Origin of the sequence: Rhodosalinus sp. FB01 (genome assembly GCF_041365715.1) — a bacterium.
In the GTDB taxonomy this organism is placed as follows: domain Bacteria; phylum Pseudomonadota; class Alphaproteobacteria; order Rhodobacterales; family Rhodobacteraceae; genus Rhodosalinus.
The window spans coordinates 225,654-445,011 of sequence record NZ_JBGFSH010000003.1; the positions used below are offsets into that span (position 1 = coordinate 225,654).

The following is a 219,358-nucleotide window of genomic DNA, read 5'->3' on the forward strand; positions in this document are numbered from 1 at the left end:
GACGCGTCGAACCAGTCGACGTATTGGGGCATCGAGTTGAGCGTCGCGAGCACGTTGTCGGGCGTGTTCGCCATCTCCACCCCGGCCTGCACCGGCCCCTTCGCCTGCTCGGCGAGGTCGGGCGCGCGGCCGTCCCAGAACTGCGCCTCGTTGAACACCGCGTTGAGAACGGTGGGCGAGTTGCGCGGCCCCTTCTGCCAGCCATGCCCGATCGAGACGGGCATGTTGTCGTCCCCGCCCGTTGCGAGGTTGTGGCAGGAGTTGCAGGAAAAGACGCCTGAGGCCGACATCCGCGGATCGAAGAACAACGCCTTGCCGAGCTCGATCTTCTCCGGCGTGACGATGTTGTCCTCGAGCGCGGGAATCGTCGCCGGCACCGGGCTGAACATCTCGAGCGCCCAGTCACGGAGCTCGTTCTGGGCCAGCGCGGGGCTCGCCACGGCAAGGGCGGCGGTTCCAGCCAGCAGGGCGGTCAAGGATCTCATGGAAGCCTCCTTCTGAGAGTCGCACGTTTCCCGCTTATTCTCGACGACACCGCGCGCGCCGCCTTGATCAAGGTCAATGAAATCCGGAATATCCCGGCATGCCATGGCGTTGCCGCGCCGCGGCAACGCCGGCGCGGCCAAGCGGCGCGCGGCCGCTGGAGGCGGCCGGATATCCCGAAGCCGTCCCGGGTCGGCGCAATGCGGAAAACCGCGCGGCGCCGATGTGTCACATGAACTTGACACATCGGGCGTCAGCGGCGATCCTGCCCGGGACAGCCGGAGCCGCGCATGACCCTTCACTCTCCCGATGTCGCCCCAGCAAAGGGGCTGGACGCGCCAGAGAGCGGCGGCGCGCCCCGGCCCGGCCTCTGCACCGACTGCGGCGTCTCGCGCATGGGCGACGGGCGGGCCTGCGGCCGGGCATGCCAGTTCATCCGCCCGGACTACCCCTCCCTCGAACGCGCGGCACACGGCCGCGCCGCGGATCCCGACCGGGGCGAGGAAGCCTTCTTCGGCGTCTCCAGGCGCATGCTGCGCGCGCGCCTCGACCCGCCCGCGGAGGGCGCGCAATGGACGGGGCTGACCACCGCGATCGCCGCGGAGCTGCTGCGCGCGGGCGCCGTGGACGCGGTGCTGACAGTGGCGCCGCATCCGGACGACCGCTGGACGCCGCTGCCGGTGATCGTGACCGAGCCCGAGGCCCTCGCGGATTGCCGCGGCATGCGCATGGGCTACGCGCCCACGCTGGCCCTGCTGGAGCCCGCGCGCGCCGCGGGGCACCGGCGCATCGCGATGATCGGGATCCCGTGCCAGGTCTACGCGCTTCGCGCGCTCGAGGCCGAACTCGGGCTCGAGCGGCTTTACGTCATCGGCACGCCCTGCTCCGACAACACGACGACCGAGAATTTCCACGGCTTCCTGGCGCGCCTCGACGACCGGCCCGAGACGATCAGCTACCTGGAATTCCGCGCGGATTACCGGGTGGAGCTGCGCTTCGACGACGGGCGGAAGCCGCGCTTCATCCCGTTCCTGAAACTGCCGCTCTCGGACCTGCCGGCGGATTTCTTTCCGATGACCTGCAAGACCTGCGTCGACTACACCAACCGGCTGGCCGACGTGACGGTAGGCTACATGGGCGGCGACGGCGACCAGTGGGTGATCGCCCGGAACGCGCGCGGCGAGGAGATGCTGGCCGCCCTGGGCGGGCGTCTCGCCACGCGCCCGCTGACCGACAAGGGCAAGCGCGAGGCGGCGGTGAAAGGTTTCCTGGCCAACACGGAGCGCGCGGCGGGCGGGCTGCCGCTGCGCCGGATGCCGAACTGGGTGCGGCCCATCGTGGCGTGGCTCCAGCCGCGCATCGGCCCACGCGGGCTGGAGTTCGCGCGCGCACGCGTCGAGATGAAGGCCATCGAGACGGTGCTGCACCTGCGCCGCGCCCATCCCGCGAAGGTGAAGAACATGGTCCCCGGCCATGTCTGGCGGATTGCCGCGCGCTACGGCCTCGCGCCCGCGCCCGACGAACGCCGGGAGGACGGCTAGGCCGCCTCGCGCAGCATGATCCGCGCCTCCGGCCCAGAGAGCGCGCGCCGCGCATGCGGGCCGTACAGCGCCGGATCCTCCGCGATCTCGGGCATCGCCGCCAGAAGCCGCGCCCGGTCCCCGGCGTCGAGCGTTTCGAGCGACGCGCCGGCGGGATGGAAGCTCTCGGTCTCGACGCCGTTGGCCCAGAGCACTTCGTGGCGCGGCAGAAGCAGGTGGATGTAGGTCACCTCCGGCACGTCCAGATCCACGCGCACGCCGCGCCCGCCGACGAGGTCGCGCGCCGCGACCAGGACCTCCGGCTCGTCGTAGAGCGCCCGTGCCACCGGCCCGCGCAGAACCACGCGATGCCCCGGCGAGACCAGCAGCGCGCCGTCCGGACGATCCTCGCCCAGCGCGCCCGGCCCGATCCGGACGGGACGAAGATCCGGCATGGCGAAGAGACGCGCGCCGCTCATCCGGCGGCTGCCCACCCACAGCACCTCCTGCCCGCCGTCGTCCTTGGTCTGCACCCGGTCGCCGGGATGCAACGTCTCGACCCGGCGCGGGCCGTCGGGCGTGGCGATGACGGTGCCCGGAGTGAAGCAGATGACGTTCGTTCCCGCCATCAGCCCCTCGGGCATGGCCGGCCGGGCGAGGCAATGGTCCACGACCCAGAGGTCGGTCCCCCGGGGCGGTGTCGCGCCCGCGAACATCAGAAGCGGTCGCGCGCCCTCGCCCGGTTCGATCAGCGTGACGGTGAAGCGCCGCGCGCCGTCGGTCACGACGAAGCTCTGGTCGGGAAGAAAGCTCTGGTCGGCAAGGCTGCCGGATCGTGCCGCGCCCGCGGGCGCGCCGTCGATCGCCGCCGCGACGAGCCCGCGGACCAGGCGCGCGGCCCGGCGGCGCGCCGCCTCGGGACACACGTCGCCGCCCGGCGGCAGAAGCCCATCGGGGCTTTCCACACAGACGGGATCGCCGTGCCAGCTCCAGACCGCGCCCACCTCGAGCGCCGCGACCGGCGCGGCGTCGAGCCCGTCGACCTCCGTCTGCGCCCAGGAAATCAAGAAGGTTCCGTGAAGATCGGACCTCATGCCTGTCTGCCTGCCCTGCCCTGCCCGTTTTGCCTTTACGCGGAAACTAGCAGGAGACCCGGCCGCGAGAAAGCCGCCGGCGCGAAAACCACGCGAATTCCGCCGCTTGATGTGAAATCCTCACACCACTCGCAGGTTTCTGCACGCCTTGGTTGCAGCACATGCCCCGCGCACCAAGCCTTGCGTGCACCACCGTCTCGGGCGGCAACGGTTATCCCGCATAACTTTTTCGAGCGCGGTGCCAGAAAAGGGGGTGCAAGACCGGAGCGACCTGCTAGAAATCCCCCGAGGTCACGCATGATGGGGAGGAGACCACACATGACCATGACACGCAGAACCCTGTTCGGCGCCGCCGGGGCCGCGGCGCTTGCGCTCGGGGTGGCCGGCGCGGCCGCCGCGCAGGAGGTCACGCTGCGCCTGCACCAGTTCCTGCCGCCACAGGCCAACGTGCCCAAGCTCGTGCTCGATGTCTGGGCCGACAGCGTCGAGGAAGACTCCGACGGCCGCATCAAGGTGGAGCGCTACCCGTCCATGCAGCTTGGCGGCAGCCCGCCGGAACTGATCGACCAGGCCATCGACGGCGTCGCCGACGTGGTCTGGACGGTGGTGGGCTACACGCCCGGCCGCTTCCCGCGCACCGAGGTGTTCGAACTGCCCTTCATGATGACGAACGCCCGCGCGGCCAGCCGCGCCTACTGGGAGATGTTCGAGGAGCACATGAAGGACACCGAGTTCCGGAACGTCCACATCCTCGGCACCTGGGTGCACGGCCCCGGCATGCTGCACGTCAACAAGGAGGTGCGCACGCCCGAGGACATGCAGGGCCTGAAGATCCGTGGCGGGTCGCGCACGGTCAACGACCTGCTGGAGCGGATGGGCGCGACCCCGATCGGCATGCCCGTGCCCGCGATCCCCGAGGGCCTCTCCAAGGGCGTGATCGACGGCACGACCATCCCGTGGGAGGTGACCACCGCGCTCAAGGTGCCGGAACTCGTGGAGTATCACACCGAGTTCGAGGGCAATGCGCTTTACACGCTCACCTTTGTTCTGGCGATGAACAAGGACCGCTATGAAGGCCTGCCCGACGACCTGAAGCAGGTGATCGACGAGAACTCGGGCCTCGAGTTCTCGATCTTCGCCGGTGGCACGCAGGCCGATGCCGACGGGCCGGCCCGCCAGGTCGCCGTCGATCGCGGCAACACCATTATCACCGTGTCCGAAGAGGGGACCGAGGAGTGGCGGGCCCTCGCGGACCCGATCTACGAGGCCTGGGTCGCCGACATGGAGAGCAAGGGCATCGACGGCCAGGCACTGCTCGACGAGGCACGCTCCAAGATCGAGGAGTACACGCCCCTCTACGAAACCGGGACGAACTGATCGGTTGACGTCCCCGGCGGCGCCCCGCGCGGGCGCCGCCCTTCGCCCTCGGAACCCCGGAAAAGCGAGACGAGACCACCATGTACGGTATGGTGAACAGGCTTGCGCGCACCATGGCGCTGACAGGCGGCGTGGTGCTGATGGCGCTCGTGATCATGACCTGCGTGTCGATCGCGGGGCGCGTGACGAACGGCGTGCTGCACGCCGACTGGGTGGAGGCCGTCGCGGGCGGCGCGGCGCGCTGGCTCATAGACGCGGGCGTGGGGCCCGTGAACGGCGATTTCGAGATCCTCGAGGCGGGCGTCGCCTTCGCGATCTTCTCGTTCCTGCCGATCTGCCAGCTTTACGGGGCGCATGCGACCGTGGACGTCTTCACGTCGTTTCTGTCGGATCGGGCGAACCGCATCATCGCCGCCTTCTGGGAGGTGGTGCTGACCGGCGCCATCATTCTCATCAGCTGGCGCCTCTTCGAGGGGTTCCTCGACCGGTACGAGAACGGCCAGACCTCCTGGCTGCTCCAGTTCCCGATGTGGTGGTCCTACCTCGCAAGCTGGATCGCCTCGGCGGTGGCTGCCGCGGTCGGCCTCTATTGCGCCGTGGCGCGGGTGGGCGAAAGCCTGACCGGGCGCCGCATCCTGCCGGCCGGAGGGACGGTCGAATGAGCATGCTCGAACTGGGCTTCCTGTCCTTCCCGATCCTGCTTCTGATGATCTTCCTGCGGGCGCCGATCGGGCTCGCCATGCTGCTCTGCGGCAGCGGGGGGCTCTGGCTCGCGCTCGGCGCGCCGAACCTGTTCCTGTCGAAACTGAAGAGCGAGACCTACAGCACCTTCTCGAACTACTCGCTCACGATCATCCCGATGTTCCTGCTGATGGGGCAGTTCGCCACCGTCTCGGGGATGTCGAAGGCGCTTTTCAAGGCGGCCGAGGCGTTCCTCGGCCATAGGAAGGGCGGCGTCGCGATGGCCGCGGTGGGCGCCTGCGCGGGCTTCGGCGCGATCTGCGGCTCCTCGCTCGCCACCGCGGCCACCATGAGCCGCGTCGCCCTGCCCGAACTCAAGCGCTACGGCTACTCGGGCGGCTTCTCCACCGCCCCGCTCGCGGCCGGCGGCACGCTCGGCATCCTGATCCCGCCCTCGGTCATCCTCGTGATCTACGCGATCCTGACCGAGCAGAACATCGCCAAGCTTTTCCTCGCCGCCTTCATCCCGGGCGTCCTCGCTGCCGCAGGCTACATGATCGCCATCTCGATCTACGCCCGGCTCCATCCCGATTCGGTCGGCGCGCGCGAACCCGTGCCGTGGGACGAGCGGATGCGCGCGCTGGTCGATGTCTGGCCGGTGCTGATCGTCTTCCTGCTGGTGGTGGGCGGCATCTACCTCGGCTGGTTCACCCCCACCGAGGGCGCCGCGGTGGGCGCCGCCGGAACCGGGGTCATCGCGCTGCTGTCGGGCAACATGAGCTGGGCGCTCTTCCGCGAGAGCATCATCGCCACCGCGACCTCCACCGCGATGATCTTCTTCATCGTGCTCGGCGCCGGGTTCTACAACTCGTTCCTGGCGCTCACGCAGGTGCCGCAGGAGCTGTCCGCGATGGTGCTCGAACAGGGCTTCGCGCCGCTGACGGTGCTCATCGTGATCCTGTTCTTCTATCTGCTCTTCGGCTGCGTGATGGACTCGCTGTCGATGATCCTGCTGACCGTGCCGATCTTCTTCCCCGTCATCACCGCGCTCGATTTCGGGCTCACCCCCGAGCAGGTGGCGATCTGGTTCGGCATCCTCGTGCTGATCGTGGTCGAGGTCGGGCTGATCACGCCACCCGTAGGCATGAACCTTTTCATCATCAACAACATGGACCGCGAGACTCCGATGGCAGCGACCTACCGCAGCGTTCTCTACTTCATCGCGTCCGACGTGGTGCGGGTGGCGATCCTCGTGGCGTTCCCGGCGATCACGCTCTTCCTCATCCCCGCCTGACGGGGCCACCCGCGTGGCCCTACCCGGGCTGCGCCTCTTTGCGCCAAGGTAGTTATCGGTCATAACAGTCACAAAACACGGGAGCCGAACCGCCCATGTCCGAGCCGATCCTCACAGTCGAGACCGACGGCCCCGTCGCCACCCTCACCATGAACCGGCCCGAAAAGCGCAATGCGATGAACGACGCGCTGCTCGACGCGCTCGACGCCTTCTTCTCGGCCCCGCCGCCGGGCGTGCGGGTCGCGGTGCTGTCCGGGCGCGGCGGGCATTACTGCGCGGGCCTCGATCTATCCGAGCACGCAGAGCGTGACGCCGAGGCGACGCTCCTGCACTCGCGCGGATGGCACGCGGCTCTCGACCGCGTTCAGTTCGGCGGGCTGCCCGTGGTCTCGGCCATGGCCGGCGCGGTGATCGGCGGCGGGCTGGAACTCGCCACGGCAACCCATGTGCGGGTTGCCGACGCCACGGCGCGGTTCCAGCTGCCCGAAGGGCGGCGCGGCATCTTCGTGGGCGGCGGCGCGAGCGTAAGGGTGGGCCGGATCCTCGGCCCCGACCGCATGACCGAGATGATGCTGACCGGGCGGAGCTACGGCGCCGAAGCGGGGCTCTCCCTCGGGCTGGCGCACTATGTCGTGGAGGAGGGCGCGGCGCTCGCCCACGCGCAGGAGCTCGCGCACCGGATCGCCGGGAACGCGCAACTCTCGAACTACATCGTGATCCAGGCGCTCGCGCGCATCGGCGACATGTCGCGGGGCGACGGGCTGTTCACGGAAAGCCTCGCCACCGCGATCGCCCAGACCAGCCCCGACGCGCGGGAGGGCCTCGCCGCCTTCCTCGATAAGCGCGCCCCGCGCTTCCGCTGAGGCCCGCCCCGATGCCGCGCCGCGCCGACACGATCCCGCCCCCCGCCGAGACACGGGTCTCGGATGCGGGCCTGCGCGTCTTCATCGGCTATCACATGCGCCGGGCCATGGCCGCGCTCCAGGCCGACCTTGCCGACACGCTGGCGCCCTTCGGGCTGCGGATGATCCCGTTCTCGGTGCTCGTCCTGATCGTGGACAACCCCGGTCTCCGGCCCTCCCAGATCGCCGAGGCGCTCGCCATCGAGCGGTCCAACCTCGTCTCGCTGATCGACGGGCTGGCGCGCGAGGGGCTCGTGGTCCGTCAGCCGGTCGCGGGCGACCGCCGCGCCCACGCCCTGAGCGCCACGGCGCGCGGCGCCGCGCTTTGCGCCCGGGCGCGCGCGGCCGTCGCCCAGCACGACGCGCGAATGAGCGCGGGCCTCGACGAGACCACCCGCACGCGGCTGATCGGGTTTCTGAACAGGGTGGAAAACTCCGATGGACGCGGCTGACCGCTACCGCCCACACGCCATCGCGCGGGAGGCGCGGTCCGACGACGGCGTGATCCTGCGCTCGCAGGTGCCGCTCGGCCCGGTGGCGCGTCGCAGTCCGGACTGGCTGATGCACTGGGCCGCCGAGGCGCCGGGCCGCGTTTTCGTGGCCGAACGCTCGGGCGCGGGGTGGCGCGCGGAACGCTACGCCGCCGCGCTCGAGAAGGCGCGCGCCATCGCCGCGGCGCTCATCGGGCGGGGGCTATCGACCGAGACGCCGATCCTCATTCTGTCGGGCAACGGGGTGGACCACGCGCTTCTGACGCTTGGCGCGCAATACGCGGGCATCCCCACGGTTCCGGTGGCCGAGCAATACGCCCTGATCCCGGGCGCGCACCGCCGCCTCCGCCACGTCGTCGAGCTCACGCGGCCCGCCCTCGCCTTCACGGAGGACGCCGACGCGGTGGCCGAGGCGCTGGCGCTCGACGCCTTCGCGGGCCTCGAGATCGTGGCGTCGCGTCCCGGCGACACTGGCGCCACGCCCTTCGACGCGCTGCTCTCGGGCGACGCCGGCGCGGATGCCGAGGCGGCGCTGGCCAGGGTGGGGCCGGAGACGGTGGCGAAGATCCTGATGACCTCGGGCTCCTCTTCCGCGCCCAAGGGCGTGCCCACCACCCAGCGGATGATGTGCGTGAACCAGGCGCAGATGGGCGCCGTTCTCCCCTTCCTCGCGGCGCGCCCGCCGGTGATCCTGGACTGGCTGCCCTGGAACCACGTCTTCGGCGGCTCGCACAACTTCAACATGATGCTCGCCAACGGCGGCAGCCTCTACATCGACGACGGCAAGCCGCTTCCGGGGCACTTCCCCCGCACGCTCGAGAACATGGCGCTGGTGACCGGCACGATGGCCTTCAACGTGCCCGTGGGCTACGCGATGCTGGCCGAGGCGCTGCGGGCGGACGCCGGGCTGCGGCGGCGCTTCTTCGACGGGCTCGACATGATTTTCTACGCGGGCGCGGCCCTGCCGCCCGAGGTCTGGCGCGCGCTGGAGGAGATGGCGGCCGCCGAGGGCGCGGCGCCGCTCATCACGACGAGCTGGGGACTGACAGAGACGGCCCCCGCGGCACTCATCCGCCACGAGCCGCCCGGGCAGCCGGGGGTCGTCGGCGTGCCCGTGCCGGGGCTCGAGGCGAAGCTCGTGCCGGCCGGGAACGGACGCCACGAGATCCGCGTGCGCGGGCCGAACGTCTTCGCGGGGTATCTCGACGACCCCGACACGACGGCGGATGCCTTCGACACGGAGGGCTTCTTCCGCACCGGAGACGCGGTGCGCTTCGCGGAGGAGGAAGCCCCCTCCGTGGGCCTCGCCTTCGACGGGCGGATGTCCGAGGAGTTCAAGCTCGACACCGGGACATGGGTGCGCAGCGCCGAGCTCCGCCTCGCCGCGCTCGGCGCGCTCGCGCCGCTGGCCGCGGACGTGGTGCTTTGCGGAGAGGGCCGCCAAGAGCTGGGGCTGATGATCTTCCCCGACCGGGGCGCGCTGGCGCGCGCGGGGCTCGACGCCGAGGAGACCGGCGGCGCCCTCGTCGCGCCCGCGCTCTCGCAGGCCGTCGCCGCGCGCCTCGCCGCCCTGCCCGCCACCGGCTCGGCCACCCGGATCGCGCGCGCCATGGTTCTCTCCGCCCCGCCCGACATGGGCGCGGGCGAGATCACCGCCAAGGGCAACCTGAACCCCCGCGCCGTGCAGGCCGCGCGGGCGGAATTGCTCGACCGGCTTTACGACGACGCCGACCCGGCCTGCATCCTGATCGGAAGGGACATGCCGTGATCGCCCTCGACAAGATCCGCGCCATCGACATCCATACCCACGCCGAGGAGCCCTGCGGGAGCCATCCCGACGACGGCTACGACGAACTGCAGGCGACCATGGCGCAGTATTTCCGCGCGCCCTGGTCCCATCCGCCCACCGTGCCCGAGACCGCCGAGCACTACCGCGCGCAGGGAATCGCCGCCGTGATCTTCCCCGTGGATGCCGAGCGGGAGACCGGCTACCGCCGCTACGCGAACGAGGAAGTGGCCGAGATCGCCGCGGAGTACGACGATATCCTGAACCCCTTCGCCTCGATCGACCCCTGGAAGGGCAAGGCCGGGCTGCGCGAGGCGCGGCGGCTGATCGAGAACTTCGGCATCCGGGGCTTCAAGTTCCATCCCACGATGCAGGGCTTCTACCCCAACGACCGCATGGCCTTTCCGCTCTACGAGGCGATCGCCGAGGCGGGGGCCATCGCGCTCTTCCACACCGGCCAGACGGGCGTGGGCTCCGGCATGCGCGGGGGCAACGGGATGCGGCTCAAGTATTCGAACCCGATGCATCTCGACGACGTGGCGGTGGATTTCCCCGAGATGACGATCATCGCCGCGCATCCCTCCTTCCCCTGGCAGGAGGAGGCGCTCGCCGTGGCGCAGCACAAGCCCAACGTCTACATCGACCTTTCCGGTTGGTCGCCAAGGTATTTCCCGGATATCCTCGTGCGCTACTGCAACTCGATCCTGAAGAAGAAGGTGCTCTTCGGGTCGGACTGGCCGATGATCACGCCCGAGCGCTGGCTCGCCGATTTCGAGAAGATCGCCATCAAGGACGAGATCCGGCCCGACATCCTCAAGGGGAACGCCGCGCGCCTCCTCGGGCTGTCCTGAGCCTGTCGCGGCCGGCGCCCTTGCGCCCGCGCGCCCCGCCGCTAGGGTGCGCGCCAGCCTGACAAGGAGACCGCCCCATGAGGATGAGACCGCTCGGCCGCACCGGCCTCGAGGTGAGCGAGCTGTGCCTCGGCACCATGACCTTCGGTACGCAGACTCCGCCCGAGGACGCCCACGCCCAGATGGAGCGCGCCCGCAAGGCCGGCGTCAACTTCCTCGACACCGCCGAGATGTACCCGGTGAACCCGGTCCGCGCCGAGACCGTGGGCAGGAGCGAGGAGATCATCGGAGACTGGTTCGCGAAGACCGGCCGGCGCGGCGAGTGGATCGTGGCCACCAAGCATTCCGGCGAGGGGCTCAAGGCGGTGCGCGACGGCGCGCCGATTTCCTCGAAGACCATCCCGGAGACGGTGGAGGGCTCGCTGCGGCGGCTGCGCACCGACGTGATCGACCTCTACCAGTTCCACTGGCCCAACCGCGGCTCCTACATGTTCCGCCAGAACTGGCGCTACGACCCCTCGGGCCAGGACCGCGCCGAGACGATCGCCCACATGGAGGACGCGCTCGAGGCGCTGGAGCGGCAGGTGGAGAAGGGCAACATCCGCTTCTTCGGCCTCTCGAACGAAAGTGCCTGGGGCACCTGCCAGTGGCTCCGCCTCGCCGAAGAGCGCGGGCGGCCCCGGGTGCAGACCATCCAGAACGAGTATTCGCTGCTCTGCCGGCTTTACGACACCGACCTCGCGGAGCTCTCCGCCAACGAGGACGTGCACCTGCTGCCCTTCTCGCCGCTGGGTGCCGGGTTCCTCACCGGCAAGTACCAGGGCGGCGCGGTGCCCGAGGGATCGCGCATGTCGCTCAACGCCGGGATGGGCGGGCGGAAGAGCCCGCGCGTCTTCGAGGCGGTCGCCGCCTATCTCGAGATCGCCAGCCGCTTCGGGCTCGACCCGGTGCAGATGGCGCTCGCCTGGGCGGCGCGGCGGCCCTTCGTGGCCTCGGCGATCTTCGGCGCGACGACGCTCGCCCAGCTCGAGCACGCGCTCGGCGCGGCGGAGGTGACGCTGTCCGACGAACTGCTGGAGGCGATCGACGAGGCGCACCGCGACCACCCGATGCCCTACTGAGCGTGGCGCTGGAGCTGACATCCCTTGCCGCGCTGGCGGCCCTCGACGTGGACGAGATCATCGACGTCCGCTCGCCCTCGGAATACGCCGAGGATCACCTGCCGGGCGCGGTCAACCTGCCGGTGCTGTCGGACGAGGAGCGCGCGCGCGTCGGCACCATCTACGTGCAGCAGGACCGCTTTCTCGCCCGCAAGGTCGGCGCGGCACTGGTCGCGCGGAACGCCGCGCATCATCTCGAAGGCCCGCTCGCCGGCAAGGATGGCGGCTGGCGGCCGCTCGTCTATTGCTGGCGGGGCGGGCAGCGTTCGGGAAGCTTCGCCTCGATCCTCGAGCAGGTGGGCTGGCGGGTGTCGCTTCTGAAGGGCGGCTACCGAAGCTATCGCCGGCTGGTGGTGCGGGCGCTCTACGACGCCCCCTTCCCCGCCCCGGTGGTGCTGGTGGACGGGATGACCGGCACCGCCAAGACCTGGATGCTCGCCCATCTCGCCAAGGCGGGCGCGCAGGTGATCGACCTCGAGGGGCTGGCCAAGCATCGCGGCTCCGTCTTCGGCGCGCGGCCCGGCGGTCAGCCCTCCCAGAAGATGTTCGAATCGCGCCTGGCCGCGGAGGTCGCGGCGCTCGACCCCGCGCGGCCGGTTTTCGTCGAGGCCGAAAGCGCCAAGGTGGGCGAACGCATCGTGCCCCCCGCGCTCTGGGCGGCGATGAAAGCCGCGCCCCATGTCCGCCTGGAGGCCCCGCTCGAGGCGCGGGCGGATTACCTGACAACGGCCTATGCCGATCTGCTGGAGGACGCCGAGGCGCTCGAGGAGGTGATCGGAAAGCTCGTGCCCTATCACGGGCGCGAGACCTGCGCGCGCTGGCAGGAGATGGCCCGCGCGGGCGCCTTCCGGGACCTCGCCGCCGAGCTCGTCACCCGGCACTACGATCCGCGCTACGCGAAATCGGCCGCGCATCGGGGCGCGCCGCGGGCGGTCATCCCGATGGAGCGGCTCGACGAGGCGCGCCTCGCCGAGGGGGCGCGGCGGATCCTCGCCGCGATCGCCTGAGGCGCGGCGCGGCGCGGCGGCGCGGGGCTAGCCGGCCGCCCCCGCCACGCAGGAAACCGCGGGCGCGCCGTCCACGATCCGCCCGATCCGCACCGCGGGGATGCCCTCTGTCGCAAGGTGATCCAGCAGCGCGCCCGCCTCCTCCGGCGCGAGGGCTGCAAGCAGCCCGCCCGCCGTCTGCGGGTCGTGGAGGAGAGCGCCGCGCGGCCCTTGCGCCCCGGCGACCGGCGCGGCGGCGGCGTTGGCCTCGTGGAGGGTGGACCGATAGCCCGCCGCCGCCAGCCGTTCGGCGCCGCCGTAAAGCGGCACCGCCTCCGGGTCGATCTCCGCGGCGACGCCCGAGGCGCGGCAGATCGCCATCAGGTGCCCGGCGAGCCCGAAGCCGGTGACGTCGGTCATGGCGTGCGCGCGGGAAAGGCGCTCCGCGGCGGCCCCCTGCGGCCGGATCATTGCGTCGAGCAGCGCGGCGACCTCGGCGCCCTCGGCCGCCCCGGCCATCTCGGCGGCGAGGATCGTGCCCGAGCCGATGGGCTTCGTCAGGATCAGCGCATCGCCCGGCCGGGCGCCCGCCAGCGTGACGGGCGGGCCATTCAGGATCCCGGTGACCGTGAAACCGATCGTCGCCTCCGCGCCCATGGTCGAATGCCCGCCCGCGATCTCCGCGCCGGCCTCCGCGAAGGCGGCCGACGCCGCCTCCAGCACCTCGGCCAGCGTGCGGGACTGGAGCGCCTCGCTCATGCGCGGCAGGATTACCGTGGCGAGCGCGGCCTGCGGGCGCGCGCCCATCGCCCAGATGTCGCCCATCGCGTGCACCGCCGCGATGCGCGCCAGCATCCACGGATCCTCGGTGAAGGCGCGCAGGTGATCGGTGGTGAGAACCTGCCGCGTGCCGCCCACCTCCAGCACCGCCGCGTCGTCCCCCGGCGCGGATAGGATGTCCTCGCGGGCGCGCGCGGGCAGCCGGGCGAGCGCGCCCGACAGCGCGCCCGGGGCGAGCTTGGAGCCGCAGCCGGCGCAAAGCGGCGTCGTCTCGCGCGCCCCCGCCGCGACCGCGCGCGGAGCCTCGACCCGCATCTTCGGCAGGTCGCGGAATTTCTCCATGAAGCCCAGGTCGATCCGGTTCTTCCACCGCCAGAGCCAGCCGCCGGCAAGCGCAATGCCCGCCCTCTCGGCCAGGGCGCGCTGCCCGCCGAGCGAGATCAGCTTCAGGTAGTCGCGCTGCGGATGGAACGGGCGGAGCGACTGGCCGCGCGCCAGCGCGCGCAGGTTGTCGTGCAGAACCGGCGCGGCGCGCACGGCGTAGACGCCGGCCTTGGCGCGCGGCGCGTGCGACAGGTGCGCGCAGTCGCCCACCGCGAAGAGGTCGTCCCGCCCCTCGACCCGCAGGTCCGGGCGCACCCGGACGAAGCCATTCTCGAGCGGCAGGCCGGTCCCGGCAAGCCAGTCCTGCGCGCGCGCGCCGGCCGCGCCGGTCACGAAGGCAGCGGGCACCGTCTCGCCGCTTTCCAGCGTCACGCCCTCCGGGCCGACCGAGGCCGCGGGCGCGCCCAGCCGCACGGTCACGCCGTTGTCGGAAAGCGCCGCGCGCAGCGCCGCGCCGCCCCGCGGGCCGAGGCCGGTGAGGTTTTCGCCGGCCTCCAGCACCGTGACCTCGGGCGAAGAGCCCGCCGCGCGCAGCGCATGGGCCATGGCCATGGCAAGCTCCGCGCCTGCCACGCCCCCGCCGATGACGGCGACGCGGGGCGCGGCGCGGCCCGCCGCCACCTCGGCGAGGAAGGCGCGCCAGCGGGTGGCATAGGTGTCGAGCGGCTTGGCGGGCACCGCGTGCTCGGCAAAGCCCGGAAGGCCCGGCATTTCCGCCGTCACGCCGATGTCGAGCGAGGCGATGTCGTAGGCGATGCGCCGCGCGCCCACCTCGATCACCCGTGCGTCGGGGTCGAGCGCCGTGGCGCGGCCGAGCACCAGCCGCGCGCCGGCGAACCGGGCAAGGCGCACGAGGTCGATGTCGAGCGCCGCGCGGTCGTAGTGTCCCGCGACATGGCCGGGCAACATGCCGGAATAGGGCGCCGTGGGGCCGGGATTGAGCAGGGTGAGACGCGCACCGGGCAGCGGCCGCATCCCCCAGCGGCGCAGCACGAGGGCATGGGTGTGGCCGCCGCCCACGAGCACGATGTCGCGGGTGAGCGGGATCTGCGGCTCGATCATCGGAAATGCCTCTGGCTCATGGGCCGCGCTCTAGCGGCTCTGCCGCCGCGCGCCAAGCCCGCGTATCAGGACGGGCGGTTGTAGCGGATGAAGGGGGTCAGCACGCCGATCCGGTCGTAGAGCCGGCGCGCCGTGTGGTTGAAGTCCTGCGTGAGCCAGTAGACCGCGGGCGCGCCCGCCGCGTCGGCCTCTGCGTAGACCGCCTCGATCAGCGCACGGCCGAGGCCCCTGCCCCGCGCCCCGGAATCCACGTAGAGATCCTGAAGGTAGCAGACCGGCTCGATCCGCCACATGTGCGCGTGAAAGAGGTAATGGACGAGCCCGCATGGCCGGCCATCCATCTCGGCGATGCGGCCGTGGAAGGTTTCGGGCGCGTCCGAGAGCAGCCGCGCGAAGCTTTCGCGGTAGACCGCCTCGGGGACGGTCGTCTCGTAGAACTCCAGGTAGGACCGCCAGAGGCGGCGCCATTCGGGTTCGTCCGCGGGGCGGATCGGGCGGATCAGCGGTTTCGTCATGGCGTTTCGCGCATAGCATGGCGCGCCGCGCGCCGCCATCGCAAGGTTGAGAACAAAAGAAGAACATTATATGGTGTCGTCCATGACGCCCGCCTCCGCCCTGCTCTCCCGCGCGCCCGAGCGCCCGCGCCCCGAAGCGGCGCTTCTGCCCGGCATCGCGCTCACCCTCGGCCGCGTGCACGAAGCCTGCGGCCGGGCACGGCGCAGCTTCGCTGCCTGGCTCGCCGGGCGCTGCGAGGGGCCCGTGCTCTGGATCGCGCCGGGCTGGGCGGCGGAGGATCTGAACCCCGAGGGCCTGCTGCGCTTCGCCGCGCCCGAGCGGTTCCTCTTCGCCGCGCCCCGCCGCGCCGAGGACGTGCTCTGGTGCGCAGAGGAGGCGTTGCGCGCGGGCTGCGTGGGCCTCGTGGTGGCGGAGTTGCCCGCCCTGCCGGGCCTCACCCCCGTGCGCCGGCTCCAGCTCGCCGCCGAGGCCGGCGCGGCGGAGGCGGGGCCGATGCCCGCGGGGCTGCTGCTCACGCCCGGGGCGGGCGGCGCGCGCGGGGTGGAGACGCGCTGGCGGATGGAGCCCGACCACGCGCCGGGGCGCACCGCCTGGCGGCTGGAGCGCCTGCGCGCCCGGCAGGACCCGCCACGGGCCTGGCGGGTGGAGGACGGCGCGGCGGGCCTTTCCGCCCATCCCGCGCCCGTGGACGGCGCCCCGGCCTGAGCGGTCTTTGCGCCGGATCAATGCGCCGCCCCGCCGGCGCCGCCATCGTCCTGACGAACGCAAAACCGGGAGACGGACATGGACCTTCGATTCGACGGGCGCACCGCCATCGTCACCGGCGCCGGCCAGGGCATCGGCGCCGCCATCGCGCAAGAACTCGGCAAGGGCGGCGCCACCGTGGTGCTGGCCGATCTCGACGAGGACCAGGCGGGCGCGGTCGCCGAGGACATCCGCGCGGCGGGCGGCACGGCGCTTGCCACGGCGGTGGACGTCGCGCAGGCGGAACAGGTGGAGGCCATGATCGACTTCGCCGTGAAGGAGACTGGCGCGCTGCACCTTCTCGTCAACAACGCGGGCATCGGCGGCCCGCGCGCCCCGACCGCCGACTACACGCTCGAGGCCTGGCACGAGGTGATCGGCGTGAACCTGCACGGCGTCTTCTACGGGATGAAATACGCGATCCCGAAGATGCTCGAGGCGGGCGGCGGCGCCATCGTGAACATGTCCTCGATCCTGGGCAGCGTGGGTCTGGCCGAATCGCCGGCCTACGTCGCCACGAAACACGCGCTCGTGGGACTTACCCGCAACGCCGCGCTGGAATACTCGGCCAAGGGCGTGCGCGTGAACGCCGTCGGGCCCGGTTTCATCGACACGCCGCTTCTGCAGAACCTCGACGAGGAGATGCGCGCGGGCCTGACCGGCCTGCATCCCATCGGGCGCCTCGGCCAACCCGAGGAGGTCGCCGCGCTCACCGCCTTCCTGCTCTCCGACCGGGCGGGTTTCATCACCGGCAGCTACCACCTCGTGGACGGCGGCTACACCGCGCCCTGAGCCCGAGGGGCGAATAACGCCCTGCCCGCGTCGGGAACCGGCTTGCGGGCAGGGCCGGGGCTGTCAGGGTAGGACGCGTCATGCGCACGCTCCTGTCCTTCGCCGCCCTCTACCTGTCGGTCATCCTGCTGCAGCTTTCCTCGGGGGCGGTGGCGCCGCTCGACGCGCTGTCGGGCCTATCGCTCGACTTCACGACAGAGCAGATCGGCCTTCTGGGCTCGGCGCATTTCGCGGGTTTCTTCATCGGCTGCTGGTGGGCGCCGCGCCTCATGGGCAGCGTCGGCCATTCCCGCGCCTTCGCCGCCTTCACCGCCGCGGGCGCCATCGGCATCCTGCTGCACATGATGGTGATCGACGCGACCGCCTGGGCGCTGATGCGCGTGGCGCAGGGCATGTGCGTCGCGGGCTGCTACACGGTGATCGAGGCGTGGATCCAGGCCAAGGTCACCAACGCCACCCGCGGGCGCACCATGGGCGCCTACCGCGTGGCGGACATGGGCGCCTCGCTCGCCGCGCAGCTGATGATCGGCGTGCTGGAGCCGGCGTCCTACGTCTCCTACAACATCCTCGCGCTGATGTGCTGCGCGGCGCTTCTGCCGCTCACGCTGACCACCGCCAGCCCGCCCGAGACGCCCTCGACGCCCCGGCTGCGGCCGGGGCTCGCCGTCGCGATATCACCGCTCGCGGTGGCGGGCGTTCTGGTGGCCGCGGTCTCGAGCGCGGCGTTCCGGATGGTGGGGCCGGTCTACGGCCGCCAGGTCGGGCTCGAGACCGACCAGATCGCCTATTTCCTCGCGGCCTTCGTGGCCGGCGGCGCGCTCGCGCAGTATCCCGTGGGCTGGATGGCCGACAAGATCGACCGGCGCTGGGTGCTGATCTGGCTTTCCGTGGCGGCGATCGTCAGTTGCGGCGTCACCGGGATGACGCAGGGGACAGGCACCCTGGGCATCCTGCTCACGGCCGGCTTCTTCGGCCTCACGACGTTTCCGATCTACTCGGTCGCCGCCTCCCACGCGCACGACTTCGCCGCGAGCGACCAGCGCGTGGAGCTTTCGGCCGCGCTCATGTTCTGGTTCGCCGTGGGCGGCATCGCCGCGCCCTGGCTCTCCGCTGCGCTCATCGAGGGTTTCGGGCCCGGCGCGCTTTTCGCGATGATCGCCGCGGCGCACGCGATCCTCGTCGTCTTCGGCCTCGTGCGGATGCGCGCGCGCCCCGTGGCCCTGCACCGCACGCCCTATGTCTGGGCGCCGCGCACCTCCTTCACCGTGGGCCGGCTGATGGCGGCGATCCGCGAAGGCGCCGGCAACGGCCGGCGCGGCGGGGACGGGCCGGACGAGAGGCGCTAGCACCCTGACCGAGCTTGCGTTATGGGGGCGCGGCACAACGGCACTCGAAGGCGGCAGATGGCACGGCACCTGATTACCTCGGCGATCCCCTACATCAACGGCGTGAAGCACCTGGGCAACCTCGTCGGCTCCCAGCTGCCCGCCGATCTCTACGCGCGCTACCTGCGCGCGCGGGGCCACGAGGTGCTGTTTCTCTGCGCCACGGACGAGCACGGCACCCCCGCCGAGCTCGCCGCCGCGAAGGCCGGCAAGGCGGTTGCCGAATATTGCGCCGAGATGCACCGTGTCCAGGCCGACCTGGCCGCCGGTTTCCGCCTGTCCTTCGACCATTTCGGGCGCTCCTCGTCGGATCACAACCGGCGGCTGACGCAGCACCTCGCCGTGAAGCTCTTCGAGGCCGGGCTGATCGAGGAACGGGCCGAACGGCAGGTCTATTCCGTGGCCGACGGCCGCTTCCTGCCCGACCGCTACATCGAGGGGACCTGCCCCAACTGCGGCTACGAGAAGGCCCGGGGCGACCAGTGCGAGAACTGCACCAAGCAGCTCGACCCCACCGACCTGATCGAGCCCCGATCGGCGATCTCGGGAGCGACCGAGCTCGAGGTGCGCGAGACCAAGCACCTCTACCTGCTGCAATCGACGCTCCGCGACCGGCTGGCCCAGTGGATCGACGGCAAGCGCGACTGGCCGGTGCTGACCACCTCGATCGCGAAGAAGTGGCTCTTCGACGGCGACGGTCTGCAGGACCGCGGCATCACCCGCGACCTCGACTGGGGGATCCCCGCGCAGTTCGAGGGCGCGCCCTGGACGGGCATGGAGGGCAAGGTCTTCTACGTCTGGTTCGACGCGCCCATCGAATACATCGCCTGCGCGGCCGAATGGGCCGAGGCGACCGGCCGGGCGGATGCCGACTGGGAACGCTGGTGGCGGACCGACAAGGGCGCGCAGGACGTGCGCTACACCCAGTTCATGGGCAAGGACAACGTGCCCTTCCACACGCTGAGCTTTCCCGCCACGCTGATCGGCTCCGGCGAGCCGTGGAAGCTCGTCGATTACATCAAGAGCTTCAACTACCTGAACTACGACGGCGGCCAGTTCTCCACCAGCCAGGGCCGGGGCGTGTTCATGGACGACGCGCTCGACCTGCTGCCGGCGGATTACTGGCGCTGGTGGCTGCTGTCGCACGTTCCCGAGACCTCCGACGCCGAGTTCACCTGGGAAAACTTCCAGCTCTCGGTGAACAAGGACCTCGCGGACGTTCTGGGCAACTTTGTCTCCCGCGTGACGAAGTTCTGCCGCTCGAAGTTCGGCGAGGCGGTGCCCGAGGGCGGCGCATGGGGCCCGCAGGAGCAGACGCTGGTCGAGGAGCTGGCCGCACGGCTCGCCGCCGACGAGCGGCACATGGAAGCGATGGAGATCCGCAAGGCCGCGGCCGAGCTGCGCGCGATCTGGGTGGCGGGCAACGAATACCTCCAGGCCGCGGCGCCCTGGGCCGCCTTCAAGGAGGATCCGGCCCGCGCCGCCGTCATCGTGCGCCTCTCCCTCAACCTCGCGCGGCTTTACGCGGTGCTGTCGGAGCCCTTCATCCCCGACGCCGCCCGGAGCCTGCGCGACGCGCTCGGCGCCGAGGACGCGGACTGGCCGACGGATCTCCGCGCGGCGCTCGAGGCGCTGCCCGCGGGCCACGCGTTCCGCGTGCCGGAAAACCTCTTCGCCAAGATCGACGACGCCCAGCGCGAGGACTGGGCACAGCGTTTCGCGGGCACGCGCGGCTGAGGCGCGCGGCGGCCTCCGCTCTGGACCGCCCGCCCCATGCGCCCTATAACCCGCCGCGATGCAGCGCCCGGTTCCGCATAACCGTCGAATTACCGGCCCGGCGTCCTGACCCTTGGCGGTCGAGGGCGCCGGGACAAAGGCGCATGGGCGCGCCCGCGCCGCCCCGTTCCCGAACACATCCGAGATGAGGACGCTGCGATGTCCACCGAGACGCTCGACTACAAAGACACGCTGAACCTGCCCGAAACCGAATTCCCGATGCGCGCGGGGCTGCCCAAGCGCGAGCCCGGCTGGCTCGCCCGCTGGGAGGAGATCGGCATCTACGACCGGCTGCGTGACAAGGCCGAGGGCCGCGCGCCCTTCACGCTGCATGACGGCCCGCCCTACGCCAACGGGCACCTGCACATCGGCCACGCGCTCAACAAGATCCTGAAGGATTTCGTGGTCCGCTCACAGCAGATGATGGGGCGCGACGCGCGCTACATCCCCGGCTGGGACTGCCACGGCCTGCCCATCGAGTGGAAGATCGAGGAACGCTACCGCGCCAAGGGCCAGGACAAGGACCAGGTCGATGTCGTGGACTTCCGGCAGGAGTGCCGCCGCTTCGCCGAGGGCTGGATCGACGTGCAGAGGGACGAGTTCAAGCGCCTCGGCGTGACCGGCAACTGGGCGGCCCCCTACCTCACCATGGACTTCCACGCCGAGCGCGTGATCGCCGGGGAGTTCATGAAGTTCCTGATGTCGGGCGTGCTCTACCAGGGCTCGAAGCCGGTCATGTGGTCGCCGGTGGAGAAGACGGCGCTCGCAGAGGCGGAGATCGAGTATCACGACCACAAGAGCCACACGATCTGGGTGCCCTTCGCCGTGCGTGACGGTGGCGGTGATCGCAATTTGGCGAAGGTGGCGGGCGCACTCGTCACAGACCGAGCACTGGGTGAGGAGATTGAAGATGAGACACTCGCAAAAAGCCGCGCCGAGATAAAGAATGCCCGCGTCGTGATCTGGACCACCACGCCCTGGACGATCCCCTCGAACCGGGCGGTGGCCTACAACCCCGAGATCGCCTACGGCCTCTACCGCGTCGACGCCACGCAGGAAGAGTGCTGGGCGAGCGCGGGGGAAACCTACGTTCTCGCCGACGCGCTGGCCGAAGACACCCTCTCGCGCGCCCGCGTCACGGAGCACACGCGCCTGCGCGACGTGACCGCGGACGAACTGGGCGCACTCACCCTCGCCCATCCCTTCGCCGGTCTCGGCGGCGCGGACGGCTTCTGGGACTACGACCTGCCGATGATCGCCGAGAATTACGTGACCGACGATCAGGGCACGGGCTTCGTGCACACCGCGCCCTCCCACGGCGCGGACGACTACGACGCCTTCGCGCGGCGCGGCTGGCTCGACCGGATGACGCACAACGTGGGCGAGGCGAGCGAGTTCCTGCCCCATGTTCCCGTCTTCGCGGGGCTGCGCGTCTTCGACGAGAAGGGCAAGGAGGGCAAGGCCAACGCGGCGGTCATCGAGAAGCTGGTGGAGGCCGGCGGGCTGATCGCCCGTGGCCGGCAGGCCCATTCCTACCCGCATTCCTGGCGCTCCAAGGCGCCGGTGATCTTCCGCAACACGCCGCAGTGGTTCGCCGCCATCGACCGCCCCGTGGGCGACGGGCAGGACGATTACGGCGCCACGATCCGCGAACGGGCCCTCACCTCCATCGACCGGCTCGTGACCTGGACGCCGCCCTCGGGCCGGAACCGCCTCCACTCCATGATCGAGAACCGCCCCGACTGGGTGCTCTCGCGCCAGCGCGCCTGGGGCGTGCCGCTCACGGCCTTCACGAAAAAGGGCGCACTGCCCACCGACCCGGACTTCCTTTTGAAGGACGAGCGCGTCAACGCCCGCATCCTCTCGGCCTTCGAGGCCGAGGGCGCGGACGCGTGGTACAAGCCCGGCGCCAAGGAACGCTTCCTCGGCGACGACTATGACCCCGCCGAGTGGGAGAAGGTGGACGACATCCTCGACGTCTGGTTCGATTCCGGCTCGACCCACGCCTTCGTCCTGCGCGACCGGGCGGACGGCAGCGCGGACGGGCTGGCCGATCTCTACCTCGAGGGCACGGACCAGCACCGCGGCTGGTTCCATTCCTCCATGCTCCAGGCCTGCGGCACCATCGGCCGCGCCCCCTATCGCGGCGTTCTGACCCACGGGTTCACGCTCGACGAGAAGGGCAACAAGATGTCCAAGTCGCTCGGCAACACCGTGGCGCCAGAGGACGTGACGAAGCAGTATGGCGCCGACATCCTGCGGCTCTGGGTGGCGCAATCCGACTACACGGGCGACCTGCGCATCGGCCCCGAGATCCTGAAGGGCGTGGCCGACAGCTATCGCCGGCTGCGCAACACGATGCGCTTTCTGCTGGGCAACGTGGCGCATTTCACCGAGGCCGACCGGACCGACCCCGCCGACATGCCCGAGCTGGAGCGCTGGGTGCTTCACCGGCTGGCGGAGCTCGACGCCACCGTGCGCGAGGGCTATGCCGCCTACGACTTCCAGGGCGTCTTCCAGGCGGTCTTCAACTTCTGCACGGTGGAGCTCTCGGCCTTCTACTTCGACATCCGCAAGGACGCGCTCTATTGCGACGGGGACACGCCCCGCCGCCGCGCCGCGCGCACGGTGCTCGACCTGCTGTTCCACCGGCTGACCACCTGGCTCGCGCCGGTGCTCGTCTTCACGATGGAGGAGGTCTGGCTGGAGCGATTCCCGGGCGAGCGCTCCTCCGTCCACCTCGAGGACATGCCCGAGACGCCCGCGGCGTGGCGCGACGAGGCGCTCGCCGCGAAATGGGCGAAGGTGCGCCGCGCCCGCCGCGTGGTGACAGCGGCGCTGGAGGTCAAGCGCACCGAGAAGGCAATCGGTGCCAGCCTCGAGGCCGCGCCGGTGGTGCATGTCGAGGACGCGGAGATGCTGGCCGCGCTTCGCGAGGTCGCCTTCGACGACATCTGCATCACCTCGGATGTGCAACTCACCGCCGACGCGATGCCGCAGGAAGCGTTCCGGCTTCCGGACGCGCCGGGCATCGGCGTCGTGTGCGAGCGCGCCGAGGGAGAGAAGTGCGAACGCTGCTGGAAGATCCTGCCGGACGTGGGCAGCCACGCGCATCCGGGCGTCTGCGCGCGCTGTGACGCAGCCCTCGGCTAGGACGGCGGACGTTCGGAAATGCACGGTCTGCGGCACTCCCGAGCGTTCGGGGCACGGCGCCAGGCGTGTCGCGGATCTCCCGTCGCCTCGTTCATGCCCGGACCGGACCCTGCGATCCCTGTGAGGGGCGCCGGCGCGGCGCCGTGCGCGTGAGCGACGCCGAGATCGCCGCGGCGCTCATGCGCCTTGCACGGGCGCGCGGTCCGTGCAACAGCTTCTGCCCGTCCGAGGCTGCCCGCGCGCTCGGCCCGGACTGGCGGCCGCTCATGCCGGAGGTGCGGCGCGTCGCGGCGTCCTTGCCGCTGAAGGCCACGCAGAAGGGGCGTGCCGTGGATCCCACGACCGCCCGCGGCCCGATACGGTTCTCGCTGAAGGAGGAGGCGGCGGACTAGCGCCGGGGCATGCGGACGCGGAGCTCCTCGGTCAGGAGGGCAGGATCGGCACCCGTCTCTTCCGAAAGCCGCATCAGCCCGAACCGCACCACCGCGATCTCCTGGTAGTAGCGGGTATAGGCGTAGTTCGTGGCCGCGCCGGCCGCCGCGCCCAGCACCGGAACCGTCTGCGCCGCGAGCTTCTGGCCCAGAACCGTGGACAGGCGCGGGGCGATGCGCGCGATCATGCCCCGCACGGTGGCGCCGGTCAGCGTCACCCGCGCGGCGAGGAACCCGGTCTCCGACCCGTCGTCATGCGACAGCGGCCCCGCGGCCGAGAACACCTCCAGCGCCTCGCGCCGCACATTCTCGGCGGCCGGGTCGAAGCCCTGCCGATGCGCCTCGGCGAGGATCGCGCGAAAGAGCACCGTGGTGGTGAAGGGAAGCTCCGCGAGCGCGGTGGGCAACCCGCCGAAGCCGCCCGCGGCCCCCATCGCCGTCGTGATCGAGGTGTTCATCCACGGGGACTGGTCCGGCATCGCGCGGCGCGATCGCTGCGCGGCCGCGAGCGCGGCGGCGAGCGTGTGGACGGTGGCGCCCTCGAGCTCCTCCTTCACGCGGTCGGGCAGGCGTTCGAGCAGGTTCTCGGCCTGCGCGCCCAGAAGGTTCAGAAGGCGCAGCGCGGGCCCGTCGGCACGGGCGTAGCGCTGCGCGAGCGCATCGAGGCGCGCACCCGTCTCGACGGGAACGATGGTCGTGTCGGTCATGGCTCGGCTTCCGGTCATGGCCTGCAAGAGATCGGGTCGGAGCGCCGGTCTTTCAAGCGTCCCGGCCCACGCGCCCCCTGACGCCGTCCCAGGCCCCGGAGACGAGCGCGACCCCGAGCACCCGCTCGGGATTGGTGGGCGGCGGCATCTCCACGCCGTCGAGCCGGGCGAAGCCGAAGCGTCCGTAATAGGGCACGTCGCCCACGAGGATCACCCGTTCCCAGCCCGCCGCGCGCGCCGCGGCCAGGCTGTCGGCGATCAGCGCGCCGCCGATCCCCTCGCCCTGGTGGGTGGGATGCACCGCCACCGGGCCCAGAAGCAGCGCGGGCCGCCCGCCCACCCGCACCGGCCAGTACCGGATCGCGCCGCCGATCGTGCCGTCCTCGTCGCGCGCCACGCGGCAGAGCTCGGCCACCGGCGCCACGCCCTCGCGCAGCCGGTAGGAGGAAAGCCCCTCGCGCCCCGGACCGAAGGCGAGGTCGTAGAGCGCCTCGACCTCCCACCAGTCCCCGGGCTTCTCGCACTCGAGCCGATACACCCCTGCCCCCGCGCACAGAATTCACGGTGGCGCTGCGCGTAGCACGCGGGTAGCACCGGGGCAAACAGGAGGATCCCGCCATGTTCTACCGCCCCGAGGAGGGCCACGGCCTGCCCCACAACCCGTTCGGCGCGATCGTCTCGCCCCGCCCCATCGGCTGGATCTCGAGCCGCGACGCGGCGGGCCGTGACAACCTTGCGCCCTACTCGTTCTTCAACGCGGTGGCCTATGTGCCGCCGCAGGTGATGTTCGCCTCCACCTCCGCCAAGGCCGACCAGGGCGACACCAAGGACAGCGTGGCCAACATCCGCGAGACCGGCGTCTTCTGCGTGAACATCGTCTCGGACGCGCTGCGCGACGCGATGAACGCCAGCTCGAAGGCGCTGCCCCGCGACGAGGACGAATTCGCCCATGCCGGGCTCGAGCGGGAGGAATGCCGCACCATCGCCTGCGCCCGCGTGGCCGCCGCGCCCGCCGCGCTCGAATGCCGCTTGACGCAAATCGTCCAGCTGGAAGGAAAGGCGAACTTCGTCGTCTTCGGCGAGGTGACAGGCATTCACCTGCGCGACGCGTGCCTCGTCGACGGGATCTTCGACGTCACGACCTACCGGCCGCTCGCACGGCTGGGATACCGCGACTACGCACGCGTCGAGGAGGTCTTCGCGCTGGCGCGCCCCGACGACTGAGGCCTCACTCCGCGCGGCCGGCGCGCGCTTCCAGCGCCTCGATGCGCGCGCGCAGCGCCTCGTTCTCCTCGCGCGCCTTCTGTGCCATGGCGCGCACCGCGTCGAATTCCTCGCGGGTGACGAAATCGCGCTCGGCGAGCCAGCGATCCACCATCGAGTTCATCGCGGTCTGCGCCTCTTCCCGCGCGCCCTGAGCGACGCCCATGGCGTTCGTCATGAGCTGCGAGATGTCGTCCAGCACCTTGTTGCGGCTCTGCATGGGTCTCTCCCCCGTTACACTTCCCTCCTATATGGAGCGCACACGCCGCCGGCTCAAGCTTGACCGGCCCTCGAAAAACCGGGCAGAGAGACGATGATGCAGGCCTCGATCCGTTTTCCGGACATTTCCCCGGAGCTTTTCTCCGTCACGCTCTTCGGCATGGAGTTCGCGCTGCGCTGGTACGCGCTCGCCTACATCGCCGGGATCGTGATCGGCTGGCGCCTCGCCGTGATGGCCGTGAACCGCCCGCGCCTCTGGCCCGGCGGCACGGCGCCGATGCGCGCGGAACAGGTGGACGACCTGCTGACCTGGGTGATCCTCGGCGTGATCGTCGGCGGGCGGCTCGGCTTCGTTCTGTTCTACCGGCCTGACTACTATCTTCAAAACCCTTGGGAAATCCCGATGCTGTGGCAGGGCGGCATGGCCTTTCACGGCGGGTTCCTCGGCGTCGCCGTGGCCGGCCTGATCTGGTGCCGCCGCAACGGCGTGCCGATCGCGAGCGTCGCCGACATGATGGCGCTCGCCACGCCGCCCGGCCTTCTCCTGGGGCGCATCGCCAACTTCATCAACGCCGAGCTCTGGGGCCGGCCGACCGAGCTGCCCTGGGGCGTGGCCTTTCCGGGCGCCGTCGCGCAGTCCTGCGGCCAGCCGCTGGGCGAGCTGTGCCACCGCCACCCCTCCCAGCTTTACGAGGCCGCGCTCGAAGGGCTCGTGCTGCTGGCCCTGCTCGTCTGGATGGTCTGGCGGCGCGGCGCGCTGCGGATGCCCTGGCTCGTCACCGGAACCTTTCTCGCCGGCTACGGCATCGGTCGCGGCCTCGTCGAGTTCGTGCGCCAGCCCGACCCGCAATTCATCTCGGAGGGCAACCCGAGCGGGCTCGCGCTGCATCTGTCGGGCTACGGCCTCACCATGGGCCAGCTTCTATCGCTGCCGATGATCGCGGTGGGGCTGGCGCTGGTAGCCTGGGCGCTCAGGCGGGGACGGGCGGCCCCCACATGAGCGCGCTCGAGGCCCGGCTGCTCGCACGGATCGCCGCCGACGGGCCGATCTCGGTCGCCGCCTACATGGCGGAGTGCCTGCTCGACCCCGAACACGGCTATTACGCCACCCGCGACCCGTTGGGCCGGGCGGGCGACTTCACCACCGCCCCCGAGATCAGCCAGATGTTCGGCGAACTCCTGGGCCTCGCCCTGGGCCAGACCTGGCTGGAGCAGGGGCGCCCCGCGCCCTTCACCCTGGCCGAGCTGGGGCCCGGCCGCGGCACGCTGATGGCCGACGCGCTCCGGGCGCTGCGCGCGGTGCCCGGATGTCTCGACGCGGCGCGGGGGCACCTCGTCGAAGCCTCCCCGGCGCTGCGCGCGCGCCAGCGCGACGCGCTGGAAGGCCACGCCGTCAGCTGGCACGACACCGTCGACGCCCTGCCCGACGCGCCGCTTTTCCTAGTGGCGAACGAGTTCTTCGATGCCCTGCCAATCCGGCAATTCCAGCGCGAGGGCGATCTCTGGCGCGAAAGGCGCGTCGGCGCGCGGGACGAAGGGCTGGCGATGGGCCTCGCGGGGCCTGCGCCCCAGCCTGCGCTCGCCGGCCGCCTGGCCGATACCGCGGACGGCGACCTCGTCGAGATCCGCCCTGCCGCCCCCGCGATCGCGGCCGCGATCGGCCGGCGGATCCAGACCTTCGGGGGCGCAGCGCTCATCCTCGACTACGGCGGCTGGGGCGGGAGCGGCGACACCCTTCAGGCCGTGCGCGGACACAGCTACGCCGATCCGCTGCAGGCGCCGGGAGAGGCCGACCTCACCGCCCATGTGGATTTCGCGGAACTGGCGCGGGCGACGCCCTCGGCCCGGTCGCGGCTGACGCCGCAGGGCGTTTTTCTCGAACGTCTGGGCATCACGGCGCGCGCGCAGACGCTCGCCCGCGGACTGTCGGGCGCGGCGCTCGAGAGCCATGTCACCGCCCATCGCCGGTTGACGCACCCCGACGAAATGGGAACGCTGTTCCAATGCCTCGCCTTCCATCCGGAGGAGACGCCGCCGCCCCCGGGAGTGGACCCATGACGCTGGAGATCATCACCGCCCGGTCGCTGTCCGCCTGCCGCCACGGGTTCTTCACGCGGCGGGGCGGCGCCTCCTCCGGCGTGTTCGAGGGGCTGAACTGCGGGCCCGGCTCCTCCGACCAGTCGCAGGCGGTCCAGGTGAACCGGATCCGCGCGGCCGATGCGCTGGAGGTCGACGCGGACCGGCTATTGACGGCGCACCAGGTCCATTCCGCCGAGGTGACCCATGTCACAGGGCCGTTCCTGCAGAAGCCGCGCATCGACGGGCTGGTCACCGCGACGCCGGGACTCGCGCTCGGCGTGCTGACCGCCGACTGCATGCCGGTTCTGATGGCGGACGCCGAGGCCCGCGTGATCGGCGCCGCCCATGCCGGCTGGCGCGGCGCCCGGGCGGGCGTTCTGGAGGCGACCATCGACGCGATGGAGGCGCTCGGCGCGCAGCGCAGGCGCATCGCGGCGGCGATCGGCCCCGCGATCAGCCAGGCGGCCTACGAGGTCGGGCCGGAATTCCTCGAAAGCTTTCTCGACGACGATCCGGCGAACGCGCGCTTCTTCGCCGGCGGCACGAACGGGCGGTCCCATTTCGACCTCGTGGGATACGGGCTCATGCGGCTTCGCGAGGCGGGTGTCGGGCAGGCGGACTGGACGCGCCACTGCACCTACAGCGACCCCGCACGGTTCTATTCCTACCGCCGCAGCACCCATGCGGCAGCGGCGGATTACGGCCGGCTGTTGTCAGCGATCCGTCTCTAATCGCGCCGCAATCTCGCCGCAATTCACGGAAACAATGCTCAGCGCTGCCCGTCGTTGTCGCAGTGAAGCCCTTGATTATTGTTTACATGCAGTCTCTTGGGCGACAGCGCCCGGTTCCGGCCACCTCTGCCGCGAGTATGGCGGACACGTCCGGTTGTTTCCCGCTTGTGGCCGCGGAAGCGCCGGATTGCGGGTCCAGCCTTGGCGTTGCGCGTCGTGATCGACGGTGCGCCCCGGCCAGCAACGGACGAAGGAGACCCCATGACCGATCGCATCCGCTTTCTCCGCTCGGCGATCCGCATCGCGCGGGCGGAGTCCATCGCGCCGCCGTGGCAGCGTGGCGCGCGCCGCGCCGCCTTCATCGCGCGGCGCCAGCCTCTTCGGGCGCGCGCCTGATCGCGGCGGCCGATTCGCCAAGGGCCCCGAGCCGCGGGGCCCGCCGCGCCGGTCGGTCGACGCCGGCCGAACAATGACCCGACCGCGCGCCGCATTGGCTCTGGCGACGCGCCATTCGGTCCGGTCGCGTTGACAAATGACCCGCGCGGCCCGCACTTTCGTGAACGTAATATTAAACCTTGGATCAGTCCTTCTGTCGTCGCCGGTGGGGGCCGGCGCGGATGTGACCAACCTTTCGGGTGATCGCATGAAAAGCCCCCTGGGCCGCGCGGACCGCGCGGCCGCGACGACCACAAAGCTGCCGGCCCTGCACGGCCGCCTTGCCGAGACGCACGGGCGAGACCAGCCTGCGCCTTCCCGGACGCGCCGGATCCAGGTCGCCTGCCGTCTTCCCGACGGCAGCGTGCGCGAGACGCAGCATGCCGTGCCCGACACGCCCCTTTTCCTGGACGCGGCCGGCGCCTTCGCGCGCGGCACGCTGATCCGGACCGAGGCGGGGCCGGGCGCGGTGGAGGACCTGATCCCCGGCGACCGGCTGCCATGCGCCGGCGGGGGCACGGAAACGCTCGTCTGGATCGGGTCCACCCTGCTCGCCCCCGGCGCGGGCGCGCTCAGCCGCGTGACCGCCGACGCGTTCGGCCTGGGGCGGCCGTCACCCGACGTGCTCGCGGGCCCCGGGGCGCGGCTGCTGCACACGCAACCCCGCCTCGGCGCGGCGCCCGGCGGCGCCCTGCGGGTGCTCAGCCGGGTGAACGAGTTCGTCGACGGGGCCAGCGTGATCGAGATCGCGCCGCCCAGCCCCGTACGGCTCTATCACATCGCGCTCGCCCGCCATGCGGTCATCTATGCCGGCGGGCTGGAGGTGGAGAGTTTTCACCCCGGCACGCAGGCGCAGCAGGGGCTGGGGCCGAACATGCAGGCGCTTTTCCTGTCGCTCTTCGGCCATGTCGAGACGTTCGACGATTTCGGACCGCTGGCCTGCCCGCGCCTGTCGCGCGAGACGATGGAGCACCTGAAGGAAGCCTGAGCCTGCCGCTCAGGCGCTGCGGCCCAGCCGCTCCTCCAGCACGTCGAAGGGCACACCGGGGTCGTCCTTCGACACGCGGATCACCAGCGAGGTGCGCACGCTCGCCACGTTGGGGGCCGCCGTCAGCTCCCCGGTGAGGAAGCTCTGGAAGGTGGAAAGATCGGGTGCCACGCATTTCAGGATGAAATCCACCTCGCCGTTCAGCATGTGGCACTGCCGCACGAGGGGCCAGGCCCGGCACTGGTCCTCGAAGGCGACGAGATCGGCCTCGGCCTGGCTTTGCAGCCCGACCATCGCGAAGACCTGCACCTCGAATCCCAGTTCGCGCGCATCGACCCGGGCATGGTAGCCACGGATATAGCCCTGCTCTTCCAGCGTGCGGACCCGGCGCAGGCAGGGCGGCGCCGAGATGCCCACGCGGCGCGCGAGTTCCACGTTCGTCATCCGGCCGTCGGCCTGCAATTCGGCGAGAATCTTCCTGTCGATCGGGTCGAGCCGCGTCCCGGGCATCGCTGCCTCCCTCGTATTCGCGGTTGTTATAACAGCCCGCCGTTCGTGCGCAATATTGTTTCAATCAGGCGCAAGATTGTTAAAACGGCCCGGCCGGTCCTGACGGTATGTGCCGGGCCGTTGGCCGCACCGCGCGGGGGTTTCCGACCCGGCGCCGCGGCGATATACCCGGGGAAACACCGCGGTCATATTGCGCGAGGATCCCCGAATGTCCAAAACACGCCACGTCAAGGTTCTGATCATCGGATCCGGCCCCGCCGGATACACCGCCGCCGTCTATGCCGCGCGGGCCATGCTGGAACCCGTGCTGATCCAGGGGATCGAGCCCGGCGGGCAGCTCACCACCACGACCGAGGTCGAGAACTGGCCGGGCGACACCGAGGTGCAGGGCCCGGATCTGATGGTGCGGATGGAAGCCCACGCCAGGGAAATGGGCTGCGAGATCGTGTCGGACATCGTCGCGGACCTCGACCTGTCCACGCGCCCCTTCACCGCGGCTTGCGACAGCGGCGCGATCTGGACCTGCGATGCGGTGATCCTCGCCACGGGCGCGCGCGCGAAATGGCTTGGCCTGCCGTCCGAGGACAAGTTCAAGGGTTTCGGCGTCTCCGCCTGCGCGACCTGCGACGGCTTCTTCTACCGCGGGCAGGAGATCGTCGTGGTCGGCGGGGGCAACACGGCCGTGGAGGAGGCGCTCTTTCTGACCAATTTCGCCTCCAAGGTCACGCTGATCCACCGCCGCGACGAGTTGAGGGCGGAGAAGATCCTGCAGGACCGGTTGTTCCGGAACCCCAAGATCGAGACGCTGTGGTTCCACACGCTGGACGAGGTCGTGGGCAGCGAGGATCCGCTCGGCGTCGAGGGCGTGCGGGTGAAACACGTCCAGACCGGAGAGATCACCGAGATCCCGTGCAAGGGCGTCTTCATCGCCATCGGCCACGCGCCCTCCAACGAACTCGTCAAGGACGTGCTGGAAACCCACCATGGCGGCTACGTCAAGGTCGAGCCCGGCTCCACCCGGACATCGATTCCCGGCGTCTTCGCCGCGGGCGACATCACCGACCATGTCTACCGCCAGGCGGTAACGAGCGCGGGCATGGGCTGCATGGCCGCGCTCGACGCCGAGAAGTATATCGCCACGCTCGACGCGGAGGAGCGGATCCTCGAACAGGCCGGCTGACCCTCTTCCTCGGCAAAATGGCATCTTTCCGCCGCTTCCGCACGGCCGCTGCGTTCCCTCGGGTTGCGCCCGGCGGGGGGAACGGTCTAGCGACGGCGCGAGCCCGCGCGCCGGGCGCCCGTTTCCATTCGCCACCTTCAGCCATTTCGTGAGACAGCCATGATGAGTCCCAACCTCGCCCCGATCCCAGAACTCTTCGTCTCCCACGAGTCGGCCCAGAAGCTGAAGATCGAGGCGAGCGAACTGCCGAGCTGGGACCTCACCCCGCGGCAGGTCTGCGACCTGGAGCTGCTGATGAACGGCGGCTTCTCGCCGCTCAAGGGGTTCCTGTCGCAGGCGGATTACGACAGCGTGGTGGAGCGGATGCGGCTGGCCGACGGAACGCTCTGGCCGATGCCGATCACGCTCGACGTCTCGTCCGGCTTCGCCGAGGGCGTCGAGCCCGGGCAGGACATCGCGCTCCGCGACCAGGAGGGCGTGATCCTCGCCACCATGACCGTCACCGACAAGTGGACGCCCGACAAGGCCCGCGAGGCGGCACGCGTGTTCGGCGCCGACGACATCGCGCATCCGGCCGTCAACTACCTGCACAACAGCGCCGGCACGGTCTACCTTGGCGGGCCCGTGACCGGCATCCAGCCGCCGGTGCACTACGACTTCAAGGCGCGCCGCGACACGCCGAACGAACTGCGCGCGCTCTTCCGCAAGCTGGGCTGGCGCCGCGTCGTCGCCTTCCAGACGCGCAACCCGCTGCACCGCGCGCACCAGGAACTGACCTTCCGCGCCGCGCGCGAGGCGCAGGCGAACCTGCTCATCCACCCGGTCGTCGGCATGACGAAACCCGGCGACGTGGATCATTTCACGCGCGTGCGCTGCTACGAGGCCGTGCTCGACAAGTACCCGGCCGCCACCACCACGATGAGCCTTCTGAACCTCGCCATGCGCATGGCGGGCCCGCGCGAGGCGGTCTGGCACGGGATCATCCGGCGCAACCATGGCTGCACCCACATGATCGTCGGCCGCGATCACGCGGGGCCGGGCAAGAACAGCGCCGGAGACGACTTCTACGGCCCCTACGACGCGCAGGACCTCTTCCGCGAGCACCAGGCCGAGATCGGTCTCGAAATGGTCGACTTCAAGCAGATGGTCTACGTGCAGGACCGCGCGCAGTACGAGGCCGCCGACGAGATCGAGGAGGGCGCGACGGTCCTCAACATCTCGGGCACGGAATTGCGCCGGCGTCTGCGGGAGGGGCTGGAGATCCCCGACTGGTTCTCCTTCCCCGAGGTGGTCGGCGAACTGCGCCGCCGCTACCCGCCGCGCAGCCAGCAGGGTTTCACCGTGTTCTTCACCGGCCTCTCGGGCTCGGGCAAGTCCACCATCGCCAACGCGCTGATGATCAAGCTGATGGAGATGGGCGACCGGCCCGTCACGCTTCTCGACGGTGACGTGGTGCGCAAGAACCTGTCGTCCGAGCTCGGCTTCTCGAAGGAGCACCGCGACCTAAACATCCGCCGGATCGGCTTCGTCGCCTCCGAGATCACCAAGAACGGCGGCATCGCGATCTGCGCGCCCATCGCGCCCTACGCCGCCACCCGGCGCGCCGTGCGCGAGGAGATCGAGCAGTACGGTGCCTTCGTCGAGGTGCATGTCGCCACCAGCCTCGAGGAATGCGAACGGCGCGACCGCAAGGGTCTCTACAGGCTGGCCCGCGAGGGCAAGATCAAGGAGTTCACCGGCATCTCGGACCCCTATGACGAGCCCGAAGCGCCCGAGCTGCGCGTGAACACCGAAGGCGTCGAAGTGGACAACTGCGCCCACCAGGTGCTGCTCAAGCTCGAATCCATGGGTCTGATCGCGGGCTGACCGGGGCGCATGCTCGCCGTCTCGCTCACCTCGATCCCGCCGCGCCTGCCGCGGATCGGGCCGACCCTCGCCTCGATCCAGGGACAATTTCCGCGGCCCAACCGGGTGTTGCTGTGCCTGCCGCGACGCTACCGGCGCTTTCCGGGGCCGGTGGCCCTGCCCCCGCTGCCCGACGGGGTCGAGGTCGTCTGGTCGGACGAGGATTTCGGCCCCGCCACCAAGGCGCTCGCGGCGGCGCGGGCCCTCGAAGGGCAAGGCGCGCGGCTCGTCTACTGCGACGACGACTGGATCTACGGGCCGGGGTGGCTTGCCGCGCTCGCCGAGGGGCCGGAAGAGGCCGTGCTGGCCGGCGCGGGGTTCTCCGTGACCGCGCTGCGCCGGCGTGCGGATCGCCCCGCCGCGGGCGAAACCGACATCGCGCAGGGCTTCGCCGGCGTGGCGATCCGGCCGGAAATGCTGCACGGGGACGCCTTCGACATTCCCGACGCTGCCTGGCCGGTCGACGACATATGGCTTTCGGGCCATTACGCCCGCGCGGGTCTCGCCGTTCGGTCGCGCCCCGCCGCGCGGGCCGCCTGCGCGCCGCGCGACCTGCCCGGCCCGGAGTTGCAAGACAGCCACGTCAACGGATTGAGCCGCGCGCAGGCGAATGACGCCTGCGCGCGGCTCATCCATCGCCGTTACGGGATCTGGCCGCCCCGCTGACGCGGGCGGCGCCGTGTCAGTGCACCGTCACCGGGGCGAGGTCGTTCTGCCGGGCCAGCACGAAGGCCATGTCGCGGTCCTGCACCAGCGCGAGGCGCTCACCTTCCATGTTGCACACGGCGTAGAGCGTCTCGAGCCCCTCGGCCTGCTCGCGCAGCTCCTCCGGCAGCTCGGCCACCTTGACCGAGCGCACATAGACGATCGGCCGTTCGCCGGCCTCTGCGAAATCGAACTTGGTATTCATCTGCTTCCCCCTGTCTTGATCTCGATGGTCTGCACCACGGTTTCCGGCCGGGCGCGCGCCAGGTCCACGTGCAAAAGCCCGTTTTCCATCACCGCTTCGCCCACCTCGACACCGTCCGCGAGAACGAAACTTCGCGTGAACTGGCGGGTGGCGATCCCGCGATGCAGGAAGACCCGCGGCTCCGCGTCTTCCTCCTGGCGCCCGCGGATCACGAGCTGGTTGTCCTCCACCGTGATCGAAAGCTGATCCGGTGTGAACCCGGCAACCGCGAGCGTGATCCGGTAGGAGTGCTCGGAGGTCTGCTCGATGTTGTAGGGGGGATAACCGTCATTGCCGGTCTTCGCCGTGCGCTCCAGCAGGCGCTCCAGCTGCTCGAACCCCAGCATGTGGGGATAGGTCCCCAAACTCATCTTCGTCATCGACACGTCCTTCACGAAAGCGACAGTCATGTGGAACGGCCCCGTGGCGGCGACCGTCTGAGGGAAATATGGGGGTGCCACCCACGGGCGGCAAGACCTTTGCGGCATCGCCCCGGGTTTGGTATGTTGCTTCCCTGTCAAGAAGAACGAGGTGCCCGATGAACGCGCCCAGTGACCTGTCCATGCAGACCGAGGAGGTTCTGCGCGTCGAGCTCGAGGTTCTCCGCCGCGAGCACCGCGACCTCGACGACGCGATCTCCGCGCTGTCCGAGAAGGGGACCGGTGACCAGCTCACCCTGCAGCGGCTCAAGCGCAAGAAGCTCCAGCTCAAGGACCGGATCTCCTACATCGCGGACAGACTGCTCCCAGACATCATTGCGTAGGCCGCGCCCGAAGTTATAGTGCCGCTTCCCGAAGCCGAGGAGGCGGCGCATGGCCGAGACGCAGGTGGGTATCATCATGGGCAGCCAGTCCGACTGGCCGACCATGCGCGAGGCGGCGGACATCCTCGACGCGCTCGGCGTCGGCCACGAGACGCGCATCGTCTCCGCCCACCGTACGCCCGACCGGCTCTGGGCCTACGGGCGCGAGGCCGCGGGGCGCGGGCTGAAGGTGATCGTGGCCGGCGCGGGCGGCGCGGCGCATCTGCCGGGCATGATGGCCTCCAAGACGGAGCTTCCGGTGATCGGCGTGCCGGTGCAGACCCGAGCGCTTTCGGGCGTGGACAGCCTCTATTCCATCGTGCAGATGCCCCGCGGCTATCCGGTGGCCACGATGGCGATCGGCGCGGCGGGCGCGGCCAATGCCGGGCTTCTCGCCGCACAGATCCTGGCCCTTTCCGACCCGGCGCTGGCCGAACGCGTGGCGCGCTGGCGCGCCGATCTGACCGCCTCCATCGCCGAGGAGCCGCAGGATGACTGAGCCGCTCGCCCCCGGATCCGTGATCGGCATCCTTGGCGGCGGGCAGCTTGGCCGGATGCTCTCGGTGGCCGCCGCGCGGCTCGGCTATCGTTGCCACATCTACGATCCCGCGCCCGCCCCGCCCGCGGGCGACGTCGCCCATGCCGTGACCACGGCCGCGTGGGAGGATACGGGCGCCCTTTCCGCCTTTGCCGAGACGGTGGATGCCATCACGCTGGAGTTCGAGAACGTGCCCGCCGCGGCGCTCGACGTGCTGGACCCGCTTCGCCCGGTGCGGCCCGACCGGCGCGCGCTGAGGGTCAGCCAGGACCGGCTGGTGGAAAAGGCGTTCCTGTCGGATCTCGGCCTCGCCACGGCGCCCTTCGCGGCGGTGGATGACGCCGAGGACCTCGCCGAGGCGATGGCGGAGATCGGGCTGCCCGCGATCCTCAAGACGCGGCGCCTGGGCTACGACGGCAAGGGCCAGGCCCGGATCGACCGGCCCGAGGACGCGGAGGCGGCGCTCGCCGCGATGCGGGGCGCGCCGGCGATCCTCGAAGGCTTCGTCACGTTCTCGCACGAGGTCTCGGTGATCGCCGCGCGTGGGCTTTCGGGCGAGGTCGTGGCCTATGATCCCGGCGAGAACGTCCACCGCGAAGGCATCCTGCGCACCACGCGCGTCCCCGCGCGGCTGAGCGCCGCCCAGCGCGCCGACGCCGCGCTTCTGGCGGGCAGGATCCTGAACAAGCTCCGCTACGTGGGCGTGATGGGCGTGGAACTTTTCGTCACGCCCGACGGGCTCCTCGTGAACGAGATCGCGCCCCGGGTGCACAACTCCGGCCACTGGACGCAGGCGGGCTGTGCGGTGGACCAGTTCGAACAACACATCCGCGCCGTGGCCGGCTGGCCCCTGGGCGACGGCTCGCGCCATTCCGACGTGGACATGGAGAACCTGATCGGCGTCGATGTGGCCCGCGTGCCCGAGATCGCGCAGGACCCGGCGGCGAGCCTCAACCTCTACGGCAAGGCCGAGGCGCGGCCCGGGCGCAAGATGGGCCATGTCAACCGCGTCACCGGCCCGGCGCAGGGGCGCTGACGGGCGCGGCTCAGTCGAGGAAACGCGCCGCCACGGGGCCGCCCATGAAGGTCAGCGCGCCGCCGGCGAAGGTTGCGGCCACGCGGCCCGTCTCGCGCTCCAGCACGACGAGGTCGGCGCGCAGGCCAAGTGCGATGCGGCCCCGGTCTGCAAGCCCCAGAAGCCCTGCCGGCCCTTCGGAGACGAGGCGCCAGGCCGCCGCGAGCCCCATGGGTTCGGCGAGCGCCCAGGCCGCCGCCCGCAGGGACGGGAAGTGGTAATCGGAGGCGAGCGCCGTCACGAGACCTTCGTCCACCAGCGCCCCGGCGGGCACGTTGCCGTTGTGGGAGCCGCCCCGCATCACGTTGGGCGCGCCCATCACCACCCGGTCGCCCGCCTCGATGGCGGCGAGGGCCGCTTCCCGCGTTTCCGGGAACTCGGCGATCCGCACGCCGATCCCGCGCCAGAAGGCCCGGTCGGCGGCCGTGCGGTCGTCGTGGCTGCCCAGCCGCACGCCGCGTGCCGAAAGCCTTTGCGCAAGGCCGGCAAGCGCCTGGGGCCCCTCCGCCTGCCGGGCGTGCAGCGCCTCCATGATGGCGAGATGCGCCTCGGGCGAGCGGCCCGACTTCAAGGCCTGGCCCGTCAGGCGCGACGGCCTGCGCCCCTGGGAAAGCCGATCGTGGGGCAAGTGATCGTTGAAGACGACGTAGCCTGCCCCGTGTCGCGCCACGAGCGCCTCGAAGGCGGGATAGTCGTCCAGCATGTGCGTCTCGAAGCGAAGCTGGATGCGCAGATCCGTCCCGCCGCCGCGTCGCGCCGACCAGCCCTCGAGCACGCGGGCGGCGAAGTCCGGGCCGCGCAGCCCGCCCTCCCAGCTGTAGAACTGCGCCAGCACGGCCGTGGTGATCCCGTTGGCGGCAAGCTCCGCCTCCGCGGCGGCGAGCCCCGCACCCAGGTCGCGCATCGCGCCGCGGCGCGGCGCGAGGTGCCGCTCGAACCCGTCGCCGTGGGCGTCCACGATGCCCGGAAGGACGAGATAGCCCGAGAGATCCACCTGCCGCCCCGGCCCCGGCGGCGCGATCCGCCCGCCCGCGATGCCGACGGGTCCGGGCCCCGCGCCGTCCGGCCACAGCACCTCCGCCCCGTGAAGCGTGAGCGCGAGACTCATGGCCGGGCCCCGGGCTGGCGTGAAGGGGTGTGCGATAACGGCATGTCGCTTGAGATATGCGCCCGCCCGCGGCTAGGAAAGCCCCGACCGTACCGGAGAGCGCGCGCCATGACCGATCCCTCGCCCCGCCTTGCCGTGCGCGCGATCGTGCTGCACGAGGACCGACTTCTGCTCGTGAACGCCTGGCCCTCGGGGCAGTCCGACCTCTGGGCCGCGCCGGGCGGGGGCGTCTCGCGCGGCGAGGCGCTCACCGCCACGCTGCGCCGGGAGGTGCACGAGGAGACGGGTCTCGCCGTCTCGGTCGGCCCGCCCTGCCTCGTCAACGAGTTCCACGACCCCGAAAGCGGCTACCACCAGGTCGAGGTCTTCTTCCGCTGCCGGCTTCTGTCCGGCACGCTCGCGTCCGACTGGCGCGATCCCGAGGGGATCGTGACGGAGCGCCGCTTCGTCACGCGCGCGGAGATGGCCGGCCTGCGCTACAAGCCCGACAGCCTGCCCGAGGCCGCCTGGGGCGACGCGCGGGCGCTTTACGACCCGCTGGAGACGATCTGCCGCTAGCCGGCCGGCGCAGCGAAGAAGCGCGGCCCGACGATCCGCGCGGCGATCGCCCCCGCGCCGGTGAGCGCGAGCGCCAGCACGAAGAGCCAGCCCACGAACGGGATTAGCCCGACGAGCGCGGCCACCACCGCCCCCGTCGACGCGGCGAGCGCGCGCTGGAGAAGCGTCGCGGGCTCGGACCGGCCCGCGGCCCCGAGAAGCCCGACGCCGAGGGCATAGGCGCCGACGACATAGCCAGCGACCCCGCCCAGCACCGCGACGAGGAACGCGACCGGCGTGACCAGCAGCCCGATCAGCGTCAGCGCGACGACCAGCCCGCCGCCGATCACCACCGACTGCGCCAGAAACCCCTGCCAGAGCGATGCGAAGGGCCGGGCGAGGATGCGCGCGCGCAGCGCCGCCATCGTCGCGGGCGCGAGCGCCGCGGCCAGCGTGGCAAGAAGCGCCACCGCGGCCACGCCAATCAGGAAGCCCGCCACCACCTCGCCCAGCGTGGGGCCCCGGATCGGGCGGGTTTCGGCCTCGAACTCGGACCGGGTGCGGCGCTCGATCCGGTCCTCGGGGACGACGCTTTCGGGCACCCGGATCCGCCCCGGGCGGCTCTCGTAAAGCACCAGCGGGCCGTCGATGCGCGCGCCCGGCCCGAAACTCGCATCCTTGGCGCTTAGGTGCGCGGGGCCCGAGATCACGCCCTCCACGCGCAGGTCGTCCGCGGCGACAAGCGCGTAGCCGCCGACATCGCCCAGAAGCGACACCCGCGCGCCAGAGGCACGCAGATCGCCCCCGACCGCGCCGAGCGTCACGTCGTAGCCGAAGACCGTGGCATCGCCGCCCACGGCCGCGCGCACCGCGACATCCATCGCCGCGGCATAGAGATCGCCCGCCACGGGGGCGTCGATGTCGAGCCGCCGCGCGGCCAGGAGCGCGTCGCCCGCCACGTCGGCCAGAACGCGCACCGCCTCGCCCGCCATCAGCACGTCGTCGGCCGGCGCGCCTTCGTGAACCGCCACGGCCGCGGCGCGGAACCGGTCGCCGGCAATGTCGAGCCCCACATCGGCGGCCGGGGCGGCCCCCGCCGCGGCGCAGAGCCACAGGGTCAGAATGATCAGATGGCGGCGCATGGACCTCTCCCCGATTCGGTATTCGCCCGGAGGCTAGGCCAGAGACGGGCCGGCGGAAATGCGTCGCGTCGACGATCCCGCCCAACGGAAAAGGGGCCGCACGCCGGCGGCCCCTCCCCTCGCGTTTCCGGTTGCCCGGAAGCTTACATCATGCCGCCCATGTCGGGCATGCCACCGCCGCCACCGGCGCCGGCACCTTCCTTCTGCGGCTTGTCGGCCACCATCGCCTCGGTGGTGATCAGCAGACCTGCCACGGATCCGGCATCCTGAAGCGCGGTGCGGACGACCTTCGCGGGGTCGATCACGCCGAACTTGAACATGTCGCCGTACTCGTCGGTCTGGGCGTTGTAGCCGAACTTGAGGTCATCGGTCTCGCGGATCTTGCCCGCCACGACCGAGCCGTCGACGCCCGCGTTCTCCGCGATCTGGCGCAGCGGCGCTTCGAGCGCGCGGCGCACGATCGCGATCCCGGCATTCTGGTCGGGGTTCGCGCCGGTGACGCCCTCGAGCGACTTGGCGCCCTGAACGAGGGACACGCCCCCGCCCACGACGATGCCTTCCTGCACCGCGGCGCGGGTCGCGTTCAGCGCGTCGTCGACGCGGTCCTTGCGCTCCTTCACCTCGACCTCGGTCATGCCGCCCACGCGGATGACCGCCACGCCGCCGGCGAGCTTGGCCACCCGCTCCTGCAGCTTCTCGCGGTCGTAGTCCGAGGTGGTCTCCTCGATCTGCTGACGGATCTGGGTGACGCGGGCCTCGATCTCGGACTTCTCGCCGTGGCCGTCGACGATGGTGGTCTCGTCCTTGGTGATGTTGACCGTCTTGGCCGAGCCGAGCATGTCCATCGTGACGTTCTCGAGCTTCATGCCGAGATCTTCCGAGATCACCTGGCCGCCGGTCAGGATCGCGATGTCCTGCAGCATGGCCTTGCGGCGATCGCCGAAGCCGGGCGCCTTGACGGCCGCGATCTTCAGGCCGCCGCGCAGCTTGTTGACCACGAGCGTGGCCAGCGCCTCGCCTTCCACGTCCTCGGCGATGATGAGGAGCGGCTTCTGCGACTGGATCACCTGCTCGAGCAGCGGCACCATCGGCTGGAGCGACGAGAGCTTCTTCTCGTGCAGCAGGATGAGGCAGTCGTCGAGCTCCGCGATCATCTTCTCGGAGTTCGTCACGAAGTAGGGCGAGAGATAGCCGCGATCGAACTGCATGCCCTCGACCACGTCCGTCTCGGTCTCGAGGCCCTTGTTCTCCTCGACGGTGATGACGCCCTCGTTGCCGACCTTCTGCATCGCGTCGGCGATCTGGCGGCCGATCTCGGCCTCGCCGTTGGCCGAAATGGTGCCGACCTGCGCGACCTCGTCGGAGTTCTCGACCTTGCGGGCGGCGCTCTTGATGTGCGCCACGACCTTCTCGACAGCGAGGTCGATGCCGCGCTTGAGGTCCATCGGGTTCATGCCGGCGGCGACCGCCTTCATGCCTTCCTTGACGATGGCCTGGGCCAGAACGGTGGCCGTGGTGGTGCCGTCGCCGGCTTCGTCATTGGTGCGCGAGGCCACTTCCTTGACCATCTGCGCGCCCATGTTCTCGAACTTGTCCTCGAGCTCGATCTCCTTGGCGACGGTGACGCCGTCCTTGGTGATGCGCGGGGCGCCGAAGGACTTTTCGATCACCACGTTACGGCCCTTCGGACCGAGGGTCACCTTCACGGCGTCGGCGAGGACGTTCACGCCCTTGAGCATCTTGTCGCGGGCATTCGTGTCGAATTTCACGTCTTTTGCAGACATGTGTGCTTCTCCCAGTATTCGGTTGTCAGTCAGACAGGGGCGGGATGGTGGCTCAGGCGGCCTTCGCTTCGGACTTGCCCTCGATGATGCCGAGGATGTCGCTCTCCTTCATGATGAGCAGTTCCTCGCCATCGATCGTCACCTCGGTGCCCGACCACTTGCCGAACAGGATGTGATCGCCTTCCTTGACGTCCATGGCGATCCGGTCGCCATCGTCGTCCCGCGCGCCGGCACCGGCGGCGACAACGACGCCTTCCTGCGGCTTTTCCTTGGCGCTGTCGGGAATGATCAGGCCACCGGCCGTCTTTTCGTCGCTTTCCACGCGGCGGACGAGCACGCGGTCATGAAGCGGTTTGAATGCCATCCTTGAGTCTCCTTGGCTCAAAGTTACGGTTACCCCTCGCTTGGGGCGTTAGCACTCGTCTATCCCGAGTGCTAGAAGCCGGGACATAGACACAAGCCCGGGCGCTGTCAATCCTGGGCCGGCAGGATTCTTCACGACCCCCTCGCGGTTTTGTCATCGCGACGCCGGGCGCCGTTGTCGCCGGTCCGCGGGGCGGGTATCCGGGACATGAGCAGGATGCAACAACAGCGGCCGGCCCGATCATGACACGCCTTCTTGCAAGCCTTCTTCTCGTGCTCTTCAGCGCCGGCGCCGCCTCGGCGCGCTGCGCAGGCGAGGACTTGCGCGGCACACTTTCGCCGGAAGACCGCGCCGCGCTCGCCAGCGCCGTCGCGGCCACCCCCTACCCCGAAGGCAACCGGTGGCGCGCCACCCGCGGCGCGCGGGTGATCGACATCGTGGGCACGATCCACCTGTCCGATCCCCGGCTCGATCCGGTGATGGAACGGCTCGCCCCCGCCGTGGCGGCGGCCGATCTCGTGCTTGTCGAGCTGTCGGACGAGGACGAGGCCGCGCTCCAGTCCGAGATCGCGGCCGACCCGGGGCGCCTGCTGCTGCCGGGCACCGAGACGCTTCCGGGGTTCATGGACGACGCGACCTGGCAGACCCTGTCGGACGCGATCCGGGCGCGCGGATTGCCGCCCGCGATGGCGGCGCGGATGCAGCCCTGGTACCTCTCGCTCCAGCTCGCGATCCCGCCTTGCGCCATGCCCGAAATCGTCGCGGGCGCGCGCGGCCTCGACCACCGCGTGATCGAGGCGGCCCGGGCCGGGGGCGTGCCGGTGCGCTCGCTCGAACCGGTCGACACGCTCTTCGCGCTCTTCGGCCAGGCTCCGCTCGAGGAGCAGGTGAAGATGCTGCTGCTCGGCATGATGCCCGCGGAGGCGACCGAGGACGCCTTCACCACCACCATCGAAGCCTATTTCGACGAGACCCACGCCGAGGGCTGGCAGATGGCGCGGGTGGTGGCGCGGCGCACGCTCGACCTTCCCGCCGAGGAGATCGACGCCGTTTTCGCCGAGATGGAGACACGACTTCTAGACGAGCGCAACAGGGCGTGGATCGACGTGATCGAGGCGGCCGAGGGCGACAGGCTCCTCCTCGCCTTCGGTGCGGCCCATCTCTTCGGCGAGGCCGGCGTTCTGGCCCTTCTGCAGCGCGAAGGCTACACCATCGCCCGCCTTCCGTTCTGAGCGGGCGAAGGCGCTTCGAGGCGCCTTGCCCGGGCCGCTTTCGTGGCGCCGGCCCGCGTCACGCGGCAAGCCCCCGGCCCCGCAGCAGGGCGGCGACGCCCGGCATCCGACCGCGAAACCGGGTGTAGAGCGCCTCCGCCTCCGCCGCCCCGCCGGCCGAGAGGATCTCGCGCTCGAGCCGCCGCGCGACCTCCGCGTCGAAGGGGCCGCCGGCCTCGCGGAACGCCTCGAACGCGTCGGCGTCCATCACCTCGGACCACATGTAGCTGTAATAGCCCGCCGAATAGCCGTCGCCGGCGAAGACATGGGCGAAATGGGGCGTGGCGTGGCGCATCCCGATCGCCCGCGGCATCCCGATCCCACCCAGCACGTCCGCCTGCCGCACCATCGGATCTGCTGGCGCGTCGCCCGCGTGAAGCTCCAGGTCGACGAGCGCCGAGGCGACGTATTCCACCGTCTGGAAGCCCGTGTCGAAATTCGCCACCTCGAGCATCTTCTCCAGCATCTCGCGCGGCATCGGCGCGCCGGTCTCGGCATGGGTGGCGAAACGCTCCAGAACCTCGGGCACCTCGAGCCAGTGCTCGAAGAGCTGGCTCGGCAGCTCGACGAAGTCACGGGCCACGGACGTGCCCGCCATAGAGCCGTAACGGACGTCCGAGAGGATGTGGTGCAGCGCGTGGCCGAACTCGTGGAACAGCGTGCGCGCGTCGTCATAGCTCAGCAGCGCGGGCGCGCCGGGCGACGGCTTCGCCAAGTTGCAGACATTGACCACCACCGCGCGGCGCGCCTCGGGCCAGTTGCGCTGGCCGTGGATCGTGCTGCACCAGGCGCCGGAGCGTTTCGTCGCCCGCGCGAAATGATCGGCCACGAATAGCGCCATGTGCCGGCCGTCGCGCGTGACCTCCCAGGCCCGGGCATCGGGATGATAGAGCGGCGCATCGACCTCCCGGAACTCGAGCCCGAAAAGTCGGCCGGCGGTGTCGAAGGCGGCCTCGATCATGCGTTCCAGCCGCAGATACGGCTTGAGCGCCGCTTCGTCGATCTCATGCTCCGCCTGGCGGCGTTTCTCGGCGTAATGGCGCCAGTCCCATGGCTCCAGATCCCCGTTCACCCCTTCCGCGTGCATCATCGCGGTCAGCGCCGCGGCGTCCGCCTCGGCCTGTGCCCGCGCAGGCTCCCACACCTCCATCAGCAGATCGCGGACCCGGTCGGGACTGCCCGCCATCTCCGTCTCGAGCTTCCAGTGGGCGAAGCTCGCATGGCCCAGCAGCCGCGCGCGCTCCTGCCGCAGCGCCAGCACCTCGGCGGCGATGGCGCGGTTGTCGGTCTCCCCGCCATTGGCGCCCCGCGAGGTCCACGCCCGCCACGCCCGCTCGCGCAGGTCGCGCCGGGGCGAGAATTGCAGGAAGGGCACGATCAGGGAGCGCGACAGCGTGACCACCGGCCCGGGCGCGCCTGCCTCGGCCCCCGCCGCCCGCGCCGCGGCGACCACGAACGCCGGAAGCCCCTCGAGATCCGCCTCGGAAAGATCGAGCCGCCATCCCGCCTCTTCCGCCAGCAGGTTCTGCGTGAACTGCGTGCCCAGCACCGCAAGCCGGCTCTTGATCTCGCGCATCCTCCGGGCCGCCGCGCCCTCGAGCGCCGCGCCGGCGCGGACGAAACCGCGATGGGTGAGTTCGAGCAGACGCGCGTCCTGCCCGTCGAGGTCGAGCGTGTCGCGCACCTCCCACACCGCGCGCACCCGCTCCCAGAGCGCGCGGTTGCCGTAAAGATCCGAGGCGAACTCGGCGAGCTTCGGCGAGAAGTCGCGCTGAAGCGCCTGGCGCGCGGGCGTGGCGTCCGCGCCCGCCACCGCGAAGAAGGCGCCGAGCACCCGGTCCAGCGCCCCGCCCGCGCCCTCGAGAGCCTGCACGGTGTTGGCGAAATCCGGTGGGGCGGGATCCGCCGCGATCGCCTCGATCTCGGCGCGCGCCTCTGCGAGCGCCGCTTCGAGGGCCGGCGCGAAATGCGCATCCTCGATCCGGTCGAAGGGCGGCAGGCCGTAAGGCGTGTCGAACGGCGCGAGCAGCGGATTGGTCATCACAATCTCCCTTCGGGTCCAGTGTGATCTATGCCGGTCCGCGGCCGGCGCCAGCCCCGCAGACGGCGCAGCCCGGGCGCGGCTTGACCGCCACCTGCCGCGTCTCGCCCCAGAGCGCGTCGTAAAGCGCGAGCCGCCCGCGCAGCGGCGCCCCCGCGCCGGTGACGAGCTTCACCCCCTCCACCGCCATCATCGCGCCTATGACGCCCGGAAGCGGCCCGAGCACGCCCGCCTCCGCGCAGGAGGGCGCAAGGCCCGGCGCCGGGCGCTCCGGAAAGACGCAGGCGTAGCAGGGCGCGCCCTCCGCCGGATCGAAGACCGAAACCTGCCCCTCCCACTGCGAGAGAGCGCCCCAGACGAGCGGCTTTCCCGCCGCCACGGCGGCGCGGTTCACAAGCTCGCGGGTGGCGAAATTGTCCGACCCGTCCAGGATCACGTCGTAGTCTGCGAAAAGCGCCTCCGCGACCTCCCCGTCCAGCCGGCGGCGGTAGGGCCGCACCGTGACGAAGGGGTTTTGCGCCTGAACCGCGGCCTGCGCCGAGAACACCTTCGGCATCCCGATATCGGCGTCGCGATGGATGACCTGCCGCTGGAGGTTGGCGTTTTCCACCGTATCGTCGTCGATCACGCCCAGCGTGCCCACCCCGGCCGCGCCCAAATACTGAAGCGCCGGCGCGCCCAGGCCGCCCGCGCCCACCACCAGCACCCGCGCCTGGCGCAGCGCCTGCTGTCCCGGCCCGCCGATCTCGCGAAGCATGATGTGGCGGGCATAGCGCTCCAGCTCGGCCTCGCCCATCGGGCCTTCGCCCGGGCGCGCCGGCGAGGCGGCCGACCCGGCATCCGTGACGCCGCCGCCAGCCCGCGCCCGAAGCCGCGCCAGCACCGCCCGGTACGCGATCGTCAGCGCCACGAAACCGCCGAGAATGAGCCAGAGCGCCGGAGAGCCGCCCGTCGCCTCGCGCAGCCCATGTCCCCGGGGCAGCGCGACCTGCACCATGAGCACCACGACATAAAGCAGGCCAAGCAAGAGAAACCGCGCCTGGCGCGGCACGCCGAGCGCCTTGCCCGCCCACCATATCGCGGCGCCGAGCGCGAGAACCAGAAGCATCAGCGCTCTCCCGTGGAGCCGAAGCCCCCCGCGCCGCGCGCTGTCGCCGAGAGCGCCGTCGCAAGCTCGAACCGGGCGCGCGTCACCGGCGCCACGACCATCTGCGCGATCCGCGCCCCATGCGCGACGTGGAACGGCGCCTCGCCCGCGTTCATGAGAACCACGCCCAGATCGCCGCGATAATCGCTGTCGATGGTGCCCGGCGCGTTGGGAAGGGTGATGCCGTGACCGAGCGCGAGCCCCGAGCGCGGACGGATCTGCACCTCGTGGCCCTCCGGGATCTCGAGACGAAGGCCCGTCGGCACGAGCGCCCGCGCCCCGGGCGCGAGCGTCACGCCCTCGCGCGCTCCGGGTGGAAAATTGGCCCGAAGATCCGCGCCCGCGGCGCCTTCCGTTGCGTAGGCGGGCAGCGGCACAGCGGGGTCGGCTTCCCCGCTGCGCATCACGCGCAGAACGACCATCGCTTTCCCGATCCTTCTTCTTGGTTCAAATACTCCCGCCGGAGGCACGCGCCGCAGGCGCGTTTCGTCACCCCAGCGCCTCGGCGATGCGTCCCGCGAGACGCCGCGCGACTTCGTCCTTCGACATGCGCGGCCAGCTCTCGGCGCCCGCGTCCGTGATCAGCGTGACCGCATTCTCGGCCCCGCCCATGATGCCCGTGCCCGGCGACACGTCGTTGGCCACGATCCAGTCGCAGCCCTTGCGCGCGCGCTTGACCGTGGCGTTCGCCACCACATCCGTCGTCTCGGCCGCGAACCCCACAACGAGACGGGGGCGCCCGGCCGCGCGCCCGGCGACCGCCGCCAGGATGTCGGGGTTCTCCACGAAGGCGAGCGTCGGCGCGTCACCCCCCGGCACCTTCTTGATCTTCTGTCGCGCGGCATCGGCCGCGCGCCAGTCGGCCACCGCGGCGGCTAAGATCGCGGCATCGGCGGGAAGCGCGGCCTCCACCCCCGCCAGCATCTCCCGTGCGGTCTCGACCTCCACCACCTCGACGCCTGCGGGGCGCGGCGCGGTCGCGGGCCCGGTGACGAAGACCACCTCCGCGCCCAGCGCGGCCAGCGCGCGGGCGAGCGCGGCGCCCTGCGCGCCGGACGAGCGGTTGGCGATGTAGCGTACCGGGTCGATGGGCTCGTGGGTGGGCCCCGAAGTCCCGACGACCCGCCGTCCGGCGAGCGGCCCCGCCGCGAGCGCGGACCGGACGGCCTCCACGATCCCGGCAGGCTCGGCCATCCGTCCCGGGCCCCATTCGCCGCAGGCCATGCCGCCCTCCTCGGGTCCCAGGAGGCGCACCCCGTCCACGGCAAGCATCTCGGCATTGCGCCGGGTCGCGGGATGCTCCCACATGCGCACGTTCATCGCCGGGGCGATCATCACCGGCGTGTCGGTGGCCAGCAGCAGGGTCGAGGCCAGGTCGTCCGCATGGCCCTGCGCCATCTTCGCCATCAGGTCCGCGGTGGCGGGTGCGACCAGGACGAGGTCGGCCACCCGCGACAGCTGGATGTGGCCCATCTCGGCTTCGTCGGTCAGGTCGAAGAGCTCGGTATAGACCTTCGCGCCGGCCAGCGAGGCCACGGAAAGCGGCGTGACGAATTCGCCCGCCGCCCGCGTCATCACGGGCGTGACCGACGCGCCGGCCTCGCGCAGCCGTCGGATCGTCTCCAGCGCCTTGTAGGCCGCGATGCCGCCGCCGATGATCAGAAGGATGCGCTTGCCCGCCAGCATGTCGTTCCCCGCGCTGCCAGCTTCGTTCTAGGGTGCCGGGAAGACCGAGACAAGGGAGCCGCCGAAAGCCGCTCGGCCTCGCGGCGGCCCCCCTGTGCCGCTTGGTCTTCGACGGTATCGGCGCGGCCGGACGGGGGACGCGCCGAGGCAAGGCCGGCGCCGTTACTCCGCGAAAGCCTCGCACGGGTCCGGCCGGTCGACGGGCTCAGTCACCACCCAGAGATCGTAGGGCGCCTCGCCCTCCGCCGGCGCGTCCTCGAGCTGGCCGAGCGACAGCACCGCGACCCCCGGCGCCGCCCGCGCGATCTTCGACGGCACGCCCCAATCCGTGCGGGCATGACCGTTGCCGGTGATCACCACCACCGGTCCGCCCGTGTCCTCGAGCGCGGCGAGGGCTGCGCGGGCCAGTGCCGCATCGCGCACGCGTTGCGCGCGCACCATGCCGGGCAGGAGTTCTTCGGGCAGCGCGTCGCAGTGGGCCGCCATCTGCATGGCCTCCCGCACGCGCTGCTGATCGTCGGGCAGCGGGCGGTCGAGCCCGAAGCGCGCGGCATCTTCCGGAAGGGCGTCGTCGCCCGCCACGATGCCGCGAAGGTCCTCCCGTGGCACCGCGGCACCGTAGAACGCCGCCTCGGGGGCGGCGGCGAAGATCGGATAATACATCGTGAAGTCGGGCCAGCCCGACTGGTCCCAGCCCAGAACGTCTCGCAGGGCGGTCTCGTCGGCCAGCAACTCCGGGGTCACCCGCGCGGCCTGCGCGGGCGTCAACATTTCGAAGACGAGCGCGGCGGGGGCCACCTGTGCCACGATCCGGGCCTGCGTTTCGTGGTGGCGCGGGTTATCGTGCACCTCGCCCAGGATCAGCAGCTCTGCCGGGGGGAGCTGGGCAAGTTGCCCGGGCGTCGCCTCATCGGCGGCGCCCGGGACCGTCCAGGCCGCAAGGGCGAGCGCGGCGAGCGTCAGGCGAGGAATGAGTGCACCTCGCGCGACTGCGTCTCCAGCGCGCGGCGCATCTTCTGGAACGCCGCCGCCTCGAGCTGGCGCACACGCTCCTTCGACAGGCCGAGCTCGTTGCCGAGGCTTTCCAGCGTGCGCGGCTCCTCGCGCAGTTTCCTCTCCCGCACGATGAAGCGCTCCCGCTCGTTCAGACCCTGCAAGGCCTCCACGAGCCAGCCGCGAAGCTGGGCGATGTCGTGGCTGTCCTCGACGAGGTCGGAGGCCTGCGCGCTGTCGTCCTCGATCGTCTCGATCCACTCGCGCCCCTCGTCATCGGCGGACTGCGTGGCGTTCAGCGAGAAATCGCTTCCGGACAGGCGCCCTTCCATCATTTCCACGTCGGCAAGCGGCACGCCGATCTCCGTGGAGATGAGCTGATGCAGCTGGTGGCGGTCGAGTTCCACCCCGTTCTGCGCCGCCTCGCGCTCCAGCCGCGCCTGCACACGGCGCATGTTGAAGAACAGCGATTTCTGCGAGGAGGTGGAGCCGGTGCGCACCATCGACCAGTTGCGCATCACGTAATCCTGGATCGAGGCCTTGATCCACCAGACGGCGTAGGTGGAGAACCGCACGCCCCGGTCGGGATCGAACTTGTCGGCGGCCTTCATCAGCCCGAGCCCGGCTTCCTGGATCAGGTCGTTCATCGGGGCGCCGTAGCGGCGGAACTTGGAGGCCATGGAGATCGCGAGGCGCATGTAGGCCGTGATCAGGCGGTGCAGCGCCTTCTCGTCGCGGTGGTCGCGCCATGCATAGACCAGCTGCAACTCGGTCTCGGCATCGAGCAGTTCGGCCTTCATGGCCTTCCGCGACAGGCTGGTGTCAGTTTCGGTATGAAGGGACATGATCGCTCCCCTTTCAGTGACGCCTTGGTTGACTTGTCTTTGTTCAGCATTACGCACGCCACTCCGAACCGGATCACGCACGAGTTGCATGCAATTGTCTGGGCCCCGCGTCGGCGGACAGCGCCTCCGCGCGCCCTGACCGCCGCTCGGAGGCGCAGCGGCCTTGTGTTGCAAGGGTCTTTTCCGACCGGCGCGCGGCCGCGTTAACTCTTTTGAAACCGGTCTTCACATATTCGTTAACGAGGATTTCCGGCGTGGAAGGCGCAATGGTGGCCACGGCCCATACGGTCGCGTTCGAAGGCGTGGAGGCGCGGCGCGTGGAGGTGCAGTGCGCCGTGGCGCCCGGGCTGCCCGCCTTTTCGGTCGTGGGGCTGCCCGACAAGGCGGTGAGCGAGGCGCGCGAGCGGGTTCGCGGCGCGCTCGCGGCGATGGCGATCGCGCTGCCGTCCAAACGCATCACCGTGAATCTCGCCCCCGCCGACCTGCCCAAGGAGGGCTCGCATTTCGATCTTCCCATAGCCCTGGCGCTGCTCGCCGCGCTCGAGATCGTGCCGGCCGACGCGGCGGATGGCACGATCGCGCTCGGCGAACTGGCGCTCGACGGGCGGCTCATGGCGGTGCCCGGGGCGCTGCCGGCCGCGCTCGCCGCCGCGGAGGATCACCGTGCGCTGCTCTGTCCGCGCGCCTCGGGGGCGGAGGCAGCCTGGGTCGGCGGCGCCCAGGTCATCGGGGCGGCAAGCCTGGGCGACGTCGTGCGCCACTTCACGGGACAGGCGCCGCTCAGCCCCGCCGAGCCCGGAGAGATCGCCCGCCCGCCCCCGGGCCGCGATCTTGCAGACGTGAAGGGGCAGGAACGCGCCAAGCGCGCGCTCGAGATCGCCGCCGCGGGACGGCATCACCTCATCATGATCGGCACGCCCGGATCGGGGAAGTCGATGCTGGCCGCGCGCATGCCCGGTCTGCTGCCGCCGCTCTCGGCGGTGGAGGCGCTCGAGACCTCGATGATCCACTCGCTCGCGGGACTTCTGGAGGAAGGCGGCATCTCGCGCACGCGACCCTTCCGCGAGCCGCACCACACCGCATCCATGGCCGCCATCGTCGGCGGCGGGAAAGGCGCGAAGCCCGGCGAGATCAGCCTCGCGCATAACGGCGTGCTCTTCATGGACGAGTTCCCGGAATTCCCGCGCGCCGTGCTGGAGACGCTCCGGCAGCCGATCGAGACGGGCGAGGTGACCGTGTCGCGCGCGAACGCCCATGTGCGCTATCCTTGCCGGTTCCTCCTCGTCGCGGCGGCAAATCCCTGCAAATGCGGGTACATGACCGATCCCGCCCGGGCCTGCGCGCGCGCACCCAATTGCGGAGAGGACTATCTCGGACGGATCTCGGGCCCGCTGATGGACAGGTTCGACCTGCGCGTGGAGGTCCCACCGGTCGCCTTCGCCGACCTCGACCTGCCCGCGCGCGGCGAGCCCACCGCGCCCGTCGCCGCCCGCGTGGCCGAGGCGCGCGCGCGCCAGGCGGCGCGTTTCGATGGTTCCCCGCTGCGGCAGAACGCGGACGCGGAGGGCGCGGCGCTCGAAGAGATCGCCACGCCCGACAGCGAGGGCCGCGCGCTTCTCGTCCGCGTGGCGGAACGCTTCGGGCTGTCGGCGCGCGGCTATCACCGCGTCCTTCGCGTGGCGCGCACGCTGGCGGATCTGGAGGGCGCGGCAGACGTGCGCGGGCCGCATGTCGCCGAAGCGGTGAGCTATCGCATCGTCGCGGCGAAGGAACTCTGAACGAAGCGCGCGGCTTTTTTCAGCGCGGCGCGCGCCTCGGGCAGCCAGCCGTCGAAGATCTGCCAGACATGGGGCACGCCCGGCCAGATCCCGGTCTCCACCTCCCCGCCCGCCGCGCGCAGGGCCGCGGCCATGCGCAGGGTATCGTCGCGCAGGATCTCCGTGTCGCCCACCTGGAAGAACGCCGGCGGAGGACGCTCGAACCGCGCGTAGAGCGGCGACAGGCGCGGATCGCGCGGATTCGCCTGCGCGCGCACGATCTCGACGACCTCCTCCATCCGTTGGACCGGCAGCAGCGGATCGGCCAGGGCGTTCTCGGCCAGCGACGGGCCCGTGAGCGCCAGGTCCGTCCAGGGCGAAAAGGCGAGGAGGCCGCGCGGGCGCACGCCTTCGCGCAAAAGCCGCGCCATGAGCGCCAGCGCAAGCCCGCCCCCCGCACTGTCCCCGCCCAGAAGGATGTCATCCGGCGCGTAGCCCAGCGCCGCCAGGGCTTCCCATGCCGCGCAGGCGTCCTCGAAGGCGGCCGGAAACGGCGCCTCCTGCGCGAGACGGTATTCAGGCGCGCAGATCTCGACGCCGGAAAGCGCCGACAGCCGGCCCAGCATTCCCCCGTGCGTGCGTGCGCTGCCGGCAATATAGGCGCCGCCGTGAAACCACAGGACGACGCGGCGCGGCACGCAGGGGCCGGCCGAAATCCACGCGAGCCGCGGCGCGCCGCGGCGCAGCAGGCGCAGGTTGGGCGGCTGGCGCAAAAGGGCTGCCGCGCGCTCGAAGTCCCGCTCCGCCTGCTCCGGCGTCGCGGTGCGGGCGAGCCATGGCTTCGCCGTCACGCGAAGCCCGGCCGCAAGAAGGGCGAGCCGCCGGCTCGTCACCGGCCCGCGGCTCGGCGCGCCTCGATCGCCTCCCAGATACGGGCCGCGACGTTCGCCCCGTCGAAACGCTCCAGTTCCTGCAGGCCGGTGGGCGAGGTCACGTTGATCTCGGTCAGATGCCCGCCGATCACGTCGATGCCGACGAAGACCTGGCCGCGCTCGCGCAGGAGCGGGCCGATCGCCGCGCAGATCTCCCGGTCGCGGTCGGAGAGCTCCGCGGGCTCGGCCCGGCCGCCCACATGCATGTTGGAGCGCGTCTCGCCCGCCGCGGGCACGCGGTTGATCGCGCCCGCGGCCTCGCCGTCGACCAGGATCACCCGCTTGTCGCCCTCCGAGACGGCCGGCAGGAACTTCTGCACGATGAGCGGCTCGCGCGAGAAGCCGGTGAAAAGCTCGTAGAGCGCCGAGAGGTTCCGGTCGTTCCTGTCGAGGCGGAAGACGCCCGCCCCGCCATTGCCGTAAAGCGGCTTCAGGATCACGTCGCCATGGCGGTCCTTGAAGGCGCGGATGGTGGCGAGATCCCGTGCGATGGCCGTGGGCGGGGTGAGGTCCGGGAAATCCAGCACGAGGAGTTTCTCGGGAAAGTTCCGCACCCAGAACGGGTCGTTCACGACCAGCGTGCCGGGAGCGAGGCGCTGCAGCAAATGGGTCGTGGTGATGTAGTGCATGTCGAAGGGCGGATCCTGGCGCAGCCAGACGACGTCGAACTCATCGAGCGTCACGGTCTCCATCTCGCCCAGCACGGCATGATCGCCGCGGACCCGTCGCACCTGTAGCGTCTGGCCCCGCGCGGTGATCCGACCCTCCTCGTAGGCGAGCGTTCCGGGCGTGTAGTAGAAGAGGTCATGACCCCGCGCCTGCGCCTCCTCGGCGAGGCGGAAGGTGCTGTCGGCGTCGATGTCGATCGCACCGATCGGATCCATCTGGAAGGCGACTCGCATGATGCGCGGCTCCGGCGTTGTGGCGGCGCCCCTTCATGGCGCAGCCCCCGCCGGGGCGCAACGCCCGTGCCGGGCCCGGTCGCGGTCAGGCCGCGCCGAAGGCGTTCTCGAGCACCGCGACCTCGCCCGTGCCGTTCACCAGCGCCACGTCGAACCGCATCTCGGTGAGCAGGCCGTGCGACATCCGCCCGAGATACTCTTCCGCCGCGGCACAGAGCCGTCCGCGCTGGCGCGCGGTCAGCCGCTCGGCCGCGCGCGCATGGCTCGCCGCGCGCTTGACCTCCACGAAGACGATCGTCGCGCCGTCCCGTGCCACCAGATCGATCTCGCCGGCCGCGCCGCGCCAGCGCCGGTCGAGGATCGCGCAGCCCGCGCCCGCATAGCGCCGCGCCGCCGCCTCTTCCGCCGCCTGTCCGGAAAGATGGGCCCGTCCGCCCCGCGTCGCGCGCTGTGCAGCATGGACCGGCCCTGTCATCGTTCGCCCCGCTCCTTCCTGAGCGCCATCTGGTAGACATGCCGGCGCTGCGCGCCGGTTTCGCGCGCGACGGTGTCGGCCGCGTCGCGCACCGACATCGTGCCGAGTGCCGCCTCGAGCTTCTCGTCTAGCACCGAGTCGCTAACGGTTTCCGAACGCCCGCGCCCGACGACGACCACCACCTCGCCCTTCACCGGCGTCGCGGCCATCGTCTCGGCAAGCTCTCCCAAGGGCGCGCGACGGCACTCCTCGAACCGCTTGGTGAGTTCCCGGCAGACCGCCGCGGGGCGATCATGCCCCAGCGTCGCCGCCGCGTCGGCCAGCATCGCGGCGAGGCGGCGGGGCGATTCGTAGAAGACGAGGGTCGCGGGAACCGGCGCCAGTTCGCCCAGCGACCGGCGCCGCTGCGCCGCCGCGGGCGGCAGGAAGCCCGCGAAAAGGAAACGGTCCGTCGGCAGGCCCGCCACGGTGAGCGCAGCGAGCGCCGCCGAGGGTCCGGGGGCTGCGGTCACGGCATGGCCCGCGGCCACCGCCTCGCGCACCAGCTGGTAGCCGGGATCGGCCACGAGCGGCGTTCCCGCCTCGCTGGCATAGGCCACCGAGCGGCCCGCCGCGAGCTCGGCAAGCAGCCGCGGACGCATCTTCGCGCCATTGTGGTCGTGGTAGGCGAGGAACGTCCGCCCCCCCGGCGCAAGGCCGTGGATCTCCATCAGCCTGCGCAGGCTCCGGGTGTCCTCGGCCGCCAGCACGTCGGCGTCGCGCAGCACGTCGAGCGCGCGCAGCGTGATGTCGCGCGCGTTCCCTATGGGCGTGGCGACCAGATACAGTCCCGGCGCCAGCCCGCTTTCCCGTCCAATCGACACTGGACCCGCCTTTCCTGGTGGTTATGATCGGCCACGCCACGCCACGCGCGCCGCGACAGGCGCCGCCAAGGGAGCGATCCAATGTTTTCGGTTTTCAGCGCCGCCCGCAAGCCCGCCGCCCGGCTTATCGCCGTCCTGTCGCTGTTCTGGCTCGCCGCCTGCGACGTGACGGCGCCCGGCGCGCCGCTGGCGACGGGGCGTCCCGTCGATCCCGACCGCCCGGTGCCGGTGGCGCTTCTCGTTCCACGAAGCTCGGAGGGCGCATCCGGTGTGGCGCGAAGCCTCGAGGCGGCGGCGCGGCTTGCCGTGGCCGATCTGAGCGGCGTGACGATCGACCTGCGCGTCTACGACACGGCCGGCAGTTCGGCGCGCGCGGCGCAGGTCGCCCAGCAGGCCGCCGACGAGGGCGCGGCCGTGATCCTCGGCCCGCTCTTCGGCGACGCGGCCAATGCCGCGGCGGTGGCGGTGGCCGACGATGGCGTGACGGTGCTGAGCTTTTCCAACAACACCTCCATCGCCGGCGGCAATCTTTTCGTCCTGGGCCCCACCTTCGAGAACACGGCCGAACGGCTCGCCCGGTACGCGTCGCGGCAGGGCAAGCGGAGCCTCGTGACCGTCCACCCCGCGAACGTCGAGGGGCAGTTCGGGCGGAACGCGATAAGGTCGGCCGCGGTGTCGAACGGGATCGCCGTTGCGGGCGAGGTGTCCTTTCCCTTCACCGAGCAGGGCGCGATCTCGGCGGCGTCGCAGGTCGCGCAGACCGTGCGCGCGAATGACGCCGACGCGGTGTTTCTCACCTCGAATTCCGCGGGCGCGCTTCCGCTGCTCGCCCAGCTCATCCCCGAACGCGGCATCGATCCGGAGGTGACGCAATACATCGGTCTCGCGCGGTGGGACGTGCCGCCCCAGACGCTCGAGCTTCCCGGGCTCGAGGGGGGCTGGTTCGCCCGTCCCGACGAGGCGCTGCAGGCGCAGTTCCGCGCCCGTTACCAGGCCGCGAACGGCGAAGCGCCGCATCCGCTGGCGGGCCTCGCCTATGACGGCATCGCCGCCATCGGCGCGCTTGCCCGAAGCGGCAGCCGCGACGCGCTGAGCCCGCAGAGCTTCACCCGCTCGCGGGGCTTCGCGGGGACCGGCGGTGCCTTCCGCCTGCGCCCCGACGGCACCAACGAGCGCGCCCTTGCCGTGGCGACGATCCGCGACCGGCAGGTGGTCATCCTCGACCCCGCCCCGAGAAGTTTCGCCGGTGCCGGGTCCTGAGGCCGCGCTCGCACCCGCCGCCGAACGGCCCGCACCCGACGCGCTGATCTGTCCGCCCGACGCGATCTTCGACGCGAGGGCGGTGCAGGCGGCGCTTTCCGCGTCGGCGGAGGCGGACGATCCCCGTGCGCAGGCCGTGACCATCCTGCGCGAGGCGCGGGCGCGCGGGCGGGACGCGATCGCGGAGGCCCTCGTGGCGCGCCCCTTCGAGGCGCGGGCGGCCGTACGCGCCTACGCCCACCTCACCGACGAGATCGTGCGGACCACATGGCGGCTCGCGGCGGAGCGGCTGGTGCCCCCGCCCGAAGGGAAGCCCGACACCCCGGGCATGGCCGTTCTCGGCGTCGGTGGCTACGGGCGGGGCGAGATGGCACCCTTCTCGGACGTGGATCTGCTCTTTCTCACGCCCGGCGGGTCCAATCCGTTCTGCGAGCAGGTGATCGAGACCGTTCTCTACATCCTCTGGGACCTGAAGCTGAAAGTGGGCCACGCCACCCGCACGGTGAAGGACTGCCTCAAGCTCGGCGGAGAGGATTTCACGATCCGGACCGCGCTTCTGGAAAGCCGCTTTCTCTGCGGCGAGCGGTCGCTTGCCGCCACCCTGGAAACCCGGCTCGAGGCCGAGCTTTTCGCGGGCAGCGAGCGCGCGTTCATCGAGGCCAAGCTTTCCGAGCGCGACGCGCGCCACAAGAAGCAGGGCCAGCGTTACATGGTCGAGCCCAACGTGAAGGAGGGCAAGGGCGGGCTGCGTGACCTGCAATCGCTCTACTGGATCGCGAAATACGTCCACCACGTCGACGATGCCGCGGATCTCGTGCCCATCGGCGTGTTCCGGCCCGAGGAATACCAGCGCTTCGCCCGTGCCGAGGCCTTCCTCTGGGCGGTGCGCTGCCACATGCACCTGCTTGCCGGACGCGCGGTGGAGCAACTCACCTTCGACCTTCAGGTCGAGGTGGCAGAGCGCCTGGGCTACGCCGACCGCGCCGGACGTCGCGCGGTGGAGCATTTCATGCAGGACTACTTCCTGCACGCCACCGCCGTGGGCGATCTGACGCGGATCTTCCTCACCGCGCTCGAGGCGGACCATTCCCGCGGGACGCCGCTTCTGGAGCGCATCTTCCGCCGCACCCCCAGGACCAAGCCGGGCTACGAGGTGGTCCACGGCCGCCTCGCGATCGCGGACGACGCCACCTTCCTCGACGACAAGCTCAACATCCTGCGGCTTTTCGAGGAAGGGCTGCGCACGGGGCTTCTGATCCACCCGGACGCGATGCGCCTCGTGCGCGCCAACCTCCACCTGATCGACGACGGGATGCGCCGCGACCGGGAGGCCCGGCGCATCTTCGTCGATCTTCTGCTCAAGCACGGCAATCCCGAACGCGCGCTCAGGCGGATGAACGAGCTCGGCGTGCTGGCCGCCTTCATCCCCGAATTCGCCCCCGTGGTGGCGATGATGCAGTTCAACATGTACCACCACTACACGGTGGACGAACACACCATCCAGTGCATCAGCCACCTCGCCCGGATCGAGCGCGGCGAACTCGGCGAGGAGCTTCCCGTCTCCTCCGAGATCATCGAGAAGGGCATAAACCGGCGGGTTCTCTACGTTGCCCTTCTCTGCCACGACATCGGCAAGGGGCGGGAGGAGGATCACTCCGTTCTCGGCGCGCGGCTCGCCCGCAAGATCGCGCCGCGGCTCGGGCTGAAGAAATCCGAATGCGAGACCGTCGAATGGCTGGTGCGCTACCACCTGCTCATGTCCGACATGGCGCAGAAGCGCGACATCGCCGATCCGCGCACGGTGCGCGACTTCGCCAAGGCGGTGAAGACGGTGGAGCGGCTCGACCTTCTGACGGTGCTCACCGTGTGCGACATCCGGGGCGTCGGCCCGGGCACCTGGAACAACTGGAAGGCCGCGCTTCTGCGCGCGCTCTACCGGCAGACGCGCCGCGCGCTCAAGGACGGGATGGAGGCGCTCAACCGCGAGAACCGCGGCGCGGAGGCCAAGAAGCTGCTGCGCAAGCGCCTCAAGGACTGGGACAAGACCGAGATCCGGCGCGAGACGCAGCGCCACTACCCGGCCTACTGGCAGGGCCTGCACGTCACCGCCCACGAGGTCTTCGCGCGGCTTCTGCGCGACATCGGCGAAAGCGACATCCGCATCGACCTGCACCCCGACGAGGACCGGGACGCGACGCGGGTCTGCTTCGCGCTCGCCGATCATCCCGGCATCTTCTCGCGCCTCGCGGGCGCGCTGGCGCTCGTGGGCGCGAACGTGGTGGACGCGCGCACCTACACCACCAAGGACGGCTTCGCGACCGCCGCCTTCTGGGTGCAGGACGCCGAGGGCAGCCCCTACGAAGCCGACAGGCTGCCCCGGCTCGAGCGGACGATCAAGAAAACCCTCAAGGGCGAGGTCGTGCCCCGCGAGGCGATGAAGCCGCGCGACCGCATGAAGAAGCGTGAAAAGGCGTTCCGGGTGCCGACCTCGATCACCTTCGACAATGACGGGTCGGACATCTACACGATCATCGAGGTGGACACGCGCGACCGGCCGGGGCTTCTCTACGACCTGACGCGGGTTCTGGCCGACAACCACGTCTACATCGCCTCGGCGGTGATCGCGACCTATGGCGAGCAGGTGGTCGACAGCTTCTACGTCAAGGACATGTTCGGGCTGAAGTTCCATTCCGAGGCGCGGCAGAAGGCGCTGGAGAAGAAGCTGCGCCAGGCGATCACGGCGGGCGTCGAGAGGGCCAATTCTTGAAGCCCATCCGGCTGATGGCGGGGTTCCTGACGGTCGGCGTGTGGACGTTGGCAAGCCGCGTCCTCGGTTTCCTGCGCGACGTCCTGATCCTGGGTTTTCTCGGCACCGGCCCGCTTTACGAGGCCTATGTCGTCGCCTTCCGCCTGCCCAACATGTTCCGCCGCTTCTTCGCCGAGGGCGCCTTCAACATGGCCTTCGTGCCGATGTTCTCGAAGAAGCTCGAGGGCGAGGAAGACGCGCGGGCCTTCGCGCGAGAGGCCTTCGCGGGGCTCGCCAGCGTGCTGATCGCCCTCACCCTGATCGCGCAACTCGCCATGCCCTGGCTCATCCTGGCCATGGCCAGCGGCTTCGCGGGGCGGGAGGAATTCGGTCTGTCGGTCGAGTTCGGGCGTATCGCCTTTCCCTACATCCTCTTCATCTCGCTGGCCGCGCTGCTCTCGGGTGTGCTGAACGCGACGGGGCGCTTCGCCGCCGCCGCGGCGGCGCCGGTGCTGCTCAACGTCATCCTCGTCTCGGCGATGGCGGGGGCGCACTGGCTGGGCGGCGATGTCGCGCGCGCGCTCATCTGGGCCATCCCGGCGGCGGGCGTCGCGCAACTGCTGCTGGTGGGCTGGGCCGCCCGCGGCGCGGGCTTCACCATGACCTTCCAGCGCCCGCGCCTTTCACCGGAACTCCGCCGCCTGGTGAAGATCGCGATCCCCGCCGCGCTCGCCGGGGGCGTGGTGCAGGTCAATCTGCTCGTGGGCCAGCAGGTGGCAAGCTACTTCGACCGCGCGGTGGGCTGGCTCTACGCGGCGGACCGGCTTTACCAGCTGCCGCTCGGCGTGGTGGGCATCGCCATCGGCATCGTGCTCCTGCCGGACCTCTCGCGGCGGCTCAAGGCCGGCGACGACACGGGCGGGCGGCACGCGCTGTCGCGGGCGGGCGAGATCTCGCTCGCACTCACCGTGCCCTGCGCCGTGGCGCTGGTGGCGGTGCCGCTGCCCATCGTCTCGGGTCTGTTCGAGCGCGGCGCGACCCGTCCCGAGGACAGCGCGGCCATCGCCCTCGCCGTGGCGATCTACGGGCTGGGCCTGCCCGCCTTCGTGCTCCAGAAGGTGCTCCAGCCGCGCTATTTCGCGCGCGAGGACACGCGCACGCCCTTCCGCTCCGCGGTCTGGGCCATGGTGGTGAACGCCGTCGTCGCGGTCGGGCTCGCGCCCTTCATCGGCTGGATCGCCTCGGCGATCGCCACCTCGGCAGCGGCCTGGGTGATGGTGGCGCTGCTCGTCGCGGGCACGCGCCCGATGGGCGAGGTCGCGCGCTTCGACGCGCGGTTCGCCACACGGCTCTGGCGCATCCTGCTGGCCTCGGGCGTGATGGGCGCGGCCCTCGTCGCCGGGGATCGCGCGCTCGGCGCGGCGCTCTACCTGCCGGGCTGGCGCTACGCGGCGCTGGCCGCTCTGGTGGCGGGCGGCGCGCTCGTCTACCTCGCCGCGGCCCACGTCACCGGCGCGCTGCGCCTGTCGGAGATGCGCACCGCGCTGCGCCGGGGCGGCTGACCGTCCGCGTCAGTCGTGGCGCAGGCGCGCCCGGATCCGCGACCATCCCCCCGGGCTCACGAAGAACGACATGACGAACCCCGCGACGAACCCCGCCACGTCCGCCAGCCAGTCGGTGCGCATCCCGAAGAAGACGCCGAAGACGAGCTGCAGCAGCAGCAGCACCCCGATCAGGGTGAAGGCGCGCACCTGCCGCTCGCCCAGCTGCCCGAGCCGCATCCAGAGGAGATAGGTGAAGGCGCCGATCAGCCCGTAGACGCCCGGGAACGCGCCGATGAGCCAGTTCGATCCCGGCACGAACAGGCTGAAGGCCAGCGCGCCCACAAGCCCCGACACGAAGAACACGCCGAGCGTCGCCGCGGCGCCGAAGACCTCGCCCACCATCTTGCCCAGCGCGAGCAGCATCACCGCGGCGAAGAGCGCGTGGGTGAAGCTGCCGTGAACGAACTGGTAGGTCACGAACCGCTTGAGGAAATCGGCAGGCCAGTTCCCGGTGGCCATCATCCAGCCCAGCATCTCGCTGTTGAGGCCGTAGCTCTCGAACGCCGCGAGGCGCCAGCCCACCGCGCCGGGTCCGCCCAGCAGTCCGCGCGCCCCGAGCGTGAAGGCGGCCTCGATGCCGACCACGAGAAGGAAGAGCGCCACCACGAAAGGCGGAAGCGGGTTCACGGGCGCGTTGGGGTCGGGGCTGCTCATGGGCTCTCCGGCGGGCTTCTTGACGGCTCTCGCCCCCATGGGTAAGCGACCGCGGACGCCAACGCCAGACGGAGAATTCCGATGCCCGACGCGGACCCCCTCGCCGGTTTCACGCCCCGCGTGTTCTCGGGCATCCAGCCCTCGGGCGGGCTCACGCTCGGAAACTACCTGGGCGCGATGAAGCGTTTCGTGGACATGCAGGACCAGGGGATCGAGACGATCTACTGCATGGTGGACATGCACGCGATCACCGTCTGGCAGGATCCCGGAAAGCTCACCCGCGCCACCCGCGAGCTTTGCGCGGGCTTCATCGCCGCGGGGCTCGACCCGAAGAAATCGGTCCTTTTCAACCAGAGCCAGGTGCCCGAGCACGCGCAGCTTGCCTGGATCTTCAACTGCGTGGCGCGCATGGGCTGGATGAAGCGCATGACCCAGTGGAAGGACAAGGCCGGCAAGAACCAGGAGGAGGCGAGCCTGGGCCTCTTCGCCTACCCCGCGCTGATGGCCGCCGACATCCTCGTCTACCACGCGACCCATGTGCCCGTGGGCGAGGACCAGAAGCAGCATCTCGAACTCACCCGCGACATCGCGGCGAAGTTCAACCACGATTACGGGGTGGAGTTCTTCCCGCTCACCGAGCCTGTGATCGAGGGCGCGGCGACGCGGGTGATGTCGCTGCGGGACGGCACGAAGAAGATGTCGAAGTCCGATCCCTCCGACATGTCCCGGATCAACCTCACCGACGACGCCGACGCGATCTCGCAGAAGATCCGCAAGGCGCGGACGGATCCGCAGCCCCTGCCCTCGGACCATGCCGGGCTCGAGGAGCGGCCCGAGGCGCGCAACCTCGTGAACATCTACGCGGCGCTCGCCGACATGGAGGTCGAGACGGTGCTGGCCGAACACGGCGGCAGGCAGTTTTCCGAGTTCAAGCCGGCGCTCGCCGAACTCGCCGTCGAGACGCTCGCCCCCATCTCCGGCGAGATGGCGCGGCTCATGGAAGCGCCCGAGGAGATCGACGCCATTCTTGCCCAGGGCGCGGCCCACGCCCGCGTCATCGCGGCGCCGATCCTGAAACGCACCTACGAGATCGTGGGAATGGTCGGCGCCTGATCCCGTGCGCCGGGCGGCGCGGGCGCTCCCGGGGCCGGCGCGGCGCCGCAAACGCTCCGACGCGGGCCTGGCCTCGCCTCCGCCGCGGCCGGAAGCCTTCAGCGCGCAACCTCCTCGCGCTCCACGGTCCGGTGCCGCCCTCTTCGCCCGGCGCCCGATCGCCCTGGGCTGCCCTCGGCCGGGGGTGATTACGGTCTGGACCTCCTCCGGCGCCGCCCCTAGGGTCGCGCGCGATCCGAACGAGGGGAGGCGTTTTTGGCCATGGCCACCGGCACGAATATCAGGACTTACTTCGACGGGCGCTGGCATGACGGCGACATCCCCGTGATGAAGGCCGCCGACCACGGCTCCTGGCTCGGCACGACGGTTTTCGACGGGGCGCGCTACGTGAACGGGATCGCGCCCGATCTCGACGCGCATTGCGCGCGGGTGAACCGCTCCGCCGAGGCGCTGATGATCGAGCCCACGGTCACCGCCGAGGACATGGTGGAAATCGTGCGCGAGGGGTTGAGGGCCTACCCGAAGGAGGCCGCGATCTACATCCGCCCGATGTACTGGGCGCTCGAGGGCGATTATCTGGGCATCGTGCCGAAGAAGGGCGCGACGGGTTTCGCGATCTCGCTGGAGGAGATCCCGATGGCCGCACCCGACGCGGCCACCACGCTCACCACCACCCGCTTCCGCCGCCCGGTGCTGGAGGACGCCGTGGTGAACGCCAAGGCCGGCTGCCTCTATCCGAACAATGCACGGATGCTGGCGGAGGCGCGGGCGAAAGGCTTCGGCAACGCGCTCGTGGCCGACGCGCTCGGCAACGTGGCCGAGGCCGCCACCGCGAACGTCTTCATGGTCCGGGACGGCGTGGCCTTCACCCCCATCGCCAACGGCACCTTCCTCGCGGGGATCACCCGCGCGCGGCACATGGCCAACATGCGCGCCGACGGGATCGAGGTTCGCGAGGCGGTGCTGAGCTTCGACGATTTCCGCAACGCGGACGAGGTATTCCTGTCGGGTAACCTGATGAAGGTGACGCCCGTGACGGCCTTCGACGACACGCGGTACCAGGTGGGGCCGGTCACCCGCCGGGTGCGCGAGCTCTACTGGGACTGGGCAGCGTCCTCTGCATGAGGGGCGCGCGCCGGGACAGACGCATTGCCTGACCCCGGCGCAGCCGTCATGATGCCGGTCACAGCGAGGAGAGCCTGGCCATGCGCAAGTTCCTTGTCGTTCTGGACGACAGCCAAGAGTGCCTGAACGCGATGCGCTTCGCGGCCATGCGCGCGGCGAACACCGGCGGCGGCGTCGAGGTCCTGGCCGTCATCGCTCCCGACGAGTTCAACCACTGGATCGGCGTGGGCGAGGTCATGCGGGAGGAGGCGCGCGAGCGCATTCACGCCCATTTCGAGGTGTTCGCCAAGTGGATGCGCGACAAGCAGAACGTGGATCCGGAACTGGTGATCCGCGAAGGCGAGCAGGTGCCCGAGATCCTCGCGCAGGTCAGGGACGACCCCGACGTCGGCGTCGTCGTGCTGGGTGCGGCGACGGGCGCCAAGGGGCCGGGGCCACTGGTCACGCAGCTGACCAAGAATGCAGGCTCGCTTCCCGTTCCGATCACCATCGTGCCGGGCGACATGTCGAAGGACCGGCTGCAGGCGATCACGTGAACCGCGCCTCAGCGAACTTAGAACCGTTCCAAACCTTGACACCCCGGCGGCCGAAGCGCATCTCTCATTCAAAGATCGAGAGGGCTTCGCCATGTTCATCCAGACCGAGTCGACACCGAACCCGGCCACGCTCAAATTCCTGCCCGGCCAGACCGTGCTGGAGACGGGCACGGCGGATTTCCCCTCGCCGGAGGGCGCGGACGCGTCCCCGCTCGCCAAGCGCATCTTCGGCGTGCCGGGCGTCTCCGGCGTTTTCTTCGGGTCCGATTTCGTCACCGTCACCAAGGGCGAGGACGTGGAATGGGACCACATCAAGCCCGCCGTTCTCGGCGCGATCATGGATCACTTCCAGTCCGGACAGCCGGTCATGGCGGGGGCGGCGCAGGCCCCTTCGGGCCATGCCGTGCACGAGGGCGAGGATTCCGAGATCGTCGGGCAGATCGTCCAGCTTCTCGACACGCGGGTGCGCCCGGCCGTGGCGCAGGACGGCGGCGACATCACCTTCCACGGTTTCGAGAAGGGCGTCGTCTATCTGCACATGCAGGGCGCCTGCGCGGGCTGCCCGTCTTCGACCCTCACTCTGAAAATGGGCATCGAGAACCTGCTGCGCCACTACATCCCCGAAGTGACCGAGGTGCGGCCCGTCGGGGTGTGACCGTGTGAGCGACCTCGCGATCGGTTTCGACTGCTCGGCCGCGCATTGCGCGGCCGCGCTCGTCTCGGGGGGCCGGGTCCTCGACGCTGTCGCCGAGGAAATGGGCCGCGGCCAGGCGGAGCGGCTCATGCCGCTGCGGGAGGAATTGCTCGCGCGCCACGGCCGGGCATGGCGCGACCTTGCGGTCATCGGGGTGGGCGTGGGACCGGGCAACTTCACCGGCATCCGCATCGCCGTCGCCGCCGCCCGGGGCCTTGCGCTGGCGCTCGACATCCCCGCGATCGGCGTGACCGGTTTCGAGGCGATCGGGCGCGATCGGTGCGACGCCCATCTCGCCGTGCTGCCCGCACCGCGCGACCAGCTCTACGCGGCCGCGCCGGGCGGGATGCCGCGGCTGATCCCGTCCGAAACGCCCGAGGATCCGGCCCGCCCGTTCGCATTTCCGCCACCCGCGGCCGAGCTCGCCGCCGCGATCGCCCGAATCGCCGCCGCGAAGGCGCATGGCGCCGCGCCGCCCCCTGCGCCCCTTTACGTGCGGCCGGCGGACGCGGCGCCGGCGCGCGACGCACCGCCCCGGCTGCTCGATGACGCCTGAGGCCTGCGCGGCGCTTCATGCCCGCGGCTTTGACACCGGGCGGCCCTGGCGCGCGGCGGAGTTCGCTGCCCTGCTCGACAGCCCCCACGTCTTCGTGGTGGGCGACGGCACCGCCTTCGCTCTCGGCCGCGCGCTCGCCGGCGAGGCCGCGCTTCTCACCATCGTCACCGATCCCGGCCACAGGCGCCGGGGCCTCGCCCGCGACCGGCTCGAACGCTTCGAGGCCGAGGCACGGGCACGCGGCGCCGCGACGGCCTTTCTGGAGGTCGCCGAGGACAATCCGGCCGCGCGCGCGCTCTACATCGCGGCGGGCTATGCCAAGGCCGGGCGGCGGCCCGCCTACTACCCGCGCGGCACGGCCACGCCGGCGGCCGCGCTTGTGCTGACCAGATGCCTCGGAACCGCGGCCGGGAGCGTGCGAAAAACGGTTGACCGTGCTCGCGCGCTGCGGCCTAAACTGCACGCGATCAACAAAGATCGAGACGGCCCGCGCCAGGCGTCCCCCGCGCCCCGAAGAGCCGCGCGCCACCTGACTGGGAGACCGAGATGACCCTGATGAAGCCCCTCTCCGGCGCCGCCGCGGCGCTTGCGCTTACCGCCGGCGCGGCGCTCGCCGAACCCGCGCTGATCTTCGACCTCGGCGGCAAGTTCGACAAGAGCTTCAACGAGGCCGCCCACACCGGCGCGCAGCGCTGGGCCGAGGAGACGGGCGGCAGCTACCGCGAGGTGGAGATGCAGTCCGAAGCCCAGCGCGAGCAGGCGCTGCGCCGCTTCGCGGAGGCCGGTCTTAACCCCATCGTGATGACCGGCTTCGCCTTCGGCAACGTCCTCTCCGAGGTGGCGCCGGACTACCCGGACACGAAATTCGCCATCATCGACGCCGTCGTCGACGAGCCGAACGTGCGGTCGGTGATCTTCAAGGAGCACGAGGGAAGCTACCTCGTGGGCATGCTGGCCGCGATGGCCTCCGAAAGCGGCACGGTGGGCTTCATCGGCGGGATGGACATCCCGCTCATCCGCAAGTTCGCCTGCGGCTACGCCCAGGGCGTGAAGGCGGTCAACACCGATGCCGAGATCGTCGCCAACATGACGGGGACGACGCCGGCGGCCTGGAACGATCCGGTCAAGGGATCCGAACTCGCGCAGGCGCAGATCAGCCAGGGCGCGGACGTGATCTATGCCGCGGCGGGCGGTACCGGCGTGGGGGTGCTGCAGACGGCCGCCGACGAGGGCATCCTGTCCATCGGCGTGGACAGCAACCAGAACTACCTGCACCCGGGCCAGGTGCTGACCTCCATGGTCAAGCGCGTGGACAACGCCGTCGAGGACGCCATGGCACAGGGCGAGGATCTCGAGACCGGCATCGTCGTGATGGGCGTGGACAACGAGGGCGTCGGCTACGCCATGGACGAGTTCAACGCCGAGCTCGTGACCGACGAGATGCAGGCCCGGGTCGAGGAGGCGAAGGCCGCCATCGCCAGCGGCGATCTCGAGGTGCACGACTATACCGAAACCGACAGCTGCCCGGCCCTCAGCTTCTGAGGACCGCGCGCCGCCCACCGTCCAGAAGGCCGCGCCGGGGGCGCGGCCTTTCCGCAGCCGAGAGGGCCTGATGACAGACGCGCCGCCCGCCATCGAACTTCGCGGCATCTCCAAGGCCTTCGGCCCGGTGCAGGCCAACAGGGACATCGACATCGCCGTCGCGCCCGGAACGATTCACGGGATCATCGGCGAGAACGGGGCGGGCAAGTCCACGCTCATGTCGATCCTCTACGGCTTCTACAAGGCCGATGCCGGAGAGATCTTCATACACGGCGAGCGGACCGAGATCCCCGACAGCCAGGCCGCGATCGCAGCCGGCATCGGAATGGTGTTCCAGCACTTCAAGCTGGTGCCCAACTTCACCGTGCTCGAGAACGTCATCCTCGGCGCCGAGGAGGGCGGGCTGCTGAAACCCTCGCTCGCGAAGGCCCGCGCGGCGCTCAGGCAGCTCGCGGCGGACTACGAGCTCAACGTCGATCCCGACGCCATCGTGGAAACGCTTTCGGTCGGCCACCAGCAACGGGTGGAGATCCTGAAGGCGCTCTACCGCCAGGCCGACATCCTGATCCTCGACGAGCCCACGGGCGTGCTCACGCCCGCCGAGGCGGACCACCTCTTCCGCATCCTCGCCGGGCTCAGGCGCGAGGGGAAGACCATCGTTCTGATCACCCACAAGCTGCGCGAGATCATGGAAATCACCGACATGGTGAGCGTGATGCGGCGCGGCGAGATGACCGCCACGGTCAAGACATCCGGAACCAGCCCCGAGGCGCTCGCCGAGCTGATGGTCGGGCGCAAGGTGCTCTTGCGGGTGGACAAGACGCCCGCCCGGCCGGGCGCAGTCGTCCTGGAGGCCGAGAAGCTGCGCGTCGTGGACGAGAAGGGTGTCGAACGGCTCAAGGGCGTCGATCTCTCGGTGTGCGCGGGCGAGATCGTGGGGATCGCGGGCGTGGCCGGCAACGGCCAGTCCGAGTTGCTCGAGGTGCTGGGCGGCATGCGGGAGGCCGCCGGCTGCGTGCGCGTCAACGGAACCGACATAGCGCTTGCCGGACGCCGCGCCGATGCCGGGTCGCGCCGCGCCCGCGGCATCAGCCACGTCCCCGAGGATCGCCAGCGCGCCGGGCTCATCATGGAGTTCGCCGCCTGGGAGGACAGCGTCTTCGGCTATCACCGGGCGCCCGAATACAATCGCGGCCCGTTCATGGACAACGACGCGATCCGCCGCGACGCGGAAGGCAAGATCGAACGTTTCGACATCCGCCCGACCGACTGCCGGCTCAAGGCGCGCAACTTCTCGGGCGGCAACCAGCAGAAGATCGTGCTGGCCCGCGAGATGGACCGCAACCCCGACCTCCTCCTCGTCGGGCAGCCCACCCGGGGCGTGGACATCGGCGCGATCGAGTTCATCCACCAGGAGATCGTGCGCCTGCGCGACGCGGGCAAGGCGATCCTGCTCGTCTCGGTGGAGCTCGACGAGATCTTCTCGCTCTCCGATCGGATCGTCGTGATGTTCGACGGCCGGATCATGGGCGAGCGCGATCCGCAGGCCACCGACGAGCGCGAGCTGGGCCTGCTGATGGCCGGTATCGAGGGAGAGCCGGACAAGCCCGACTGGCAGGCCGTGGACGAGCAGATCGAGAAGGTCGAGGCCGAGGAGGAGGCCGCACGCCATGGATAGGATGCCGGCCTGGGCCGACGCCGTGCTCGTGCCGCTGGTGTCGCTGCTGCTCGCGGGAGCGCTTTCGGCGCTCGTCATCCTCGCCATCGGCGAAAGCCCGGTGGCGGCATTTCGTCTGATGGTCGACGGCGCGCTGATGCGAAGCGCGGGCTGGGGCTACACGCTCTACTACGCCACCAACTTCGTCTTCACCGGCCTCGCGGTGGCGGTCGCCTTCCACGCGCGGCTCTTCAACATCGGCGGCGAAGGCCAGGCCATGCTGGGCGGGCTCGGTGTCGCGCTCGTCTGCCTGTCCATCCCATGGCCGCACTGGACCCTGGCGCTGGCCGCGGCGAGCCTGGGCGCGGCGGCCTTCGGCGCGCTCTGGGCGGTCGTCCCGGCCTGGCTGCAAGCCACGCGGGGCAGCCACATCGTGATCACCACGATCATGTTCAACTTCATCGCCGCGGCCTTTCTCACCTACCTGCTGGTGAACGTGCTGAAGCCCGCGGGCTCGATGGACCCGGCCTCGGCGCGCTTCCCCGAAGCGGTGCACCTGCCGACCTTCGAGGACATGTTCTCCACCGCCGGGACGGCGCTCTTCCGCGGCGCCCCAGCCAACGTGACGTTCTTCGTCGCAATCGCCGCCTGCATCGCCGTCTGGCTTCTGATCTGGCGCACGCGTCTCGGCTACGAGATCCGGGCGCTGGGCTTTTCGGAGACGGGCGCGCGCTATGCCGGGATCAGCCCGGTGCGCGTGGTCGTGGTGACGATGCTGATCTCGGGCGCGCTGGCGGGGCTGATGGGCATCAACGCCACCATGGGCGAGGCCGAGCGGCTGATCCTGAACTCGACCGAAGGGGCGGGCTTCATCGGGATCGCCGTGGCGCTGATGGGCCGCAACCACCCGCTGGGCGTGTTCCTCGCCGCGTTGCTGTTCGGCTTTCTCTACCAGGGCGGCGCGGAACTCGCGCTCTGGACCAACATCCCCCGCGAACTCATCGTGGTGATCCAGGCTCTCGTGATCCTCTTCACCGGCGCGCTCGACAACATGGTGCGGATGCCGCTCGAGCGGGCCTTCGCCGGGCGCCGGAGGCGCGGCTGAGATGGATTTCGCGACCGTCCTGCAAGTGCTCGACAGCACCCTGCGCCTTGCCACGCCGTTGCTGCTGGCCTGTCTCGCCGGGCTCTTCTCCGAGCGTGCGGGGATCTTCGACATCGGGCTGGAGGGCAAGATGCTGGCCGCGGCCTTCTTCTCGGCCGCGGTGGCCTTCGCCACCGGATCGGTGTGGCTGGGGCTGCTGGCGGGCATGGCGGCCTCGATCGCGCTGTCGGCCCTGCACGGGCTCGCCGCGATCACCTTTCGCGGCAACCAGCTCATCTCGGGGGTGGCGATCAACTTCCTCGCCGCCGGGCTGACCGTGCGGATCGCGCAGAACTGGTTCAGCCAGGGCGGGCGCACCCCGTCGCTGGTGGGCGGCGCGCGGTTCGAGGCGGTCACCCTGCCCCTGGCCGAGACGCTGGCGGGCGTGCCGGTGCTGGGGCCGATCTACGCCGAGCTCGTCTCGGGCCACTCCGTTCTCGTCTATGTCGCGCTCCTGATGGTGCCGCTCACCTGGTGGGTGCTGTTCCGCACACGGTTCGGGCTGCGGCTGCGCGCGGTGGGCGAGGCGCCCGAGGCGGTGGACACGGCCGGCATCTCGGTGATCGGGCTGCGCTACGCCGCGGTCGCGATCTGCGGTGTGCTGTGCGGGATCGCCGGCGCCTATCTGGCCACCGGGCTCCAGGCCGGCTTCGTGAAGGACATGACGGCGGGCCGCGGCTACATCGCGCTCGCCGCGCTCATCTTCGCCAAGTGGCGGCCCTGGCACGCGCTCGGCGCCTGCCTGCTCTTCGGCTTCCTGCAGGCCGTCGCCCTGCGCTACCAGAATATCGACCTCGGCGTCTTCGTGGTGCCGGTGCAACTGATGGACGCGCTGCCCTACATCCTCACGGTCGTGATCCTGGCCGGCTTCGTCGGTCGTGCGATCCCCCCGCGGGCGGGCGGAGAGCCCTACGTGAAGGAAAGATGAGGCATCGGGGCCGCATCCGGGGCGCCCGCGGGCAGCCTCGCACCGGCCGCCGCGGCAGCGTCCCCGGCAACGCCCTGCCGGCAAGACCCGCGCCCCGCTGCCCCGCGTCGCCACGCGCCAGCAACTTGCCAAGCCGCCAGCGGGAGGGCTAGGAAAGGTCATGATGATCTACCTCCCCATCGCCGAGGTTTCGGTGAACGCCTTCCTGCTTCTGGGGCTCGGCGGGCTGGTGGGGGTGCTCTCGGGCATGTTCGGCGTGGGCGGCGGCTTCCTGATGACGCCGCTTCTGTTCTTCATCGGCATCCCGCCGGCCGTCGCGGTCGCCACCGAAGCCAACCAGATCGTCGCCTCCTCCTTTTCCGGCGTGCTCGCGCATCTGCGGCGGCGCACCGTGGACCTGCGGATGGGGGTGGTGCTGCTCGTGGGCGGCCTTTTCGGGGCCGCGCTCGGGGTCTGGATCTTCAACATCCTGAAGGCGCAGGGGCAGGTCGATCTGCTGGTGCGGCTCTGCTACGTCCTGTTTCTCGGCGTGGTGGGTGGCCTGATGTTCGTCGAAAGCCTCGGCGCGATGCGCAAGGCGCGCACCGGCAGCCCGCCACCGCGACGGAAACGGCAACGCGGCTGGGTGCACATCCTGCCCTTCAAGATGCGGTTCCGGACCTCGGGCCTTTACATCTCGGTCATTCCACCGCTCATCGTGGGCGTTCTCGTGGGCATTCTCGCGGCCATCATGGGCGTCGGCGGCGGTTTCATCATGGTGCCGGCGATGATCTACCTGCTCGGCATGCCGACCAAGGTCGTGGTGGGCACGTCGCTCTTCCAGATCATCTTCGTCACCGCCTTCACCACGCTTCTGCACGCGGTCACCAACTTCACGGTGGACATGGTGCTTGCCGTGCTGCTGCTCGTGGGCGGCGTGATCGGCGCGCAGGTGGGCGCGCAGCTCGGCACGCGGCTCAAGGCCGAGCAGCTTCGCGTCCTGCTGGCGCTCATGGTGCTCGCGGTCTGCGGCAAGCTTGCGCTCGACCTGCTGATCCAGCCCTCGGAGCTCTATTCCGTCGCCGTGCCGGAGGGTCACTGATGCTGCGCCTCGTGCTCGCGCTCGTGCTGCTCGCCCTGCCAGTCCGGGCCGAGGAAGTCGTGCTGGGGCTGAGCCGCGACACCGTTTCCATCAGCACCAACTTCGAAGGCTCGGAGATCCTGATCTTCGGCGCCGTGAAGCGAGAGACGCCCGCCCCCACCTCCCCTCCGCTCGAGGTCGCGATCACCGTCTCGGGGCCGACCGCGCCCGTCACGGTGCGCCGGAAGGAGCGCGTTCTGGGGATCTGGGCCAACACCGCGTCGGTCACGATCGACAGCGCGCCATCCTTCTACGCGGTGGCGACGAGCGCGCCGCTCGAGGAGGTGCTCACCGAGACCGAAGATCTGCGCCGCAAGGTCTCGGTGCCGCGCGCGATCCGGTCGGTGGGCGCGCCGCCCGACGTGCAGGACGCGCAGACCTTCACCGACGCTCTGATCCGGATCCGGACGCGCGAGGGTCTCTACCAGCTTCTGGAGGGCGCGGTGGAGGTGACGGACCAGACGCTCTTCTCGACCGCCATCGCGATGCCCGCCGACCTGACCGAAGGCGCCTACGCCACGCGGATCTTCCTCACGCGCGGGGGCGAGGTCGTCGCCGCGTTCGAAACCCAGATCGAGGTGCGCAAGGTCGGGCTGGAGCGCTTTCTCTACACGCTCTCGCGCCAGCAGCCGCTGGTCTACGGGCTTATGTCGCTGGCCATCGCCATCGCCGCGGGCTGGGGCGCCTCCGCGGCGTTCCGCATCTTCAGGCCCGGCTAGGGCTCATTCCACGGGGTTCTGTGCCCCGGCGAAGAACAGCAGCGCCCCGTCCTGGTCGTAGATCGGCCGGATCCGCAGCCGGTTGAGGAAGGGCGTCCCGTCCTTGCGGTAGTTCAGGATATCGATCGAGAACCGAGTCTCGGCCCGGAGCGCGTGGCTGATCGCCGCGATCGCGTTCGGATCCGTGTTCGGTCCCTGCAGCAGGCGGCAGTTGCGGCCGATCACCTCCTCGGGCGCATAGCCGGTCTGGCGCTCGAATTCCTCGCTCACGAAGATCATCGGGTTCTGCGGCTGGAACGGGTCGGAGAAAACGACGCTCATTTCATGCTCGTCCTCTTCCAGAAGCGAGTGCAGATAGGCGTCGTCGAACGCAGGATCGTTCATCGGGCGTTTTCCCTGGCGGCATCACGGACAGGATCGGGCCGCGGTTCTTCGCAAAAAGACCGCGGACACCTTCTTATCAGGGGCGGGGGATTCCTTCCAGCGCCAAGCCCCCGCCTTGCCGATACGTCAACCAGTCCAGCACGTCGCGGGCATTCCGGTCAGGCGGGAAGACCGGGTAGAAGACCTTCACGATGCGCCCCGCCTCGGCGATGAGGGCGAGGCGTTTCCACAAGAGCGCGCCCTCGACCTCGAAGGAGGGCAGCCGGAGCGCGGCGCCGAACAGGTGATCGACGTCCGAAAGCAGCGGGAACGGAAGGTCGAGCCGCGCCGCGGCTTCGCGCTGGTATTCCGTATCCTGGGTGGACAGGCCGAAAACGTGGTCCGCCCCGGCCGCGCGCAACTCCCGGAAATGATCGCGGAAGGCGCAGGTCTGCGGCGTGCATCCGCGGGCCCCGGGGATCTCGTTCCAGCCTTCGGGCAGCGCCCGGCCCGGCCGGCCGGTCCGCGGGTAGACGTAGAGAACGACCCGCCCCTCGAGCCGCGAAGCATCGACCGTTCCGCCCGAGGTCGCGGGCAACGCGACCGCCGGCAAAGCCATGCCCTCGAGATGCGCCGCGGCGCCGTCGTCCTCGGGCGCGGGAATCGCGGACCAGTCGACCTCGGTCAGGGACATCAGGCGGCCTCGGTGGCAGGCATGCGCAGCCCGAGGATCTCGCGCGCCTCGCGCCATGTCGCCACGGGCCGTTCGTGCTTTTCGCAAAGCTCCACGGTGCGCTGGACCAGCGCGGCGTTCGACGGGGCGAGCCTGTCGCGATCGAGGCGCACGTTGTCCTCGAGACCCGTGCGCGTGTGCCCGCCCGCGGCGATGCACCACTCGTTCACCTCGAGCTGGTGCCGCCCGATCCCGGCCGCGCACCATTCCGCGTCGGGCGCGAGGCGCTTCACCGTGTGGATGTAGTAGTCGAAGACGTCCCGGTCGGCCGGCATGGCGTTCTTCACCCCCATGACGAACTGGACGTAGAGGCGCCCGGGGATCCTGCCCTCGCGGTTCATCTTCGCGGCCTGGAAGATGTGGGAGAGGTCGAAGGCCTCGATTTCCGGCTTGATGTCGTACTCCCGCATCTCGGCGGCGAGCCAGTCCACCAGATCGGGCGGGTTCTCGTAGACGCGGGTGGGGAAGTTGTTGGAGCCCACCGAGAGCGAGGCCATGTCGGGCCGCAGCGGCAGCATCCCGCCCCGGGCCTTGCCCGCGCCCGAGCGCCCGCCCGTGGAGAACTGGAGGATCATGCCGGGGCAGTGCCTCTCCAGACCCTCCTTCAGGCGCGCGAATTTCTCGGGGTCGGAGCTCGGCGTCTCGTCGTCGTTGCGCACATGCGCATGGCAGATCGCGGCGCCCGCCTCGAAGGCCGCCTGGGTCGATTCGATCTGCTCCTCGACGGTGATCGGCACGGCCGGGTTGTTGGCCTTGGTGGGCACGGAGCCCGTGATCGCCACGCAGATGATGCAGGGTTTGGTCATGATGTTCTCAGATATCCAGGAAGACGGTCTCGTGCGCGCCGGCAAGGCGGATGTCGAAGCGGTAGAGCGGCTGGCCGTCGCGCTCTTCGCGCTTGGCGACCATCGTGTCGCGGCGATGCGCCTGCTCCACGAGCCCCAGCACCGGGTCGGCGGCGTTCGCGTCGCCCTCGTCGGAGAAATAGGCGCGGGTGTTGAGCCCGAGATTGATGCCCCGCGCCACGATCCAGAGCGACAGATGCGGCGCCTGCACCCGGCCCGAGCGCCCTGGCACCGGGCCGGGCTTCACCGTCTCGAAGGAGAAGAGGCCGGTCTCGAAATCGGTGATGACGCGCCCCCAGCCGCGAAAGCCCGGCTCCACCTCGCCGTGGCGGGGATCCTCCGGGTGGGCGTAGATGCCCGCGGCGTTGGCCTGCCAGACCTCGATCAGCGCGTCGCGCACGGGCGCGCCCGTCCCGTCGAGGATGAGGCCCTCGACCCGGATGCGCTCGCCCGCCGCCTCTGGGCCGGCGATGTCGTGGCCGAGCTCGCGTTCGTAGATGTCGAAGCCCGCCGCGCCGGGGGCGAGGCCGATATGGACGTAGGGCCCCGCGGTCTGCGACGGGCTTTCCCGCAGGTAATGAAGCTTCTGCACCATCTCAATTGCCCTCCAGCCGGTTCTCGAAAAGCGTGGAGCGCCGCCCGCGGAGCACGATGTCGAAGCGGTAGGCGAGGCAGTCGAAGGGCACCGAGGCGTTCATGTCGAGCGCGGCGACGAGCTGCTCGATGGCCGCGGGATCCGGGATCGTCTGCACGATCGGGCATTTCGGGATGAGCGGGTCGCCCTCGAAATACATCTGCGTGATGAGCCGCTGCGCGCAGCCCGTGCCGAACACCGAGAAATGGATGTGCGCGGGGCGCCAGTTGTTCTCCCAGTTGCGCCACGGGTAGGCCCCGGGCTTCACGGTCCGGAAGAAATAGTAGCCCTCCGCGTCGGTGAGCGTGCGCCCGCAGCCCCCGAAATTGGGGTCGATGGGCGCGAGGTAGCTGTCGTTCCGGTGGCGGTAGCGCCCGCCGGCATTCGCCTGCCAGATCTCGACCAGGGTATCGGGCACGGGCCGCGCCTCCTCGTCGAGGACGCGGCCGTGCACGATGATGCGCTCGCCCACCGGCTCGCCGTCCTTGCCGTAGTTCAGGATCAGGTCGCGGTCGATCTCCTGGACGTCGTCGGGCCGGAAGACCGGGCCGGTGATCTCGCTCCGCGTGTTCTCGATAGCGAGAGCGGCCAGACGCGGGCTGCGCGCCACGGAGGACTTGTATCGCGGCGCGTGGGCGGGCGGGTGCCGCTGCCGGTCGCGCTGGAAGAATTCTCCGTCGTGGCGCCTCATGTCTCCACCCCCATCTCGGCGTAGGTCTCCTTCACGATGCGGATCGCGTGGTTGGCGCGCGGAACGCCCGCGTAGATCGCCACGTGCAGCATCGCCTCCATCACCTCTTCGGGGCGTGCGCCGGTGCGCGCCGTGGCACGCACATGCATCGCAAGCTCCGCGTCGTTGCCGAGCGCGGCCAGCAGCGCCAGCGTCAGAAGCGACCGGTCCCGTCGCGTGAGCCCTTCGCGGGACCACACATGGCCCCAGGCCGCCTCGGTAATGAGATCCTGAAACGGCGCGTCGAAGGACGTCCTGGCCGCCTCGGCGCGGTCCACATGGGCGTCGCCCAGCACCTCGCGCCGGGTCGCCATGCCCTTATCGTAGCGTTCGCTCACCCTTTCCTCCCCATGGCAACAGATAGGCCGGAACGGCATCGGAAGTCCACCGGACGGGCGCGGTCAGCCGCCCTCGGGCCGTTCGGCGATCCGGGCGCCGTCCTCCAGCCCCGCGGCCGGGTAAAGCACGACCCGGTCGCCTTGCGCCAGCCCCTGCGTCACCTCGGCCGCCTCTGCGTTCCTGCGGCCGATGCCCACCGGCCGAAGCGTGGCGCGGCCGTCGCGCGCCACGAACACCGCCCAGCCGTCGCCGTCGCGGAACAGCGCCGCGGCGGGCACGCGCACCACGTCCTCGCCGCGCCAGACGACGATGTTGACCTCGACGCGGTAGCCGTGGGCCAGCGATGCCTCCCACGCCTCCGGATCATCGAAGGCGATGCGGACACGCACGCGCTGCTCCTCCACGCCGAGGGCGGACACCTTCGTCACGCCGAAGGGGGCGATCCGCCGCACCTGGCCGGCAAGCGGCGCACCGCCCCAGTCGTCGATCACCACGGGATCGCCCACCTCGACCTGCACGGCGTCGGCCGACAGAAGCTCCGCCTCGACCTCGAGGTCGCGGCGGATATCGCCGATCTCCAGGATGGGCGCACCGGCGCCGAGGGTGGTCTCGCTCTTCTCGAAGACCTGCAGAACCACCCCGTCGATGGGCGCGTAAAGGGGGATGTCGTCCTCGCGGTCGGTGGCACTTTCCCGGAGATCGCCCGCGATACCGTCGAACCCGATGAGCTGCGCCCGCGCGGTGCCGAGTTCGGCCTCGCGCATGGCGATGGCGGCGAGCGCGGTCTCCAGCCGCGCGGCGGCCGCGCGCGCCTCTGCCACGGCGCGCTGGACGGCCTGCTCGCTCGCGTTGCCCTGCTCGGCAAGGCGCTCCGCGCGCGTCCGCTCGGCGTCGGCGAGTTCCAGCGCGGCCTCTGCGGCACGGCGCTCGCCCTCGGCGACGCGAAGCGCGGCCCGCGCGGCGTCGAGCGCCGCGACGGCCTGCTCGCGGCTGCGCAGATCATAGGCCGCGGGGTTGACCGGGCTCATCCGCGCGACGACGGTCGCGCCGCGCTCGACCGGGTCGCCCGGCTCGACCGAAACGCGGGAGAGCCTGCCCCCGACCGGGGCGGAGACCACGTAGCTGTCGCGCACCCGTGTGCGGCCCTCCTCGGTGATCCGCACCTCCAGGGGGCCGCGTGTCACGCGATCCAGATCGACAAGCGTGGGCCGCGGCCAGAACGCGGCGGCCAGAAGCCCGCCGACGACCAGCGCCGCCGCGAGTGCCAGGACGCCCCGGCCGATCCTTCGTTTCGCCATGCGCTCACTCCCGCGTCTTGAGCACCGCCAGGATGTCGGCCCGGGCGATGTCGCGCCGTACCAGCAGGCCGGACACCAGCAGCGCGGCGAGAACCACAAGCGCGGCATAGCCATGACTGGCGGCGCTGAACAGGGCCTGCACCTGATAAAGCTCGTTCGAGAAGGCCGCCGCGATCACCAGCGTGAGCCCGTAGCCCACCGCCGATCCGATCGGCAGGGCAAGGAGCGTCACGACGACGAGCTCGCCCAGGAGCACGAAGGTCACCTCGCCGCGCGAGAACCCCATGACACTCAGCGAGGCGAGGTCGCGCGCGCGCTCGGCATAGGCGATGCGGGCCGCGTTGTAGACCACGCCGAAGGCCACGATGAAGGCGAGCGCCATGTTGATGAAGCGCATGGTGCCCATGCCCGAGTCCATCAGCTCCTGAAGCGCGGCGCGCGCCTCCGCCTTGCTGCTCGCCCCGGCCACGAAAGGCATCTCCGCGAGCGCCTGCACGAGTGCGTCAGACTGCGCCGCGTCCACGGTGAGCAGCGCATCGCTTGCCCGGAACCCCTCGCCCAGCGCGCGGTTGAGCGCCGAGAGTTCGAGATAGGCCGGCGTCCCGATGGCCGACGCGGCCACCGCCGCCACCGGCAGGCGCAGCACCGGCCGCGCCCCCTCGCGCAGTTCGGCCTCGATCACGTCGCCGGGCGCCGCGCCGAGGATATCGGCGAGCGCGTCGCCGAGAACGAGGCCGTCGGCGCGCAGCGGGACGGCGCGTTCCTCCTCGTCGAGCGCGCGGAACAGCTCGGGCCGCTCCACGAGGCCCGAGATGGCGCCGCGATGCGTCTCGAGCCCGTGCCGGAACGCCACGGGGACATGCCGCTGGGGCTCGACCGCCCGCACCCCCTCCATCCGGGCGATCCGGTAAAGGGCCGCTTCGGAAAGCGGGTGGGTGAAGGTGACCGTCACGTCGCTGCGGTTCACCACCTCGAAGCCGAGGCGCACCGTGCGCTCGAAGCCCGCGTGGATGGTGATCATGGCGGCGCAGAGCCCCATGCCCACGGCGATGCCGGCCACCGCGCCGCCCATCCGGAGCGGCTGGCGGGTGAGCCGGCGCAGCACCATGCGCGTGGGCTGGTCGAGGCGCGCGGCGAGGCCTGCCCCGATCCGTCCCGCGCGGCTGTAGTCGGGCGGCGCAGGCGGGCGCATGGCCTCGGCGGGCTGAAGCCGGAAGACCTGGCGCAGCACGACGAGCCCACCCGCGGCCGCAGCCGCCACGCTCACGGTTCCGCCGAGCACCACCGCCGCCGGGTCGAGGCGGAAGACGAGGAACGGGAACTTGAAATACTGGATGTAGAGCGACACCGTCGCCCGCCCGAGCGCCAGCCCGGCCAGCGCGCCGAGAAGCGCTCCCGCGAGCGCGATGGCCAGCACGAACTTGGCGTAGTGTCCCGCCACTTCGGCGTCGGTATAGCCGAACGCCTTCAGCAGGCCGATCTCCTCGCGCTCGGCCTGCACCATGCGCCAGACGACGATGTAGAGAAGGAAGGCGGCGATTGCGAGGAAGGCCGGCGGCACGGCCCGCGACATCATCTCGAGCCCGCGAATCTCCTCGCTGACAAAGCGGTTCGACGTCTGCTCGGCCAGCGGATAGGCGCCCTGCCCGCCATAGGGCTCGAGAAGCCGGTCCACCGCGTCCAGCACCGGTGGCGCCCGCGCGCCGCGCTGCAGGCTCAGGATGGCCTCGTTGAACGCGCCTTCCATGTCGTAGAGCGCCGCGACCGCCTTGTGCGGCATCCAGATGACCCCGAAGCGCGCGTCGTCCGGCGCCAGCTCTCCTGGCGGGGTCGTGTAGAGGAACTCGGGCGACTGCGCGAGCCCGGCGATGACGAAGCTGCGGCGCGTGCCGTTCATGGTGGCGGAGAGCCGGTCGCCGGGGCCGAGGCCGTTCGCCCGCGCGAAGCTTTCCAGCACCAGCACCTCGTCGTTGCGCCCCGGCGCGGGGCGGCCGCCTTCGGCCAGGCGCAGGCCGTTCAGCGCGGCCGGCGTGTCCTGCGGCAGCGAAAGCGCCACCGCCTGCACCGGCAAGGCCCGGCCCGGCAGGTCGATGCGCGCCGCGCCGCGGCTCCGTCCCTCGGCGCGCGCGACGCCCGGCAGCTCCGCGAGATCGTCGAGGACGGCGCGCGGCGCGCGCTCGAGCGGCGCGACCACGTCGGCCAGCCCGTGACGTTCGTAATAGGCGCGCCGCGTCTCGTCGAGCGACAGCACGAGCCCGGTGAACATCACCAGCACCATGACCCCCACCGCGATCACCGCGGCGATGGCGGCCACCTGGCCCTTCGCTGCCCAGAGATCGCGCAGGAGCTTTCGGTCGAGGGGGCTCACCACGCGATCTCCTCGGGGTCGGCCTTCTCGGCGTTGCGGGTCCGCTCGGCGATGCGGCCATCGTGGAAATGCAGCACCAGGTCCGCCATGGCGGCCGTCGCCGCGGCGTGGGTGACGATCAGCACCGTCGTGCCGAGGCGCGCGTTCACGTCGCGCAGGACGCGCAGCACGGCGCGCCCGGTGGTGCTGTCGAGCGCGCCGGTGGGCTCGTCACAGAAGAGCACGTCGGGCCGCTTCGCCACGGCGCGCGCGATCGCCACGCGCTGCTGTTCGCCGCCGGAGAGCTGGCTGATGAAATGCCCCCGCCGCTCGGAAAGCCCGACGAGGCCCAGCGCCTCGCCCGGGTCGAGCGGGTCGCGGGCGATCTCGGTCACGAGCTCCACGTTCTCCTCCGCCGTGAGGCTCGGCATCAGGTTGTAGAACTGGAAGACGAAGCCCACGTGATCCCGCCGGTAGCGGGTGAGCTCGCGGTCCGACATCTCATGGAGCGGCGCGCCCTCGAAATAGACCTCGCCCTTGCTGGGCCGGTCGAGGCCGCCGAGGATGTTGAGAAGCGTGGACTTGCCGCTGCCCGACGGGCCGAGAAGGACGGCCATTTCGCCCTTCGGGATTTCGAGGTCGACACCGCGCAACGCGTGCACCGCCGCGCGGCCCTCGCCGTAGACACGCGTCACCCCGCGTGCGTCGTAGGCCAGTTCCGGATCTGCGCCCACGGATCCCGCCCCCAGTTCTGCGCTGCGGCTGCAGGATATCACCGACGGGCGGGCCCGAACAATGCCGCCCGCAGCGGCCGGCGCTACCGCGGCGCCATCCGGATCGCCCCGTCGAGGCGGATCACCTCGCCGTTCAGCATCGGGTTCTCGACGATGTGCCGGGCGAGCGCGGCAAACTCCACCGGATCGCCCAGCCGCGGGGGAAAGGGCACCTGCCGGCCGAGGCTGTCCTGGACCTCCTGCGGCAGCCCCTTGAGAAGCGGCGTCAGGAAAAGTCCCGGCGCGATGGTGCAGACCCGGATGCCGTGGCCGGCGAGATCGCGCGCCATGGGCAGGGTCATGCCGACGATGCCGCCCTTCGACGCGGCGTAGGCCACCTGCCCCACCTGCCCCTCGTAGGCGGCCACGGAGGCGGTGTTGACGATCACGCCGCGCTCGCCGTCGGCGCCGAGGGGCGCGAGTTCTGCCATCAGCGCCGCCGCCTGCGAGGCGCAGTTGAAGCTGCCGATCAGGTTCACCCCGATCACCTGCGCGAAGAGCGCGGGATCGTGCGCCGCGCCCTTCGAGACCGTCTTCGCCACCGGGCCGATGCCCGCGCAATTGACCAGGATGCGCGGCGCGCCCGCGCCGTCCACGACGGCCGCGAAGCCCGCGCGGACACTCTCGGCGTCGCTCACGTCCACCGCGTGGAAGCGGCCGGCGATCTCGGCGGCGACCCGTTCGCCCTTCTCCGCGTCGCGGTCGAAAAGCGCGACCCGCGCGCCGGCGGCCGCGAGCCCTCGCGCCAACGCCTCGCCGAGGCCCGAGGCCCCGCCGGTGACGACCGCCACCGTGTCCTGTCCGATCTGCATGGCACCCTCCTCGCTCTGGCGCCTGTTTTCCGTCCCGGCATGGCGGTGTCAACCGGCGAGGCCCGGCGCGTTGACCCTTCCCGACCCCCCGGCTACCGTCGCGCCGCATCGAGCGGGGAGGCGGGACATGAGCGAAATCGAGGCGGTCAACGACGTGATCACGGTGGAACGCGCGGGGCCGGTCGCGCTCGTGTGCATCGACAACCCGCCCGTGAACGCCGCGGGCCACGCCGTACGCGATGGGCTGACGACCGCCATCGCCGCGCTGGAGGCCGACATGGACGTGCGCGCCATCGCGCTTTATGCCGCCGGGCGCACCTTCATCGCCGGCGCCGACATCCGCGAGTTCGGCCGCCCGCCCGAGGATCCCTGGCTGCCGGCGGTGTGCAACGCGCTCGAAGCCTGCGCGAAGCCCGTGGTCGCGGTGCTGCACGGCACCACGCTCGGCGGCGGGCTCGAGGTGGCGCTCGGCTGCCACTACCGGATCGGCGTTCCGGGCCTCAAGGTCGGGCTGCCGGAGGTGACGCTCGGCATCCTGCCGGGCGCCGGCGGCACCCAGCGCGCGCCGCGGCTTGCCGGCATCGCCTTCGCGCTCGAGATGATCACCTCGGGCCGCCAGGTTCCCGCCGAAGAGGCGCTGGAGGCCGGGCTCATCGACGAGATCCGCGAAGGCGAGCCGCGCGACATCGCCCTCGCGGCCGGCGCCGAGGCGCTCGAGGGGCGGATCGAAACGCGGCGCACCGGCACGCTCGAGGTGGCGCCCGACGACGCCGCCATCGCCGAGATGCGCGCGCGCATGGCCCGGCGCCATCCCCTGCTCTTCTCGCCGCACAAATGCGTGGACGCCGTGGCCGCCTGCACGAAGCCCATCGAGGAGGGGCTCGCGATCGAGCGCGCGCTTTACGAGGAATGCCAGGCGAGCCCGCAGCGCGCCGGGCTGGTGCACGCCTTCTTCGCCGAACGCGCGGTGGCCAAGGTGCCGGAAGCCGCCCACGCCGCCCGCGAGATCGGCCGCGTGGGCGTGATCGGCGCTGGCACCATGGGCTCGGGCATCGCCACGGCGCTGCTGCTCGCGGGCTGTCCCGTCACGCTGGCGGAGGTGAACCCCGAGGCGCTCGCGCGCGGGCGCGGGACGGTGGAGAAGAACCTCGCCGGCGCGGTGACGCGCGGCAAGCTGACCGAGGCGGGGCGGGACGAGGCGCTGGCCCGGCTCGAGACGGCGACGGACCTCTCCGCCCTCGCCGATGCAGATCTCGTCGTCGAGGCCGCCTTCGAGGAGATGGGCGTCAAGACCGAGATCTTCGGCACGCTCGACCGCGTGCTGAAGCCCGGCGCGGTGATGGCCACGAACACCTCCTACCTCGACATCGACGAGATCGCCGCGGCGACCTCGCGGCCGGAGGATGTGCTCGGCCTGCACTTCTTCTCGCCCGCCCATGTCATGAAGCTTCTGGAGGTGGTCGTCGCGGCGAAGACCGCCCCCGAGGTCGCCGCCACGGGCTTCGCGCTCGGCAAGACGCTTCGCAAGGTCGCGGTGCGCAGCGGCGTCTGCGACGGCTTCATCGGCAACCGGATCATGCAGCACTACCGCAAGGCCGCCGATCACATGCTGCTCGACGGCGCGGATTTCGACCGGATCGACGCCGCGCTCGAGGCGTTCGGCTTCGCCATGGGGCCCTTCCGCGTGCAGGATCTCGCTGGGCTCGACATCGGCTGGACCTACCGCAAGCGCCACGCCGCCACGCGCCCGCCCGAAGAGCGCTACGTCGCCATCGGGGACCGGCTTTGCCAGGAAGGCTGGTTCGGCCGCAAGGCGGGCCGGGGCTACTACCTTCACGAGGACGGCGACACCCGTCCAAACCCCGACGCGCAGGCGATCGTGGCCGGGGAGCGCGCCCGCGCCGGGATCGCCCCGCGCAGCTTCACCGACGAGGAGATCGTTGCCCGCTACATGGCCGCGATGATCGCCGAGGCCGCGCGCGTGGTCGAGGACGGCACGGCGCTACGCCCCATCGACGTGGATGCCGTGCTGCTCTTCGGCTACGGCTTCCCGCGCTTCCGGGGCGGACCGATGCACTACGCCGACAGCGTGGGCCTGCCGGAGCTGGTTCGGCGCATCGAGGGCTACGCCGCCCAGGACGCGCATTTCTGGCAGGTGCCGCCACTTCTGCGGAAGCTCGCGGACGAGGATGGGCGCTTCGCCGATCTGAACTCCTAAGCGCCGGCTTCCCCGGGACGCCGGAGGGTGAGGCCGGCCCGCGCGGCCGGCCGATCAATCCGGGCCGGTGGCGGCTTCCTCCTCGAACCAGTCGAGGAAGGCGCGGGAGGCCGGCGTGTCGGCGTGGCTTGGCGGCGGCAGCAGGAAATAGCCCTCGCTGAGCGGCGGCGCATGGTCGAAGGGCCGCACCAGGCGCCCTTCGGCGATCAGATCGCGGACCAGCGTGTCGTGGCCCATGGCGACGCCGGCCCCGCAGAGCGCCGCGTTGATCGCGATGACGTAGGTAGAGGCGCGGTTGACCTCTTCGCTTCGGGAGAACGGCCGGCCCTGCGTGGCGAACCAGGCCTCCCAGCTGCCCGTGACGCCGGCGCAGTCGAAGAGCGCCGCCGTGTCGAGCGTCACCGCGCCCTCCTGGTAGCCCGGGGCGCAGACCGGGTAGAAGCGATCCTGCGTCAGCCGCCTTGCATGGGCCGACATGTCGCCCGCCCGCCCGAAGCGGATCTCGAGCGCGGCCTGCGCCGCGTTGCGTTCCGGGTCCCAGATGGGCGTCACGATGTTGAGCACGAGCCAGGGATGCGCCGCGTAGAGCCGCGGCAGGCGCGGGGCGAGCCAGAACACCGAGAAGCCCATGTTGCACTGCACCACGAGATGCCGGCCCCGGTCGCCGCCGGTGAAGGCCCGCGTGCCGTGGGCGAGCAGGTCGAACGCCTCGCGCACGATCGGCAGGTAGTTCGCGCCCGCCTCCGTAAGCTCGAGCGCCCGGGTCTTGCGGACGAAAAGCTCCCGCCCGAGGAAGGATTCCAGGCTCCGGACATGCTGACTCACCGCCGACTGGGTCAGGTGCAGCTCCCCCGCCGCGCGCGTGAAGGAGAGATGCCGCGCCGCCGCCTCGAAGGCGCGCAGCCAGGTGAGCGGAGGCAGGCCGGGGGTTGTCATGGCGGCGCACAACCCATGCATTAATCCTGTTAATGCAATGACCCCGAATTCATCTCTTGTAAAGTGCCGGCCCTCGCTTTCTCGTCCGGATGAAGTCCGCCGACGGAGAGAACGCATGCTGCATCACGCCCCTGCCCGCCCCGAAGCCGAGCGCGCCCATCGGGCCGAACGGGTAGACCTCGCCGCGGCCTTCCGCTGGACCGCGCGGCTCGGAATGCACGAGGCGGTTGCCAACCATTTCAGCCTCGCCGTGAACGAGACGGGGACGCGGTTCCTGATGAACCCGAACCAGATGCATTTCGCGCGCATCCGCGCCTCGGACCTTCTCCTGCTCGACGCGAACGACCGCGACACGATGGCCCGCCCGGGCGCGCCGGATCCCACCGCCTGGGGGCTGCACGGCGCGATCCACCGCCTGGTGCCGCATGCCCGCTGCGTGATGCATGTCCACGCGATCCACGCCACCGTGCTCGCCTGCCTGAAGGATGCGCGCCTGCCGCCCATCGACCAGAACACCGCCACCTTCTACCGGCGCGTCGTGATCGACGAGCAGTTCGGCGGGCTCGCCTTCGAGGAGGAGGGAACGCGCTGCGCGGGGCTGCTCTCCGCCCCCAAGTGCAAGGTTATGGTCATGGGCAATCACGGCGTCCTCGTGATCGGCGAGAGCGTCGCCGACACCTTCAACCGCCTCTACTACTTCGAGCGCGCCGCCGAGACCTATATCCGCGCGCTCCAGACCGGCCGGCCGCTTCGCGTCCTCTCCCACGAGGTGGCCGAGAAGACCGCGAAGGAGCTCGAGGATTACCCCGGCCAGGCCGACGCCCATCTCGGCGAGCTGAAGGCGATCCTCGACGCCGAGGGCAGCGATTACGCCAGCTGATATCCGGGAGAGTCCCACGATGACATCGACAGACGCGCCCCGCCTCGGCCCGCAGGGCCTTCACCTTCCCCTGCCCGGCGGCGAAGCCTACTTCAACTACCACTGGCTGCGCGACGCCGACCCGACCTGCATCGACCCGGTGACGCGCGAGCGGGTCTTCGACATCTCCGCGCTGGATGCGGCCCCGCGCGCCCGCGCCGCCCGGATCGAAGACGGCGCCCTCGTGGTCGATTGGGAGGGCGAGGCGCTGGTGACGCGCCTTCCGCTCGAAGCACTCGCCCATGTCGCCGAGCGCGGCCACGCGCCCGACCCGGCGGAACTGCCCCGCCGGCTCTGGCACGGCAATCACTACCCGGACTTCCTGCGCGTGCCGCAGGCGGAGGTGCTGAGCGCCCCCGACGCCCGCGCGCGCCTCGCCCACGCCCTCATCGAGGAGGGCATCGCCCTCGTCACGGGGATGGAGGACAGCGACGAGAGCCTCACCCGGCTCGTCGAGACGCTGGGCCCCGTCACCCCCTCGGCCGAGGGGCTCTACTTCGACGTTCGGCTGGAGATCGCGCCCACCAACCTCGCCTTCACCGCGGGCGCGCTCGAGATGCACACCGACCTGCCCGGCGAGGAGGCCGCGCCCGGCGTCCAGTTCCTGCACTGCCGCGCCAATTCGGTCGAGGGCGGGCGGAGCCTCTTCCTTGACGGGGCCGCGGTGGCGGAGGCCTTCCGCGCCGAGCATCCGGAGGATTTCGCGCTGCTCGCCGGGCACGACGTGCCCTTCTTCTACCGCCACGAGACCTGGGACTACCGCGCCCACCAGCGCATCATCGAGCTCGACCACAAGGGGCGGGTCACCGGGCTCACCGTCTCCCAGCACCTTCAGGACGACATGGACCTGCCGCAGGAGCTGCTCGACAGCTTCTACCCCGCCTTCTGCCGCTTCCTCCGGATGCTGCGCGAGGATCGCTTCCTCGCCCGCTTCCGGCTGAACGCGGGAGAGTGCATCGTTTTCGACAATCACCGCGTGGTGCACGGCCGCGAGGCGTTCTCGGCCGAGAGCGGCGCGCGCCACCTGCGCGGCTGCTACACGGACCGGGGCGCGCTGCGCTCCACCTACCGCGTGCTCGCCCGGCGCGGCCATGACGGGCGCCGCGCCGAGACCGCCGGGCAGCCCGTCGGCGCGCCCTTGGCGCAGACAGGCTGACCGCCCGCGCCGGATCGCTTGACCGGGAGGGCAAACCCGCTCATATCCCCCCGCATGACCGAGCTTTCCCGCATTCGCAACTTCTCCATCGTCGCCCATATCGACCACGGGAAATCCACCCTGGCCGACCGGCTGATCCAGCTTACCGGCACCGTGGCCGAACGCGACATGAAGGAGCAGCTCCTCGATGCGATGGACATCGAGCGCGAGCGCGGGATCACCATCAAGGCCAACACCGTCCGCATCGACTACCCCGCCAAGGACGGGCACACCTATGTCCTGAACCTCATCGACACGCCCGGGCACGTCGACTTCTCCTACGAGGTCAGCCGCTCCATGCAGGCGGTCGAGGGCTCGCTTCTCGTGGTGGACGCGACCCAGGGCGTGGAGGCGCAGACGCTCGCCAACGTCTACCAGGCGATCGACGCGGATCACGAGATCGTCCCCGTCCTCAACAAGATCGACCTGCCCGCCGCGGACGTGGACCGCGTGGCCGAGCAGATCGAGGACGTGATCGGCATCGACGCCACCGACGCGGGGCGGATCTCCGCCAAGACCGGCATCGGCATCCCCGACGTGCTGGAGGCGATCGTCACCCGCCTGCCCCCGCCGAAGGAAGGGAGCACCGAGGCGCCGCTCAAGGCGATGCTGGTGGACTCGAAATACGACCCCTATCTCGGCGTCGTCGTCATCGTCCGCGTCATCGACGGGGTGCTGAAGAAGGGCCAGCGCATCCGCATGATGAAGACGGGCGGCACCTACGACGTGGACCGCGTAGGCGTCTCCCGCCCCGCCATGGTGGACGTGGGAGAGCTCGGCCCGGGCGAGATCGGCTACATCACCGCCTCGATCAAGCAAGTGCGCGACACACGTGTGGGCGACACGATCACCACCGAGAAGAAGGGCTGCGAAACGCCGCTGCCGGGCTTCAAGCCCTCGATCCCGGTGGTGTTCTGCGGCCTCTTCCCGGTGGATTCGGCGCAGTTCGAGGATCTGCGCGACGCCATCGAGAAGCTCGCGCTCAACGACGCCTCCTTCACCTACGAGATGGAGACCTCGGCCGCGCTCGGCTTCGGCTTCCGCTGCGGGTTCCTGGGGCTGCTCCACCTCGAGGTGATCCGCGACCGGCTGGAGCGGGAATACGCCATCGAGCTCATCACCACCGCGCCCTCGGTGGTCTATCACCTCTACATGAAGGACGGGGAGATGAAGGAGCTTCACAACCCCGCCGACATGCCCGACCTCACCCATGTCGAGCGGATCGAGGAGCCGCGGATCAAGGCCACGATCCTCGTGCCCGACGAGTACCTGGGCGACGTGCTCAAGCTCTGCCAGGACCGCCGCGGCATCCAGCTCGACCTCACCTATGCCGGCTCGCGCGCGATGGTGGTCTACGACCTGCCCTTGAATGAGGTGGTGTTCGACTTCTACGACCGGCTGAAATCCGTGACGAAGGGCTACGCGAGCTTCGACTACGAGATCATCGGCTACCGCGAGGACCGGCTGGTGAAGATGCAGATCCTCGTGAACGACGAGCCGGTCGACGCGCTCTCCACCATGGTCCATCGCGACCGGGCGGAAAGCCGGGGCCGGGCGATGTGCGAGAAGCTGAAGGACCTCATCCCCCGCCACATGTTCAAGATCCCGATCCAGGCGGCGATCGGCGGCAAGGTCATCGCGCGCGAGACGCTGGCCGCACTCCGCAAGGACGTGACGGCAAAATGCTACGGCGGGGACGTGACGCGGAAGAAGAAGCTTCTGGAGAAGCAGAAGGCCGGCAAGAAGAAGATGCGCCAGTTCGGCAAGGTCGAGATCCCGCAGGAAGCGTTCATTTCGGCGTTGAAAATGGATGGGTGACGTTTTGCAAACGACTGAAATTCTTAGATCAAGACGCTCTGCGCAAATTTATATTTATTGACGCCCCATCACTTAGTTTCCAAGCCTTGCTGCGACAATTGCAGCCCCGTATCAGAGGCGTTGTGTTCTCATTACGGCGGGCACGCATTCTCACGCCAACAGCACAAATCACCAGATCATCTGCCTGCGGACGCTACATGGACTCCACAAACAAGCTGGGCATATGCTTTCGGTAGTTCTTAAGAATTTCAGCAAGGTTTTCATCGCAAACATCCACGCACTCCTGAATCAGGTAAGCAAAATAGTCGACGTCCAACTCATCGCCCTTGATAATTAATTCAGTTACGAACTTCATCTTTTGCATGGCACTATCTATATCGGCCGGCGCAAGCTCCAAAATTTGGTGCTCAAGCGATCTAAGATGATAACGCCAAAGACTGAGTTTCGCATCCAGATCTTCCAGTTCCTCGACTTCAGGATCCACGGTTGGCGCCGTTCTTGCAGCGTGAAGTGGGCGCGAAAAAACATTGAGCGGGAGACGGAAACGGCGCGCTAGTTCGGCACGACGCCGAGCAGTCGAAAGATCAACGTTGTATTTCCGGATAGACACTCCCTGATTTTTGGAGCCTCGACATTCCGGAGGGAGCGGTTTGGTTTCTTTTTTCGCTTCAATTAGTAAACTTCCATCTTCATATTCGTATATGTCAGGTGCCGGCTTCTTGCGGCACGCGAAATCGCGAGCCTTCGCCTCGATTTCTTCGGTGGCAACTTCAATTGTTCGCTCAAAATATCTATATTGATTTATTAGATAGATTATTTTTTCTTCTTTCTCCTCTGCTTTCTGCAAGGGCGCACCATTCTTTTTTCCTTTTCTCCAAAACGTCATCACATATTCCCCTCAGTTCACACCTGTCTTCTATCCAGCGACTCTTCTTCTGGTAGCATGATGAAAACTGCAATCCACTTTAAGATGTTTTTTGGGTAAGTTTCCAGCATCATTATGGCGGTCAGCCATCTTGATTAACAAAATCTTAACGCAATTTGCCTCGCGTTAGTCCGTGGCATTCGGACAACTTTCCAATTTCCGCTTCGACAGGCTCCTTGAGTCGTATGCTTCCTCTTCAACTGGTCCAGATACTCCCTCACAGGGGGTATGAGTAAGCCTAATATCACTCCTTAGGTTGCACAAGCCCGCGACCTGACCCAGATCAAGGCCGGCCTGCCCCTCCGTCAGCTACCACCGCTTCGGAAACGCCATAGCCGAAGGACGCACACATGCTGGCCCTCACCCTGATGCTTCACATCTTCATCGGCGCCACCGTGGCGGGCGCCGCGATCATCGCCGTGCTGGTGGCCGGGTTCGGCACCACCTGGCCCATCGTCATCGCCGGGATCGCGGGCTTCGTGCTCTCCTTCCCGGTCTCCTGGCTGGTGGCCAAGCAGCTCTACGAGCGCGACGAGGGCTGAGCGCCGCCCGTGCCGCGCGTCGTCGTTCTCACCGGAGCCGGGATCTCGGCCGAATCCGGGCTCGGCACCTTCCGCGACGCGGGCGGGCTCTGGGCGCAGCACCGGATCGAGGACGTGGCCACGCCCGAGGGCTTCGCCCGCGACCCGGCCCGCGTCCACGCCTTCTACAACGCCCGCCGCGCCCAGGCCCACGTCGCGCGGCCGAACCCCGCCCATCTGGCGCTGGCCCGGCTGGAGGCGGCGCTCGGGGCGGCGTTCCTGCTGGTCACGCAGAACGTGGACGGGCTTCACGAGGCGGCGGGCGCGCGCAACCCGCGCCACATGCACGGCGCGCTCGACCGGGCGCTCTGCGCCACCTGCGCCCATGGCTGGGACGCCCCCGAGGCGATGGCGCCCGAGGATCCCTGCCCCGCCTGCGGCACGCCGGCCACGCGGCCCGACGTCGTCTGGTTCGGCGAGATCCCCCACCACATGGACGAGATCGGCCGCGCGCTCGCCGCCTGCGATCTCTTCGTCTCCATCGGCACCTCCGGAGAGGTCTACCCGGCCGCGGGCTTCGTGCAGGAGGCGGCGCTCAATGGCGCGCGCACGCTGGAGCTGAACCTGGAGCCCTCGGCAGGCTCGGCCTTCTTCGACGAGGCGCGGCACGGACCCGCCTCGCGGATCGTGCCGGCCTGGGTGGAGGAGGTGCTGGCGGCCGGGGGCTGAGCCCCGGCCGGCCGTCATCAGTTGGTGGTCTGGCCCATGCCGTGGCCCGCGCCGTGCCCCATGCCGTGGCGCGGCTTGCGCTCGAGGTCCACTGGCACCTCGACGGTCACCTCGCCCGCCTCCTCGAACTCGAGGGTGAGGGTGACGCCGTCGCCCTGTTCCATTGGCCCCGAGAGGCCGAGGAACATGACGTGGTGCCCGCCGCGCGCCATCATCAGCGTGCCGCCCGCGGGGATCGCGAAGCCTTCCTCCACGTGGATCATGCGCATCACGCCCATCTCGTCTTCCTCGTGGGTGTGAAGCTCGGTCCTTTCGGCCACGTCGGAGGACGCGCCGATCAGCCGGTCATCGGTGTCCGAGCGGTTCTCGATCACCATGAAGGCGGCGCCGGAATTGGCCATCATGCCCGAACTCCGGGCGTAGGGGTCGGTCACCGCGATGCTGTCCTGGGCGGCGGCGGGAAGGGCCGTGGCCAGCGCGCAGGCGGCGGCCAGAAGGGTCGTCCTGAAGGTCATGTCTGTCTCTTTTCGGTCTCAGTGCGTGTTTCCTGGTGCTCTCGATCACGCCGCGCGGGGCGGATCGCGGGCCGAGACCGGAGAGTGCCGCGCCGCGACGGGCGCGGGCACGGCCGTCCGGGCGAACCGAACCGTCAGAAGATCGGGCGCCCGCGCGCGCGCCTGCGGCGCGGCCGGCGCCGCCGCGATCAGGGAGAGCGCGCAGTCGGGACAGATATGGGCGGGCCCTGCCGGGTTTCCCTCGGCATCGACGGCCACGGTGACGAGCCCCGCGCCGGTACAGATCACCATCTCCCCCGCGGCCGACGACTGCCCGCGCGCAAGCGCCATCGCCTGTGCCGTCAGAACGACGCAGAGGGCCAGAAGAAGGGCTGCCAGGGGACGCAGGCGGTCGCTCATCGGCCGGCATCTACACACATTCGCCCGCCGCCGGCAACTGCGTCAAACGCGACGCGGCCCCGCCCGTTTCCGGGCAGGGCCGCCTGCGAGGGATGCGCCGTGGCGTTCAGGCCTTTTCGGCCAGCGCCTTCTCGACGTCGCGCTTGATCTTCAGCGCGTTGGCCGACAGGTCGGCCTCGCGCGCCTTCATCAGATAGGCGTCGATCCCGCCACGATGATCCACGGTGCGCAGCGCCGCGGCGGAGATGCGCATCTTCACCGGGCGGCCCAGCGCCTCGGACTGCAGCGAGACGTCGTTCAGGTTCGGCAGGAACCGGCGCTTCGTCTTGTTGTTGGCGTGGCTGACATTGTTGCCGACCATCGGCCCTTTTCCGGTCAATTCGCAACGGCGCGACATGGCATCCTCGTGCATTAAACGAAATGGGGCGCCACCCTGCCCAGCGCGGGGGCGCCCGAAAACTGATTGCCGCGTTGAACATCAGCGGGGGCGGGGTGTCAAGGCGGAATCACCACCGGCCCGGCATGGCGGGCGCGACGCCGGCCCGCGGCTCAGAACTCGTCGAGCAGGCGCGCCGCCGCGCCTTCGGGCGTGGCCTCGCCCGCGCGGACCTTGCGGGTCATCTCCTCCATCCGGGCGCGCATGCCGGGTTCGGATGCGAGGCGCGCCAGCAGGCCCTCGCGCACCTCGGCAGCGAACCATTCCGACGCCTGTTCGGCGCGGCGACGATCGAAGTGCCCGGCCTCCCGCCGCCAGCGCGCGAGCGCCTGCATCTCTTCCCAGGCGGCCACGAGCCCGGTGCCTTCATGGGCCGACACGGTCAGCGCCTTTGGGAAGCCCTCGGGGTCCTGCGGGCGCTTGCGCAGAAGCCGCAGCGCGCCCGCGTAATCGGCACAGGTGCGGGTGGCCGCGGCCTTCAGCTCGCCGTCGGCCTTGTTGACGAGAATCAGGTCCGCGATCTCCATGATGCCGCGCTTCACCCCCTGCAACTCGTCGCCGCCCGCCGGGGCGAGCAGCAGCACGAAAAGGTCGGTCATCTCGGCCACCACGGTCTCGGACTGGCCCACGCCCACCGTCTCGACCAGCACCACGTCGAAGCCCGCCGCCTCGCAGAGCGCCACCGCCTCGCGCGTGCGACGGGCGACGCCGCCAAGCTGCGACTGCGCCGGCGACGGGCGGATGAAGGCGCGGGGCTCCCGCGAAAGCCGCTCCATCCGCGTCTTGTCGCCCAGGATGGACCCCCCCGAGCGGGCGCTGGAGGGGTCGACGGCCAGCACGGCGACGCGCAGCCCCTGTTCGGTCAGCATGAGGCCGAACGCCTCGATGAAACTCGACTTGCCGACGCCGGGCGTGCCCGAAAGCCCGATGCGCAGCGCCTGCCGGCCGTCGCGCCGGAGCGCCTCCAGCAGGGCGACGGCGTCGGACCGGTGATCCGCGCGGCGGCTCTCGATCAGCGTGATCGCGCGGGCGAGCGCCCGCCGGTCTCCGGCGGCGACGTCACGGGCGAGGGTCTCGATGTCCATGCTGGGCTCCGCTGCTGTCCCGGACGCGCACTTGATCGCAGCGCGCGCGGCGTGTCCAGCCCGTCGGCGCGCGGTGGACGCGCGGAGCTCCCTGACCGATAACCGGGCCATGCCGACGCTCCCCGCCCCTCGCGATCCGCTGCCCATCGACGCCGCGCTGCCAGAGCTTCTGGAGGCGCTCCGCAAGCGCGGCCGCGCCGTGCTGGAAGCGCCGCCCGGCGCGGGCAAGACCACCCGCGTGCCGCTGGCGATGCTGGAGGCCGGCATCCCCCGGGCGGGGCGCATCGTCATGCTGGAGCCCCGCCGCCTGGCCGCGCGCGCCGCGGCGGAGCGGATGGCCGAGACGCTGGACGAACGGCCCGGCCAGACCGTGGGGTACCGCATCCGCGGAGACACGAAGGTTTCCGCCGCCACCCGCGTGGAGGTGGTCACGGAAGGTGTGCTGACACGGATGATCCAGTCCGACCCCGGGCTCGAGGGCGTGGGCGCGGTGATCTTCGACGAGTTCCACGAACGCTCGCTCAACGCGGACCTGGGCCTCGCGCTCTGCCTCGAGATCGCGGGCGCGCTGCGCGAGGACCTCGTGCTTCTCGCCATGTCCGCCACGCTCGACGCCGCGCCGGTCGCCGCGCTGATGGAGGCGCCCGCCCTCCGGTCCGAGGGCCGCGGCTTCCCGGTGGAGACGCGCTGGCTCGAGGCGCCGGTGCCGAAAGGCCGGCGGCTCGAGGAGGCGACGGCCGACCGCGTCGCCCGCGCCGTCGGCGAGACCGAGGGCGGCGTTCTGGTTTTCCTGCCGGGCGAAGGCGAGATCCGGCGCACCGAGGCGCTGCTGCGCGGCCGGCTGCCCGCGGACTGCGTGCTGCGGCCGCTTTTCGGCGCGATGCCGTTCTCCGCCCAGCGCGCCGCCATCCGCCCCGAGACCGGGGGCCGGAAGATCGTGCTCGCCACGTCGATCGCCGAGACCTCGCTCACGATCGAGGACATCCGCGTCGTGGTGGACGCGGGCCGGGCGCGCCGGGCGCGCTTCGATCCGGGGTCGGGAATGTCCCGGCTCGTGACCGAGCGGGTGACCCGCGCCGAGGCCGCCCAGCGCGCCGGACGCGCGGGCCGGGTCGCGCCGGGCGTGGCCTACCGGCTCTGGACGAAGGGCGAGGAGGGCGCGCTCGCCGCGCATCCGCCGGCCGAGATCGAGGCCGCCGACCTTTCCGGGCTCTCTCTCGAGCTGAAGCTCTGGGGCGCGGAGCCCGCGGCGCTCCCGTTTCTCACGCCGCCGCCCGAGGGCGCCCACGCCGAGGCGCTGGCGCTTCTGGGCATGCTGGGCGCGCTCGATGATCGGGGCGCGATCACCGCGCATGGCCGCCGCCTCGCGCATCTGCCGCTGCACCCTCGGCTCGGGCACATGCTGGCGGTGGCCGGGCCGGGGGCGGCGACGCTCGCCGCGCTCCTGGCCGAGCGCGACCCCCTGCCCCGCGCCGCCCCGGTGGACCTCGCGCTGCGTCTGGAGGCCGTCGCCGATCCACGCCGTTTCGCGGAGCGCCGTCCGTGGACGCCGAACCGCGCCGCGGTGGACCGCATCCGCACCGAGGCGGCGCGGCTTGCGAAAGCCGCCGGTGATGCCGCGGACGAGGCGCTTTCGACCGCCGCCATGGCCGCGCTGGCCTACCCCGACCGGATCGGGCTTCGGCGCAGGGGCGCGGCGCCGCGCTACCTTCTGTCGGGCGGCAAGGGCGCGGTCATGGCCGAGAAGGATCCGCTCGCCGCGCAGCGTCTGATCGTCGTCACCGACCTCGACGGCGATCCGCGCGAGGCGCGCATCCGGCAGGCCATTCCCATCGCGGAGTCCGAACTGCGCCAGCTCTTCGCCGACCGCATCCGATGGCAGAATGTCTGCGACTGGTCGCGACGCGACCGTCGCGTGGTCGCGCGTCAGCAGGAGCGGCTCGGCGCGATCGCCCTCGACAACCGGCTGTGGCGCGATGCGTCGCAGGAGGACGTGGCGCGCGCGATGCTCGACGGCGTGCGCGAGCTCGGCCTGCCGTTTTCGGACGCCGCGCGGCGGTTCCAGGCCCGGGTCGCGCTCGGCCGAGACGCGGGGCTCGACCTGCCCGACCTTTCCGACGCCGCGCTGATGGCCACGCTTGAGGCCTGGCTGCTGCCCCATCTCGGCGACATCCGCACCGCGGAGGCATGGCGCGGCTTCGACCTGCTGCCCGCGCTGCAGGCCCGGCTCGACTGGGCGCAGGGCCAGGCGCTCGACCGCGAGGTGCCGTGGGCCTTCACCACGCCGCTCGGGCGCAAGGTGCCCATAGACTACTCCGGCGAGGCGCCGGAAATCGCGCTGCGCCTGCAGGAAATGTTCGGCCAGACCGCCCATCCCACGGTCGCCGGCCGGCCGCTTCGCGTGACGCTCCTGTCCCCCGCCGGCCGGCCGGTTCAGACGACCATGGACCTGCCAGGTTTCTGGACCACCTCCTATGCCGAGGTTCGAAAGGAGATGCGCGGGCGCTACCCCAAACACCCCTGGCCCGAGGATCCCAGGGTGGCCGATCCGACCCTGCGCGCCAAACGCCGAAAAACGTAGGCCATTTACAAAACCGTCACACAACGTATATACATAACGATGAACCGTGGCGTGGATATGCCCGCGGACGATAAAAGAGCAGGACCGACATCGCATGACCCTTGTTCCGGGCCAGAACTGGACAGGATACTCGGACGCCGCGGCGGACGGGATGCTGCATCGCCAGGTCGCGGCGCTGTGCCACCGGAACGGCGGCGCGGGGCGCGAGGTGCTGCTCGTGACCAGCCGTGACACGAAGCGCTGGATCCTGCCGAAGGGCTGGCCGGTCGAGGGCTGCGACGCCGCCGAAAGCGCGCTTCAGGAAGCCTGGGAAGAGGCCGGGGTCATCCCCGAATTGTCCGCGCCCGTGGCCCCCGTCGGAATCTATCACTACCTCAAGCGCAAGCGCGTCTGGCCGCACCCTTTCTGGATCGAGGCGCAGGTCTTCGCCGTATCGGTGGCCTCCCTGGCGAACCGCTTTCCCGAAGCGGACCAGCGGGACCGCCGCTGGGTTCCGACCAGGCTTGCCGCGCGCATGGTGGGCGAACCCGGCCTCAGGGAACTGATCGCCCGGTTCTGAGCCGGCCGGGCGGCCGCTACGTGCCCAGGCACCAGCGCATGATCGCCTTTTGCGCGTGCAGCCGGTTCTCCGCCTCGTCGAAGATCACCGAGTGCGGGCCGTCCATGACCTCCGAGGTCGCCTCGTCGTCGCGGTGCGCGGGCAGGCAGTGCATGAAAAGCGCGTCGGGCTTGGCGCGCGCCATCAGCGCGGCGTTGACCTGGTAGGGCCGAAGCTGGTTGTGCCGCCGCTCGCGGGCCGATTGCGGATCGTGCATCGAGACCCAGGTGTCGGTCACGATCAGGTCGGCGTCCGCCGCGGCCTCCTGGGGATCGCGCACTGTCGTGTAGAGGCCATCGAGCGACGGATCGGGGTCGAGCGTGGCGGGGCCCGTGAACACGAGATCGAAGCCGAACTGGCGCGCGGCATGCGCGAAACTGGCGAAGACGTTGTTGCCGTCTCCCGACCAGACCACCTTGCGTCCCGCGATCGGGCCGCGATGCTCTTCGTAGGTCATCACGTCGGCCATGATCTGGCAGGGATGGCTGCTGTTCGTCAGCCCGTTGATCACCGGGATCGTCGCGTGTTCGGCCATCTCGCGCAGCACCGCCTCCTCGAAGGTGCGGATCATGATGAGATCGACGTAGCGGCTCATCACCCGCGCGGTGTCGGCAATCGTCTCGCCATGGCCGAGCTGCATGTCGGCGCCCGAAAGCACCAGCGTCTCGCCGCCCATCTGCCGCACGCCCACGTCGAAGGAGACGCGGGTGCGCGTGGACGGCTTCTCGAAGATGAGGGCGACCATGCGCCCGGCCAGCGGCTGCTCGTCGTCGGGCGCGCCCCTGGGGCGGCCGGCACGCGCGCCCTTCATGCGGCGTGCATCGTCGATCATCTGCCGCAACGCGTCGGGATCCGTGGTGTGGATGTCGAGGAAATGCGTCATGGATCTGCGTCCGTGGCTGGCGGGGTCGGGGCGCTGCCCCATCGGCTGCGCCGATGTCCCCGGGATATTGCGACAGGAAGACGTCGGCGTCAGGCGGCCTTTGCAGCGGCGCGCGCGGCGCTCGCCGCGCGATCGAGGCGACGGAGCGCCTCCTGCGCCTCCTCCGCGCCGAGGTTGAGCGGCGGAAGCAGGCGCACCACGTTGTCGGCCGCGGGCACCGTGACGAGCGCCTCGTCATAGCCCGCGCGCACCACCTCCGCGGCCGGCAGCCGGCATTTCAGGCCGAGCATCAGGCCCGCGCCGCGCACCTCCTCGAAGACGTCCGGGTGGGCGGCGACGAGCCCCTCGAGCCCCTGGCGCAGCGTGCCGCCCGTGGCGCGGACGCCGGACAGGAACGCGGGGTCGGCCAGGATCTCCATCACGCGTAGCCCCACCGCGCAGGCGAGCGGGTTGCCGCCATAGGTGGAGCCATGCGTGCCCGCCGTCATGCCCGAGGCAGCGGTCTCGGTCGCCAGCACCGCGCCCAGCGGAAAGCCCCCGCCGATGCCCTTGGCCACCATCATGATGTCCGGCGCGACGCCCGCCCATTCATGGGCGAAAAGCTTGCCCGTCCGGCCCATGCCGCATTGCACCTCGTCGAGGACGAGCAGAGCGCCGGTCTCATTGCAGAGCTCCCGCAGACCGCGGAGGCAGACATCCGGCAGCGGGCGGATGCCGCCCTCGCCCTGAATGGGCTCGATCAGGATCGCCGCGGTCTGGTCGGTCACCGCGGCGCGCAGCGCGTCGTGATCGCCCCAGGGCAGCTGGGTGAAGCCCGGCAGGAGGGGGCCGAACCCCTTCGTCATCTTCTCGGAGCCGGCCGCGGCGATCGCCGCCGAGGACCGCCCGTGGAAGGCACCCTCGAAGGCGATGATCTCGCTGCGCTCGGGCGCGCCGCGATCGTGCCAGTACTTCCGCACCATCTTGACGGCGAGTTCGCAGGACTCGGTGCCCGAATTGGTGAAGAAAACCGTGTCGGCGAAGGTCTCCGCGACCAGCCGGTCGGCGAGCGCCTCCTGCTCGGGGATGCGGTAGAGGTTCGAGACATGCCAGAGCTTGGCGGCCTGCGCCGTGAGCGCCTCGACCAGCGCCGGATGGGCGTGGCCGAGCGCGTTCACCGCGATCCCCGCGCCCATGTCGAGGAAGCGGCGGCCGTCGACCTCGGTGAGCCAGGCGCCCTCCCCCTTGACGAAGGTCAGCGGTGCACGCGCGTAGGTGGGCAGAACGGACGGGATCATGGGCATGGTCCTTCGGGCTCGAAGCCCCTTGAGTGCCGCAGCGGCAAAGGCAAGTCAATCTGCAGGGAGAGGCGCGCCACGCGGCGGGCGGCCCGGCGCGTCAGGCACGCCGGGGGCGTCGTCGGGTGAGAAAGGCGACAGCGTGGCTCATGGGGTCTTCCTTAGCCCGGATGCGCCCCGGCCGGAAGCGAAAACCCGCCCCGCGCAGGGTCACGCGAAGGGATCCTCGGGGTAGCCGGCCCCGGCGAGGTAGAGGCCGTGGGGCGGACAGACCGGGCCGCAGGCCGCCCGGTCGCGCGCTTCGAGCGCGGCCTTCACGTCCTCGGGCGCCCAGGCGCCGGCGCCCACGCGCTCCAGCGTGCCCACGATGGAGCGCACCTGGTTGTGCAGGAAGGACCGCGCACGGAGATGGAACCGCAGCTCGGGGCCGGACGGGCCCTCCACCCGCTCCACCGAGAGCGCGTCGAGCGTCTTGACCGGGCTCTTCGCCTGGCAGATGGAACTGCGGAAAGTGGTGAAGTCGTGCCGCCCCACCAGATGCGCGGCGCCCGCACGCACCGCCTCGAGATCGAGCTCGCGCGGCACCTGCCAGACAAGCCCGGCGTCGATGGTGGCCGGCGCGCGGCGCATCAGGAGCCGGAAGAGGTAGCGCCGCTCCACCGCCGAGAAGCGCGCGTGCCAGTCCTGCGCCACGCGCGCCGCGGAGAGCACGGCGACCGGCGCGGGCTTCAGATGGTGGTTGAGCGCCTGCGACAGGCGGAACGGATCCCAGTCCTTGCCGGTGTCGCAATGGGCGACCTGGCCCAGCGCGTGCACGCCGGCATCGGTGCGTCCGGCACCGGCGATGGTGTGGGGGCCCGCTTCCAGCTTCGCAAGCGCCTCTTCCAGCGCGCCCTGCACCGAAGGCTGGTAGGCCTGGCGCTGCCAGCCCACGAAGGGGCCGCCGTGATACTCGATGCGAAGGGCGTAGCGGGGCATGGCGAGGCGCATAGGCAAGGATGCCGGCGCGGGCAATCCCCGCGGGCCGTTTCAGGAAAAGACCCCGCGCGGGTCAACCGGCGCGGGGTCCTGATGGTCACATGAGCCTGGCTATCGCCCGGTCAGGTCGGTTCCGGTTCCGGCTCCGGTCCGATCCCCTCGGGCGGACGCTTGCGCGGCTTCGTCTTGGGGCTCGCCGTCACACTCGGGGCGCTCGGCTTGCCGGAACTGTCGTCCTCGTCCTCGCCGAGATTGGGCGGCTCGCCCTTGATGACGCGCTTGATCTCCTCGCCGGTGAGCGTCTCGTATTCGAGCAGCCCCTCGGCCAGGCGCTCCCCCTCGTCCTTGCGCTCGGTCAGGATGGCGTGGGCCCGCTCATACGCCTCGGAGATGAAGCGCTTCACCTCGGACTCGATGAGTTCCTTGGTGTGGGCGGACACGGAGAAGCCGGCCGTGTTGCCCTGGTAGCCTTCATGCGCCTCGGCATAGTCGATGTTGCCGACCTTGTCTGACATGCCCCAGCGCATGATCATCGCCCGCGCCAGCGCCGAGGCCTGCTGGATGTCGCCCGCCGGGCCGTTGGAGACCATGCCCTCGCCGTAATGGATGATCTCGGCCGCCTTGCCGGCCATGGTCATGGCGAGCTTTTCCTCGCACTCGGACTTGTGCCAGTTGAGACGGTCGATCTCGGGAAGCGAGACCACCATGCCGAGCGCGCCGCCGCGCGGGATGATCGTGGCCTTGTAGACCGGATCGCATTGCGGCAGCGTCAGTCCCACGATGGCGTGTCCCGCCTCGTGATAGGCCGTCTTTTCCTTCTGCTCCGGCGTCAGGACCATGGAGCGCCGCTCCGCGCCCATCATCACCTTGTCCTTGGCGTTGTCGAAATCCTCCATCGTCACGAAGCGCCGGCCGACGCGGGCGGCCATGAGCGCCGCCTCGTTCACGAGGTTGGCGAGATCCGCCCCCGAGAACCCGGGCGTGCCGCGCGCGATGATGCGCAGGTCCACATCCGGGCCGAGCGGGGTCTTGCGGGCATGCACCCCCAGGATCTTCTCGCGGCCCTTGATGTCGGGGTTGGGCACCGTGACCTGCCGGTCGAAGCGGCCCGGGCGGAGAAGCGCGGGATCGAGCACGTCCTTGCGGTTCGTGGCGGCGACGATGATTACGCCCTCGTTCGACTCGAAGCCGTCCATCTCGACGAGAAGCTGGTTCAGCGTCTGCTCGCGCTCGTCGTTGCCGCCGCCGTAGCCCGCGCCACGCGACCGGCCCACCGCGTCGATCTCGTCGATGAAGACGATGCAGGGCGCGTTCTTCTTCGCCTGCTCGAACATGTCGCGCACGCGGGAGGCCCCGACGCCCACGAACATCTCGACGAAGTCGGAACCCGAGATGGTGAAGAAGGGCACGCCCGCCTCGCCCGCGATCGCGCGCGCGAGGAGCGTCTTGCCGGTGCCCGGCGGGCCCACCAGAAGCGCGCCCTTGGGAATCTTGCCGCCGAGGCGCGAGAACTTCTGCGGATTGCGCAGGAACTCGACGATCTCTTCCAGTTCTTCCTTGGCCTCGTCGATGCCCGCCACGTCGTCGAACGTGACGCGGCCGTGCTTTTCGGTCAGCATCTTGGCCTTCGACTTGCCGAAGCCCATGGCGCCGCCGCGCCCGCCGCCCTGCATCCGGTTCATGAAGTAGATCCAGACGCCGATCAGCAGCAGGAAGGGCAGAAGCGAAAGAAGGAAGGTCTGGAAGCCGGACTGCTCCTGCACCTCGGCGCGCACTTCGATGCCGTTGTCGAGCAGAAGCTCCGTTACCTGGGCGTCTTCCGGCTTCACGGTGACGTAATCGTTACCGTCGGTCCCGCGATACCGGATGCGCTCGCCATCGAGCGTGACCGCGCTGACGGTGTCGTTCTCGACCGCCTCGACGAACTGCGTGTAGCTGATCTCACGGCTTTGCAGGGTCGAGTTGCCGCCGGAAAACAGGTTGAAGAGCGCCAGGATCAGAAGGAACAGGACGACCCAGAAGGCGATGTTGCGTGCGTTGCCCAAGGGGGAAACTCCTATGTCAGGTGCGCGCATGGTTAGCACGGGTGGCTGACGCATTAAATAGACATCCCCCGCCGGGGATCAATGCAAAGGGGCGCGGCGCAGGCGCGCGGCACGCGCAATTTCAGAACGCGATGCCCGCCGGCGCACGCGGCGGGCGCAGCGACAGCGCCTCCGGCGCGCCGATCCCGAGCGCCGGGCAGGCCGCGAGATGCGTGCCGTCGAACAGGGCGGGCAGCGCATGGGCGGCCCGGGCGGGCGGCGCACCGGGCGGCTTCGTCTCCACCTGCGCCCAGCCCTCGGGGCCGAGCGCGCGGATGACGTGGGTCTCGCAGGGTTGGACGACCTGCCAGCGCGCGTCCCAGCGCCGCCCCGCGTGGGCCGGCGTCTCCATCCCGCGAAGGGCCGCATGCTCGCGGAAGACGCGGATCGCCGCGCCCTCGACGCGCAGTTCGCAGCCGTGCAACGTGCCCCCTCCCCCCGAGAGCAGACGGTCGAGCAGCGCCTCGAGCGGGCGCGCGCGCGGCCTGTAGGGCGCGGACGCCACCCATTGCAGCGCCGCGGCCAGCACTCGCAGCTGCGTGTCCGTCTCCACCTTCGCCAAGCCGTCCCGGTCGAGAAGCAGGTCGCCCGTGGGCACCCCGCAGCAATCGGCCCGGCGCGCGATTCGCGACGCAACGTCGGCCGCCCGCGCCTCGAGCGCGGCCCGCGCGCGCGCCAGCCGCGCTGCGGTCTCCGCGATGGGCTCCACGCCCAGCCCCTCCGCCTCGAGATCGGCAAGCAGACGCCGGATGCGCGCGCGCCCGAAGGCCCGGTCCTCGTTGCCGGGATCCTCGACCCAGCGCTCCTTGAGGACACCGAGGTAGAAGCGCAGATCCTTCCGCCGCTCGCCCAGCAGGGGGCGGACGACCTCGAAGCCGGGCGGCGCGCCCGGCGCCGCCCCGGGCGGGCGCGTCCGCGCCGCGATCTCCCCTTCCGAGAGGGGCGCAGGTGCCTCTCCGTGCGGGACGACACGGCGCCGCGGCGCCATCGCCGACAGCCCTTCCACACCGGATCCCCGGACGAGCCGCATCACGAAGGTCTCGGCGGTGTCGTCGAGCGTGTGCGCGAAAAGCACATGGCGGATGCTGCCGCGCCAGCGGTCGATCAGCGCCAGGCGCGCGCGGCGCGCGGCATCCTGAAGATTGCCCGCGCCGTCCCAGTGCCAGCGCAGCGTGGCATGGGGCCAGCCCAGATCGCGGCAGGTTCCGGCCACCATCCGGGCCTCGGCGGCGCTTTCGGGTCGCAGGCCGTGATCGACGGTCACCACCCAGAGCCGCACGCCCCAGCTGCGGGTCCAGTTATGGGCGAGATACAGCATCGCCATGCTGTCCCCCCCGCCCGAGACGGCGAGCGCGATGTCGGACGGGAACTCTGGCCCGAGCAGGCTGCCCATGGACGCGGCGAAACGCGCATCCGGGCCGGGTTCGCTCACGGGCAGCCGAGCCCGCCCTTACGCTCCGCCGCATCGTCCGCGGCCTGCGAGCCGGGAAAACGGACGCCCACATCGGCGAGGATCTGGCAGGCCGCGTCGATCCGGTCGAGCGCGGCCAGCGCCGCGCCGAGACGATAGAGCGTTTCGGGCGCCGCACCGGCGTCGGGATGCGCGCTGAACCCGTCGAGATAGACCTGCGCGGCGCCGCGCATGTCCTCCTGCGCCTCGAGCGCGCGGCCGAGACCCAGGTAGACCTGCGGTTCCAGCGGGCTGCCGGGATAGGTTTCCCGGAAGCGCCCGAACGCCTCGGCCGCCTCTTCGTGGCGCCCCTCCGCCAGCGCGGCCTCCGCGCGCTCGAAATCGGACCGCTCGCTCACGGCGAGCTGGGGGGTGTCCGTCCCGCCCGGTCCCGCGGGGGACGCTGGCGCCGGGCCGGGCAGAGGGTCCGCCGGCAGGCCGCCCAGGGTGGGCGTCTCGCCCAGCGCGCTCACGTCGCCGCCCTCGAGTTCCACGAGGCGGAACTCCAGGTCGCCGATGCGGTTCGTGCCGTCTTCGACGATGCGCGCGATGCGGTATTCCAGCTCCTCGGTGCGCGCGGTGAGGCGCTGCAGCGCGCTTTCGATGGAATCGAGCCGTTCCAGCGACGACCCGCCCGCGACGCTCATGTCCGGGCTGCCCGTCGTGGCAAGCTCGCGCCGCAGGCGCTGGATCTCCACGTTCAGGACGGTGAGATCCTGGCGGATGTCGGCCAGCGTGCGCGCGCGATCGGCCTCCTGCGCGGCCGCGGCCACCGGCACGAGCAGAAGGGCCGCCGCGAGAATCGCCGCGAAACGCATGACGGCCTCAGGCCCCCGTCCCGATCGCCAGAACCGTCACCGCGCGGCGGTTCCGGCTGTAGCAGCTCTCGTCCGAGCAGACCGCCACCGGGCGCTCCTTGCCGAAGCTCACGGTGCTCAGGCGGCTGCCCGCCACGCCGCGGCTGACGAGGTAGTCGCGCACGGCGTTCGCGCGGCGGTCGCCCAGCGCGATGTTGTATTCGCGGGTGCCCTGCTCGTCGGCGTGGCCCTCGATCACGGCGCTGTAGTCGGGGTTCCGGCTCAGCCAGTCGGCCTGCGCGTCGAGCACGGCGCGCGCCTCCGATCCCAGGGTGGACTGGTCGACCGCGAAGAAGACCCGGTCGCCCACGGCTTCCTGGAAGTAGGCCCGGCTCGTGGGGTCGCTCGCCGACCCCGCCGCACCGGTGCCCGCGCCGGCGCCTGCACCGGTGCCGGCCATGTCGTCGAAACGTCCGGCGTCGGTGCAGGCGCCCAGCGCCAGCCCCGCCGCGAGTAGTGCCGCCTTGCCGAAAAGTGTCATCTCAGTTTTCCCGCTCGATGGTTGTTGTTTGGTCCTGGTTACCATATCGCCCCGCGCTTGGGAACGCGGGTCGCGTCACTGCTGCAAGGGCCCCCAGGACGGGTCCGAGGCGCCGGCAGGCGTCGGAACCCGCTTCAGGTTGCGGCCCGACACGTCCACGGAATAAAGCGCGGCGGAGCCCTGGGCCCCCTGCGTTTCCCGGGTGAACATGATCACCCGGCCATTGGGCGACCATGTCGGCCCCTCGTCGAGGAAGCTTGCCGTCAGCAACCGCTCTTCCGAGCCGTCGGTGCGCATCACGCCGATGTGAAAGCGCCCCTCGGCCTGCTTCGTGAACGCGATGAGATCACCGCGGGGCGACCAGACCGGGGTGCCGTAGCGGCCCGGCCCGAAGCTGATCCGGGTGGCCTCGCCCCCGCTTGCGGGCATTATGTAGATCTGCTGCGTGCCCGAGCGGTCGCTTTCGAAGACGATCCGCCGCCCGGCGGGCGAGAAGCTCGGCGCCGTCTCGATCGAGGGCGCCGCTGTCAGCCGCCGGCTCTGTCCGCTGGCGATCTCGGTGACGTAGATGTCGGTGTTGCCGCCCTGGGCGAGGGAAAAGACCACCTGCCGCGCATCCGGCGAGAAGCGCGGGGAAAAGGTGTTGGCGCCGTCCGGAGTCGGCAGCACGCGCCGGCTTACCGACCCGACGTCGAGCAGGTAGACCCGCGGCGATCCGGTCTCGTAGCTGGTATAGAGGACGCGCTGCCCGTCGGGCGAGAAGCGCGGGTTCAGCACGATGGCGGAACTGTCGGTCAGGTACTGCACGTTCGCGCCGTCGTAATCCATGATGCCGAGGCGCTTGCGCCGGTCGTCCTTGGGCCCGGTCTCGGCCACGAAGACCACGCGGCTGTCGAAATAGCCGTCCTCGCCCGTGATGCGCGAATAGACGGCGTCGGAGACCTTGTGCGCCATGCGCCGCCAGCCCTCCGTCGTGCCGGAGAATTGCAGCCCCTGCCCGAGCTCCCGGTCGGCGAAGACGTCCCAGACCCGGAACTTCACGGTCAGGCGGTCGCCCTGCTGGGCCACCGCCCCGGTGACGAGCGCCTGCGCGTTCACCGCCTTCCAGTCGGCGAACTGCACCGGGCTCGCGAAGCTGGTGATCGCGGAGATATGCGCCTCGCGCGGGACCTCGCGGAACAGTCCGGTTCCGGTCAGATCCGCGGCGACCACGCGGGCGAGCCGCTCGCCCCACTCCGCCGCGCCGGGCGTCTCGGCGACGAAATCGGGCACGGCGTAGGGCAACGGCTCCACCACGCCTTCGGTAATCTCGATCCGCAATGGACCGTCCTGCGCCGCAACGGGCGTGGCGAACGCCCAGAGCGCCGCAAGAGCCATGGCCAGTCGTCCGATCATCGCACCCTCATGTTCTCAGGATTGAACGTCATTTCAATATCACGCCACTGGTCGTATTTCTCGGGCGGAAGGTCGTAGCCGCCCCGCTCGCAGCGCAGCACCGCGCGCCGGGCCGCCTGGTAGGCGGTGTCCACCGCGCGACCCTCCCCGCCCTCGGACGAGACGAGGCGCAGCGAGTCCTGCATGACGGTGCCGTCCCGGCTCAGCGACATCGCCAGCGTCACCGTCACGTTCGCGGCCTGGCTGCCCACGTCCACCACCCAGCATTCCTGCACCGCCACCCGGAGCGCGTCGCGCTCCGCGCCCGTCAGCGGCGGCCCGCCCGTCCCCGAGCCGCCGCCCCCGAGCGCCTCGGCCAGCATCTCGTCCACCGCGCTTCGGTTCACATCGTCCGGCGCGGGGCTCGGCGCGTCTTCGGTCTCCTCGGCAGGGGCCTCCGGCGCCGCCGGTGCCGCCGGCTCGGGCGGCGGGGCGGCGGCCAGACGTTCGGGGCGCGCGCGCGGGCGCGGCGTGGCGTCGGGCGCGGCGTCGCGCTCCTCCGCCTCGGTGACGATCTCGGTCGTGGCCTCCTCCGGCGCGGTGGGCTCCGGCTCCGGCGCGGGCTCGGGGACAGGCTCGGGCGCGGCCTGCGCGGGCGGAACCGTGTCGGGTGCGGTCTCGGCCCCGGGCGGGGGCGGCGGCGCGGGGGCCGGGGCGACCCGGTCGGCCGGGCGCGGTTCGGGCCGGGGCGTCGCATCGGGCAACAGAATCGCGGTGTCCTCCGGCTGGGCGAGTTCGGGCACGCTGTCGGCGACCTCGGCCTCGGGCGCCGGCGCCTCGGGCGGAGCCTCGGGGGCCCTGTCCGGCTGCGGTTCCGCGGTCTCGGGCGGCGCCTGGGGCCGCACCGGCGGCGGCTCGGGCGCGGGCGCCTCGGGCACCGGTGCGGACTCGGGGGCCGGCTCGGCAAGGCCGTCGACGCCCGGCGCGGCCTCCGGCGGAGCCTGCGCCGCCATGATCGCGGCGTATTCCTCTCCGGTGATGACCGAGACCTCCGTCACCTCGAAGGGCAACGGCTCGGTGCGGAACGCACCGCCGAGAAAGGCCCAGGCGATCAGCAGGACGTGCCCGGCTCCGGAGATATAGTGGCCCGCATGCACCGGCCGTCCTCACTCCTCTCCGCCGTCGAAGGCGGGTCCGCCGGCATCGGTGACAAGCCCGATATCCGAGAAGCCGCCCGCGTTCAGCGCACCCATCACCTGCACCACGCGCTCGTAGGGCACCGCCCCGTCGGCGCGCAGGAAGACGCGGCGGCTGTCGCGCTCGGCGGCGATGGCGCGCAGCCGCGGCAGGAGGTCGCCCGGCGCGACCTCGGTGGTCTGGATGGCGATCCCGCCGTCCGCGGTCACGGTCACGGTAAGCGGCTCCTCCTGCTCGGCGGGCAGCGAGCGCGCCGCGGTTTCCGGCAGCTGGACCGGAACGCCCACCGTCATGAGCGGCGCGGCCACCATGAAGATGATGAGCAGCACCAGCATCACGTCCACGAAGGGCGTGACGTTGATCTCGGCCATGGGCACCGCGCGACGGCGCCGGCGGCGCGCGCTGCGGCCCCCGCCGCCTCCGGCCCCGGGAAGAAGCCCCGCGCCCATCGGCTCAGCCGTCCAGCTGGCGGCTGAGGATGGTGGCGAACTCGTCCGTGAAGGCCTCGTAGCCCGCCACGATCCGGTCGCTCGCCGCGCTCAGCGTGTTGTAGAAGATGACCGCGGGGATGGCCGCCAGAAGGCCGAGCCCGGTGGCCAACAGCGCCTCGGCGATGCCCGGCGCCACCACGGCGAGATTGGTGTTCTGCGCCTCGGCGATCTGGATGAAAGAATGCATGATCCCCCAGACCGTGCCGAAAAGCCCGATGAAGGGCGAGGTCGCGCCCACGGTGGCGAGCACCTGCAGGCCCTTCTGCAGATCCTCGGCCTCCCGCGCGATGGCCACGTCCATCGAGCGCTGGATCCGCGCCTGCACGCCGGGGATGAGCCCGCCATCCTCGCGGTGGCTGCGCTGCCATTCCGCCATGCCGGCGGCGAAGACCCGCTCGGCCCGGCCCGCGGGCTCCGGCCCGAGCGCGCCGTAGAGCTCGTCCAGCGGCTCGCCCGACCAGAAGGCGCGGTCGAAGCGCGCCGCCTCGGCGCGCGCGGCGCGGTAGGCCATCAGTTTCTGGATGATGATCGCCCAGGCCCAGAACGAGGCCAGCACGAGGACGACCATCACCAGCTTCACCGTGAAGGTGGCGCGCGCAAAGAGGCCCCACATGGAGAAATCCATCTCCTGCGCGGCGGCCAGGGTTTCCATTTCCATTGTCTGCCTGCTCGTTTCTGCCCGGGGCCGTTCATCGCGGCCCTCTTGCGTCAGACCCTAGCGGATTTGAAGGGGGAAGGCCAACACAACCGCGTGCGCGGCGGCGTCAGGCGAGCAGATGGCGGAGTTCCGCCGGAAGCCGCGCGGGTCGCCCCGACGCCCCGAGCGCCACCAGCGTGACGCGCGCGTCGAAGAGCCGCTCCGCGCCGCGCAGCACCGTCTGGCACAGCACGATCCTCGCGGGCGTCAGCTGTTCCGTCGCGGTCTCCACGGTCAGCAGATCGTCGAAGCGCGCGGGCGAGAGGTAATCCGCCTCGACCCGGCGCACCGCGAAGACGATCCCCGCCTCGGCCTTCAGCCGCGCCTGGTCGATCCCGAGCCCGCGCACCCACTCGGTCCGGGCGCGCTCGATGAACTTCAGGTAATTGGCGTAATAGACGATGCCGGCGAGGTCGGTATCCTCATAGTAGACGCGGCACTGGAACGCGTGGGACATGGCGCGGCCCTTCCGTGGGACATCGGCCGACCTCCTAGCGGCGGCGCGCCCGCGGGGCAACGGGCTGGACAGGCCGCGCCCGGGGGCTTCAGGGTATGCCATGGCATACGCTGGCGGGAAAATCCCGGTTGCCGCACCGCCCGCCGCTGCGTAAACCGCACGGAAACGCGCGGCACGAACGCTGGAGGAGGGACGACCATGGGCTACGCCGAGACCTACGCGCGCTGGAAGGAGGATCCGGAAGGCTTCTGGATGGAGGCCGCGCGCGCCATCGACTGGGAGCGGTTCCCGACGAAGGCGCTCTGGGACGACGAGGCGCCGTTTTACGAATGGTTCTCGGACGGTATGGTGAACGGCTGCTGGAACGCGGTGGACCGCCATGTCGAGGCCGGCCACGGCGATCGTGTGGCGATCATCCACGACAGCCCCGTCACCCACTCGAAGCACGAGATCACCTTCGCCGAGCTTCGGGACCGGGTCGCCAGCCTGGCCGGTGCGCTTCGCGCCAAGGGCGTCGAGAAGGGCGACCGGGTCATCATCTACATGCCCATGGTGCCCGAGGCGCTCGAGGCCATGCTTGCCTGCGCCCGCCTCGGCGCGATCCACTCGGTGGTGTTCGGCGGCTTCGCGGCGCACGAACTCGCCGTCAGGATCGACGACGCCAGGCCCAAATGCGTGATCGCCGCCTCCTGCGGGATCGAGCCCGGGCGCGTCGTCCACTACAAGCCGCTGCTGGACGGCGCGCTGGCGCAGGCGACGCATCACCCCGACTTCTGCGTGATCTTCCAGCGCGAACAGGAGGTGGCGCATCTGGAGGCGGGCCGCGACGTGGACTGGCACGCCTTCCAGTACGGGGTGGCGCCCGTCGACTGCGTGCCGGTGGAGGGCAACCATCCTGCCTACATCCTTTACACGTCGGGCACGACCGGCCAGCCCAAGGGCGTGGTGCGCCACACCGCGGGTCATCTCGTGGCGCTCAACTGGACGATGAAGAACATCTACGGCGTCGAGCCGGGAGAGGTGTTCTGGGCGGCCTCGGACGTTGGCTGGGTGGTGGGCCACTCCTACATCGCCTACGCGCCCCTCATCCACGGCAACACCACGATCGTCTTCGAGGGCAAGCCGGTTGGCACGCCCGACGCGGGCACGTTCTGGCGGGTGATCTCCGAGCACAAGGTGGCGAGCTTCTTCACCGCCCCGACCGCCTTTCGCGCGATCAAGCGCGAGGATCCCAAGGGCGAGTGCGTGACGAGATACGACCTCTCCTGCCTGCGCGCGCTCTTTCTCGCGGGCGAGCGGGCCGACCCCGACACCATCGAATGGGCCAGGGCGCAGCTCGGCGTGCCGGTGATCGACCACTGGTGGCAGACAGAGACGGGCTGGACGATCACGGGGGTGCCGCTGGGCCTTGGCGGGGTCGAGCCGAAACTCGGCTCCTCCGGCGTGCCGATGCCGGGCTACGACGTCCAGATCCTGGACGAAGGCGGGCAGCCGGTCGGGGCGAACACGCTTGGCGCGGTCGCCGTGAAGCTGCCGCTGCCGCCCGGCACGCTTCCGACGCTCTGGAACGCGGAAGGGCGGTTCCACAAGAGCTATCTGGCGCATTTCCCCGGCTATTACGAAACGGGCGACGCAGGGCTCATCGACGACGAGGGCTATCTTTACATCATGGCGCGCACCGACGACGTGATCAACGTCGCGGGGCACCGCCTGTCCACCGGCGGGATGGAGGAAGTGCTCGCCGCGCACCCGGATGTCGCCGAATGCGCGGTCATCGGGGTCAGGGACGAACTCAAGGGTCAGCTTCCGCTCGGGCTGGTCTGCCTGACCAAGGGCGTGAACCGCCCGCACGAGGACATCGTGCGCGAATGCGTCACGCTCGTGCGCGAGCAGATCGGCCCCGTGGCCGCCTTCAAGCTGGCGGTGGTGGTGGATCGTCTTCCGAAGACGCGGTCCGGCAAGGTGCTGCGCGCCATCATGGTCAAGATCGCCGATGGCGAAGAGTTCAAGATGCCGGCCACCATCGACGACCCGGCGATCCTCGACGAGATCCGCGACGCGATGCGCGCGCTCGGCTATGCGAAGGCGTGAGGCGGGGTTGTCCCGCGGCGCGGCGCGGCGCATGATGCAGGGCATGCGCCGCCTTCTTGTCGTTTGCATCGTGCTGCTCGCGAGTCCGTTGATGGCCGATACCGTGCTCGAGGATTTCGCCCCGCCCGGAGACTGGACCTTCTTCACCGACCAGGGGATGGGCGGCGTCTCCACCGGCGGGGCGGAAATCGCCGTGATCGAGGGCCGCCGCGCGCTTCGTCTCACCGGCGACGTCTCCACCGAGAATCGCGGCGGCTTCATCCAGGCGCGCAAGGATCTGCCGGACGGCCTGCCCGCGGGGACCGAGGGCATTCGCCTGCGCGTGCGCGGCAATGGCGAGCGCTATTTCGTGCACCTGCGCACCGGCGGGACGGTTCTGCCCTGGCAGTATTACCAGGCGCCGTTCCAGACCGGCGCGGACTGGCCCGAGGTGGATATCCCCCTCGAGGCGTTCGACCCCTCCGGCGCGCTCCTGCGCGCCACGCCGCGACCCGAGGGCGTGCGCTCGATCGCGGTGGTGGCCTATGGGCGCGACCACGAGGCCGAGGTCAGCGTCGCCCGGATCGAGGCCTACTGAGACGCCGCGCCCTCGCGCGGGTCCATCATGCCCGACTTCACGCCGAACCGGATCAGCAGCACGTTGACGGGATAGGCGGCGAGAAGCCCGCAGCGCAAGGAGACGACGAGCGCGGACCAGAACAGCGGCTCGCGGGGACCCGCATCCCCCGCAAGGGAGAGATCCACGCCGATCGCGACCACCTCCATCACCGTGATCGAGGGCGTCTCGGACAGGAAGGCATCCCAGAGCGCGCGGCGCAGCCCCACGCCCTCCTGCAGGAGCGGGCCCACCGTCAGGGCGTAGCCCGCGACATAGGCCAGCGTGAACGTGACCGCCGCGACCCACATAGTGCCGAGTTGCAGAAGGCCCACGGCGATGAACATCCCCGCGACCTCGCCCATGCCGCATCCCGAGTAACAATGCGCCACCGACCGGAACGCGCGGCGGTAAAGACCGTCCCGCGGAATCTGCCGCCGGCCGGTCGTCCAGTAGATCCAGAGGCCGAGCGGCCCGGAATAGACCACCGTCAGCACCCAGACGAGCTTCATCAGGCTCATCAGATGGGCGTTTTCCGTGCGCAGGTCGCGGATCACCACGTAAAGGCTCGGCACCGCGACCGACGCCCAGGCCACCAGGAACCATGGAGAGGAGAGTATCGCGACGACTGTATCCATGGCCCGAGCGTCGCGCCTGCCCACCCCGGATGCAAGCCCGAACACGCGGCCGCTTGCCAGGGCGCGCCGGGGCGTCCTAGCCTTCCCGGATCCAAAGGAGAGTTCCGGCATGTCCCAGACCGACCCCTGGCGCCTTGGCGCCGCAGAGATGGCCGCCGCGATCCGCGAGGGGCAGCTGAGCGCGGCCGAGGCGACCGAGGCTGCACTGGCCCGCATGGACGCGGTCAATCCGCGCCTCAACGCGGTGGTCGAGGGGCTCGAGGACGAGGCGCGCGCCCGCGCCCGCGCGCTCGACGAGCAGCGGGCCGAGGGCGGACCCTTCGGCCCGCTCCACGGCGTTCCCGTCACGATCAAGGTGAACGTGGACCAGGCAGGCAAAGCCACCACGAACGGCGTGCCCGCCTTCGCGGGGCTCGTCGCTCCGGACGACGCGCCGGTGGTGCGCAACCTCCTCGCCGCCGGCGCGGTTCCGATCGGCCGCACGAACACGCCCGAGTTCTCCTTCCGCGCCCACACCGACGGGCCGCTTCACGGCCGCACGATCAATCCCTGGGGCGATCACGTCTCGCCCGGCGGGTCGTCTGGCGGGGCGGGCGCGGCGGTGATGGCGGGGATCGGCGCGCTCGGCCATGGCAACGATATCGGCGGCTCGCTGCGCTGCCCCGCCTCGGCCTGCGGCGCGGTGACCGTGAACCCGGGGCTCGGCCGCGTGCCGGCGTGGAACCCCTCGCAAACGGCGGAGCGCGGCATGCTGGCGCAAGCCATGTCGGTGCAGGGCGTCCTCGCCCGAAACGCCGCCGACCTCGATCTGGCCATGGACGCGCTCGTCGCCCCGGACCCGCGCGATCCCTTCCACGTGCCGATGGCCTACCGCGGCGCACGGCTCGACCGGCCGATCCGCGTGGCGTTCACCCGGGAAACCTGCGGCTACCCGCTGCACCCGGAAGTGGCGGCCGCCCTCGACACCGCGGCCGAGGCGCTTTCGGCGGCCGGCTACGCGGTGGAAGAGGCCGCGCCGCCCCTCATGCCCGAGACGGCCGAGGTGGGCTACCGCGCGCTCATGGGCGAGGTGAAGGCGCTCATGGGCGCGGACATCGCCGAGAAGGGATCGGAGACGCTGAACGCGATCTTCGCCGAATACTTCCGCCAATATCCGCCCTACGAGGGCGCCGAACAGCTTCGCGCCATGGCCGAGCGCACGCGCTTTGCCCGCGCCTGGTCGCTTTTCCTCGAGGACTACCCGCTGGTCCTGACGCCCTTCCTGGCCCATCCGTTCTTCGCGCCCGGCCGGGACGCGGAGGGCGCCGAGGGCGTGGAGGAGGCGCTGGGATCGGCCTTCTGGTCCTTCGCGATGAACTTCACCGGGCTGCCGGCGGGCAACGTGCCCGCCCGCCTTGCCGCCCTGCCGGCAGGCCCGCAGCCCATCGGCGTGCAGATCATAGGACGGCGCTGGCGCGAGGACCTCGTGGTGGAGGCGATGGCCGCGGTGGAAGCGCAGGTGGGCCCGATGGCGCCCCATCTCTGGGCGCGCATGGGCTGAGTCCGAAGACGATTTTTCGATCGAAAAATCGCCCCCACCGGCAGCCGTCGCGCGAGGATCCTTCGATCGAAGGATCCTCGCGCCGTCAGACGAACTGTTCCTGGATCAGGCGTTCCTCGAGGCCGTGGCCCGGGTCGAAGAGCAGCCTGTGGTTGATCCCGGGCTCGGAGCGGATGTCCACCTGCACCACGTCGTAGGCCGCGCGCGAGTCGGCATCGGCCATCACCGGGCGCTTGTCGTGCTCCAGAACGTCGAACCGCACCTCGGCGCGTTTCGGCAGCAACGCGCCGCGCCAGCGGCGCGGACGGAAGGGCGCGATCGCGGTCAGCGCCAGCACGTCGCATCCGATGGGCAGGATCGGGCCGTGAGCGGAGTAGTTGTAGGCGGTCGACCCCGCCGGCGTCGCCACGAGCGCCCCGTCGCAAACCAGCTCGGCCATCCTGAGCCGCCCGTCCACGGTGATTCGCAGCTTCGCGGCCTGCGGTCCCGCGCGCAGAAGCGACACCTCGTTGATCGCGAGCGCTTCCTGCACCGTCCCGTCGGCGCAGCGCGCGCGCATCGAGAGCGGATTGATCACCGTTTCCTCCGCCGCGGCGATGCGCTCGGCGAGCCTCTCTTCGCCGTACTCGTTCATGAGAAACCCGATCGTGCCGCGGTTCATTCCGTAGACCGGCGCGGCGAGATGCTGCGTGCGATGCAGCGTGCCCAGCATGAAACCGTCGCCCCCCAGCGCGACGATCACCTCCGCCTCGTCCTCGGGCGCATCCCCATAGCGTGCCGCAAGTCGCGCCCGCGCCTCCTGGGCGACCTCGATGTCCGACGCGGTGAAGGCGAGCTTCAGGGCCATTCGCGGATTCCCGATGATGGGCGTATGTTTCCGAGACAGAACACAGCTTTCCCCAAAGCGCCAGCAGTGCCGCGCCGATCCGACACATGGTCGCTTCCGGGGCTTTCGGCGACACTCCGTTTCCGATAGGAAAGCAAGCCATGCGCCACTGAGGAGGGACCGCCATGAACGCCCCGCACCGCGACTCCGGCTTCTTCGACGAAAGCCTCGCGTCCCGCGACCCCGAGCTTTTCGCCGCCGTGACCGGCGAGCTTTCCCGCCAGCGCGACGAGATCGAGCTCATCGCGTCCGAGAACATCGTCTCGGCGGCGGTGATGGAAGCGCAGGGGTCCGTACTCACCAACAAGTATGCGGAAGGCTATCCCGGCCGGCGCTACTACGGTGGGTGCCAGTGGGTCGACGTGGCCGAAAACCTCGCGATCGAACGCGCCTGCAAGCTGTTCGGGTGCGGCTTCGCGAATGTCCAGCCGAACTCGGGCAGCCAGGCCAACCAGGCGGTCAACCTTGCCCTGCTCCAGCCGGGCGACACCATCCTCGGCATGAGCCTCGACGCCGGCGGGCATCTGACCCATGGCGCCGCGCCCAACCAGTCGGGCAAATGGTTCAACGCGGTGCAATACGGCGTGCGGCGCGAGGACAACCTGATCGACTACGAGCAGGTCGAGCGTCTCGCGCAGGAGCACAAGCCGAAGCTCATCATCGCCGGCGGCTCGGCGATCCCGCGCCAGATCGACTTCGCCCGGTTCCGCGCGATCGCCGATGCGGTGGGCGCGTATCTTCACGTCGACATGGCGCATTTCGCCGGTCTCGTGGCCGCGGGCGAGCATCCCTCGCCCTTCCCGCACGCCCATGTCGCGACGACGACCACCCACAAGACGCTGCGCGGACCGCGGGGCGGCATGATCCTCACCGACGACGAGGCGCTCGCGAAGAAGTTCAACTCGGCCGTCTTCCCCGGCCTTCAGGGAGGCCCGCTGATGCATGTCATCGCCGCCAAGGCCGTGGCCTTCGGCGAGGCGCTGCGCCCCGAGTTCAAGACCTACACCAGAAACGTGGTGAAGAACGCGCAGGCGCTCTCCGATCAGCTCATCAAGGGCGGGCTCGACACCGTGACGCATGGCACGGACACCCATGTCGTGCTCGTCGACCTGCGCCCGAAAGGCGTGAAGGGCAACGCCACGGAGAAGGCCCTGGGACGCGCGCACATCACCTGCAACAAGAACGGCGTGCCGTTCGATCCCGAAAAGCCCGCGGTGACGAGCGGCATCCGCCTCGGCACGCCCGCCGGCACCACCCGCGGCTTCGGCGAGTCCGAGTTCCGGCAGATCGCGGACTGGATCATCGAGGTCGTGGACGGGCTCGCCGCCAATGGCGAGGACGCGAACGGCGAGGTCGAGGCCAAGGTCAAGGCCGAAGTCGCGGAAGTCTGCGCGCGTTTCCCGATCTATCCCGGGATTTGAGACATCGCGCGGCGGCGCCCTGCCCGGGGTGCCGCCACGGCGCGGCCCGCCTCATCGCAGCCAGCGCAGCGCCAGTGCGAGAAGCAGCGCGAAGAGCGCCAGGTTGAAGATCAGCGTCGCGGCGACGTCCAGCAACATGCCGATACGCCGATCATTCGGGTTCACCCGCTCCAGGTGAGCGACGGCCTCGGCGTAGGCGCGCTCCAGCGCGGCGTCGTCGATCTGGCGGACCAGCCGGGGATGGCCGGCCGCCTCGGCGGCGCGCGCGACGCGCGCAAGCTGCGCGTGGACGCCCGCGGGCAGCCGCCGCCGGGCCCGCGCGACACGCCGCGAGAGCGGGCCATCGGTCAGCCCGAGCTTCTCGCCCAGCAGCGCCTCGAGCCGCGCCGTCTTCGCCGCGATGTCCGCGTGGTCCGCCATCCCGCCCCCCGGTTCCGGCCGCCGACCCTAGCCATCCGCCGGCCTCTGGCCAAGCCCCGCGCACACGGCTACCAAGGTGCCATGCTCGCCACCCAGCTTCATGGCACAGCCGGCGATGCCCCGCCGGTTCTGATCGCCCACGGCCTCTTTGGCTCGGGGCGGAACTGGGGCGCGCTCGCCAAGCGCCTGTCCGACCGCGGGCAGGTGATCACGGTGGACATGCGCAATCACGGGCAAAGCCCCTGGACCGAGCGCCATGACTACCCCGGCATGGCCCTCGACCTGGCCGAGGTGATCGAGGCCCGGGGCGCTCCGGCCGATGTCGTGGGCCACTCCATGGGCGGGAAGGCGGCGATGGTTCTCGCGCTCACCCGGCCCGCCCTCGTCCGCAGGCTCGTCGTGGCCGACATCGCGCCGGTGCCCTACCACCACAGCCAGGCCCACAACATCGCCGCGATGCGCGCGGTGGACATGGCGCGGGTCGACAGGCGCACCGACGCGGCCGAACAGCTTGCCCCGCGTCTGGACGACCCGCGGCTCGTGTCCTTCTTCACGCAGGCGCTCGACGTGGCTGGCAGGCGCTGGCGCCTCAATCTCGACGTGCTGGACCGCGACATGGATCTGATCCTTGGCTTGCCCGAGGATGTGGCCGGGCGCTTCGAGGGGCCGGCGCTCTTCCTCTCGGGCGGGGAGAGCGACTATGTCCGCCCCGAGCACCGCGACAGGATCAAGGCGCTCTTCCCCGCCGCGCGTTTCGCGAGGATTCCCGGCGCCGGACACTGGCTTCACGCCGAGAAGCCGCGGGAGTTCGAGGCCGCGATCCGCGCTTTTCTCGACGCCTGATCCACCTGCATAGTTTCGGTTTTCCGAAAACTCGCCATCTTTGTTCATGAAGCTTGGCGACGAAGGCTTGCCAGCGGCCGCGCACACGGGACTCTACGGGCGACTATCCCGAAGGAAAGCCATGCGTCCGTCAGTCGAGCACCCGCAACTCGCCCTCCAGCCAGGGCAACTGCGCCAGCGCAGGGTCGATCATCTGCGCCTGAAGAAGCTCGCGCACCGTCCGCGCGATGTCGCGCGGGACCCGGTCGGCCCAGTCCGCGCTCGCGAAAAGGGAGATGGTGCGCGCAAACGGCGCGAAGGGCAGCGGGTGCGCCCCGATCCGGTCGTGATAGCGCGCCGCGCGCATGTAGCCCAGCGGCGTCGTCAGCGCCCAGCCTACCCCGCGTGCCACCAGCACCATCAGCGCCTGGTGCGCGCCGAGCTCGAAGCGCTCCGGAAACTCGGCCTTGTGGCGCTTCAGATGCGTTTCGATCATGCGCCCGATCAACTGGTCGCGGTCGTAGCGCAGAAGCGGCAGCCGATCGAGCGCGGCCGCGCCCTCGTTCGGCCCGCGCGGCGTGACGAGGATGAAGGGGTCGCGCGCCAGCGGGTATTCCAGAACGCCCTCGATCGAGTCGCCCGCGCTCGCCGCGACGGCGAGGTTGAGCCGCCGCGCCTTCAGGTCGGCGCTTATCTCGTGGCTCGGCGCCGTGATCAGGCGAAAGCGGCAGCGCGTCATGCTTTCGGCCAGAAGCGTGACGAGGCGCGGCGTGATGTCGTTGTCGAAATCGTCGATCATGCCCAGCGTCAGCGTGGAAAGATGCGCGAGATCCATCACCGTCAGCTCGGACTGGGCCAGGCGAAGCTGGCTGAGCACCTCGCGGGTCCGCGCCAGGAAACTGCGACCCGCCGGGGTCAGCTGCATCGGCCTGCGGGCGTGATCCAGCAACTCCACGCCCAGCGCCGCCTCGAGGTTCTTCATCTGCTGCGAAACGGCGGGCTGGCTGAGGCCGGTCAGCGCCGATGCCCGGGCGACCGAGCCCGACGCGGCCAGCGCCTCGAACACCTCCAGACCCCGCAGGGTCACCCCCTTCGTCACCATGGTCCGCCTCCGGGCGCGCGCCGCGCCACATTCGCCTTTAGTGAAACTCGGCCTTTCGGCCGTCAACCCCGGAGGAGCGTCGCCCGATGCCACCTGTCGCCCTGAAACCCGCCCCGGGCCTTGCGCCCGATGCCGCCGCAGACGTCGCCGACACGGTGCGGACCATGCTCGCCCGTATCCGCGCGGGCGGCGAGGAGGCGGTCCGCGACTACGCGCGCAGGCTCGACGGCTGGGAAAACGAGATCGTGGTGCCGCCCGAGGCGGCGGCGGAAGCGGGCGCGCGGCTGCACCCCGACCTGCGGGACGCGATCGCCTATGCGCACGCGAACATCCGCGCCTTCGCCGAGGCGCAGCGCGCCTCGATCACGGAATTCGAGACCGAACTGCGGCCCGGCCTCGTCGCCGGGCAACGGCTGATCCCGCTTGCCGCGGCGGGCGCCTATGTGCCGGGCGGCCGTTATGCGCACATCGCCTCGGCGCTGATGACGATCACCACGGCCAAGGCCGCGGGCGTGACCCATGTCACGGCCGCCTCGCCGCCGCGCGGCGACGGGATCCCCGACGCGGTGCTTCACGCCATGCACCTGGCCGGCGCGGACCGGATCCTTGCGCTCGGCGGCGTGCAGGCCGTGGCGGCGATGGCCGAAGGGCTTTTCGGCGCGCGTCCGGCGGACATCCTCGTGGGTCCGGGGAACGCCTTCGTGGCCGAGGCGAAGCGGCAGCTCTTCGGACCTGTCGGGATCGACATGGTCGCCGGACCGACCGATTCGATGGTCATCGCCGACGCCACCGCCGATCCGCACACGGTCGCCTGGGACCTGATAAGCCAGGCCGAGCACGGCGCGACATCGCCCGTCTGGCTTGTCACCGATCACCGCCCGCTGGCGGAGGCGGTGATGCGGCTGTTGCCCGACTGCGTCGCCACGTTGCCCGAGCTGAACCGGGCCGCCGCGGCCGCGGCATGGGACGCGATGGGCGAGGTGATCCTGTGCGACACCCGCGAGGACATGGCCGCGACCGCCGATGCCCACGCGCCTGAACACCTGCATGTCCAGGCCGTGGACCTGCCCTGGTGGCGCGCGCGTCTTTCGGCCTACGGCTCGCTTTTCCTGGGCGCCGATACCACCGTGGCCTTCGGCGACAAGGCGGCGGGCCCCAACCACGTGCTGCCTACCGGGCGCGCCGCCCGCCACACCGGCGGCCTTTCAGCCCACAAGTTCCTCAAGGTGGTGACATGGCAGCGCGCCACCAGCGAAGCGTTGCCCGAGCTCGTCCGCGCCACAACCGCGGTTTCTCGGGGCGAGGGCATGGAGGCCCACGCCCGCGCCGCCGAAATCCGGCTGGACACGGGCGCTCGCGCGATCGACCTCGCGCGGGAAGGGCAGGTGACCTGAGGCGTCGCCGCCTTGCGGTCGCGGCCATGCTATCATGCACGGGCGCCCGGGCCGCCCTGCGCGCCGGCCGTGGCGGGGCGCCCGCGCGGCGGGCTGCCAACGCCTCGCCCCGCGATGCGGATCCTCAGCGGTAGGCCGAGCAGACCTGCTCCACCCGGTCGCCGAAGGCCCTGTACTCCTGCCAGAAACGTTTGTCTCGCTGGCTTCGCGAGGTCCGGATTTCCTGCGCGCTGTGCGGGTCGCGAAAGAAGCGCGCCGCCTTGCGCTGGTCGCCGCGCTTCAGCATCCCGTCCGCCACGGCCTGGATGCACCCGCACATGGAGCGCGTCGCGCCGGGACGGTCCGATTGCAGGCACCCGCGCTGAAGCGGACCCGCAGCGGTGGAGGTCACGCCCGAAACCATGAGTAACGCCGCGCAAGCGGCGACACCGATCTTTTTCATCTGCCTCTTCGCCTCATGCTGCACGGGGCGCCGGAAGCGCCCTCTTTTTGTGGCGACATAATGCGCAGGCGCGTCCGGAATTTCAACGCGGGATCACGCCGCCGGCCCGTGCGCGGCAGCGATGTCTTGACGCAGGGGCAAGCTGCAGCACCTTTCAGGGGGCAACCCGAAGCGGAGGCCCCCATGCGCCACTTCCTTTCCGGCTGGCTCGCCGCCGCCGCCCTCGCTGTCGCCGCGCCCGCCGCCGCGCAGGAGGTGGACCTTGAGCTCGTGCTGCTGGCCGATGCCTCGGGGTCCATCGACCGCGATGAAATCCTGTTTCAACGCCGGGGCTACGCCGAGGCGATCGTCGATCCCGCCGTGCTGCGCGCCATCGCCGAGACCGCCTATGGCAGCATCGCGGTCACCTATGTGGAGTGGGCCGCCGCGGACAGCCAGGGCGTCGTGGTGCCCTGGACGGTGATCGCCGGCGCAGAGAGCGCCGCGCGCTTCGCCGAGGCGCTGATGGAGCCGCCGCGCATGGCCTACGGCCGCAACGCGATCGGCTCGGCGCTTCTCGCCGGCAAGCGGCTGATCGAGGAGAACGATATCGACGGCTGGCGCAAGGTGATCGATTTTTCCGGCGACAGCGCCAACAACTACTCCGGTCCGCCCATCTCCGCCGCGCGGGAGGAGGTGCTGGCCGCGGGCATGACCATCAATGCGCTCGCGATCCGCTGCCGCTTCTGCTCGGGGAGAGCGGGAGGCGGTGCCGACCTCGAACGGCTCTACGAGGACAGGATCATCGGCGGGCCCGGCGCGTTCGTGGTGACGGCGGACGGCATGGACAGCTTCGCCGACGCGGTGCGCCGCAAGCTGATCCTCGAGATTTCCGGCCCCTCGGGCCGCCACGGCCCCGCCATCGCCGCGCGCTGAGCAGCGCGGGACCGCGCCCCCGGCACAGCCGCGGCGCGACCGTCCATCCGGGGCCGTCGCTGCTATCTCAGGGGGAAATGGCAGGCGTGAACGCGGCCGTCTTCCTGGACGCGGTGCCGGGGCTTTTCAATGCGGCAGCGCTCCTGCGCGTAGGGACAGCGGCCCACGAAATCGCATCCCGTGGGTCGGTTCACGAGGCTCGGCACCTCGCCCGAGATCGAGACATGCGTGCGCCGCCGGTCCGGATCGGGCTGGGGCACGCCGCGCACCAGCGCCTCGGGATAGGGGTGGGCGGGCTCGGCGAAGATCGCCTCGCCGTCGCCCTGCTCCACGATGCGTCCCAGATACATGATCGCCAGCCGGTCCGAGATGTGGCGCACCACGGGCAGGTTGTGTGTGATCACGAGGTAACCCAGCCCGTGCTCGGCCTGAAGCTCGGCCATGAGGTTCAGGATCTCGCCCTGCACCGAGACATCGAGCCCCGCGGTCGGCTCGTCGGCGATGATCAGCCGCGGGTTGAGCGCGAGCGCGCGGGCCACGCCGACGCGCCGGGCCTGCCCGCCCGACAACTCGTGCGGGTAGCGCGACAGGAACGCCTTGGGCAGGCGCACGAGCCCGGCGAGGCGCTCGGCCTCTGCGTCGAGATCGGTGTCGATGCCGTGGATCTGCAACGGCTCGGTGATGAGCGCACGCACCGATTTCCGCGGCGAGAGCGAGCCCACCGGGTCCTGGAACATCATCGCCATGTCGCGGCGCAACGGCTTGAACCGGCCCTCGCGCATGGTGCGGATCTCCTCGCCGCCGAAGCGGACGCTGCCGCCCTGCGAGGCGACGAGATGGAGCACCGCCCTGCCCAGCGTCGTCTTGCCCGAACCGCTTTCGCCGACGAGGCCCACGGTCTCGCCCTCGCGCACCGAAAGCGAGACGTCGAGCACCGCATCGACGAAGGGATCCTTCACGCCCTTCAGACGCGCGCTCAGCGATCCCATGGTGGGAAAGCGCACGTTGAGGTCCTCGACCTCGAGCACCGGCGCGGTGCCCGCGTCGGGCGAGGCGCGGCGCGCGCCGCCCCCCTCGCCCGCGCGGACGGTGGCGACGTCGGCGGGCGGCGGCCACGCGGCATCGGCGTGCGGTCCGGCGACGAGGTGACAGCGGGCGATGCCCCCCGCGGGCGTGGCGTGATCGGGCGGCGTCTCGGCCCGGCAGACCTCCATCGCGCGGGGGCAGCGGTCGGCGAAGATGCAGCCGCCAAGCGGGCGCGTCAGGTCCGGAATGTCGCCGGGAATCACCGGCAGCCGGCGGCTGCGCTCGGCGATGCGCGCCGGATCGCACTCCAGCAGCGCACGGGTGTATGGGTGCTGCGGGGCATGGAAGATGCTGCGCACATCGCCGGTTTCCACCACCTCGCCGGCATACATGACGACCACCTGGTCGCAGAGCTCGGCGATCAACCCGAGGTTGTGCGAAACGACCACGACCGTCGCATCGAATTCGGTCTGAAGCTCGTGGAGCAGATGGATGATCTGCGCCTCCATCGTCACGTCGAGCGCGGTGGTGGGCTCGTCCGCGAGCAGCAGGTTCGGTTCGGTCAGCAGCGCCATCGCGATGCCTGCCCGCTGCCGCATCCCGCCGGAGAACTGGTGCGGATACTGATCGACGCGCTCGCCCGGGTCGGGAATGCCGACCTTTTCCAGCATCGCGATGCCGCGTCGGCGCTTTTCCGCGGCCGACATGCCCCGCCGGCGATAGAGGATGTCGCGCATCTGCCGGGCATAGCTCAGCACCGGGATCTGGCTGGTCATCGGATCCTGGAAGACGACGGAGATCTCCTCGCCGCGGGCGGCCCGCATCGCCTCTTCGGAAAGGCGCAGCATGTCGCGTTCGCCGAAGAGGATCTGCCCCGCCGTCACCTCCGCGTTGCCGGCCAGAAGCCCGAGGATCGACCAGAGCACCGTGCTCTTGCCCGATCCGCTTTCCCCGACGACGCCCACGAATTTCCCGCGCGGCACCGCGAAACTGACGTCGCGCAGCGCCTTCACCCGCCCGCGCGGCGTGCGGAAATCCACCGAGAGGTTGCGGATGTCGAGCAGCGTGGCCTCGTCGCCGGTCGTGTCTTTCGCCATGTCAGCGCCCCTTGCCCATGCGCGGATCGAAGATGTCGCGCAGCGCCTCGCCCAGGAAGGTGAAGCCGAGCGTCGTCAGGATCAGCGGGACGCCCCCCGCGATCACCATCCAGGGCGTGTCGCGGATCACCAGGTAGCCCTCGTTCAGGATCGTGCCCCAGCTCGCCGTCGGCGGCAGCACGCCGAGCCCCAGGAACGACAGCCCCGCCTCGACGGTGACGACCACGGGCACCTCCATCGCCGCGAGGATCAGAAGCGGGCCGACGACGTTGGGCATGACGTGCTGGAACAGGATGCGCGGCGTCGAGGCGCCCAGGGAGCGTTCGGCGATAATGAAATCGGCGGATTTCAACGACAGCGTGGCGGTGCGCGCGACGCGGGCGTATTGCGGGATGGAGGGGATGATGACGATGGCCAGCACCAGTTCCAGGCTCGGGCCGGTCAGCGCGACCGTGGCGAGCGCGAGGATGATCGTCGGGAAGGCCCGGACGGTGTCGAAGAGCAGAAGCAGAAGATTGTCCAGCCAGCGCGGGCCGAAACCCGCCATCATGCCCAGGATCAGCCCCACGACCAGCGAGACCGACACGCCGATCGCGGCGATCTTCAGCGCGACGCGCCCGCCGTAAAGGATGCGCGAGAAGGTATCGCGGCCAAGCTGGTCGGTGCCTGCCCAGTGCTCGGCCGTGGGGCTGGAAAGGCGGGCCGGAATGTTCAGCGCGTTCGGATCGTAGGGCGCGAGCCACGGCGCGAAGATCGCCGAGGCGAAGAAGACCAGCACCAGTACGAGGCCCGTCATGCCCTGCCAGCTGGTCAGGAACATGCGCAGCTTCTCGCGCCGCTCGCGGGCGGCGGATTCGCGCATGGTATCTTCCAGCGCGTCCTCGGGAAGGCGGCTGGCGTCCACGGGCGGCAGCCCGGTTTCCATTTCAGAGCGTTTCACGGACACGGGGATCCAGCCAGGCAACGATGAGATCGGACAGCAGGACGACGACGATGTAGAGCGCGGTCGCGACCAGCACGCCGCCCTGCACGATGGGGAAGTTCCGCGCCATGACGGCGTCGAAGATGAGCTTGCCGAGGCCCGGGCGCGCGAAGATGATCTCCGCGAAGACGGTCGACGAGATCAGCCCGCCGAAGCCCATGCCGATCAGGGTCACCGTGGGCAGGATCGCCACGCGCAGCGCGTAGCCGAACACCACCCGGCGCGGGCGCAGGCCGAAGGCGCGGGCGGACCGGATGTAGGTCTCGCCCATGACCTCGAGCATCGAGGCGCGCACCATCCGCGCGAGATAGCCGACCCAGCTGAGCCCGATGGCGAAGGCGGGCAGGACGAGATGGCGGAGCTGGTCGCCCAGATCGCCGGGTTCGCCCGCGCCGATCGCGGGCAGCCAGCCCAGCCCCACCGCGAAGATCAGAAGCGCCCAGATCGACACCAGGAAAGAGGGCACCGCGATGGTCCCGACGGAGAGAAGCCCCGTGACCCGGTCGAGCGCCGTGTTGGGCCGCACCGCCGCCAGGCAGCCCAGCGGAACCCCCAGCAGCACGGCCCAGCCGAGACCGGCGCACACCAGCGCGAGCGTGAAGCCCAGGCGCTCGCCGATGATCGTGGCCACCGGGCGGTCGGAAAAGACATCCACGCCCAGATCCCCCGTCAGCGCGTTGCCGACATAGATCAGGAATTGCGTCCAGACCGGCTCGTCCAGGTGCATCTTCGCGGCGTAGCGGGCGATCGCCTCGGGCGTCGCGCGCGGGCCCAGCGCGATCGTCGCCGGATCGCCGGGTATGAGATGCAGAAGCGAGAACAGCACCGCGACCACGAGAAGGATCACCGCGGCGGACAGGCCCAGCCGTTTCGTCAGGTAGATCATCTTGCGCCCAGGGCTTCGGGCGCCGCCCCGGCATCGCGTCCCGGGGCGGCGCGGTGTGTCACGCCCGCACGAAGCGGCGGTAGTCCAGTTCCCCCGTGGGCGCCGCGCTTACCACGACGTCGCTGGAATGCACGAAGGCCTCGGGCTCGTGGTTGATCCAGACATAGGCACCTGTTTCCTCCATGATGTCCTGCATCCGCAGGTAGATCTCCTCGCGCCGGGCCGGATCGGTCTCGCGCGTGCCCTCGGCATAGAGGCGGTCATATTCCTCGGAGGTCCAGCGCTCCCAGTTCCAGACACCGACCTGGTCGGAGGTGAACCACTGGGTCGCCTCGTAGGGGTCGGGCGTCGTGCCGAACCGCATCAGCCAAAGTTCCAGGTCCTGCCAGGTGTCGCCCTTGCTTTCCTGGCCCATCTCCCAGAACGGGCCGGAGTCGAGCGGCAGCACCTTCACCGTGATGCCGATGCCGGCGAGGTTGGCCTGGATGATCTGGGCGGCCAGCATCCGCTCCTGCGTGTTGAGCGTGCGCAGCGTCAGTTCCAGCCCGGCGATCCCGGCCTCGGCCAGAAGGTCGCGCGCCTTCTGGGGATCGTACTGGTAGTATTTGGTCGCGTCGCGCTTGCCGAGCAGGCCGGGGCAGACGATGCCGTAGGATTTCTCGGTGGTGCCGGAATAGGCGCCTTGCAGGATCGAGTCCACGTCCACCGCGTGCTGGATCGCGCGCCGCACGGTCAGGTCCGCGAGCTTGGGGTTCTGGGTGTTCATGCCGAGCCACATGTATTGCAGCTCGCCCCCCACGGTGATCTCGGCGCCGTCGGGCATGTTCGCGCTGTAGCGCGCGAGCGTGTCGGCCGCGACCTCCGTGCAATGCAGCTCCCCGGCCTCGAAGGCCAGTTCCGCCGCCTTCACCTGGCCGATGATCGGGCATTCGACCCGCTCGAAGGCCGGCTTGGGCCCGGTCCAGTCCGGGTTCGGCGTGTAGAGCGCGCGCTGCCCGGGCGTGAGGTCCAGCTTGTAGGGCCCGCAGATCGCCGGGAACTCCGTCGTGAAGCGTTCGCCCACATCCTTCATGGCCTTTTCCGACAGCACCGCCCCGGGGCCGTGGCAGAGCGTGACCATGATGAAGGGCGCGAAGGGCTCCTTCAGCACGATGGTGCCCGACCGCTCGTCAGTGACGTCGACGCGGTCGAGCGCCTCGAAATAGCCCGACCAGTCGCTCGAGGTCATCCGCTCATAGGAATACTTCACGTCCGCCGCCGTCCCCGGCCCGTAGCCGCCGGACCAGACCAGCCCGTCGCGCAGGGTGAAGTCGATGTGGGTGGCGTCGCGCTGTTCCAGCTTGTCGACGAAATAGGTCGGCTCCCAGGTGACGGTGTCGCCCTCGCGCTTGTACTGGGCGAGGAAGGGCAGACACTGCTTCTGCGCCTCGATCTCGATGCCGCCGGTCATGAAGCCCGGGTCGAGCACGTCGAGATCGCCGTCGATCCGCAGCCGCAGCGTGCCCGAGGATTGCGCCGCCGCCTTGAACGGCAGCACCGCCGCGGCACCCGCGGCCGCCGTCGAGGCGAGGAACCCGCGTCTTGTCTGGGTGAAACGTGTCATTGGAAGTCCTCCCGTATTTGTTTTCAGGTTCAACAGGCAAAAATGGATCCGCCACGCGATCCGTGGCCCGCCGCGAGGCGGTCATGCGTCGTGCCTGCGCGCTTTCGCGCCATCACACCAACTGCCGCGGAATGCGCTCGTCCCAGCTTTCGTCGTGCACGAGGTCGTCGTTCTCCCAGGCGCGCGCCCGTGCCTTGACGATGAAATGCGTCGCGTCCGCGGTGAGCGTCGTCTCGGTCTCGCTGCGCATCTTCCAGTCGCCGCGCTCCAGCGCGTAATGCCAGCGCACGTCCCCGACGGCCGACGTGATGTCGCCCGGCCGCACCCGGTAGGATTCGTAACCCTGCGAATAGGTCGTCAGCTCGTTGCCGGCGATCCGCACCCGTCCGCCACCCTCGGCAAGGCGCATTTCCATCTCCCCGGTGCGCGCATCCTCGACGATCTGCCAGTACTCTTCCGGCGCCTCCAGGACCTCCTTCTCGAGAGGCGGCGCGGCCTCCGGCGCCTCGAAGGCGGGGAGCGCGTCGTCCTCGGGAACCGGCGGGCGCAGCGGCAGGACGAGGCGCGAGCCCTCGGTGTGGACCGAGATCGTCACCTTCTCGGGCGCGGGCCAGATCATCGGGAAATAATTCGTCGAGATCGCGAGGCGGAGGCGGTGCCCGGGCCGGAACCGCTGCGCGACATGCTTCATCGGCACGGTGACCCTGTAGCGTTTGCCCGGCTCCAGCGGCTCGGGATGCTCGTGGCTGTCGCGGTGGGTCAGGTTCAGCACGCCGAAGGTGACGCGGGTGGACCGACCGTCGGGATGAACGTCGCCGATCCGCACGGCGAGTTGCGCCACGGGCCGGTCCACCGAAAGCTCGAGCACGACCTGCGCGTCCCCCGCGATGTCGAGCGGGTCCTCGAGCGGTGCGGTCTCGAAGGTCAGGCTCCCGGCATCGTCCCGGCGCTTGTCGAGGGGCGCGTCGCCCGGTTTCGAATAGCCGCACCACTTGCCCGAGGCCATCCCGACATCGAGCGGGGTGGAATGTTCCAGCACCCCGTCGGGCGCCGTGGCCTCGCGTGACAGGCTGTGGTCGGCGCCCAGCCGGAATTCCGCGCGCTCCACGTTCGGGGAGGGCCAGGACGGCTCCGCGATCCACGCGCCCTCGCGGACCTCGTAATGGCCCGCGGGCTCGGCGCTGTTCATCCGGTAAAGGCGCAGCATCGGCTCGTCCATGATGCCGGTGTCCTTGCCCTTCAGCCAATGGTCCCACCAGCGCAGCTCTTCCTGCAGGAAGCCGATGGCCGGGCCGGGCTCACCGATATGCGGATAGCGGTGCGCCCAGGGACCGACGAGGCCCTTCCTCGGACCCTGGAGGTTCTCCATCAGACGGAACACAGCGCGGCAGTAGCCGTCGGGCCAGCCCGAGACCGCGTAGACGGGGATCTGGATCTTCGACCAGTCCTCGCAGACGGAGCCATGCTTCCAGAACTCGTCGCGGGTCTGGTGTTCGAGCCAGTTCTTCAGCCAGAGGCCGCTCCCCTTCAGCCGCTCTTTCCACATCTCGCGCCAGCGCTCGCCCACATGGCGCGGATCCGGCGGCAGCGTGTTGCGGCCGAACATGATCGACGCCCAGGAAAGCTGCTCGCCCAGAAGGCAGCCGCCCATGTAGTGCACGTCGTCGGCGTAACGGTCGTCGGTCGAGCACAGCGTGACGATCGCCTTCAGCGCCGGCGGCTGAAGCGCGGCGACCTGAAGCCCGTTGAACCCGCCCCACGAGATGCCGATCATGCCGAGATTGCCGTCGCACCAGGGCTGGTCGGCGATCCAGGAGATGGCATCGACGCCGTCCTGCAACTCCTGCGGCAGGTATTCATCCGGCATCACCCCTTCCGAGTCGCCCGCGCCACGCAGGTCGAGGCGCACCACCGCATAGCCGTGACCGGCAAGATAGGGCTGCATCGTGGCGTCACGCTCGGCGGTGAAGTCGTTCTTGCGGTAGGGAAGATATTCGAGGATCGCGGGCACCGGGGCGTCCTCCGCCCCCTCGGGCATCCAGATCCGCGCCGCGAGGCGGCAGCCGTCCGGCATCGGGATTTCGGTGTGCTCGATCTCCCGCACCGCGTGCGGGAAGGATCTGACGATCTTCATGCGTGACGCTCCGCTAACTGCCTTTCCTTCAGACAAGCATGCGCGGGGGTGCGACGCAATTTCGCGCCCTTTCGCGGATTGACACTTTTTGCGCATCCATGCGCTAAATGCGCGGTCATGGATGATTTCGCCGACAACCTGTCCTTCCTGTGCTCGCACTATCCATCGATCGCGGAGGTGTGCCGCCGCCTCGGGATCAACCGCCAGCAATTCAACAAGTATCTCTCGGGGCAGTCGCGCCCGTCGCGGGCCAACATGCGCCGGATATGCGATTTCTTCGGCGTGACCGAGGGAGAGATCGTCTCGGAGGCGTCGCAGCTGCGCAGCCTCGCCTCGGTGCGCACACAGCCCTTCGCGTCCCCGGCGCTCGATGGCCCCATGGCCCATCTCGAACGCCTGATGCGCGCGAGCGGAAGCCTGCGCCGCTATGACGGATATTATTTCCGCTATTTCTACTCTTTCGGGAAGCCCGGGCGGATCACGAAATCCCTTGCGCGCATCTATCACTTCGACGGGCGTTGCTACTGGAAGAACCTCGAACTCATCCGCGAGGACGGGCGCGGCCCGGCCGATGCCATCAGCAAGTACGAAGGCGCGGTCTTCTTCCTGACCAACCGGATCTACATCGTCGAATACGAGGCGATGCAATCCAACTCGATCACGCAGATGACGCTCTATCCCAGCTATCACAGCCGGATCGGCCGGCTGACGGGTATCCAGACCGGCGGGCCGACCCGCCGGGGCCGCAAGCCCGGCGCGTCGATCGCGATGCTCGAGCATCTCGGCCAGCAGGTCGACGTGAAGCGGGCGCTTTACGGCTGCGGGCTTTTCGCGCCCGACGCGCACGAGATCCCCGAAGGCGTGCCCGAGATGATCCGCAACAGGATCCCCGAAGGCGGCCACGTGCTGGAAGTCGAGGAATCCTGAACCGCACGCAGCGCGGCGCGAGAGAGGTCCCGCGTCTCGACCGGAGTCACGGTCGCTCCCCGCGGCGCCCTTCCTCGAAACACATCCGCGGTTGCCGGGAGGCGGTCCGGTATCTGGATAACTGCTCCCGGGGCCGGCGCTCTGGATCGAGCCAAGGACGGCGCGCCCCACGAAAACCTCTGCCGAAGAAGATCCCCGAGGCCCGCTGCAAGCCGGGCAGCGGCCCCTGCCAGCGCGGCGGAGGCCGCTTTCAAATGTCGCGCGATGCCGGCAGCGGCGCTGCCGGCAGCCGGTTCAGAAGACGACCCGTCCATGCACGCCCACATCGGGCGTCTTGTCGGTCACGTTGGCCTTGGCGATCTCGTAGAGATACGCGGCGCCGCCTTCCGTGGCCCAGATCTCGCCCTCGTGGGGCGTGAACTTGACCAGCCGCACGGCGTCGTCGTCACGGCCATCGGGGAACCAGGCCGCGGCCATCGCGGACCAGAGTTCATCGAGCTTGGCGGCGTCGTTGGTTTCCTCGAGCTTGCCGAAGACGTTGGCGTAGAAATTCGCCCTGGGGTCGGCCACGTGGAACGACGCCTCGCCGCCGGATTTCGCCGCCCGGTCGGCCGCCGAACCGGCGGCGGTGATGAACCAGATCGCGTTCGCGTCCTTTTCGGGCATCGGCGACATCGGCACCGGCCTTTCGCCATCCCCCGCCAGAAGACCGGCGCGCACGTCGTCGAGACGGCTCCAGAATTCCTGCTTGAGTTCCGTATCTGCCATGAGCATTTTCCTTGCCCTGTGGTGATAAATCGAATGGCGCGGCACGCTGTCGGTGCAGCGGCGCGCGCCCGCCCTTTGCTTGCGGCATGCGAGGGTGTCGGCTTCTCGGGCAAGGGGCAAGGGGCAGCGGCCGGAGGCGCCCCACGCCACGCCGAAACGCCTCGACGGGCGCTATTCCGGTGCCGGGCGCATGTTAGCGTCAGCGATCCGAAGATATCCGGATGTCATGGCTGGGGTGGTAGGATTCGAACCTACGGTACACGGTACCAAAAACCGCTGCCTTACCACTTGGCTACACCCCAGCGGTGGAGCGCTAGTTACTCCCGGCGCCGGCGCGACGCAAGCCCTCGCTGCGGGAAAATGGCCTCCTCATTCGCGGGCGGCATCGCCGCTCAGAAGGTTTTGCGCCCCGGCGTCGGACCGCTCTTCCCGGACGATCTGGTCGAGCGCCTGTTCGTCGTAGGCGGCCACGTCCTGCGGCTCCCGCAAGCTGTGACCGGCGGCGGGGACCGCGCCGCGCGGCGCGGTCGCGTTCGCGTCGGGCGGGGCGACGCGCATGACGCGGTATGTGGGTTCCGGCATTTCGATGCCCGCCTCCGCGAACGCTGCCATGACGAGGCGGATCGCCTCCCCGCGCGCGGGATAGAAGCTGCTCTCCCGCTGCGAGATCCACGCCGTGAGCCGCAGGGCCACGGAACTGTCGCCCGCCTCGTGGACCCATACGCTCGCCGCCGGCCGATCCAGAACGAAGGGCAACGCTTGCAGCGTCCCGGCGGCGATTCGCTGCGCTTCGGCCAGGTCGGTGTCCGGCGCGACACCGAGATCGAACACGATCCGGGTGGCGTCGTTGCGCGTGTAGTTCACGAGCCTGCTCTTGAAGACGGTCGCGTTCGGGATTCGGACGTGATTGCCGTCATGGGACAGAAGGATCGTGGCGCGGCTCGTCAGGCGGACCACCTTGCCGACATCGCCCTCGATCTCGACCGTGTCGTCGGGGTCGAAGGGCTGACGGATCGAGAGCATGATCGACGCGATGAAGTTTTCCACCGTGTCCCGGACCGCGAAGCCTACCGCAAGGCCGATGAGGCCGGCCGCCCCGAGGATCGTGCCGAGAAGCGCCGTGGCGCCCAGGATGTCGAGCCCGGCGACGAGCCCGGCGAGCACGAATCCCAGCCGCACGAGCTGGCGGTAGATATCCGCGATGAAACCGTTCGGCGCGAGGCGTCGCCACGGTCCGCGCCAGCGCGTGATCAGCCAGCCGATGGCGGCGACGGCGACGAAAACGGCCGCCGCGACCGACAGAAGCGGCAAGGTGGCGACCACCTGCCGCCAACGCGCGCGCGGGCGCTCCATCGCGGGATCGAGGCGTTCGGCGACCGCGGTGGTCTCGGCGACCTGATTGCGCACGGTGATCACCTCGGAAAGGCGGTTGGCGATCTCGTCGAGCTGCGCAATCGCCGCGCCGTCGACGGCAGTTCCCCGGAAAGTGACGATGCCCTCTCTCACCGTCACCGTGACGTCGTCGTACCCGTCGAGTTCGGACAGGATGCCGCGCAGGCGCGTGGCGATGGCGGCGTCCGTCGCGGCGTCGTTCTCGAGCTGGATCGCGGGGCCGGTCGCGGGCGCGGGCGTCTGCTGCGCGAAGGCCGCGGCAGGTGCGGTTGCGCCCAGAACGAGCGCGAGGAAGAGGGGCGCGAGGCGCGACATGCGGCGGCTCCGTCGGCGGCGGTCTCCGCTCACACTACAGCGCCACGTCGCCCGGGCAAGCCGTGGCGCGCCGCCACCAGGACCGCCCCGGGGGCTGGGAAAGCCGCCGCCCGTCCGCGGCCCATGCGGAAGCTGGAGCAAGACCGCGTCGTGGCGCGGGCCGCCGGCACGTTGCCCTTGCCATGCTGTCGGGCGGATGATCTTCTCGAAAGATGCGGGCGAGGCGGCGGATCGGGCGACGATGATCGAAATCGATGGAGTCACGAAGATTTTCGGCACTGGAAGCACCGCCTTCCGCGCGCTCGACGAGGTCTCCGTCACGATCCGCGAAAACGAATTCTTCACGCTTCTCGGCCCGTCGGGCTGCGGCAAGACCACGCTTCTGCGGCTGATCGCGGGCTTCGAATACCCGACCGAGGGGCGCATCACCCTCGACGGCGGCGACCTGCTCGACAACCCGCCGCACCGGCGCCCGGTGAACACCGTCTGCCAGTCCTACGCGCTGTTCCCGCACATGACGGTGGCCGAGAATATCGGCTTCGGGCTGGAGATGCTGGGCAAGCCGCGGCAGGAGGTGCGGCGCACGGTGGACGAGATGCTCGAGCTCGTGCGCATGACGGAGATGGCCGGGCGGCGCACGAGCCAGATCTCGGGCGGGCAGCAGCAGCGCGTGGCGCTGGCCCGCGCGCTCGCGCCGCGCCCCAAGGTGCTGTTGCTGGACGAACCGCTTTCGGCGCTCGATTTCAAGCTGCGCAAGGACATGCAGCTCGAGCTCAAGCGGCTTCAGTCGGAGACGGGGATCACCTTCGTCTTCGTCACCCACGACCAGGCCGAGGCGCTGACCATGTCCGACCGGATCGCGGTGATGAACGAGGGCTCGATCCGCCAGATCGGCGGCCCGCGCGACATCTACGATCACCCGGCGGAAAGGTTCGTGGCCGACTTCATCGGCGACACCACCTTCCTCGAGGCCGAGCTGCTGGACGTTTCGGACGGGCGGGCGCGGATCCGGCTGCCATCCGGCACCGAGACCGAGGCCCGGACAGCGGAGGGCGGCGCCGCGTCGGGGCACGTCACGCTCGCGGTGCGGCCCGAGCACGCCCAGCTTTCCCCGCCCGACGGGGCGCTTCTGCCCGGCCGGCTGGCCGAGGTGGTCTATTTCGGCACCGACACGCACTTCCACGTCGATCTCGATGCCGGCGGACGCTTCGTCGTGCGCCAGCAGAACCAGCCCGACGCGGCCCAGCCGCGGCAGGCCGGCGACCCGGTGGGCATCACCTTCGCCGCCGGTGTCGGCCAGGTCCTGAGGGACTGAACGGATGGCCCTGCCCGCCCATCGACAGGACACCGACAGGCGCCGCGCCCGCGCCCTGCTGCTGGCGCCCGCGCTCGTCATCCTGCTCTTCGCGGCGTCCGGCCCGCTTCTGATCGTCCTGATCTATTCCTTCCTGACCCCGGGGGATTACGGCGGGGTCGTGTGGGACTTCTCCACCGATGCGTGGGTCAGCGTCCTGATGGAGCGTGACTTCTTCACCGGCGAGGTCGGGCTGGCCGATGCGCACCTGTCGATCTTCTGGCGCTCGATCAAGCTGTCGCTGATGACGACGCTGCTGGCGCTGCTCTTCGGTTTCCCGACGGCCTACTTCATCGCCACCCGTCCACGCGGCACGCGCGACTTCTGGATGCTGCTCATCATCATCCCGTTCTGGACGAACCTGCTGATCCGCACCTTCGCCATCATGGAACTCATCCGCAACGAGGGCACGGTGAACACGATCCTGCTCTGGGCCGGCGTCATCGACGCCCCGATCCAGATGCTCTTCACCGAATTCGCGGTGCTCGTCGGCATGGTCTACGTCTACCTGCCGCTCATGGTGCTGCCGATCTACGCCTCGCTGGAGCGGTTCGACTTCTCGCTCGTGGAGGCGGGCTACGACCTCTACGCCACGCGGCTGCAGGTGTTGCGGCGGATCATACTTCCGCTGGTGAAGCCGGGCGTGGTGGCGGGCTCGATCCTCGTCTTCGTGCCCTGCCTCGGCGCCTACGTCACGCCGCGGGTGCTGGGGGGCGGCAAGAACATGATGCTCGGCAACTTCATCGAGCTTCAGTTCGGACAGGGGCGCAACTGGCCGCTCGGCGCGGCCCTGTCGCTCACGCTTCTGGCCATCGTCATGGTGGCGCTGATCTTCTACATCCGCGCCGCCGGGCGCGAGGAGGTGCGCGGGCATGGCTAGGCGGCAGGGGGTCGACGTGACCCGGCAACCGGGCTTCACCACGGTGGCGACGCTGTGCTTCGTGCTGCTTTACCTGCCGATCTTCCTTCTCGTGATCTTCTCGTTCAACGCGGGCACCTCGGTCGCCCTCTGAGAGGGTTTCTCGCTGCGCTGGTACGCCTCGGCGCTCGAGAACGAGCAGGTTCAGGCCGCGACGGTCCGGTCTGTGGTGATCGCCACCGCCGCCTCGGCCATCGCCACCTCGGCCGCCGTGGGCGCGGACATGCTGGGCCCCCGCACGCGTCCGTGGCGCGGGCAGACCGTCGTCTTCGCGCTCGTGAACCAGCCGCTGATGGTGCCCGAGATCGTGACCGCCGTGGCGCTGCTGATCTTCTTCGCGATGATCAAGGTCGCCACCGGCTACACCGGGCTCTGGTATCTCATCATCGCGCATACCGCCTTCTGCATTCCCTTCGCGTTCCTGCCGATCCGGGCGCGGCTGCAGGGCATGGACCTCACGCTGGAACAGGCGGCGGCCGACCTTTACGCGACGCCGTGGCAGGTGTTCCGGCGGGTCACGCTGCCGCAGCTCTGGCCGGGCATCCTCGCCGGCGCGATGCTGGCCTTCGTGATTTCGCTCGACGACGTCGTGATCACCGAGTTCGTGAAATCCGCCGGGCAGGATACCCTGCCCACCTACATGCTGGGCCAGCTCCGCCGCGCGGTGACGCCCGAGATCAACGCGATCTCGACCGCGCTTCTCGCCGTCTCGGTCGTGCTGGTGATGGCGTTCTTCTTCCTCAACCGAAGCAGGAAGTGACCAAGGAGGTACGAAAGATGAACAGACTGCTGATGACCACGGCGGCGCTCGCCTTCGCCGGGCCGGCGCTCGCGCAGGAGCTCAACATCTACAACTGGGGCAACTACACCAGCCCCGAGATGATCGAGAAGTTCGAGGCCGAGACCGGCATCGACGTCACGATCACCGACTACGACAGCAACGATACCGCGCTCGCCAAGATCCAGGCCGGCGGGCACGGCTTCGACATCGTCGTGCCATCGGCGACCTATGTGCCGATCTACCTGCAGGAGGGCCTGCTGCTGGAGGCGCGGCCCGACCAGATGGAGAATTTCGAGCACATGGCGGAGCGCTGGCGCGATCCCGATTTCGACCCGGGACGGCGTTACACCGTGCCGTGGCAGTGGGGCACCGTCGGCATGGCGGTCAACACCTCCGACTATGACGGCGACATCAACACCGCCGCGATCTTCCTGGAGCCGCCCGAGGCGCTTCGCGGCAAGATCAACGTCATCCCCGAGATGATGGACGTGATGTCCATCGCCATCTACTACGTCGGCGGCGAGCAGTGCAGCCAGGACCGCGAGACGCTGAGCGAGGTGCGCGATCTTCTGGTGGCGGCGAAACCGCACTGGCTGTCGATCGACTACAGCACGGTGGAACGGCTCGCCGCCGAGGACATCGCGGCCAGCATCACCTGGAACGGGGCCGCGTTGCGCGCCCGGCTTCAGAACGACGACATCGCCTTCGGCTATCCGGTGACGGGCTTTCCGGTCTGGTCGGACAACCTCGCGATCCTCGCGGACGCGCAGAACGTCGAGGAGGCGAAGACCTTCATGAACTTCATCATGGATCCCGAGAACGCGGCGATGATCTCGAACTTCGCGCGCTACGCCAACGGCATCGCGGGCTCCGAGGAATACATGGACGAGGTCATGGCCACCGCGCCCGAGGTCGTCGTGCCGGAGGAGTTCGCCTCCGCCGGGGTCGATTCGAAGATCTGCCCGCCCGAGGCGCAGCAGATCTACCGCGCGATCTGGACCGAGCTTCTGAAATGATCCCTGCCGGGGGCGCGCCCGCGCGCCCCCGGACCCTTCCCGACCCACGGAGTGCCCGCATGGCCGCCGCGCCCGACCTCGTCATCCTCAACGGCAAGCTTGTCACCTTCGACCCGGCTCGGCCGCGCGCAGAGGCGCTGGCGGTGAAGCACGGCACGATCACCGCCGTCGGCGCGACCGGGGAGATCCGCGGCCTCGCCGGTTCTGCCACGCGCGTCTTCGACGCACAGGGCGCCACCGTGCTGCCGGGCTTCATCGACAGCCATGTCCACCTCTTCGGCGGGTCGGTGGAGCTCGACTACCTGAACCTCTACGGGGTCGAGGGCCACGACGCGCTGACCGAGGCGGTACGCGCCGAAGCCGCGCGGAGCGACGACCGCGTGGTCTTCGCCGTGATGGCCGCCTACGACATCCTGGGGCCCGGCCGTCAGACCACGCGCCAGGATCTCGACCGCGTGCTGCCCGACCGGCCCTTTGCCATGTTCGCCCCCGACCATCACACGATCTGGGCCAACACGAAGGCACTGGAACTCGGCGGTATCCTGCATGGCGGCGAGACGGATGCGGGCGCGGAGATCGTGATGGCGCCCGACGGCACGGCGACGGGGGAACTGCGCGAGCCCGGCGCCTACAAGCCCGTCCTGCGCCACACCCGCCACGGCGGGCGCGACATGGAGGGACTCGTCACCGGCGCCGACCCGGTGCCCGCGCCGGGCCCGGCCGACCGCGCGCGCGACAAGGCCGCCATCGCCCGCGGGCTGGCCCACTGCGCGAGCCACGGCATCACCGGGCTCCACAACATGGACGGAAATTTCTACACCGCCGAGCTGCTGACCGAGCTCGAGGCGGAAGGAAAACTGCTCTGCCGCACCGAGGTGCCCTTCCACCTGAAAAGCTTCGATCCGCTCGACCGGCTGGAAGAGGCCGAAGAGATGCGCCGCCGCTTCTCCGGGGACTGGATCTGGACCAACCGCGTGAAGATGTTCATGGACGGGGTAGTGGAAAGCCGCACGGCGCTGATGCTGCGCCCCTACCCCGGCACGACCCATGTCGGCGATCCCGTCTTCGGGGCCGATCACTTCACCGAAGCCTGCGTGCGCATCGACGCGATGGGGCTGCAGATCGCCACGCACGCGATCGGCGATCTCGCCATCCGGCGCACGCTCGACGGCTATGAGGCCGCGCGGCGCGCGAACGGCGTGCGCGACAGCCGCCACCGGGTCGAGCATATCGAGGTGCTCCATCCCGACGACCTGCCCCGCTTCGCCGCGCTCGGCGTCGTCGCCTCGATCCAGCCCGGCCACGCGCCGCGCGGCCGCATCTTCCCCGCGCACGGGCTCGACGAGGTGCTCCACCCCGAGCAGATCCCGATGGCCTTCGCCTGGCAGTCGATCCGTCAGACCGGGGCGCGCGTCTGCTTTTCCACCGACTGGCCGGTGATCCAGGTGGACGTGATGGACAGCGTGAAGGCGGCCGCGGCGCCGCTCGAGCTGCCCGCGCCTTGGACCGACCAGCGCCAGGACCTCATGGACACCCTGCGCTCCTACACCTGCGACAACGCGTGGGTGGAGTTCACCGAGGATCGCAAGGGCCGGCTCCGTGACGGTTTCCTCGCCGATATCGCCGTGATGGACCACGACCTCGAGGCGATGGACCCCGAGGCGCTCGACACCGCGCGCGCCGCTCTCACCGTGGCGGGCGGGCGGATCACCTGGGAGGCCTGAACGCGATCCTCCGCGGACCGCGCCGCAGCATCGGACGCTGCCCCGCCATCGCGATGCGCTATCCTTCGGGCGCGATTCGAGACCGGGGAGGTGCCGGGGAATGGCCAATATCGTGACGCTCCCGAAGACGCGGAGCGCGACCCGGACGGAGCGCCCGAAGCTCTGGAAGGTGATCCTTCTCAACGACGACTACACACCGCGCGAGTTCGTCGTGTCGGTGCTGAAACGCGTCTTCCGGATGAGCGAGGACGAAGCCGCCCTCGTCATGCTCGCCGCCCACCGGCAGGGCGCCTGCGTCGTCGCCGTCTTCACGCGGGAGGGGGCCGAGACGAAGACCGCCCAGGCCAACGAGGCGGGACTTTCCAAGGGCTATCCGCTGACCTTCACGACCGAGCGCGAGGATTGCCCCCCGCGCCCCAGCCGCACTTGGAGTAGCCGCAGCTCGCGCAGGTCAGGCACCCTTCCATCATGCGCATCTCGTATTGCCCGCAGGACGGGCAGGCGGCGCCGCGGGGGGCGTTCTCCAGCCCCACCACCCTGGCGGTGGGATCGGACTTCAGCCCCTTTCCCTCGCCCTCGAGAAAGCCGATGGCGATCATGTGCCGCTCGATCGCGCCGCCGATGGCCGCGAGGATCGAGGGGATGTATTTGCCGTTCTGCCAGGCCCCGCCGCGCGGATCGAAGACGGCCTTCAGCTCCTCCACCACGAAGGAGACGTCCCCGCCGCGCCGGAACACCGCCGAGATCATCCGGGTGAGCGCCACGGTCCAGGCGAAATGCTCCATGTTCTTGGAATTGATGAAGACCTCGAAGGGCCGCCGCCGACCGCCGATGACGACATCGTTGATGGTCAGGTAGATGGCGTGCTCGCTGTCGGGCCACTTAAGCTTGTAGGTCGCCCCTTCCAGCGCCTGCGGCCGGTCCAGCGGCTCGGACATGTAGATGACGTCGGCGCCTTCCCCGGAAAGGTCCGTCGCCTGTTCCGGTGCCTCGCCGGGGGCCACGTCCTCCTGCTCCCCCACGCTCAGCACGCTTCCCGTCACCTCGTTCGGCCGGTAGGTCGTGCAGCCCTTGCAGCCCGACTCGTAGGCCTGCATGTAGACGTCCTTGAAGTCCTCGAAGGCGATGTCGGCGGGCACGTTGATCGTCTTGGAGATCGACGAATCCACCCAGCGCTGCGCGGCCGCCTGCATCTTCACGTGATCTTCCGGCGCGAGCATCTGGGCGTTCACGAAATGCGCGGGCAAGTCGCGGTCGCCGAACTTCTCGCGCCAGAGCTGGACGGCGTAATCCGCCACCTCCTCCTCGGTGCGCGAGCCGTCCTTCTGAAGCACCTTGCGGGTGTAGGAATAGGCGAAGACGGGCTCGATGCCCGAACTGACGTTGCCGGCATAGAGGCTGATCGTGCCGGTGGGCGCGATGGAGGTCAGCAGCGCGTTGCGGATGCCGTGGGTGCGGACCACCTCGCGCACGTCCGCGTCCATCTGCGCCATGGCGCCCGAGGCGAGGAAGGCCTCCGCCTCGAAAAGCGGGAAGGGCCCCTTTTCCTTCGCGATATCGACCGAGGCGAGATAGGCCGCGCGCGCGATCCGGTGCAGGATCGCCTCGGTCTGCGCCGCCGCCGCGTCGGAGCCGTAGCGCAGGCCCAGCATCAGCAGCGCGTCGGCGAGGCCCGTGACGCCAAGGCCGATCCGCCGCTTGGCCTGCGCCTCGGCGCGCTGCTCGGGAAGCGGGAAATTGGAGGCGTCCACAACGTTGTCCATCATCCGCACCGCGGTGGCGACGAGATCGTCGAGCGCGGCGAGGTCGATCGCCGCCTCGGGCTCGAACGCGTCGCGCACGAGGCGGGAGAGGTTGATAGAGCCCAGAAGGCACGCGCCATAGGGCGGCAGCGGCTGCTCGCCGCAGGGGTTCGTCGCCGCGATCTCCTCGGCATAGGCAAGGTTGTTCATCGCGTTGATGCGATCGATGAAGATCACCCCCGGCTCGGCATAGTCGTAGGTGGCACGCATGATCCGGTTCCACAGATCGCGCGCCGGAACGGTGTGATAGACCTTGCCGGCGAAGGTGAGCTCCCACGGCCCGTCGGCCTTCACCGCCTCCATGAAGGCGGCGGTCACCAGCACCGAGACGTTGAAGTTCCTGAGCCGGGCGGGGTCGGATTTCGCGGCGATGAACTCCTCGATGTCGGGATGGTCGCAGCGCATGGCGGCCATCATCGCGCCCCGGCGCGAGCCCGCCGACATGATGGTGCGGCACATCGCGTCCCAGACATCCATGAAGGAGAGCGGCCCAGAGGCGTCGGCGGCCACGCCGGTGACGTCCGCGCCGCGCGGCCGGATGGTGGAGAAATCGTAGCCGATCCCGCCCCCCTGCTGCATGGTGAGGGCGGCCTCCTTCAGGTGTTCGAAGATGCCGGCCATGCTGTCCGGGATCGTGCCCATCACGAAGCAGTTGAAGAGCGTCACCTTCCGGCCCGTGCCCGCGCCCGCGAGGATGCGGCCCGCGGGCAGGAAGCGGAAATCCTCGAGCGCGGCGTTGAACCGCTCTTCCCACGCCTCCGGGTCGGCCTCGACTGCCGCGAGCGCACGCGCCACGCGGCGCCAGCTGTCCTCGACCGTGCGGTCTATCGGCGTTCCGTCCGCCTGCTTGAAGCGGTATTTCATGTCCCAGATCGTCTCGGCGATCGGCGCGGCGAAGCGGGTCATCGGGGCCGCCTGGCAGGGCGTGGCGGGTTGCGGGGTGCCGGGGAAGCCCTAATATAGTCGCAAGACTTGGGGGAGTCATCTCTTGGCGCACATAAACCTTGTGAAGCTCAGCGCGGGCACCGAAAACGTCGACGAACTGGCGCGCTGGCAGCGGACACGGCGGGCGCAAACCGCCGACGGCAAGCCGCGCCACGTCACGCGGATGTGGCCGAAACGCGCCGACGAGATCCTGTCGGGTGGCTCGATCTACTGGGTCGTCAAGGGGCTCATCCAGTGCCGCCAGCGCATCCTGCGGCTCGACCCGGTGGAAGGGGCGGACGGGATCACGCGCTGCGCCATCGTGCTGGAAGAGGGCCTGATCCGCACGCGCCCGGCGCAGCGCCGCCCGTTCCAGGGCTGGCGTTACCTCGCGCCGGAGGACAGCCCCGCGGACCTGCCCGAAAGCCGGCAGGCCGAGGACGCGCTGCCGCCCGAACTCAGCGCCGCGCTGTCCGAGATCGGGGTGGTCTGAGCGCGCCGGCTACTCGTCAAGCCCGAGGCGCGACAGCAGCGCGGCAAGCGCCGGGCGGTCGGCATCGGAGAGGGGCGAGCGCCGAGCGCGAAAGAGCGTCGCCTCGCTTTTCAGCACGAGCCCGTCCGAGAGCACCTTCAGGTGATTGGCCCTGAGCGTCTCTCCGCTCGAGGTGATGTCGGCGATGGCCTCGGCGGTGAGGTTGCGCACCGTGCCCTCCGTCGCGCCCTGGCTGTCCACCAGCCGGTAATCCGCGACGCCGTGCGCCCGCAGGAAGTCCCGCACCAGGCGGTGATATTTCGTGGCGATGCGCAGCCGGTGGCCGTGGCGCGCGCGGAACTCTGCCGCCACCATGTCGAGATCGTCGAGCGTGTCCACGTCCACCCAGGCCCGCGGCACCGCGATCACGAGGTCGGCATGGCCGAAGCCCAGCTCCGCCAGGGGTTCCACCTTCTGGTCCCAGCGGCTCAGCTTCTCGCGCACGAGATCGGTGCCGGTGACGCCGAGTTGAAGCCGCCCGGCCTCCAGCTCGCGCGGGATCTCGCCCGCCGAAAGCAGCACCAGCGACACGCCCTCCACGCCGCTCACGGCGCCCGAATACTCCCGCTCGGATCCCGTGCGCGACAGCTCGACGCCGCGTGCGGCGAACCACTCGAAGGTCTTTTCCATCAACCGCCCCTTGGACGGCACGCCCAGCTTCACGGTCATGGCAGCCCTCCGAGGTCCAGCACCATGCCGGGGCGGATCACGCCACCCACCGCCGGGATCTCCGCGCCGCCGCCAAGCTGGCGGGTGAGCGCATCATAGCGCCCGCCGGTGGCCACCGGCGCGAGGTCCGGCCGCGCCTCGGCGTAGAAGCCGAAGACGAAGCCGTCGTAATACTCCATAGAGGTGCGCCCGTAGCTCGCCTCGAAATCCAGCGCCGCCACGTCGACACCGCGCGACGACAACGCGTCGAGCCGGCGCGCCAGCCGGTCCACCGCAACCCCGATGGAGGGGAGGTCCACGGCGATGTCGCGCAGGTGTTCCAGCGCGAAGACGCAGGTCTCGCGCACGCCCAGAAGCGCGTCCACCAGATCGAGCTGCGCCGCGGGCAGCGGCGGCGCGGCGGCGTCCTCGCGCAGGGCCGCGATCCGGTCCGCGATCTCCTCCGGCCCGCGCTTGCCCAGAAGCGGCGCGGCCCGCGCCATCGGGTCGGAATCGGCGAGCAGCGCGGCGCGCGCGGGCGGCGGCGCGCTCCGTCCCGCGAAGTGCTCCAGAAGCGCGCGGAACCGCCGCGGCCGCCAGATGTGGCGCATCAGCGCGGCCTTGCGCCGCTCCGTCGTCTCGAGCCCGCGCACGGCGGCGGCGAGAAGGCCGATGTCGCCCGTGGCCGCGCGCAGGCCGAGAGGCGCGAGCGTCCGGGAGAAGAGCGCGAACACCTCGGCGTCGGCGGCGGCGGGATCCGTCCGGTCGAAGACCTCGTAGCCCACCTGGAGATACTCGCTCGCGCGGGAGGGGTCGTCCTCCTGGCGCCGGAAGACCTCGCCCGCATAGGTGTAGCGCGCGGGCTCGGCGCCGTGGGCCATGTGCATCTGCACCACAGGCACGGTGAAATCCGGGCGCAGCATCTGCTCGCCCCGGAGCGGATCCTGCGTGGTGTAGGCGCGCGCCCGGATGTCCTCGCCGTAGAGGTCGAGCAGCGTGTCGGCGGGCTGCAGAATCGCGCAGTCCACCGGCTGCGCGCCCGCCGCCTCGAAGCGCGCCACGAGCCGCGCGGCCAGCGCGCGCGTCTCGGCGGTGCGGGGGCTCATCCGTGGGCGTCCAGGATCTCGCGCACGCGGTGGGCGAGCTCGACGCGCGGCACCTCGACCTGGCTCGGGCGCTCCTTCCATTCCTCGAGCGTCGCGCTTTCCGCGATCTGCGCGCCGAGGATCAGGTCCTTGAGCTGGACGACGCCGCGCGCCTTCTCGTCCTCGCCCTCGATCACGGCGACGGGCGCGCCGCGGCGGTCGGCGTATTTCATCTGGTTGCCGAAGTTCTTCGGGTTGCCGAGATAGACCTCCGCGCGGATGCCCGCCTGGCGCAGCTCGGCCACCATCGCCTGGTAGTCGGCCATGCGGTCGCGGTCCATCACGGTGACGACGACCGGCGCGTGGGTCTTGCTGTGCACCCGCCCCTTCTCGCGCAGCGCGGCGAGCAGGCGGTCCACCCCGATCGAGACGCCGACGGCCGGCACCGCCTGGCCGGTGAAGCGCTTCACCAGGTCGTCGTAGCGCCCGCCGCCCGCCACCGAGCCGAACTGCCGCGCCCGCCCCTTCTCGTCGAGGATCTCGAAGGTGAGCTCGGCCTCGAAGACCGGCCCGGTATAGTAACCGAGGCCGCGGACCACCGAGGGGTCGATCACGATACGGTCGGGGCCGTAACCCTGTGCCTCGCAGTAGTCTGCAATTTCAGCGAGTTCGCTCACTCCATTTTGACCAACCGGAGAACCACGCACGAGTTCTCTAAGATAACGCAACGCCGTGAAGTCACGATACCCGCTGGCGCGTTCACTCGCGGATTGGATCTTTCCCCCCGAATACGAATCATCCACCGATGCGGCGGCTTCCTGCCGCGAGGCTTGGAGTGTGCTAGCAATGCTTGATATCATCAGATTGTTTTCAATGCGGTCCTTAATTCTCGAAGGCGCCTCAACAAAACCCATGATGACTTCAGCTTGCTCGGTCGAAAGTCCTGCTCCTGTTGTGAAGTCCCCACTTTCGTCCTGCCTGCCCTTCCCCAACAGCGCTCGCACTCCCGCCGGCCCCAAACGATCGAGCTTGTCGATAGCGCGCAACACGATTCCCCTTGCAGTCGCATTATCGTGGGTGTCCGGCAAGCCCGCGACCTCCAAAACGCCGTTCAAAACCTTTCGGCTATTTACCCGAATCAAATAATCTCCTCGTGGAATCCCCACCGCCTCCAACGCATCCGCCAACATCATGCAAATCTCAGCATCCGCAGCCATGGAGGCGCTGCCCACGGTATCCGCGTCGCACTGGTAGAACTGGCGGTAGCGGCCCGGCCCCGGCTTCTCGTTCCGCCAGACCGGGCCCATCGCGTAGCGGCGGTAGGGCGTGGGCAGCTCCTGCCGGTGCTGGGCGTAGACGCGGGCGAGCGGCGCGGTCAGGTCGTAGCGCAGCGCCAGCCAGTCGCCCTTGCCGCCCTCCTCGTCCTCGGCCCAGGCGAAGACCCCGGCATGCGGGCGGTCCACGTCAGGAAGATACTTCCCGAGCGCCTCCAGAGTCTCCACCGCGGGGCTTTCGAGGGCGTCGAAGCCGTAGAGATGATAGACCCGCGCGATGGTCTCGAGCATGGCCGCGCGCTCGCTCACCTCTGCGCCGAAATAGTCGCGGAAGCCCTTGGGGTTCTCCGCCTTCGGGCGCGGCTGCTTCTTCTCCTTGGCCATGGGAACGATCACTCCGGGGTCGGGTCGCGGCGGGGTCTAGCCGAAGGGGCGCGGCGGGGCAAGGCGGGCCCGGCTTGCCCCGCCCGGCGCACCGGTGCAAATGTGGACAGGAGCACGGAGCGCGACATGACGAGCGACGAGGAAACCCGCATCGACAGGCTGGAGCGGCACGTGGCCGAGCTGGAGCGCGCGCAGGAGACGCTGTCGGAGATCGTGACGCGCCAGCGCGACGAGATCGACCGGCTGTCGCGCCGGGTCGCGCGCCTGATGGAACGCGAGGCCGAGCGCGAGGCGGAGGCCGGGTCCGTCGTGCTGGGCGACGAGCGCCCGCCGCACTGGTGAGGCGGCGCCTCAGCCCCCCTTGATGTCGAGCGCCAGCGCCGCGCCATCGTGCAGCAGCAGGTTCTTCCAGACCGGGTTCTCGCCGAAGCGTTCATAGATGCTGACGAACACGGTGTCGCGCTCCATCCGCGAGATGCGCCGCCCGCAGGGTTCGTTCCGCGCGACGCCGCAGATGCGCGACTTGAGACGCTCATAGGCGCTGTCGGTCTCCGAATAGGGCTGCGCCTCGGCGGGCAGGCCGTAGCGAATCTGCTCGTGCATCGAGGGCGCGCCGAAAAGCGCGAGCGCGGCGGTGAACTGGCGCGGGCAGCCATCGTCGAAACCGGTCAGGTAAAATGTGTGGGCCCCGGTGTTGCCGGGATCGCTGTCGTGAAGCCGCCAGCCTGCCGCCCGCTCGATCTCGGCGCCGAGGGACCGGCGCGGCGCGTCGCAGACCCGGGCGAGCTCGCCGTAGGCCAGGCGCGTGCCGAAGGCCACGTCGCGCCCGTCGGGCCCGTCGGAGGCCGGCGGCAACGCAGCCCCCTCCGGCATGGGGCGGGCCGCCTCCCCGCCCCCGAAGAGACGCGCGAAAAGGCCGCCGCCGGGCGCCGCCGCCCGGCTTTCCGCAGCGGTGGCCGGATCGCTTTCGCCGCCGCCTGGTCCGGGCCCGCCAATGGCCGGTGCCTCCCCGTCCTGCGCCGCGCCGACGGCCCCGCTCCCGAAGAGCCGTGACAGAAGGCCCGCACCCCGCCCGCCTTCCTCCGCGGTGGCGGCCCTCGCGTCGCCATCGCCGCGGGCGGCCGCGCCCGGCGCCTCGGCGCGCGGCGCGTCGCCGCCGCAGCCTGCAAGGACCGCCAGCGCCACGAGCGCGGCCGCGCCCGCGGTGCGGCGGTCAGACCTCCTCGACATCCAGAACGCCGGAAAGCGACTTGATCGCGCCCTTGACCTGCGGCGTCACGGGAAACTCGCCGGGAAGTTCCACGTCCACCTCGCCCGGAAGGCCGTCGGCGAGAAGGCAGAGGTAGACCTGGCCGCGCGCCGCGCGCCGCGCCTCGCGCGCGGCCTGCTCGAGCACGCTCGCCACCGCGCCCACCGCCGTCTCGGCCTCCACGAAGACCCTGAGCGACGAGGCGCCCGCGTCCGCCACCGCCGCGTCCACCGGCGTCACCCCGCGGGCCAGAAGTTTCAACTGGTCCGCCTCGAGGCTCGCCTCGGCGCTGACCACCACCTTCGCGCCCGTCTCCAGGTGTTCGCGCGCGGCCTCCAACGCCTCGGAGAAGAGCGTCACCTCGTAGGCGCCCGTGGTGTCGGAAAGCTGGGCGAAGGCGAAGCGGTTGCCGCGCGCGGACTTGCGCTCCTGCCGGCCTGCCACGACGCCGGCGAGCTTCACCAGGCAGGGCCCGCGCCCGGCCTTCGCGGTCACCTCGTCCAGCGTCAGCACCCCCTTGCGGCGCAGCGGCGCCATGTAGTCGTCGAGCGGATGGCCGGAGAGGTAGAAGCCCACCGCCGCGAACTCCTCGTTCAGCCGCTCGGCGGGCAGCCAGTCGGGCACGCCCGCGAGCCGCGGCTCTGGCAGGTCCTCGCCCGCCTCGCCGAAAAGCGACACCTGGGCGGAGGATTTCTGCTCCTGCACCGCGGCGGAATAGGCGACGAGCGCGTCGAGGCTCTCGAGGACGCGCCGGCGGTTCGGGTCGAGCGCGTCGAAGCCGCCCGCGCGCGCCAGCATCTCGAGCGGGCGCTTGCCGATGCGCTTGAGGTCCACGCGGCGTGCGAGATCGAAGATGCTGGTGAAGGGCGTCCCGTCCCGAGCCTCGGTGATGAGGCGCATCGCCTCCACGCCCACGTTCTTGAGCGCGCCCAGCGCATAGACCAGCCGGCCCTCGCGCACGGTGAAGGTGGCCTCGGAGCGGTTCACGCAGGGCGGATCCCAGGGCAGGCCGAGGCCCTTCTTCACCTCCTCGAAATAGACGCCGAGCTTGTCGGTGAGGTGGATGTCGCAGTTCATCACGCCGGCCATGAACTCGACCGGGTGGTTCGCCTTGAGCCAGGCCGTCTGGTAGCTGACCACCGCGTAGGCGGCGGCGTGGGACTTGTTGAAGCCGTAATTGGCGAACTTCTCGAGAAGGTTCCAGACCTCGAGCGCCTTGGCGTCGTCGACACCGTTCTTCTTCGCACCCTCGATGAACTTCGGGCGCTCGGCGTCCATCGCCTCCTTGATCTTCTTGCCCATGGCGCGGCGCAGAAGATCCGCGCCCCCGAGCGAGTAGCCCGCCATCTCCTGGGCGATCTGCATCACCTGCTCCTGGTAGACGATGATGCCCTGCGTCTCGTCGAGGATGTGATCGATCAGCGGGTGGGTCGAGTCCCGCTCGCGCAGCCCGTTCTTGACCTCGCAGTATTTCGGGATGTTCTCCATCGGCCCCGGACGGTAGAGCGCCACGAGCGCCACGATGTCCTCGATGCAGGTGGGTTTCATGCGCTTCAGGGCATCCATCATGCCCGAGCTTTCCACCTGGAACACCGCCACGGTCCGCGCTCTTGCGTAAAGCTCGTAGGTCTTCTCGTCGTCGAGCGGGATCTGCCCGATGTCGTTCTCCGCGCCCTCGAAGGGCTCGTAGATCGCGCTCCCGTCGGCGGCGACGTGCAGATCGCGCCCCGAGGCGCGGATGAGGTCGATGGCGTTCTGGATGACGGTAAGCGTCTTGAGGCCGAGGAAGTCGAACTTCACCAGCCCCGCCTGCTCCACCCATTTCATGTTGAACTGCGTGGCCGGCATTTCCGAACGCGGATCCTGGTAGAGCGGCACCAGCTCGTCGAGCGACCGGTCGCCGATCACCACCCCCGCCGCGTGGGTGGAGGCGTTCCGGAGCAGCCCCTCGAGCTGGCGGCCATAGGTCAGCAGCCGGTCCACCACCTCCTCGGCGCGGGCGGCCTCGTGCAGGCGCGGCTCCTCCTCCAGCGCCTTCTCGATGGAGACGGGCTTCACCCCCTCGATGGGGATGAGCTTCGACAGCTTATCCACCTGCCCGTAGGGCATCTGCAGCACGCGGCCCACGTCCCGCACCGCGGCCTTCGACAGAAGCGCGCCGAAGGTGATGATCTGCGCCACCTTCTCGCGCCCGTATTTCTCCTGCACGTAGGCGATGACCTCCTCGCGCCGGTCCATGCAGAAGTCGATGTCAAAATCGGGCATGGAAACCCGCTCGGGGTTCAGGAATCGCTCGAAGAGAAGCGAATAGCGCAGCGGATCGAGGTCCGTGATGGTGAGCGCGTAGGCCACGAGCGAGCCCGCCCCCGACCCGCGTCCCGGCCCCACCGGGATATCCTCATCCTTGGCCCACTTGATGAAATCGGCCACGATCAGGAAATAGCCGGGAAAGCCCATGCTCTCGATGATACCGAGCTCGAATTCGAGGCGCTTCTCGTAGTCCTCCACGGGCGCGGCGTGGGGGATCACGGCAAGCCGCGCGGCAAGGCCTTCCTTCGCCTGGCGGCGCAGCTCCTCGACCTCGTCCGCGGCGAAGCGGGGCAGGATCGGGTCGCGTTTCTCGACCATGAAGGCGCAGCGGCGGGCGATCTCGACGGTGTTCTCGATCGCCTCGGGCAGGTCGGCGAAAAGCGCCGCCATTTCCTGCGGCGACTTGAAGTAGTGCTGCGGCGTGAGGCGGCGGCGCGGTTCGCGCTGGTCGACATAGGCGCCATCGGCGATGCAGATCAGCGCGTCATGGGCCTCGTAATGCTCCTCCTTCACGAAATGCACGTCGTTGGTGGCCACGAGCGGCAGGTCCATCCCGTAGGCCATCTCGACGAATCCGCGCTCGGTCAGCCGCTCGGCCTCGGGCAGCCCCTGCTCGCCCGGGTGGCGCTGGAGCTCGACGTAAAGGCGGTTCGGGAAGATGTCGCGCAAGCGGCGCATCAGCGCCTCCGCCTCGGCGCGCTTGCCCTGCGCCAGAAGCCGCCCCACCGCGCCCTCCGGCCCGCCGGAAAGGCAGATGAGCCCCGCGCCGTGGCGTGCAAGCTCGTCCAGCGTGACATGCGCCGCCTGCCCGTCCCCCCGCAGGTAGAGGCAGGAATTGAGCTTCATGAGGTTGCCGTAGCCCTCTTCGGACTGCGCGAGCAGCACCAGCGGCGCGGGCCTCGGCCGCTGTCCGCGCGCCACCAGCGGATCCGCCTCCGCGATGGCGAGATCGATCTGGCAGCCGTGGATCGGCTGGATCACCGCACCCTGCGCGGAAACGGAAAATTCAAGCGCGCAGCAGAGGTTGTTGGTGTCCGTCACGGCCACCGCCGGCATCCCGGCGGCACGGCAGAGCTCCGGCAGCTTCTTGAGCCGCACGGCGCCTTCGAGAAGCGAGGATTCGGTGTGAAGGCGCAGGTGCACGAAGAGCGGCTCGGTCATGGCGAGAGACTCACCGAAAGCGGCGGCGCGCGCAAGCGCCCGCCGCCGCGCGCCGCCCGTTTCGCGCACACCGGCGTGGCCGGGGACCGCGCGCAGGCGGCAGCGCGATTGCGGAGCGTGGCGGGATCGGGCTAAAGCGGACCGTGACCGGCGCGGCGGAGACCAGAGATTTGACCAGGGCGGGCCAGAGCGTTCTGAGCCTCGAGGGGCTCACCAAGATCTATCCCGGCGTGCGCGCCTGCGACGACGTCTCGCTAGAGATCGCGGCGGGCGAGGTGCACGCGCTCCTGGGCGAGAACGGCGCCGGCAAGACGACGCTGGTGAAGATGATCTACGGGCTCGTGCAGCCCGACGCGGGGCGCATGACGCTGCGCGGCGCCCCCTACGCCCCGCCGGAACCCCGCGCGGCCCGCGCGGCGGGCGTGGCCATGGTGTTCCAGCATTTCTCGCTCTTCGACGCGCTCTCGGTGGCCGAGAACATCGCGCTCGGGATGGAGACTGCGCCGCCGCCCCGCGCGCTGGCGCAGCGGATCGCCGAGGTCTCGCAGCTCTACGGTCTGCCGCTCGACCCGGCGCGGACCGTGGGCACGCTCTCTGCGGGCGAGCGGCAGCGCGTGGAGATCGTGCGCTGCCTGCTGCAGGAGCCCCGGCTTCTGATCATGGACGAACCGACATCGGTGCTGACGCCGCAGGAAACGGAGATCCTGTTCGAGACGCTGCGCAAGCTGGCCGCGGAGGGGCCGTCGATCCTCTACATCTCGCACAAGCTCGAGGAGATCCGCGCGCTCTGCGACCGCGCGACGCTCCTGCGTCGCGGGCGGGTGGTGGCCCGCCCCGACCCGCGGCAGAGCACGGCACGCGAGATGGCCGAGGCGATGGTGGGCGGCGCCTTCGATGCCACGGCCCGCGCGCGCCGCGACACGGGCGAGGTCGCGCTGGAGGCACGCGGTCTTTCGCTTCCGGCGCCGGGGGATTTCGGCACCGCGCTTCGCGACGTGAGTTTCGCCCTCCGGCAGGGTGAGGTTCTGGGGATCGGCGGCGTGGCCGGCAACGGGCAGGAAGAGCTTCTTGCCGCGCTCTCGGGCGAACGGCGCGCGCCGCGGGGCGCGGTTTTCCTGCAGGGCCGCGACGTAGGCGCGCTCGGGCCCGCCCAGCGCCGGGCCCTCGGCCTTGCCAGCGCGCCGGAGGAACGTCTCGGCCACGCCGCCGTGCCCGAGATGAGCCTGACCCGCAACGCGCTTCTGACCGCGGCCGCGACACGCGGGCTGGCGCCGCGCGGGATGATCGACTGGGGCGCCGCGCGCCGCTTCGCCGAGGAGGTGATCGCCCGCTTCGACGTGCGCACGCCGGGGCCCGAGGTCGCGGCGCGGGCGCTTTCGGGCGGCAACCTGCAGAAATTCGTGATCGGGCGGGAGTTGCTGCAGACGCCGGTCGCGCTTGTCGTGAACCAGCCGACCTGGGGCGTCGACGCGGCCGCGGCCGCGACGATCCGGCAGGCGCTCATGGACATGGCCGCCCGGGGCGCGGCCGTTCTCGCGATCAGCCAGGATCTCGACGAGCTGATGGAGATATCCGACCGCTTCGGCGCGCTCAACGCCGGACGGTTGAGCGCGGTGCGCCCCGTGGGCGAACTCGACCGGGAACGCATCGGCCTGATGATGGGCGGCGCCCACGACATGGAGGTGGCGCATGTGGCGCAGTGAACCGCGGACGCGCCAGGTGACCGGCTCATGATCGCGCTGGAAAAACGCCCGCAGCCCTCGCGCGGCTGGACCGCGGGCGCACCCGTCATCGCGGTCGCGCTGACCATGCTCGCCGGCGGGGCGCTCTTCGCGGCGCTTGGCGCGGATCCGCTGGAGGCGATCCGCGTCATCTTCTGGGATCCGCTCTTCCATCCGCAATTCGCCACCTATTCGCGGCCGCAACTTCTGGTGAAGGCCGGGCCGCTCATCCTGATCGCCATCGGGCTTGCCATCGGCTTCCGCGCGGGGGTGTGGAACATCGGCGCCGAGGGGCAATACATCATCGGCGCGATCTGCGGGGCGGGCGCGGCGCTGGCCTTCTACCCGTCCGCCTCGCCCCTCATCTTCCCGCTTGCCGTTCTGGCCGGCGCGGCGGGCGGCTTCGCCTGGGGGATGATCCCCGCCCTGCTTCGCGTGCGCTTCGGCACCAACGAGATCCTCGTGTCGCTCATGCTGGTCTATGTGGCCGAGGCGGTGCTGGCCTCGGCCTCCTCGGGCCTTCTCAAGAACCCCGAGGGCATGGGCTTTCCGGGCTCGCGCAACCTTGCGCAGTGGGAGGCGACCGCCAATCCCGAACTCGTCGCCGGGACCGGCATGCATTGGGGCGTCGTCGCGGCCTTCGTCGCCGTGATCGCGGCGCAGGTGCTGATGGCGCGCCATATCCTCGGCTTCCAGATCCAGCTCATGGGTGCGGCGCCGCGCGCGGCGCGGTTTTCGGGCGTGAACGCGGCGCGCATCACCCTCGTCAGCCTCGGGCTTGCCGGCGCGCTGGCCGGCATGGCGGGGCTCTTCGAGGTCACGGGACCCGCCGGGCAGATCACCATCGACTTCGGCTCGGGCTACGGCTTCACCGCGATCATCGTGGCCTTCCTCGGCCGGCTCAACCCGCTCGGCATCCTCGCGGCGGGGCTTCTGATGGCGCTCACCTACATCGGCGGCGAACTCGCGCAGCTGATGCTCGGGCTGCCCGCCGCCGCGATCCAGCTCTTCCAGGGAATGCTGCTTTTCTTCCTGCTGGCCGCGGACGTGTTCGCCAACTACCGGATCCGGATCGGCCGGCGGGAGGTGGCGTGATGGATCTCGGCGCGATCCAGCCGGCGGTGTTCACCGCGGCGATCATCGTCTCCGCGACGCCGATCCTGCTCGCCGCGATCGGGGAACTCGTGGCCGAGCGGTCGGGCGTGCTGAACCTCGGGGTGGAGGGGATGATGATCACCGGCGCGGTGATGGGCTTCGCCGTGGCGGTCACGAGCGGCAACCCCGCGCTCGGCTTCCTGGCCGCGGCCGCGGCGGGCGCGAGCCTGAGCCTCGCCTTCGGCGTGCTGACGCAGTTCTTCCTCGCCAATCACGTGGCCACCGGCCTCGCGCTGACGCTCGCGGGGCTCGGGCTGTCGGCGCTCATCGGCACGCCGTTCGAGGGGATGAAGGCGCCGCCCACGCCGCGGCTGGATCTCGGGCCGCTCTCCGAGATCCCGTATCTCGGCCGCGCGCTCTTCGCGCACGATCCGATCGTCTATCTGAGCCTCGCGATCGTCGCCGCGGTCTGGGTCTTCCTGCGCCTCACCCGCGGCGGGCTCGTCCTGCGCGCCGTGGGAGAAAGCGCCGAGGCCGCCCACGCGCTCGGCTACAAGGTCGTGCGGGTGCGGCTTCTCGCGATCCTTTTCGGGGGCGCCTGCGCCGGGCTCGGGGGTGCGTATCTTTCGCTCGTCCGCGTGCCGCAATGGACCGAGGGCATGACGGCCGGCGCCGGGTGGATCGCGCTCGCCATCGTGGTCTTCGCGTCCTGGCGGGCCGGGCGCATCCTTATCGGCGCCTATCTTTTCGGCGGGGTCAGCGTGCTGCAACTGAACCTGCAGGCCGCCGGGGCGGACGTGCCCGTCGCGCTCTTGTCGGCTTCGCCCTATCTGGTAACGATCCTCGTGCTCGTGCTCATCTCGGCGCGCGGGACGCATGGCGCCCCGGCGGCGCTGGGCCGCATCTTCCACGCCTCGAACTGAGGCGTTCGACAAAAGCAACAGGGAGACATCTCATGAACCGCAGAACCCTTCTTTCCGCAGCGGCGGCCATCGCGCTCGCGCTTCCCGTGTCCGCGCAGGACGACCCCCTCAAGGTGGGATTCGTCTATGTCGGCCCGATCGGCGACGGCGGCTGGACCTACACCCACAACGAGGGGCGACTGGCGGTGGAGGAGCATTTCGGCGACCGTGTCGAGACCGTCTACCAGGAAAGCGTGCCCGAGGGCGCGGATTCCGAGCGCGTGATGAGCCAGATGGCTCTGTCCGGCGCGGATCTCATCTTCACCACATCCTTCGGCTACATGGACCCGACGCTCAACGTCGCCGAGCGCTTTCCGGACGTGAAGTTCGAGCATGCCACCGGCTACAAGCGGGCCGACAACGTCTCCACCTACTCGGCCCGGTTCTACGAGGGCCGCGCGGTTCTGGGCCACATCGCGGGCAGGATGACCGAGTCGGACGTGGTGGGCTACATCGCCTCCTACCCGATCCCCGAGGTCATCCGCGGCATCAACTCGGCCTTCATCCACGCGCGGAAGGCCAACCCGGACGTGCAGTTCCGCGTCGTCTGGGCCTACACATGGTTCGACCCTGCCAAGGAGGCCGACGCCGCGCAGGCGCTGATCGAGCAGGGCGCCGACGTGATCCTGCAGCACACCGATTCGACCGCCCCGCTGGCCGCGGCGGAAAGCGCGGGCGGCGTGATCGGCTTCGGGCAGGCCTCGGACATGGCCGAGTACAAGCCCACGCCCCGCGTGTCGTCGATCATCGACCACTGGGGCCCCTACTACATCGACCGCGTGCAGGCCGTGCTGGACGGCACGTGGGAGAGCACCGACACCTGGCACGGGATCGGCGACGAGATGGTCGTGATCGGCGAGATCACCGACGCCGTCCCGGAAGAGGTGCGCGCGGAGGCGCTGGCGCTGCGCGACGAGATCGCGTCGGGCGCATATCATGCCTTCACCGGCCCGCTGAACCGGCAGGACGGCACCGCCTGGCTTGCCGAGGGCGAGGTGGCCGACGATGGCACGCTGCTGGGCATGGACTTCTACGTCGAGGGGTTGACCGGCGACATCCCGAACTGATCGCCCTTCCATGGCCAGGGGGCGCCCGGTCGCGGGCGCCCCTCGCGCTTGCCCGCGACCTCCGGCCAGATCGTCCCGCCACAGCCGCAACGGACCGCCGCGATGCCCCGCCGATCCAACCTTCCCGATGCCGCCTCCGTCGCCGCCCCGCAAGACGGCGAGAAACTCTGCGCACCCGCCGCTGAACGCAACGCGGGCCCGATCGCGGACCTCGTGGCCGAGTTCGCGCCCGCCTCGGGCCGCGCGCTCGAGCTTGCGTCGGGGACCGGGCAGCACGCCGTGGCGCTGGCGCGACGCCTGCCCGCGCTCGACTGGCAGCCGAGCGACATCGACCCGGCCCGGCTGGCCTCGATCCGCGCTTGGGCGGCAGAGGCCGCGCGGCCCAATCTGCGCGCCCCGGTCACCCTCGACGCGACCGCGCCGGGCTGGGCGGACGCGCACGGGCCGCGCGACCTCGTCGTCGTCATCAATCTGTTCCACCTCGTCTCGTCGCCGGAGCGCGAACCGCTGGTCCACGAAGCCGCGCGCGCCCTGTCCCCGGGGGGCACGCTCATCGTCTACGGGCCGTTCATGCGCGCGGGCGAGCTGACGTCGGAGGGGGACCGCGCCTTTCACGCGCGGCTCGCCGCCGCCGACCCCGAGATCGGCTACAAGGACGATTTCGACACGCTCGACATGATGATCGCGGCCGGCCTCACGCCCCGCGCGGCGATCGAGATGCCCGCCAACAAGCTCGGCCTCGTCGCCGGGCGCGACTCCTGATCAGGAGCAAGGCGGCGACTTCGGCGGCGTGGTCTGGACCGGGCGAACCCCAGGAAAGAAGGACCCCGCCCATGGACTGGACCGCCAAGCTCGACCGGACCCGCGAGCACCTGCGCAGCCTCAACAAGGCCATCCCCGAAACGGCGCGCGCCTTCGGCGCGCTGGGCAAATCCGTGAAGGAAAGCGGGGCCGTAGATTTCAAGACCAAGGAGTTCGTGGCGCTCGGCATCGCGGTGGCGACGAAATGCGAGGACTGCATCCTCTTTCACATCGAGGCGCTGGTGAAGGAAGGCGCGACCCGCGACGAGATCGCGGAGGTCCTCGGCATGTGCGTGCAGATGGGCGGCGGGCCCTCGATGATGTACGCGGCCAAGGCGCTCGACGTCTACGACGCGCTCGCCGAGGGCTGAAAGCACCGGCGCACCGGGCGGCATGCGCGGCATGAAAGGGCGGCGGACGGCGCGTCCCCGGTGAGCGCCGCCCCACCGCCATGATCGCCCGCTACTCCGCCTGGAGCGATGCGATATGCTCCACCAGCGCGAGGATGCGGGCCTGCACGAAGGCTTCGCGGTCCGCGAGACCCGCGAATTCGCCCAGCGCCCGGTCGGCGCGATACTTGTAGCGCGTGCCCCAGGCGGGCATGTCGGTCGTGCCGTGGGCGCCCACCTCCACCGAGTTCGAGATCACGTCGAAGACGTGCCGCACCGGGAACACCCCGCCATTGGCCGTCTGCAACGCCGTCAGATCCGGCATGCCCGTGTTGAGGTATCCCGCGAGCACGCCATCCCCCTTGCCGCCCGCGCCATGACAGACCGCGCAGCTTTCCATGTATTCCCGTTCGCCCAGCGTCATGTCTTGCGCCGCCGCGCCCGATACGAAGGCTGCGGCGGCGAAGCCTGCGGCCAGAACCTGCTTCAGTTTCATCACGTCGATTCCTTCGAAAGCGGCAACCCCGGCCACCCGCGAAAGCTAGTCGCGCCGCTGCGCCCCGATCATTGACCGTTGTCAACGACGGGCTGGCGCTGTCGCGACGAAGGCACGCCGCCCGGTATCGGGTGCGCGCGCCTTCGTCGGGGTCTCAGCCGTCCACGCGGATGCGGGCGTTCTCGGGATCGAAGGGGCTGTCGGGCTGAACCTCCGCGTCCCAGAGCCGGTCCAGCATCCGGACCTTGAGCTTCGTGCCGGGCGCGGCGTGTTCAGGCTTGACGTAGCCCATGCCGATCGACTTGCCGAAGGCCACGGAATAGCCGCCCGAGGTCAGCCGGCCGACGCGCTCCTCGCCCGCGTAAAGCGCCTCGCGCCCCCAGGGATCGGCATCCTCGGGACCGTCGACGAGAACGGTCACGCATTTCGAGCGAATGCCGGTGGCCTCCAGCGCCGCCTTGCCGCGGAACTCCTTGGACAGGTCCACGAAGCGCGGCAGGTCGGCCTCGAGCGGGGTCGCGTCGCGGCCCAGCTCATGGCCGAAGGCGCGGTAGCTCTTCTCCTGGCGAAGCCAGTTCTGCGCCCGCGCGCCGACAAGCTTCAGCCCGTGCGGCTCGCCCGCCTTTTCCAGCAGATCGAAAAGATAGTTCTGCATCTCCACGGGGTGGTGCAATTCCCAGCCGAGCTCGCCGGTGTAGGCCACGCGGATCGCCCGCACCGGGCACATGCCGAGCTCGATCTCGCGCATGGAAAGCCAGGGGAAGCGCTTGTTGCCCAGCACGGTCGCGGGGTCGGCGTCCTTCACTACCTCGCGCAGCAGATCGCGCGACTTGGGCCCCGCGACGGCGAAGACGCCCCATTGCGTGGTGACGTCGTGGATGTCGATCCAGCCGAACTCCTCGCGCTTGTCCAGGGCAGACTTGCGCAGGTAATCCCCGTCATAGGCGGTCCACGCCCCGGCGGAGACGAGGTAGTACTCGTCCTCGGCCAGCCGCACGATGGTGTATTCCGTGTGCGTCGTGCCCGCCTCGGTCAGCGCGTAGGTCAGGTTGATGCGTCCCACCTTCGGAAGCCGGTTGCAGGTGAACCAGTCGAGGAAGGCCGTCGCGCCCGGCCCGCGCACGAGGTGCTTGGTGAAGGCCGTGGCGTCGATCAGGCCGACACCCTCGCGGATCGCCTTCGCCTCCTCGACGGCATGGGGCCACCAGCCGCCGCGGCGGAAGCTGCGGGCGTCGTGATCGAAATCCTCGGGCGCATCCAGCGGGCCGAAATAGTTCGGGCGCTCCCATCCGTTCACGTGGCCGAACTGCGCGCCGCGGGCCTTCTGACGGTCGTAGGCGGGCGCGGTGCGCAGCGGGCGGCAGGCCGCCCGCTCCTCGTCGGGGTGGTGCAGGATGTAGACGTGCTCGTAGGCCTCCTCGTTCTTGCGGGCGGCGTATTCCGTCGTCATCCAGTCGCCATAGCGGCGCGGGTCGAGCGAGGCCATGTCGATCTCGGCCTCGCCATGCACCATCACGTCCGCGAGATACTTGCCGGTGCCGCCGGCGGCGGTGATGCCGAAGCTGAACCCCTCGGCCAGCCACATGTTGCGCAGGCCAGGCGCGGGGCCCACAAGCGGATTGCCGTCGGGCGTGTAGCAGATCGGGCCGTTGTAGTCGTCCTTGAGGCCCACCGTCTCGGAGGACGGGATGCGGTGGATCATGGACATGTATTCCTCCTCGATCCGCTCGAGATCGAGGGGGAACAGATCGGCCCGGAAGCTGTCGGGCACGCCGTATTCGAAGCACGCGGGGGCATTGCGCTCGTAGGGTCCGAGGATCCAGCCGCCGCGCTCCTCGCGGACATACCACTTCGCGTCGGCATCGCGCAGCACGGGGTGCTCGGGGTTGCCGGCCTTGCGCCACTCCACGAGCGCCGGGTCGGGCTCGGTCACGATGTACTGATGCTCCACCGGGATGGCCGGCATCTTGATGCCGAGAAGGCGCGCGGTGCGCTGGGCGTGGTTGCCCGTCGCGGTGACGACATGCTCGGCCTTCACCACCACCTGCTCTTCGGAGGGCACGAGGTTGCCGCCCTTCTCGATCATCTTCGTGCAGGTGACGTCCCAGTGATCGCCGCGCCACGCGTAGCCGTCGACCTGCCACTTGCGCTCCACGGTGACGCCGCGCTGGCGCGCGCCCTTGGCCATCGCCTGGGTCACGTCGGCCGGATTGATGTAGCCGTCCTCGGGGTGGTAGATCGCGCCCTTCAGGTCCTCGGTGTTGACCAGCGGCCAGCGCTCCTTGATCTGGGCCGGTGTCATCCACTCGTAATGGATGCCCGCCGTCTCGGCGGTCGTGGCATAGAGCATGTACTCGTCCATGCGCGCGTCGGTCTGGGCCATGCGCAGGTTGCCCACGACATAGAATCCGGCGTTGAGGCCGGTCTCCTCCTCCAGCGTCTTGTAGAACTTCACGCTGTAGTCGTGGATGTGGCTCACGGCGTAGGACATGTTGAAGAGCGGCAGCAGCCCCGCGGCGTGCCAGGTCGAGCCCGAGGTCAGCTCGTCCCGCTCCAGCAGCATCACGTCGGACCACCCCGCACGGGCGAGGTGATAGGCGATCGAGGCGCCGATCGCGCCGCCACCGACGACAAGCGCCTTCACATCCGTCTTCATGCCGTCACTCCTTCTGAAACTTGTCGCTTCCTAGCGCCGCAAGGACGGCGGACAGCGCGCACGCGCGACGCCCGGGAGGGAAAAAGCGACGTGTCCCGATCTTGGAAAGCATGGCGGTTTCTCCATATCTGCAGCGAGACACGCATGGAGACGCAGATGGCACTCGTCCGCACCGCAATGCTTCTGGCCGCGATGACCGCGCTTTTCGGTCTCGCGGGGCTCGCGCTTGGCGGAGAGGCGGGGATGGTGCTCGCGCTCGTCATCGCCGCGGGCATGAACCTCTACGCCTGGTGGGGCTCCGACAAGGCCGTGCTGCGGGCCCACAACGCGCGTCTGGTGACGAAGGCGTCCGCGCCGGATCTCGTCGGCATGGTGGAGGACCTCGCCGGGAGGGCGGGGATGTCGATGCCCGCCGTCTACCTCGTCGATGACGATCAGCCCAACGCCTTCGCCACGGGCCGCAACCCCGAAAACGCGGCGGTGGCGGCCACTACCGGCCTGCTGCGCACCCTCTCGCGTGAAGAGGTGGCCGGCGTGATGGCGCACGAACTCGCCCATATCCGCAACCGCGACACGCTCATCATGACCGTGACGGCGACGCTCGCCGGCGCGATCACCATGCTGGCCAATTTCGCCTTCTTCTTCCGCGGCGGCCGCGACAACGGGATGGGGATCCTCGGCGTGCTGGCCACGATGATCCTGGCGCCGCTCGCCGCGGGGCTCGTTCAGATGGCGATCAGCCGCACACGGGAATACGAGGCCGACCGCATTGGCGCTGAGATCGCGGGCCAACCCCTCTGGCTCGCCTCGGCGCTAGCGAAGATCTCGGGCCTGGCCGCGCGCATCGACATGAACTCGGCCGAGCGCAACCCGGGCAGCGCGCACATGTTCATCGTGAACCCGTTGCACGCCCACAGACACGACAACCTCTTTGCGACGCACCCGGCGACCGAGAATCGCATCGCCGCGTTGAAGGCCATGGCCGCGGGCTCGGCGGGCGCGGGCCCCGCCAGACCCGCCCGCAGCGGTCCCTGGACCTGATCAGCCTTTCGCCGGGACAGCGCCGACCGAGCGGTCGCGCCCAAGACCGCCTGAGGTACAAGGTCGGGATTCTGCATTCCCACCCCCTCTGATCGGGGCATTTTGGGCATATGGGATCGCATATGTGATATTTCCGGGCTCTGGGCAAATTCGCGCCGCCCCCGCGTGCGCTGGCCCTTTCTTGCAGGAGCGCGGGGCCTATAACGGCGCGTGGTCCGCGCCCCTCGGGGACGCGGACCGTCTGCAATAGATCGAGCGGGGTCCCCGGCTGCAAATGTTCGGACTGTCAAACCTGACCGGCATGTTCTCTCAGGACATGGCCATCGACCTCGGCACCGCGAACACGCTGGTCTACGTCAAGGGACGCGGGATCATCCTCTCGGAGCCGTCGGTGGTGGCCTACCACGTCAAGGACGGGGTCAAGAAGGTGCTCGCCGTGGGCGAGGACGCCAAGCTGATGCTCGGCCGCACGCCGGGCTCGATCGAGGCGATCCGCCCGATGCGCGAAGGCGTGATCGCCGATTTCGACGTGGCCGAGGAGATGATCAAGCACTTCATCAGGAAGGTGCACAAGCGCTCCACCTTCTCCAAGCCCAAGATCATCGTCTGCGTGCCCCACGGCGCCACCCCGGTGGAAAAGCGCGCGATCCGGCAGTCGGTGCTGTCGGCCGGCGCCCGCAAGGCGGGGCTGATCGCCGAGCCGATCGCGGCGGCGATCGGCGCGGGCATGCCGATCACCGACCCGACCGGCAGCATGGTGGTCGACATCGGCGGCGGCACCACGGAGGTCGCGGTGCTGTCGCTGGGCGACATCGTCTACGCCCGGTCGATCCGCGTCGGCGGCGACCGCATGGACGAGGCGATCGTGAACTACCTGCGGCGCCAGCAGAACATCCTCGTGGGCGAGTCCACCGCCGAGCGCATCAAGACCTCCATCGGCACGGCGCGGATGCCCGACGACGGGCGCGGCGCGTCGATGCAGATCCGCGGGCGCGACCTTCTGAACGGCGTTCCGAAGGAGACCGAGATCAGCCAGGCGCAGGTGGCCGAGGCGCTCGCCGAGCCGGTGCAGCAGATCTGCGAGGCGGTGATGACGGCGCTCGAGGCAACGCCGCCCGACCTTGCGGCCGACATCGTGGACCGGGGCGTGATGCTGACCGGCGGCGGCGCGCTTCTGGGCGATCTCGACCTCGCGCTGCGCGAGCAGACGGGGCTCGCCGTCTCCATCGCCGACGAAAGCCTGAACTGCGTGGCGCTCGGCACGGGCAAGGCGCTCGAGTACGAAAAGCAGCTTCGCCACGCGATCGACTACGACAGCTAGGCCGCGGCCCATCGTGATTTTGCAGGCGCGGCGCGGGGCGCTAGACTGAGCAGGGGCAGCCCGCACCGCACGGAGGCGAAAGCGTCTTGGCAAGGGAAAAGGGCAACGGCGAGGACTTCGCGAACCCGCTGAGGCGTCTGCTTCTCGGGATCATCCTGTTTTCGCTGCTCGGCATCTTCCTCGTCTGGCGCATCGACAGCCCGAGGGTCGAGCGCTTCCGCGCCGACGTGGTGGACAGCGTGATGCCCTCCTTCGACTGGGCGATGGCGCCGGTCACTGCCACGGTGAACCTCTTCCGCGACTTCCAGAGCTACCAGCGCATCCATTCCCAGAACCGCGAGCTGCGGCGGGAGCTTCAGCAGATGAAGGCCTGGAAGGAGGCGGCGCTCCAGCTCGAGCAGGAGAACGCGCGGCTGCGCGACCTGAACAACGTCCGCATCGATCCCCGCCTCACCCATGTCACCGGCGTGGTGCTGGCCGATTCCGGCTCGCCGTTCCGGCAGTCGGTCCTGCTGAACGTCGGCGCGCGGGACGGCATCATGGACGGGTGGGCCACGATGGACGGTCTCGGTCTCGTCGGCCGCGTCTCGGGCGTGGGCGAGCGCACCAGCCGTGTGATCCTGCTGACCGACAGTTCCTCGCGCATCCCGGCGGTGATCCAGCCCTCGGGCCAGCGCGCGCTGGTGGCGGGCGACAACTCCGCCGCGCCGCTTCTCGATTTCATCGAGAACGAGGCGGCGGTGCGTCCGGGCGACCGGATCGTGTCTTCCGGGGATGCCGACGTGTTCCCTCCGGGGCTGCTGATCGGCCAGGTCGCGGAGGATCCGCAAGGGCGGCTGCGGGTCCGTCTGGCCGCGGACTACCAGCGGCTGGAGTTCCTGCGCGTGCTGCGCAACCACAACGCACGGACGATCAGCGGCACCGGCGCGCTGATCGTGCCGGAGGCCAGGCCCGCGCCCGAGCCCGTGGCCGGCGCCGAGAGGCCTGAGGCGCGCGCAGCCGACCCGGCGGCGGAGGCCGGCGGCGATGGCTGACACGCGCGGCTTCGGTCTCTGGATGCGCCGCGCCAGCTACCTGGCGCTCGGCCTGCTGATCCTGTTCTTCCAGCTCCTGCCCCTCGACACGGGGACACCGCGCTGGGCGCCGCCGGATCTTCTCGTCGCGCTCACCTTCGCCTGGGCGGTGCGGCGGCCCGATTTCGTGCCGGCCCTGTCGGTGGCGGCAATGATGCTTCTCGCGGATCTTCTGTTGCAGCGCCCGCCCGGCCTTCTCGCCGCGCTCGTCGTGCTCGGGGCCGAGTGGCTGAAGCGCCGCGCGCCGGAGTTGCGCGACGATTCGTTCCTGACCGAATGGCTGAGCGTCGCCTCCGTGATCGTGGTGGTTTCGCTGGGCTACCGCGTCGTGCTGAACCTGCTGGCGGTCGCGCAGCCCCCGCTCGGCCTCCACCTGATGCAGTTGCTGATGACCATGGCGGTCTACCCCGTGGTGGTCGGCATCTGCTATCTGTTCTTCGGGCTGCAGAAGCCGGCGGCATCCGACCTGGACACGCGGGGGATCGGCGCATGAGACGCTCGCAGAAAGACACCGACCTCAGCGTGCGCCGCATCACCCGGCGTGGCCTCGTCGTGGCCGGCCTGCAGGCCGGGTTCATCGGCGCGCTGGCGCTGCGGATGCGCTACATGCAGGTCGATCAAGCCGATGAGTTCCGGCTTCTGGCCGAGGAAAACCGGATCAACATAAGGCTGATCCCGCCCCGCAGGGGCCGGATCTACGACCGCGAGGGCCGCGCGCTGGCCGTGAACGAGCCGTCCTACCGCATCACGATCGTGCGCGAGGACGCGGGCGACGTCGAGGCGGTGCTCGCCCGGCTCGCCCGGATCGTGCGGCTCGAGGACGAGGCGCTAGAGCGCGCGATGGCCGAAATGGCCCGCTCCGCCCCCTTCCTGCCCGTGACGGTGGCCGACCGCGTCTCGTGGGAAGAGATCAGCCGCGTGGCGGTGAACGCCCCGGCGCTGCCCGGCGTCACGCCCGAGGTCGGCCTGTCACGGCTCTACCCCTCGGTCGAGGATTTCGCCCATGTCGTTGGCTATGTCGGCCCGGTGAGCGACCGCGACCTCGCCCGCTATGCCGACCCCGAGCCGGTGCTGCGCATCCCCCGGTTCCAGATCGGCAAGGTGGGCGTCGAGGCGCGCCTCGAACAGGCGCTGCGCGGCCGCGCGGGCACGCGCCGCGTCGAGGTGAACGCCGCCGGGCGCGTGATGCGCGAACTCGACCGCCGGGACGGCGAGCCGGGCGCCGACGTCCAGCTGACCCTCGACAGCGCGTTGCAGGGCTACGTGCGCGCGCGCCTCGGCAACGAAAGCGCGAGCGTCGTGGTGATGGACGTGACGAACGGCGATCTTCTGTCCATCGCCTCGGCGCCCTCCTACGATCCCAACAAGTTCGTGCGCGGCATCTCGGTGGCCGACTATGCCGCGCTGCGCGACAACGAGCGCCGGCCGCTCGCCTCGAAGACGGTGCAGGACGCCTACCCGCCCGGGTCCACCTTCAAGATGGTCACGGCGCTCGCCGCGCTGGAGGCCGGGGTCATGTCGGCCGAGGAAACCGTCTGGTGCCCCGGCCACATGGAAGTGGGCGGGCGGCGCTTTCACTGCTGGAAGCGCGTGGGCCACGGGCACATGAACCTGGAGGAGGCGCTGAAGGAAAGCTGCGACGTCTACTTCTACGACCTCGCGCTCAAGGTGGGCATCGACAACATCTCGGCGATGGCGCGCAAGCTGGGCTTGGGCACGGCCTACGACATTCCGATGTCCGCCGTTGCCGAGGGGCTGGTGCCCGACCGCGACTGGAAGGCGCGCACGCGGGGTGCGCAATGGCGCATCGGCGACACGGTCAACGCCTCGATCGGGCAGGGCTACGTGCTGTCCTCGCCGCTTCAGCTTGCCGTGATGACCGCGCGGCTCGCCACCGGCCGCGAGATCGACCCCCGGCTGCTGAAATCGGTGAACGGGGTCGACGAGGCGGCGCGGACGGGCGCATCGCTCGGCCTCAACGAGAACCACCTGCGCCGGATCCGGGCCGCGATGTTCGCGGCCACGAACAACCGGCGGGGCACCGCCTTCGGATCGCGGATCGTCGCGGACGCGATGCGGATGGCCGGAAAGACGGGCACGAGCCAGGTGCGCAACATCACCGCCGCGGAGCGGCGCGCCGGCGTCACCCGGAACGAGGACCTGCCCTGGAAGCGGCGCGACCACGCGCTTTTCGTGAACTTCGCGCCCTTCGAGGCGCCCCGCATCGCCGTCGCCGTCGTCGTCGAGCATGGCGGCGGCGGCTCGACCGCGGCGGCGCCGATCGCGCGGGACGTGACGCTGCAGGCCCTGCATGGCGGCGCCCCGCCGCTCGAGGCCTATCCGGCCGCCGACCGGTCGCGGATCCGCGCCCAGCAGGAGCGGCTCGCCCGCGAACGCGAGGACCGCGACAGCGAGGGGCAGAACCGCGCATGAGTTACCTCGAATATACAGTCAAGACGACGCCCTCGGGGCCGCGCAAGCTGCTCTATCTCAACTGGCCGCTCGCCGTGGTGCTGGTGGCGGTGGCCCTGATCGGGGCGGTGATGCTCTATTCCGTCGCCGGCGGCTCCCTGTCGCCCTGGGCCGAGCCGCAGATGAAACGCTTCGCGGCCGGACTGGTGCTGATGATCGCCGTGGCCATGGTGCCGATCTGGTTCTGGCGCAACATGTCGGTGCTGGCCTATGCCATCTCGGTCCTGCTGCTGGTGGCGGTGGAACTCGTCGGCGTGACCGGCATGGGCGCGCAGCGGTGGATCGACCTCGGCTTCATGCGGCTGCAGCCTTCGGAGCTCATGAAGATCACGCTCGTCCTGATGCTCGCGGCCTATTACGACTGGCTTCCGGTCAACAAGGTGTCGCACCCGGTCTGGGTGATCGTGCCCGTGCTCTTCGTGCTGCTGCCGACCGCCCTGGTGCTGGCCCAGCCGGATCTCGGCACCGCGATCCTGCTGCTTTCGGGCGGCGGGTTGGTGATGTTCATCGCCGGGGTTCACTGGGCCTATTTCGCCGGGGTCCTCGCCGCGGGCGGCGGGCTCGTGACGGCCGTCCTGCGAAGCCGGGGAACGGACTGGCAGCTTCTCAAGGACTACCAGTTCCGGCGCATCGACACGTTTCTCGACCCGGCCTCGGACCCGCTGGGCGCGGGTTACCACATCACCCAGTCGAAGATCGCGCTCGGCTCGGGCGGATGGGGCGGGCGCGGCTTCATGCAGGGCACGCAGACGCGCCTCAACTTCCTGCCGGAAAAGCACACCGACTTCATCTTCACCACCCTCGCGGAAGAGTTCGGCTTCCTCGGCGGCATCTCGCTTCTGGCGCTCTACGCGCTGATCCTCGTCTTCTGCATCGTGTCGGCGCTGCAGACGCGCGACCGGTTCGCCTCCCTCATGATCTTCGGCGTCGCGATCGCCTTCTTTCTCTACTTCGCGGTCAACATGTCCATGGTGATGGGCCTCGCGCCGGTCGTCGGCGTGCCGCTGCCGCTGGTCAGCTACGGCGGCTCGGCGATGCTGGTCTTGATGCTGGGCTTCGGGCTGGTACAGAGCGCGCACATCCACCGCCCCCGGTGACGGGGACCACAGGGAGCGCCGCATGCCGACCACCGTCCTCTTTTCCGCCAGATCCGAGCGCTGGGACCAGTACGCGCCGCACCTGACCGCCGCGCTCGACGCGACGGGTCTCGATTACAGGCTGGTGACCGAGGCGGCGGCGGAAGAGGTCGACTACATCATATACGCGCCCAACTCCGGGCTCGACGACTTCACCCCCTACACCCGCTGCAAGGCGGTGCTGAACCTCTGGGCCGGGGTCGAGGACGTGGTGCAGAACCCCACCCTCACCCAGCCTCTCGCCCGGATGGTGGACGACGAGGGCCTGACCCAGGGCATGGTCGAATGGGTGGCGGGGCATGTGCTGCGCCATCACCTCGGCACGGACCGTCATGTCATGGGCCAGGACGGGGTGTGGCGCACGGGCGCCCCGCCGCTGGCCACCGAACGCCCCGTCACCGTCCTGGGGCTCGGCGCGCTGGGCAAGGCCTGCGGTCAGGCGCTGGCCCGGCTGGGCTTCCCGGTCACGGGATGGAGCCGCTCGCCCAAGCAGGTGGACGGGGTCGAGGCGCTGCACGGCGAGGAGGGGCTACGCGACGCGCTCGCCCGGGCGCGGATCCTGGTGCTGCTCCTGCCGCTCACGGCGGCCACCGAGAACCTGCTCGACGCGCGCCGCATCGCGCGGCTTCCCGAGGGCGCGGTCGTGATCAACCCGGGGCGCGGCGCGCTCGTCGACGACGACGCGCTGATCGACGCGCTCGACCGCGGCCGGCTCGCCCACGCGACGCTCGACGTCTTCCGTACCGAACCGCTGCCGCCCGAGCATCCGTTCTGGGCCCATCCGAAGGTCACGGTGACGCCGCACATCGCGTCGGAGACGCGGCCCGCCTCGGCCGCCCGGGTCATCGCGGAGAACATCCGCCGCGGCGAGGCGGGCGAGCCGCTGCTGCACCTCGTGGACCGCGCCCTGGGGTACTGAGCCGCTAGCGCAGTCGCGGCGGCGCGTCGGGATCGGAGCCGGGCGGGCGCGGCGCGGGGCGCTCGGCGGGCGCGGGCTCCGGCAGGTCGAACCTCAGCGCGCAGTCGGCGAGCCGCGCCGCGAGCGGATCGGCGTCGTCGAGGAACGCCACGTCGAGCCAACCCGCCTCGATGCCCGAAAAGGCCAGCGCCTCGGCGACCGAGCGGGCGAGCGCGGGCTCGGCCCCGGGGCGCGCGCCGAGGAAGGCGAGGATGTGACCCTGCCCGCCGCCGGCATAGTCGGCGCGCGCCAGCCAGGCGGCGCGGGCGAGCCCGGCCGCCGCGGCAAGCCGCGCGTCGAGCGCCTTCAGAAGGCCCTCGGGCAGGCCGCCCGGCGGGTAGATCGCCTCGGGCCGCGCCTCGATCTCCGCCGGCGCCGCGGCGGCGGTCTCGGCCAGCCAGTCGATCGCCGCCGCCGGCAGCAGGATCGAGGACGGCGCGACCTCGAGGTTGAGGCCCAGCCCGATGCCGCGCCCCGCAAGCATCCCCGCAAGCGCCCGCCCCGGCAGCGCCGCGTAGGGCGCGGCCGCCCCGGCGAAGGCCGCGAGGCGCTCTTCGCGGTCGAAGACGAGGGCAACCGGGCCCTCCTCCAGCTCGAAAAGCGCGGGGCGGATATCGTCGCCCTCGGGCTCGCCATCGAGCATCAGCACGAGTTCCGCCGCCGCCAGCCGGTCGTAGAAGCGCAGGCGCGCGGCGGCGTCCTCCGGCGCGGCGTCCATCGCCGCGTGGGCATGGTCGAGCGGCGGTTCCAAACGGCTCATGCCAGGGCCTCGGCCACGCGGCGGCGAAGCTCGGGCACGAGTTCGTCCTCGAACCACGGGTTGCGCTTGAGCCATGCCGTGTTGCGCCATGAGGGGTGCGGCAGCGGGAGCGCGCCCGGCAGGTGGCGCCGCCAGTCGGCGACCGTCTCGGTCACGCCGGCGCGGGTGCCCAGATGCCAGCGCTGCGCGTGCCCGCCCACCAGCAGCACGAGCCGCAGCCCGGGCAGCGCGCCCAGCGCCTCCTCCCGCCAGGTGCGCGCGCAGAGGGGCGGCGGCGGCAGGTCCGCGCCCTTCGCGTCATAACCCGGAAAGCAGAAGGCCATCGGCAGGATCGCGACCCGGTCGGCGTCGTAGAACGTGGCCTCGTCGAGCCCCGTCCACGCGCGCAGGCGGTCCCCAGACGGGTCGGTGAAGGGCCGTCCCGAGCGGTGCACGCGTCGGCCCGGCGCCTGACCGGCGATCAGCAGCCGCGCGGAGGGGCGCGCCTGCAACACCGGGCGCGGAGCGTGCGCCGTGGCGGTCGCGGCGAAACGGTCTTCGCAGAGGCGACAGGACCGGATGCGATCGAGTGTTGCGTCCATGGCCACCGACATAGGGCCGCGGGCCCGCGAGCGCAAAGCCGCCCGCCCGGCAGATCGCCCATGCGGCAGCATTGTGCGGCCGGCTTGCCGCGCCCGCCATGGGGCCGACATACTGAAGCCAACATCGACGATTAATTCCCTCGCAGCGAAATCGCGCGTAAAGAGTAACCGGCACCGCATCGAAGGACGCCATGATCGAGTTCGACACCGTGAGCAAGTCCTTCTGGACGGGAACGCAGCGCAAGGTGATCCTTGACCGCGTGTCCTTTCGGGTGGAAATCGGCCGCTCGCTCGGCATCCTCGCGCCCAACGGCACGGGCAAGACCACGCTGATCAACATGATGGCCGGACTCGAGAAACCCGACGAGGGCGAGATCCGCCGCAACGCCTCGGTGTCCTTTCCGCTCGGCTTCATGGGCGGCGTCGTCTCGCGACACTCGGCGCGGGAGAACGCGCGCTACATCGCGCAGCTCTACGGCCTCGACCCGGACTACGTGGAGGCGTTCTGCCGCTGGCTCTGCGCGCTCGAGGAATACTTCGACCAGCCGGTCGGCACCTACTCGTCGGGGATGCGGGCGCGCTTTTCCTTCGCGCTCATGCTCGCGCTCGATTTCGACATATACCTCATCGACGAGGGCATGCCGTCCTCGACCGATGTGGAGTTCAACCGCAAGGCCGGGGAGATCCTGCGCGAGCGGCTGCGCACGACCACGCTCGTCATCGTGTCGCACCAGCCCGACATCCTCGAACGTTTCGCCGCCTCCGCGGCGGTGCTGAGCAACGGCCAGCTCTACATGTTCGACACACTCGAAGAAGCAAAGCAGCTCTATGACTACGAAGCCCAAGGCTAGGAAGTTCCGCGTCCCAAGGATGCCGCCCGGCGCACCGGCGCGGACGGCGGCGGCCCCGGGCAGGGAGGCGGACGCGCCGGGCCCCACCCCCGAAGCCCGGACCCCCGGCGCGGGCGACACGGCCGGTCCGTCGGACGGTCCCGCCGCCGAGATCGACGCGATCCGCCGCGAGGGCCTGACCGGGCGGCAGCTTCGCATGGCGCGCCGCGTCGCGCAGAAACACGGCCTCTCGGTCGCGTCGGACTTCGACGCGGTGCGCAAGCTGCGCGCCCGCGGGGTCGACCCGTTCCAGCGCGCCAACATGCTCGCCCTCGTGGTGCCGGGGCAGGACGCGACAGGGGGCACGGAGAGCGGCGACAGCCCGGCGCCGCGCATCCAGCTGCCGCAGACGACCACGGGCCCGGGAGAGGCCGGGCTGCCCTCGACCGGGCTCAACCCGGCGGAGCTTCGGGCGCAGGAGATCACGCGCGTGCAGCGCGACATCGCGCGGCGGCGGCGGCGCAAGTCGCTTTTGCTGCTGACGCGGCTCGCGTTCTTCGTGCTCCTGCCCACGCTGCTTGCCGGGTGGTATTTCTACGCGATCGCGACGCCGATGTACGCCACGAAGTCCGAGTTCCTGATCCTGAAGGCCGATGGCGGGTCCGAGGCCGGGATGGGCGGGCTTCTGTCGGGCACGCAGTTCGCCACGAACCAGGACGCGATCGCCGTGCAGTCCTTCCTGCAATCGAAGGACGCGATGCTGCGGCTCGACGCCGACGAGGGGTTCAAGGCACATTTCTCGCAGCCCTGGATCGACCCGATCCAGCGGATGCCCGACGACGCCTCCACCGAGGAGGCCTACAAGGTCTACCAGCGCAGCGTGGAGATCGGCTTCGACCCGACCGAGGGCATCATACGGATGGAGGTGTCCGCCGCCGACCCGGAGGTTGCCGCGCGGTTTTCGACGGCGCTGATCGGCTATGCGGAAGAGCGGGTGGACAGCCTGTCGCAGCGCAAGCGCGAAAACCAGGTGGCCGACGCCCGGCGCAGCCTGGAGGAGGCGGACGCAGCCCGGCGCGCGGCCCAGGAACGCCTCGTGGCGCTCCAGCAGGAGGGGGCGGTGCTGGACCCCGAAGGCCGGATCGCCGCGCTTCGGGGACAGATCAACAACATCGAGGTGCAGCTTCAGGAAAAGCAGCTCGAGCGTGCCGCCCTTCTGGACAACGCCCGGCCGAACGCCGCCAAGCTCGACGGGGTCGAGGGCGACATCCGCCGGCTGGAAAGCCTGCTGGCGCAAGTCAACGCGCAGATGACCGAAGCCAGCCAGGGGCAGGACTCGCTCGCCGCGCTCGCCGCGCGCATCCAGCTCGCCCAGGCCGACGTGGCGACCCGCGACCTGATGATGCAATCCGCGCTCGAGCAGCTCGAGCAAAGCCGCCGCGACGCCAACGCGCAGGTGCGCTACCTCACCACCTCGGTGAGGCCCGTCGCGCCCGAGGATCCGACCTACCCCCGCGCCTTCGAGAACACCGTCTTGGCGTTCCTCATCTTTTCCGGCATCTACCTGATGATATCGCTGACCGCCTCGATCCTGCGCGAGCAACTCTCTTCCTGAGGCGCCGCGCCATGAAAGCGGGCCGCCCGACCGGCCCGGAATTCCCCGCAGCCCGGAGACCAGAATGACCCGCCCCTCCGCCCAGAGCCGACCGAACACCTGGGAGTTCCTTTGCGAGCCGATGATCGCGCCCACCGGCTTTCGCGAATACGACGCGCGCTGGCGCTATCCCGAAGAGATCAACCTGCCCGGCATGACCGCGCTGGGCCTGGGGCTCGGCACGCAGATGCACCGGCGCGGGCTGGAGCCGGTGATCGCGGTGGGCAACGACTACCGCGACTACTCGCTCGCCATCAAGCAGGCGCTGATCCTCGGGCTGGTGCAGGCGGGCATCGACGTGCGCGACATCGGCACGGCGCTCTCGCCCATGGCCTATTTCGCGCAGTTCCACCTCGACGTGCCGGCGGTGGCCATGGTCACGGCGAGCCACAACCCGAACGGCTGGACCGGCGTGAAGATGGGCTTCGAGCGCCCGCTCACCCACGGCCCGGACGAGATGGCGGAACTCAAGCGCATCGTCATGGAGGGCGAAGGCGCCCCGCGGCCGGGCGGGCGCTGGCAGGCGGTCGAAGGGGTGCGCGAGGCTTATCTCGACGATCTCGCCGGCGATTTCCGCGTGTCGCGCAAGCTGCGCGTGGTGTGCGCGACGGGGAACGGGACGGCCGGCGCCTTCGCGCCCGCGCTGCTGGAGCGGATCGGGGTGGAGGTGATCCCGCTGCACACGGAACTCGACTACGGCTTTCCCAACTACAACCCGAACCCGGAAGCGATGGAGATGCTGCACGACATGGCCCGCGTCGTGCGCGAGACCGGCGCGGACCTCGCGCTGGGCTTCGACGGCGACGGCGACCGCTGCGGCGTGGTCGACGACGCGGGCGAGGAGATCTTCGCCGACAAGGTGGGGGTGATCATGGCCCGCGACCTCGGCAAGCTCTATCCCGGGTCCACCTTCGTGGCCGACGTGAAGTCCACGGGCCTCTTCGCCGCCGACCCGGAGCTTCAGGCGCTCGGCGTGAAGGCCGATTACTGGAAGACCGGGCACAGCCACATGAAGCGCCGCGTGAAGGAGATCGGCGCGCTCGCGGGCTTCGAGAAATCGGGGCACTACTTCCTCGCGGAGCCGGTGGGGCGCGGCTACGACGACGGGATGCGCGTGGCGGTGGAGATCTGCAAGATCCTCGACCGCAACCCGGACAGCGCCATGTCCGACCTGCGCCGCGCGCTCCCCCGCACCTGGTCCACGCCCACCATGTCGCCCCATTGCGCGGACGGGGAGAAATACGAGGTCCTCGCCCGCATCGTCGGCAAGCTGGAAGCCCGCGCCGCGGCGGGCGAGCCGATCGCCGGCCGGCCCGTCGACCGCATCGTGACCGTGAACGGCGCGCGGGTGATCCTCGACAACGGCGCCTGGGGCCTCGTGCGGGCGAGCTCCAACACGCCCAACCTCGTCGTGGTGTGCGAAAGCCCCGAAAGCGAGGAGGAAATGCGCGCGATCTTCCACGACATCGACGCGGTGATCCGCAGCGAACCCGCCGTGGGCGACTACGACCAGACGATCTGAGCGCGACGGCCCGCAGCGCCGGGGACGGGGCCCGTATCGCGCGCGGGCGCGCGGGAGGGGGCGTTGCGAGGGGGCGTTACCCCCTCGGCGCGTTCCGCGCCTCACCCCCGGAGTATTTCCACCAAGAAGAAGGCGCCGCGCCGAGGGCCTCGTGACAAGGCCGGTCGCGGCTCCTATAAGGCGCGCGAGATTCCAGACCAGGGACAGGACCGCTTTCGATGACGATTCAGGTTTTCGGCCACAAGGCCCCCGACACCGATTCCACCGGCTCTCCGATCGTCTGGGCCTGGTACCTCAACGAGGTGAAGGGCGAGCCCGCCGAGGCGGTGCTTCTGGGCGAGCCCAATACCGAAGCCGCCTTCATGCTCGACCGGTGGGGCCTGGCGAAGCCGCGCATCGCCGAGGGCTTCGAGGACGGCGCGCCGGTTGTGATCCTCGACACCAACAATCCGTCCGAACTGCCCGAGAACGTGAATGCGCTCGACATCAAGGCGATCATCGACCACCACCGGCTGACCGGTGGCATCGAGACGAAGGCGCCGATCGAGTTGACCGTGCGGCCGCTCGCCTGCACCGCGACGCTGCTTCACGATCTCATGGGCGCGGATGCCGGGAAGATGCCCGAGGCGATGAAGGGCGCGATGCTGTCCTGCATCCTTTCCGACACGCTCGAGTTCCGCAGCCCCACCACGACCGGGCATGACCGGGCGCTGGCGGAGACGCTCGCCGCGGATCTCGGGATCTCGATTTCCGACTACGCCGCGGAGATGTTCGCGGCTAAGTCCGACGTCTCGGCCTTTTCCGAGGCCGAGCTTCTGCGGATGGACAGCAAGCAGTACGAGGTCGGCGGCACGTCATTCCGCGTCGGCGTGCTCGAGACCACGAGCCCCGACGCCGTGCTGGGACGCAAGGACGCGCTGATGGCCGCCATGCCCGAGGTCGCGCAGGAGGACGGCGTGGATGAGGTGCTGCTTTTCGTCGTGGACATCCTGCGGGAAGAGGCCACGCTGCTGGTGCCGAACGACCTGGTGAAGCGCGTGGCCGAGAAGAGTTTCGGCGCGACCGTCGAGGGCGATACCGTCGTCCTGCCCGGGATCGTGAGCCGCAAGAAGCAGATCATTCCCAACCTGACCGTCTGAGCCCCCGACGGGGCGCAACCGGCGCATCGGGGCGCCCGCGCGGCGCCTCTTTCCCGCTGGAACGAAGGACATCCGACACCATGACGGAACTCATCGATTCGCTCGACCAGGTGGCCGGGCGCTACCGCGCGGCCTTCGTGGACCTTTGGGGCTGCGTCCATGACGGCGTGCGCGCGCTGCCGGAGGCTGTGGTCGCGCTGCGCCGCTTCCGCGACGCCGGGGGCATCGTCGTGCTGGTGACGAATTCGCCCAAGCCCCGGCGCGGGGTGGAATCCCAGCTCGAACGCTTCGGCGTGCCGGACGACGCGTGGGACACGATTGCCACCTCGGGCGACAGCGCGCGCGCAGCGATGTTCCGTGGCGCGGTGGGCGAGAAGGTGTTCTTCATGGGAGAGGACCGCGATCTCGGCTTCTTCGAGCCGCTCGCCCTGATCGAGGCGCCGGCGCAGATCGAACGGGTGGAGCTTAAGAGCGCCGAGGGCATCGTCTGCACCGGGCCGTTCGACCCGATGGCCGATCCCGAGGCCCTGCGCCCGGAGTTGCTTTACGCCAAGCAGAAGGGGCTGAAGTTTCTTTGCGCCAATCCCGACATCGTGGTGGACCGCGGCGATCGGCGCGAGTGGTGCGCCGGCGCGGTGGCAGCGCTCTACACGGCGATGGGCGGTGAAAGCCTCTATTTCGGCAAGCCGCACCCGCCGATCTACGACCTTGCGCGCCGGCGTCTCGCCGCGCTCGGGCAGGATGTCGACCGCGGCGAGATCCTGGCCATCGGCGACGGGGCGCAGACCGACATCCGCGGCGCCATGGGCGAGGATATCGATTCGCTCTTCATCTCGGGCGGCCTCGCCCAGAGCGAGACGCGCACGGAGCGTCAGCCCGATCCCGACGCGCTCGGGGCGTATCTGAGGCGGGAGCAGGTGTCGCCCACATACGCGATCGGACGGCTCCGCTGAAAATCGAGGCTTGCGTTTCTGCGCGCGCAAAGCAATAAAGTTGCGAACTCGGGCATCACGAAGTCCGATTGTTGCTCTTGCGTTGGGAGGGTCGGATGTTGGACAACATGCCGCGCGGCACGATCTGCATCGAGGACATCGAGATGGGCATGACCCGTCACCTGCGGAAGGTGGTGACGGACGCCGACATCGAGATGTTCGCCGAGGTCTCGACGGACCGGAACCCGGTGCACCTCGACGACGCCTACGCGCAGGACACCATCTTCGAGGGTCGCATCGCCCATGGGATGCTGACCGCGGGGCTCATCTCGGCGGTGATCGGCGAGCAGCTTCCAGGCCACGGCACGGTGTATCTGGGCCAGACGCTCAAGTTTCTCGCCCCCGTGCGCCCCGGCGACATGGTGGAGGCCGAGGTGGAGGTGGTCGCGATCGACCACGCCAAGCGGCGGGTGCAGCTCGATTGCCGCTGCCGCGTGGACGGCAAGAAGGTTCTCATCGGCGAGGCCACGGTGCTCGCGCCCTCGCGCAAGTTCGACTGACCGGCAGGCGATCCGCGGGCGCGCTTGCGCCCGGCCCCGCCCGGCGCTAGGGGAGCGCGCATGCGGATCGTGCGCGACTACCAGTTCACCAGCCCGGAGGATCGCGGCGCGGCCGTGGCGATCGGGAACTTCGATGGCGTGCATCTCGGCCACCTTTCCGTGCTCGACCTGACGCGGGCGCGGGCGGCCGACCATGGCGCGCCCCTGGGCGTTCTGACCTTCGAGCCGCATCCGCGGGAGTATTTCGCCCCCGACGCGCCCCCGTTCCGCCTGACCGGACCGGAGGCGCGCGCCTCGCGCCTGGAGAAGCTGGGGGTGGAGATCCTCTACGAACTCAATTTCAACGCGAGTCTCGCCGCGCTCTCGCCCGAGGCGTTCGCCCGCGAGGTCATCCGGGACGGGCTTGCGCTCGCCCATGTGGTGGTCGGGCAGGATTTCTGTTTCGGCAAGGGGCGCGCGGGAAGCGTGACCGAGCTGCAGCGCTTCGGAAGCGAGATGGGCTTCGGCGTCACCGTGGCGCCGATGCATCTCGAGGGCGCGACGCGGGTATCCTCCACCGCCATCCGCGCGGCGCTTTCCGAGGGCCGGCCCCGCGACGCGGCGAAACTGCTCGGCCACTGGCACCGGATCGAAGGGCCCGTGGTGGGCGGAGAGCAGCGCGGGCGGCTTCTGGGCTATCCGACCGCGAACATGTCCATCGAGGGGCTGCACCCGCCCCGGTTCGGGGTCTACGCGGTACTCGTGGACGTGGCCGAGGGGCCCCATGCCGGTCACTACATGGGGGCCGCGTCCCTCGGCGTGCGGCCGCAGTTCGGCGTCAACACGCCCAATCTCGAAACCTATCTTCTCGACTTCGCAGGCGATCTCTACGGGACGCACATGTCCGTGGCCCTGGTGGAGTTCCTGCGCCCCGAGGCCGCCTTCGAAAGCGTCGAGGCACTCGTCGCGCAGATGCAGACGGACGTCGCGCGCGCCCGCGCCGTGCTGGAGGCGCCATGAGCGACGATCCGATCGACCGTTCGGGCCTCGCGCCCCGTTTCTGGGAGCGAAAGCGCCTCGACCGGATGACCCGCGCCGAGTGGGAGGCGCTTTGCGACGGATGCGGCAAGTGCTGCCTCAACAAGCTCGAGGACGCGGATACGGGCGAGGTCTGGCTGACCCGCGTGGCCTGCCGGCTCTTCGACGACGGAAGCTGCCGCTGCACGCAGTATCCGATCCGTCACCGCTTCGTGCCCGACTGCATCGTTCTCACGCCCGACACGCTCGACGATCACATGCACTGGCTGCCGCAGACCTGCGCCTACAGGCTGCTGCACGAGGGCCGCCCGCTCTACCACTGGCATCCGCTCATCTCGGGCGATCCCGAAAGCGTCCACCGCGCCGGCGTCTCGGCGCACGGCATGACGGTGCCCGAGTTCGAGGTGGACGAGGACGATTGGGAAGATTTCATCATCGAGGAGCCCGTCTGATGCATCTCGCCTCCGACAACGCAGGCCCGGCCCACCCTCAGGTGATCGAGGGGCTGTCGCGCGTGAACACCGGCTATGCCATGCCCTATGGCGCCGATGCGGACATGGCCGCGGTCACGGCGCGGCTGCGCGACATCTTCGAGGCGCCGGAGGCCGCGATCTATCTCGTGGCCACGGGCACCGCGGCGAATTCGCTTGCGCTCGCGACGCTGGGCGCACCGTGGCAGACCGTTTTCTGCTCGCCGGTCGCGCACATCCACGAGGACGAGTGCAACGCGCCGGAATTCTACTCCGGCGGCGCGAAGCTCACGCTGGTGGGCGACGACGACCGGATGACACCCGAAACGCTCCACCGCGCGATCGAGCGCGAGGAAAGCCGCGGCGTGCACGGGCCGCAGCGCGGGCCGGTCTCTCTCACGCAGGCGACCGAGCGCGGCGGCGTCTACACGCTCGAGGAAATCCGGGCGCTCGGCGAGGTGGCGAAGGGCTTCGGCCTGCCGCTGCACATGGACGGGGCGCGCTTCGCCAACGCGCTGGTGGCGCTCGACGCCACGCCCGCCGAGATGACCTGGAAGGCCGGCGTGGACGCGGTGAGCTTCGGGGCCACCAAGAACGGCTGCCTCGGCGTCGAGGCGGTGATCCTCTTCGACCCGGCGACGGCGTGGGAATTCGAATTGCGCCGCAAGCGGGGGGCGCATCTCTTCTCCAAGCACCGCTACCTCTCGGCGCAGATGGCGGCCTATCTCGAGGGCGATCTCTGGCTCGAGAGCGCGCGGCGCGCCAACGCCGCCTGCGCACGCCTCGCCGCCGGGCTGCGCGCGGTGCCCGGCGTGCGCTTCCTCTGTGAGCCCGCGGCCAACATGCTCTTCGCGGAGATGCCGCGGGCCACCCATCTTCGTCTGCACGAGGCCGGCGCGCAGTATTACCTCTGGGAGGGATCGCTCGACGGCGCGGACCCCGACGAGCCCCTCACCGCGCGGATGGTCTGCGACTGGTCGATCACGGACGCGGACATCGACCGCTTCGTGGCGATCGCGCAGGGCCGGGCCTGAAGGGCCGCGCTAACGAAAGCCGACAGGCGCGAAGGAGAGGGGCATGGAATTTTCCGCCGACAGCAGGGACCGGGCGGAGGAGATCATCGCCCTTTTCGAGTCAACCTTCGGCGCCTCCGAGGGCGCCGAGGAAGGACGGCTCATCGGGACGCTCGTGAAGAACCTCCTGGAGACGACGAAGGACGAAGACCTCGCCGTCTTCACGGCGCGGGAGGGTGGTGTGCTGGCCGGGGCCATCATCTTCTCGCGGCTCGCCTATGACGAGGACGCGCGCATCGTCTTCCTTCTGGCGCCCGTCGCGGTGGAAACCACCCGGCAGGGCCAGGGGATCGGGCAGGCGCTTCTGAACCATGGCCTGGCCGCGATGCGGGACCGGGGGGCCGACGTGGCGATCACCTACGGCGACCCGGCCTATTACGGCAAGGTCGGATTCGCCCCGATCGGAGAGGACACGGCAGCGCCGCCGCACCCGCTGCAGCAGCCCGAGGGGTGGCTGGCGCAAAACCTCACGACCCGGCCCCTCGATCCGCTGAAGGGCCGCGCGCGCTGCGTGCCCGCTTTCGACGATCCTGCTTACTGGTAGCGCGGCCCCGCCGGCGCGGGCATCCTGCCCTTCAGTAGGAGTATTCGGCGTAGATGTGGCTGAGATCGCCCTGCCAGTCGCCGTGGTAACGCTCCAGAAGCTCGTCGGCCGGGATCTTCCCGCTCTCCACGCTCTCTCTCAGCGCGTTGAGGAAATGCGTCTCGTCCGGCAGCAGCCCGCCCGCGCCCTCGCGCGCCCGGGCGCGCAGCCCGGCCTCCGCGATGTCCAGCACCTCGCGCGCGAGATCGTGCATGTAAAGGTCGCCCACCCGCGCCTTCAGGCCCTGATCGGCCGCGGCGATGCGAAGCGCCTCGCGCTCCGCCGCGCTCCAGCCCTTCACGAGATCCCAGGCCGCGTCGAGCGCGCCCTGGTCGTAGGTCAGCCCCACCCAGAGCGCCGGCAGCGCGCAGAGCCGCCGCCAGGGCCCGCCATCGGCCCCGCGCATCTCGATGTATTTCTTGATCCGCGCCTCGGGGAAGATCGTGGTAAGGTGGTCGGCCCAGTCCGACAGCGTCGGCGTTTCGCCCGGCAGCGCGGGCAGCCGGCCCTTCAGGAAGTCGCGGAAGGACTGGCCGAGCGCGTCGATGTAGCGCCCGTCGCGGTAGACGAAGTACATCGGCACGTCGAGCGCGTAGTCGACCCAGCGCTCGAAGCCGAAACCGTCCTCGAAGACGAAGGGCAGCATGCCGGTGCGCGCGTCGTCGAGGTCGCGCCAGACCCGGCTCCGCCAGGACTTGTAGCCTGTGGGACGGTTCTCGAAGAAGGGGGAGTTGGCGAAGAGCGCCGTGGCGACGGGCTGGAGCGCCAGCGCCACGCGAAGCTTCTGCACCATGTCGGCCTCGGAGGCGAAGTCGAGGTTCACCTGCACCGTGCAGGTGCGGTACATCATCGACTTTCCCATCGTGCCGACCCGGTCCATGTAGTCGGTCATCAGCCGGTAGCGCCCCTTGGGCATCATCGGCATGTCCTCGTGGCGCCAGACCGGCGCGGCGCCGAGCCCGATGAAGCCCACGCCGAGCGCGTCGGCGATGTCCTTCACGTCGGCGAGATGGGCGTTCACCTCGTCGCAGGTCTGGTGGATGTTCTCGAGCGGGGCGCCGGAAAGCTCGAGCTGGCCTCCGGGCTCCAGCGAGACGTTCGCGCCGTCCTTCTCGAGCCCGATGAGGTTGCCGCCTTCCTCGACGGGGCGCCAGCCGTGTCGGTCGCGCAGCCCCTCCAGCACCGCGCGCACGGAGCGTGCGCCCTCGTAGGGCAATGGCGCCAGCGTCTCGCGGACATAGCCGAACTTCTCGTGCTCGGTGCCGATGCGCCACGCCTCGGGCGGCTTGCAGCCGGCCTCGAGGTATTGCGCAAGCTGGTCCTGGTGCTCGATCGGCCCGCCGCCGGACTGGGGGATGGACATTGCGCTTTGCTCCGGTGGTCTAGGCTGGATCGGTGGGCGACAGGGATGGGCCGGAACGGCGCGGGTGTCAATGCAGCCGGGGCCGCCCGTCCGCGGCCGCGGGATGCTCCCAGACGACCACGGGATGCGCGGCGCCGCCCCCGCGCAGCGCGTCGACGAGGTGGCCGGTCCGGATCCCCGGAAGGGCGGCGAAGGCGTCGAAGAGCGCATCCGCCCCCGCCGCCGTCACCGGGATCGACAGCGGCGGCTGGCCGGGCTGCACGAGCACCCAGGACGGCGGATCTTCCGAAGGGTCGAGGCGCAGCTGGGAGAGCTCGGAAAGGGCCACCACGCCGCCCGAGACGGGCCCGAAATAGGCGATCCGGCCCTCGACGACCTCCACCACGCCCGGCCCGCCGCCGGGCCGCCGGAACCGCCCGCGCTGGATGCCCGCGAAGAGGAGCGCGAGCCCCGTCGCGACGGCCATCCACCCCAGCCAGGCGAGGAGGCCCAGGCCCGCGAGCGCCGCCCAGAGACCGAGCGCCGCCAGCGCCGCGCCGGCAAGCGCCTCCCGCCACCGCCCCAGCGCGTCGGCGACCTCCGGCCGGATCACCGCCAGTCCCCCAGCGCGATCTGCCAGAGGGTGAGCGCGGCCACGGCCGCGGTGTCGGCGCGCAGGATCCGCGGCCCGAGGCTCACCGTCACCGCGAAGGGCAGCCCGGCGAGACGGGCGCGCTCGGCCTCCGAGAAGCCGCCTTCGGGGCCCACCAGCACGGCCCAGGGGTCGGGCGCCTCGACCGCGCGCCTGCCGAGAAACGCGTCGAGGCTCTCCCCCTCTCCCGCGCGCGCTTCGTCGCAGACGAGAAGGCGCCGGCCCTCCGGCCAGCCCCGAAGGATCTGCGACAGTGGTGCGAGGTCCGCAACCTCGGGCACGAAGGTGCCGCCGCACTGTTCCGCCGCCTCCACGGCATGGGCCTGAAGGCGGTCTCGGCGCAGCCGCTCGGCATTGGTGTGGTCGGTCTGGACGGGCAGGATCCGCGCCGCGCCCATCTCGGCGGCCTTCTCGACGATGAAGTCGGTGCGCGCCTTCTTGATCGGCGCGAAAAGCAGCCAGAGATCGGGCGGGTCGCGCTGCTGCGCGGTCTGCCCGGTGCATTGCAGTGTGCCGCCCCGCTTGGCCGCCCCGGTCACGCGCGCCGCCCATTCGCCGTCGCGCCCGTTGAAGATCCGAAGCTCCGCCCCCTCGCCCAGCCGCATGACATTGAAGAGGTAATGCGCCTGGGCGCGTTCCAGAGGAACGGTTTGCCCCGCCCCCAGCGGGTGCTCTACATAGAGCCGGACAACGGATGCCATGAGGCCCTTCTATGCCTGCCAACGGCGAGACGCCAGAGCGCGCCGAGACCGGCCCCGTCGCCGACGCGGTGACGGGCAACTGGGTGGACCGCCTCGCGCCGCCCGCGGCGCGGCCCTACCTGCGCCTGTCGCGCGCCGACCGCCCGATCGGCACCTGGCTGCTGCTGCTGCCGTGCTGGTGGGGGCTGACGCTGGCGATGCTGTCCACCGGCCAGGCGCGCTGGCAGGATCTGTGGATCTTCGCGGGCTGCGGCATCGGCGCCTGGCTCATGCGGGGGGCGGGCTGCACCTGGAACGACATCACCGACCGCGACATCGACGGCAGCGTGGCGCGCACCGCGCTCCGGCCGATCCCGTCGGGCCAGGTCACGCTGGGCCAGGCCGTGGCGTGGATGTGCGCGCAGGCCATCCTCGCCTTCCTGATCCTCGCCACCTTTCCGCCCGCAGCGATCGCGCTGGGCATTCTCGCGCTGCTGCCGGTGGCGATCTACCCGTTCGCCAAGCGCTTCACCTGGTGGCCGCAGATCTTCCTCGGCTTCGCGTTCAACTGGGGCGCGCTGCTGGCCTGGACGGCGCACACCGGGGCGCTCCAGTGGCCGGCGCTGGCGCTTTACGCATCGGGCATGGCCTGGACACTTTTCTACGACACGATCTACGCCCACCAGGACAAGGAGGACGACGCGCTCATCGGCGTGAAGTCCACCGCGCGGCTTTTCGGCGGCGAAACGCCGCGCTGGCTGCGCCGCTTCCTTGTGGCGAGCGTCGTCCTCATGGGGCTCGCGATCCTGGGCGCCGCGCCCTCGGGCGAGATCCTCGCCCTCGTGATCGCGATCGGCGGGCCGTGGGCGATGGGCTGGCACATGGCGTGGCAGCTTCGCCGGCTCGACCTGGGCGACAACGACCGGCTGCTGGCGCTTTTCCGCTCGAACCGCGATGCCGGGCTGCTGCCTGTGCTGTTTTTCGCCGCCGCGCTTCTGGCCTGATTGAATCCGCCCCCGGCAGCGCGTATCACCGTGCGGTCCGAAGCCACCCGGCACAGGCTCGATGCGACTTAAACCCCTCGCCCTTCCCGTTCTCGCCTTCACCGTCGCCGGCCTGCTGGCGGCGCTCGCCGCGGTGTTTTCGGTGGATATCATCGAGAAGGGCTCGGAAGAGGGGGTGCGCACCGAGCTCACGCGCGCCGGGCTGCACTGGGCGGAGGTGGATGCCAACGGCCTTCAGCTTTACCTGATCGGCACCGCCCCGAACGAGGCGGAGCGGTTCCGGGCGCTGTCCACCGCCGGACGCGTGGTGGACGCGGCGCGGGTGATAGACAACGTGAACGTGGCCGAAGCCTCGCGGCCGGCGCCCCCGCGCTTTTCCATCGAGATCCTGCGCAACGAGGACGGCGTCTCGGTGATCGGCCTGGTGCCGGCGGCGACGGATCGCGAGGGCATGGTGGCGCGGCTGGAAGGGAGCGTGGCGGGGGGCAGCGTCTCGGATCTGATGGAGGTGGCCGACTACCCCACGCCCGAGGGCTGGGACGACGCGCTCGACTTCGGCCTGTCCACGCTCAAGCGTCTTCCCCGCGCGAAGATCTCGATAGAGGCGGGCGCCGTGGCCATCACCGCGATGAGCGACAGTGCGGCCGAGAAACGCAGCCTCGAGGCCGAGTTCGCCCGCCAGGTCCCCGATACGCTGCGCCTCGCGCTCGACATCTCGGCGCCGCGGCCGGTGATCAGCCCCTTCACGCTGCGCTTCGTCCTCCACGAGGGCGGCGCGCGCTTCGATGCCTGCTCCGCCTCGACCGAGGAGGGGCGCGCGCGGATCCTGGCCGCCGCCGCCGCCGCCGGCATGGACGGAAAGGGGGACTGCCGCATCGGGCTTGGCGTGCCCTCCAGCGCCTGGCCCGAGGCGGCGGAGCGCGCCATTGCCGCGCTCGCCGAACTGGACGGCGGCTCGGTGACGATCACCGATGCCGACGTGGCGCTCGTCGCGGCGGAGGGCACGGATCCCGCCCTCTTCGAGCGCGTGTCCGGTGAGCTGGGCGCCGATCTGCCCGACATCTTCGCGCTCGACGCGGTTCTGCCCGAGGTTCCCGACGAGACCGACACCGGCCCGCGCGAATTCATCGCCACGCTGAGCCCGGAAGGCTCGGTGCAGCTGCGCGGGCGCATTTCGAGCGAGACGAATCGCACGATCGCCGACAGTTTCGCGCGCGCGGGGTTCGGCAGCGCGGCCGTCTACACCGCCGCGGTGGTGGACGACAGCCTGCCCGCCGAATGGCAGGTGCGGGTGCTGGCCGGGCTCGAGGCGCTCGCCCGGCTCGCCAACGGCGCGGTGACGATCCGCCCCGATTCGATCCGCGTCCGCGGCGAGACCGGAAAGGCCGAGGCCAGCGCCGAGATCGCCTCCCTTCTTTCCGAGAAGCTGGGGGCGTCGTCGGAATTCTCCATCGAGGTGGCCTACCGCGAAGCGCTCGATCCCGAGGCGGCGCTGCCGACCCCGGCGGAATGCGTGGCGATGATCGACGAGATCACCGAGGGCCGGAAGATCAACTTCGAGCCGGGCTCGGCCACGCTCGACTCCGCGGCGCGGCTCATCCTCGACGACATCGCCGAAGTGCTGCGGGACTGCGGCCCCTTGCCGCTGGAGATCGCGGGCCACACCGACAGCCAGGGGCGCGAGTCCATGAACCTCGATCTGAGCCAGCAGCGCGCCGAGGCGGTCCTGGCCGAGCTTCGCGACCGCCGGGTTCTGACGTCGTCCTTCGTGCCCCGCGGCTACGGCGAGAGCGACCCGATCGCCGACAACGGAACCGAGGCGGGCCGGGAGACCAACCGGCGAATCGAGTTCAGCCTGCTTCCCGCCGACCCCGTATCCGAGGTAGAGGCCGTGCTGGAGCGCCTTGCCGCGGACGACGACCGGCAAGACGCCGATGCAGAGCCCGCGGCCGGAGAAAGCCAATGACCCGCACGGAATTCGTGATCGTCACCGCGATCATCCTGTTCGTCGCCTTCGCGGTGGGCTGGTTCGCGCATTGGCTGGTGCACCGCTTCACGCGGGTCTCCCGCGCCGACATGGGCGAGCTGGAGCGCATGGCGCAGGAACTGCACGCCGCCGAGGAAACGCGCGATCAGGCGATCACCTATCTTCAGCAGCGCGAGGCCGAGCTCACCAACCAGCTTTCGCAGACAGAGGCGGAACTGCGCGCCGCCATGGACGGCCTGCGGGATGCGCGGCACGAGGCCGAGGAGCTGCGCAACCGGCTCGAGCGGATGGAAGCGGGCTGATCCAAGGCCGGGCGCGCGCGCCTCACCAGCGCGAGAGCGCGGCCTCGTCCTCCTCCCGCGCCGCGACCCAGTCCGCGCCTCGCGCGGTGATCTCGCGCTTCCAGAAGGGCGCGCGCGATTTCAGGTAATCCATCAGGAATTCCGCCGCCGCGAAGGCGTCCGCCCGGTGCGGCGCGGCGGTGGCCACCATCATGATCGTCTCGCCCGGCGCGAGCCGGCCGTGACGGTGGATCACGAGAACGTCCCCGAGGCTCCAGCGGGCCAGCGCCTCTTCCGCGATCGTCGCGAGCGCCTTCTCCGTCATGCCGGGGTAATGCTCGATCTCCATCGCCTTCAGGTCGCCCGCCTCCGTGTCGCGGACGATCCCGGCGAAGGTGACGACCGCGCCCTGCCCGTGCTGCGCGCCGGAGAAGGCGCCGGCCTCTGCGCCGAAATCGAAGGGGCCGTCCTGCACGATCACGCGCATGGCGTTCAGCCCCCGGTCATCGGCGGGAAGAACGCGACCTCGCGGACGCCGGCGAGCGGCGCGTCGAAATCGGCGAGTTCCTGGTCCACGGCGACACGCAGCGCCGAGGTGTCGGCGAAGGCGGCGGCGTAACGCTCTTCGCGCGCGCGCACCTCGTCTACAAGGTCGGCCACCGTCGCGGCCTCGGTCTGCAGGGTCTCTCGCGGCAGCCCGATGCGCTCGCGGACCCAGGCGAAATAGAGAACATCCATGGCGGTTCAGTCCTTCAGATACGGCACGGCCTTGCGGAAATACTCCCAGCCGGTCCAGAGCGTCAGCACCGCCGACAGCCACAGCAGCGCGACGCCCCCCTGTCCGGTCCAGAGTGCGCCGGCGAGGAGGGCGCGCAGGCCGTGCAGATCCTGCTCGCGCCCATCCAATATATCCTCCACCAGGGTCCGATCCATCCCCATGGCGATCATGCCGACGTGATGCTCGAAGATCCCGTGGGCGAACAGCACGGCCACGGCCACCATCTGCAACGTCGTCTTCCACTTCGCCAGCCGGGTGACCTGCAGACTGCCCACCGCCGGGCCGAGATACTCCCGCAGGCCCGAGACGAAGACCTCGCGGAAAAGGATGAGCGCCGCGGGCAGCACGATCCAGGCGGAGTAGGACGAGAAGGTCACGAGCACCAGAAGCGCCACCGCGACCATCGCCTTGTCCGCGATGGGATCGAGCATGGCGCCCATGCGGGAGACCTGCCCCCAGGCGCGGGCCAGCCGCCCGTCCACCCAATCGGTCGCGGCGGCGCCGAGGAAAAGCACGAGCGCTGCCCAGTCCGCCAGCGGATGCGGCAACAGCAGGTAGAGCGCAGCCAACCCCGGCGCCGCGACGAGCCGGAACACGGTCAGTATGTTGGGCAGTGTCCAGCGCATGCCCGCCCTTTAGCGCGGTTGCGCGGCGCGTGGAACCCGCGCCTGCGTCCTCGTTTTCACTTGACGCCCCCCGCCCGCTCGCCTAGTCACCACGTCGCCGTGGCGGAGTAGCTCAGTCGGTTAGAGCAGCGGAATCATAATCCGCGTGTCGGGGGTTCAAGTCCCTCCTCCGCTACCAAATTTTCCGTAGTTGCCCAAGCTTTCTGGAATCTTCTGAGCTCCGTCGGTGGAACCGGCAGTGCCTGGGGGCATGACGGAGGCCGTGTCGCCTTGACCTCGACTTCGCCCGTTGCCCATCCCGGCAGGCGGACTTCGACAACGCCGCCATGCCGCTGTGGCGGATTTGTCATTCAGCGGCGGACTGGGCTTCATCCTGTGACTGCATATGTCAGCCGGGCTGGCTGAGCAGATCCATTCCGCAGGGCCACGAGACCAGAACTGGCCGGCCGGGCGTGAGCCGTCGATGCGACAGTAGTCCAATTAGAATGGTGAACGCGCTGACGCGGCGTGCGTCCCTGACGAACCGGTTCGATCCGGACATCGTCCGGATGCCGCCACCGATCGGCAGGCGAGGCCGTCCGCCGCGACAAGGCGACACCGCGATCCGGACCCGCCTGACGACGAAGACGCTGTTCGGCATGTCGGCGCGGCGAACGACGGGCTTCGCCACAAGCCTGTCGCGGCCGGTCGGCCCCGACTGGGGAGTGCCCGACAGCAGCATGCCGAGCCGCCGCCATAAGCCGCTGGCCGTCACCATTTGCTGGGGGACTCGCAGGAGGGCGCCGAGACTGCGGGCCAACACCATCGGCACAACATGCAGGCAAAGGCTAATGGCGCACCGGGGAGGATTCGAACCCCCGACCCCCTGATTCGTAGTCAGGTACTCTATCCAGCTGAGCTACCGGTGCACGGGTGGCGGGGATAACGGGAGGTGCCCGGGGGTGCAAGCGGAAAATCCCGTTCAGCCCCAATCGCCGGTGGGCAGCCGGATGGTGAACCGGGTGCCCTCCGGTCCTGTGCGCGTCAGTTCCAGCGTTCCGCCATGTCCGCGCATCAGTTCCGCCGCGATCGCGAGGCCGAGGCCCGATCCGCCCTTCCGCGCGCCGCCCTGGAAGGGGCTGAAGAGGTGCTCCTGCGCCTTGGGCGGCAGGCCGGGGCCGGTGTCGGTGACCGAAATGATCCAGCAATCGTCCTCTTCCCGCGCCGAGACGCAGATCTCTCCGGAACGTCCGGTCCCCGTGATCGCCTGACGCGCGTTGCGCACGAGGTTCGCGAGCGTGCGGTGAAGCTGCTCGGGATCTGCGCGCACGGCGAGCGTGGCCGGGATGTCCTCCGAGAAACTGACCTCCTGGCTGTCCTCCACCGCGAGGCGCTCGCTGTCGATCACGTCCGAGACGACCTCGGCCAGCGGCACGCGGGTCAGCGCGGGCGGCGGCTCCTCGGCCCGCCCGAAGGCAAGGACGCTTTCGGTAAGGGCCACCGCGCGGCGGATCGAATTCACCAGCTTCGGTGCCATGCGGCGCACCATCGGATCCTCGCTGCCCCCGATGCGGTCGGTGAAAAGCTGTGCGGAGGTCAGGATGTTGCGCAGGTCGTGGCTGATCTTGGCCACCGCCTCGCCGAGCCGCGCCAGGCGGGCCTTCTGGCGCAGTGCGTGGGTCAGCTCCGTCTGCATCCGTGCGAGCGCGTCCTCGGCCTCGCGCAGCTCGCGCACGCCGTTGCCGGGACGGATGATGCGGTTGGCGTCCTCCGGTGCCGCCGCGTAGCGGCGCATGTGCCCCACGAGACGCTCGATCGGCTTCACGAGGATCGCGCGGACGGCGAGGAACAGCAGCCCGGCGGTGACGAACGAGATCACCGCCGAGAGCAGGAGGATGCGCAGGCCGTAGTCGATCATCGCCGCGCGAAGCGGCGCGGTGAGCATGGTCACCTCGATCAGTTGCCCCGCCTCGCGCAGCGGCGCGCCGATCACCCGGATGACGCGTTCCTCCGGGTCCGCGAGCCGCGCCAGCGCGTCGCGGATCAGCACGAGGGGCGAGGGATCGCGCAGATCGTAGGTGGCCGCGACCGGCGCCGGGACCGGAGAGGAAAGCGCGAGCTGCCGCGCCTCGTCGCGGCGCAGGACCACGTTCAGCACCCCGGCATTCTCCAGCCGCTCGACCTCGAGCTCCGGGTCGATCATGTCGTCGGCCAGCAGTGCGAGCGATGCGATCTGCGCCCGCTCCAGCCGGGCGAGCAGGTAGTCCTCGCGGAAGCGCGCCACCGAGGGCACGAAGATCAGCACCTCCGCGATCATCACGAAGACGACGGTGAGGATCAGGAAGCGTCCCGAAAGCGAGCTGAGCATGGCCGTCCCGTCGAGGGGCGTCAGGGCAGGAAACGCTGCACCATGCCCACGACGCGTTTCAGCAGAGGATTATCAAAGAGCTTCGGAGAGAAATAGGCCCCGGCCGCGCGCTTCGAGATTTCCCCCACCGTCGGATAGGGCGAGACCATCGCGGTGACGGACTTCATCGACACCCCGTTCGCGAGGACGAGCGCCCAGAGATTGATGTGTTCGCCGGCCTGGTGTCCGGCGATGGTGACGCCGACGGGCTTGCCGCGCGCGACCATCACCTTGATGAATCCCTCGGGCTTGCGTTCGGCAAGAGCGCGGTCGTTGCCGGAATAGTCGAACCGCGCCACCTCAAGGCGCGCGCCATGCGCTTCGCGCGCTTCCGCCTCCGTAAGGCCGATCTGCGCAAGCTCGGGCGCGGTGTAGGTCACGCGGGGGATGTGGTCGGTGCGCGCGCGGGCCGGCAGCCCCAGAAGCGCCTGACGGATCACGATGCCGGCGTGGTAGCCCGCGAGATGGGTGAACTGCAGCCCGCCCGCCGCGTCGCCGATGGCGAAGACGCGGCGGTTCGTGGTGCGAAGCCGCCCGTCCACCCTGACCCCGGCGCGGGTGGTCTCGATCCCGGCCGCGCCCAGGTTCAACCGGTCGGTGTTGGCGCGCCGCCCCACGGCGACGAGAAGGTGGCTGCCTTCACAGACGCGTCCATCCTCTGCGACCACCTCGATGGCCCCGTCGCTGCCGCGCCCCTCCGCGGCCGGCGCGTTCTCCTCGATCGCGACGCCTTCCGCGCGCAGACGGTCGAGGATCAGCGCCGCGGCCTCGGGGTCTTCGCGGCCCAGCGCGCGGGCGCCCTCGAGCACCGTCACCCCGGATCCGAGGCGGCGGTGGGCCTGCGCCATCTCGATGCCGATCGGGCCGCCGCCGATGACGATGAGGTGCCGCGGACGCTCGCGCAGGTCCCACAGCGTCTCGTTGGTCAGATGGGGCACCTCCGCGAGGCCGGGGATCGGCGGGACGAACGGCGAGGACCCGGTGGCGAGAACGATACGCCGGGCGCGGATCACGTGCTCGCCCGCCTCCACCTCGCGGGGCGACCGGAAGCGCGCCCAGGCGCGGATCACGCGCACGCCCAGATCCTCGAACCGCGCCTGGCTGTCATGCGGCGCGATCCGCGCGATCACCTCCTGCACGCCCGCCATCGCCGCGGCGTAATCCGGATCCGCCGCGCCCGGCGTCACGCCCGGCGCGGCGGGATGGGCGATCGCGTGGGCCGCCTTGGCCGAGGCGATGAGCGACTTCGAAGGGACGCAGCCGTAGTTGAGGCAGTCGCCGCCCATCTCGCCGCCCTCGACCAGCGTGACGTCGGCCCCCATCTGGACGGCGCCCGCGGCCACCGAGAGCCCGCCAGAGCCCGCGCCGATGACGAGAAGATCGGTGCTGATCACGGCCATGACTCAGATCCCCTTCCGGCCGCGCACGGCCTTGAGCAGCATCGGCAGCGCCGAAAGCGCCGCGAGCCCGAGAATCGGCAAGAGCACCCGGGGCTCGAAGATGATGCCCAGATCGGGGCGCTCGCCCCGGGCGAAAACCTCGCCCAGCCCCGCGCCGACCGAAGTGTAGACCACCGCCCCCGGAATGATTCCCAGAAACGTGGTGATGACGAAGCGCCGGAGCGGCACGTCGAGGAAGGCGGGCACGATGTTGGCCAGGAAGAACGGCACCGCCGGCACGAGGCGGATGAGAAACAGCATCGACCACTGGTTCTCGTCCAGCCCGGCCTTGATGCGCCGCACCAGCCCCTCGGAGGCGTTGAGCCGCGCGGCGAAGCGTTCCCCCAGCCCCCAGCGCGCGGCGAGGAAGATCAGCGTGGCGCCGATGGTGGCGCCCAGCACGTTGAAGAGCGCCCCGGGGAAGGTCCCGTAAAGGAACCCGCCGGTCAGCGTGGCCACCGTCGCGCCCGGCAGCGAAAAGGCCACGATGGCGACGTAGGACAGCAGGAAAAGGCCCAGCACGGCCCAGTAATGACTGTCGCGATAGGCCAGAAGCGCCTCGCGGTGCCGGGCGAGCGCATCGAAGTCCAGGACGTCGCGGAACGCCACCGCGCCGATCACGGCCACGATGAGAATGGCGATGAGCGGAAGACGGCGGACGAGGCCGCCACGCTGGCTGGGTGTCGTCATTTCACTCACTCGGGCGGGCCTTTCGGGCAAGGGCGTGTCACCCGGCCAACATGAGGCACGGACGCGGCGCGCGACAGGGGCTTCACGCGCGCTTGAACCAAGGTGACGGCCAGGCCGCCACGCGGCCGGACCTGAAAAATGGCGGCGGCCGAAAGCCGCCGCGTGATACGCTGTTTGTTACAAGCCCCCCGGGCTTTGACGTTTGACAGGCCGGGCACGCGTCGGTAAAGGGCGGGCTTCGACATTCCATGCAGGCCCGGCGCGCGCCCCGCCTGCGCGAGGACGGAGAGAGCGCGATGAAACGCACGTATCAACCCTCGAACCTGGTCCGCAAGCGGCGCCACGGGTTCCGGTCGCGGATGGCCACGAAGGCCGGCCGCAAGATCGTCAATGCCCGGCGCGCACGCGGCCGGAAGAAGCTGACCGCCTGAACGGCGCGCCCGGGCGTGGCATGACCCCGCCGGAGGCCCCTCTGCACGGCCTGACGACCGACGCCGGAGGGGCGGCGGCCTTGTCCCCGCGTCTGGAAGGGCTGACGAAGCGCGCCCAGTTCCTGGCCTGCGCCAGGGCCCGACGTCAGGCCATGCCCGGCATGCTGGTCCAGGCCCGCGACCGGCACGACGGGCGGGACGCGATCGGTTGGGGCGTCACCTGCTCCAGGAAGATCGGCAACGCCGTCACCCGCAACCGCGCCAAGCGCCGGCTGCGCGCCGTGGCGCGCGAGGTGCTGGCCGACGAGGGCCGCCCCGGCTGGGATTACGTGCTCGTCGGTCGCCCCGATGTCACCGTCGCGCGCCCGTTCCCCGATCTCCTCGACGACCTGCGCTCCGCGCTGTCGCGGCTTCACGGGGGCCGCGGATGAGCCCGCTGGCGCGCATCGTCGCCCTGCCCGTCCGGGCCTATCGGCTGATCTTCTCGCCCTGGGTGGGCTTCAACTGCCGCTACCATCCGACCTGCTCGGCCTACGCGCTCGAGGCGCTCGAGCGGCACGGGGCGTTTCGGGGCACATGGCTCGCCGCACGGCGGATCGGGCGCTGCCACCCCTGGGGCGGACAGGGCGTGGACCCGGTCCCCGACCCCAAGGAGCGCTGAGGCCCGAAGCGGATACCGGCTCGCGGCGGCCCCGACGGCGGGCACGCGCCACGACACCGCGAATTTGCCGATGTCGCTATGCGCCGGGCCTCTCAGCGGCGTTTTTCGAAGGTGATGACGACCTGACCGATCGGCACGCCGAAACGCCGCATGTAGGCGATGTTGAGAAGCCGGTCCTCGCTCAGAAGCCACATCCAGTCGTCGAAACTCACGCGGAGCGTCTCGGCATCGCCGTTCGCGCCCGGGACCGGCAGGTCGATGGTGTAGCGCCAGTTGAAGGTATCGCCCCGCTCCTCGCCGAGCGCCGCACCGATCACGCCGGGCGCCGTGCCGCGCCAGGTCTGCGGCCCGGTCTTGACCAGCTCCCAGACGCGACGCTCGGTGGAACCGTCCTCGTAGACGAAATCCTCCACGAGCGTCAGCGTCCGGCCGTCCCAGCGCCCGTCGATCTCGACCTCGAAACGGCGGCGCACCGTGCCGAACACGTCCTGGAATTGCCCGTAGGCCACCAGCTCGCCGTCGAAGAACCGCTCGAGGTCGAGCGCACGGTCGCTGAGCTTCGGGTCGTCGAGCGACGGACGCCCGGCGCAGGCGGCGAGGAAAAACAACGAGATCAGGGCAAGAAGGCGCATGGTGGCTCCGCAGGGCTGGGCTTTCTCTTGGAACATAGCGGACCGGGCGGCAGCGGCGAGGCCGCGTCGCCCGCATCCGGCGCTAGGCAGAGGCCGCGAGATCGGGTAATCGGCAGGCATGAAGGACACCGCCGACGACATCCACCCGCTTTTCGCGGGCGCACCGCAGAGCACCGAGTTCCGCAAGCTGCGCAAGCGCATCGTGCGCCAGGCGCGCGAGGCCGTGGAACAATACGGTATGGTCGAGCGCGGCGCGCGCTGGCTCGTCTGCCTGTCGGGGGGCAAGGACAGCTACACGCTGCTCGCCGCGCTCACCGAACTGCAATGGCGGGGGCTGTTGCCGGTGGATCTGCTGGCCTGCAACCTCGACCAGGGCCAGCCGAATTTTCCGGCCACGGTGCTGCCCGCCTTTCTCGAGCGGATGGGCGTGCCGCACCGGATCGAGTATCAGGACACCTATTCGATCGTGACCGACAAGGTGCCCGAGGGCCAGACCTTCTGCGCGCTCTGTTCCCGGCTCCGGCGCGGGCACCTCTACCGCATCGCGCGGGAGGAGGGATGCTCTGCGGTGGTGCTCGGCCACCACCGCGACGACATCCTCGAGACCTTCTTCATGAACCTCTTCCATGGCGGGCGCCTCGCCACCATGCCGCCCAAGCTGGTGAACGAGGAGGGCGACCTTTTCGTCTACCGCCCGCTCGCCCATGTGGCCGAGGCGGACTGCGACCGCTTCGCGCGCGCGATGGATTACCCGATCATTCCCTGCGACCTCTGCGGCAGCCAGGACGGCCTTCAGCGGAGGCAGGTGAAGGCGCTTCTGGACGGCTGGGAAAAGAACAGCCCCGGCCGCCGGCAGGTGATGTTCCGGGCGCTGATGAACGCGCGGCCCTCGCATCTTCTCGACCCGCGGCTCTTCGACTTCGCCGCGCTCGAGCGGCGCGGCCCGGCCGGGGAGGAGCCCGGGGAAATTCCCGTCCTGCGTTAACGTGCTGATGACGAAACGCCCCTAGGCTGTATCCGTCGCGTCTATGCGCGTGACGGAACACCTGGGAGATCGCAGCATGGCAAAGCGCCGCCGGACCGACCTTGTCGCCTTCGCGCGCCGGATGTGCCGCGGGCTGGAGGGGCCGCAGTTCCTCGCCTTCATCCCCGCGCTCTCGCTCGCTGCCTTCTGGCTTGGCGGAGAGGGCGCGCTGGTCTCGGTCGCGCTGGCGCTTCCCGCTCTCTATTGCGCGCTTGGCGCGATCTCCCGGTCGGGCTCGGTCGGGCTGGACCGTCTCACCGGGCTGGTCGAGCGGTCGGAATTCCTGCATGCGCTCGACCATGCCCTTGCCACCGCCGCCGCAGAGGGCAGCCAAACCGCCTGCGTCGTGCTCGAGATCGACGATTTCGCCGATTTCGGGGCCCGGCATGGCGACGCCGCCGCCGAGGAAGTGCTGCGGGCCGCGGCCGACAGGCTTCGGGGGGCGTTGCGCACCGGCGACACCCTCGCCCGGATCGGCGAAGCGCGCTTTGCCGTCGCCTGCGCGCCCGCGCCCCGCCTCGATCTGGAAGCCGCGATCCAGCTTGCCGCACGGCTTCAGCGGGCGGTGGAGCAGCCCGTCCCGCTCGACGCCACGTCGATCTACATGACGGCGTCGGCGGGGTTCTGCCTCGCCGCCCGGCTGCCAGGCTCGGCCGCCGAGGCGCTCACCGAAGCCGCCAGCGTGGCACTGGCCGAGGCGCAGGCGGCGGGCCCTGCGGGCATCCGCGCCTTCGCCCACGGCATGCCGCGCCGCGCTAAGACCGGGGTGGCGGGTGCAGAGGTCGCGGCGGCGCTCGAGGCGGGACAGATCGTTGCTTGGTTCCAGCCGCAGATTTCCACGGAAACCGGCCGCATCAGCGGTTTCGAGGCGCTGGCGCGCTGGACGCATCCCGAACGCGGGGCGGTGCCGACTTCGGAATTCCTTCCCGCGCTCGAGTCGGCGGGGCTGATGGCGCAGCTGGGAGAGACGATGCTCTATCACGCGCTGACCGCCCTGCGCGCCTGGGATCGTTCGGGGTTCGACGTGCCGCGCGTCAGCGTGAACTTCTCCGCCGCCGAGTTGCGCGACCCGCGCCTGCCCGACCGCATCGCGTGGGAGTTGGACCGTTTCGGCCTCGACCCCTGCCGGCTCGGGGTGGAAGTGCTTGAGACCGTGATCGCCCGCTCTCCCGAAGACGCGACGACGCGCGGCATCCGGGCGCTGGGGCGGATGGGCTGCGCCGTGGACCTCGACGATTTCGGCACCGGGCATGCCTCGATCACCGCGCTGCGCCGCTTCGATGTGAGCCGCGTCAAGATCGACCGGTCCCTCGTCGCCAAGTGCGACCGCGATCCCGAGCAGCAGCGCATGGTGATGGCGATCCTGTCCATGTCGGAACAGCTCGGGCTCGACACCCTCGCCGAAGGGGTCGAGACGGCGGGCGAACACGCCCTTCTGGCCCAGCTCGGCTGCGGCCATGTGCAGGGCTATGCGATCGCGAGGCCGATGCCCTTCGAGCAGACATCGGAATGGATCGCCAGCCAGACCGCCCGGGTGGAGGCCGCGCCCTGGGTCGGCCGGAACGTGGGCTGACATCGGCCCGCCCTGCCCGGGCAGCCTACGCAACTGTCCGCGCCCGAGCTCGCCCGGCGCCCCGTCCGCGCGGCGAATGCCCGCCGCCCGACAGGGCGGCCCTTTACCGCGCCGGCCCGATTCACCTTGACCTTTCGGCCCACGGTCTGTTGAACCCTGCACTGCATCAGACGTTACCGGGGCCGGTGTTTCATGGACGATCAGAACAAGAACCTCATCCTTGCGACCGCGCTCAGCTTCGGCGTGATCCTGATCTGGTTCCTGCTGTTCCCGCCGCCCGAAGAGCGGCCCGTGCCCGAGACCGCGCCCCAAGCCGCCTCTTCCGAGACCCCCGCGCCGACAGACCCGGTCGCCACCGCCCCGGCCCAGGCCCCGGCCGCCTCCGCCGGTGACGGCGGGGAGGCCGTCGTCGAAAGCGCCGCGAGCGCACCGCGCGTTTCGGTGGAAACCCCGCGCCTCAGCGGCTCCATCTCGCTTCAGGGCGGCCGGATCGACACGCTCGCGCTCAAGGACTACCGCGAAAGCGTCGATCCCGGCTCTGCCACCGTTGACCTGCTGGCCCCCGTGGGCAGCGCGCAGGCCTATTACGCGCTCTACGGCTGGGCGCCCGGCAGCGGACTGGGCCTCGAGGACGTGCCCGGCGCGAACACGCCGTGGGAACTCGTCTCCGGCGAGCGCCTCGCGCCCGGTAGTCCGGTCACGCTCCGGTGGGAAAACGGTGCGGGCCTCGTCTTCACCCGCGAGATCGCGATCGACGACGACTACATGTTCACCGTAACCCAATCCGTCGCGAACGAGGGCGCGGGGTCTGTGACGCTGGCGCCCTACGGCATAATCGCCCGGCACGGCAGGCCGGAGAACCTGAAGAACTTCTTCATCCTGCACGAGGGCGCGATCGCCATGGCCGATGGCAAGCTCTCGGAAATCGACTATGGCGACATGGAAGATTTCGACTTCGACCCGCGCGAAGCCGCGCGCGCCGAGGTGATGCAGGTCGCCGAGGATGGCTGGATCGGCTTCACCGACCATTACTGGATGACGACGCTGATCCCCGAGGCCGGAAGCGCCTTCAAGGCCACCGCCAAGTACGACGACGCGCGCAACATCTACCAGACGGAGGCCGTGCTGCCCACGGAGCGGCTCGGCCCGGGCCAGTCCGTCACCCGCACCACGCGTCTTTTCGCCGGCGCGAAGGAATGGGATACGATCCGCGACTACCAGCGCGAGGGCGTCGACCGTTTCATCGACTCCATCGACTGGGGCTGGTTCTTCTTCCTGACCAAGCCGATCTTCTGGCTGCTGCACGAGATCAACCTGATCATCGGCAACATGGGCTGGGCGATCATCGGTCTGACACTCATCATCAAGGCGGCGCTGCTACCGCTCGCGTACAAGTCCTACGTCTCCATGGCGAAGATGAAGGAGCTTCAGCCGGAGATGGAGAAGATCAAGGAGCGCACCGGAGAGGACCGGCAGAAGTTCCAGCAGGAGATGATGGAACTCTACAAGAAGGAAAAGGTGAACCCAGCCTCCGGCTGCCTGCCGATCCTGATGCAGATCCCGATCTTCTTCTCGCTCTACAAGGTGATCTTCGTCACGATCGAACTTCGGCACGCGCCCTGGTTCGGCCCCTTCCGCGACCTGTCGGCCCCGGACCCGACCTCCATCGTGAACCTCTTCGGCCTGCTGCCCTGGGCCGCGCCCGAACCCGGCTCGCTGCTCTCGCTCGTCTTCATCGGCATCCTGCCAATCCTGCTCGGCGTGTCCATGTGGCTTCAGCAGAAGCTGAACCCGGCGCCCACGGACCCCACGCAGAAGATGATCTTCGCCTGGCTGCCCTGGGTCTTCATGTTCATGCTCGGCAGCTTCGCAAGCGGCCTCGTCCTCTACTGGATCGCCAACAACGCGATCACCTTCGCGCAGCAATACGGCATCATGCGCAGCCAGGGCTACAAGCCCGACGTGCTTGGCAACATCCTCTCGGGCTTCCGGAAGAAGGCGGAAGAGGACGGAAAATGAGCGGGACGGTCGCCAGTCTCTGGCGCCACCCGATCAAGAGCCACGGGCGCGAGGAGGTCGACGCCGTGACCCTCGTGGCCGGGCGCACCATGCCCGGCGATCGAGTCTGGGCGGTAGCCCATGATGCGTCGCAGGCGACAAGCGCGGCATGGGCGTCCTGCGTCAATTTCACCCGAGTCGCCAAGGCGCCCGCGCTCATGGCCGTCACGGCGCGCTACGACGAGGCCGCGGGCACCGTCACGCTCACCCATCCTGAGCGAGCCACGCTCGCCTTCGACCCCGACGCCGAGCCGGAAGCGCTCCTCGACTGGGTCGCACCGCTGATGCCCGCCGACCGTGCCGCGCCGGCCCGGATCGTGCGCGTGCCGGGTCGCGGCATGACCGACGGCGATTTCCCCTCGGTGACGCTGTGCAACCTCGCTTCGCACCGCGCGGTGGAACAGCGGATCGGCCGCCCGCTCTCGATCCACCGCTGGCGCGGCAACATCTGGATTGATGGCCTGGCGCCCTGGGAAGAGTTCGACTGGATCGGGCGCGAGGTGCAGCTTGGCGACGCGGTGCTGCGCGTCCGCGAGCGGACCGACCGCTGCCTCGCCACCGCCGCGAACCCGGAGACCGGCCGGCGCGACGCCGACACGCTGGGCGCGCTGGACAGCTGGGGCCACCGCGATTTCAGCGTCCGCGCCGAGGTTCTCAGGGGCGGCGCCGTCGGGCCGGGCGACCGCGTGGCGCCGCTTTGACCGCCCTGCCCTTCCCCCTCGCCGACGCGCCCGAGCCCGACGCGGCGGAACGCGGCCGCAAGCTCTTCGCGGGGCCGATCGAGTTCCTGAAAGGTGTCGTCGCGATGGATGGGCTGCCGCCGGACGACCGGGTGGAGATCTGTTTCGCCGGTCGCTCGAACGTGGGAAAATCGTCGCTCATCAACGCGCTCACGAACCGCAAGGGGCTGGCGCGGGCCTCCAACACGCCCGGCCGCACGCAAGAGATCAACTACTTCACCCTCGGCGACGGCCACTACCTCGTGGATCTTCCGGGCTACGGCTACGCCGAGGCGCCGGTCAAGATCGTCGCGCGCTGGCAGAGCCTGCTCAAGACGTATCTCGCCGGTCGGGCGAGCCTGCGCCGCGCCTTCGTGCTGATCGACGCCCGCCATGGTGTGAAACCCGTGGACGAGGAGATCATGAGCCTTCTCGACGGCGCGGCGGTCACGTTCGAGGCCGTGCTCACCAAGGCCGACAAGATCAAGCCGAAGGACCGCGAACGCGTTCTGGCGCAGGTGCGCCAATCGCTGACCCGTCACCCGGCGGCGTTTCCCGAGATCCTGCTCACATCCTCCGAGACCGGCGAGGGGCTCGCGACGCTCCGCGCGGTCGTGGCGGGACTGGCCTAGGGGCCTTGCGCCCGGCGGCGGGCGCGGGGATAACGCGGCGCGAGGAGGTCCGCCCATGACGCAAAGGGAAATGACCAGCGACTGGATCGCCACCGCGCGCACGCTGAACCAGGCGCTGCCGATGCTTCAGCGGTACGACGGTGCGGTGGTCGTCATCAAGCTTGGCGGGAATGCCATGGGCGATGACGAGGCGATGGAAAGCTTCGCGCGCGATGTCGTTCTGATGCGCATGGTCGGCGTCAACCCGGTCGTCGTCCATGGCGGCGGGCCGATGATCAACGCGATGCTCGAGAAGCTGGGCATCGTCTCGGAATTCGTCGCCGGCAAGCGCGTGACCGCCAAGCCCACCGTCGAGGTGGTCGAGATGGTGCTCTCCGGGCTCGTGAACAAGCGCATCGTCCAGGCGATATGCAGCCAGGGCGGAAAGGCCGTGGGGCTTTCGGGCAAGGACGCGTCGCTGATGGTCTGCGACCAGGCCGACGCGAGCCTCGGTTTCGTCGGCACCCCGGCCCAGGTGAACGCCTCTTTCCTGCGCGATCTCTTCGACAAGGGGATCATACCGGTGATCGCGCCGCTCGGCGCGGGGCGCGGCGGCGAGACCTTCAACGTCAACGGCGACACGGCGGCCGGCGCCATCGCGGCGGCGCTGGAGGCCGACCGCCTGCTGCTGCTGACCGACATCGAGGGCGTGAAGGATGCCGAGGGCGAGGTGCTGAGCGAACTTTCCGCGGAGGCGATCCGTGGCATGATCCAGACCGGGGTCATCGCCGGCGGCATGATCCCCAAGACCGAGACGGCGCTCGCCGCAATAGACGGGGGGGTTCGCGGGGTGGTGATCCTCGACGGTCGGGCGCCCAATGCCTGCCTGCTGGAACTTTACACGCAGCACGGCGCGGGCACGCTGATCCGGCCCGCGCAGCGCGTCGGGCGTGAGCCGGCCGCGCCTCCGCCCCCGCGGTCATGACGTGAAAGGCCCCGCCCGATGACCCGCCGCCTGATCCTGATCCGTCACGCCAAGTCGAGCTGGGGCGATGCCGCGCTCGCCGATCACGCCCGGCCGCTCAATGACCGCGGGCGCCGGTCAGCGCCGCTCATCGGTCGCTGGCTGCGGGAACGGGGCTATCTCCCCGACGAGGTGCTTTGTTCCGACGCGGTCCGCACCCGGGAGACCTTTGCACGGCTCGGGCTGGACGTGCCGGTGACGTATGTTCCCGCGCTCTATCATGCCGAGGCGTCGGACATCCTGGAGACGTTGCGAACCGCGCATCGCCGTGTCGTCGCGATCATCGGGCACAATCCCGGCATGGCCGAGTTCGCCCGTCGCATCGTTGCCCTGCCGCCCGACCACCCGCGCTTCGGCGATTATCCGACGGCGGCCACGCTGGTGGCCGACCTCGACACGGACGACTGGGAAAATGCCGCCTTCGGAACCGCGGGAGCGGTCGATTTCGTGGTTCCGCGGGACCTGGAATAGTCCCGCGGCGGGCTTTCAGTGGCCGAGGATCTGGCTCAGGAAGAGCTTGGTCCGCTCGTTCTGGGGGTTCAGGAAGAACTCTTCGGGCTCGTTCTGCTCCACGATCTGGCCTTCGTCCATGAAGATCACGCGGTTGGCCACCTGGCGCGCGAAGCCCATCTCGTGGGTGACACAAAGCATCGTCATCCCTTCCTCGGCGAGCTCGATCATGGTGTCGAGCACCTCCTTGATCATCTCGGGATCAAGCGCGGAGGTCGGCTCGTCGAAGAGCATGATCCGCGGCCGCATGCAGAGCGAGCGCGCGATCGCCACGCGCTGCTGCTGCCCGCCCGAAAGCTGGCCGGGATACTTGTCGGCCTGTTCGGGGATCTTCACCTTGGTGAGGAAGTGCATCGCCGTTTCCTCGGCCTCGCGCTTCGGGATCTTGCGCACCCAGATCGGCGCGAGGGTGCAGTTCTCGAGGATCGTGAGATGCGGGAACAGGTTGAAGTGCTGGAACACCATCCCGACCTCGGACCGGATCTTGTCGATGTTCTTCACGTTCGAGGACAGTTCCGTCCCGTCCACGACGATGCGCCCGGCCTGATGCTCCTCCAGCGCGTTGATGCAGCGGATCAGCGTGGACTTGCCGGAGCCGGAGGGCCCGCAGACGACGATGCGTTCGCCGCGATAGACGGTGAGGTCGATGTCGCGCAGCACGTGGAACTGGCCGAACCACTTGTTCATCTTGCTGATCTCGACAGCGATCTCGTCCGACACCGCCAACTGCGAGGCGTCGACGCCGGACAGGTTTTCGGGATGGGGCTGGGAAAGATCGGTCATCGGGTCTGGTCCCTTATCGACGGTCGGTCTGCAGCTGACGCTCCAGCCACTGCGAGGATTTCGAGATGCCGAAGCAGACGACGAAGAACAGCGCCGCGGCGAAGCCGAAAAGCTCCCAGTAGACGCCGTTCCAGTCGGTCGAGGCGAGGATCGGGCCGCGGATCATCCCCACGAGGTCGAACATCGAGATCACCGAGACGAGCGTGGTGTCCTTGAAAAGTCCGACCGCGACGTTGACGATTCCGGGGATCGAGATCTTCAGCGCCTGCGGCAGGATGATGAGGCGCATGGCTTGCGGATAGTCGAGCCCGAGCGCGTCGGCGGCCTCGTACTGCCCCTTGGGCAGCGCGGCGAGGCCGCCGCGGATCACCTCGGCGATGTAGGCCGAGGCGAACATGGTGATCATGATGATCACGCGCAGGATCAGGTCGAACGTCGTGTTGGGCGGCAGGAAATAGGCCAGAACCACGTTCGCCACGAACAGAAGCGTGATGAGCGGCACACCCCGGATGAACTCGATGAACACCACGCAGATCCACTTGATGATCGGCATGGAGGATTGCCGCCCGAGCGCGAGCGCGATCCCGATGGGAACCGAGAGCGACACGCAGACCGTGCCCAAGATGAGGTTCAGCATGAACCCGCCCATGTCGCGCGACGGCACGGCCAGTAGCTCGATGCCGAGCGTGCTCGCAAGCACCGGCGTCACGAAGTTGCCGACGACCAGCCAGAACGCCACGGCCGCGGCGATCGCGCCGAAGAACCCGACCGCGAAACTTGCGGCCACGAAACGCTGGAACACGAGGTACCCGACGAAAAGGCCCGCCGCCGCGGTGACCGGCACCCAGACCGAGCCACCCCAGATCAGCCAGTAGCCGAGGAAAGGATAGATCGCCGTCAGAACCAGCAACTGGCGGGGCGCCTTCGGGAAGAGCACGGGCGCCAGCGCCCCGAAGAGCAGCAGCAGCGCGAGGTTCGGACGCCAGTATTCGCTCGACGGGTAGGTGAAGCCATAGATGAGTTGCGGCCAGCGCTCGCGCAGCACCGCCCAGCAGGCCCCGGATTCCCCGGCGAGGATCTCGCGGCACTCCCTCAGGCTCGATGCGGTCCAGACGCCGTTGAACATCCACGGGATCGTCGCCGACAGCAGCCAGTAGATGACGTAGAGCGACAGCAGCGTGACGATGCTGTTCGGGATCGAGGAGAACAGGTTCTCCCGCACCCATTTCACCAGCCCGGCCTCGGCGATGGGCGGCGGCGCGGCCGGGATCGGCTCCTTGCGGACGAAGGCGAGCTGCGCGGCCTGAGCGTGCGTGTCCGACATCTCAGCGCTCCTTCAGCTTCACGGCGTTGTTGTAGACGTTCATCACCGCCGCGATGCCGAGCGAGATGAGGAGGTAGAACAGCATCAGCAGAAGGATCGACTCGATCGCCCGCCCCGTCTGGTTCAGCGTGATGCCGCCCAGCGTCCCGGTGATGTCCATGTAGCCCACCGCGATGGCGAGCGAACTGTTCTTGGTGAGGTTGAGATACTGCGAAATGAGCGGCGGGATGATGATGCGAAGCGCCTGCGGCAGCACCACGAGCCCCATGATGCGCTTCGGGCGCAGGCCGAGCGCCGCAGCGGCCTCGGTCTGGCCGCCGCTGACCGCCTGGATGCCGGCGCGCACGTTCTCGGCGATGAAGGCGCCGGTGTAGACGGCGAGCGCGAGCCACAGCGCGATCAGGGATCCGCGGACCTGGATCCCGCCCTGGAAGTTGAAGCCGCGAAGCTCGGGATTCTCCAGCGTGATCGGCCGGCCGAGCAGGAAATAGGCCAGGAGCGTCGGCAGAACGAGGATCGCCAGCGACGGCCACAACATCGGCAGAAGCTTCCCGGTATCGTAAAGCAGCTTCGTCGCGTAGCGGCGGTAGTAGAACACGCCGGCGATCGAGGCGAGCAAGACGGCCAGCACGGCCGTCGATCCCGGTTCCAGGATCGGCTTGGGCACGTAGATGCCGCGGTTCGTGAAGGCGAAGGCATCGAACAGCATGGATGCCTGCGGATCCTCGCCCCTGTAGGCACTCGGCGCCGGCAGCGCCGCCGTCATCACGAAGAAGATGATCAGGATCCAGATCAGCACCGGCACGTTGCGGAAGATCTCGACGTAGATCGACATCAGCTGCGCCACGAGCCAGTTCTTCGACAGCCGCGCCACGCCGGCGGTCACGCCGATAAGCGTCGCCGTAAGGCATCCGAGGAAGGCCACGATCAGCGTGTTGAGCACCCCGACGAATGAGGCGCGCATGTGGCTGTCCTGGTTTTCATAGGGAATCGGGCGCTGGTTGATGTCGTAGCCCGCAGGCTGGCCCAGGAACTCGAAGGAGATGTCCTGGCCGAGAAGGGCGAGGTTCCGAACGAGGTTCATGCCCAGCCAAGACATGAACGCGATCAGAAGCAGCAGCGCGATGAACTGGAACGTGTAGGAACGATACCGCGTGTCGTTCAGCAGCATCGACAGACGGAACGACTCCTGCGGCGGGTCGGTCACTGTGGCCATCCGGATTTCCCTGCTGCGCCGGACTCGACCCGTCGGCGGGGTTCGCCCGCTCCTGCGATCCGGCAAGTTTTTCGAAACGTGGCGTCAAGAGGGGAAGGACGCGGGGTTTGCCCCCGCGTCCTTCAGGTTCGACTTAGCGGAACGGGGGGGCGTAAAGCAGTCCGCCCTCGGTCCACTGCGCGTTCAGCCCTCGCGCGAGGCCGATCGGGGTGTTTTCGCCGATGTTCTTCGCGAAGATCCCGCCGTAATTGCCCTCGGCCATGATGGCGCGCTTGGCCCAGTCCGCGTCGAGCCCGAACATCTCGCCGAGGTTGCCCTCGGTGCCGAGCATGCGGTTGATCTCGGGGCTGTCGGTTCCGTTCGACAACTCCTCGATGTTGGCCGAGGTCACGCCGTACTCTTCCGCGGCGATGAGCGCGTTGAGCGTCCAGCGCACGATCTCGCCCCACTGGTTGTCGCCGTGGCGCACGAGCGGGCCGAGCGGCTCTTTCGAGATGATCTCGGGCAGGATGACGTGATCGCCCGGATTCTCGAAGGTTGCGCGCGACGCGGCCAGGCCCGACGCATCGGTCGTGTAGGCGTCGCAGGCGCCGGCATTGTACTGCTGAAGCGCCTCGGCGTTGGTCTCGATCGGCACCGGCTCGTAGTTCATGTTGTTCTTGCGGAAGAAGTCGGCAAGATTGAGCTCGGTCGTGGTGCCGGTCTGGATGCAGACCGTCGCCCCGTCGAGTTCCATGGCAGAGGAAACGCCAAGCGCCCGCGGAACGATGAAGCCCTGACCGTCATAGTAGTTGATGCCGGCGAACTCGAACTTGAGGTCCACGTCGCGCGTGAAGGTCCAGGTGGTGTTGCGCGCCAGCATGTCGATCTCGCCCGAGGCGAGCGCGGTGAAGCGGGTCTTGCCGGTCGTCGGCACGAATTCGACCGCGGTCGGATCGCCGAGCACGGCGGCCGCGACAGCGCGGCACACGGCCACGTCGAAGCCTTCCCACTCGCCGTTCGCGTCCGGCGCGGCAAACCCCGCGAGGCCCGTGGTCACACCGCAGTTCAGCGTGCCGCGCGCCTTGACGTCGTCCAGCGTGGCGGCGGCCGAAGCCCCGGCTGCAAGGCCGGCAACGGTCAGCGCGCCGAGAAATACGGATTTCTGCATATTTACCTCTTCTGATAAGTCCGCCCTGTTGTGCGGGTCGTCCGGCTCACAACGGCCGGGTTTCCTTTGCTGAAAGAGGCTGCCCCCCTTTCAATGGCAACGAGTTTGGTCGGATTCATCAACGAAGGTCAAGGCAAACGTCAGAACTTCTGAACGATGGACGGCGAAGTCGGCATCCGGTCCGCCTCTTTTCGGGGCACCGGCTCAACCGGCGCGGGCTAGCTCGAGAAAACGATGCGCTTCCAGAAGCTGGGCGCGCCTGGCGTCCGCCGCCGCGGCGGCTTCGGCATCCTCGCCCCATCGTTCCTGCTGCCAGGTTTCGTCGATGCGCGAGAGCGCCCAGACCCGTTCCGGCGTCACCTCTCTGGCCGAGGCGGCAAGGCCGAGGACCAGCGATCCGGAGATCGTAACCAGATCATGCAGCGCCACCAGCTCGAACGCGTCGTGGCGCTTCACCTCGCCGCGCAGCGCGGCGAGGCTCGCTTCGGGTTGGGCGACATGCATCACGCCGGTCGCGGCGGAAAGCGGCGCGCCGAGGCGGGCGCGCGCCCAGTCGAGCATCGGATCCCAGCCCTCGGCCTGCCGTCTCGCCAGTTCCTCGGGCGTGTCGGCGCGATAACACAGAAGATCGGTGGCGCCATACTCGCAAAGCATCGCGACGACCTCGGCGCGGTGCGGCACCACCCGGTCTATCGCGGAATTGGCGGCGCGCGTCACGGGCATCGCGCGCGGATTGATGACGTCGGACTGCGCCTCCCACTCCTCGGCCATCGCCTCGGCCAGCGCCGCGTTGGGCAGCACGAGCGGCGCCTTGGCCGGCGTCCGCACGGGCCGCCCATCCAGCGTCACCTCGTAGCCCGCGTCGGTCGCGATCGCCTCGGCCCGCGTCCAGAATCGCTTCGCCGCCCAACCCGTCATGCCGCCTCCCAAAGCGCGGAAATGGCGCGGGGCAGCTCGGAGAAACGGCCCACCACGTGATCCGCGGCACGAAGACGCACCGGGGCGTGGTAGCCCCAGCCCACGCCGATCGCCCGCACGCCCGCGGCGCGCGCCATCTCCATGTCGTATTCCGTGTCGCCCACCATGACCGCGTCGCGCGGCGCGACACCCGTTTCGTCGAGCGCGGCGCGCAGCATCGACGGATGCGGCTTCGAGGGGTGGTGATCGGCCACTTGCCGCGTGACGAAGAAGGACGAGAGGCGATGGGCCCCGAAGAGCACGTCGAGCCCGCGCGCCGACTTCCCCGTCGCCACCCCGAGAAGGGTGGACGGCTCGCCGTGCAGCGCCTGAAGAGCCTCGCGCGCGCCCGGGTAAAGCGGCGAGGTCATCGCCACGTCCTCTCGCGCGCGCTGACCCGCATAGGCCTCGCGGTACCAGCCCGCCAGGCGCGCATGATCCTGCGCCGAAAGGTCGGGCACGAGCCGCGCCATCGCCACCTCCAGCGACAGCCCGACGATGCCCAGCACCTCCCCGCGCGGCGGGACGGGCAGCGCCGCCCGGCCGAAGGCCGCGTCCATCGCGGCGAGGATGCCCGCCTGGCTGTCCACCAGCGTGCCGTCCACGTCGAAGACCACGAGGCGGGGCGCGTCCGTCATGCCGTCTCCTCGAAGGGGTCTTGGGGGGCGTCCGCTTCGGACCAGCCCAGCATGGACCAGGTGCGGCGCATGTGTTCGGGAAGCGGCGCCGTGATGGAGAGACGCGCGCCCGTCACCGGATGGGTGAGCGCGATGGAGCGCGCGTGCAGGTGCAGCTTGCGGCTGACCTCGCCGCCGAGCTGCGCGCCCCAGCCGTCGCCCAGGTTCTCCTGCCCGCCGCCGCCATACTTGCCGTCACCCACGATCGGGTGGCCGAGTTCCGCCATGTGCGCCCGAAGCTGGTGCGTCCGCCCCGTGACAGGGACGAGCGCCACCCAGGCCGCGCGTTTGCCGAGCGCCTCGATCACGGCATAATCCGTCGTGGCGCGCTTCGCGCCGGGCGTGGCGTCGATGTCGCCGGGATGCACGCAGCGCATCTTCTCGCCCTCACCCTTCGCGCCGTGCCCCGGCGCCTTCACGAGCCCGTAGGAAATCGTGCCCATGCGCGGCTGCGGCACGCCCGCCACCGCCGCCCAGTAGATCTTGCGCGCCTCGCGGGCACGGAACGCCGCGGTCAGTCCCGCGGCCACCGCGCGGCTGCGCGCCATCAGCAGCACGCCCGAGGTATCCCGGTCCAGCCGGTGGACGAGGCGCGGTGCCTCGTCCGCGTCGAAGCGCAGCGCCTCGGCCAGCGCGTCGACGTGGCGGCGCTGCCCGCTGCCACCCTGCACCGCAAGGCCCGGCGGCTTGTTGAGCGCGAGGATATGCGAGTCGCGCCAGATCACCGCCTCGCGGATCATGCGCGCGTCCGCCTGGGAGATCTCGGGCGCGGGCGCGGGTGGCGGCGCACCGGGGTCGGGCAGCGGCGGGACCCGCACGCTCTGCCCGGCGGCGAGGCGGGTGGCCGCCTTCACGCGGCCGCCGTCGACACGCAGTTCGCCCTTGCGGCACATCTTCTCGATGCGGCCCTGCGTGACCTGCGGGAAATGCCGGCGAAGCCACCGGTCGAGGCGCTGGTCGGCATCGCCGGGCGCGACGGTGATATGCTGAACGCCGCTCACGCGAGCACCCCCCGCGCGGCCCATGCCCCGGCGACGATCGCGCCGAGCGACAGCGTGACCGACCCCGCGACATAGGCCAGCGCCGTGCCCGTCTCGCCCCGTTCCCAGAGCGTCAGCGCGTCCAGCGAAAATGCCGAGAAGGTCGTGAAGCCGCCAAGCACGCCCGTCACGACGAAGGGCGCGATGCGGGTGGCCGGGAGGTTGGCGAGCACGATGACGAGGACCCCCATGAGAAACGACCCCAGGACATTTACCGAGAGCGTGCCCCAAGGAAAGCCCGTGCCGAACAACCGCAGCGCAGCGAGGACGGTAAGATACCGCGCCGCGGCCCCCACCGCGCCGCCAAGCGCGACCTGCATCAGCGTCAGCATCATGGCCGGTCTGTCGCGCGGCGTCCCGCCCTTGTCAAGCGCCCGCGGCGGGCGGCCTCGCGCGCGTTCACGCCTCGCCCGCGCGCCTGGCACGCAGCCGCTCGAACCAGTCGAGCCGCTTGCCGAGCTCGCGTTCGAAGCCGCGCTCCACGGGGGCGTAGAACGCCTCCCGCTCCATCTCGTCGGGGAAGTAGTCCTGGCCCGAAAAGGCATCCTCGGCATCGTGGTCGTAGGCGTAGCCCGCCCCGTAGCCCTGCTCGCGCATAAGCTTCGTGGGCGCGTTCAGGATGTGCTTGGGCGGGGGCGCCGAGCCGGTGGACTTCGCGGCGCGCCGCGCGGCCTTGTAGGCGCTGTAGGCCGCATTCGACTTGGGCGCGAGGGCGAGATAGAGCACGGCCTGCGCAAGCGCCAGCTCGCCCTCGGGGCTGCCGAGGCGCTCGTAGGTCTCCCAGCCCTGAAGGCAGACCGCCTGGGCCTGCGGATCGGCGAGGCCGATGTCCTCCACCGCCATCCGCGTGATCCGCCGCGCGAGGTAGCGCGGGTCCTCGCCGCCCTCGAGCATCCGCGCGAGCCAGTAGAGCGCCGCGTCGGGATCTGACCCGCGTACCGACTTGTGCAGCGCCGAGATCAGGTTGTAATGCGCCTCGCCCGACTTGTCGTATTGCGCGGCCCGCCGGGCGAGCCGGTCGGCGAGCGCGTGCGCGTCGAGCTTGCCCTCGACCTTCCACGCCATCACCTGTTCGATGAGGTTGAGGGCGGCGCGCCCGTCGCCGTCGGCCATCTCGAGCAGCGCCGCGCGTGCGGGCCCGTCAAGCGGCAGCGCGCGGCCGAGCACCGCCTCCGCGCGTTGCGCGAGGCGCTCTAGGTCGGCGAGCGAAAGCCGTTCCAGCACCAGAACCTGCGCGCGCGACAGAAGCGCGGCGTTGAGCTCGAAGCTCGGATTCTCGGTCGTCGCGCCGACCAGCAGGATGGTGCCGTCCTCCATGTGCGGCAGAAAGCTGTCCTGCTGCGCCTTGTTGAAGCGGTGGATCTCGTCGACGAACAGAAGCGTGCGGCGACCGCGCGCCTTCGCGGCCTCGAAAACCTTCCTGAGCTCCGCGACGCCGGTGAAGATCGCGCTGATCTGCACGAATTCCAGATCGGTTTCGGAGGCCAGAAGCCGGGCGATGGTGGTCTTGCCGACGCCGGGCGGCCCCCAGAGGACCAGGGACGACAGGCTTGCCGCCTTCAGCATCGCGCCGAGCGGCGCCTCGGGGCCAAGGATCTGTTCCTGCCCGATCACCTCCGAAAGGCGGGCGGGCCGCATCCGGTCGGCAAGGGGCCGGCCCGCACCAGTCCCACCGGCCGTGTTTTCCCCCGTCCCGGCGTCTGAAATAGGAGAACTGTCGAAGAGGTCACCCATGCCGGTCAGGCCCCGAAGCACCGGCGCGATGCCGGGCGCCCGGGTTTCCGCGCGGCGGCGCGACACCGCGCGGGACGGCCCGAGACCCGGCCTGCATCCCGATTGCGAGCCGGGACGCTGGCCGCGCCGGAACGGGGCGCGCCGGGGCGGCAAATGCTGTGGGTATGGTCGGTCGGAGCGTCACGACGTGGATATGCGCGCGCTTCCGGCCCGATGCAAGCGGCCCCGCCACCCGGCGAGGCCGCGGCATCGTCGGGCTCAGTCCTCGGCGGCCTCTTCGGCGGCGAGGCGGGCGCGGTCGGCCGCGCCCTTGGCGTCGGGATCGCGGTCGACGAGTTCGACGATCGCCATCGGCGCCATGTCGCCGTAGCGGAAGCCCGCCTTCAGAACGCGGACGTACCCGCCCTGCCGCTCCTGGTAGCGGGGGCCGAGCACGTCGAAGAGCTTGGCGACGAGCGCCTTCTGCTTCAGCCGTGCGGCGGCCTGGCGGCGGGCGTGAAGGTCGCCGCGCTTGGCCAGCGTGATGAGCTTGTCGGCCACGCGCTTCAGCTCCTTGGCCTTGGGCAGCGTGGTCTTGATCTGTTCATGCTCGATGAGCGAGCCCGCCATGTTCGCCCAGAGCGCCTTGCGGTGCTCGTGGGTGCGGTTCAGGCGGCGGTAGCCTTTCGCGTGACGCATCGGTTCGGTCCTTTCGCTTTGTGCTTTGTCCGGGGCCCCATGCGTACGGGGCCCTCACCTTGGGGCGGGATTGCCCTTGTCCGGGCCGGCGGGCGGCGGGCGCCCGCGGACCTCAGAACGACTCCTCGAACTTCTTGGCGAGTTCCTCGATGTTGTCGGGCGGCCAGTCCTCGACGTCCATCCCGAGATGCAGGCCCATGCCCGAGAGCACTTCCTTGATCTCGTTGAGCGACTTGCGGCCGAAGTTCGGCGTGCGCAGCATCTCGGCCTCGGTCTTCTGGATCAGGTCGCCGATGTAGACGATGTTGTCGTTCTTGAGGCAGTTGGCGGAGCGCACGGACAGCTCGAGTTCGTCGACCTTCTTGAGCAGGAGCGGGTTGAACTCCAGCCCCTCCTCGTCGGATTCGCGGCCGGCGGATTCGGGCTCGTCGAAGTTGACGAAGATCGAAAGCTGATCCTGGATGATGCGCGCGGCATAGGCCACGGCATCCTCGGGGGTGACCGAGCCGTCCGTTTCCAGCTTCAGCGTCAGCTTGTCGTAGTCCAGCACCTGCCCTTCGCGCGTGGGCTGCACGTCATAGGCGACCTTCTTGACCGGCGAGTAGATCGCGTCGATCGGAATGAGGCCGATCGGCGCGTCCTCGGGCTTGTTCCGGTCCGCCGGCACGTAGCCCTTGCCGGTGTTGACGGTCAGTTCCATGTAGACCTCGCCACCGCTGTCGAGGTGGCAGATCACGTGATCCTTGTTGAGCACCTCGATCCCGGCGCTGTCCACGATGTCGCCGGCGGTGACGACGCCGGGGCCCTTGGCCTCGATCGTCAGCCGCTTCGGCCCCTCGACCTCCATGCGCAGCGCGACGCCCTTCAGGTTGAGAACGATGTCGGTCACGTCCTCGCGCACGCCCGCGACCGAGGAAAACTCGTGCAGGACGTTGTCGATCTGCACGGAGGTGATGGCCGCGCCCTGAAGCGACGACATCAGAACCCGGCGCAGTGCGTTTCCGAGCGTGAGGCCGAAGCCACGCTCCAGCGGCTCTGCGACCACCACGGCCTGCCGGGCGGGATCGTTGCCTGGCTTGATCTCCAGCTGGGGGGGTTTGATCAGCTCGGCCCAGTTCTTGTGGATCATGCGGTTCTCCTCAATTCCTGTCCGGGCCCCATGTCCGAAGGCCCGAACGCCCGAGGTTAAAATGACGTGGCGAGGCCGCACGACTGATGCGCGCGGCCCCGCGAAAAAGCGGCGATCCCTCAGACGCGGCGGCGCTTCGGCGGGCGGCAGCCGTTGTGCGCGATGGGCGTCACGTCGCGGATGGACGTGATGTTGAAGCCGATCGCGGCCAGCGCGCGCAGCGCCGATTCACGGCCGGAGCCGGGGCCCTGCACTTCCACCTCGAGGGTGCGCATGCCGTGCTCCTGCGCCTTGCGGCCCGCATCTTCGGCAGCCATCTGTGCGGCATAGGGCGTGGACTTGCGCGAGCCCTTGAAACCCATCGTGCCGGCCGAGGACCACGCGATCGCGTTGCCCTGCACGTCCGAGATCAGGATCTTGGTGTTGTTGAAAGAAGAGTTCACATGCGCCACGCCGGTGGCGATGTTCTTGGAGACCTTGCGCTTGCCTGTGCGGCGGGTATCGCGTGCCATCTGTCCTGCCCTCCCTTACTTCTTCTTGCCGGCGATCGGCTTCGCGGGCCCCTTGCGGGTGCGCGCGTTGGTGTGGGTGCGCTGACCGCGCACGGGCAGGTTGCGGCGATGCCGCAGGCCGCGGTAGCAGCCGAGATCCATCAGCCGCTTGATGTTCATCTGCACCTCGCGGCGCAGATCGCCTTCCACGGTGAAGTTGGTGTCGATGTGCTCGCGGATCGCCACCAGTTCCGAATCGGAAAGCTCGTTCACGCGCCGGCTCTCGTCGATGCTGGTCGCTTCGCAGATCGACTTGGCGGCGCTCGGGCCGATACCGTGGATGTAGGTGAGAGCGATCGGGACCCGTTTGTGGGTGGGGATATTGACGCCGGCGATACGTGCCACGTGTCCGTCCTTTCGTTGCGGTTCCGTAACTCCAGAACCTTTTTTCACAGCACTCGGCCCGCGGCTTTTGCCGACGGGCCGACGCGAAGAGGTGATCGTTGCAAACAGCCGGGACGACACCCGGCATGCAAAATGATTCTCGGTCGAGAGAGTTCGGTTAAGAGACTTCGGACCGAGGGTCAACCCCCGCCCCGGCGCGGCCCAGGACATCGGCGATCTCGGCCTCGACCTCGGCGATGTCGCCCAGACCGTCGATGCGGTGCAGGAGGTCCTTGGCATAGTAGTAGCCGATGAGCGGCGAGGTCTTCTTGTAGTATTCCATCAGTCGCTGGCGCAGGCTGTCCTCGTTGTCGTCGGCGCGCCGCTTGAACTCCGTTCCGCCGCAGACGGCGCATTTTCCGTCCTCCGGGATCGGCTTGCTGATGTCGTTGTAGACTTCGCCGCAGCTCGCACAGGTCGAGCGCGCCGTGATGCGCTCGATCAGCGCCTCGTCGTCCACCTGCATCTCGATGACCGCGTCGAGGCCTTGCCCCGTCTCCTCGAGCAAATCCCCGAGCGCGTCGGCCTGCGCGAGGGTGCGCGGGAACCCGTCGAAGATGAACCCCGGCGCCTCGGTCCCCTCCAGCTTTTCCCGGATGAGCCCGATCACGATCTCGTCGGTGACCAGTTCGCCGCGGTCCATCACCTCTGCGACCCGGCGCCCCATCTCCGTCCCGGAACTGCGCGCCTCGCGGAGCATGTCACCGGTCGAGAGCTGCACCATGCCGCGGGTCTCCACGAGATGGCGCGCCTGTGTGCCCTTGCCTGCTCCGGGTGGTCCGAGAAGTATGATGTTCATCGTCTCGCTGGCGCCTTCTTTCCGGGTTTCTTCTTGCCGCGTCCCCGCAGCTGCGACTTCTGGATCAGCCCCTCGTACTGGTGCGCGAGCAGGTGGCTCTGAATCTGCTGGACGGTGTCCATGGACACCGACACCACGATGAGCACCGACGTGCCGCCGAAGTAGAAGGGTATGGCCAGCTGCCCGCGAATGACCTCGGGCAGGAGACACACCAGGGCGAGGTAGCCAGAGCCGACCACAAGCACGCGATTGACGACGTATTCGAGATATTCGGACGTCTTCTTTCCGGGCCGGATACCGGGCACGAAGCCGCCCTGGTTCTTGAGGTTGTCGGCCACGTCGTCCGGCTTGAACGAGACGTTGAAGGTGTAGAAATACGCGAAGAAGATGATCATCGCGCCGAAAAAGGCGAGGTAGAGCGGCTGTCCGGGGCCGAAATAGGCCATGATCGTCGACATCACCGGCCCGGATTGCTGGCCCGAGCAGGTGCTGATCGTCGTCGGCAGCAGAAGCAGCGAACTCGCGAAGATCGCGGGGATCACGCCCGACGGGTTGACCTTCACCGGAAGGTGGCTGGTCTGCGCCTCGGTCATCTTCATGCCGACCTGGCGGCGCGGATACTGGATCGCGATCTTGCGCAACGCGCGCTCCATGAAGACCACGAAGGTGATGGTCGCCACCACCATGAGGATCACGCCCACGATCACGGCGGGGCTGATCGCGCCCGACCGGCCCGAGGCGAAGAACTGCGCCAGCGCCGCCGGAACCTCGGCGATGATGCCCACGAAGATGATGAGCGAGATGCCGTTGCCCACGCCGCGCGCGGTGATCTGCTCGCCCAGCCACATCAGGAACATGGTGCCGCCCACCAGCGTGATGACGCAGGCGGCCCGGAAGAACCATCCCGGGTCGGTGACCAGATCCCCCGCCTCGAGGCTGACGGCCAGGCCGTAGGCCTGCAGGGTGGCCAGGAACACCGTGCCGTAGCGGGTGTACTGGTTGATCTTCTTGCGGCCCTGCTCGCCCTCTTTCTTGAGCTGCTCGAGCTTCGGCACCATCGAGGCCAGCAGCTGAACGATGATCGAGGCCGAGATGTAGGGCATGATCCCGAGCGCGAAGATCCCCATGCGCCCGAGCGCGCCGCCGGTGAACATCGACAGCATGCCGCCGATGCCGGTGGAGGCCTGCTCCATGAAGTCGCGCAGCGCCTGCCCGTCGATACCCGGCACCGGGATATAGGTGCCGAGACGATAGACGATCAGCAGACCGAGCGTGAAAAAGATGCGCTGGCGGAGTTCGGTGGCCTTGGCCAGGGCGCCCCAGCTGGTATTGGCGGCCATCTGTTCGGCGGCGGAAACCATGCGGATCCCCATGTCAGGGCACCGCCGCCCAAAGCGTTTTCCAGCTCGGGCGGCGGTACGGAAAACTTCGGGTTATGTAATGGGCGCCGCGAGGCGCCACAACCCGTTATTCGGTCGCGGCGGGTGCCTGCAGCGTGACCGACCCGCCCGCGCCTTCCACGGCGGCGACCGCGGAGCGCGAGGCACCCGTCACCTGAAGCTCGAGCCTGGCGGTCAGGTCACCCTTGGCCAGCACGCGGACGCCGTCGAGCTTGCGCCGTACGAGGCCGGACGCGACGAGCGCGTCCTCGGTCACCGGCTGTCCGGCGTCGATCTTGCCCGCATCGACGAATTGCTGGATCGCGCCCAGGTTGACCACGGCGAAGCGCTTGCGGTTGGGCGCGGTGAAGCCACGCTTCGGCAGGCGCTGGTAGATCGGCATCTGCCCGCCCTCGAAGCCCTTGACGGCCACGCCGGAGCGGGATTTCTGGCCCTTGATGCCGCGCCCGGCGGTCTTGCCCTTGCCCGAGCCCGGGCCGCGCCCGACGCGCTTCTTGTTGTGCAGAGCGCCGGGATTATCGCGCAGTTCGTTCAGTTTCATGTCGCTTCTCCTTGGCCGGAACACCTCCCCGAAGCGCAGCGGGAGGGACACGGCATCAGCTGTTTCAGAGGGCCCGGCCTGTTTCGGCGCGAGCAGGCGTTTTGGAAAACGCCTGGACAAGGCCCGGGACGGGCCTTGTTCGAACCCGGCCTCAGCCGCGCTCTTCCACGATCTCCACGAGATGCGGGATCTTGGCGATCATGCCGCGCACGGAGGGCGTGTCCTCGAGTTCCCGTGTCCGGTGCATCTTGTTCAGTCCGAGGCCGACCAGCGTCTGACGCTGGCTGGCGGGACGGCGGATGGGCGAGCCCACCTGCTTCACGACAATGGTCTTGGCCATGCGATACTCTCCTTACGCCTCGGCGGTCTCGCCGGCCTCGGCCTTCGGCTGATCCTCCTTGTGGAGGATGTCGGCCACCTTCTTGCCGCGACGCTGGGCCACGAGGCGCGGGCTCTGCTGCTTTTGCAGCGCGTCCAGGGTGGCGCGGATCATGTTGTAGGGGTTCTGCGAGCCGTTCGACTTCGCGACCACGTCCTGAACGCCGAGCATCTCGAACACCGCGCGGACGGGACCGCCCGCGATGATGCCCGTGCCCTGCGGCGCGGTGCGCGTGACGATCTTGCCCGCGCCCCAACGGCCTTCCTGGTCGTGATGCAGCGTCCGGCCCTCGCGCAGCGGCACGCGGATGAGCCGACGCTTCGCCTGCTCCGTGGCCTTGCGGATGGCTTCGGGGACCTCCTTGGCCTTGCCCTTGCCGAAGCCCACGCGGCCTTTCTGGTCGCCCACCACGACGAGTGCCGCGAAGCCGAAACGCTTGCCGCCCTTCACCGTCTTGGACACCCGGTTGATCGCCACGAGACGATCGGCGAATTCCGGCGCTTCGTCGCGCTCGCGGCGGCCGCGGCCGCCATGGGGTTCTCTAGCCATATCCGTCTCCTCAGACCTTCAGGCCGCCCTCGCGGGCCGCGTCCGCCAGAGCCTAGATGCCACCGTGAAACAGGAAACCGCCACGGTCGAAGTAGCACTGGTCCGCACCGGCCGCCTTGGCACGCTCGGCGATCGCGGCGCCGATCTTCGCGGCAGCCTCCGTGTTGTTCTTGCCCACCACGCCGAGCGTCGCCTCGAGCGACGAGGCGGAGGCGAGCGTGCGCCCCGCCACGTCGTCGATGAGCTGGACGTGGATGTTCTTGTTCGAGCGATGCACCGAGAGGCGCGGGCGCCCCGAGTTCATCTTCTTGACCTTGTTCCGGACGCGCAGGCGGCGCTTCTGGAACAGTTGCCGTTTGCTGTTAGCCATTTCTGCGCGTCCTTACTTCTTCTTGCCTTCCTTCTGGAAGATATACTCGCCCTTGTAGCGGATCCCCTTGCCCTTGTAGGGCTCGGGCCGCCGCCAGTCGCGGATGTTCGCCGCGACCTGGCCGACGAGCTGTTCATTGAAGCCCTCGATCACGATCTCGGTCGGCTTCGGCGTCGTGACCGTGACGCCCTCCGGCACCGGGAAATCGACATCGTGGCTGAGGCCGAGATTGAGCTTCAGGGTGTCGCCCTGCGCCTGAGCGCGGTAGCCGACGCCCCGGATCTCGAGCTCCTTCTTGAAGCCGTCGCTCACACCCTTCACGAGGTTCGCGATGTTGGTGCGGCTCATGCCCCATTGCTGGCGCGCGCGCTTGGACTGACCACGCGGGCTGACGGTGATCTGCCCGTCCTCCTGCGCGATCGTCACGTCGTCGGTGGCCGTCCAGCTGCGGGTGCCCTTGGGCCCCTTCACCTCGACGGTCTGACCGCTGATCGTCGCGGTCACGCCCGAGGGAACGGCGACCGGCGGTTTTCCGATACGAGACATGCCTTTCTCCTCAGAATACGGTGCAGAGAACTTCGCCGCCCACATTCGCCGAGCGCGCGGCGGCGTCCGACATCACGCCCTTCGGGGTCGACACGATCGACACGCCGAGGCCCTGGCGAACCTCCGGAAGGTCCTTGACGCCCAAGTAGACCCGGCGGCCCGGCTTCGACACGCGCTTGAGCTCGCGGATCACGGGGGTGCCGTCGAAATACTTCAGCGCGATTTCCAGCGTCGGATGGCCACGCGCGTCGGTCCCCTTCTCGTAGCCCCGGATGTAGCCCTCCGCGGCCAGGACATCGAGCACCCAGGCGCGCAGCTTGGAGGCCGGCGTGACGACCACGGATTTTCCGCGCATCTGCGCGTTGCGGATGCGGGGGAGCATATCGCCGATAGGATCGTTCATCTCTCGACCTCCCTCACCAGCTCGACTTCACGAGGCCCGGGGCCTGCCCGGTCGAGCCGAGCTCGCGCAGGGCGATCCGGCTCACCTTGAGCTTCCGGTAATAGGCGTGCGGCCGGCCGGTGAGCTGGCAGCGGTTGTGCAGCCGCGTGGGCGAGCTGTTGCGCGGAAGCTTGGCAAGCTTCAGACGCGCCTTGAAACGCTCTTCCATCGGCTTCGACTCGTCGTTCGCGATGTCCTTGAGCGCGGCGCGCTTGGCGGCGTACTGCTCCACCATCCGCTGGCGCTTCTTCTCGCGCTCGATCATTGCTTTCTTGGCCATGTCGTGTCTCCTCCGGCGCTCAGCTGGTGAAGGGCATGTTGAAATGCTTCAACAGCGCCTTGGCTTCCGCGTCGGTCTTCGCGGTGGTGGCGATTACGATGTCCATTCCCCAGACCTCGTCGACCTTGTCATAGTCGATTTCGGGGAAGACGATGTGCTCTTTCAGGCCCATCGCGTAGTTGCCCCGCCCATCGAAGGACGTGCCGGACACGCCGCGGAAGTCGCGGACCCGCGGAAGGGCGATGGTGATCAGGCGGTCGAGGAATTCGTACATCCGCGCGCCGCGGAGCGTCACCTTGGCGCCGAGCGGCATGTCCTCGCGGACCCGGAAACCGGCGATCGATTTCTTGGCCTTGGTGATGACCGCGCGCTGGCCGGCGAGGGCCGAGAGGTCTTCCTGCGCCGACTTCGCCTTCTTGCTGTCGCGGACGGCCTCCGCTCCGCACCCGATGTTGAGCACGATCTTGTCGAGGCGCGGGATCTGCATGTCGTTCTTGTAGCCGAACTCTTCCTTCAGCGCCGCCTTGATCGTGCCGTCGTAGAGTTCGCGCAGACGCGGGGTGTAGGTGGTGGCGTCAAGCATCGATCACGTCTCCCGTGGTCTTGGCGTAGCGAACCTTCTTGCCGTCCTCGAAACGGAAGCCGACGCGGGTGGCCTTGCCGTTCTTGTCCACGATGGCGAGGTTCGACAGGTCGATCGGCAGCGCCTTCGGAACGCGGCCGCCCTGGCTTCGGGCGGACTGGGCGGTGTGGCGCACGGCCATGTTGATCCCGTCCACCACGGCCTTGCCGGCCTTGGGATTCACGGACGCGATGGTGCCGGTGCGGCCCTTGTCCTTGCCGGCCAGCACGACGACCTTGTCGCCTTTCTTGAGCTTCGCAGCCATCAGAGCACCTCCGGGGCGAGCGAGATGATCTTCATGAAGTTCTTCGCGCGCAGCTCGCGCACCACCGGCCCGAAGATACGGGTGCCGACGGGCTCGAGGTTGTTGTTGAGGATCACGGCGGCGTTGCCGTCGAAGCGGATCGCGGTCCCGTCTTCGCGGCGCACTTCCTTGGCGGTGCGCACGACGACGGCCTTGCGCACGTCGCCCTTCTTGACGCGGCCGCGCGGGATCGCCTCCTTGACGGAGACGACGATGATGTCGCCCACGCTGGCATATTTGCGCTTCGACCCGCCGAGGACCTTGATGCACTGCACCCGGCGCGCGCCGGAGTTGTCAGCGACATCCAGATTGGTCTGCATCTGGATCATGTGGTTTCTCCCGACCTTTGGGGAGGGTCCTGCCCTATCTCCCCAGGGTTTCGATCAAACCGGGTGTGGTCGTCCCTACTGGGCGATCACCTCCCAGCGTTTCGTCTTGGACTTGGGCGCGCACTCGATGATGCGCACCGCGTCGCCAACCTTGAAGGCGCCGTTCTCGTCATGAGCACGGTACTTCTTGGATTTCTTGACGGTCTTCTGAAGCACCGGGTGCTTGAAGCGCCGTTCAACCGCGACGGTGACGGTCTGTGCATTCGCCGTGGAGGTCACGGTGCCTTGAAGAATACGCTTGGGCATCTCGCTCTCCTCACTCGGCGGCCGCTTGCGCGGCCTTTTCGTTCAGGATCGTCTTCACCCGAGCCACGTCGCGGCGCACGACACGCATGCGTGCCGTGCTCTCGAGCTGGCCGGTGGCCTGCTGGAAGCGCAGGTTGAACGCTTCCTTCTTCAGGCCGACCAGTTGCTCGCGCAGCTGGTCCGGCGTCTTGTCTCTCAGTTCCTTGGCGTCCATCGCCTATCGTCCTTCCATCAGAAGTCGCGAAGACCCGCTTCGCGCTTTTCCAACAAAACGCCAGACCCCCGACCGGGCGCCGGGAGTCCAGAAAATCTCACCAGTCCTCGCGGACAATGATGCGCGTCTTGATCGGCAGCTTCATCGCGGCGAGTCGGAGCGCTTCCTTTGCCACATCCTCACCGACGCCGTCAATCTCGAACATGATGCGTCCGGGCTTCACGCGGGCCGCCCAGTAATCCACCGAACCCTTGCCCTTGCCCATGCGGACCTCGGTCGGCTTCGAGCTGACAGGCACATCGGGGAAGATCCGGATCCAGACGCGGCCCTGACGCTTCATGTGGCGCGTCATGGCACGGCGCGCGGCCTCGATCTGGCGCGCGGTGATGCGCTCGGGCTGCGCGGCCTTCAGGCCGTAGGTCCCGAAATTGAGGTCGGATCCGCCCTTCGCCTCGCCGTGAATGCGGCCCTTGTGCTGTTTGCGGAATTTCGTGCGCTTGGGTTGCAGCATCTTTCAGTCCTCCTCAGCGGCGACCGGCGCCGCGGGGCGCAGGACCTTCCTGCAACTCCTGGGCACGGCGCTCGCGAGCCTGGGGGTCGTGCTCCATGATCTCGCCCTTGAAGATCCAGACCTTGATCCCGATGATCCCGTAGGGCGTGCTGGCCTCGACATTGGCGTAATCGATGTCCGCACGCAGGGTATGCAGCGGCACGCGGCCCTCGCGATACCATTCTGTCCGCGCGATCTCGGCCCCGCCGAGGCGGCCGGCGACGTTGACGCGGATTCCGAGAGCGCCCATGCGCATCGCGTTCTGCACCGCGCGCTTCATCGCGCGGCGGAAGCTGACCCGGCGCTCGAGCTGCTGGGCGATGCTCTCACCCACGAGCTGCGCGTCGAGCTCGGGCTTGCGGACCTCGACGATGTTGAGGTGCAGTTCGGAGTCCGTCATGCGGGCGAGCTTCTGGCGCAGCGCCTCGATGTCGGCGCCCTTCTTCCCGATGATCACGCCGGGCCGCGCGGAATGGATCGTCACGCGGCACTTGCGGTGCGGACGCTCGATCACGATCCGCGACACGCCGGCCTGCTTGGCCTCCTCGCGAATGAACTCGCGGATCTTGATGTCCTCGAGAAGCAGGTCGCCGTAATCCTTGGTGTCGGCATACCAGCGGCTGTCCCAGGTCCGATTGACCTGGACGCGCATGCCGATCGGGTTCGTCTTGTTCCCCATTAGACTTGCTCCTCGATCTGGCGAACCTTGATGGTGAGCTCGGAGAACGGCTTGACGATCCTGCCGAACCGGCCACGCGCCCGCGGACGACCGCGCTTCAGCACGAGGTTCTTGCCCACCCAGGCCTCGGCGACGACAAGCTCGTCGACGTCCAGGTTGTGGTTGTTCTCGGCGTTCGCGATCGCGGACTGAAGGCACTTCTTCACGTCCTGCGCGATGCGCTTGTTGGAGAAGGTGAGATCGTTCAACGCGCGATCGACCTTCTTGCCGCGGATCATCGCCGCAACGAGGTTCAGCTTCTGCGGGCTGGTGCGCAGCATCCGCAGTTTCGCCATTGCCTCGTTGTCGGCCACGCGGCGGGGGTTCTTTTCCTTGCCCATCGCTTTACTTCCGCTTCGATTTCTTGTCGGCCGCGTGACCGTAATAGGTCCGCGTCGGCGAGTACTCGCCGAACTTCTGGCCGATCATGTCCTCGCTGACCGACACCGGCACGTGCTTGTGCCCGTTGTAGACCCCGAAGGTAAGCCCCACGAACTGGGGCAGGATGGTCGATCGGCGCGACCAGATCTTGATGACTTCGTTGCGGCCCGACTCGCGCGACGCTTCGGCCTTCTTCAGGACGTAGCTGTCGACGAAGGGGCCCTTCCAAACGGAACGTGCCATGGCTTAACGGCCCTTCTTGCGTGCGTGGCGCGAGCGCAGGATGAGCTTCTGCGACGCCTTGTTGGTGTCCCGGGTGCGGCGGCCCTTCGTGGGCTTGCCCCAGGGCGTGACGGGGTGACGGCCACCCGAGGTGCGGCCTTCGCCCCCGCCATGCGGGTGGTCGATCGGGTTCATGACCACGCCACGCACCGAGGGGCGCTTGCCCATGTGCCGCGTCCGGCCGGCCTTGCCGATGTTCTGGTTCGAGTTATCGGGGTTCGACACGGCACCGATGGTGGCCATGCACTCCTGCCGAACGAGGCGCAGCTCGCCCGACGACAGGCGGATCTGGGCATATCCGCCGTCGCGGCCCACGAACTGCGCGTAGGTTCCCGCGGCACGCGCGATCTGCCCGCCCTTGCCCGGCTTGAGCTCGATGTTGTGCACGATCGTGCCGATCGGCATGCCCGCGAACGGCATGGCGTTGCCGGGCTTCACGTCGACCTTCCGGCCCGCGACGATCTTGTCGCCGACGCCGAGGCGCTGGGGCGCGAGGAT

The 219,358-nt window shown here is 69.9% G+C and carries 222 protein-coding genes, 3 tRNA genes and 2 pseudogenes (2 of these 227 only partly in view); 108 read left to right on the top strand and 119 right to left on the bottom strand.

What is annotated here, in order from left to right; translation table 11 throughout:
* Positions 1-485: the start of a cytochrome-c peroxidase gene (locus AB6A65_RS05795; protein WP_371037414.1), read on the bottom strand. 568 nt of this gene lie to the left of the window's left edge; the window shows 485 of its 1,053 coding nt (coding positions 1-485); it begins with the start codon at positions 483-485; its stop codon lies off the left edge, out of view.
* 288 nt (positions 486-773) lie between these two features.
* Between AB6A65_RS05795 and AB6A65_RS05800 the strand changes: the two genes are divergently transcribed.
* The gene (locus tag AB6A65_RS05800) at positions 774-2,024 is read left to right on the top strand and encodes a Coenzyme F420 hydrogenase/dehydrogenase, beta subunit C-terminal domain (protein WP_371037415.1); all 1,251 of its coding nucleotides are present in this window, start codon (positions 774-776) and stop codon (positions 2,022-2,024) included.
* Here AB6A65_RS05800 and AB6A65_RS05805 read toward each other — a convergent pair.
* Positions 2,021-3,097 (bottom strand): Hint domain-containing protein, encoded by a 1,077-nt coding sequence (locus AB6A65_RS05805; RefSeq protein ID WP_371037416.1) that lies wholly within the window; start codon positions 3,095-3,097, stop codon positions 2,021-2,023. The two genes, AB6A65_RS05800 and AB6A65_RS05805, sit on opposite strands and share 4 nt — an antisense overlap.
* A gap of 324 nt (positions 3,098-3,421) precedes the next feature.
* Between AB6A65_RS05805 and AB6A65_RS05810 the strand changes: the two genes are divergently transcribed.
* From AB6A65_RS05810 to mnmH, 9 genes are all read left to right on the top strand, one after another.
* Positions 3,422-4,474, top strand: coding sequence for a TRAP transporter substrate-binding protein (locus tag AB6A65_RS05810; protein ID WP_371037417.1), 1,053 nt, complete (start codon positions 3,422-3,424; stop codon positions 4,472-4,474).
* An 80-nt stretch (positions 4,475-4,554) separates the two neighbouring features.
* The gene (locus AB6A65_RS05815) at positions 4,555-5,136 is read left to right on the top strand and encodes a TRAP transporter small permease (RefSeq protein ID WP_371037418.1); all 582 of its coding nucleotides are present in this window, start codon (positions 4,555-4,557) and stop codon (positions 5,134-5,136) included.
* Positions 5,133-6,449 (top strand): TRAP transporter large permease, encoded by a 1,317-nt coding sequence (locus AB6A65_RS05820; RefSeq protein ID WP_371037419.1) that lies wholly within the window; start codon positions 5,133-5,135, stop codon positions 6,447-6,449. Before AB6A65_RS05815 ends, AB6A65_RS05820 begins: the two co-directional genes overlap by 4 nt.
* A gap of 95 nt (positions 6,450-6,544) precedes the next feature.
* The gene (locus tag AB6A65_RS05825) at positions 6,545-7,312 is read left to right on the top strand and encodes a crotonase/enoyl-CoA hydratase family protein (protein ID WP_371037420.1); all 768 of its coding nucleotides are present in this window, start codon (positions 6,545-6,547) and stop codon (positions 7,310-7,312) included.
* Between the two features lie 11 nt (positions 7,313-7,323).
* On the top strand, positions 7,324-7,803 hold the full coding sequence (locus AB6A65_RS05830) for a MarR family winged helix-turn-helix transcriptional regulator (RefSeq protein WP_371037421.1): 480 nt from the start codon (positions 7,324-7,326) through the stop codon (positions 7,801-7,803).
* A complete protein-coding gene (locus AB6A65_RS05835) occupies positions 7,790-9,610 on the top strand; it encodes an AMP-binding protein (RefSeq protein ID WP_371037422.1) in 1,821 nt (606 codons plus the stop codon). Before AB6A65_RS05830 ends, AB6A65_RS05835 begins: the two co-directional genes overlap by 14 nt.
* A complete protein-coding gene (locus AB6A65_RS05840) occupies positions 9,610-10,479 on the top strand; it encodes an amidohydrolase family protein (RefSeq protein ID WP_371037646.1) in 870 nt (289 codons plus the stop codon). The genes AB6A65_RS05835 and AB6A65_RS05840 overlap by 1 nt, the downstream gene beginning before the upstream one ends.
* A gap of 77 nt (positions 10,480-10,556) precedes the next feature.
* Positions 10,557-11,600 carry an aldo/keto reductase gene (locus AB6A65_RS05845; RefSeq protein WP_371037423.1) on the top strand — a complete coding sequence of 348 codons (1,044 nt, stop codon included), beginning with the start codon at positions 10,557-10,559 and terminating at the stop codon, positions 11,598-11,600.
* Positions 11,601-11,602: 2 nt separating this feature from the next.
* Entirely contained in the window at positions 11,603-12,646 is a 1,044-nt protein-coding gene (gene mnmH, locus AB6A65_RS05850) for a tRNA 2-selenouridine(34) synthase MnmH (RefSeq protein WP_371037424.1), read from the top strand.
* A gap of 27 nt (positions 12,647-12,673) precedes the next feature.
* On the opposite strand, the gene selD is transcribed toward mnmH, so the two are convergent.
* Positions 12,674-14,851 (bottom strand): selenide, water dikinase SelD, encoded by a 2,178-nt coding sequence (selD, locus tag AB6A65_RS05855; RefSeq protein WP_371037425.1) that lies wholly within the window; start codon positions 14,849-14,851, stop codon positions 12,674-12,676.
* A 65-nt stretch (positions 14,852-14,916) separates the two neighbouring features.
* Positions 14,917-15,366, bottom strand: coding sequence for an N-acetyltransferase family protein (locus tag AB6A65_RS05860; RefSeq protein WP_371037426.1), 450 nt, complete (start codon positions 15,364-15,366; stop codon positions 14,917-14,919).
* An 82-nt stretch (positions 15,367-15,448) separates the two neighbouring features.
* Here AB6A65_RS05860 and AB6A65_RS05865 point away from each other — a divergent pair, with 82 nt between their 5' ends.
* The 6 genes from AB6A65_RS05865 to AB6A65_RS05890 all read left to right on the top strand — a co-directional run bounded on the left by AB6A65_RS05865 (position 15,449) and on the right by AB6A65_RS05890 (position 23,609).
* A complete protein-coding gene (locus tag AB6A65_RS05865) occupies positions 15,449-16,072 on the top strand; it encodes an ImuA family protein (RefSeq protein ID WP_371037427.1) in 624 nt (207 codons plus the stop codon).
* 78 nt (positions 16,073-16,150) lie between these two features.
* On the top strand, positions 16,151-16,903 hold the full coding sequence (locus AB6A65_RS05870; protein ID WP_371037428.1) for an SDR family NAD(P)-dependent oxidoreductase: 753 nt from the start codon (positions 16,151-16,153) through the stop codon (positions 16,901-16,903).
* 80 nt (positions 16,904-16,983) lie between these two features.
* Positions 16,984-18,249, top strand: coding sequence for an MFS transporter (locus tag AB6A65_RS05875; protein WP_371037429.1), 1,266 nt, complete (start codon positions 16,984-16,986; stop codon positions 18,247-18,249).
* A 57-nt stretch (positions 18,250-18,306) separates the two neighbouring features.
* Positions 18,307-20,025: a methionine--tRNA ligase gene (metG, locus tag AB6A65_RS05880; RefSeq protein ID WP_371037430.1), complete on the top strand. Its 1,719-nt coding sequence runs from the start codon at positions 18,307-18,309 to the stop codon at positions 20,023-20,025.
* Positions 20,026-20,223: 198 nt separating this feature from the next.
* Positions 20,224-23,217: an isoleucine--tRNA ligase gene (ileS, locus tag AB6A65_RS05885; RefSeq protein WP_371037431.1), complete on the top strand. Its 2,994-nt coding sequence runs from the start codon at positions 20,224-20,226 to the stop codon at positions 23,215-23,217.
* A gap of 143 nt (positions 23,218-23,360) precedes the next feature.
* Positions 23,361-23,609, top strand: a complete 249-nt coding sequence (locus tag AB6A65_RS05890) for a DUF3253 domain-containing protein (protein ID WP_371037432.1) — start codon at positions 23,361-23,363, stop codon at positions 23,607-23,609.
* On the opposite strand, the gene AB6A65_RS05895 is transcribed toward AB6A65_RS05890, so the two are convergent.
* Both AB6A65_RS05895 and AB6A65_RS05900 read right to left on the bottom strand, forming a co-directional pair.
* Positions 23,606-24,355 (bottom strand): EcsC family protein, encoded by a 750-nt coding sequence (locus tag AB6A65_RS05895; protein WP_371037433.1) that lies wholly within the window; start codon positions 24,353-24,355, stop codon positions 23,606-23,608. The genes AB6A65_RS05890 and AB6A65_RS05895 overlap by 4 nt on opposite strands.
* 52 nt (positions 24,356-24,407) lie before the next feature.
* Positions 24,408-24,893, bottom strand: coding sequence for a GNAT family N-acetyltransferase (locus AB6A65_RS05900; protein WP_371037434.1), 486 nt, complete (start codon positions 24,891-24,893; stop codon positions 24,408-24,410).
* A gap of 80 nt (positions 24,894-24,973) precedes the next feature.
* On the opposite strand from AB6A65_RS05900, the gene AB6A65_RS05905 reads away from it, so the two are divergent.
* A complete protein-coding gene (locus AB6A65_RS05905) occupies positions 24,974-25,579 on the top strand; it encodes a flavin reductase family protein (RefSeq protein WP_371037435.1) in 606 nt (201 codons plus the stop codon).
* Positions 25,580-25,583: 4 nt separating this feature from the next.
* Here AB6A65_RS05905 and AB6A65_RS05910 read toward each other — a convergent pair whose 3' ends face one another.
* On the bottom strand, positions 25,584-25,838 hold the full coding sequence (locus tag AB6A65_RS05910; RefSeq protein WP_371037436.1) for an accessory factor UbiK family protein: 255 nt from the start codon (positions 25,836-25,838) through the stop codon (positions 25,584-25,586).
* Between the two features lie 96 nt (positions 25,839-25,934).
* On the opposite strand from AB6A65_RS05910, the gene lgt reads away from it, so the two are divergent.
* From lgt to AB6A65_RS05935, 5 genes are all read left to right on the top strand, one after another.
* Positions 25,935-26,837 (top strand): prolipoprotein diacylglyceryl transferase, encoded by a 903-nt coding sequence (gene lgt, locus AB6A65_RS05915; RefSeq protein WP_371037437.1) that lies wholly within the window; start codon positions 25,935-25,937, stop codon positions 26,835-26,837.
* Complete coding sequence (locus tag AB6A65_RS05920) at positions 26,834-27,895, top strand: class I SAM-dependent methyltransferase (RefSeq protein WP_371037438.1); 1,062 nt, start codon at positions 26,834-26,836, stop codon at positions 27,893-27,895. Before lgt ends, AB6A65_RS05920 begins: the two co-directional genes overlap by 4 nt.
* Positions 27,892-28,647, top strand: coding sequence for a peptidoglycan editing factor PgeF (pgeF, locus tag AB6A65_RS05925; RefSeq protein WP_371037439.1), 756 nt, complete (start codon positions 27,892-27,894; stop codon positions 28,645-28,647). The genes AB6A65_RS05920 and pgeF overlap by 4 nt, the downstream gene beginning before the upstream one ends.
* Positions 28,648-28,908: 261 nt before the next feature.
* On the top strand, positions 28,909-29,043 hold the full coding sequence (locus AB6A65_RS05930) for a hypothetical protein (RefSeq protein ID WP_371037440.1): 135 nt from the start codon (positions 28,909-28,911) through the stop codon (positions 29,041-29,043).
* Between the two features lie 247 nt (positions 29,044-29,290).
* On the top strand, positions 29,291-30,070 hold the full coding sequence (locus tag AB6A65_RS05935) for a Hint domain-containing protein (RefSeq protein ID WP_371037441.1): 780 nt from the start codon (positions 29,291-29,293) through the stop codon (positions 30,068-30,070).
* Between the two features lie 9 nt (positions 30,071-30,079).
* Here AB6A65_RS05935 and AB6A65_RS05940 read toward each other — a convergent pair whose 3' ends face one another.
* The gene (locus AB6A65_RS05940) at positions 30,080-30,580 is read right to left on the bottom strand and encodes an Lrp/AsnC family transcriptional regulator (protein WP_371037442.1); all 501 of its coding nucleotides are present in this window, start codon (positions 30,578-30,580) and stop codon (positions 30,080-30,082) included.
* Between the two features lie 208 nt (positions 30,581-30,788).
* On the opposite strand from AB6A65_RS05940, the gene trxB reads away from it, so the two are divergent.
* From trxB to AB6A65_RS05955, 3 genes are all read left to right on the top strand, one after another.
* The gene (gene trxB, locus AB6A65_RS05945; protein WP_371037443.1) at positions 30,789-31,760 is read left to right on the top strand and encodes a thioredoxin-disulfide reductase; all 972 of its coding nucleotides are present in this window, start codon (positions 30,789-30,791) and stop codon (positions 31,758-31,760) included.
* Between the two features lie 159 nt (positions 31,761-31,919).
* Complete coding sequence (locus AB6A65_RS05950) at positions 31,920-33,626, top strand: bifunctional sulfate adenylyltransferase/adenylylsulfate kinase (RefSeq protein ID WP_371037444.1); 1,707 nt, start codon at positions 31,920-31,922, stop codon at positions 33,624-33,626.
* A gap of 9 nt (positions 33,627-33,635) precedes the next feature.
* Positions 33,636-34,331, top strand: a complete 696-nt coding sequence (locus AB6A65_RS05955) for a hypothetical protein (RefSeq protein ID WP_371037445.1) — start codon at positions 33,636-33,638, stop codon at positions 34,329-34,331.
* Positions 34,332-34,347: 16 nt separating this feature from the next.
* Here AB6A65_RS05955 and AB6A65_RS05960 read toward each other — a convergent pair whose 3' ends face one another.
* A complete protein-coding gene (locus tag AB6A65_RS05960; RefSeq protein WP_371037446.1) occupies positions 34,348-34,575 on the bottom strand; it encodes a DUF1150 family protein in 228 nt (75 codons plus the stop codon).
* Positions 34,572-34,994, bottom strand: a complete 423-nt coding sequence (locus tag AB6A65_RS05965) for an Hsp20 family protein (protein WP_371037647.1) — start codon at positions 34,992-34,994, stop codon at positions 34,572-34,574. The genes AB6A65_RS05960 and AB6A65_RS05965 overlap by 4 nt, the downstream gene beginning before the upstream one ends.
* 158 nt (positions 34,995-35,152) lie before the next feature.
* On the opposite strand from AB6A65_RS05965, the gene AB6A65_RS05970 reads away from it, so the two are divergent.
* From AB6A65_RS05970 to AB6A65_RS05980, 3 genes are read left to right on the top strand one after another with little or no spacing between them, the layout of a single operon-like run.
* Complete coding sequence (locus tag AB6A65_RS05970) at positions 35,153-35,377, top strand: YdcH family protein (RefSeq protein WP_371037447.1); 225 nt, start codon at positions 35,153-35,155, stop codon at positions 35,375-35,377.
* Positions 35,378-35,426: 49 nt separating this feature from the next.
* Complete coding sequence (gene purE / locus AB6A65_RS05975; protein ID WP_371037448.1) at positions 35,427-35,915, top strand: 5-(carboxyamino)imidazole ribonucleotide mutase; 489 nt, start codon at positions 35,427-35,429, stop codon at positions 35,913-35,915.
* Positions 35,908-36,990 (top strand): 5-(carboxyamino)imidazole ribonucleotide synthase, encoded by a 1,083-nt coding sequence (locus tag AB6A65_RS05980; RefSeq protein ID WP_371037449.1) that lies wholly within the window; start codon positions 35,908-35,910, stop codon positions 36,988-36,990. The genes purE and AB6A65_RS05980 overlap by 8 nt, the downstream gene beginning before the upstream one ends.
* 10 nt (positions 36,991-37,000) lie before the next feature.
* On the opposite strand, the gene AB6A65_RS05985 is transcribed toward AB6A65_RS05980, so the two are convergent.
* Positions 37,001-38,137: an alpha-D-ribose 1-methylphosphonate 5-triphosphate diphosphatase gene (locus AB6A65_RS05985; RefSeq protein WP_371037450.1), complete on the bottom strand. Its 1,137-nt coding sequence runs from the start codon at positions 38,135-38,137 to the stop codon at positions 37,001-37,003.
* Between the two features lie 108 nt (positions 38,138-38,245).
* On the opposite strand from AB6A65_RS05985, the gene AB6A65_RS05990 reads away from it, so the two are divergent.
* The gene (locus AB6A65_RS05990; RefSeq protein ID WP_371037451.1) at positions 38,246-38,695 is read left to right on the top strand and encodes an NUDIX domain-containing protein; all 450 of its coding nucleotides are present in this window, start codon (positions 38,246-38,248) and stop codon (positions 38,693-38,695) included.
* Here AB6A65_RS05990 and AB6A65_RS05995 read toward each other — a convergent pair.
* The 3 genes from AB6A65_RS05995 to groES form a co-directional block, all read right to left on the bottom strand.
* A complete protein-coding gene (locus tag AB6A65_RS05995) occupies positions 38,692-39,816 on the bottom strand; it encodes a hypothetical protein (protein WP_371037452.1) in 1,125 nt (374 codons plus the stop codon). The genes AB6A65_RS05990 and AB6A65_RS05995 overlap by 4 nt on opposite strands.
* A 143-nt stretch (positions 39,817-39,959) precedes the next feature.
* Positions 39,960-41,600 carry a chaperonin GroEL gene (gene groL / locus AB6A65_RS06000; RefSeq protein WP_371037453.1) on the bottom strand — a complete coding sequence of 547 codons (1,641 nt, stop codon included), beginning with the start codon at positions 41,598-41,600 and terminating at the stop codon, positions 39,960-39,962.
* A 52-nt stretch (positions 41,601-41,652) separates the two neighbouring features.
* Positions 41,653-41,964, bottom strand: a complete 312-nt coding sequence (groES, locus tag AB6A65_RS06005; protein ID WP_371037454.1) for a co-chaperone GroES — start codon at positions 41,962-41,964, stop codon at positions 41,653-41,655.
* Positions 41,965-42,206: 242 nt separating this feature from the next.
* Here groES and AB6A65_RS06010 point away from each other — a divergent pair, with 242 nt between their 5' ends.
* A complete protein-coding gene (locus tag AB6A65_RS06010) occupies positions 42,207-43,196 on the top strand; it encodes a TraB/GumN family protein (RefSeq protein WP_371037455.1) in 990 nt (329 codons plus the stop codon).
* 58 nt (positions 43,197-43,254) lie between these two features.
* Here the strand turns inward: AB6A65_RS06010 and AB6A65_RS06015 are convergent, their stop codons facing one another.
* The 6 genes from AB6A65_RS06015 to AB6A65_RS06040 form a co-directional block, all read right to left on the bottom strand.
* The gene (locus AB6A65_RS06015) at positions 43,255-45,276 is read right to left on the bottom strand and encodes a M3 family metallopeptidase (protein WP_371037456.1); all 2,022 of its coding nucleotides are present in this window, start codon (positions 45,274-45,276) and stop codon (positions 43,255-43,257) included.
* A gap of 28 nt (positions 45,277-45,304) precedes the next feature.
* Positions 45,305-46,384: a ThiF family adenylyltransferase gene (locus AB6A65_RS06020; protein WP_371037457.1), complete on the bottom strand. Its 1,080-nt coding sequence runs from the start codon at positions 46,382-46,384 to the stop codon at positions 45,305-45,307.
* On the bottom strand, positions 46,384-46,845 hold the full coding sequence (gene dut, locus AB6A65_RS06025) for a dUTP diphosphatase (protein ID WP_371037458.1): 462 nt from the start codon (positions 46,843-46,845) through the stop codon (positions 46,384-46,386). The genes AB6A65_RS06020 and dut overlap by 1 nt, the downstream gene beginning before the upstream one ends.
* 67 nt (positions 46,846-46,912) lie before the next feature.
* Complete coding sequence (coaBC, locus tag AB6A65_RS06030) at positions 46,913-48,109, bottom strand: bifunctional phosphopantothenoylcysteine decarboxylase/phosphopantothenate--cysteine ligase CoaBC (RefSeq protein ID WP_371037459.1); 1,197 nt, start codon at positions 48,107-48,109, stop codon at positions 46,913-46,915.
* A 162-nt stretch (positions 48,110-48,271) separates the two neighbouring features.
* Complete coding sequence (locus AB6A65_RS06035; protein WP_371037648.1) at positions 48,272-49,081, bottom strand: ChaN family lipoprotein; 810 nt, start codon at positions 49,079-49,081, stop codon at positions 48,272-48,274.
* On the bottom strand, positions 49,069-49,947 hold the full coding sequence (locus AB6A65_RS06040; protein WP_371037460.1) for an RNA polymerase factor sigma-32: 879 nt from the start codon (positions 49,945-49,947) through the stop codon (positions 49,069-49,071). Before AB6A65_RS06040 ends, AB6A65_RS06035 begins: the two co-directional genes overlap by 13 nt.
* A 266-nt stretch (positions 49,948-50,213) precedes the next feature.
* On the opposite strand from AB6A65_RS06040, the gene AB6A65_RS06045 reads away from it, so the two are divergent.
* Positions 50,214-51,725 (top strand): YifB family Mg chelatase-like AAA ATPase, encoded by a 1,512-nt coding sequence (locus AB6A65_RS06045; protein ID WP_371037649.1) that lies wholly within the window; start codon positions 50,214-50,216, stop codon positions 51,723-51,725.
* Here AB6A65_RS06045 and AB6A65_RS06050 read toward each other — a convergent pair.
* From AB6A65_RS06050 to rsmI, 4 genes are all read right to left on the bottom strand, one after another.
* Positions 51,695-52,597 (bottom strand): alpha/beta hydrolase fold domain-containing protein, encoded by a 903-nt coding sequence (locus AB6A65_RS06050; protein ID WP_371037461.1) that lies wholly within the window; start codon positions 52,595-52,597, stop codon positions 51,695-51,697. The two genes, AB6A65_RS06045 and AB6A65_RS06050, sit on opposite strands and share 31 nt — an antisense overlap.
* Entirely contained in the window at positions 52,594-53,538 is a 945-nt protein-coding gene (gshB, locus tag AB6A65_RS06055) for a glutathione synthase (protein WP_371037462.1), read from the bottom strand. The genes AB6A65_RS06050 and gshB overlap by 4 nt, the downstream gene beginning before the upstream one ends.
* 85 nt (positions 53,539-53,623) lie before the next feature.
* Positions 53,624-54,013: a YraN family protein gene (locus tag AB6A65_RS06060; RefSeq protein WP_371037463.1), complete on the bottom strand. Its 390-nt coding sequence runs from the start codon at positions 54,011-54,013 to the stop codon at positions 53,624-53,626.
* On the bottom strand, positions 54,010-54,870 hold the full coding sequence (rsmI, locus tag AB6A65_RS06065) for a 16S rRNA (cytidine(1402)-2'-O)-methyltransferase (RefSeq protein ID WP_371037650.1): 861 nt from the start codon (positions 54,868-54,870) through the stop codon (positions 54,010-54,012). Before rsmI ends, AB6A65_RS06060 begins: the two co-directional genes overlap by 4 nt.
* An 87-nt stretch (positions 54,871-54,957) precedes the next feature.
* Between rsmI and AB6A65_RS06070 the strand changes: the two genes are divergently transcribed.
* The 3 genes from AB6A65_RS06070 to murJ are packed head-to-tail and all read left to right on the top strand — an operon-like array spanning position 54,958 to position 60,444.
* Complete coding sequence (locus AB6A65_RS06070) at positions 54,958-56,136, top strand: penicillin-binding protein activator (protein ID WP_371037464.1); 1,179 nt, start codon at positions 54,958-54,960, stop codon at positions 56,134-56,136.
* A complete protein-coding gene (locus tag AB6A65_RS06075) occupies positions 56,123-58,903 on the top strand; it encodes a [protein-PII] uridylyltransferase (protein WP_371037465.1) in 2,781 nt (926 codons plus the stop codon). The genes AB6A65_RS06070 and AB6A65_RS06075 overlap by 14 nt, the downstream gene beginning before the upstream one ends.
* On the top strand, positions 58,900-60,444 hold the full coding sequence (gene murJ, locus AB6A65_RS06080; protein WP_371037466.1) for a murein biosynthesis integral membrane protein MurJ: 1,545 nt from the start codon (positions 58,900-58,902) through the stop codon (positions 60,442-60,444). The genes AB6A65_RS06075 and murJ overlap by 4 nt, the downstream gene beginning before the upstream one ends.
* A gap of 9 nt (positions 60,445-60,453) precedes the next feature.
* Here the strand turns inward: murJ and AB6A65_RS06085 are convergent, their stop codons facing one another.
* Positions 60,454-61,140, bottom strand: a complete 687-nt coding sequence (locus AB6A65_RS06085; RefSeq protein ID WP_371037467.1) for a rhomboid family intramembrane serine protease — start codon at positions 61,138-61,140, stop codon at positions 60,454-60,456.
* 81 nt (positions 61,141-61,221) lie between these two features.
* Between AB6A65_RS06085 and trpS the strand changes: the two genes are divergently transcribed.
* From trpS to AB6A65_RS06145, 12 genes are all read left to right on the top strand, one after another.
* Positions 61,222-62,253, top strand: a complete 1,032-nt coding sequence (gene trpS, locus AB6A65_RS06090) for a tryptophan--tRNA ligase (protein WP_371037468.1) — start codon at positions 61,222-61,224, stop codon at positions 62,251-62,253.
* Positions 62,254-62,514: 261 nt separating this feature from the next.
* Entirely contained in the window at positions 62,515-63,378 is an 864-nt protein-coding gene (locus AB6A65_RS06095; protein WP_371037469.1) for a branched-chain amino acid aminotransferase, read from the top strand.
* Between the two features lie 80 nt (positions 63,379-63,458).
* Positions 63,459-63,914, top strand: coding sequence for a universal stress protein (locus AB6A65_RS06100; RefSeq protein WP_371037470.1), 456 nt, complete (start codon positions 63,459-63,461; stop codon positions 63,912-63,914).
* A gap of 91 nt (positions 63,915-64,005) precedes the next feature.
* Positions 64,006-64,569, top strand: a complete 564-nt coding sequence (locus tag AB6A65_RS06105) for a NifU family protein (protein ID WP_371037471.1) — start codon at positions 64,006-64,008, stop codon at positions 64,567-64,569.
* 4 nt (positions 64,570-64,573) lie between these two features.
* A complete protein-coding gene (gene tsaB / locus AB6A65_RS06110) occupies positions 64,574-65,164 on the top strand; it encodes a tRNA (adenosine(37)-N6)-threonylcarbamoyltransferase complex dimerization subunit type 1 TsaB (protein WP_371037472.1) in 591 nt (196 codons plus the stop codon).
* Positions 65,154-65,714 (top strand): GNAT family N-acetyltransferase, encoded by a 561-nt coding sequence (locus tag AB6A65_RS06115; protein ID WP_371037473.1) that lies wholly within the window; start codon positions 65,154-65,156, stop codon positions 65,712-65,714. The genes tsaB and AB6A65_RS06115 overlap by 11 nt, the downstream gene beginning before the upstream one ends.
* Positions 65,711-66,706: a BMP family protein gene (locus AB6A65_RS06120; protein WP_371037474.1), complete on the top strand. Its 996-nt coding sequence runs from the start codon at positions 65,711-65,713 to the stop codon at positions 66,704-66,706. The genes AB6A65_RS06115 and AB6A65_RS06120 overlap by 4 nt, the downstream gene beginning before the upstream one ends.
* A gap of 70 nt (positions 66,707-66,776) precedes the next feature.
* Positions 66,777-68,384: an ABC transporter ATP-binding protein gene (locus AB6A65_RS06125; RefSeq protein ID WP_371037475.1), complete on the top strand. Its 1,608-nt coding sequence runs from the start codon at positions 66,777-66,779 to the stop codon at positions 68,382-68,384.
* Positions 68,377-69,468, top strand: a complete 1,092-nt coding sequence (locus AB6A65_RS06130) for an ABC transporter permease (protein ID WP_371037476.1) — start codon at positions 68,377-68,379, stop codon at positions 69,466-69,468. The genes AB6A65_RS06125 and AB6A65_RS06130 overlap by 8 nt, the downstream gene beginning before the upstream one ends.
* A gap of 1 nt (position 69,469) precedes the next feature.
* A complete protein-coding gene (locus AB6A65_RS06135) occupies positions 69,470-70,435 on the top strand; it encodes an ABC transporter permease (RefSeq protein WP_371037477.1) in 966 nt (321 codons plus the stop codon).
* Positions 70,436-70,595: 160 nt separating this feature from the next.
* Positions 70,596-71,516 carry a sulfite exporter TauE/SafE family protein gene (locus AB6A65_RS06140; protein ID WP_371037478.1) on the top strand — a complete coding sequence of 307 codons (921 nt, stop codon included), beginning with the start codon at positions 70,596-70,598 and terminating at the stop codon, positions 71,514-71,516.
* Positions 71,516-72,274 (top strand): TIGR02186 family protein, encoded by a 759-nt coding sequence (locus AB6A65_RS06145; protein ID WP_371037479.1) that lies wholly within the window; start codon positions 71,516-71,518, stop codon positions 72,272-72,274. The genes AB6A65_RS06140 and AB6A65_RS06145 overlap by 1 nt, the downstream gene beginning before the upstream one ends.
* Positions 72,275-72,277: 3 nt before the next feature.
* Here AB6A65_RS06145 and AB6A65_RS06150 read toward each other — a convergent pair whose 3' ends face one another.
* From AB6A65_RS06150 to AB6A65_RS06195, 10 genes are all read right to left on the bottom strand, one after another.
* Positions 72,278-72,658, bottom strand: a complete 381-nt coding sequence (locus AB6A65_RS06150; RefSeq protein WP_371037480.1) for a PAS domain-containing protein — start codon at positions 72,656-72,658, stop codon at positions 72,278-72,280.
* A gap of 76 nt (positions 72,659-72,734) precedes the next feature.
* A complete protein-coding gene (locus tag AB6A65_RS06155; protein ID WP_371037481.1) occupies positions 72,735-73,331 on the bottom strand; it encodes a peroxiredoxin in 597 nt (198 codons plus the stop codon).
* On the bottom strand, positions 73,331-74,176 hold the full coding sequence (locus tag AB6A65_RS06160) for a 3-keto-5-aminohexanoate cleavage protein (RefSeq protein ID WP_371037482.1): 846 nt from the start codon (positions 74,174-74,176) through the stop codon (positions 73,331-73,333). Before AB6A65_RS06160 ends, AB6A65_RS06155 begins: the two co-directional genes overlap by 1 nt.
* A gap of 7 nt (positions 74,177-74,183) precedes the next feature.
* A complete protein-coding gene (pcaG, locus tag AB6A65_RS06165) occupies positions 74,184-74,810 on the bottom strand; it encodes a protocatechuate 3,4-dioxygenase subunit alpha (protein WP_371037483.1) in 627 nt (208 codons plus the stop codon).
* A gap of 1 nt (position 74,811) precedes the next feature.
* Positions 74,812-75,540 carry a protocatechuate 3,4-dioxygenase subunit beta gene (gene pcaH / locus AB6A65_RS06170; RefSeq protein WP_371037484.1) on the bottom strand — a complete coding sequence of 243 codons (729 nt, stop codon included), beginning with the start codon at positions 75,538-75,540 and terminating at the stop codon, positions 74,812-74,814.
* Positions 75,537-75,956 (bottom strand): 4-carboxymuconolactone decarboxylase, encoded by a 420-nt coding sequence (pcaC, locus tag AB6A65_RS06175; protein ID WP_371037485.1) that lies wholly within the window; start codon positions 75,954-75,956, stop codon positions 75,537-75,539. The genes pcaH and pcaC overlap by 4 nt, the downstream gene beginning before the upstream one ends.
* A 24-nt stretch (positions 75,957-75,980) precedes the next feature.
* Entirely contained in the window at positions 75,981-77,216 is a 1,236-nt protein-coding gene (locus tag AB6A65_RS06180; RefSeq protein ID WP_371037486.1) for an efflux RND transporter periplasmic adaptor subunit, read from the bottom strand.
* Positions 77,217-77,220: 4 nt separating this feature from the next.
* On the bottom strand, positions 77,221-79,584 hold the full coding sequence (locus tag AB6A65_RS06185; RefSeq protein WP_371037487.1) for an FtsX-like permease family protein: 2,364 nt from the start codon (positions 79,582-79,584) through the stop codon (positions 77,221-77,223).
* Positions 79,581-80,297, bottom strand: a complete 717-nt coding sequence (locus AB6A65_RS06190) for an ABC transporter ATP-binding protein (protein WP_371037488.1) — start codon at positions 80,295-80,297, stop codon at positions 79,581-79,583. The genes AB6A65_RS06185 and AB6A65_RS06190 overlap by 4 nt, the downstream gene beginning before the upstream one ends.
* Positions 80,298-80,380: 83 nt before the next feature.
* Positions 80,381-81,148 carry an SDR family NAD(P)-dependent oxidoreductase gene (locus AB6A65_RS06195; protein ID WP_371037489.1) on the bottom strand — a complete coding sequence of 256 codons (768 nt, stop codon included), beginning with the start codon at positions 81,146-81,148 and terminating at the stop codon, positions 80,381-80,383.
* 127 nt (positions 81,149-81,275) lie between these two features.
* Here AB6A65_RS06195 and AB6A65_RS06200 point away from each other — a divergent pair, with 127 nt between their 5' ends.
* Positions 81,276-83,366, top strand: a complete 2,091-nt coding sequence (locus AB6A65_RS06200) for a 3-hydroxyacyl-CoA dehydrogenase NAD-binding domain-containing protein (protein WP_371037490.1) — start codon at positions 81,276-81,278, stop codon at positions 83,364-83,366.
* Positions 83,367-83,420: 54 nt separating this feature from the next.
* Here the strand turns inward: AB6A65_RS06200 and AB6A65_RS06205 are convergent, their stop codons facing one another.
* Positions 83,421-84,302 carry a LysR family transcriptional regulator gene (locus AB6A65_RS06205; RefSeq protein WP_371037491.1) on the bottom strand — a complete coding sequence of 294 codons (882 nt, stop codon included), beginning with the start codon at positions 84,300-84,302 and terminating at the stop codon, positions 83,421-83,423.
* A 115-nt stretch (positions 84,303-84,417) separates the two neighbouring features.
* Here AB6A65_RS06205 and AB6A65_RS06210 point away from each other — a divergent pair, with 115 nt between their 5' ends.
* The 3 genes from AB6A65_RS06210 to lepA are packed head-to-tail and all read left to right on the top strand — an operon-like array spanning position 84,418 to position 88,234.
* Positions 84,418-85,182, top strand: coding sequence for a class II aldolase and adducin N-terminal domain-containing protein (locus AB6A65_RS06210; protein ID WP_371037492.1), 765 nt, complete (start codon positions 84,418-84,420; stop codon positions 85,180-85,182).
* A gap of 19 nt (positions 85,183-85,201) precedes the next feature.
* Complete coding sequence (locus AB6A65_RS06215) at positions 85,202-86,377, top strand: TauD/TfdA family dioxygenase (RefSeq protein ID WP_371037493.1); 1,176 nt, start codon at positions 85,202-85,204, stop codon at positions 86,375-86,377.
* Positions 86,378-86,431: 54 nt separating this feature from the next.
* On the top strand, positions 86,432-88,234 hold the full coding sequence (gene lepA / locus AB6A65_RS06220) for a translation elongation factor 4 (RefSeq protein ID WP_371037494.1): 1,803 nt from the start codon (positions 86,432-86,434) through the stop codon (positions 88,232-88,234).
* 193 nt (positions 88,235-88,427) lie between these two features.
* Here the strand turns inward: lepA and AB6A65_RS06225 are convergent, their stop codons facing one another.
* Positions 88,428-89,120, bottom strand: a complete 693-nt coding sequence (locus AB6A65_RS06225; RefSeq protein ID WP_371037495.1) for a hypothetical protein — start codon at positions 89,118-89,120, stop codon at positions 88,428-88,430.
* Between the two features lie 389 nt (positions 89,121-89,509).
* Here AB6A65_RS06225 and AB6A65_RS06230 point away from each other — a divergent pair, with 389 nt between their 5' ends.
* Together AB6A65_RS06230 and AB6A65_RS06235 are read left to right on the top strand one after the other, a co-directional pair.
* Complete coding sequence (locus AB6A65_RS06230) at positions 89,510-89,701, top strand: CTP synthetase (RefSeq protein WP_371037496.1); 192 nt, start codon at positions 89,510-89,512, stop codon at positions 89,699-89,701.
* Positions 89,702-89,710: 9 nt separating this feature from the next.
* Positions 89,711-90,409: an NAD-dependent deacylase gene (locus AB6A65_RS06235; protein ID WP_371037497.1), complete on the top strand. Its 699-nt coding sequence runs from the start codon at positions 89,711-89,713 to the stop codon at positions 90,407-90,409.
* A gap of 17 nt (positions 90,410-90,426) precedes the next feature.
* On the opposite strand, the gene AB6A65_RS06240 is transcribed toward AB6A65_RS06235, so the two are convergent.
* The 4 genes from AB6A65_RS06240 to meaB all read right to left on the bottom strand — a co-directional run bounded on the left by AB6A65_RS06240 (position 90,427) and on the right by meaB (position 92,844).
* On the bottom strand, positions 90,427-90,924 hold the full coding sequence (locus AB6A65_RS06240) for a copper chaperone PCu(A)C (RefSeq protein WP_371037498.1): 498 nt from the start codon (positions 90,922-90,924) through the stop codon (positions 90,427-90,429).
* A 45-nt stretch (positions 90,925-90,969) separates the two neighbouring features.
* Positions 90,970-91,323 (bottom strand): hypothetical protein, encoded by a 354-nt coding sequence (locus AB6A65_RS06245; RefSeq protein WP_371037499.1) that lies wholly within the window; start codon positions 91,321-91,323, stop codon positions 90,970-90,972.
* Between the two features lie 106 nt (positions 91,324-91,429).
* Entirely contained in the window at positions 91,430-91,720 is a 291-nt protein-coding gene (gene rpmB, locus AB6A65_RS06250) for a 50S ribosomal protein L28 (protein WP_371037500.1), read from the bottom strand.
* Positions 91,721-91,872: 152 nt separating this feature from the next.
* Positions 91,873-92,844, bottom strand: coding sequence for a methylmalonyl Co-A mutase-associated GTPase MeaB (gene meaB / locus AB6A65_RS06255; RefSeq protein ID WP_371037501.1), 972 nt, complete (start codon positions 92,842-92,844; stop codon positions 91,873-91,875).
* 109 nt (positions 92,845-92,953) lie between these two features.
* On the opposite strand from meaB, the gene hrpB reads away from it, so the two are divergent.
* Both hrpB and AB6A65_RS06265 read left to right on the top strand, forming a co-directional pair.
* Positions 92,954-95,425, top strand: a complete 2,472-nt coding sequence (gene hrpB / locus AB6A65_RS06260; RefSeq protein WP_371037502.1) for an ATP-dependent helicase HrpB — start codon at positions 92,954-92,956, stop codon at positions 95,423-95,425.
* A gap of 94 nt (positions 95,426-95,519) precedes the next feature.
* Positions 95,520-95,984, top strand: coding sequence for an NUDIX hydrolase (locus AB6A65_RS06265; protein WP_371037503.1), 465 nt, complete (start codon positions 95,520-95,522; stop codon positions 95,982-95,984).
* A 16-nt stretch (positions 95,985-96,000) separates the two neighbouring features.
* On the opposite strand, the gene argF is transcribed toward AB6A65_RS06265, so the two are convergent.
* The 12 genes from argF to ybgC form a co-directional block, all read right to left on the bottom strand.
* A complete protein-coding gene (argF, locus tag AB6A65_RS06270) occupies positions 96,001-96,906 on the bottom strand; it encodes an ornithine carbamoyltransferase (RefSeq protein WP_371037504.1) in 906 nt (301 codons plus the stop codon).
* An 89-nt stretch (positions 96,907-96,995) separates the two neighbouring features.
* Complete coding sequence (locus AB6A65_RS06275) at positions 96,996-98,183, bottom strand: aspartate aminotransferase family protein (protein WP_371037505.1); 1,188 nt, start codon at positions 98,181-98,183, stop codon at positions 96,996-96,998.
* Positions 98,184-98,393: 210 nt separating this feature from the next.
* On the bottom strand, positions 98,394-99,161 hold the full coding sequence (truA, locus tag AB6A65_RS06280) for a tRNA pseudouridine(38-40) synthase TruA (protein WP_371037506.1): 768 nt from the start codon (positions 99,159-99,161) through the stop codon (positions 98,394-98,396).
* Between the two features lie 122 nt (positions 99,162-99,283).
* Complete coding sequence (gene ftsH / locus AB6A65_RS06285; protein ID WP_371037507.1) at positions 99,284-101,206, bottom strand: ATP-dependent zinc metalloprotease FtsH; 1,923 nt, start codon at positions 101,204-101,206, stop codon at positions 99,284-99,286.
* Between the two features lie 121 nt (positions 101,207-101,327).
* A complete protein-coding gene (gene tilS, locus AB6A65_RS06290; RefSeq protein WP_371037508.1) occupies positions 101,328-102,677 on the bottom strand; it encodes a tRNA lysidine(34) synthetase TilS in 1,350 nt (449 codons plus the stop codon).
* Positions 102,674-103,513, bottom strand: a complete 840-nt coding sequence (locus tag AB6A65_RS06295; RefSeq protein ID WP_371037509.1) for a tetratricopeptide repeat protein — start codon at positions 103,511-103,513, stop codon at positions 102,674-102,676. Before AB6A65_RS06295 ends, tilS begins: the two co-directional genes overlap by 4 nt.
* Before the next feature lie 7 nt (positions 103,514-103,520).
* Positions 103,521-104,033: a peptidoglycan-associated lipoprotein Pal gene (gene pal / locus AB6A65_RS06300; protein WP_371037510.1), complete on the bottom strand. Its 513-nt coding sequence runs from the start codon at positions 104,031-104,033 to the stop codon at positions 103,521-103,523.
* Between the two features lie 75 nt (positions 104,034-104,108).
* Complete coding sequence (gene tolB, locus AB6A65_RS06305; RefSeq protein WP_371037511.1) at positions 104,109-105,428, bottom strand: Tol-Pal system beta propeller repeat protein TolB; 1,320 nt, start codon at positions 105,426-105,428, stop codon at positions 104,109-104,111.
* The gene (locus AB6A65_RS06310) at positions 105,425-106,564 is read right to left on the bottom strand and encodes a hypothetical protein (RefSeq protein WP_371037512.1); all 1,140 of its coding nucleotides are present in this window, start codon (positions 106,562-106,564) and stop codon (positions 105,425-105,427) included. The genes tolB and AB6A65_RS06310 overlap by 4 nt, the downstream gene beginning before the upstream one ends.
* Before the next feature lie 9 nt (positions 106,565-106,573).
* A complete protein-coding gene (gene tolR / locus AB6A65_RS06315) occupies positions 106,574-107,053 on the bottom strand; it encodes a protein TolR (protein WP_371037513.1) in 480 nt (159 codons plus the stop codon).
* Positions 107,054-107,057: 4 nt separating this feature from the next.
* On the bottom strand, positions 107,058-107,753 hold the full coding sequence (tolQ, locus tag AB6A65_RS06320) for a protein TolQ (protein ID WP_371037514.1): 696 nt from the start codon (positions 107,751-107,753) through the stop codon (positions 107,058-107,060).
* A gap of 106 nt (positions 107,754-107,859) precedes the next feature.
* Complete coding sequence (gene ybgC, locus AB6A65_RS06325) at positions 107,860-108,249, bottom strand: tol-pal system-associated acyl-CoA thioesterase (RefSeq protein ID WP_371037515.1); 390 nt, start codon at positions 108,247-108,249, stop codon at positions 107,860-107,862.
* Between the two features lie 198 nt (positions 108,250-108,447).
* Here ybgC and AB6A65_RS06330 point away from each other — a divergent pair, with 198 nt between their 5' ends.
* Positions 108,448-110,340, top strand: coding sequence for a propionyl-CoA synthetase (locus AB6A65_RS06330; RefSeq protein ID WP_371037516.1), 1,893 nt, complete (start codon positions 108,448-108,450; stop codon positions 110,338-110,340).
* A gap of 43 nt (positions 110,341-110,383) precedes the next feature.
* Entirely contained in the window at positions 110,384-110,917 is a 534-nt protein-coding gene (locus AB6A65_RS06335) for a CIA30 family protein (RefSeq protein ID WP_371037517.1), read from the top strand.
* On the opposite strand, the gene AB6A65_RS06340 is transcribed toward AB6A65_RS06335, so the two are convergent.
* The gene (locus AB6A65_RS06340; RefSeq protein ID WP_371037518.1) at positions 110,911-111,573 is read right to left on the bottom strand and encodes a DUF4396 domain-containing protein; all 663 of its coding nucleotides are present in this window, start codon (positions 111,571-111,573) and stop codon (positions 110,911-110,913) included. The two genes, AB6A65_RS06335 and AB6A65_RS06340, sit on opposite strands and share 7 nt — an antisense overlap.
* A 109-nt stretch (positions 111,574-111,682) precedes the next feature.
* On the opposite strand from AB6A65_RS06340, the gene AB6A65_RS06345 reads away from it, so the two are divergent.
* The gene (locus AB6A65_RS06345; RefSeq protein ID WP_371037519.1) at positions 111,683-113,113 is read left to right on the top strand and encodes an amidase; all 1,431 of its coding nucleotides are present in this window, start codon (positions 111,683-111,685) and stop codon (positions 113,111-113,113) included.
* An 85-nt stretch (positions 113,114-113,198) separates the two neighbouring features.
* On the opposite strand, the gene AB6A65_RS06350 is transcribed toward AB6A65_RS06345, so the two are convergent.
* A complete protein-coding gene (locus AB6A65_RS06350) occupies positions 113,199-113,960 on the bottom strand; it encodes an NAD kinase (RefSeq protein ID WP_371037520.1) in 762 nt (253 codons plus the stop codon).
* A 164-nt stretch (positions 113,961-114,124) separates the two neighbouring features.
* On the opposite strand from AB6A65_RS06350, the gene glyA reads away from it, so the two are divergent.
* Complete coding sequence (gene glyA / locus AB6A65_RS06355) at positions 114,125-115,420, top strand: serine hydroxymethyltransferase (protein ID WP_371037521.1); 1,296 nt, start codon at positions 114,125-114,127, stop codon at positions 115,418-115,420.
* Between the two features lie 51 nt (positions 115,421-115,471).
* On the opposite strand, the gene AB6A65_RS06360 is transcribed toward glyA, so the two are convergent.
* Positions 115,472-115,840 carry a hypothetical protein gene (locus AB6A65_RS06360; protein WP_371037522.1) on the bottom strand — a complete coding sequence of 123 codons (369 nt, stop codon included), beginning with the start codon at positions 115,838-115,840 and terminating at the stop codon, positions 115,472-115,474.
* A gap of 81 nt (positions 115,841-115,921) precedes the next feature.
* Between AB6A65_RS06360 and AB6A65_RS06365 the strand changes: the two genes are divergently transcribed.
* Positions 115,922-116,683 carry an alpha/beta fold hydrolase gene (locus AB6A65_RS06365; protein WP_371037523.1) on the top strand — a complete coding sequence of 254 codons (762 nt, stop codon included), beginning with the start codon at positions 115,922-115,924 and terminating at the stop codon, positions 116,681-116,683.
* A gap of 130 nt (positions 116,684-116,813) precedes the next feature.
* Here AB6A65_RS06365 and AB6A65_RS06370 read toward each other — a convergent pair whose 3' ends face one another.
* Complete coding sequence (locus AB6A65_RS06370) at positions 116,814-117,764, bottom strand: LysR family transcriptional regulator (protein WP_371037524.1); 951 nt, start codon at positions 117,762-117,764, stop codon at positions 116,814-116,816.
* Between the two features lie 86 nt (positions 117,765-117,850).
* On the opposite strand from AB6A65_RS06370, the gene hisD reads away from it, so the two are divergent.
* Entirely contained in the window at positions 117,851-119,158 is a 1,308-nt protein-coding gene (gene hisD, locus AB6A65_RS06375; RefSeq protein WP_371037525.1) for a histidinol dehydrogenase, read from the top strand.
* A gap of 124 nt (positions 119,159-119,282) precedes the next feature.
* Here the strand turns inward: hisD and AB6A65_RS06380 are convergent, their stop codons facing one another.
* A complete protein-coding gene (locus tag AB6A65_RS06380) occupies positions 119,283-119,600 on the bottom strand; it encodes a hypothetical protein (RefSeq protein ID WP_371037526.1) in 318 nt (105 codons plus the stop codon).
* Between the two features lie 183 nt (positions 119,601-119,783).
* On the opposite strand from AB6A65_RS06380, the gene AB6A65_RS06385 reads away from it, so the two are divergent.
* Entirely contained in the window at positions 119,784-120,515 is a 732-nt protein-coding gene (locus AB6A65_RS06385; protein WP_371037527.1) for a DUF1194 domain-containing protein, read from the top strand.
* 62 nt (positions 120,516-120,577) lie between these two features.
* Here the strand turns inward: AB6A65_RS06385 and AB6A65_RS06390 are convergent, their stop codons facing one another.
* The 5 genes from AB6A65_RS06390 to AB6A65_RS06410 all read right to left on the bottom strand — a co-directional run bounded on the left by AB6A65_RS06390 (position 120,578) and on the right by AB6A65_RS06410 (position 128,243).
* Positions 120,578-122,638: a dipeptide ABC transporter ATP-binding protein gene (locus AB6A65_RS06390; protein ID WP_371037528.1), complete on the bottom strand. Its 2,061-nt coding sequence runs from the start codon at positions 122,636-122,638 to the stop codon at positions 120,578-120,580.
* Between the two features lies 1 nt (position 122,639).
* Positions 122,640-123,578: an ABC transporter permease gene (locus tag AB6A65_RS06395; RefSeq protein WP_371037529.1), complete on the bottom strand. Its 939-nt coding sequence runs from the start codon at positions 123,576-123,578 to the stop codon at positions 122,640-122,642.
* Positions 123,565-124,506, bottom strand: coding sequence for an ABC transporter permease (locus AB6A65_RS06400; protein ID WP_371037530.1), 942 nt, complete (start codon positions 124,504-124,506; stop codon positions 123,565-123,567). Before AB6A65_RS06400 ends, AB6A65_RS06395 begins: the two co-directional genes overlap by 14 nt.
* 58 nt (positions 124,507-124,564) lie before the next feature.
* Entirely contained in the window at positions 124,565-126,109 is a 1,545-nt protein-coding gene (locus AB6A65_RS06405; RefSeq protein WP_371037531.1) for an ABC transporter substrate-binding protein, read from the bottom strand.
* A 112-nt stretch (positions 126,110-126,221) separates the two neighbouring features.
* On the bottom strand, positions 126,222-128,243 hold the full coding sequence (locus AB6A65_RS06410; protein ID WP_371037532.1) for a CocE/NonD family hydrolase: 2,022 nt from the start codon (positions 128,241-128,243) through the stop codon (positions 126,222-126,224).
* Between the two features lie 117 nt (positions 128,244-128,360).
* Between AB6A65_RS06410 and AB6A65_RS06415 the strand changes: the two genes are divergently transcribed.
* Positions 128,361-129,170: a helix-turn-helix domain-containing protein gene (locus tag AB6A65_RS06415; RefSeq protein WP_371037533.1), complete on the top strand. Its 810-nt coding sequence runs from the start codon at positions 128,361-128,363 to the stop codon at positions 129,168-129,170.
* Positions 129,171-129,464: 294 nt separating this feature from the next.
* On the opposite strand, the gene AB6A65_RS06420 is transcribed toward AB6A65_RS06415, so the two are convergent.
* From AB6A65_RS06420 to AB6A65_RS06430, 3 genes are all read right to left on the bottom strand, one after another.
* Positions 129,465-129,938 (bottom strand): pyridoxamine 5'-phosphate oxidase family protein, encoded by a 474-nt coding sequence (locus AB6A65_RS06420; protein ID WP_371037534.1) that lies wholly within the window; start codon positions 129,936-129,938, stop codon positions 129,465-129,467.
* Between the two features lie 227 nt (positions 129,939-130,165).
* Positions 130,166-130,240, bottom strand: a tRNA-Gln gene (locus AB6A65_RS06425).
* 67 nt (positions 130,241-130,307) lie between these two features.
* Positions 130,308-131,645: a mechanosensitive ion channel family protein gene (locus tag AB6A65_RS06430; RefSeq protein WP_371037535.1), complete on the bottom strand. Its 1,338-nt coding sequence runs from the start codon at positions 131,643-131,645 to the stop codon at positions 130,308-130,310.
* 241 nt (positions 131,646-131,886) lie between these two features.
* Here AB6A65_RS06430 and AB6A65_RS06435 point away from each other — a divergent pair, with 241 nt between their 5' ends.
* The 6 genes and pseudogenes from AB6A65_RS06435 to AB6A65_RS06460 all read left to right on the top strand — a co-directional run.
* Positions 131,887-132,960, top strand: coding sequence for an ABC transporter ATP-binding protein (locus tag AB6A65_RS06435; RefSeq protein WP_371037536.1), 1,074 nt, complete (start codon positions 131,887-131,889; stop codon positions 132,958-132,960).
* A gap of 4 nt (positions 132,961-132,964) precedes the next feature.
* Positions 132,965-133,879 (top strand): ABC transporter permease, encoded by a 915-nt coding sequence (locus AB6A65_RS06440; RefSeq protein ID WP_371037537.1) that lies wholly within the window; start codon positions 132,965-132,967, stop codon positions 133,877-133,879.
* Positions 133,872-134,678: pseudogene (locus tag AB6A65_RS06445) on the top strand (ABC transporter permease). Before AB6A65_RS06440 ends, AB6A65_RS06445 begins: the two are co-directional and overlap by 8 nt.
* Before the next feature lie 17 nt (positions 134,679-134,695).
* Complete coding sequence (locus AB6A65_RS06450; protein WP_371037538.1) at positions 134,696-135,715, top strand: extracellular solute-binding protein; 1,020 nt, start codon at positions 134,696-134,698, stop codon at positions 135,713-135,715.
* 59 nt (positions 135,716-135,774) lie between these two features.
* Complete coding sequence (locus AB6A65_RS06455; protein WP_371037539.1) at positions 135,775-137,439, top strand: amidohydrolase; 1,665 nt, start codon at positions 135,775-135,777, stop codon at positions 137,437-137,439.
* Positions 137,440-137,539: 100 nt separating this feature from the next.
* Positions 137,540-137,767 (top strand): annotated as a pseudogene (locus AB6A65_RS06460) (ATP-dependent Clp protease adaptor ClpS); the annotation flags it as partial.
* A gap of 55 nt (positions 137,768-137,822) precedes the next feature.
* On the opposite strand, the gene AB6A65_RS06465 reads toward AB6A65_RS06460, so the two are convergent.
* Positions 137,823-140,147: an adenosylcobalamin-dependent ribonucleoside-diphosphate reductase gene (locus AB6A65_RS06465; RefSeq protein ID WP_371037540.1), complete on the bottom strand. Its 2,325-nt coding sequence runs from the start codon at positions 140,145-140,147 to the stop codon at positions 137,823-137,825.
* A gap of 82 nt (positions 140,148-140,229) precedes the next feature.
* Between AB6A65_RS06465 and AB6A65_RS06470 the strand changes: the two genes are divergently transcribed.
* Positions 140,230-140,658: a DUF1489 family protein gene (locus tag AB6A65_RS06470; RefSeq protein WP_371037541.1), complete on the top strand. Its 429-nt coding sequence runs from the start codon at positions 140,230-140,232 to the stop codon at positions 140,656-140,658.
* A gap of 9 nt (positions 140,659-140,667) precedes the next feature.
* On the opposite strand, the gene hisG is transcribed toward AB6A65_RS06470, so the two are convergent.
* From hisG to hisS, 3 genes are read right to left on the bottom strand one after another with little or no spacing between them, the layout of a single operon-like run.
* Positions 140,668-141,366 carry an ATP phosphoribosyltransferase gene (gene hisG, locus AB6A65_RS06475; protein WP_371037542.1) on the bottom strand — a complete coding sequence of 233 codons (699 nt, stop codon included), beginning with the start codon at positions 141,364-141,366 and terminating at the stop codon, positions 140,668-140,670.
* The gene (locus AB6A65_RS06480; RefSeq protein ID WP_371037543.1) at positions 141,363-142,451 is read right to left on the bottom strand and encodes an ATP phosphoribosyltransferase regulatory subunit; all 1,089 of its coding nucleotides are present in this window, start codon (positions 142,449-142,451) and stop codon (positions 141,363-141,365) included. The genes hisG and AB6A65_RS06480 overlap by 4 nt, the downstream gene beginning before the upstream one ends.
* Positions 142,448-144,088, bottom strand: a complete 1,641-nt coding sequence (gene hisS, locus AB6A65_RS06485; protein ID WP_371037544.1) for a histidine--tRNA ligase — start codon at positions 144,086-144,088, stop codon at positions 142,448-142,450. The genes AB6A65_RS06480 and hisS overlap by 4 nt, the downstream gene beginning before the upstream one ends.
* Positions 144,089-144,214: 126 nt before the next feature.
* Here hisS and AB6A65_RS06490 point away from each other — a divergent pair, with 126 nt between their 5' ends.
* Positions 144,215-144,430, top strand: a complete 216-nt coding sequence (locus AB6A65_RS06490; RefSeq protein ID WP_371037545.1) for a SlyX family protein — start codon at positions 144,215-144,217, stop codon at positions 144,428-144,430.
* Between the two features lie 9 nt (positions 144,431-144,439).
* On the opposite strand, the gene AB6A65_RS06495 is transcribed toward AB6A65_RS06490, so the two are convergent.
* A complete protein-coding gene (locus AB6A65_RS06495; RefSeq protein WP_371037546.1) occupies positions 144,440-145,318 on the bottom strand; it encodes a hypothetical protein in 879 nt (292 codons plus the stop codon).
* Positions 145,302-148,808, bottom strand: a complete 3,507-nt coding sequence (dnaE, locus tag AB6A65_RS06500; RefSeq protein WP_371037547.1) for a DNA polymerase III subunit alpha — start codon at positions 148,806-148,808, stop codon at positions 145,302-145,304. Before dnaE ends, AB6A65_RS06495 begins: the two co-directional genes overlap by 17 nt.
* A 170-nt stretch (positions 148,809-148,978) precedes the next feature.
* On the opposite strand from dnaE, the gene AB6A65_RS06505 reads away from it, so the two are divergent.
* From AB6A65_RS06505 to AB6A65_RS06530, 6 genes are all read left to right on the top strand, one after another.
* Positions 148,979-150,511 (top strand): ABC transporter ATP-binding protein, encoded by a 1,533-nt coding sequence (locus AB6A65_RS06505; RefSeq protein WP_371037548.1) that lies wholly within the window; start codon positions 148,979-148,981, stop codon positions 150,509-150,511.
* 27 nt (positions 150,512-150,538) lie between these two features.
* Complete coding sequence (locus AB6A65_RS06510) at positions 150,539-151,624, top strand: ABC transporter permease (protein WP_371037549.1); 1,086 nt, start codon at positions 150,539-150,541, stop codon at positions 151,622-151,624.
* The gene (locus AB6A65_RS06515) at positions 151,624-152,547 is read left to right on the top strand and encodes an ABC transporter permease (protein ID WP_371037550.1); all 924 of its coding nucleotides are present in this window, start codon (positions 151,624-151,626) and stop codon (positions 152,545-152,547) included. The genes AB6A65_RS06510 and AB6A65_RS06515 overlap by 1 nt, the downstream gene beginning before the upstream one ends.
* 32 nt (positions 152,548-152,579) lie before the next feature.
* Positions 152,580-153,653 (top strand): BMP family ABC transporter substrate-binding protein, encoded by a 1,074-nt coding sequence (locus tag AB6A65_RS06520; protein WP_371037551.1) that lies wholly within the window; start codon positions 152,580-152,582, stop codon positions 153,651-153,653.
* A gap of 102 nt (positions 153,654-153,755) precedes the next feature.
* Positions 153,756-154,415, top strand: a complete 660-nt coding sequence (locus AB6A65_RS06525) for a DUF938 domain-containing protein (protein ID WP_371037552.1) — start codon at positions 153,756-153,758, stop codon at positions 154,413-154,415.
* A gap of 71 nt (positions 154,416-154,486) precedes the next feature.
* On the top strand, positions 154,487-154,825 hold the full coding sequence (locus AB6A65_RS06530; RefSeq protein ID WP_371037553.1) for a carboxymuconolactone decarboxylase family protein: 339 nt from the start codon (positions 154,487-154,489) through the stop codon (positions 154,823-154,825).
* Positions 154,826-154,916: 91 nt separating this feature from the next.
* Here AB6A65_RS06530 and AB6A65_RS06535 read toward each other — a convergent pair whose 3' ends face one another.
* Positions 154,917-155,339 (bottom strand): cytochrome c, encoded by a 423-nt coding sequence (locus tag AB6A65_RS06535; RefSeq protein WP_371037554.1) that lies wholly within the window; start codon positions 155,337-155,339, stop codon positions 154,917-154,919.
* Positions 155,340-155,493: 154 nt separating this feature from the next.
* On the bottom strand, positions 155,494-157,995 hold the full coding sequence (locus AB6A65_RS06540) for an FAD-dependent oxidoreductase (protein WP_371037555.1): 2,502 nt from the start codon (positions 157,993-157,995) through the stop codon (positions 155,494-155,496).
* A gap of 156 nt (positions 157,996-158,151) precedes the next feature.
* On the opposite strand from AB6A65_RS06540, the gene htpX reads away from it, so the two are divergent.
* The 7 genes from htpX (at position 158,152) to AB6A65_RS06575 (ending at position 165,957) form a co-directional block, all read left to right on the top strand.
* A complete protein-coding gene (htpX, locus tag AB6A65_RS06545) occupies positions 158,152-159,036 on the top strand; it encodes a zinc metalloprotease HtpX (protein WP_371037556.1) in 885 nt (294 codons plus the stop codon).
* 274 nt (positions 159,037-159,310) lie between these two features.
* Positions 159,311-160,357 (top strand): rod shape-determining protein, encoded by a 1,047-nt coding sequence (locus AB6A65_RS06550; RefSeq protein WP_371037557.1) that lies wholly within the window; start codon positions 159,311-159,313, stop codon positions 160,355-160,357.
* Between the two features lie 86 nt (positions 160,358-160,443).
* Positions 160,444-161,391 carry a rod shape-determining protein MreC gene (mreC, locus tag AB6A65_RS06555; protein ID WP_371037558.1) on the top strand — a complete coding sequence of 316 codons (948 nt, stop codon included), beginning with the start codon at positions 160,444-160,446 and terminating at the stop codon, positions 161,389-161,391.
* Entirely contained in the window at positions 161,384-161,923 is a 540-nt protein-coding gene (locus tag AB6A65_RS06560) for a rod shape-determining protein MreD (RefSeq protein ID WP_371037559.1), read from the top strand. The genes mreC and AB6A65_RS06560 overlap by 8 nt, the downstream gene beginning before the upstream one ends.
* The gene (mrdA, locus tag AB6A65_RS06565) at positions 161,920-163,863 is read left to right on the top strand and encodes a penicillin-binding protein 2 (protein WP_371037560.1); all 1,944 of its coding nucleotides are present in this window, start codon (positions 161,920-161,922) and stop codon (positions 163,861-163,863) included. The genes AB6A65_RS06560 and mrdA overlap by 4 nt, the downstream gene beginning before the upstream one ends.
* The gene (rodA, locus tag AB6A65_RS06570) at positions 163,860-164,999 is read left to right on the top strand and encodes a rod shape-determining protein RodA (RefSeq protein ID WP_371037561.1); all 1,140 of its coding nucleotides are present in this window, start codon (positions 163,860-163,862) and stop codon (positions 164,997-164,999) included. Before mrdA ends, rodA begins: the two co-directional genes overlap by 4 nt.
* A gap of 22 nt (positions 165,000-165,021) precedes the next feature.
* Complete coding sequence (locus tag AB6A65_RS06575; RefSeq protein ID WP_371037562.1) at positions 165,022-165,957, top strand: 2-hydroxyacid dehydrogenase; 936 nt, start codon at positions 165,022-165,024, stop codon at positions 165,955-165,957.
* Positions 165,958-165,961: 4 nt separating this feature from the next.
* Here the strand turns inward: AB6A65_RS06575 and AB6A65_RS06580 are convergent, their stop codons facing one another.
* Entirely contained in the window at positions 165,962-166,756 is a 795-nt protein-coding gene (locus AB6A65_RS06580) for an SseB family protein (protein ID WP_371037563.1), read from the bottom strand.
* Complete coding sequence (locus tag AB6A65_RS06585) at positions 166,753-167,337, bottom strand: uracil-DNA glycosylase family protein (RefSeq protein WP_371037564.1); 585 nt, start codon at positions 167,335-167,337, stop codon at positions 166,753-166,755. Before AB6A65_RS06585 ends, AB6A65_RS06580 begins: the two co-directional genes overlap by 4 nt.
* 191 nt (positions 167,338-167,528) lie before the next feature.
* On the opposite strand from AB6A65_RS06585, the gene AB6A65_RS06590 reads away from it, so the two are divergent.
* The 10 genes from AB6A65_RS06590 (at position 167,529) to AB6A65_RS06635 (ending at position 177,078) form a co-directional block, all read left to right on the top strand.
* On the top strand, positions 167,529-168,188 hold the full coding sequence (locus tag AB6A65_RS06590; protein WP_371037565.1) for an ABC transporter ATP-binding protein: 660 nt from the start codon (positions 167,529-167,531) through the stop codon (positions 168,186-168,188).
* Positions 168,166-169,782 carry a capsule biosynthesis protein gene (locus AB6A65_RS06595; protein ID WP_371037566.1) on the top strand — a complete coding sequence of 539 codons (1,617 nt, stop codon included), beginning with the start codon at positions 168,166-168,168 and terminating at the stop codon, positions 169,780-169,782. The genes AB6A65_RS06590 and AB6A65_RS06595 overlap by 23 nt, the downstream gene beginning before the upstream one ends.
* 64 nt (positions 169,783-169,846) lie before the next feature.
* Positions 169,847-171,343: a phosphomannomutase/phosphoglucomutase gene (locus tag AB6A65_RS06600; RefSeq protein WP_371037567.1), complete on the top strand. Its 1,497-nt coding sequence runs from the start codon at positions 169,847-169,849 to the stop codon at positions 171,341-171,343.
* Positions 171,344-171,561: 218 nt separating this feature from the next.
* Entirely contained in the window at positions 171,562-172,482 is a 921-nt protein-coding gene (locus tag AB6A65_RS06605; protein WP_371037568.1) for a manganese-dependent inorganic pyrophosphatase, read from the top strand.
* Between the two features lie 80 nt (positions 172,483-172,562).
* Entirely contained in the window at positions 172,563-173,435 is an 873-nt protein-coding gene (locus tag AB6A65_RS06610) for a TIGR01459 family HAD-type hydrolase (RefSeq protein WP_371037569.1), read from the top strand.
* Positions 173,436-173,530: 95 nt separating this feature from the next.
* Positions 173,531-173,974, top strand: coding sequence for a MaoC family dehydratase (locus AB6A65_RS06615; protein ID WP_371037570.1), 444 nt, complete (start codon positions 173,531-173,533; stop codon positions 173,972-173,974).
* Between the two features lie 60 nt (positions 173,975-174,034).
* Entirely contained in the window at positions 174,035-174,973 is a 939-nt protein-coding gene (locus AB6A65_RS06620) for a bifunctional riboflavin kinase/FAD synthetase (protein ID WP_371037571.1), read from the top strand.
* Positions 174,970-175,443 carry a YcgN family cysteine cluster protein gene (locus AB6A65_RS06625; protein ID WP_371037572.1) on the top strand — a complete coding sequence of 158 codons (474 nt, stop codon included), beginning with the start codon at positions 174,970-174,972 and terminating at the stop codon, positions 175,441-175,443. The genes AB6A65_RS06620 and AB6A65_RS06625 overlap by 4 nt, the downstream gene beginning before the upstream one ends.
* Positions 175,443-176,495, top strand: coding sequence for a low specificity L-threonine aldolase (locus AB6A65_RS06630; protein ID WP_371037573.1), 1,053 nt, complete (start codon positions 175,443-175,445; stop codon positions 176,493-176,495). The genes AB6A65_RS06625 and AB6A65_RS06630 overlap by 1 nt, the downstream gene beginning before the upstream one ends.
* Before the next feature lie 43 nt (positions 176,496-176,538).
* Entirely contained in the window at positions 176,539-177,078 is a 540-nt protein-coding gene (locus tag AB6A65_RS06635; protein ID WP_371037574.1) for a GNAT family N-acetyltransferase, read from the top strand.
* Positions 177,079-177,109: 31 nt separating this feature from the next.
* On the opposite strand, the gene AB6A65_RS06640 is transcribed toward AB6A65_RS06635, so the two are convergent.
* The 3 genes from AB6A65_RS06640 to AB6A65_RS06650 all read right to left on the bottom strand — a co-directional run bounded on the left by AB6A65_RS06640 (position 177,110) and on the right by AB6A65_RS06650 (position 179,812).
* The gene (locus AB6A65_RS06640; RefSeq protein WP_371037575.1) at positions 177,110-178,480 is read right to left on the bottom strand and encodes a glutamate--cysteine ligase; all 1,371 of its coding nucleotides are present in this window, start codon (positions 178,478-178,480) and stop codon (positions 177,110-177,112) included.
* Positions 178,481-178,547: 67 nt separating this feature from the next.
* Positions 178,548-179,072, bottom strand: coding sequence for a hypothetical protein (locus AB6A65_RS06645; protein WP_371037576.1), 525 nt, complete (start codon positions 179,070-179,072; stop codon positions 178,548-178,550).
* The gene (locus AB6A65_RS06650) at positions 179,069-179,812 is read right to left on the bottom strand and encodes a 16S rRNA (uracil(1498)-N(3))-methyltransferase (RefSeq protein ID WP_371037577.1); all 744 of its coding nucleotides are present in this window, start codon (positions 179,810-179,812) and stop codon (positions 179,069-179,071) included. The genes AB6A65_RS06645 and AB6A65_RS06650 overlap by 4 nt, the downstream gene beginning before the upstream one ends.
* An 11-nt stretch (positions 179,813-179,823) precedes the next feature.
* Between AB6A65_RS06650 and ubiA the strand changes: the two genes are divergently transcribed.
* The 3 genes from ubiA to AB6A65_RS06665 all read left to right on the top strand — a co-directional run bounded on the left by ubiA (position 179,824) and on the right by AB6A65_RS06665 (position 183,084).
* A complete protein-coding gene (ubiA, locus tag AB6A65_RS06655; RefSeq protein ID WP_371037578.1) occupies positions 179,824-180,795 on the top strand; it encodes a 4-hydroxybenzoate octaprenyltransferase in 972 nt (323 codons plus the stop codon).
* A gap of 61 nt (positions 180,796-180,856) precedes the next feature.
* Complete coding sequence (locus tag AB6A65_RS06660) at positions 180,857-182,761, top strand: OmpA family protein (RefSeq protein WP_371037579.1); 1,905 nt, start codon at positions 180,857-180,859, stop codon at positions 182,759-182,761.
* Positions 182,758-183,084 carry a hypothetical protein gene (locus AB6A65_RS06665; RefSeq protein ID WP_371037580.1) on the top strand — a complete coding sequence of 109 codons (327 nt, stop codon included), beginning with the start codon at positions 182,758-182,760 and terminating at the stop codon, positions 183,082-183,084. The genes AB6A65_RS06660 and AB6A65_RS06665 overlap by 4 nt, the downstream gene beginning before the upstream one ends.
* Before the next feature lie 22 nt (positions 183,085-183,106).
* On the opposite strand, the gene AB6A65_RS06670 is transcribed toward AB6A65_RS06665, so the two are convergent.
* From AB6A65_RS06670 to pgsA, 3 genes are read right to left on the bottom strand one after another with little or no spacing between them, the layout of a single operon-like run.
* Positions 183,107-183,550, bottom strand: a complete 444-nt coding sequence (locus tag AB6A65_RS06670) for a molybdenum cofactor biosynthesis protein MoaE (RefSeq protein WP_371037581.1) — start codon at positions 183,548-183,550, stop codon at positions 183,107-183,109.
* Positions 183,551-183,555: 5 nt separating this feature from the next.
* A complete protein-coding gene (gene moaD / locus AB6A65_RS06675) occupies positions 183,556-183,801 on the bottom strand; it encodes a molybdopterin converting factor subunit 1 (RefSeq protein ID WP_371037582.1) in 246 nt (81 codons plus the stop codon).
* 6 nt (positions 183,802-183,807) lie between these two features.
* Positions 183,808-184,467, bottom strand: coding sequence for a CDP-diacylglycerol--glycerol-3-phosphate 3-phosphatidyltransferase (gene pgsA, locus AB6A65_RS06680; protein WP_371037583.1), 660 nt, complete (start codon positions 184,465-184,467; stop codon positions 183,808-183,810).
* 101 nt (positions 184,468-184,568) lie between these two features.
* Between pgsA and AB6A65_RS06685 the strand changes: the two genes are divergently transcribed.
* Positions 184,569-184,645, top strand: a tRNA-Met gene (locus AB6A65_RS06685).
* 370 nt (positions 184,646-185,015) lie between these two features.
* Positions 185,016-185,336: a transposase gene (locus AB6A65_RS06690; RefSeq protein WP_371037651.1), complete on the top strand. Its 321-nt coding sequence runs from the start codon at positions 185,016-185,018 to the stop codon at positions 185,334-185,336.
* Here the strand turns inward: AB6A65_RS06690 and AB6A65_RS06695 are convergent.
* The 4 genes from AB6A65_RS06695 to AB6A65_RS06710 all read right to left on the bottom strand — a co-directional run bounded on the left by AB6A65_RS06695 (position 185,299) and on the right by AB6A65_RS06710 (position 188,982).
* Positions 185,299-185,375: transfer RNA gene (locus AB6A65_RS06695), tRNA-Arg, on the bottom strand. The two genes, AB6A65_RS06690 and AB6A65_RS06695, sit on opposite strands and share 38 nt — an antisense overlap.
* Before the next feature lie 53 nt (positions 185,376-185,428).
* Complete coding sequence (locus AB6A65_RS06700; protein ID WP_371037584.1) at positions 185,429-186,814, bottom strand: sensor histidine kinase; 1,386 nt, start codon at positions 186,812-186,814, stop codon at positions 185,429-185,431.
* Between the two features lie 20 nt (positions 186,815-186,834).
* Positions 186,835-188,253, bottom strand: a complete 1,419-nt coding sequence (locus AB6A65_RS06705) for an NAD(P)/FAD-dependent oxidoreductase (protein ID WP_371037585.1) — start codon at positions 188,251-188,253, stop codon at positions 186,835-186,837.
* 3 nt (positions 188,254-188,256) lie between these two features.
* Positions 188,257-188,982: a TVP38/TMEM64 family protein gene (locus AB6A65_RS06710; RefSeq protein WP_371037586.1), complete on the bottom strand. Its 726-nt coding sequence runs from the start codon at positions 188,980-188,982 to the stop codon at positions 188,257-188,259.
* A 296-nt stretch (positions 188,983-189,278) separates the two neighbouring features.
* Between AB6A65_RS06710 and rpmH the strand changes: the two genes are divergently transcribed.
* The 3 genes from rpmH to yidD are packed head-to-tail and all read left to right on the top strand — an operon-like array spanning position 189,279 to position 190,074.
* A complete protein-coding gene (gene rpmH, locus AB6A65_RS06715) occupies positions 189,279-189,413 on the top strand; it encodes a 50S ribosomal protein L34 (protein ID WP_371037587.1) in 135 nt (44 codons plus the stop codon).
* A 20-nt stretch (positions 189,414-189,433) separates the two neighbouring features.
* Positions 189,434-189,844 carry a ribonuclease P protein component gene (rnpA, locus tag AB6A65_RS06720; RefSeq protein WP_371037588.1) on the top strand — a complete coding sequence of 137 codons (411 nt, stop codon included), beginning with the start codon at positions 189,434-189,436 and terminating at the stop codon, positions 189,842-189,844.
* Positions 189,841-190,074 carry a membrane protein insertion efficiency factor YidD gene (yidD, locus tag AB6A65_RS06725; protein ID WP_371037589.1) on the top strand — a complete coding sequence of 78 codons (234 nt, stop codon included), beginning with the start codon at positions 189,841-189,843 and terminating at the stop codon, positions 190,072-190,074. Before rnpA ends, yidD begins: the two co-directional genes overlap by 4 nt.
* Before the next feature lie 92 nt (positions 190,075-190,166).
* On the opposite strand, the gene AB6A65_RS06730 is transcribed toward yidD, so the two are convergent.
* Positions 190,167-190,706 carry a DUF3833 domain-containing protein gene (locus AB6A65_RS06730; RefSeq protein ID WP_371037590.1) on the bottom strand — a complete coding sequence of 180 codons (540 nt, stop codon included), beginning with the start codon at positions 190,704-190,706 and terminating at the stop codon, positions 190,167-190,169.
* A 118-nt stretch (positions 190,707-190,824) separates the two neighbouring features.
* Here AB6A65_RS06730 and ttcA point away from each other — a divergent pair, with 118 nt between their 5' ends.
* The 7 genes from ttcA (at position 190,825) to AB6A65_RS06765 (ending at position 198,186) form a co-directional block, all read left to right on the top strand.
* Entirely contained in the window at positions 190,825-191,691 is an 867-nt protein-coding gene (gene ttcA, locus AB6A65_RS06735) for a tRNA 2-thiocytidine(32) synthetase TtcA (protein WP_371037591.1), read from the top strand.
* A gap of 76 nt (positions 191,692-191,767) precedes the next feature.
* Positions 191,768-193,303: a putative bifunctional diguanylate cyclase/phosphodiesterase gene (locus AB6A65_RS06740; RefSeq protein ID WP_371037592.1), complete on the top strand. Its 1,536-nt coding sequence runs from the start codon at positions 191,768-191,770 to the stop codon at positions 193,301-193,303.
* 192 nt (positions 193,304-193,495) lie between these two features.
* Complete coding sequence (gene yidC, locus AB6A65_RS06745; protein ID WP_371037593.1) at positions 193,496-195,322, top strand: membrane protein insertase YidC; 1,827 nt, start codon at positions 193,496-193,498, stop codon at positions 195,320-195,322.
* Positions 195,319-196,062 (top strand): MOSC domain-containing protein, encoded by a 744-nt coding sequence (locus AB6A65_RS06750; RefSeq protein ID WP_371037594.1) that lies wholly within the window; start codon positions 195,319-195,321, stop codon positions 196,060-196,062. The genes yidC and AB6A65_RS06750 overlap by 4 nt, the downstream gene beginning before the upstream one ends.
* Positions 196,059-196,712, top strand: coding sequence for a ribosome biogenesis GTP-binding protein YihA/YsxC (gene yihA / locus AB6A65_RS06755; protein ID WP_371037595.1), 654 nt, complete (start codon positions 196,059-196,061; stop codon positions 196,710-196,712). The genes AB6A65_RS06750 and yihA overlap by 4 nt, the downstream gene beginning before the upstream one ends.
* A 55-nt stretch (positions 196,713-196,767) precedes the next feature.
* Positions 196,768-197,676 (top strand): acetylglutamate kinase, encoded by a 909-nt coding sequence (argB, locus tag AB6A65_RS06760; protein ID WP_371037596.1) that lies wholly within the window; start codon positions 196,768-196,770, stop codon positions 197,674-197,676.
* Between the two features lie 18 nt (positions 197,677-197,694).
* Positions 197,695-198,186, top strand: a complete 492-nt coding sequence (locus AB6A65_RS06765) for a histidine phosphatase family protein (protein WP_371037597.1) — start codon at positions 197,695-197,697, stop codon at positions 198,184-198,186.
* Positions 198,187-198,201: 15 nt separating this feature from the next.
* On the opposite strand, the gene AB6A65_RS06770 is transcribed toward AB6A65_RS06765, so the two are convergent.
* The 32 genes from AB6A65_RS06770 to rplB form a co-directional block, all read right to left on the bottom strand.
* Positions 198,202-199,008: an amino acid ABC transporter ATP-binding protein gene (locus AB6A65_RS06770; RefSeq protein ID WP_371037598.1), complete on the bottom strand. Its 807-nt coding sequence runs from the start codon at positions 199,006-199,008 to the stop codon at positions 198,202-198,204.
* Positions 199,009-199,021: 13 nt separating this feature from the next.
* Positions 199,022-200,332 carry an amino acid ABC transporter permease gene (locus tag AB6A65_RS06775; protein ID WP_371037599.1) on the bottom strand — a complete coding sequence of 437 codons (1,311 nt, stop codon included), beginning with the start codon at positions 200,330-200,332 and terminating at the stop codon, positions 199,022-199,024.
* 1 nt (position 200,333) lies between these two features.
* Positions 200,334-201,548, bottom strand: a complete 1,215-nt coding sequence (locus AB6A65_RS06780; protein WP_371037600.1) for an amino acid ABC transporter permease — start codon at positions 201,546-201,548, stop codon at positions 200,334-200,336.
* 133 nt (positions 201,549-201,681) lie between these two features.
* Positions 201,682-202,698 (bottom strand): amino acid ABC transporter substrate-binding protein, encoded by a 1,017-nt coding sequence (locus AB6A65_RS06785; protein WP_371037601.1) that lies wholly within the window; start codon positions 202,696-202,698, stop codon positions 201,682-201,684.
* 204 nt (positions 202,699-202,902) lie between these two features.
* Complete coding sequence (locus AB6A65_RS06790) at positions 202,903-203,616, bottom strand: ATP12 family chaperone protein (RefSeq protein WP_371037602.1); 714 nt, start codon at positions 203,614-203,616, stop codon at positions 202,903-202,905.
* Positions 203,613-204,293 (bottom strand): HAD-IA family hydrolase, encoded by a 681-nt coding sequence (locus tag AB6A65_RS06795; protein WP_371037603.1) that lies wholly within the window; start codon positions 204,291-204,293, stop codon positions 203,613-203,615. Before AB6A65_RS06795 ends, AB6A65_RS06790 begins: the two co-directional genes overlap by 4 nt.
* Positions 204,290-205,333 carry an RluA family pseudouridine synthase gene (locus tag AB6A65_RS06800; RefSeq protein WP_371037604.1) on the bottom strand — a complete coding sequence of 348 codons (1,044 nt, stop codon included), beginning with the start codon at positions 205,331-205,333 and terminating at the stop codon, positions 204,290-204,292. The genes AB6A65_RS06795 and AB6A65_RS06800 overlap by 4 nt, the downstream gene beginning before the upstream one ends.
* The gene (crcB, locus tag AB6A65_RS06805) at positions 205,330-205,707 is read right to left on the bottom strand and encodes a fluoride efflux transporter CrcB (protein WP_371037605.1); all 378 of its coding nucleotides are present in this window, start codon (positions 205,705-205,707) and stop codon (positions 205,330-205,332) included. The genes AB6A65_RS06800 and crcB overlap by 4 nt, the downstream gene beginning before the upstream one ends.
* Before the next feature lie 64 nt (positions 205,708-205,771).
* Positions 205,772-207,106 carry a replication-associated recombination protein A gene (locus AB6A65_RS06810; protein WP_371037606.1) on the bottom strand — a complete coding sequence of 445 codons (1,335 nt, stop codon included), beginning with the start codon at positions 207,104-207,106 and terminating at the stop codon, positions 205,772-205,774.
* 258 nt (positions 207,107-207,364) lie between these two features.
* The gene (gene rplQ, locus AB6A65_RS06815) at positions 207,365-207,784 is read right to left on the bottom strand and encodes a 50S ribosomal protein L17 (RefSeq protein WP_371037607.1); all 420 of its coding nucleotides are present in this window, start codon (positions 207,782-207,784) and stop codon (positions 207,365-207,367) included.
* A 112-nt stretch (positions 207,785-207,896) separates the two neighbouring features.
* The gene (locus tag AB6A65_RS06820; protein ID WP_371037608.1) at positions 207,897-208,913 is read right to left on the bottom strand and encodes a DNA-directed RNA polymerase subunit alpha; all 1,017 of its coding nucleotides are present in this window, start codon (positions 208,911-208,913) and stop codon (positions 207,897-207,899) included.
* Between the two features lie 119 nt (positions 208,914-209,032).
* Positions 209,033-209,425 (bottom strand): 30S ribosomal protein S11, encoded by a 393-nt coding sequence (rpsK, locus tag AB6A65_RS06825; protein WP_371037609.1) that lies wholly within the window; start codon positions 209,423-209,425, stop codon positions 209,033-209,035.
* 15 nt (positions 209,426-209,440) lie between these two features.
* Positions 209,441-209,809: a 30S ribosomal protein S13 gene (gene rpsM, locus AB6A65_RS06830; RefSeq protein WP_371037610.1), complete on the bottom strand. Its 369-nt coding sequence runs from the start codon at positions 209,807-209,809 to the stop codon at positions 209,441-209,443.
* Positions 209,810-209,966: 157 nt separating this feature from the next.
* Entirely contained in the window at positions 209,967-210,647 is a 681-nt protein-coding gene (locus AB6A65_RS06835; RefSeq protein WP_371037611.1) for an adenylate kinase, read from the bottom strand.
* Entirely contained in the window at positions 210,644-212,008 is a 1,365-nt protein-coding gene (gene secY / locus AB6A65_RS06840; protein ID WP_371037612.1) for a preprotein translocase subunit SecY, read from the bottom strand. Before secY ends, AB6A65_RS06835 begins: the two co-directional genes overlap by 4 nt.
* 106 nt (positions 212,009-212,114) lie before the next feature.
* A complete protein-coding gene (gene rplO / locus AB6A65_RS06845; protein ID WP_371037613.1) occupies positions 212,115-212,588 on the bottom strand; it encodes a 50S ribosomal protein L15 in 474 nt (157 codons plus the stop codon).
* A 151-nt stretch (positions 212,589-212,739) separates the two neighbouring features.
* Positions 212,740-212,928, bottom strand: a complete 189-nt coding sequence (gene rpmD, locus AB6A65_RS06850; protein ID WP_371037614.1) for a 50S ribosomal protein L30 — start codon at positions 212,926-212,928, stop codon at positions 212,740-212,742.
* A gap of 12 nt (positions 212,929-212,940) precedes the next feature.
* Positions 212,941-213,516: a 30S ribosomal protein S5 gene (gene rpsE / locus AB6A65_RS06855; RefSeq protein WP_371037615.1), complete on the bottom strand. Its 576-nt coding sequence runs from the start codon at positions 213,514-213,516 to the stop codon at positions 212,941-212,943.
* A gap of 52 nt (positions 213,517-213,568) precedes the next feature.
* Positions 213,569-213,886: a 50S ribosomal protein L18 gene (gene rplR / locus AB6A65_RS06860; RefSeq protein ID WP_371037616.1), complete on the bottom strand. Its 318-nt coding sequence runs from the start codon at positions 213,884-213,886 to the stop codon at positions 213,569-213,571.
* A gap of 12 nt (positions 213,887-213,898) precedes the next feature.
* A complete protein-coding gene (gene rplF / locus AB6A65_RS06865) occupies positions 213,899-214,432 on the bottom strand; it encodes a 50S ribosomal protein L6 (RefSeq protein ID WP_371037617.1) in 534 nt (177 codons plus the stop codon).
* 10 nt (positions 214,433-214,442) lie between these two features.
* Positions 214,443-214,835: a 30S ribosomal protein S8 gene (rpsH, locus tag AB6A65_RS06870; RefSeq protein WP_371037618.1), complete on the bottom strand. Its 393-nt coding sequence runs from the start codon at positions 214,833-214,835 to the stop codon at positions 214,443-214,445.
* A gap of 13 nt (positions 214,836-214,848) precedes the next feature.
* Positions 214,849-215,154 (bottom strand): 30S ribosomal protein S14, encoded by a 306-nt coding sequence (gene rpsN, locus AB6A65_RS06875; RefSeq protein WP_371037619.1) that lies wholly within the window; start codon positions 215,152-215,154, stop codon positions 214,849-214,851.
* 19 nt (positions 215,155-215,173) lie between these two features.
* Positions 215,174-215,737, bottom strand: coding sequence for a 50S ribosomal protein L5 (gene rplE, locus AB6A65_RS06880; protein ID WP_371037620.1), 564 nt, complete (start codon positions 215,735-215,737; stop codon positions 215,174-215,176).
* Complete coding sequence (gene rplX / locus AB6A65_RS06885) at positions 215,730-216,041, bottom strand: 50S ribosomal protein L24 (RefSeq protein WP_371037621.1); 312 nt, start codon at positions 216,039-216,041, stop codon at positions 215,730-215,732. Before rplX ends, rplE begins: the two co-directional genes overlap by 8 nt.
* Complete coding sequence (gene rplN, locus AB6A65_RS06890) at positions 216,041-216,409, bottom strand: 50S ribosomal protein L14 (protein ID WP_371037622.1); 369 nt, start codon at positions 216,407-216,409, stop codon at positions 216,041-216,043. Before rplN ends, rplX begins: the two co-directional genes overlap by 1 nt.
* Positions 216,410-216,484: 75 nt before the next feature.
* Complete coding sequence (rpsQ, locus tag AB6A65_RS06895) at positions 216,485-216,715, bottom strand: 30S ribosomal protein S17 (protein WP_371037623.1); 231 nt, start codon at positions 216,713-216,715, stop codon at positions 216,485-216,487.
* Positions 216,716-216,725: 10 nt separating this feature from the next.
* Positions 216,726-216,929 carry a 50S ribosomal protein L29 gene (gene rpmC / locus AB6A65_RS06900; protein WP_371037624.1) on the bottom strand — a complete coding sequence of 68 codons (204 nt, stop codon included), beginning with the start codon at positions 216,927-216,929 and terminating at the stop codon, positions 216,726-216,728.
* Between the two features lie 97 nt (positions 216,930-217,026).
* Positions 217,027-217,440, bottom strand: coding sequence for a 50S ribosomal protein L16 (rplP, locus tag AB6A65_RS06905; RefSeq protein WP_371037625.1), 414 nt, complete (start codon positions 217,438-217,440; stop codon positions 217,027-217,029).
* A gap of 13 nt (positions 217,441-217,453) precedes the next feature.
* Positions 217,454-218,158, bottom strand: coding sequence for a 30S ribosomal protein S3 (rpsC, locus tag AB6A65_RS06910; protein WP_371037626.1), 705 nt, complete (start codon positions 218,156-218,158; stop codon positions 217,454-217,456).
* Positions 218,158-218,538 carry a 50S ribosomal protein L22 gene (rplV, locus tag AB6A65_RS06915; RefSeq protein WP_371037627.1) on the bottom strand — a complete coding sequence of 127 codons (381 nt, stop codon included), beginning with the start codon at positions 218,536-218,538 and terminating at the stop codon, positions 218,158-218,160. Before rplV ends, rpsC begins: the two co-directional genes overlap by 1 nt.
* Positions 218,539-218,542: 4 nt before the next feature.
* On the bottom strand, positions 218,543-218,821 hold the full coding sequence (gene rpsS, locus AB6A65_RS06920; RefSeq protein WP_371037628.1) for a 30S ribosomal protein S19: 279 nt from the start codon (positions 218,819-218,821) through the stop codon (positions 218,543-218,545).
* A 3-nt stretch (positions 218,822-218,824) separates the two neighbouring features.
* Positions 218,825-219,358, bottom strand: partial view of a 50S ribosomal protein L2 gene (gene rplB / locus AB6A65_RS06925; protein ID WP_371037630.1) — the 3' portion only. 309 nt of this gene lie beyond the right edge of the window; only the last 534 of its 843 coding nucleotides appear in the window; its start codon lies beyond the right edge, outside the window; its stop codon occupies positions 218,825-218,827.

Bases quoted from the DNA above. Each gene is read 5' to 3' on its own strand.
- trpS (WP_371037468.1), top strand. From the start codon at position 61,222: ATGCCCGACGCGGACCCCCTCGCCGGTTTCACGCCCCGCGTGTTCTCG.
- rplO (WP_371037613.1), bottom strand. From the start codon at position 212,588: ATGAAACTGAACGAACTGCGCGATAATCCCGGCGCTCTGCACAACAAG.
- yidD (WP_371037589.1), top strand. From the start codon at position 189,841: ATGAGCCCGCTGGCGCGCATCGTCGCCCTGCCCGTCCGGGCCTATCGG.
- AB6A65_RS06435 (WP_371037536.1), top strand. From the start codon at position 131,887: ATGATCGAAATCGATGGAGTCACGAAGATTTTCGGCACTGGAAGCACC.
- rplN (WP_371037622.1), bottom strand. From the start codon at position 216,409: ATGATCCAGATGCAGACCAATCTGGATGTCGCTGACAACTCCGGCGCG.
- AB6A65_RS06225 (WP_371037495.1), bottom strand. From the start codon at position 89,120: ATGACGTTTTGGAGAAAAGGAAAAAAGAATGGTGCGCCCTTGCAGAAA.
- hisS (WP_371037544.1), bottom strand. From the start codon at position 144,088: ATGGCCAAGGAGAAGAAGCAGCCGCGCCCGAAGGCGGAGAACCCCAAG.
- rodA (WP_371037561.1), top strand. From the start codon at position 163,860: ATGAGTTACCTCGAATATACAGTCAAGACGACGCCCTCGGGGCCGCGC.
- tolB (WP_371037511.1), bottom strand. From the start codon at position 105,428: ATGATCGGACGACTGGCCATGGCTCTTGCGGCGCTCTGGGCGTTCGCC.
- AB6A65_RS05965 (WP_371037647.1), bottom strand. From the start codon at position 34,994: ATGACGAAGATGAGTTTGGGGACCTATCCCCACATGCTGGGGTTCGAG.
- AB6A65_RS05955 (WP_371037445.1), top strand. From the start codon at position 33,636: ATGCTCGCCGTCTCGCTCACCTCGATCCCGCCGCGCCTGCCGCGGATC.
- AB6A65_RS06810 (WP_371037606.1), bottom strand. From the start codon at position 207,106: ATGGGTGACCTCTTCGACAGTTCTCCTATTTCAGACGCCGGGACGGGG.
- AB6A65_RS06240 (WP_371037498.1), bottom strand. From the start codon at position 90,924: ATGACCTTCAGGACGACCCTTCTGGCCGCCGCCTGCGCGCTGGCCACG.
- AB6A65_RS06625 (WP_371037572.1), top strand. From the start codon at position 174,970: ATGAGCGACGATCCGATCGACCGTTCGGGCCTCGCGCCCCGTTTCTGG.
- AB6A65_RS06040 (WP_371037460.1), bottom strand. From the start codon at position 49,947: ATGTCCCTTCATACCGAAACTGACACCAGCCTGTCGCGGAAGGCCATG.
- AB6A65_RS05995 (WP_371037452.1), bottom strand. From the start codon at position 39,816: ATGCGCCGCCATCTGATCATTCTGACCCTGTGGCTCTGCGCCGCGGCG.
- AB6A65_RS06705 (WP_371037585.1), bottom strand. From the start codon at position 188,253: ATGGCCGTGATCAGCACCGATCTTCTCGTCATCGGCGCGGGCTCTGGC.
- ttcA (WP_371037591.1), top strand. From the start codon at position 190,825: ATGAAGGACACCGCCGACGACATCCACCCGCTTTTCGCGGGCGCACCG.
- AB6A65_RS06085 (WP_371037467.1), bottom strand. From the start codon at position 61,140: ATGAGCAGCCCCGACCCCAACGCGCCCGTGAACCCGCTTCCGCCTTTC.
- AB6A65_RS06275 (WP_371037505.1), bottom strand. From the start codon at position 98,183: ATGATCCCGTCCGTTCTGCCCACCTACGCGCGTGCACCGCTGACCTTC.
- AB6A65_RS05870 (WP_371037428.1), top strand. From the start codon at position 16,151: ATGGACCTTCGATTCGACGGGCGCACCGCCATCGTCACCGGCGCCGGC.
- hisD (WP_371037525.1), top strand. From the start codon at position 117,851: ATGCCACCTGTCGCCCTGAAACCCGCCCCGGGCCTTGCGCCCGATGCC.
- AB6A65_RS06180 (WP_371037486.1), bottom strand. From the start codon at position 77,216: ATGGCGAAACGAAGGATCGGCCGGGGCGTCCTGGCACTCGCGGCGGCG.
- argB (WP_371037596.1), top strand. From the start codon at position 196,768: ATGACGCAAAGGGAAATGACCAGCGACTGGATCGCCACCGCGCGCACG.
- AB6A65_RS06145 (WP_371037479.1), top strand. From the start codon at position 71,516: ATGCTGCGCCTCGTGCTCGCGCTCGTGCTGCTCGCCCTGCCAGTCCGG.
- AB6A65_RS06615 (WP_371037570.1), top strand. From the start codon at position 173,531: ATGTTGGACAACATGCCGCGCGGCACGATCTGCATCGAGGACATCGAG.
- AB6A65_RS05875 (WP_371037429.1), top strand. From the start codon at position 16,984: ATGCGCACGCTCCTGTCCTTCGCCGCCCTCTACCTGTCGGTCATCCTG.
- AB6A65_RS06660 (WP_371037579.1), top strand. From the start codon at position 180,857: ATGCGACTTAAACCCCTCGCCCTTCCCGTTCTCGCCTTCACCGTCGCC.
- AB6A65_RS06690 (WP_371037651.1), top strand. From the start codon at position 185,016: ATGCCGCCACCGATCGGCAGGCGAGGCCGTCCGCCGCGACAAGGCGAC.
- AB6A65_RS06205 (WP_371037491.1), bottom strand. From the start codon at position 84,302: ATGACAACCCCCGGCCTGCCTCCGCTCACCTGGCTGCGCGCCTTCGAG.
- AB6A65_RS06115 (WP_371037473.1), top strand. From the start codon at position 65,154: ATGACGCCTGAGGCCTGCGCGGCGCTTCATGCCCGCGGCTTTGACACC.
- argF (WP_371037504.1), bottom strand. From the start codon at position 96,906: ATGACGCATTTCCTCGACATCCACACCACGGATCCCGACGCGTTGCGG.
- AB6A65_RS06635 (WP_371037574.1), top strand. From the start codon at position 176,539: ATGGAATTTTCCGCCGACAGCAGGGACCGGGCGGAGGAGATCATCGCC.
- rplF (WP_371037617.1), bottom strand. From the start codon at position 214,432: ATGTCTCGTATCGGAAAACCGCCGGTCGCCGTTCCCTCGGGCGTGACC.
- glyA (WP_371037521.1), top strand. From the start codon at position 114,125: ATGAACGCCCCGCACCGCGACTCCGGCTTCTTCGACGAAAGCCTCGCG.
- meaB (WP_371037501.1), bottom strand. From the start codon at position 92,844: ATGGACATCGAGACCCTCGCCCGTGACGTCGCCGCCGGAGACCGGCGG.
- AB6A65_RS06525 (WP_371037552.1), top strand. From the start codon at position 153,756: ATGCCCCGCCGATCCAACCTTCCCGATGCCGCCTCCGTCGCCGCCCCG.
- AB6A65_RS06010 (WP_371037455.1), top strand. From the start codon at position 42,207: ATGACACGCCTTCTTGCAAGCCTTCTTCTCGTGCTCTTCAGCGCCGGC.
- AB6A65_RS06215 (WP_371037493.1), top strand. From the start codon at position 85,202: ATGACATCGACAGACGCGCCCCGCCTCGGCCCGCAGGGCCTTCACCTT.
- AB6A65_RS06130 (WP_371037476.1), top strand. From the start codon at position 68,377: ATGGATAGGATGCCGGCCTGGGCCGACGCCGTGCTCGTGCCGCTGGTG.
- AB6A65_RS06595 (WP_371037566.1), top strand. From the start codon at position 168,166: ATGACTACGAAGCCCAAGGCTAGGAAGTTCCGCGTCCCAAGGATGCCG.
- AB6A65_RS06495 (WP_371037546.1), bottom strand. From the start codon at position 145,318: ATGTCGAGGAGGTCTGACCGCCGCACCGCGGGCGCGGCCGCGCTCGTG.
- rnpA (WP_371037588.1), top strand. From the start codon at position 189,434: ATGACCCCGCCGGAGGCCCCTCTGCACGGCCTGACGACCGACGCCGGA.
- AB6A65_RS06700 (WP_371037584.1), bottom strand. From the start codon at position 186,814: ATGCTCAGCTCGCTTTCGGGACGCTTCCTGATCCTCACCGTCGTCTTC.
- mrdA (WP_371037560.1), top strand. From the start codon at position 161,920: ATGAGACGCTCGCAGAAAGACACCGACCTCAGCGTGCGCCGCATCACC.
- AB6A65_RS06390 (WP_371037528.1), bottom strand. From the start codon at position 122,638: ATGGCGAAAGACACGACCGGCGACGAGGCCACGCTGCTCGACATCCGC.
- AB6A65_RS06785 (WP_371037601.1), bottom strand. From the start codon at position 202,698: ATGCAGAAATCCGTATTTCTCGGCGCGCTGACCGTTGCCGGCCTTGCA.
- AB6A65_RS06430 (WP_371037535.1), bottom strand. From the start codon at position 131,645: ATGTCGCGCCTCGCGCCCCTCTTCCTCGCGCTCGTTCTGGGCGCAACC.
- AB6A65_RS05930 (WP_371037440.1), top strand. From the start codon at position 28,909: ATGACCGATCGCATCCGCTTTCTCCGCTCGGCGATCCGCATCGCGCGG.
- truA (WP_371037506.1), bottom strand. From the start codon at position 99,161: ATGCCCCGCTACGCCCTTCGCATCGAGTATCACGGCGGCCCCTTCGTG.
- rplP (WP_371037625.1), bottom strand. From the start codon at position 217,440: ATGCTGCAACCCAAGCGCACGAAATTCCGCAAACAGCACAAGGGCCGC.
- pgeF (WP_371037439.1), top strand. From the start codon at position 27,892: ATGACGCTGGAGATCATCACCGCCCGGTCGCTGTCCGCCTGCCGCCAC.
- groES (WP_371037454.1), bottom strand. From the start codon at position 41,964: ATGGCATTCAAACCGCTTCATGACCGCGTGCTCGTCCGCCGCGTGGAA.
- AB6A65_RS05835 (WP_371037422.1), top strand. From the start codon at position 7,790: ATGGACGCGGCTGACCGCTACCGCCCACACGCCATCGCGCGGGAGGCG.
- AB6A65_RS06770 (WP_371037598.1), bottom strand. From the start codon at position 199,008: ATGACCGATCTTTCCCAGCCCCATCCCGAAAACCTGTCCGGCGTCGAC.
- AB6A65_RS05910 (WP_371037436.1), bottom strand. From the start codon at position 25,838: ATGCAGAGCCGCAACAAGGTGCTGGACGACATCTCGCAGCTCATGACG.
- AB6A65_RS06100 (WP_371037470.1), top strand. From the start codon at position 63,459: ATGCGCAAGTTCCTTGTCGTTCTGGACGACAGCCAAGAGTGCCTGAAC.
- AB6A65_RS06365 (WP_371037523.1), top strand. From the start codon at position 115,922: ATGCTCGCCACCCAGCTTCATGGCACAGCCGGCGATGCCCCGCCGGTT.
- AB6A65_RS06610 (WP_371037569.1), top strand. From the start codon at position 172,563: ATGACGGAACTCATCGATTCGCTCGACCAGGTGGCCGGGCGCTACCGC.
- AB6A65_RS06650 (WP_371037577.1), bottom strand. From the start codon at position 179,812: ATGGCATCCGTTGTCCGGCTCTATGTAGAGCACCCGCTGGGGGCGGGG.
- AB6A65_RS06835 (WP_371037611.1), bottom strand. From the start codon at position 210,647: ATGAACATCATACTTCTCGGACCACCCGGAGCAGGCAAGGGCACACAG.
- AB6A65_RS05800 (WP_371037415.1), top strand. From the start codon at position 774: ATGACCCTTCACTCTCCCGATGTCGCCCCAGCAAAGGGGCTGGACGCG.
- AB6A65_RS06780 (WP_371037600.1), bottom strand. From the start codon at position 201,548: ATGGCCACAGTGACCGACCCGCCGCAGGAGTCGTTCCGTCTGTCGATG.
- AB6A65_RS05845 (WP_371037423.1), top strand. From the start codon at position 10,557: ATGAGGATGAGACCGCTCGGCCGCACCGGCCTCGAGGTGAGCGAGCTG.
- htpX (WP_371037556.1), top strand. From the start codon at position 158,152: ATGGCACTCGTCCGCACCGCAATGCTTCTGGCCGCGATGACCGCGCTT.
- rpsQ (WP_371037623.1), bottom strand. From the start codon at position 216,715: ATGCCCAAGCGTATTCTTCAAGGCACCGTGACCTCCACGGCGAATGCA.
- AB6A65_RS06125 (WP_371037475.1), top strand. From the start codon at position 66,777: ATGACAGACGCGCCGCCCGCCATCGAACTTCGCGGCATCTCCAAGGCC.
- AB6A65_RS06330 (WP_371037516.1), top strand. From the start codon at position 108,448: ATGGGCTACGCCGAGACCTACGCGCGCTGGAAGGAGGATCCGGAAGGC.
- AB6A65_RS06155 (WP_371037481.1), bottom strand. From the start codon at position 73,331: ATGTCCCTGACCGAGGTCGACTGGTCCGCGATTCCCGCGCCCGAGGAC.
- AB6A65_RS06790 (WP_371037602.1), bottom strand. From the start codon at position 203,616: ATGACGGGTTGGGCGGCGAAGCGATTCTGGACGCGGGCCGAGGCGATC.
- AB6A65_RS06265 (WP_371037503.1), top strand. From the start codon at position 95,520: ATGACCCTTGTTCCGGGCCAGAACTGGACAGGATACTCGGACGCCGCG.
- AB6A65_RS06490 (WP_371037545.1), top strand. From the start codon at position 144,215: ATGACGAGCGACGAGGAAACCCGCATCGACAGGCTGGAGCGGCACGTG.
- trxB (WP_371037443.1), top strand. From the start codon at position 30,789: ATGTCCAAAACACGCCACGTCAAGGTTCTGATCATCGGATCCGGCCCC.
- AB6A65_RS05960 (WP_371037446.1), bottom strand. From the start codon at position 34,575: ATGAATACCAAGTTCGATTTCGCAGAGGCCGGCGAACGGCCGATCGTC.
- AB6A65_RS06530 (WP_371037553.1), top strand. From the start codon at position 154,487: ATGGACTGGACCGCCAAGCTCGACCGGACCCGCGAGCACCTGCGCAGC.
- AB6A65_RS06750 (WP_371037594.1), top strand. From the start codon at position 195,319: ATGAGCGGGACGGTCGCCAGTCTCTGGCGCCACCCGATCAAGAGCCAC.
- rpsK (WP_371037609.1), bottom strand. From the start codon at position 209,425: ATGGCACGCGATACCCGCCGCACAGGCAAGCGCAAGGTCTCCAAGAAC.
- AB6A65_RS06120 (WP_371037474.1), top strand. From the start codon at position 65,711: ATGACCCTGATGAAGCCCCTCTCCGGCGCCGCCGCGGCGCTTGCGCTT.
- AB6A65_RS05950 (WP_371037444.1), top strand. From the start codon at position 31,920: ATGATGAGTCCCAACCTCGCCCCGATCCCAGAACTCTTCGTCTCCCAC.
- coaBC (WP_371037459.1), bottom strand. From the start codon at position 48,109: ATGCTGGCGGGCAAGCGCATCCTTCTGATCATCGGCGGCGGCATCGCG.
- AB6A65_RS06230 (WP_371037496.1), top strand. From the start codon at position 89,510: ATGCTGGCCCTCACCCTGATGCTTCACATCTTCATCGGCGCCACCGTG.
- AB6A65_RS05895 (WP_371037433.1), bottom strand. From the start codon at position 24,355: ATGACCGACACGACCATCGTTCCCGTCGAGACGGGTGCGCGCCTCGAT.
- AB6A65_RS05865 (WP_371037427.1), top strand. From the start codon at position 15,449: ATGACGCCCGCCTCCGCCCTGCTCTCCCGCGCGCCCGAGCGCCCGCGC.
- AB6A65_RS06520 (WP_371037551.1), top strand. From the start codon at position 152,580: ATGAACCGCAGAACCCTTCTTTCCGCAGCGGCGGCCATCGCGCTCGCG.
- AB6A65_RS06550 (WP_371037557.1), top strand. From the start codon at position 159,311: ATGTTCGGACTGTCAAACCTGACCGGCATGTTCTCTCAGGACATGGCC.
- AB6A65_RS06380 (WP_371037526.1), bottom strand. From the start codon at position 119,600: ATGAAAAAGATCGGTGTCGCCGCTTGCGCGGCGTTACTCATGGTTTCG.
- AB6A65_RS06335 (WP_371037517.1), top strand. From the start codon at position 110,384: ATGCGCCGCCTTCTTGTCGTTTGCATCGTGCTGCTCGCGAGTCCGTTG.
- AB6A65_RS06060 (WP_371037463.1), bottom strand. From the start codon at position 54,013: ATGACAGGGCCGGTCCATGCTGCACAGCGCGCGACGCGGGGCGGACGG.
- AB6A65_RS06070 (WP_371037464.1), top strand. From the start codon at position 54,958: ATGTTTTCGGTTTTCAGCGCCGCCCGCAAGCCCGCCGCCCGGCTTATC.
- AB6A65_RS06385 (WP_371037527.1), top strand. From the start codon at position 119,784: ATGCGCCACTTCCTTTCCGGCTGGCTCGCCGCCGCCGCCCTCGCTGTC.
- AB6A65_RS05940 (WP_371037442.1), bottom strand. From the start codon at position 30,580: ATGCCCGGGACGCGGCTCGACCCGATCGACAGGAAGATTCTCGCCGAA.
- AB6A65_RS06605 (WP_371037568.1), top strand. From the start codon at position 171,562: ATGACGATTCAGGTTTTCGGCCACAAGGCCCCCGACACCGATTCCACC.
- rpsN (WP_371037619.1), bottom strand. From the start codon at position 215,154: ATGGCCAAGAAAGCAATGATCGAGCGCGAGAAGAAGCGCCAGCGGATG.
- pcaC (WP_371037485.1), bottom strand. From the start codon at position 75,956: ATGCCGTTCCGGCCTATCTGTTGCCATGGGGAGGAAAGGGTGAGCGAA.
- metG (WP_371037430.1), top strand. From the start codon at position 18,307: ATGGCACGGCACCTGATTACCTCGGCGATCCCCTACATCAACGGCGTG.
- AB6A65_RS06585 (WP_371037564.1), bottom strand. From the start codon at position 167,337: ATGGACGCAACACTCGATCGCATCCGGTCCTGTCGCCTCTGCGAAGAC.
- AB6A65_RS06630 (WP_371037573.1), top strand. From the start codon at position 175,443: ATGCATCTCGCCTCCGACAACGCAGGCCCGGCCCACCCTCAGGTGATC.
- AB6A65_RS06765 (WP_371037597.1), top strand. From the start codon at position 197,695: ATGACCCGCCGCCTGATCCTGATCCGTCACGCCAAGTCGAGCTGGGGC.
- rplR (WP_371037616.1), bottom strand. From the start codon at position 213,886: ATGGCTAACAGCAAACGGCAACTGTTCCAGAAGCGCCGCCTGCGCGTC.
- AB6A65_RS05990 (WP_371037451.1), top strand. From the start codon at position 38,246: ATGACCGATCCCTCGCCCCGCCTTGCCGTGCGCGCGATCGTGCTGCAC.
- AB6A65_RS06560 (WP_371037559.1), top strand. From the start codon at position 161,384: ATGGCTGACACGCGCGGCTTCGGTCTCTGGATGCGCCGCGCCAGCTAC.
- tolR (WP_371037513.1), bottom strand. From the start codon at position 107,053: ATGGGCGCGGGGCTTCTTCCCGGGGCCGGAGGCGGCGGGGGCCGCAGC.
- AB6A65_RS06405 (WP_371037531.1), bottom strand. From the start codon at position 126,109: ATGACACGTTTCACCCAGACAAGACGCGGGTTCCTCGCCTCGACGGCG.
- groL (WP_371037453.1), bottom strand. From the start codon at position 41,600: ATGTCTGCAAAAGACGTGAAATTCGACACGAATGCCCGCGACAAGATG.
- AB6A65_RS05980 (WP_371037449.1), top strand. From the start codon at position 35,908: ATGACTGAGCCGCTCGCCCCCGGATCCGTGATCGGCATCCTTGGCGGC.
- AB6A65_RS05860 (WP_371037426.1), bottom strand. From the start codon at position 15,366: ATGACGAAACCGCTGATCCGCCCGATCCGCCCCGCGGACGAACCCGAA.
- AB6A65_RS06515 (WP_371037550.1), top strand. From the start codon at position 151,624: ATGGATCTCGGCGCGATCCAGCCGGCGGTGTTCACCGCGGCGATCATC.
- pal (WP_371037510.1), bottom strand. From the start codon at position 104,033: ATGACACTTTTCGGCAAGGCGGCACTACTCGCGGCGGGGCTGGCGCTG.
- yidC (WP_371037593.1), top strand. From the start codon at position 193,496: ATGGACGATCAGAACAAGAACCTCATCCTTGCGACCGCGCTCAGCTTC.
- AB6A65_RS05935 (WP_371037441.1), top strand. From the start codon at position 29,291: ATGAAAAGCCCCCTGGGCCGCGCGGACCGCGCGGCCGCGACGACCACA.
- pcaH (WP_371037484.1), bottom strand. From the start codon at position 75,540: ATGAGGCGCCACGACGGAGAATTCTTCCAGCGCGACCGGCAGCGGCAC.
- AB6A65_RS05815 (WP_371037418.1), top strand. From the start codon at position 4,555: ATGTACGGTATGGTGAACAGGCTTGCGCGCACCATGGCGCTGACAGGC.
- pgsA (WP_371037583.1), bottom strand. From the start codon at position 184,467: ATGCGCTGGACACTGCCCAACATACTGACCGTGTTCCGGCTCGTCGCG.
- rpmC (WP_371037624.1), bottom strand. From the start codon at position 216,929: ATGGACGCCAAGGAACTGAGAGACAAGACGCCGGACCAGCTGCGCGAG.
- rpsC (WP_371037626.1), bottom strand. From the start codon at position 218,158: ATGGGGAACAAGACGAACCCGATCGGCATGCGCGTCCAGGTCAATCGG.
- AB6A65_RS06590 (WP_371037565.1), top strand. From the start codon at position 167,529: ATGATCGAGTTCGACACCGTGAGCAAGTCCTTCTGGACGGGAACGCAG.
- rpmB (WP_371037500.1), bottom strand. From the start codon at position 91,720: ATGTCGCGCCGTTGCGAATTGACCGGAAAAGGGCCGATGGTCGGCAAC.
- rpmD (WP_371037614.1), bottom strand. From the start codon at position 212,928: ATGGCCAAGACCATTGTCGTGAAGCAGGTGGGCTCGCCCATCCGCCGT.
- AB6A65_RS05905 (WP_371037435.1), top strand. From the start codon at position 24,974: ATGTTCTACCGCCCCGAGGAGGGCCACGGCCTGCCCCACAACCCGTTC.
- AB6A65_RS06020 (WP_371037457.1), bottom strand. From the start codon at position 46,384: ATGCTTCTGGTTCTCGCGCTCGGCGCCGCGATATGGTGGGCGGGCAAG.
- AB6A65_RS06160 (WP_371037482.1), bottom strand. From the start codon at position 74,176: ATGACCAAACCCTGCATCATCTGCGTGGCGATCACGGGCTCCGTGCCC.
- rplE (WP_371037620.1), bottom strand. From the start codon at position 215,737: ATGCTTGACGCCACCACCTACACCCCGCGTCTGCGCGAACTCTACGAC.
- AB6A65_RS06045 (WP_371037649.1), top strand. From the start codon at position 50,214: ATGGTGGCCACGGCCCATACGGTCGCGTTCGAAGGCGTGGAGGCGCGG.
- AB6A65_RS06510 (WP_371037549.1), top strand. From the start codon at position 150,539: ATGATCGCGCTGGAAAAACGCCCGCAGCCCTCGCGCGGCTGGACCGCG.
- selD (WP_371037425.1), bottom strand. From the start codon at position 14,851: ATGATCGAGCCGCAGATCCCGCTCACCCGCGACATCGTGCTCGTGGGC.
- rpsH (WP_371037618.1), bottom strand. From the start codon at position 214,835: ATGAACGATCCTATCGGCGATATGCTCCCCCGCATCCGCAACGCGCAG.
- lepA (WP_371037494.1), top strand. From the start codon at position 86,432: ATGACCGAGCTTTCCCGCATTCGCAACTTCTCCATCGTCGCCCATATC.
- rplQ (WP_371037607.1), bottom strand. From the start codon at position 207,784: ATGCGTCACGCGAAAGGCTACCGCCGCCTGAACCGCACCCACGAGCAC.
- AB6A65_RS06105 (WP_371037471.1), top strand. From the start codon at position 64,006: ATGTTCATCCAGACCGAGTCGACACCGAACCCGGCCACGCTCAAATTC.
- AB6A65_RS05810 (WP_371037417.1), top strand. From the start codon at position 3,422: ATGACACGCAGAACCCTGTTCGGCGCCGCCGGGGCCGCGGCGCTTGCG.
- AB6A65_RS06450 (WP_371037538.1), top strand. From the start codon at position 134,696: ATGAACAGACTGCTGATGACCACGGCGGCGCTCGCCTTCGCCGGGCCG.
- rplV (WP_371037627.1), bottom strand. From the start codon at position 218,538: ATGGGCAAGGAAAAGAACCCCCGCCGCGTGGCCGACAACGAGGCAATG.
- AB6A65_RS06150 (WP_371037480.1), bottom strand. From the start codon at position 72,658: ATGAACGATCCTGCGTTCGACGACGCCTATCTGCACTCGCTTCTGGAA.
- AB6A65_RS06415 (WP_371037533.1), top strand. From the start codon at position 128,361: ATGGATGATTTCGCCGACAACCTGTCCTTCCTGTGCTCGCACTATCCA.
- AB6A65_RS05820 (WP_371037419.1), top strand. From the start codon at position 5,133: ATGAGCATGCTCGAACTGGGCTTCCTGTCCTTCCCGATCCTGCTTCTG.
- rpsE (WP_371037615.1), bottom strand. From the start codon at position 213,516: ATGGCTAGAGAACCCCATGGCGGCCGCGGCCGCCGCGAGCGCGACGAA.
- AB6A65_RS06015 (WP_371037456.1), bottom strand. From the start codon at position 45,276: ATGACCAATCCGCTGCTCGCGCCGTTCGACACGCCTTACGGCCTGCCG.
- ileS (WP_371037431.1), top strand. From the start codon at position 20,224: ATGTCCACCGAGACGCTCGACTACAAAGACACGCTGAACCTGCCCGAA.
- AB6A65_RS06350 (WP_371037520.1), bottom strand. From the start codon at position 113,960: ATGGCCCTGAAGCTCGCCTTCACCGCGTCGGACATCGAGGTCGCCCAG.
- AB6A65_RS06820 (WP_371037608.1), bottom strand. From the start codon at position 208,913: ATGATCCACAAGAACTGGGCCGAGCTGATCAAACCCCCCCAGCTGGAG.
- AB6A65_RS06730 (WP_371037590.1), bottom strand. From the start codon at position 190,706: ATGCGCCTTCTTGCCCTGATCTCGTTGTTTTTCCTCGCCGCCTGCGCC.
- hisG (WP_371037542.1), bottom strand. From the start codon at position 141,366: ATGACCGTGAAGCTGGGCGTGCCGTCCAAGGGGCGGTTGATGGAAAAG.
- purE (WP_371037448.1), top strand. From the start codon at position 35,427: ATGGCCGAGACGCAGGTGGGTATCATCATGGGCAGCCAGTCCGACTGG.
- ubiA (WP_371037578.1), top strand. From the start codon at position 179,824: ATGCCTGCCAACGGCGAGACGCCAGAGCGCGCCGAGACCGGCCCCGTC.
- AB6A65_RS06410 (WP_371037532.1), bottom strand. From the start codon at position 128,243: ATGAAGATCGTCAGATCCTTCCCGCACGCGGTGCGGGAGATCGAGCAC.
- hrpB (WP_371037502.1), top strand. From the start codon at position 92,954: ATGCCGACGCTCCCCGCCCCTCGCGATCCGCTGCCCATCGACGCCGCG.
- rplX (WP_371037621.1), bottom strand. From the start codon at position 216,041: ATGGCTGCGAAGCTCAAGAAAGGCGACAAGGTCGTCGTGCTGGCCGGC.
- AB6A65_RS05920 (WP_371037438.1), top strand. From the start codon at position 26,834: ATGAGCGCGCTCGAGGCCCGGCTGCTCGCACGGATCGCCGCCGACGGG.
- AB6A65_RS06345 (WP_371037519.1), top strand. From the start codon at position 111,683: ATGTCCCAGACCGACCCCTGGCGCCTTGGCGCCGCAGAGATGGCCGCC.
- AB6A65_RS06245 (WP_371037499.1), bottom strand. From the start codon at position 91,323: ATGAGCGACCGCCTGCGTCCCCTGGCAGCCCTTCTTCTGGCCCTCTGC.
- AB6A65_RS06575 (WP_371037562.1), top strand. From the start codon at position 165,022: ATGCCGACCACCGTCCTCTTTTCCGCCAGATCCGAGCGCTGGGACCAG.
- AB6A65_RS06420 (WP_371037534.1), bottom strand. From the start codon at position 129,938: ATGGCAGATACGGAACTCAAGCAGGAATTCTGGAGCCGTCTCGACGAC.
- AB6A65_RS06795 (WP_371037603.1), bottom strand. From the start codon at position 204,293: ATGACGGACGCGCCCCGCCTCGTGGTCTTCGACGTGGACGGCACGCTG.
- AB6A65_RS05825 (WP_371037420.1), top strand. From the start codon at position 6,545: ATGTCCGAGCCGATCCTCACAGTCGAGACCGACGGCCCCGTCGCCACC.
- AB6A65_RS06440 (WP_371037537.1), top strand. From the start codon at position 132,965: ATGGCCCTGCCCGCCCATCGACAGGACACCGACAGGCGCCGCGCCCGC.
- AB6A65_RS05805 (WP_371037416.1), bottom strand. From the start codon at position 3,097: ATGAGGTCCGATCTTCACGGAACCTTCTTGATTTCCTGGGCGCAGACG.
- AB6A65_RS06600 (WP_371037567.1), top strand. From the start codon at position 169,847: ATGACCCGCCCCTCCGCCCAGAGCCGACCGAACACCTGGGAGTTCCTT.
- AB6A65_RS06665 (WP_371037580.1), top strand. From the start codon at position 182,758: ATGACCCGCACGGAATTCGTGATCGTCACCGCGATCATCCTGTTCGTC.
- AB6A65_RS05985 (WP_371037450.1), bottom strand. From the start codon at position 38,137: ATGAGTCTCGCGCTCACGCTTCACGGGGCGGAGGTGCTGTGGCCGGAC.
- AB6A65_RS06140 (WP_371037478.1), top strand. From the start codon at position 70,596: ATGATGATCTACCTCCCCATCGCCGAGGTTTCGGTGAACGCCTTCCTG.
- AB6A65_RS06580 (WP_371037563.1), bottom strand. From the start codon at position 166,756: ATGAGCCGTTTGGAACCGCCGCTCGACCATGCCCACGCGGCGATGGAC.
- lgt (WP_371037437.1), top strand. From the start codon at position 25,935: ATGCAGGCCTCGATCCGTTTTCCGGACATTTCCCCGGAGCTTTTCTCC.
- AB6A65_RS06535 (WP_371037554.1), bottom strand. From the start codon at position 155,339: ATGAAACTGAAGCAGGTTCTGGCCGCAGGCTTCGCCGCCGCAGCCTTC.
- dnaE (WP_371037547.1), bottom strand. From the start codon at position 148,808: ATGACCGAGCCGCTCTTCGTGCACCTGCGCCTTCACACCGAATCCTCG.
- AB6A65_RS06135 (WP_371037477.1), top strand. From the start codon at position 69,470: ATGGATTTCGCGACCGTCCTGCAAGTGCTCGACAGCACCCTGCGCCTT.
- AB6A65_RS06095 (WP_371037469.1), top strand. From the start codon at position 62,515: ATGGCCACCGGCACGAATATCAGGACTTACTTCGACGGGCGCTGGCAT.
- AB6A65_RS06480 (WP_371037543.1), bottom strand. From the start codon at position 142,451: ATGAGCCCCCGCACCGCCGAGACGCGCGCGCTGGCCGCGCGGCTCGTG.
- AB6A65_RS06465 (WP_371037540.1), bottom strand. From the start codon at position 140,147: ATGACCCGCTTCGCCGCGCCGATCGCCGAGACGATCTGGGACATGAAA.
- crcB (WP_371037605.1), bottom strand. From the start codon at position 205,707: ATGATGCTGACGCTGATGCAGGTCGCGCTTGGCGGCGCGGTGGGGGCC.
- AB6A65_RS06710 (WP_371037586.1), bottom strand. From the start codon at position 188,982: ATGACGACACCCAGCCAGCGTGGCGGCCTCGTCCGCCGTCTTCCGCTC.
- dut (WP_371037458.1), bottom strand. From the start codon at position 46,845: ATGGTCGTTCTGCGCGTGATGCGCAGCGGGGAAGCCGACCCCGCTGTG.
- AB6A65_RS06540 (WP_371037555.1), bottom strand. From the start codon at position 157,995: ATGAAGACGGATGTGAAGGCGCTTGTCGTCGGTGGCGGCGCGATCGGC.
- AB6A65_RS06360 (WP_371037522.1), bottom strand. From the start codon at position 115,840: ATGGCGGACCACGCGGACATCGCGGCGAAGACGGCGCGGCTCGAGGCG.
- moaD (WP_371037582.1), bottom strand. From the start codon at position 183,801: ATGGATGTTCTCTATTTCGCCTGGGTCCGCGAGCGCATCGGGCTGCCG.
- AB6A65_RS06200 (WP_371037490.1), top strand. From the start codon at position 81,276: ATGAGCGAAATCGAGGCGGTCAACGACGTGATCACGGTGGAACGCGCG.
- AB6A65_RS05830 (WP_371037421.1), top strand. From the start codon at position 7,324: ATGCCGCGCCGCGCCGACACGATCCCGCCCCCCGCCGAGACACGGGTC.
- pcaG (WP_371037483.1), bottom strand. From the start codon at position 74,810: ATGGTGCAGAAGCTTCATTACCTGCGGGAAAGCCCGTCGCAGACCGCG.
- rpsS (WP_371037628.1), bottom strand. From the start codon at position 218,821: ATGGCACGTTCCGTTTGGAAGGGCCCCTTCGTCGACAGCTACGTCCTG.
- AB6A65_RS06210 (WP_371037492.1), top strand. From the start codon at position 84,418: ATGCTGCATCACGCCCCTGCCCGCCCCGAAGCCGAGCGCGCCCATCGG.
- AB6A65_RS06740 (WP_371037592.1), top strand. From the start codon at position 191,768: ATGGCAAAGCGCCGCCGGACCGACCTTGTCGCCTTCGCGCGCCGGATG.
- gshB (WP_371037462.1), bottom strand. From the start codon at position 53,538: ATGCGAGTCGCCTTCCAGATGGATCCGATCGGTGCGATCGACATCGAC.
- AB6A65_RS06455 (WP_371037539.1), top strand. From the start codon at position 135,775: ATGGCCGCCGCGCCCGACCTCGTCATCCTCAACGGCAAGCTTGTCACC.
- AB6A65_RS05970 (WP_371037447.1), top strand. From the start codon at position 35,153: ATGAACGCGCCCAGTGACCTGTCCATGCAGACCGAGGAGGTTCTGCGC.
- ybgC (WP_371037515.1), bottom strand. From the start codon at position 108,249: ATGTCCCACGCGTTCCAGTGCCGCGTCTACTATGAGGATACCGACCTC.
- tolQ (WP_371037514.1), bottom strand. From the start codon at position 107,753: ATGGAAATGGAAACCCTGGCCGCCGCGCAGGAGATGGATTTCTCCATG.
- AB6A65_RS06195 (WP_371037489.1), bottom strand. From the start codon at position 81,148: ATGCAGATCGGACAGGACACGGTGGCGGTCGTCACCGGCGGGGCCTCG.
- AB6A65_RS06670 (WP_371037581.1), bottom strand. From the start codon at position 183,550: ATGCGCGTGATCGTGCAGGACGGCCCCTTCGATTTCGGCGCAGAGGCC.
- AB6A65_RS06370 (WP_371037524.1), bottom strand. From the start codon at position 117,764: ATGGTGACGAAGGGGGTGACCCTGCGGGGTCTGGAGGTGTTCGAGGCG.
- AB6A65_RS06340 (WP_371037518.1), bottom strand. From the start codon at position 111,573: ATGGATACAGTCGTCGCGATACTCTCCTCTCCATGGTTCCTGGTGGCC.
- rpmH (WP_371037587.1), top strand. From the start codon at position 189,279: ATGAAACGCACGTATCAACCCTCGAACCTGGTCCGCAAGCGGCGCCAC.
- AB6A65_RS06775 (WP_371037599.1), bottom strand. From the start codon at position 200,332: ATGTCGGACACGCACGCTCAGGCCGCGCAGCTCGCCTTCGTCCGCAAG.
- AB6A65_RS06400 (WP_371037530.1), bottom strand. From the start codon at position 124,506: ATGATCTACCTGACGAAACGGCTGGGCCTGTCCGCCGCGGTGATCCTT.
- AB6A65_RS06640 (WP_371037575.1), bottom strand. From the start codon at position 178,480: ATGTCCATCCCCCAGTCCGGCGGCGGGCCGATCGAGCACCAGGACCAG.
- secY (WP_371037612.1), bottom strand. From the start codon at position 212,008: ATGGTTTCCGCCGCCGAACAGATGGCCGCCAATACCAGCTGGGGCGCC.
- AB6A65_RS06295 (WP_371037509.1), bottom strand. From the start codon at position 103,513: ATGCGTTTCGCGGCGATTCTCGCGGCGGCCCTTCTGCTCGTGCCGGTG.
- AB6A65_RS06620 (WP_371037571.1), top strand. From the start codon at position 174,035: ATGCGGATCGTGCGCGACTACCAGTTCACCAGCCCGGAGGATCGCGGC.